Origin of the sequence: Variovorax sp. CCNWLW235 (assembly GCF_037204085.1) — a bacterium.
In the GTDB taxonomy this organism is placed as follows: domain Bacteria; phylum Pseudomonadota; class Gammaproteobacteria; order Burkholderiales; family Burkholderiaceae_C; genus Variovorax.
Genome location: NZ_JBBCBW010000004.1, coordinates 114,101 through 302,636, shown reverse-complemented (window position 1 = coordinate 302,636; position 188,536 = coordinate 114,101). Strand labels below are relative to the sequence as shown.

164 protein-coding genes and 1 pseudogene (1 of these 165 only partly in view) are annotated in these 188,536 nt (G+C 67.1%); 74 read left to right on the top strand and 91 right to left on the bottom strand.

Translation table 11 applies throughout. The features are described from left to right. Together V9L21_RS07570 and V9L21_RS07565 are read right to left on the bottom strand one after the other, a co-directional pair. Positions 1-146, bottom strand: a pseudogene (locus tag V9L21_RS07570) (superoxide dismutase [Fe]); the annotation flags it as partial. Positions 147-184: 38 nt separating this feature from the next. Beyond that, positions 185-853, bottom strand: coding sequence for a helix-turn-helix transcriptional regulator (locus V9L21_RS07565; RefSeq protein WP_337310549.1), 669 nt, complete (start codon positions 851-853; stop codon positions 185-187). Positions 854-1,030: 177 nt separating this feature from the next. Here V9L21_RS07565 and V9L21_RS07560 point away from each other — a divergent pair, with 177 nt between their 5' ends. Genes V9L21_RS07560 through kdpE form a run of 7 tightly spaced genes read left to right on the top strand, consistent with a single transcriptional unit; the run spans position 1,031 to position 9,211 of the window. Further along, complete coding sequence (locus tag V9L21_RS07560) at positions 1,031-1,171, top strand: hypothetical protein (protein ID WP_337310547.1); 141 nt, start codon at positions 1,031-1,033, stop codon at positions 1,169-1,171. Continuing rightward, entirely contained in the window at positions 1,168-1,266 is a 99-nt protein-coding gene (gene kdpF, locus V9L21_RS07555) for a K(+)-transporting ATPase subunit F (RefSeq protein WP_041943086.1), read from the top strand. Before V9L21_RS07560 ends, kdpF begins: the two co-directional genes overlap by 4 nt. 1 nt (position 1,267) lies before the next feature. After that, positions 1,268-3,004: a potassium-transporting ATPase subunit KdpA gene (gene kdpA / locus V9L21_RS07550; protein WP_337310542.1), complete on the top strand. Its 1,737-nt coding sequence runs from the start codon at positions 1,268-1,270 to the stop codon at positions 3,002-3,004. Positions 3,005-3,016: 12 nt separating this feature from the next. Continuing rightward, positions 3,017-5,116 carry a potassium-transporting ATPase subunit KdpB gene (gene kdpB / locus V9L21_RS07545; RefSeq protein ID WP_337310540.1) on the top strand — a complete coding sequence of 700 codons (2,100 nt, stop codon included), beginning with the start codon at positions 3,017-3,019 and terminating at the stop codon, positions 5,114-5,116. Positions 5,117-5,129: 13 nt separating this feature from the next. Next, on the top strand, positions 5,130-5,738 hold the full coding sequence (gene kdpC / locus V9L21_RS07540; protein ID WP_337310538.1) for a potassium-transporting ATPase subunit KdpC: 609 nt from the start codon (positions 5,130-5,132) through the stop codon (positions 5,736-5,738). Positions 5,739-5,754: 16 nt separating this feature from the next. Beyond that, complete coding sequence (locus V9L21_RS07535; protein ID WP_337310536.1) at positions 5,755-8,511, top strand: DUF4118 domain-containing protein; 2,757 nt, start codon at positions 5,755-5,757, stop codon at positions 8,509-8,511. Positions 8,512-8,515: 4 nt separating this feature from the next. Beyond that, entirely contained in the window at positions 8,516-9,211 is a 696-nt protein-coding gene (gene kdpE / locus V9L21_RS07530; protein WP_337310534.1) for a two-component system response regulator KdpE, read from the top strand. A gap of 178 nt (positions 9,212-9,389) precedes the next feature. Here kdpE and V9L21_RS07525 read toward each other — a convergent pair whose 3' ends face one another. The 4 genes from V9L21_RS07525 to V9L21_RS07510 all read right to left on the bottom strand — a co-directional run bounded on the left by V9L21_RS07525 (position 9,390) and on the right by V9L21_RS07510 (position 12,823). Then, on the bottom strand, positions 9,390-10,520 hold the full coding sequence (locus V9L21_RS07525) for a zinc-binding dehydrogenase (protein ID WP_337310532.1): 1,131 nt from the start codon (positions 10,518-10,520) through the stop codon (positions 9,390-9,392). Between the two features lie 100 nt (positions 10,521-10,620). Then, on the bottom strand, positions 10,621-11,193 hold the full coding sequence (locus V9L21_RS07520; RefSeq protein ID WP_337310530.1) for a dual specificity protein phosphatase family protein: 573 nt from the start codon (positions 11,191-11,193) through the stop codon (positions 10,621-10,623). A gap of 2 nt (positions 11,194-11,195) precedes the next feature. Further along, positions 11,196-11,687 (bottom strand): hypothetical protein, encoded by a 492-nt coding sequence (locus V9L21_RS07515; protein ID WP_281147032.1) that lies wholly within the window; start codon positions 11,685-11,687, stop codon positions 11,196-11,198. Then, the gene (locus V9L21_RS07510) at positions 11,684-12,823 is read right to left on the bottom strand and encodes an MGDG synthase family glycosyltransferase (RefSeq protein ID WP_337310526.1); all 1,140 of its coding nucleotides are present in this window, start codon (positions 12,821-12,823) and stop codon (positions 11,684-11,686) included. The genes V9L21_RS07515 and V9L21_RS07510 overlap by 4 nt, the downstream gene beginning before the upstream one ends. Before the next feature lie 94 nt (positions 12,824-12,917). Between V9L21_RS07510 and V9L21_RS07505 the strand changes: the two genes are divergently transcribed. The 5 genes from V9L21_RS07505 (at position 12,918) to V9L21_RS07485 (ending at position 17,479) form a co-directional block, all read left to right on the top strand. Beyond that, positions 12,918-13,742: a pseudouridine synthase gene (locus V9L21_RS07505; RefSeq protein WP_337310525.1), complete on the top strand. Its 825-nt coding sequence runs from the start codon at positions 12,918-12,920 to the stop codon at positions 13,740-13,742. A gap of 10 nt (positions 13,743-13,752) precedes the next feature. Then, complete coding sequence (locus V9L21_RS07500; RefSeq protein ID WP_337310523.1) at positions 13,753-14,856, top strand: winged helix DNA-binding domain-containing protein; 1,104 nt, start codon at positions 13,753-13,755, stop codon at positions 14,854-14,856. 129 nt (positions 14,857-14,985) lie between these two features. Then, complete coding sequence (locus tag V9L21_RS07495; RefSeq protein WP_126750033.1) at positions 14,986-15,642, top strand: response regulator; 657 nt, start codon at positions 14,986-14,988, stop codon at positions 15,640-15,642. Beyond that, complete coding sequence (locus V9L21_RS07490) at positions 15,639-17,027, top strand: sensor histidine kinase (protein ID WP_337310521.1); 1,389 nt, start codon at positions 15,639-15,641, stop codon at positions 17,025-17,027. The genes V9L21_RS07495 and V9L21_RS07490 overlap by 4 nt, the downstream gene beginning before the upstream one ends. Positions 17,028-17,140: 113 nt before the next feature. Then, the gene (locus tag V9L21_RS07485) at positions 17,141-17,479 is read left to right on the top strand and encodes a hypothetical protein (RefSeq protein ID WP_337310519.1); all 339 of its coding nucleotides are present in this window, start codon (positions 17,141-17,143) and stop codon (positions 17,477-17,479) included. Between the two features lie 7 nt (positions 17,480-17,486). Here the strand turns inward: V9L21_RS07485 and aqpZ are convergent, their stop codons facing one another. Then, positions 17,487-18,191, bottom strand: a complete 705-nt coding sequence (aqpZ, locus tag V9L21_RS07480) for an aquaporin Z (RefSeq protein WP_337310517.1) — start codon at positions 18,189-18,191, stop codon at positions 17,487-17,489. A gap of 173 nt (positions 18,192-18,364) precedes the next feature. Further along, positions 18,365-19,375 (bottom strand): zinc-dependent alcohol dehydrogenase family protein, encoded by a 1,011-nt coding sequence (locus V9L21_RS07475; RefSeq protein ID WP_337310515.1) that lies wholly within the window; start codon positions 19,373-19,375, stop codon positions 18,365-18,367. A 100-nt stretch (positions 19,376-19,475) separates the two neighbouring features. On the opposite strand from V9L21_RS07475, the gene V9L21_RS07470 reads away from it, so the two are divergent. The 4 genes from V9L21_RS07470 (at position 19,476) to V9L21_RS07455 (ending at position 24,211) form a co-directional block, all read left to right on the top strand. Further along, positions 19,476-20,393, top strand: coding sequence for a LysR family transcriptional regulator (locus V9L21_RS07470; RefSeq protein WP_337310512.1), 918 nt, complete (start codon positions 19,476-19,478; stop codon positions 20,391-20,393). 59 nt (positions 20,394-20,452) lie between these two features. Continuing rightward, positions 20,453-21,493 carry an ABC transporter substrate-binding protein gene (locus V9L21_RS07465; RefSeq protein ID WP_337310510.1) on the top strand — a complete coding sequence of 347 codons (1,041 nt, stop codon included), beginning with the start codon at positions 20,453-20,455 and terminating at the stop codon, positions 21,491-21,493. 148 nt (positions 21,494-21,641) lie between these two features. Next, the gene (htpG, locus tag V9L21_RS07460) at positions 21,642-23,678 is read left to right on the top strand and encodes a molecular chaperone HtpG (protein ID WP_337310508.1); all 2,037 of its coding nucleotides are present in this window, start codon (positions 21,642-21,644) and stop codon (positions 23,676-23,678) included. Next, positions 23,675-24,211, top strand: a complete 537-nt coding sequence (locus V9L21_RS07455; protein WP_337310507.1) for a hypothetical protein — start codon at positions 23,675-23,677, stop codon at positions 24,209-24,211. The genes htpG and V9L21_RS07455 overlap by 4 nt, the downstream gene beginning before the upstream one ends. A gap of 32 nt (positions 24,212-24,243) precedes the next feature. On the opposite strand, the gene V9L21_RS07450 is transcribed toward V9L21_RS07455, so the two are convergent. The 4 genes from V9L21_RS07450 to V9L21_RS07435 are packed head-to-tail and all read right to left on the bottom strand — an operon-like array spanning position 24,244 to position 28,179. After that, positions 24,244-25,377, bottom strand: a complete 1,134-nt coding sequence (locus V9L21_RS07450) for a hypothetical protein (RefSeq protein ID WP_337310505.1) — start codon at positions 25,375-25,377, stop codon at positions 24,244-24,246. A 6-nt stretch (positions 25,378-25,383) separates the two neighbouring features. After that, complete coding sequence (locus tag V9L21_RS07445) at positions 25,384-26,145, bottom strand: hypothetical protein (RefSeq protein WP_337310503.1); 762 nt, start codon at positions 26,143-26,145, stop codon at positions 25,384-25,386. Continuing rightward, a complete protein-coding gene (locus tag V9L21_RS07440; RefSeq protein WP_337310501.1) occupies positions 26,135-27,154 on the bottom strand; it encodes a hypothetical protein in 1,020 nt (339 codons plus the stop codon). The genes V9L21_RS07445 and V9L21_RS07440 overlap by 11 nt, the downstream gene beginning before the upstream one ends. Beyond that, on the bottom strand, positions 27,151-28,179 hold the full coding sequence (locus tag V9L21_RS07435; RefSeq protein ID WP_337310499.1) for a glycosyltransferase: 1,029 nt from the start codon (positions 28,177-28,179) through the stop codon (positions 27,151-27,153). The genes V9L21_RS07440 and V9L21_RS07435 overlap by 4 nt, the downstream gene beginning before the upstream one ends. 95 nt (positions 28,180-28,274) lie before the next feature. On the opposite strand from V9L21_RS07435, the gene V9L21_RS07430 reads away from it, so the two are divergent. Beyond that, on the top strand, positions 28,275-29,612 hold the full coding sequence (locus V9L21_RS07430) for a UDP-glucose dehydrogenase family protein (RefSeq protein ID WP_337310497.1): 1,338 nt from the start codon (positions 28,275-28,277) through the stop codon (positions 29,610-29,612). Positions 29,613-29,636: 24 nt separating this feature from the next. Here V9L21_RS07430 and V9L21_RS07425 read toward each other — a convergent pair whose 3' ends face one another. The 10 genes from V9L21_RS07425 to phnD form a co-directional block, all read right to left on the bottom strand. After that, positions 29,637-30,680, bottom strand: coding sequence for a serine/threonine protein kinase (locus V9L21_RS07425; RefSeq protein ID WP_337310495.1), 1,044 nt, complete (start codon positions 30,678-30,680; stop codon positions 29,637-29,639). A 33-nt stretch (positions 30,681-30,713) separates the two neighbouring features. Beyond that, positions 30,714-31,829, bottom strand: coding sequence for a DUF2855 family protein (locus V9L21_RS07420; RefSeq protein WP_337310493.1), 1,116 nt, complete (start codon positions 31,827-31,829; stop codon positions 30,714-30,716). Between the two features lie 168 nt (positions 31,830-31,997). Next, positions 31,998-32,423: an organic hydroperoxide resistance protein gene (locus V9L21_RS07415; RefSeq protein WP_126750043.1), complete on the bottom strand. Its 426-nt coding sequence runs from the start codon at positions 32,421-32,423 to the stop codon at positions 31,998-32,000. A gap of 96 nt (positions 32,424-32,519) precedes the next feature. After that, a complete protein-coding gene (locus tag V9L21_RS07410) occupies positions 32,520-32,972 on the bottom strand; it encodes a MarR family winged helix-turn-helix transcriptional regulator (RefSeq protein ID WP_337310491.1) in 453 nt (150 codons plus the stop codon). A gap of 672 nt (positions 32,973-33,644) precedes the next feature. After that, complete coding sequence (tagF, locus tag V9L21_RS07405; protein ID WP_337310489.1) at positions 33,645-34,277, bottom strand: type VI secretion system-associated protein TagF; 633 nt, start codon at positions 34,275-34,277, stop codon at positions 33,645-33,647. Further along, complete coding sequence (gene tssM, locus V9L21_RS07400; RefSeq protein WP_337310487.1) at positions 34,274-37,873, bottom strand: type VI secretion system membrane subunit TssM; 3,600 nt, start codon at positions 37,871-37,873, stop codon at positions 34,274-34,276. The genes tagF and tssM overlap by 4 nt, the downstream gene beginning before the upstream one ends. Beyond that, positions 37,870-39,198, bottom strand: a complete 1,329-nt coding sequence (locus V9L21_RS07395; protein ID WP_337310485.1) for a DotU family type VI secretion system protein — start codon at positions 39,196-39,198, stop codon at positions 37,870-37,872. Before V9L21_RS07395 ends, tssM begins: the two co-directional genes overlap by 4 nt. A gap of 32 nt (positions 39,199-39,230) precedes the next feature. Beyond that, positions 39,231-40,562: a type VI secretion system baseplate subunit TssK gene (gene tssK, locus V9L21_RS07390; protein ID WP_337310483.1), complete on the bottom strand. Its 1,332-nt coding sequence runs from the start codon at positions 40,560-40,562 to the stop codon at positions 39,231-39,233. A 145-nt stretch (positions 40,563-40,707) separates the two neighbouring features. Then, positions 40,708-41,724: a phosphate/phosphite/phosphonate ABC transporter substrate-binding protein gene (locus tag V9L21_RS07385; protein ID WP_337310481.1), complete on the bottom strand. Its 1,017-nt coding sequence runs from the start codon at positions 41,722-41,724 to the stop codon at positions 40,708-40,710. 46 nt (positions 41,725-41,770) lie between these two features. Next, positions 41,771-42,778, bottom strand: a complete 1,008-nt coding sequence (gene phnD / locus V9L21_RS07380) for a phosphate/phosphite/phosphonate ABC transporter substrate-binding protein (RefSeq protein ID WP_443304514.1) — start codon at positions 42,776-42,778, stop codon at positions 41,771-41,773. Between the two features lie 256 nt (positions 42,779-43,034). On the opposite strand from phnD, the gene V9L21_RS07375 reads away from it, so the two are divergent. The 4 genes from V9L21_RS07375 to V9L21_RS07360 all read left to right on the top strand — a co-directional run bounded on the left by V9L21_RS07375 (position 43,035) and on the right by V9L21_RS07360 (position 48,958). Next, positions 43,035-44,924, top strand: a complete 1,890-nt coding sequence (locus tag V9L21_RS07375; protein ID WP_337310479.1) for an ATP-binding response regulator — start codon at positions 43,035-43,037, stop codon at positions 44,922-44,924. A gap of 169 nt (positions 44,925-45,093) precedes the next feature. Then, a complete protein-coding gene (locus V9L21_RS07370; RefSeq protein ID WP_337310477.1) occupies positions 45,094-46,137 on the top strand; it encodes an ABC transporter substrate-binding protein in 1,044 nt (347 codons plus the stop codon). Continuing rightward, positions 46,134-48,134: an ATP-binding response regulator gene (locus V9L21_RS07365; RefSeq protein WP_337310475.1), complete on the top strand. Its 2,001-nt coding sequence runs from the start codon at positions 46,134-46,136 to the stop codon at positions 48,132-48,134. The genes V9L21_RS07370 and V9L21_RS07365 overlap by 4 nt, the downstream gene beginning before the upstream one ends. A 56-nt stretch (positions 48,135-48,190) precedes the next feature. Continuing rightward, positions 48,191-48,958 carry a hypothetical protein gene (locus V9L21_RS07360; RefSeq protein WP_337310474.1) on the top strand — a complete coding sequence of 256 codons (768 nt, stop codon included), beginning with the start codon at positions 48,191-48,193 and terminating at the stop codon, positions 48,956-48,958. 27 nt (positions 48,959-48,985) lie between these two features. Here the strand turns inward: V9L21_RS07360 and V9L21_RS07355 are convergent, their stop codons facing one another. From V9L21_RS07355 to V9L21_RS07335, 5 genes are all read right to left on the bottom strand, one after another. After that, entirely contained in the window at positions 48,986-54,271 is a 5,286-nt protein-coding gene (locus V9L21_RS07355; RefSeq protein WP_337310472.1) for a beta strand repeat-containing protein, read from the bottom strand. 11 nt (positions 54,272-54,282) lie between these two features. Continuing rightward, the gene (locus V9L21_RS07350; RefSeq protein ID WP_337310470.1) at positions 54,283-55,932 is read right to left on the bottom strand and encodes a ShlB/FhaC/HecB family hemolysin secretion/activation protein; all 1,650 of its coding nucleotides are present in this window, start codon (positions 55,930-55,932) and stop codon (positions 54,283-54,285) included. Between the two features lie 407 nt (positions 55,933-56,339). Then, complete coding sequence (locus V9L21_RS07345; RefSeq protein WP_337310468.1) at positions 56,340-58,400, bottom strand: CHAT domain-containing protein; 2,061 nt, start codon at positions 58,398-58,400, stop codon at positions 56,340-56,342. Between the two features lie 252 nt (positions 58,401-58,652). Beyond that, positions 58,653-60,839 (bottom strand): catalase HPII, encoded by a 2,187-nt coding sequence (gene katE, locus V9L21_RS07340; protein ID WP_337310466.1) that lies wholly within the window; start codon positions 60,837-60,839, stop codon positions 58,653-58,655. After that, positions 60,836-61,003, bottom strand: a complete 168-nt coding sequence (locus V9L21_RS07335) for a hypothetical protein (protein WP_258503759.1) — start codon at positions 61,001-61,003, stop codon at positions 60,836-60,838. The genes katE and V9L21_RS07335 overlap by 4 nt, the downstream gene beginning before the upstream one ends. 331 nt (positions 61,004-61,334) lie before the next feature. Between V9L21_RS07335 and V9L21_RS07330 the strand changes: the two genes are divergently transcribed. Continuing rightward, complete coding sequence (locus V9L21_RS07330; protein WP_337310464.1) at positions 61,335-62,153, top strand: transglutaminase-like domain-containing protein; 819 nt, start codon at positions 61,335-61,337, stop codon at positions 62,151-62,153. 23 nt (positions 62,154-62,176) lie between these two features. On the opposite strand, the gene ligD is transcribed toward V9L21_RS07330, so the two are convergent. From ligD to V9L21_RS07315, 3 genes are all read right to left on the bottom strand, one after another. Then, entirely contained in the window at positions 62,177-63,067 is an 891-nt protein-coding gene (gene ligD / locus V9L21_RS07325; protein ID WP_443304513.1) for a non-homologous end-joining DNA ligase, read from the bottom strand. Between the two features lie 20 nt (positions 63,068-63,087). Continuing rightward, positions 63,088-64,131: a non-homologous end joining protein Ku gene (ku, locus tag V9L21_RS07320; RefSeq protein ID WP_337310463.1), complete on the bottom strand. Its 1,044-nt coding sequence runs from the start codon at positions 64,129-64,131 to the stop codon at positions 63,088-63,090. Between the two features lie 203 nt (positions 64,132-64,334). Then, the gene (locus V9L21_RS07315; RefSeq protein WP_337310460.1) at positions 64,335-65,327 is read right to left on the bottom strand and encodes a succinylglutamate desuccinylase/aspartoacylase domain-containing protein; all 993 of its coding nucleotides are present in this window, start codon (positions 65,325-65,327) and stop codon (positions 64,335-64,337) included. 172 nt (positions 65,328-65,499) lie between these two features. On the opposite strand from V9L21_RS07315, the gene V9L21_RS07310 reads away from it, so the two are divergent. Continuing rightward, positions 65,500-65,772 (top strand): hypothetical protein, encoded by a 273-nt coding sequence (locus V9L21_RS07310; protein ID WP_126748740.1) that lies wholly within the window; start codon positions 65,500-65,502, stop codon positions 65,770-65,772. 7 nt (positions 65,773-65,779) lie between these two features. On the opposite strand, the gene rpe is transcribed toward V9L21_RS07310, so the two are convergent. Beyond that, complete coding sequence (rpe, locus tag V9L21_RS07305) at positions 65,780-66,478, bottom strand: ribulose-phosphate 3-epimerase (RefSeq protein ID WP_337296440.1); 699 nt, start codon at positions 66,476-66,478, stop codon at positions 65,780-65,782. A 72-nt stretch (positions 66,479-66,550) separates the two neighbouring features. Here rpe and apaG point away from each other — a divergent pair, with 72 nt between their 5' ends. From apaG to V9L21_RS07285, 4 genes are all read left to right on the top strand, one after another. Next, complete coding sequence (gene apaG / locus V9L21_RS07300; RefSeq protein ID WP_157611759.1) at positions 66,551-66,946, top strand: Co2+/Mg2+ efflux protein ApaG; 396 nt, start codon at positions 66,551-66,553, stop codon at positions 66,944-66,946. Between the two features lie 126 nt (positions 66,947-67,072). After that, entirely contained in the window at positions 67,073-69,073 is a 2,001-nt protein-coding gene (locus tag V9L21_RS07295) for a site-specific recombinase (RefSeq protein WP_337310457.1), read from the top strand. Continuing rightward, positions 69,070-70,341 carry a cation:proton antiporter gene (locus V9L21_RS07290; protein WP_337310455.1) on the top strand — a complete coding sequence of 424 codons (1,272 nt, stop codon included), beginning with the start codon at positions 69,070-69,072 and terminating at the stop codon, positions 70,339-70,341. Before V9L21_RS07295 ends, V9L21_RS07290 begins: the two co-directional genes overlap by 4 nt. Next, positions 70,338-71,573: a YbdK family carboxylate-amine ligase gene (locus tag V9L21_RS07285; RefSeq protein WP_258503748.1), complete on the top strand. Its 1,236-nt coding sequence runs from the start codon at positions 70,338-70,340 to the stop codon at positions 71,571-71,573. The genes V9L21_RS07290 and V9L21_RS07285 overlap by 4 nt, the downstream gene beginning before the upstream one ends. A 21-nt stretch (positions 71,574-71,594) precedes the next feature. On the opposite strand, the gene V9L21_RS07280 is transcribed toward V9L21_RS07285, so the two are convergent. After that, positions 71,595-72,572, bottom strand: coding sequence for a helix-turn-helix domain-containing protein (locus tag V9L21_RS07280; protein WP_337310453.1), 978 nt, complete (start codon positions 72,570-72,572; stop codon positions 71,595-71,597). Between the two features lie 104 nt (positions 72,573-72,676). On the opposite strand from V9L21_RS07280, the gene V9L21_RS07275 reads away from it, so the two are divergent. Next, a complete protein-coding gene (locus tag V9L21_RS07275) occupies positions 72,677-73,303 on the top strand; it encodes an isochorismatase family protein (RefSeq protein ID WP_337310451.1) in 627 nt (208 codons plus the stop codon). A gap of 102 nt (positions 73,304-73,405) precedes the next feature. Here the strand turns inward: V9L21_RS07275 and V9L21_RS07270 are convergent, their stop codons facing one another. Continuing rightward, on the bottom strand, positions 73,406-73,642 hold the full coding sequence (locus tag V9L21_RS07270) for a hypothetical protein (RefSeq protein ID WP_337310449.1): 237 nt from the start codon (positions 73,640-73,642) through the stop codon (positions 73,406-73,408). Between the two features lie 89 nt (positions 73,643-73,731). Here V9L21_RS07270 and thiL point away from each other — a divergent pair, with 89 nt between their 5' ends. Next, positions 73,732-74,691, top strand: a complete 960-nt coding sequence (gene thiL, locus V9L21_RS07265) for a thiamine-phosphate kinase (RefSeq protein ID WP_337310446.1) — start codon at positions 73,732-73,734, stop codon at positions 74,689-74,691. Here the strand turns inward: thiL and V9L21_RS07260 are convergent, their stop codons facing one another. Then, positions 74,692-75,402, bottom strand: a complete 711-nt coding sequence (locus tag V9L21_RS07260; RefSeq protein ID WP_337310444.1) for a DUF3053 domain-containing protein — start codon at positions 75,400-75,402, stop codon at positions 74,692-74,694. 77 nt (positions 75,403-75,479) lie between these two features. Continuing rightward, positions 75,480-76,376, bottom strand: coding sequence for a LysR family transcriptional regulator (locus tag V9L21_RS07255; protein ID WP_337310442.1), 897 nt, complete (start codon positions 76,374-76,376; stop codon positions 75,480-75,482). Between the two features lie 100 nt (positions 76,377-76,476). Between V9L21_RS07255 and V9L21_RS07250 the strand changes: the two genes are divergently transcribed. Both V9L21_RS07250 and V9L21_RS07245 read left to right on the top strand, forming a co-directional pair. Continuing rightward, positions 76,477-77,493 carry a Bug family tripartite tricarboxylate transporter substrate binding protein gene (locus V9L21_RS07250; protein ID WP_337310440.1) on the top strand — a complete coding sequence of 339 codons (1,017 nt, stop codon included), beginning with the start codon at positions 76,477-76,479 and terminating at the stop codon, positions 77,491-77,493. A 16-nt stretch (positions 77,494-77,509) separates the two neighbouring features. Further along, a complete protein-coding gene (locus tag V9L21_RS07245) occupies positions 77,510-79,213 on the top strand; it encodes an FAD-dependent oxidoreductase (RefSeq protein WP_337310438.1) in 1,704 nt (567 codons plus the stop codon). 18 nt (positions 79,214-79,231) lie between these two features. On the opposite strand, the gene V9L21_RS07240 is transcribed toward V9L21_RS07245, so the two are convergent. Then, on the bottom strand, positions 79,232-80,710 hold the full coding sequence (locus V9L21_RS07240; protein ID WP_337310436.1) for an MFS transporter: 1,479 nt from the start codon (positions 80,708-80,710) through the stop codon (positions 79,232-79,234). 138 nt (positions 80,711-80,848) lie between these two features. Between V9L21_RS07240 and V9L21_RS07235 the strand changes: the two genes are divergently transcribed. The 4 genes from V9L21_RS07235 to V9L21_RS07220 all read left to right on the top strand — a co-directional run bounded on the left by V9L21_RS07235 (position 80,849) and on the right by V9L21_RS07220 (position 82,866). Beyond that, on the top strand, positions 80,849-81,436 hold the full coding sequence (locus tag V9L21_RS07235; protein WP_337310434.1) for a phosphatidylglycerophosphatase A family protein: 588 nt from the start codon (positions 80,849-80,851) through the stop codon (positions 81,434-81,436). 5 nt (positions 81,437-81,441) lie between these two features. Next, on the top strand, positions 81,442-81,957 hold the full coding sequence (locus V9L21_RS07230; RefSeq protein WP_443304512.1) for a CinA family protein: 516 nt from the start codon (positions 81,442-81,444) through the stop codon (positions 81,955-81,957). Between the two features lie 100 nt (positions 81,958-82,057). Then, positions 82,058-82,552 carry a nuclear transport factor 2 family protein gene (locus tag V9L21_RS07225; RefSeq protein ID WP_337310431.1) on the top strand — a complete coding sequence of 165 codons (495 nt, stop codon included), beginning with the start codon at positions 82,058-82,060 and terminating at the stop codon, positions 82,550-82,552. Beyond that, positions 82,549-82,866: a GNAT family N-acetyltransferase gene (locus V9L21_RS07220; RefSeq protein WP_126748756.1), complete on the top strand. Its 318-nt coding sequence runs from the start codon at positions 82,549-82,551 to the stop codon at positions 82,864-82,866. Before V9L21_RS07225 ends, V9L21_RS07220 begins: the two co-directional genes overlap by 4 nt. Positions 82,867-82,890: 24 nt before the next feature. Here the strand turns inward: V9L21_RS07220 and V9L21_RS07215 are convergent, their stop codons facing one another. Then, entirely contained in the window at positions 82,891-83,673 is a 783-nt protein-coding gene (locus V9L21_RS07215) for a UPF0149 family protein (RefSeq protein ID WP_337310428.1), read from the bottom strand. 56 nt (positions 83,674-83,729) lie between these two features. Between V9L21_RS07215 and V9L21_RS07210 the strand changes: the two genes are divergently transcribed. Next, entirely contained in the window at positions 83,730-85,427 is a 1,698-nt protein-coding gene (locus tag V9L21_RS07210) for an FMN-binding glutamate synthase family protein (protein WP_337310426.1), read from the top strand. Further along, on the top strand, positions 85,424-86,341 hold the full coding sequence (locus tag V9L21_RS07205) for a hypothetical protein (protein ID WP_337310424.1): 918 nt from the start codon (positions 85,424-85,426) through the stop codon (positions 86,339-86,341). The genes V9L21_RS07210 and V9L21_RS07205 overlap by 4 nt, the downstream gene beginning before the upstream one ends. A 10-nt stretch (positions 86,342-86,351) precedes the next feature. Here the strand turns inward: V9L21_RS07205 and V9L21_RS07200 are convergent, their stop codons facing one another. Then, a complete protein-coding gene (locus V9L21_RS07200) occupies positions 86,352-86,867 on the bottom strand; it encodes a putative toxin-antitoxin system toxin component, PIN family (RefSeq protein WP_337310422.1) in 516 nt (171 codons plus the stop codon). A gap of 48 nt (positions 86,868-86,915) precedes the next feature. Here V9L21_RS07200 and V9L21_RS07195 point away from each other — a divergent pair, with 48 nt between their 5' ends. Then, positions 86,916-87,341: a surface-adhesin E family protein gene (locus V9L21_RS07195; protein WP_337310420.1), complete on the top strand. Its 426-nt coding sequence runs from the start codon at positions 86,916-86,918 to the stop codon at positions 87,339-87,341. Positions 87,342-87,359: 18 nt separating this feature from the next. On the opposite strand, the gene V9L21_RS07190 is transcribed toward V9L21_RS07195, so the two are convergent. Then, the gene (locus V9L21_RS07190; RefSeq protein WP_337310418.1) at positions 87,360-88,610 is read right to left on the bottom strand and encodes a THUMP domain-containing class I SAM-dependent RNA methyltransferase; all 1,251 of its coding nucleotides are present in this window, start codon (positions 88,608-88,610) and stop codon (positions 87,360-87,362) included. A gap of 104 nt (positions 88,611-88,714) precedes the next feature. Here V9L21_RS07190 and V9L21_RS07185 point away from each other — a divergent pair, with 104 nt between their 5' ends. Next, positions 88,715-89,356, top strand: coding sequence for a LysE family translocator (locus V9L21_RS07185; protein WP_337310416.1), 642 nt, complete (start codon positions 88,715-88,717; stop codon positions 89,354-89,356). Positions 89,357-89,383: 27 nt separating this feature from the next. Here the strand turns inward: V9L21_RS07185 and rpoN are convergent, their stop codons facing one another. The 6 genes from rpoN to argS all read right to left on the bottom strand — a co-directional run bounded on the left by rpoN (position 89,384) and on the right by argS (position 95,908). Then, positions 89,384-90,979 (bottom strand): RNA polymerase factor sigma-54, encoded by a 1,596-nt coding sequence (rpoN, locus tag V9L21_RS07180; protein WP_337296457.1) that lies wholly within the window; start codon positions 90,977-90,979, stop codon positions 89,384-89,386. Between the two features lie 17 nt (positions 90,980-90,996). Beyond that, complete coding sequence (lptB, locus tag V9L21_RS07175; RefSeq protein WP_258503720.1) at positions 90,997-91,791, bottom strand: LPS export ABC transporter ATP-binding protein; 795 nt, start codon at positions 91,789-91,791, stop codon at positions 90,997-90,999. Beyond that, a complete protein-coding gene (gene lptA / locus V9L21_RS07170; RefSeq protein ID WP_337310414.1) occupies positions 91,788-92,507 on the bottom strand; it encodes a lipopolysaccharide transport periplasmic protein LptA in 720 nt (239 codons plus the stop codon). The genes lptB and lptA overlap by 4 nt, the downstream gene beginning before the upstream one ends. Before the next feature lie 151 nt (positions 92,508-92,658). Then, on the bottom strand, positions 92,659-93,306 hold the full coding sequence (locus V9L21_RS07165; RefSeq protein ID WP_258503716.1) for a thiol:disulfide interchange protein DsbA/DsbL: 648 nt from the start codon (positions 93,304-93,306) through the stop codon (positions 92,659-92,661). 162 nt (positions 93,307-93,468) lie between these two features. After that, positions 93,469-94,215, bottom strand: a complete 747-nt coding sequence (locus V9L21_RS07160) for an SPOR domain-containing protein (RefSeq protein WP_337310412.1) — start codon at positions 94,213-94,215, stop codon at positions 93,469-93,471. A 7-nt stretch (positions 94,216-94,222) separates the two neighbouring features. Then, positions 94,223-95,908: an arginine--tRNA ligase gene (argS, locus tag V9L21_RS07155; RefSeq protein WP_337310411.1), complete on the bottom strand. Its 1,686-nt coding sequence runs from the start codon at positions 95,906-95,908 to the stop codon at positions 94,223-94,225. Between the two features lie 132 nt (positions 95,909-96,040). Here argS and V9L21_RS07150 point away from each other — a divergent pair, with 132 nt between their 5' ends. Next, positions 96,041-96,421, top strand: a complete 381-nt coding sequence (locus V9L21_RS07150) for a PsiF family protein (RefSeq protein ID WP_337310409.1) — start codon at positions 96,041-96,043, stop codon at positions 96,419-96,421. 76 nt (positions 96,422-96,497) lie between these two features. Here V9L21_RS07150 and V9L21_RS07145 read toward each other — a convergent pair whose 3' ends face one another. The 5 genes from V9L21_RS07145 to V9L21_RS07125 all read right to left on the bottom strand — a co-directional run bounded on the left by V9L21_RS07145 (position 96,498) and on the right by V9L21_RS07125 (position 102,188). Continuing rightward, entirely contained in the window at positions 96,498-98,549 is a 2,052-nt protein-coding gene (locus V9L21_RS07145) for a fused MFS/spermidine synthase (RefSeq protein ID WP_337310407.1), read from the bottom strand. A gap of 7 nt (positions 98,550-98,556) precedes the next feature. Further along, entirely contained in the window at positions 98,557-99,009 is a 453-nt protein-coding gene (locus tag V9L21_RS07140) for a DUF2214 family protein (RefSeq protein WP_337296462.1), read from the bottom strand. A 64-nt stretch (positions 99,010-99,073) separates the two neighbouring features. After that, a complete protein-coding gene (locus V9L21_RS07135) occupies positions 99,074-100,006 on the bottom strand; it encodes a LysR family transcriptional regulator (protein ID WP_337310405.1) in 933 nt (310 codons plus the stop codon). Between the two features lie 51 nt (positions 100,007-100,057). Then, positions 100,058-101,248 (bottom strand): CaiB/BaiF CoA transferase family protein, encoded by a 1,191-nt coding sequence (locus V9L21_RS07130; RefSeq protein WP_337310403.1) that lies wholly within the window; start codon positions 101,246-101,248, stop codon positions 100,058-100,060. Then, a complete protein-coding gene (locus V9L21_RS07125) occupies positions 101,241-102,188 on the bottom strand; it encodes a hydroxymethylglutaryl-CoA lyase (RefSeq protein WP_337310401.1) in 948 nt (315 codons plus the stop codon). The genes V9L21_RS07130 and V9L21_RS07125 overlap by 8 nt, the downstream gene beginning before the upstream one ends. 129 nt (positions 102,189-102,317) lie before the next feature. On the opposite strand from V9L21_RS07125, the gene V9L21_RS07120 reads away from it, so the two are divergent. From V9L21_RS07120 to V9L21_RS07105, 4 genes are all read left to right on the top strand, one after another. Further along, positions 102,318-103,058 carry an IclR family transcriptional regulator gene (locus V9L21_RS07120; protein ID WP_337310399.1) on the top strand — a complete coding sequence of 247 codons (741 nt, stop codon included), beginning with the start codon at positions 102,318-102,320 and terminating at the stop codon, positions 103,056-103,058. Between the two features lie 189 nt (positions 103,059-103,247). Then, positions 103,248-105,422 carry a malate synthase G gene (locus V9L21_RS07115; protein WP_337310397.1) on the top strand — a complete coding sequence of 725 codons (2,175 nt, stop codon included), beginning with the start codon at positions 103,248-103,250 and terminating at the stop codon, positions 105,420-105,422. A gap of 124 nt (positions 105,423-105,546) precedes the next feature. After that, the gene (locus V9L21_RS07110) at positions 105,547-105,846 is read left to right on the top strand and encodes a proteophosphoglycan ppg4 (protein WP_258503699.1); all 300 of its coding nucleotides are present in this window, start codon (positions 105,547-105,549) and stop codon (positions 105,844-105,846) included. A 7-nt stretch (positions 105,847-105,853) separates the two neighbouring features. Next, on the top strand, positions 105,854-106,504 hold the full coding sequence (locus V9L21_RS07105; RefSeq protein WP_337310395.1) for a L,D-transpeptidase: 651 nt from the start codon (positions 105,854-105,856) through the stop codon (positions 106,502-106,504). Here the strand turns inward: V9L21_RS07105 and V9L21_RS07100 are convergent, their stop codons facing one another. After that, on the bottom strand, positions 106,505-107,287 hold the full coding sequence (locus V9L21_RS07100; RefSeq protein WP_337310393.1) for a hypothetical protein: 783 nt from the start codon (positions 107,285-107,287) through the stop codon (positions 106,505-106,507). Then, positions 107,280-107,507: a hypothetical protein gene (locus V9L21_RS07095; protein WP_337310391.1), complete on the bottom strand. Its 228-nt coding sequence runs from the start codon at positions 107,505-107,507 to the stop codon at positions 107,280-107,282. The genes V9L21_RS07100 and V9L21_RS07095 overlap by 8 nt, the downstream gene beginning before the upstream one ends. Positions 107,508-107,890: 383 nt before the next feature. Here V9L21_RS07095 and V9L21_RS07090 point away from each other — a divergent pair, with 383 nt between their 5' ends. Continuing rightward, a complete protein-coding gene (locus tag V9L21_RS07090; RefSeq protein WP_443304511.1) occupies positions 107,891-108,463 on the top strand; it encodes a fasciclin domain-containing protein in 573 nt (190 codons plus the stop codon). Between the two features lie 23 nt (positions 108,464-108,486). On the opposite strand, the gene V9L21_RS07085 is transcribed toward V9L21_RS07090, so the two are convergent. Beyond that, on the bottom strand, positions 108,487-109,422 hold the full coding sequence (locus V9L21_RS07085; protein WP_337310389.1) for a LysR substrate-binding domain-containing protein: 936 nt from the start codon (positions 109,420-109,422) through the stop codon (positions 108,487-108,489). 82 nt (positions 109,423-109,504) lie between these two features. Between V9L21_RS07085 and V9L21_RS07080 the strand changes: the two genes are divergently transcribed. The 4 genes from V9L21_RS07080 to V9L21_RS07065 all read left to right on the top strand — a co-directional run bounded on the left by V9L21_RS07080 (position 109,505) and on the right by V9L21_RS07065 (position 113,111). Next, complete coding sequence (locus V9L21_RS07080; RefSeq protein WP_337310387.1) at positions 109,505-109,825, top strand: DUF2917 domain-containing protein; 321 nt, start codon at positions 109,505-109,507, stop codon at positions 109,823-109,825. 130 nt (positions 109,826-109,955) lie between these two features. After that, positions 109,956-111,134, top strand: a complete 1,179-nt coding sequence (locus V9L21_RS07075; RefSeq protein ID WP_337310385.1) for an acetyl-CoA C-acetyltransferase — start codon at positions 109,956-109,958, stop codon at positions 111,132-111,134. After that, positions 111,134-111,940, top strand: coding sequence for an enoyl-CoA hydratase-related protein (locus V9L21_RS07070; protein WP_337310383.1), 807 nt, complete (start codon positions 111,134-111,136; stop codon positions 111,938-111,940). The genes V9L21_RS07075 and V9L21_RS07070 overlap by 1 nt, the downstream gene beginning before the upstream one ends. Positions 111,941-111,947: 7 nt before the next feature. Beyond that, positions 111,948-113,111, top strand: a complete 1,164-nt coding sequence (locus V9L21_RS07065) for an acyl-CoA dehydrogenase family protein (RefSeq protein ID WP_337310381.1) — start codon at positions 111,948-111,950, stop codon at positions 113,109-113,111. A gap of 18 nt (positions 113,112-113,129) precedes the next feature. Here the strand turns inward: V9L21_RS07065 and V9L21_RS07060 are convergent, their stop codons facing one another. Next, the gene (locus tag V9L21_RS07060; protein WP_337310379.1) at positions 113,130-114,284 is read right to left on the bottom strand and encodes an HNH endonuclease; all 1,155 of its coding nucleotides are present in this window, start codon (positions 114,282-114,284) and stop codon (positions 113,130-113,132) included. Positions 114,285-114,412: 128 nt separating this feature from the next. On the opposite strand from V9L21_RS07060, the gene V9L21_RS07055 reads away from it, so the two are divergent. After that, positions 114,413-115,669: a 6-phosphofructokinase gene (locus V9L21_RS07055; RefSeq protein WP_337310377.1), complete on the top strand. Its 1,257-nt coding sequence runs from the start codon at positions 114,413-114,415 to the stop codon at positions 115,667-115,669. Between the two features lie 5 nt (positions 115,670-115,674). After that, positions 115,675-115,899, top strand: a complete 225-nt coding sequence (locus V9L21_RS07050) for a cysteine-rich CWC family protein (RefSeq protein ID WP_443304510.1) — start codon at positions 115,675-115,677, stop codon at positions 115,897-115,899. Positions 115,900-115,921: 22 nt separating this feature from the next. Here V9L21_RS07050 and V9L21_RS07045 read toward each other — a convergent pair whose 3' ends face one another. Continuing rightward, the gene (locus V9L21_RS07045) at positions 115,922-117,340 is read right to left on the bottom strand and encodes a zinc-binding metallopeptidase family protein (protein WP_337310375.1); all 1,419 of its coding nucleotides are present in this window, start codon (positions 117,338-117,340) and stop codon (positions 115,922-115,924) included. Positions 117,341-117,479: 139 nt separating this feature from the next. On the opposite strand from V9L21_RS07045, the gene V9L21_RS07040 reads away from it, so the two are divergent. The 3 genes from V9L21_RS07040 (at position 117,480) to V9L21_RS07030 (ending at position 120,995) form a co-directional block, all read left to right on the top strand. Then, positions 117,480-118,964, top strand: a complete 1,485-nt coding sequence (locus V9L21_RS07040; protein WP_337310373.1) for an MFS transporter — start codon at positions 117,480-117,482, stop codon at positions 118,962-118,964. A gap of 73 nt (positions 118,965-119,037) precedes the next feature. Next, entirely contained in the window at positions 119,038-120,177 is a 1,140-nt protein-coding gene (locus tag V9L21_RS07035) for an ABC transporter substrate-binding protein (RefSeq protein WP_337310371.1), read from the top strand. Between the two features lie 50 nt (positions 120,178-120,227). Beyond that, the gene (locus V9L21_RS07030; protein WP_337310369.1) at positions 120,228-120,995 is read left to right on the top strand and encodes a class II glutamine amidotransferase; all 768 of its coding nucleotides are present in this window, start codon (positions 120,228-120,230) and stop codon (positions 120,993-120,995) included. An 11-nt stretch (positions 120,996-121,006) separates the two neighbouring features. Here V9L21_RS07030 and V9L21_RS07025 read toward each other — a convergent pair whose 3' ends face one another. Next, positions 121,007-121,294: a hypothetical protein gene (locus V9L21_RS07025; protein ID WP_337310367.1), complete on the bottom strand. Its 288-nt coding sequence runs from the start codon at positions 121,292-121,294 to the stop codon at positions 121,007-121,009. A gap of 1,062 nt (positions 121,295-122,356) precedes the next feature. Between V9L21_RS07025 and V9L21_RS07020 the strand changes: the two genes are divergently transcribed. The 4 genes from V9L21_RS07020 to V9L21_RS07005 all read left to right on the top strand — a co-directional run bounded on the left by V9L21_RS07020 (position 122,357) and on the right by V9L21_RS07005 (position 128,225). After that, positions 122,357-122,752 (top strand): hypothetical protein, encoded by a 396-nt coding sequence (locus V9L21_RS07020; protein WP_337310365.1) that lies wholly within the window; start codon positions 122,357-122,359, stop codon positions 122,750-122,752. Continuing rightward, the gene (locus V9L21_RS07015; RefSeq protein WP_337310363.1) at positions 122,752-124,560 is read left to right on the top strand and encodes a tetratricopeptide repeat protein; all 1,809 of its coding nucleotides are present in this window, start codon (positions 122,752-122,754) and stop codon (positions 124,558-124,560) included. The genes V9L21_RS07020 and V9L21_RS07015 overlap by 1 nt, the downstream gene beginning before the upstream one ends. 141 nt (positions 124,561-124,701) lie before the next feature. Then, positions 124,702-126,927, top strand: coding sequence for a TonB-dependent receptor (locus V9L21_RS07010; protein ID WP_337310361.1), 2,226 nt, complete (start codon positions 124,702-124,704; stop codon positions 126,925-126,927). Further along, positions 126,927-128,225, top strand: coding sequence for a PepSY-associated TM helix domain-containing protein (locus V9L21_RS07005; protein WP_337310359.1), 1,299 nt, complete (start codon positions 126,927-126,929; stop codon positions 128,223-128,225). The genes V9L21_RS07010 and V9L21_RS07005 overlap by 1 nt, the downstream gene beginning before the upstream one ends. On the opposite strand, the gene gshB is transcribed toward V9L21_RS07005, so the two are convergent. From gshB to V9L21_RS06980, 5 genes are read right to left on the bottom strand one after another with little or no spacing between them, the layout of a single operon-like run. After that, positions 128,191-129,141 carry a glutathione synthase gene (gene gshB / locus V9L21_RS07000; RefSeq protein ID WP_337310357.1) on the bottom strand — a complete coding sequence of 317 codons (951 nt, stop codon included), beginning with the start codon at positions 129,139-129,141 and terminating at the stop codon, positions 128,191-128,193. The two genes, V9L21_RS07005 and gshB, sit on opposite strands and share 35 nt — an antisense overlap. Continuing rightward, positions 129,141-130,409: a benzoate/H(+) symporter BenE family transporter gene (locus V9L21_RS06995; protein WP_337310355.1), complete on the bottom strand. Its 1,269-nt coding sequence runs from the start codon at positions 130,407-130,409 to the stop codon at positions 129,141-129,143. Before V9L21_RS06995 ends, gshB begins: the two co-directional genes overlap by 1 nt. Positions 130,410-130,455: 46 nt before the next feature. After that, a complete protein-coding gene (locus tag V9L21_RS06990) occupies positions 130,456-132,972 on the bottom strand; it encodes a branched-chain amino acid ABC transporter ATP-binding protein/permease (protein ID WP_443304509.1) in 2,517 nt (838 codons plus the stop codon). Then, positions 132,969-133,847: a branched-chain amino acid ABC transporter permease gene (locus V9L21_RS06985; RefSeq protein ID WP_337310353.1), complete on the bottom strand. Its 879-nt coding sequence runs from the start codon at positions 133,845-133,847 to the stop codon at positions 132,969-132,971. The genes V9L21_RS06990 and V9L21_RS06985 overlap by 4 nt, the downstream gene beginning before the upstream one ends. Then, positions 133,844-135,046, bottom strand: coding sequence for an ABC transporter substrate-binding protein (locus tag V9L21_RS06980; protein WP_337310351.1), 1,203 nt, complete (start codon positions 135,044-135,046; stop codon positions 133,844-133,846). Before V9L21_RS06980 ends, V9L21_RS06985 begins: the two co-directional genes overlap by 4 nt. A gap of 232 nt (positions 135,047-135,278) precedes the next feature. Between V9L21_RS06980 and V9L21_RS06975 the strand changes: the two genes are divergently transcribed. From V9L21_RS06975 to V9L21_RS06965, 3 genes are read left to right on the top strand one after another with little or no spacing between them, the layout of a single operon-like run. Then, positions 135,279-135,701 carry a nuclear transport factor 2 family protein gene (locus V9L21_RS06975; protein ID WP_337310349.1) on the top strand — a complete coding sequence of 141 codons (423 nt, stop codon included), beginning with the start codon at positions 135,279-135,281 and terminating at the stop codon, positions 135,699-135,701. Between the two features lie 10 nt (positions 135,702-135,711). Then, positions 135,712-136,635: a polysaccharide deacetylase family protein gene (locus V9L21_RS06970; RefSeq protein ID WP_337310347.1), complete on the top strand. Its 924-nt coding sequence runs from the start codon at positions 135,712-135,714 to the stop codon at positions 136,633-136,635. Positions 136,636-136,677: 42 nt separating this feature from the next. After that, positions 136,678-137,412 (top strand): GntR family transcriptional regulator, encoded by a 735-nt coding sequence (locus V9L21_RS06965; RefSeq protein ID WP_337310345.1) that lies wholly within the window; start codon positions 136,678-136,680, stop codon positions 137,410-137,412. Between the two features lie 40 nt (positions 137,413-137,452). Here V9L21_RS06965 and V9L21_RS06960 read toward each other — a convergent pair whose 3' ends face one another. The 6 genes from V9L21_RS06960 to leuS all read right to left on the bottom strand — a co-directional run bounded on the left by V9L21_RS06960 (position 137,453) and on the right by leuS (position 146,630). Then, positions 137,453-139,324, bottom strand: a complete 1,872-nt coding sequence (locus tag V9L21_RS06960) for a potassium transporter Kup (RefSeq protein WP_337310343.1) — start codon at positions 139,322-139,324, stop codon at positions 137,453-137,455. Between the two features lie 174 nt (positions 139,325-139,498). Continuing rightward, positions 139,499-140,806: a glutamate--cysteine ligase gene (gshA, locus tag V9L21_RS06955; protein WP_337310341.1), complete on the bottom strand. Its 1,308-nt coding sequence runs from the start codon at positions 140,804-140,806 to the stop codon at positions 139,499-139,501. Between the two features lie 120 nt (positions 140,807-140,926). Next, positions 140,927-142,219: a glutamate-5-semialdehyde dehydrogenase gene (locus V9L21_RS06950; RefSeq protein WP_337310339.1), complete on the bottom strand. Its 1,293-nt coding sequence runs from the start codon at positions 142,217-142,219 to the stop codon at positions 140,927-140,929. Positions 142,220-142,353: 134 nt separating this feature from the next. Then, complete coding sequence (gene holA, locus V9L21_RS06945; RefSeq protein ID WP_337310337.1) at positions 142,354-143,439, bottom strand: DNA polymerase III subunit delta; 1,086 nt, start codon at positions 143,437-143,439, stop codon at positions 142,354-142,356. A gap of 27 nt (positions 143,440-143,466) precedes the next feature. Then, entirely contained in the window at positions 143,467-143,988 is a 522-nt protein-coding gene (locus V9L21_RS06940; protein WP_337310335.1) for an LPS-assembly lipoprotein LptE, read from the bottom strand. A 14-nt stretch (positions 143,989-144,002) separates the two neighbouring features. After that, the gene (gene leuS, locus V9L21_RS06935) at positions 144,003-146,630 is read right to left on the bottom strand and encodes a leucine--tRNA ligase (RefSeq protein WP_337310333.1); all 2,628 of its coding nucleotides are present in this window, start codon (positions 146,628-146,630) and stop codon (positions 144,003-144,005) included. Positions 146,631-146,747: 117 nt separating this feature from the next. Between leuS and V9L21_RS06930 the strand changes: the two genes are divergently transcribed. Both V9L21_RS06930 and V9L21_RS06925 read left to right on the top strand, forming a co-directional pair. Next, positions 146,748-147,674 carry a Bug family tripartite tricarboxylate transporter substrate binding protein gene (locus V9L21_RS06930; protein ID WP_337310331.1) on the top strand — a complete coding sequence of 309 codons (927 nt, stop codon included), beginning with the start codon at positions 146,748-146,750 and terminating at the stop codon, positions 147,672-147,674. After that, on the top strand, positions 147,667-148,746 hold the full coding sequence (locus V9L21_RS06925) for an NAD/NADP octopine/nopaline dehydrogenase family protein (RefSeq protein WP_337310330.1): 1,080 nt from the start codon (positions 147,667-147,669) through the stop codon (positions 148,744-148,746). Before V9L21_RS06930 ends, V9L21_RS06925 begins: the two co-directional genes overlap by 8 nt. Here V9L21_RS06925 and V9L21_RS06920 read toward each other — a convergent pair. From V9L21_RS06920 to V9L21_RS06910, 3 genes are read right to left on the bottom strand one after another with little or no spacing between them, the layout of a single operon-like run. Continuing rightward, positions 148,741-149,340 carry a peroxidase-related enzyme gene (locus V9L21_RS06920; RefSeq protein WP_337310328.1) on the bottom strand — a complete coding sequence of 200 codons (600 nt, stop codon included), beginning with the start codon at positions 149,338-149,340 and terminating at the stop codon, positions 148,741-148,743. The genes V9L21_RS06925 and V9L21_RS06920 overlap by 6 nt on opposite strands. Continuing rightward, positions 149,337-149,861 carry a CMD domain-containing protein gene (locus V9L21_RS06915; RefSeq protein WP_337310325.1) on the bottom strand — a complete coding sequence of 175 codons (525 nt, stop codon included), beginning with the start codon at positions 149,859-149,861 and terminating at the stop codon, positions 149,337-149,339. The genes V9L21_RS06920 and V9L21_RS06915 overlap by 4 nt, the downstream gene beginning before the upstream one ends. A gap of 42 nt (positions 149,862-149,903) precedes the next feature. Beyond that, entirely contained in the window at positions 149,904-151,379 is a 1,476-nt protein-coding gene (locus V9L21_RS06910) for an NAD(P)/FAD-dependent oxidoreductase (protein WP_337310323.1), read from the bottom strand. A 141-nt stretch (positions 151,380-151,520) separates the two neighbouring features. Between V9L21_RS06910 and V9L21_RS06905 the strand changes: the two genes are divergently transcribed. The 6 genes from V9L21_RS06905 to V9L21_RS06880 all read left to right on the top strand — a co-directional run bounded on the left by V9L21_RS06905 (position 151,521) and on the right by V9L21_RS06880 (position 162,863). Next, on the top strand, positions 151,521-153,197 hold the full coding sequence (locus V9L21_RS06905) for an alpha-glucosidase (protein ID WP_337310321.1): 1,677 nt from the start codon (positions 151,521-151,523) through the stop codon (positions 153,195-153,197). 5 nt (positions 153,198-153,202) lie between these two features. Continuing rightward, a complete protein-coding gene (gene glgB, locus V9L21_RS06900) occupies positions 153,203-155,374 on the top strand; it encodes a 1,4-alpha-glucan branching protein GlgB (protein ID WP_337310557.1) in 2,172 nt (723 codons plus the stop codon). Positions 155,375-155,378: 4 nt separating this feature from the next. Continuing rightward, complete coding sequence (gene glgX / locus V9L21_RS06895; protein WP_337310320.1) at positions 155,379-157,457, top strand: glycogen debranching protein GlgX; 2,079 nt, start codon at positions 155,379-155,381, stop codon at positions 157,455-157,457. A gap of 83 nt (positions 157,458-157,540) precedes the next feature. Beyond that, positions 157,541-158,839: a glucose-1-phosphate adenylyltransferase gene (gene glgC / locus V9L21_RS06890; protein ID WP_337310318.1), complete on the top strand. Its 1,299-nt coding sequence runs from the start codon at positions 157,541-157,543 to the stop codon at positions 158,837-158,839. 17 nt (positions 158,840-158,856) lie between these two features. After that, positions 158,857-160,338, top strand: a complete 1,482-nt coding sequence (gene glgA / locus V9L21_RS06885) for a glycogen synthase GlgA (protein ID WP_337310316.1) — start codon at positions 158,857-158,859, stop codon at positions 160,336-160,338. A 41-nt stretch (positions 160,339-160,379) separates the two neighbouring features. After that, complete coding sequence (locus V9L21_RS06880; RefSeq protein ID WP_337310314.1) at positions 160,380-162,863, top strand: glycogen/starch/alpha-glucan phosphorylase; 2,484 nt, start codon at positions 160,380-160,382, stop codon at positions 162,861-162,863. Between the two features lie 145 nt (positions 162,864-163,008). Here V9L21_RS06880 and V9L21_RS06875 read toward each other — a convergent pair whose 3' ends face one another. The 4 genes from V9L21_RS06875 to V9L21_RS06860 all read right to left on the bottom strand — a co-directional run bounded on the left by V9L21_RS06875 (position 163,009) and on the right by V9L21_RS06860 (position 165,711). After that, the gene (locus V9L21_RS06875; protein ID WP_337310311.1) at positions 163,009-163,479 is read right to left on the bottom strand and encodes an ExbD/TolR family protein; all 471 of its coding nucleotides are present in this window, start codon (positions 163,477-163,479) and stop codon (positions 163,009-163,011) included. A 20-nt stretch (positions 163,480-163,499) separates the two neighbouring features. Then, the gene (locus tag V9L21_RS06870; protein ID WP_126748811.1) at positions 163,500-164,201 is read right to left on the bottom strand and encodes a MotA/TolQ/ExbB proton channel family protein; all 702 of its coding nucleotides are present in this window, start codon (positions 164,199-164,201) and stop codon (positions 163,500-163,502) included. A gap of 8 nt (positions 164,202-164,209) precedes the next feature. After that, the gene (gene dapB, locus V9L21_RS06865) at positions 164,210-165,058 is read right to left on the bottom strand and encodes a 4-hydroxy-tetrahydrodipicolinate reductase (RefSeq protein ID WP_337310308.1); all 849 of its coding nucleotides are present in this window, start codon (positions 165,056-165,058) and stop codon (positions 164,210-164,212) included. A gap of 89 nt (positions 165,059-165,147) precedes the next feature. Continuing rightward, positions 165,148-165,711 carry an outer membrane protein assembly factor BamE gene (locus V9L21_RS06860; RefSeq protein ID WP_337310306.1) on the bottom strand — a complete coding sequence of 188 codons (564 nt, stop codon included), beginning with the start codon at positions 165,709-165,711 and terminating at the stop codon, positions 165,148-165,150. Between the two features lie 87 nt (positions 165,712-165,798). Here V9L21_RS06860 and fur point away from each other — a divergent pair, with 87 nt between their 5' ends. Then, positions 165,799-166,218, top strand: coding sequence for a ferric iron uptake transcriptional regulator (fur, locus tag V9L21_RS06855; RefSeq protein ID WP_157611689.1), 420 nt, complete (start codon positions 165,799-165,801; stop codon positions 166,216-166,218). 4 nt (positions 166,219-166,222) lie between these two features. Here the strand turns inward: fur and hprK are convergent, their stop codons facing one another. The 4 genes from hprK to V9L21_RS06835 form a co-directional block, all read right to left on the bottom strand. Further along, the gene (hprK, locus tag V9L21_RS06850) at positions 166,223-167,182 is read right to left on the bottom strand and encodes an HPr(Ser) kinase/phosphatase (RefSeq protein WP_258503639.1); all 960 of its coding nucleotides are present in this window, start codon (positions 167,180-167,182) and stop codon (positions 166,223-166,225) included. Between the two features lie 108 nt (positions 167,183-167,290). Then, a complete protein-coding gene (locus V9L21_RS06845) occupies positions 167,291-167,758 on the bottom strand; it encodes a PTS sugar transporter subunit IIA (protein WP_126748816.1) in 468 nt (155 codons plus the stop codon). Positions 167,759-167,938: 180 nt separating this feature from the next. Next, entirely contained in the window at positions 167,939-168,268 is a 330-nt protein-coding gene (hpf, locus tag V9L21_RS06840; protein ID WP_126748817.1) for a ribosome hibernation-promoting factor, HPF/YfiA family, read from the bottom strand. Positions 168,269-168,490: 222 nt separating this feature from the next. Beyond that, positions 168,491-170,608 (bottom strand): ATP-dependent helicase, encoded by a 2,118-nt coding sequence (locus V9L21_RS06835; RefSeq protein ID WP_337310303.1) that lies wholly within the window; start codon positions 170,606-170,608, stop codon positions 168,491-168,493. 214 nt (positions 170,609-170,822) lie between these two features. On the opposite strand from V9L21_RS06835, the gene corA reads away from it, so the two are divergent. Continuing rightward, positions 170,823-171,809, top strand: a complete 987-nt coding sequence (gene corA / locus V9L21_RS06830) for a magnesium/cobalt transporter CorA (protein ID WP_258503637.1) — start codon at positions 170,823-170,825, stop codon at positions 171,807-171,809. 10 nt (positions 171,810-171,819) lie between these two features. On the opposite strand, the gene V9L21_RS06825 is transcribed toward corA, so the two are convergent. The 10 genes from V9L21_RS06825 to V9L21_RS06780 all read right to left on the bottom strand — a co-directional run bounded on the left by V9L21_RS06825 (position 171,820) and on the right by V9L21_RS06780 (position 183,016). Beyond that, on the bottom strand, positions 171,820-172,611 hold the full coding sequence (locus tag V9L21_RS06825) for a 5'-methylthioadenosine/adenosylhomocysteine nucleosidase (protein WP_337310301.1): 792 nt from the start codon (positions 172,609-172,611) through the stop codon (positions 171,820-171,822). A 3-nt stretch (positions 172,612-172,614) separates the two neighbouring features. Beyond that, positions 172,615-174,249: an ABC transporter substrate-binding protein gene (locus V9L21_RS06820; protein ID WP_337310299.1), complete on the bottom strand. Its 1,635-nt coding sequence runs from the start codon at positions 174,247-174,249 to the stop codon at positions 172,615-172,617. Between the two features lie 30 nt (positions 174,250-174,279). Then, complete coding sequence (locus tag V9L21_RS06815; RefSeq protein ID WP_337310297.1) at positions 174,280-175,323, bottom strand: peptide ABC transporter ATP-binding protein; 1,044 nt, start codon at positions 175,321-175,323, stop codon at positions 174,280-174,282. Beyond that, positions 175,320-176,351, bottom strand: a complete 1,032-nt coding sequence (locus V9L21_RS06810) for an ABC transporter ATP-binding protein (RefSeq protein WP_337310295.1) — start codon at positions 176,349-176,351, stop codon at positions 175,320-175,322. The genes V9L21_RS06815 and V9L21_RS06810 overlap by 4 nt, the downstream gene beginning before the upstream one ends. Further along, on the bottom strand, positions 176,348-177,253 hold the full coding sequence (locus V9L21_RS06805) for an ABC transporter permease subunit (RefSeq protein WP_337310293.1): 906 nt from the start codon (positions 177,251-177,253) through the stop codon (positions 176,348-176,350). The genes V9L21_RS06810 and V9L21_RS06805 overlap by 4 nt, the downstream gene beginning before the upstream one ends. Before the next feature lie 8 nt (positions 177,254-177,261). Further along, positions 177,262-178,266: an ABC transporter permease subunit gene (locus tag V9L21_RS06800; protein WP_337310291.1), complete on the bottom strand. Its 1,005-nt coding sequence runs from the start codon at positions 178,264-178,266 to the stop codon at positions 177,262-177,264. Positions 178,267-178,316: 50 nt separating this feature from the next. Continuing rightward, complete coding sequence (locus V9L21_RS06795; protein ID WP_337310290.1) at positions 178,317-179,996, bottom strand: long-chain-fatty-acid--CoA ligase; 1,680 nt, start codon at positions 179,994-179,996, stop codon at positions 178,317-178,319. 103 nt (positions 179,997-180,099) lie between these two features. Beyond that, positions 180,100-181,524: an NAD(P)(+) transhydrogenase (Re/Si-specific) subunit beta gene (locus V9L21_RS06790; protein ID WP_337310288.1), complete on the bottom strand. Its 1,425-nt coding sequence runs from the start codon at positions 181,522-181,524 to the stop codon at positions 180,100-180,102. Then, a complete protein-coding gene (locus tag V9L21_RS06785) occupies positions 181,521-181,850 on the bottom strand; it encodes an NAD(P) transhydrogenase subunit alpha (protein WP_126748827.1) in 330 nt (109 codons plus the stop codon). Before V9L21_RS06785 ends, V9L21_RS06790 begins: the two co-directional genes overlap by 4 nt. Positions 181,851-181,885: 35 nt before the next feature. Continuing rightward, the gene (locus V9L21_RS06780) at positions 181,886-183,016 is read right to left on the bottom strand and encodes a Re/Si-specific NAD(P)(+) transhydrogenase subunit alpha (RefSeq protein WP_337310286.1); all 1,131 of its coding nucleotides are present in this window, start codon (positions 183,014-183,016) and stop codon (positions 181,886-181,888) included. Between the two features lie 402 nt (positions 183,017-183,418). Here V9L21_RS06780 and V9L21_RS06775 point away from each other — a divergent pair, with 402 nt between their 5' ends. The 3 genes from V9L21_RS06775 to V9L21_RS06765 all read left to right on the top strand — a co-directional run bounded on the left by V9L21_RS06775 (position 183,419) and on the right by V9L21_RS06765 (position 185,185). Further along, the gene (locus V9L21_RS06775; RefSeq protein ID WP_337310283.1) at positions 183,419-184,132 is read left to right on the top strand and encodes a response regulator transcription factor; all 714 of its coding nucleotides are present in this window, start codon (positions 183,419-183,421) and stop codon (positions 184,130-184,132) included. Positions 184,133-184,253: 121 nt separating this feature from the next. Then, positions 184,254-184,691 carry a DUF4019 domain-containing protein gene (locus V9L21_RS06770; RefSeq protein WP_337310282.1) on the top strand — a complete coding sequence of 146 codons (438 nt, stop codon included), beginning with the start codon at positions 184,254-184,256 and terminating at the stop codon, positions 184,689-184,691. A 14-nt stretch (positions 184,692-184,705) separates the two neighbouring features. Further along, complete coding sequence (locus V9L21_RS06765; protein ID WP_337310281.1) at positions 184,706-185,185, top strand: NUDIX hydrolase; 480 nt, start codon at positions 184,706-184,708, stop codon at positions 185,183-185,185. Between the two features lie 28 nt (positions 185,186-185,213). Here the strand turns inward: V9L21_RS06765 and mnmA are convergent, their stop codons facing one another. The 3 genes in view from mnmA to V9L21_RS06750 are tightly spaced (at most 51 nt apart) and all read right to left on the bottom strand, a layout consistent with a single transcriptional unit that may run on beyond the window. Then, positions 185,214-186,326, bottom strand: a complete 1,113-nt coding sequence (gene mnmA / locus V9L21_RS06760) for a tRNA 2-thiouridine(34) synthase MnmA (protein ID WP_337310279.1) — start codon at positions 186,324-186,326, stop codon at positions 185,214-185,216. A 51-nt stretch (positions 186,327-186,377) separates the two neighbouring features. Continuing rightward, positions 186,378-187,364 carry an LLM class flavin-dependent oxidoreductase gene (locus V9L21_RS06755; RefSeq protein ID WP_126748833.1) on the bottom strand — a complete coding sequence of 329 codons (987 nt, stop codon included), beginning with the start codon at positions 187,362-187,364 and terminating at the stop codon, positions 186,378-186,380. A 44-nt stretch (positions 187,365-187,408) separates the two neighbouring features. Then, a protein-coding gene (locus tag V9L21_RS06750) for an FxLYD domain-containing protein (protein ID WP_337310277.1) crosses the window boundary here: on the bottom strand, positions 187,409-188,536 show its 3' portion. Its footprint extends 555 nt past the window's final position; only the last 1,128 of its 1,683 coding nucleotides appear in the window; its start codon lies beyond the right edge, outside the window — the gene reads right to left on this strand; it ends in the stop codon at positions 187,409-187,411.

Here is a 188,536-nt window from a genome sequence, read left to right as displayed (position 1 = left end):
TCGAACTCGGTGCCCTTTTGCAGGTTGTTCAGGTTCACCACGTAGGCGTTGTGGTGCTTGCCGTAGTGGTACTCGAGGGTTTCCTTCGAGTACTCGGGTGCCAGTGCGTCGAGGGCGTAGGGCAGGGGAGGGAGGGTGTGTTCCATGGTGGGTTTTTCCTTTCGGGTTTTGAAAACAGTCGGAATCAAGGCGCGTTTCTGGGGCTCACCTGGTAGGCGCAGCGCCGCGCGCCCGCAAGCACATGCTCGACGCGGCTCACGCTCGCGTCGGTTCCCAGCACTTCTTCGAAGAGCTGCAGTTCGCTGCGGCAAAAGCCCGTGCAGGCCCGCGCCGCGGTGCAGATGGGGCAGTGGTTTTCTATGAAGAGAAAGCCCTCGCCCTCGGGCCTTAACTCGGCCATGTAGCCTTCGCGGCTGCGGATTTCGGCGAGCCGTTCGAGCTTCGTCTTCAGGCTGCGCGCGCCCAGCATCGCCTCGCGGTAGTTGGCGCGCATGGCTTCCTCGCGCGCGCCGATGAGCTGGTCCATGCCCTTCTCGCCGAACACGGTGATCACCGCGCTGATCATCTGCACCGTCATTTCGGCATGCGTGTCGGGAAAGCGTGCGTGCCCGGCGCCGGTCAGCCGCCATATCTGCGTGGGCCTGCCGCGGCCCGCCGGCCGGCTTTCGGCGTCGACCAGCCCATCGGACTGCAGCTTGACCATCTGCTGGCGCACCGCCTCCACCGTCACGTCGAGCACCTTGGCAATGTCGGGAATGCCGAGCGCGCCGCGGGTCTTGAGCGTGGACAGGATGCGGTCCGCCGGCTGGTGCGGCGTCCAGGCGGGCTTCAGGTCGAGGGGGCGGGTGGTCATCCTTTTTATTTCACAGGTTTGGCTTTGATTATTGAATGACTGTGCATCCGCTGTCGAGGGCCTTGCGAAAGACGGGACGTCTTTACGGTTTCTTTATGCGGCTGCGCCGACTCTGTTCCCTGTTTTTACGGGTGCCTGCCGAGACTCGATGCCTTGGTTTCGCTGCAGGAGCAATGAATGGATTTCGTCTGGATGGGCGCCTTGCTGGCGCTGTGGGCCGCGTTGGCGGCCATGGCCTTCGGGCTGAACCGGCTGGAAGGGCCGGGCGCAATGGATGCGTCGAATGAGCTGAACACGGGCGAAGGAGAGCAGCCATGATCAGCCTCGAAGCGCTCTACGGCTTCGGCGCGTTGATTGCCGTCGTCCTCTTCGCGTACCTGGTGTTCGCGCTGATCTGCGCGGAGGAGTTCTGAAATGACCGCCTCCGCCTGGTCCTTGCTGGCCTTCTTTCTCGTGGCGCTTGTACTGCTGGCATGGCCGGTCGGCAAGTTTCTTGCCGCGCTGTGCGACGGGCGCTTGCCGCGCTGGATGCAGCGCATCGAGGCGCCGCTCTACGAGCTTGCGGGCACCAAGCCCGAGCAATCGATGCACTGGCTGCGCTATGCGCTCGCGCTGCTGGCCTTCAATGCCGTTGGCGCGATCTTTCTGTACGCGCTGCAGCGCCTGCAGGGCTGGCTGCCGCTCAACCCGGCCGGCATGGGCGCCGTATCGCCCGACTCGGCTTTCAACACCGCGGTGAGCTTTGTCTCCAACACCAACTGGCAGGGCTACGGCGGTGAATCGACGATGAGCTACCTCACGCAGATGCTCGGGCTCACGGTGCAGAACTTCTTCTCGGCCGCCACGGGCATTGCGGTGGCCTTTGCGCTGGTGCGCGGCTTTGCGCGCCGCGGCGACGGCAAGAGCCGTGGCCTGGTCGGCAACTTCTGGGCCGACGTCACGCGCATCACCTTGTGGCTGCTGGCGCCGCTGTCGTTCGTGCTGGCGGTGGCCTTTGCGGGGCAGGGCGTGATCCAGAACTTCGATGCCTACAAGACCGTGCAAACGATCGAGGCCACCGCCGGCATGCAGACGCAAACGCAGACGCTCGCCATGGGCCCTGTCGCGTCGCAGGAGGCCATCAAGATGATCGGCACCAACGGCGGCGGCTTCTTCAACGCCAACTCGGCGCACCCGTACGAAAACCCGACCGCCCTCAGCAACCTGCTGCAGATGATCGCGATCTTTTTGATTCCGGCGGGGCTGTGCTTTGCATTCGGCCGCGTGGTCGGCGACATGCGGCAGGGGTGGGCCGTGCTTGCGGCAATGACGGTGATGTTCGTCATTGCCGTGGTGGCCGTCATTCCCGCCGAGCATGCCGGCAATCCGCTGTTCGCTTCGATGGGGGTCGACCAGGCGGCGAGCGTGCTGCAAAGCGGCGGCAACATGGAAGGCAAGGAGGTGCGCTTCGGCATCGACGCATCGGCGCTCTTCGCGGCCGTGACCACCGCGGCATCTTGCGGCGCGGTCAATGCCATGCACGACTCGTTCACGCCGCTCGGCGGCATGGTGCCGATGGTGCTCATGCAACTGGGCGAGGTGGTGTTCGGCGGCGTGGGCAGCGGCCTGTACGGCATGCTGATCTTCGCGATGCTCGCGGTGTTCATTGCGGGCCTGATGATCGGCCGCACGCCGGAGTACCTCGGCAAGAAGATCGAGGTGCGCGAGATGAAGCTGATCTCCATCGCCATCCTGGTCACGCCCATCCTGGTGCTGGCCGGCACCGCGGTGGCGGTGATCGCAGGTGCGGGCAAGGCCGGCATCGCCAACCCGGGTGCGCATGGGTTCTCTGAAATTCTGTATGCGCTGAGCTCGGCCGCCAACAACAACGGCAGCGCCTTCGCGGGCCTTTCGGCCAACACGCCGTTCTACAACGGCCTGCTCGGGCTGGCCATGTGGCTGGGCCGCTTCGCGATGATCGTGCCGGTGCTGGCCATTGCCGGCTCGCTGGCCGCGAAGAAGCGCCTGCCGGTCACCGGCGGCACGCTGCCCACGCACGGGCCGCTGTTCGTCTCGCTGCTGATCGGCACCGTGCTGCTGGTCGGCCTGCTCAACTATGTGCCGGCATTGGCTCTCGGGCCGGTTGTCGAACACCTGGTGCTCTGGAAGTAAGGGGTGCGCACCATGACTGCCAATACAAAAACCTCTCTCTCGCTGCTCGACGCGGCGCTGGTCAAGCCTGCGCTGTGGGGCGCCTTCGCCAAGCTGGACCCGCGCACGCAGTGGCGCAACCCGGTGATGTTCATCGTGTACATCGGGAGCATCCTCACCACGCTGCTCTGGGTGCATTCGCTGAGCTTTCCGGGCGACACCGGCATGAAGCCTGCGTTTGTGCTGGCCATTACCGTGTGGCTGTGGTTCACCGTGCTGTTTGCCAACTTTGCCGAAGCATTGGCCGAGGGCCGCAGCAAGGCGCAGGCCGCATCGCTGCGCGGCCTTCGCAAGGACACCTGGGCCAAGAAGCTGCAGGAGCCGCGCCACGGCGGCCAGTGGCTTCCCGAGCAGGCGCCCAACTTGCGCAAAGGCGACGTCGTGCTGGTCGAAACAGGCGACGTGATCCCGCTCGACGGCGAAGTCATCGAAGGCGTGGCCTCGGTCGACGAGAGCGCCATCACCGGCGAATCGGCACCCGTGGTGCGCGAGTCGGGCGGCGACTTTTCTGCCGTGACCGGCGGCACGCGCGTGCTGTCCGACTGGCTGGTGGTGCGCATCTCGGTGAACCCGGGCGAGTCGTTCCTTGACCGCATGATCGGCATGGTTGAGGCGGCCAAGCGCCACAAGACGCCCAACGAGATTGCGCTCACCATCCTGCTGGTGGCGCTCACGCTCGTGTTCCTGATGGTCACGGTCACGCTGCTGCCGTTCTCGGTGTTCAGCGTGGAGGCGGCCGGCGCCGGCACCGTGGTGTCGCTCACTGCGCTGGTGGCGCTGCTGGTGTGCCTGATTCCCACCACCATCGGTGGCCTGCTCTCGGCCGTGGGCGTGGCGGGCATGAGCCGCATGATGCAGGCCAACGTGATTGCCACTTCGGGCCGTGCCGTGGAAGCGGCCGGCGACGTCGATGTGTTGCTGCTCGACAAGACCGGCACCATCACGCACGGCAACCGCCAGGCGAGTGCGTTCCTGCCTGCACCGGGCGTGACCAAGGCCCGCCTGGCCCGCGCCGCGATGGTCGCCTCGCTGGCCGACGAAACCCCTGAAGGCCGCAGCATCGTCGAACTGGCGCGCCGCGACGGACTCGACGCCACGGCGGTGGAAGGTGCACGCTTCGTGCAGTTCACCGCGCAGACCCGCATGAGCGGCGCCGACCTGCCGGCCGCTCCCAACAGTCTCGATACCGACGTCGTGCTGCTGCGCAAGGGCGCGGTCGACGCGATCCGCCGGCACGTCGAATCGCTGGGCGGCAGCGTGCCGGCCGAGGTGCTGCGCGCGGCTGAAGAAACCGCGCGCCGCGGCAGCACGCCGCTGGCCGTGGCCGAGGGCAACCGCGTGCTTGGCGTGGTCGAGCTCAAGGACATCGTGAAGACCGGCATCAAGGAGCGCTTTGCCGAGCTGCGCCGCATGGGCATCAAGACGGTGATGATCACCGGCGACAACAAGCTCACCGCCGCGGCCATTGCGGCCGAGGCGGGCGTGGACGACTTCCTGGCCGAAGCCACGCCCGAGGACAAGCTGGCGCTGATCCGCAAGTACCAGTCCGAAGGCCGGCTGGTCGCGATGACCGGCGATGGCACCAACGACGCACCGGCGCTTGCGCAGGCCGACGTGGCCGTGGCCATGGGCAGCGGCACGCAGGCCGCGAAGGAGGCCGGCAACATGGTCGACCTGGACTCGAACCCGACCAAGCTGCTCGAGGTGGTGGAGACCGGCAAGGCGCTGCTCATGACGCGCGGTTCGCTCACCACCTTCTCCATTGCCAACGACGTGGCGAAGTACTTCGCGATCATTCCGGCCATCTTCGTCTCGACCTACCCGCAGTTGGGTGCGCTCAACGTGATGCGGCTTGCGAGCCCGTCCTCGGCCATCCTGTCGGCGGTGGTCTTCAACGCGCTGGTCATCGTGTTCCTGATTCCGCTGGCGCTCAAGGGCGTGCGCTACCGGCCGGTGGGCGCGGCCGCGCTGCTGCGCCGCAACCTCGCCATCTACGGCCTGGGCGGCCTGCTCGTTCCTTTCATCGGCATCAAGTTGATCGACTGGCTGCTCGTGGCCGTCCATCTCGTCTGAGGAGTTTTTCATCATGAACAACATCGTTCGTCCCGCGCTCGTGCTCTTCGCGCTGCTGGGCGCCCTTACCGGCCTGGTCTACCCGCTGGCCGTGACCGGCGCCGCCAAGGCGCTGTTTCCGTCGCAGGCCGCCGGCAGCCTGGTCGTGCAGGGCGGAACCGCCGTGGGTTCCAGCCTCATCGGCCAGAACTTCAGCGATCCGAAGCACTTCTGGGGCCGGCCCTCGGCCACCGCGCCGCAGCCCTACAACGCGAGCGCTTCGGGCGGCTCGAACCTCGGCCCGCTCAACCCGGCGCTGGCCGATGCGGTCAAGGCCCGTGTCGAAGCACTTCGCGCCGCGGACCCGGGCAACACCGCGCCGGTGCCGGTCGATCTGGTCACGGCCTCGGCCAGCGGGCTCGACCCCGACATCAGCCCGGCCGCAGCGCAGTATCAGGCGGCCCGCGTCGCGCGGGTGCGCGGCATGCCCGCCGAACAAGTGAACGCGTTGATTGCCGGCAACACGCAGGCGCCGCTCTGGGGCTTTCTGGGCGAGCCGCGCGTCAACGTGCTGGCGCTGAATCTTGCGCTCGATGGTCCGGCGCTTGCTGCGGCGCCCCAACAGGACGGCCCGATGCGATAACCTGCGCTGCTTTTCCATGCTCGACACCCGCCCCGACCCCGACGCCCTGCTTGCGCAACTGCGCAACGACGAGGCGCGTGCGCTTCGCGGCAAGCTGCGCATCTACTTCGGTGCCAGCGCGGGCGTGGGCAAGACCTGGGCGATGCTGAGCGCCGCACAGCGCGAGCGCACCGCGGGCCGCGACGTGCTCATCGGCGTGGTCGAAACCCATGGCCGCAGCGAAACAGCCGCGCTGCTCGCGGGGCTCGACACCCTGCCGCTGCGCGAGCTGGACTACCGCGGCCGCACGCTCGCCGAGTTCGACCTCGACGCTGCGCTGGCGCGCAAGCCCGCCGTGCTGCTGGTCGACGAACTGGCCCACACCAACGCCCCCGGCTCGCGCCACACCAAGCGCTGGCAAGACGTGCAGGAGCTGCTGGCCGCCGGCATCGAGGTGTGGTCGGCCCTCAACGTGCAGCACCTGGAGAGCCTCAACGGCACCGTCGGCGCGATCACCGGCGTGCGCGTGCATGAGACGGTGCCCGACACCGTGCTCGACGAAGCCGACGAGGTGGTGCTGGTCGACGTCACGCCCGATGAGCTCACGGCGCGGCTCGCGGCGGGCAAGGTGTACTTGCCACAGCAGGCCGAGCGCGCCGCGCAGAACTTCTTTCGCAAAGGCAACCTGATCGCGCTGCGCGAAATTGCGCTGCGCCGCACCGCCGAGCATGTGGAAGACGATGTGCGCGGCTGGCGGGTCGAGCAGTCCGGCGCGGCCGGCCGCAATGGAAAAGATGGAAATGGCGGCGCGCTGCAGGCCTGGAACACTTCGGGCGCGATCCTCGCGTGCGTCGGTCCGCATGAAGGCGCGGCGCAGACGGTGCGCACCGCGGCACGGCTTGCGGGCCAGCTGAACGTGCGCTGGCACGCGGCCTATGTCGAGACGCCGCGGCTGCAGCGCCTGGCCGCCGAAGAGCGCGACCGCATTCTCGCGGTGCTCAAGCTCGCCGAGGAACTGGGCGCGGCCACCGCGGTGCTCACGGGCTCCGACGTGGCCGAGCAACTGTCCGAGCAGGCCCGCAGGCTGAACTGCGCCACGCTCGTGATGGGGCGTTCGGAGCCCGCGAGCGGCTGGCGCCGCTGGTGGCCCGCCGCGTCGGTGGCCCTGCCGCGCGCGCTGGCGCAGCGCGCGCCCGCGCTCGACATCCTGGAGGTCGGGCGCGTCGACAGCGCACGCCGCCTGGGGCGCACGCCGCTCAACACGCCGCGCGCTGACGACGGCGATCATGAGAACGCGCCCATCCAATGGCCCGGCTACGCCTGGGCCACAGCCACCAGCGTGGCGCTCACGTTGGCCTGCACGCCGCTGGCCGGCGTGCTTGAACTCGCAAACATCGTGATGCTGTTCCTGCTGGGCGTGGTCGGCGTCGCAATGCGCTTCGGGCGCGGGCCGTCGGCGCTGGCGGCGCTGCTCAACGTCGCGGCCTTCGATTATTTCTTCGTGCCGCCGCAGCTTTCGTTTGCGGTGAGCGACGTGCAGTACGTGCTGACCTTCGCGATCATGCTGGGCGTCGGCCTGCTGGTGGGGCAGCTCACCGCTGGGCTGCGTTTTGCGGCCGGCGTATCGACCAGCCGCGAGCGGCGCGCGCGCTCGCTGTTCGAGCTCACGCGCGAACTCTCTGCGGCGCTGGAGAGCACGCAGGTCGTCACGCTCGGTGCCGCCGCGGTGCAGGGCCACTTCGGCGGCCATGCGCTGGTGCTGGTGACGGACTCGGCCGACCAGCTCGTGCTGCCGAAGGAGCCGCCGGAGGGTTTCGATGCACAGGTGGCCGACTGGGCCTTCCGCCACGGCCAGCCTGCGGGCCTTGCGACCGCCACGCTGGCAGCGCAGCCGTGGCACTACGTGCCGCTGCAGGCGCCGATGCGCGTGCGCGGCGTGCTGGCGCTGTCGCCCGCGCAGCCGCGCTGGCTGCTGATTCCGGAGCAGGCGCAGCAGCTCGAAACGCTCGCGCGGCAGATCGCGATTGCGCTGGAGCGCGTGCACTACGTCGAAGTGGCGCAGCAGGCCGTGGTCGAGATGGAGTCGGAGCGGCTGCGCAATGCGCTGCTCGGCGCGATCTCGCACGACGTGCGCACCCCGCTCACCGCGCTGATCGCGCTGGCCGAATCGCTGCAGACGCTGCCGCCTGAAGAACACGGCAACGCGGCGCGTGCCATCGTCGCGCAGGCGCACGAGCTGCATGCGCTGGTCAACAACCTGCTGGACATGGCGCGGCTCGAAAGCGGCATTGCGGGCGGCGCGGTGAACCTGCGGCGCGACTGGCAATCGGTCGAGGAGGTCGTGGGCTCGTCGATCCGTGCGGCGCGCACCTCGCTGGGCGGCGCCGTCGTGCAGACCACGCTCGCTGCGGACCTGCCGCTGGTCGAATTCGATGCGGTGCTGATCGAGCGCGTGCTCGTCAACCTGCTGGAGAACGCCACCAAATACGGCGCCCCGCCCATCGTGGTGGGCGCGCGCGCCGAGCCCGGCACCCTGGTGCTTACGGTGCGCGACCACGGCCCCGGCCTGCCCGCGGCGTTGCTGGGCCGTGAGCAGAAACTGTTCGACAAGTTCACGCGCGGCGAGTCCGAATCGGCCACGCCGGGCGTCGGGCTGGGCCTTGCAATCTGCCGCGCGGTGGTGAGTGCGCACGGCGGTGAGATCACGGCGGCCAATGCGCTGGACGGCGGTGCAGAATTCACCGTTACCCTGCCACGCCGCGAGCCGCCCGAACCGGCCGAAGCCCAACTCTGAAGCCATGCCATCCCCCACCGCCATCGTGATCGAAGACGAGCCGCAGATCCGCCGCTTTGTGCGCGGCGCACTGGAGGCCGAAGGCTGGGTGGTGCACGAGGCCGGTACGCTGCGCGACGGGCTGGCTGCGGCCGGCACGCGTCAGCCCGACCTGCTGGTGCTCGACCTCGGCCTGCCCGACGGCGACGGCGTCTCGTTGATTCGCGATGTGCGTGGCTGGTCTGCGGTGCCGATCATCGTGCTTTCCGCGCGCAGCGACGAGGCAGACAAGATCGCCGCGCTCGATGCCGGCGCCGATGATTACCTGACCAAGCCCTTTGGCACCGGCGAACTGCTGGCACGCGTGCGCGCCAATTTGCGCCGCCCGCGCGCAGCGGGCGGCGGTGAAGAACCGGCGGAAGCGGTCTTCCGCTTCGGCGAGGTCGAACTGGACCGCGCCGCGCGCATCGTGCGCCGCGCCGGGGTTGAAGTGCACCTGACGCCTACCGAATACCGGCTGCTGTCAGTGCTCGTCGCGAACTCAGGCCGCGTGCTCACGCAGCGCCAGCTGCTGCGCGAAGTGTGGGGGCCGTCGCACACGGACCAGAGCCACTATTTGCGCATTTATATGGGGCATCTGCGGCAGAAGCTGGAGGTGGACCCGGCGCAGCCGCGGCATCTGTTGACGGAGACTGCGGTGGGGTATCGGTTGGTGGTTTAGGTGAGGGGCGCTGCGCTTTGTCGAAGGCACAGAGCCCTCACCCCAGCCCTCTCCCAGAGGGAGAGGGAGCAATACCTCAGTCCAGAAGCCTCCCCGCTCCGTCTTGTCCCCTCTCCCTCTGGGAGAGGGTTAGGGTGAGGGCCGCGGCATTCACGTCACCGCTGGCCGCAAGAAGAAATCAGGCAGCCACACCCTTGTTCGGATTCAACAAGAACTTCTCCCCCGTCGCCTGCTTGCCATACACGCCAATGGCATCCAGCTGCAGCGCCTCAAAGAAGGAAACCTCCCGCGTGTACCGGCTCGCGAACGTCGTCTTCAACTCCGCGACGACCCGCGCCTTCAAACGCTGCACCCCCTCGTCCCCAAGCTTCTGCAAGAACGGAAACAGCAGCCACCCGCCCATGCCCCACGCCATGCCGAAGTTGCGCACGAACTCCGTCGGCGAGCGGTCGAGGCCGCCGTAGATGTAGACCTGCTTGTGCGTGGTCGAGCCGTAGCGGCTGTATTCCTTGGCGGTGCGGTTCAGCGCCGCTTCCATGCAGCCGAGGATCTGCCCCGCGAGCTTGCCGCCGCCGGTGGCGTCGAAGGCCAGTGTGGCGCCTGTTTCGACCAAAGCCTGCGTCAGGTCTTCAAGAAAGGTGGGCGAGCTTGCGTTGCACACGTACCTGGCGCCGATGCCGCGCAGCAGTGCCTCCTGTTCGGGTTTGCGCACGATGTTGACGAGGGCGATGCCGTCCTTCTGACAGATCTTGTTGAGCATCTGCCCCAGGTTGGATGCCGCGGCCGTGTGCACCAGCGCCTTGTGGCCTTCGCGCCGCATCGTCTCGACCATGCCGAGCGAGGTGAGCGGGTTCACGAAGCACGATGCGCCTTCGGCCGGCGCGGTGCCCGCGGGCAACTCGAGGCACTGGGCCGCCGCCACGGCGCGGTACTGTGAATACATGGCGCCGCCGATTGCGGCCACCGTCTTGCCGAGCAGCGCCTGCGCCGCGGCCGACGAGCCGGCCTTCACCACCACGCCGGCGCCTTCGTTGCCGACCGGCATCGACTGGTCCAGCCGCCCGGCCATCATGGGCATGCCGCGCTCGGGCACGGTGGCCGTGACGACGGGCCGCTCCGGCGCGCCGGAGACCTTGGCGGTGCTCATGTCGGCCGCGCCGAACAGCAGGCCCAGGTCCGACGGGTTCATGGGCGACGCCTCGACGCGGATCACCACCTCGTGCGCCTGCGGTTCAGGCACCGGTTCGTCGTGCAGCGAGAGTTCGAGTTCGCCGTTCGCGCGGATGAGCGAGCGCAGTTGCAGTGCCATGATGAGCCCCTTGCGACCCTGGAGGAGGGTCTGTTCGAAGGTGGCCCCAAGGCCACGGGGCGGCCAGTATAGGAGCGGCCCGCGAAGTCTGCAGGCGCCGTCAGGACACCACGGGAATCACCGGGGCGTGGTCCAGCGCATGGCGCATCTTCTCCGGATCGAGCCGGTCGATGTAGCGCGGAATGTTGCGCCACAGCGTGTGGTAGCCGTAGCCCCCGCGCAGCATCTCGAGCCGCGCGCTTTCCTTGTCCCAGCCCTGCACCGCCATGCGATAGACCGCCGCCACCACGCCCGTGCGGTCGGCGCCGTGCATGCAGTGGATCAGCACCGGCCCCTGCTTTTCGGCCTCTCGAATAGCCACCAGCGCGCGCAGCACCTTGGTGTCGTCGATGGACCAGGTGTTGATCGGCACGCGCACCAGCCGGATGCCGCTGCCCGCGAACACCTTCCTGTCGTCGTTGAACGAGCGCAGGCTCACGATGGTGCGAATGCCCAGGGCCTTCAGCGCCGCCACGTTGGCGATGCGCGGCTGCGCGCTGCGGTACAGCGTGGGCGTGATGCGGTGCAGGTTCTCGACCTGGAGCGTGTCGAGCGGATCGGCCCAGTGCCCGGGCCGCGGCACGGCGAGCGCCGCGGCGCTGTCGTCGCTGTCCCTGCGTTTCGTGCGCCTCATGCTCATTTCGCGCGTCGCCAGTGCCGGGTCACCAGGATCAGCAAGGCCACCGCCAGGCCGCCCCAGTAGTCGACCGGCGCGCCCCAGACCCAGTGCTTGTGCCAGAACGCATCGACCGGATTGAAGCGTGCCCAGCCGAAGGCCGGGTTGATGATGAACCAGAGGAAGTCTTCGCAGACCCAGAAGACGATCAGGCCCGCAACGGCCAGGCCCACGTCGCGCCACGTCCAGCGCCCATTGAAGGCCAAGGGCGCAAAGAACACCAGCGCCATGAAGGTGAAGACCCAGGCGTGATAGCCGGTCATCGCGCGGCCGCCCCAGAAAATATCGAGCCAGATGTTGTTCTCGATGCGCCAGGTGGGCAGCGACGTCGCCCAGCCCGCGCCGCCTTCGATCTGGATCTCGGCATTCGCAAAGAAGAAAGCCATCACCACCACCCAGGCCAGGTAGCCGATGGTGCGGGACACGCCCGTTTTTTCGGTGGCGCCGGTCATGCTGCTTCACCCAATACGCGCTGCAGCACCGTGGCCGCCGCACGCGGCTTGCCGAGCGCGCGGCTGCGGCGGGCCATGTCGGCCAGCTTGGCGGGGTCGGCCATGAGCCGCGCCACCTTGTAGTCGAGGCCGATCGCGTCGTAGGCGAGCCAGGCCGCGCCTTCTTCCATCAGAAAGCCGGCGTTGTGCTCTTCCTGCCCCGGAATCGGCGATATCAGCAGCATCGGCTTGCCGAGCGCCAGGCACTCCGACACCGTGAGCCCGCCCGGCTTGGTCACCACCAGGTTGGCTGCGGCCATGAGCTTGTGCATTTCGTTGGTAAAGCCGATCGGCACCACGCGGCCGGGGTGGCGCGCGGCCACCGCCTGCAGCCTGGTGTGCGCCTCGGCATTGCGGCCCGCCACGGCAATGACCTGGAAGCCGCTGTCGCCGCCCAGCGAAAGCACGCGTTCGACCATGCTCGGCAGGTCTCCGACACCCGCACCGCCCGAGGCCATCAGCAGCACGGGCCGCGCGGGGTCGAGGCCGAGTTCCGCTGCGCAGGCATTGCGCGCGAGGGCCGGTGCATCGGGTTCGGAGAAAGCCGGCATCACCGGAATGCCGGTCACGTGGATGCGATCGGCGGGAATGCCGCGCGCCCGCAGCCTGAAGGCCACTTCTTCCGTCGCGGCCAGGTAGCCCGCCATGCCCGGCACCAGCCACATGTTGTGCAGGTCGTAGTCGGTGATCTGCAGCCACACCGGAAAGTCGATGCGTCCGCGGTTGCGCTCGCGCATCAGCAGTTCAGCCGGCAGGAAGTGGGTGCAGATCACGGCGTCGGGCTTTTCGCGGCGGACCTCGCGCACCAGGGCGCCGGTGCTGAGCCGCTCGATGCCGCGGCGCAGCCGCTGCGAAGGCGCGTGGTGCGGCGTGGCGTCGGCGCGCTGGTGCAGGTAAGACCAAAGCTCCGGTGCGCGGTTCACGAGCTGGATGTACCAGTCGGTGTACACCTTCCGAAAACCGCCGGCCACATGGGCCATGGCATCGATGTGGACCGCCGCGTGCGGCGGGGCCGATTGCATGGCGGCTTCGAGGGCTTGCGCTGCGCGCACATGGCCGTTGCCGGCGCTCACACTGAGGATCAGGATTTTTGTCATTCGGGTCCGGGGCCGTCGGCGGGCCATTGGCGCGCATTATCCCCATGCCGTGCGACACATCCCGCGGACCCTGCCCATGGGCGAAAATGCGGGCATGACTGACGCTCCCGCCGCACCTGTACGACTCAACAAACGCATGGCCGAGCTGGGCCTTTGTTCGCGCCGCGAGGCCGACGAGTGGATCGCCAACGGCTGGGTGAAGGTGAACGGCAAGCCGGCCGAAATGGGCGTGAAGGTCACGCCGGCCGACCGCATCGAGGTGGACAAGGCCGCCAAGGGCCAGCAGGCGAACCAGGTCACCATCCTGATCAACAAGCCCATCGGCTACGTGAGCGGCCAGGCCGAGGACGGCCACGAGCCCGCGGTGACGCTCTTCACGCCGCAGAACCGCTGGGCCGAAGACAACGCGCGCTTCTTCTTCAGCCCCCAGCAGCTGCGCGGCCTTGCGCCGTGCGGCCGGCTCGATATCGATTCGATCGGCCTCCTGGTCATGACCCAGGACGGTCGCATCGCACGCCAGCTCATCGGCGAAGACTCGGTGATGGAGAAGGAATACCTGGTGCGCGTGGCCTACCACGGCCTGGGCCAGCCCGCGCCCCCCGGGCAGCTGGTGCGCATGGACGACGACGATCCCGTCACGACCAACGTGCAGGCGGTTTTTCCACCCGCCATGCTCGCCCGGCTGCGCCACGGCCTGAGCCTCGACGGGCAGCCGCTCAAGCCGGCGCGCGTCGAATGGCAGAACCCCGAGCAGCTGCGCTTTGTGCTCACCGAGGGCAAGAAGCGCCAGATCCGCCGCATGTGCGAGCTGGTCGGGCTGAAGGTGGTGGGCCTGAAGCGCGTGCGCATCGGCAAGGTGATGCTCGGCAACCTGCCCGTGGGGCAGTGGCGCTACCTCGGTCCGCACGAGAAGTTCTGAGTTCTTGCCAATGGCCGTGGTGCTGAGCCAGCGCGCACTGAACCGGGCCACCTTGGCACGGCAGATGCTTCTGGAGCGGCGCAAGGCGACCGTCACGCAGGCCATCGAAAAACTGGCGGGCCTGCAGGCGCAGGCGCCCAACCCGCCTTACGTGGGCCTGTGGGGCCGGCTCGAGGGCTTTCGGCGCGAGCAGCTGACCGAGGCCCTGAAGAAGCGGCGCGTCGTGCGCATGTCGACGATGCGCGCGACCTTGCACCTGATGGCTGCATCCGACGCGCTGGCCTGGCGCCCGCTGCTCGAGCCGGTGCATCAGCGCGGCCTCGCGGGCGAGCACGCGCGGGCCCTCGAAGGCATCGACCGCGCGGCCGTGGTGAAGGCCGGGTGGGCGTTGCTGCGCAAAGGCCCGCACAACAGCTCCGAGCTCGGACAGGCGCTCGCGCTGCAATGGAAGGACCGCGCGCCCGCCTCACTGGCCGCACTCATCCGCAACAACGTGCCGCTGGTGCACCTGCCGCCCGCGGGCAGCTGGAACTCGCACCAGAGCGCACGGCTGCAACCCATTGCGCAGTGGCTCGGTGAATCCGCCGCCGACGTGGCGCCCGCCACGCAGGACGACCTGCTGCTGCGCTACCTGGCGGCCTTCGGGCCCGCCACGCTCGCCGATGCGGGTGCGTGGTCGGGCCTCACGGGCTGGAAGGCCGTGGCCGAGCGCCTGCGGCCCCAGCTGCGCGTGTTCACCGGCGAGCAAGGCCAGGAGCTGTTCGACCTGCCCCGCGCGTCGCGCCCCGACCCCGACACGCCCGCGCCGCCGCGCCTGGTCGCCGAATGGGACAACCTGCTGCTCTCGCATGCCGATCGCAGCCGCGTGATGAGCGAGGCGCACCGCGCCCGTGTGTTCACCGTCAACGGCATCGTGCGCGGCACGGTCCTGCTCGACGGGTTCGTCTCGGGCATCTGGAAGATCGAGCGTGCGAAGAACACGGCCACCGCGGTGCTGGAGCCCTTCACGCGCTGGTCGAAGGCCGACCGGCTCGGCGTGCAGGAAGAGGCCATGCGCCTGCTGGCCTTTGCAGCGGACGCCGAGGGCGAGCGGCACGACGTCCGCGTGCTGTGAGCCTTTGACCGCGCAGCGTTGACAGGCCCTAAGCCTCGCCTAAGACTCCGCCCCTACGCTGCGCCACGGCGCAAGGCACTGCCGGTCATCCCGATCGCGTGCCACCTTGCCGCCCAAGGAGTCGACACGATGCGTGTGCTGCTGGTGGAAGACGACGAAATGATCGGGCGCAGCCTGAAGCAGGCGCTCGAGGGCGCGGGCTGGTCGGCCGACTGGGTGCGCGACGGCGAGCTGGCGCAAAGCGCGCTCGGCGACGGCGGCTACACCTGCGTGCTGCTCGACCTGGGCCTGCCCCGCCAGGACGGCACCGAGGTGCTGCGGCGCGCCCGCGAACGCGGCGATGCCACGCCGGTGCTGGTGCTCACCGCGCGCGACGGGCTCGACGACCGCATCCACAGCCTCGACCTTGGCGCGGACGACTACCTGCGCAAGCCCTTCGAATTTCGCGAGCTGCTGGCGCGCATGCGCGCGGTGGTGCGTCGGCGTGATGGCGCCGCGCATTCGCTGATCGGCGGCAACGCGATGCAGCTGGACCTGACCACCCGCGAGGTGGTGATCCACGGTACGCGCGAGGCGCTCACGGCGCGCGAATTTGCACTGTTGCACGCGCTGCTGGAGCGGCCCGGTGCCATTCTTTCGCGCGAGCAGCTCGAGAACCGCATCTACGGCTGGGGCGAGGAAGTGACCAGCAACGCCATCGACGTGCTGATCCACGGCATGCGCCGCAAGCTCGGCGCGGAGTCGATCCGCAACGTGCGCGGGCTGGGATGGCGCGTCGTCGCATGAGCGCAATGCCGGGCCGCTGGTGGCGTCCGCGCTCGCTGCGCTCGCAGTTGCTGTTCTGGCTCATTACGCTGCACGTGGCGGCGGCGGCGCTCACGGCGTGGTTCACCTTCGTCGCGTATGGCGACCTGGTGCACAACGCGCTCGACGAGCAGATGCGGCTCGTGGCCGATTCCCACGCGGGCACCGATCCGCCCCGTGCGCCTCGCCCGCTCGACGGCGAAGCCGCCTTTGCACGCGGCGCCTTCGTGGTGCAGATATGGAGCGCCGACGGCCGCGAGCTGCTCGCAAGTTCCTGGCCGCCGCTGGCTGCGGTGCCCTTGCAGCCGCGACCGGGTTTCAGCGATGCGAGCACCGGCGCGCACACGCATTCGCGCTGGCGCGTGTTCACCGCCGAACCCGGACCGCGCGCCGACCAGCCGCGCGTGCAGGTCTTGCAAAACGAGGACTACCGTCGGCGCCGTGCGCTGCGCCGCGCGCTGCTCGAAGGCCTGCCCATTGCACTGCTGCTGCCGCTGGCCTTGTTGATCCTCTGGCTCATTGTGTCGGCGGCCTCGCGGTCGCTGCGGGCGGTAGCGCGCGACGTGGCCTCGCAGGACGAGCGCAGCCTCACCGATCTTTCGCTGGCCCGCGTGCCGGACGAGATCGCGCCGCTGGTGCAGGCCTTCAACCACCTGCTCTCGCGCGTGCGCAATGCCTTTGCCACGCAACGCCGCTTCGTGCAGGACGCGGCCCACGAGCTGCGCACGCCCATGGCCGCCATCGGCCTGCAGATCGAGAACCTGCGCGCGCACGTGCCCGCCGGCGAGGCCACCGAGCGCTTCAACCAGCTCGAGGCCGGCGTCACGCGTGCGCAGCACCTGATCGAGCAGTTGCTGAGCCTCTCGCGCCAAGACGCGCCGGGGCGTCCCATGCCGGGCGAGCCGGTCGACATCGAGACCCTGCTGCGCGAAAGCGTGAGCCAACTGATGGTGCTGGCCGACGCACGGTGCGTCGACATCGGCTTCGAGGGATCGATTGCGCCCGTGGTGCTGGCGCCGGCTGCCGAGCTGCGCAGCGTGTTCGACAACCTGATCGACAACGCGCTGCGCTACGCGCCCGAAGGCGGCGTGGTCGATGTGCGGCTGCATGAGGTTGGCGGCCACGCGGTGGTCGACGTGCTCGACAACGGGCCGGGCATTCCCGACTCTTCGATCGGCCGCGTGTTCGACCGCTTCTTTCGCGTACCGGGCGCCCCGGCGGGCGGCAGCGGGCTGGGGCTCGCCATTGCGCGCACGGCAGCCGAGCGGCACGGCTTGCGCATCGAGCTGCGCAATCGGGATGATGGTCCGGGGCTGATGGCGCGGGTGTATCTTCCGCCGCCGGCGGCACCGCTCATCGCCGGCTAATTCTTCGCTCAGGGCCAGCTCAGTCCGGCTGCCTAGAGTGCGTTCAGGCCTTGCCGCGCGCAGTTCGCGCGATGGCACGTGGCCGGGGACAACCGCCATTCAGGAGCACACACATGCGCACTTCCTTCAAGCTTCTTGCCCTTGGTTCATTTGCCGCATTTGCGGCGTTGGGTGCCGTCCATGCGTCGGCCGAGACGACCGACGGCTCTGACTACCATCCGTTGCAGATGAATTCGTCCGAGAACCCCGACGTGCAGGCGGGTGCGATGGCCGCCGCGCGGCCCGGCGGCACTGAGTCCATCGGCCAGTCGACGAGTGCGCCGGCCATGAACTCGACGATCCCGGTGTCCGATGTAGAGGCCGGCGCATACGCGGCCTCTCATGCGAGCGGAACTGAATCGATTGGCCAGTCGACCTCGCTGCCGCTGGTGCAGTCGGCCAGCGGCAGCTGACCGGGGGTCAGTCGTCGTTGTTGCTGAGCAGCGCGCGGTAGATGACCGCGCCGATGATCGCGCCCACGATGGGTGCGAGCCAGAACAGCCACAGTTCCGACATTGCATACGACGGGCCGAACAGCGCCGGGCCGGTGCTGCGCGCCGGGTTGACCGAGGTGTTGGTCACCGGAATGGAGATCAGGTGAATCAGCGTGAGGCACAGGCCGATGGCCAGGCCCGCGAAGCCGCCGGCTGCGCGCTTGGCGGTGGAGCCGAGGATCACGATCAGGAACACGGCGGTGAGTACCACTTCGCACACCAGCGCGGCGGTCATGCCGTACTTGCCGGGCGAGTGCTCGCCGAAGCCGTTGGTGGCAAAGCCGCCGATGTCTGCGCCGGGCTTGCCGGTGGCAATCAGGTAGAGCACGCCGGCCGCTGCAATGGCGCCCAGCACTTGCGCAACGATGTAGCCCGCGAGCTGCGAAGCCTTGAAGCGGCCCGCGGCCGCGAGGCCGATAGAGACAGCCGGGTTGAAGTGGCCACCGGAGATGGGACCGAGTGCATAGGCGCCGGTCACCACCGTGAGGCCGAAGGCCAGCGAGACGCCCAGAAAGCCGATGCCGAGGCCCGGAAAAGCCGCGGCCAGAACAGCGCTGCCGCAGCCGCCGAGCGTGAGCCAAAAAGTACCAATGAACTCGGCCGACCACTTTTTGTAGGTGCTATGTTCCATGTTGTTCCATCCTGAAGTTGTTAGAAAAATGCGTGGCCTGGGCCATGGCGCGGGCGGATTCTAGGAATGGAAACAACGAGCGTCACGCATGTTGTTGCATGTATCGGAACCTGTTCACAAATCGGCGATCTTTTGTTTCTGACATGCGTTCCGCAACCGGGTAACGAGGCGTCTCAGAGCGTGATCACGATCTTTCCGAAGGCGCCGCGCGCGAGGTGGTCGAGCGCATCGGGCAATGCGTCGAACGCGTAGCGCGTCGCAATCACGGGCTTGAGCGCATTCACATCGACGGCGCGCACCAGGTCTTCGAGCGCGCGGCGATGGCCCACGCCAATGCCTTGCACCGTGACGCGGCCGAGCACCATGGCGTAGAACGAAGCGCTCAGCGTTTCGCCGCCGAGCATGCCGATGATCGACACGCGCCCGCCTTGCGCAGCAGCCTGCAGCGAGCGGTCGAGGTTCGGGCCGCTCGAGAGTTCGAGCACATGGTCGGCACCGCGGCCTTGCGTTAGGCGGCGCACTTCGGCGGGCCAGTCGCTGTCGCGCATCAGCACGTGGGTGGCTCCGAGTTCAAGCGTCTGCGCGCGCTTGTCTTCGCTGCCCGAGATCACGATGGCGCGCGCACCGTGCAGCCGCGCAATCTGCAAACCGAACAGCGCCACGCCGCCCGTGCCGTGGATCAGCACGGTCTGGCCGGGCCGGAGCGCGCCTGTTTCGGCCAGGGCGAACCATGCGGTGAGGCCGGCGCAGGGAAGCGTGCTCGCTTCGGCAAAGTCCAGCGTGGCCGGCGCGGCCACGGCCCAGGCGGCGTCGAGGAGAACATGCGAAGCCAGCATGCCCGGTCCGGGCCCGCCGGCCAATATTGCATCGGCCGTCCACTGGCCGTCGATCCATCCGCCCCAGAAGGTGTTGATCACGCGGTCGCCGATGGCAAACCGGCGTACGTCTGCGCCCGCCGCCACCACGGTGCCGGCCATGTCGGAGGCGGGCGTGAAAGGCATGTCGAATTGCATGCCCATGCCGTCGCGCACCATCAGAAGGTCCCGGTAGTTGAGCGACACCGCGCCCACCTGCACAAGGATCTGGCCCGGCCCGGGCGTGGGGAGCGGCCGCTCGATTTGTTCGAGGTGCTCGTTGCCAAAAGAAGAGAGTTGCCAGCGGCGAAGCGCTTGAGGTTCCTGCATGAAAAGACTCCACGTAAACAAGAGAGCTGTTCATGCTATTGGCGAGCTGATCTATCCAGTGGTGGATAATTTTCAACTTCGTGGCGCCTTTAAATCTCCAATGGGTCAACGTCTCCAAGGCATAGAAGAATTCGTCGCGGCCGTGGAGGCCGGCAGTTTTGCGCTTGCGGCGCAGCGGCTGCACGTCACGCGGTCGGCGGTGGCCAAGAGCATCGCGCGGCTCGAGGCCCGGTTGGGCACGCGGCTCTTTTTGCGCACCACGCGCAGCCAGAGCCTCACTGAGGAAGGCCACGGCTACTACGAGCGCTGCCGCCGCGCGCTGGCCGAACTCGACGCCGCCGAGGCCATGGCCGATGCCGCGCGCTGCACCGCGACCGGGCTGGTGCGCCTCAGCATGCCCGCGATGCTCGGGCGCCTGAAGGTCGGCCCGCTGCTGCTCGCGCTCGCGCGCCGGCATCCGGGGCTTTCGCTGGAGCTTTCATTCAACGACCGGCGCGTGGACCTGGTCGAGGAGGGCCTCGACCTTGCCATTCGCAGCGGCGGACTGCCCGACACCGCCGACCTGGTGGCGCGGCCGGTCGGCGTGCAGTGGATGGTGCTGTGCGCCGCGCCCGCCTATCTGGCGGCGCACGAGCGCCCGGCAAGCGTGGCCGAGCTGGTCGCTTCGTCGTCGCACGAGGCGGTGTTCTATTCCCGCGACGGGCAGATCTCGCCCTGGCGCTTTCACGATGCCGAAGGCCGGCTTGTCGAGGTGGTGCTGCCTTCGCGGCTGCGCTGCGACAGTGCCGAGGTGCTGCTCGAAGCCGCCATTGGCGGCATGGGCCTGTCGCGGCTGCCGGCCTGGCTGGCCGCCGAAGCGCTGGCCGCTGGAACGCTGGTGCGCGTGTTCGAGGAGCCCCGGCCTTTCGGGTTCGAGCTCAACGTCATCCGTCACAAAAGCCGCTACCTGCCGCACAAGACGCGGGTGGTGATCGACTGGCTCGCGGAGCATCTGCCGCCGCTCCTGGCGGCCCGCTGAGCGGCTTTGCCCGCTATCCTGCGGCTTTGTTGCCATTCCATTCATTTGCTGGAGAACGCATGCGCCCTTTTGCCATCAGGAACGTCGCGGCCCTTGCCGCATGCGCGGGTTTCCTGGCTTTGTTTACGACGGGCGCGGCGGCGCAGGGCACGGTGAATGCGCTCTGCAGCACCGACGCGGGCTGGTGCGAGGCGGCCGCCGCGGCCTTCACCCGCGAGACCGGCATCAAGGTGCAGCAAGCGCACAAGGGCACCGGAGAAATCGGCGCCCAGCTGCGCGCCGAAGCGGCCAATCCCAAGACCGACATCTGGTGGGGCGGCACGGGCGATCCGTTCTTGCAGGCGGCTGAACAAGGCCTGCTCGAAGCCTACCGGCCGGCCTATATCAACGACCTGCACGACTGGGCGGTGCGCCAGTACGCGATGTCGCAGAACATGGTGGGCGGCTTCTACACCAGCGCCATCGGCTTTGGCTTCAACACCGACCTGCTCAAGAAAAAGAAGCTGGGCGAGCCCAAGTGCTGGGCCGACCTGGTCAAGCCTGAATACAGGGGCGAGATAGAGATTTCGCACCCCGCCTCAAGCGGCACGGCCTACACCATCATCGCCGGCCTGGTGCAGCAGATGGGCGAGGACGCGGCCTTCGACTACCTGAAGAAGCTGCACCGCAACGTGACCAGCTACACCCGCAGCGGCCAGGCGCAGGCGCCCAACGTGGCCAAGGGCGAGGTGGCGGTCGGCGTGAGCTTCATCTTCGGCTTCGAGCGCTGGCGGTACGACAAATTCCCGGTCAAGACGGCCGCGCCCTGCGAAGGCACGGGCTACGAGGTGGGCGGCATCGCGCTGGTCAAGGGCGCCCGCAACAAGGAGAATGCCAAGCGCTACTACGACTGGCTGATGAGCCCGGTCGGACAGGCGATTGGCGGGCAGGTCGGCAGCCTGCAGTCGCCGGCCAACAAGACCTTCAAGCCCGACGCGCGCATTCCGTCGATGAGCGACGTGAAGCTCATCAAGTACGACTTCGAGAAATACGGCAAGGCCGCCGAGCGAAAGCGGCTGATCGACCGCTGGACCCGGGAAGTGGAATCCCAGGCCAGGTAAACCTGCGCGGGGGGGCTTCACGCCGCCGCAAGAAACGGGGCCTATTGTTTTCTGGGGCGCCAGCCCCAACTCGCAGAGTTGGCGGGTCGGGCGTGCGGTCAAGGCCGCCCGGCTTAGAATTTTTTGGTTTCGATATTTCTTCTTTCCCATGGCTGATTCTTCCAATACGAAACTACCGTTCCAGGCTGAAGTCGCGCAACTGCTGCATCTCGTCACGCATGCGCTGTACTCCAACAAGGAAATCTTCCTTCGCGAGCTGATCTCGAACGCATCGGACGCCTGCGACAAGCTGCGCTTCGAGGCCATCGACCACCCCGAGCTGTACGAAGACGAGCCCAACCTGGACGTGCGCCTTTCGTTCGACAAGGCCGCGCGCACCATCACCATCACCGACAAGGGCATCGGCCTGTCGCGCCAGGAAGCCATCGACAACCTCGGCACCATTGCAAAAAGTGGTACCAAGGACTTCATGAGCAAGCTCAGCGGCGACCAGAAGGCCGACGCGCAACTCATCGGCCAGTTTGGCGTGGGCTTCTATTCGGGCTTCATCGTGGCCGACAAGATCACGGTCGAATCGCGCCGCGCCGGCCTGCCGCCCGAACAGGGCGTGCGCTGGGTGAGCGGCGGCGCGGGCGACTTCGAAGTGGCCGACATCGCGCGTGCCGAGCGCGGCACCAGCATCACGCTGCACCTGCGCGACGACGCCGACGAATACCTCAACGCCTGGAAGCTCAAGCAGATCGTCGGCAAGTATTCCGACCACATCTCGTTGCCCATCCTCATGGAAAAAGAGGAGTGGAAAGAAGGCGAGAACGACCAGCCCGGCGACATGGTCAAGACCGGCGAATGGGAAACGGTCAACAAGGCCAACGCCCTGTGGAGCCGCAACAAGAAGGACATCACGCCCGAGCAGTACGAAGAGTTCTACAAGACCATCAGCCACGACTACGAGGCGCCTCTCGCCTGGAGCCACAACCGCGTGGAGGGCAGCACCGAGTACACGCAGCTGCTCTACATCCCCTCCAAGGCTCCGTTCGACCTGTGGAACCGCGAAAAGAGCGCGGGCGTCAAGCTGTACGTGAAGCGCGTCTTCATCATGGACGACGCCGAGGCGCTGCTGCCGAGCTACCTGCGCTTCGTGAAGGGCGTGATCGACTCGTCCGACCTGCCGCTCAACGTGAGCCGCGAGCTGCTGCAGGAAAGCCGCGACGTGAAGGCCATTCGCGAGGGCAGCACCAAGCGCGTGCTGGGCATGCTCGAAGACTTGGCCAAGAAGCAGAAGACCGGGCCGGAAAGCGGCGAAGGCAAGATCGACGTGGGTTCCGGCGAATCGGTGCCCGCACCCGAGCCGACCGAGGCGGTGACCGACGTGGTCGACAAGAACGCCCCCACCGCGGCCGAAACCGCGGCTGCCGCGGCGGACGAATCGGGCAAGTACGCCAAGTTCTATGCCGAGTTTGGCGCCGTGCTGAAAGAAGGCCTGGGCGAAGACTTCGGCAACCGCGACCGCATTGCCAAGCTGCTGCGCTTTGCCTCGACCACGAGCGACACCGTGAGCGTGAGCTTTGCCGACTACAAGGCGCGCATGAAGGAAGGCCAGGACGCGATCTACTACATCACGGCCGACACGCTGGCCGCCGCCAAGAACAGCCCGCAGCTCGAGGTCTTCAAGAAGAAGGGCATCGAGGTTCTGCTCATGACCGACCGCGTGGACGAGTGGGCGCTCAACTACCTGACCGAGTTCGACGGCACGCCGCTGCAGAGCGTGGCCAAGGGCGCGGTCGATCTCGGCAAGCTGCAGGACGAGGCCGAGAAGAAGGCCGCCGAGGAAGCCGCCGAAACCTTCAAGCCAATGCTCGAGAAGCTCAAGGAAGCGCTCAAGGACAAGGCCGGCGACGTGCGCGTGACCACGCGCCTGGTCGATTCGCCCGCCTGCCTGGTGGTGCAGGACGGCGGCATGAGCACGCAGCTTGCGCGCATGCTCAAGCAGGCCGGCCAGCCCGCGCCCGACCTCAAGCCCGTGCTCGAAGTCAACGCCGAGCACGCGCTGGTGAAGAAGCTCGACGGCTCCGAGCACTTCGACGATCTGGCAAACATTCTTTTCGACCAGGCGCTCCTGGCCGAAGGCGGCCTGCCGGCCGATCCCGCGGCCTACGTGAGGCGCGTGAACGCGCTGCTGGTGTGAACGCCCGGCCGCGCATCGTTAGGGCAGGGGCCGCCGTTGCGGCGGCGGTGTTGCTGGTTTCGATGAGCGGCTGTTCGCACTACCGCATCGGCATTCCGCTGGTGCCCGGGCTCTCGCTCGGCCTGGGTGCCACCAAGGACGGCAATTTCTCGGTCGGGCTCAATACCGGCTGGGGCCCGCTTGGAGCGGGCGTGGCGGTCAACAACGCGGGCGTGGTGGCCGGTTCCGCCGGCGTGGGTGTGGGCGTCGGCGTGGGGCCGATCGGCACCGGCGTGGGCGTCAGCAAGAGCGTGGTGCTGCACGACCCCAATGCAGCAAAAACGGCGTTTGTACCTGTGGGCGGGGCTGCACCGGTGACCTCGGCGGCTGTCGCATCCGCCGCGCCCGTCACCGTAACCAAGGACGGCGTGACAAAACCCATGCTGGCCCCGGTGCCGCTTCAGCCTCCTGCCACTGCGCGCGTTTCGTATCGCCCGGCCGCCGTGGCGCAAGCCGGCGAGCTGGGCACACCTGCCAATCCCATCGCGCCCTGATTGCAGCAGTTGAGGTGCGGCGCTGGCCGCCCTCAGCGACGTGCAGCCAGGCTCAAGAGCAGCGCGGTCCAGTGCTGCAGGCGGGCGAGCGCGTTCTGGCGGCCTTCCTTCGCATGGTGGCCGTCGTTGCCCTCGCCGTTGCTCCCGCCGATAGCGAGCAACTCATTCGCAGCCGCGGTCACGTCGCGCGCAAAATCTTCTGCATTGCCGCGCCACACCACGGTGCGGTGCTGCAGCCCCAGCTGAGCGGCGCGTTCCGCATTGATCGCCTGCTCCGGCTGGTCGGTCAGCAGCAGCAGGATGGGCTTGCGGTACACCGCCGCCACCGACAGCGCCGCCATGCCCGGCGCCGAGACGATGAAGGCGCTGCGCGCGGCCGTGTCGATCCAGTGCTCGTCCTGTGCAAGCCAGCCCCGGGTGTGCGCGTAGCCCTCGCCCACAAGATGCGTGGGCACGCCGGTATCGGCCAGCCCGTGCTCCAGGCCCCCGGCCAGCGCGATTTCCTCGAAGTGCGGGTTCAGGTACACCGCGGCTGGCGGTTCAACGTGTCGATGCGCTTCGGGGTCTGCGCGCGCCACGGCCACGGGTGTGGCCAGCCGGTGGCCGCCATGGCCGTCGTGGTGGGGCTCGCCGTAGCCGAAGTCGTGCGCGATGCGGGCGCGGCTGCGGTCGATCTGCCAGGCGACGATGCGGCCGAACAGCTGGGCCATCCAGCCCGGCATGCGTCCGCTGAAATTGGTTTCGAGCGCACGCCGCAGGCTTTCGCCGTAGACGTGCACCACCTTGTGCCGCCAGCCCGGCATCCAGCCCATGAAAAGTAGCGCAGGGTGGAAGGAATCGTTCACCACCAGGTCCGCATTGCGGAACCACCTGCGCAGCCGCACGATGTCGCGCAGCATGCGGCCGGGCCTGAACACGTAGTGCGCCACGTTGCGGTCGGTCTCGCGGCGCAGCATGTTCTGCCGGCTGTCGAACTGCACCGCATAGTGGCGCGAAAGCACCGGCGCCTCGATGCCGAAGCCCGCAAGAAAGCGCGCGCCTTCGTCCGAGGTGGTGAGCACCTGCACGCTGGCGCCGGCGTCGCGCAGCGCGTGGGCGAGCAGCTGCGCGCGCATCAGGTGGCCGCGCGCGTCCGCAGTCGCGAGGTAGACGATGCGTGGCGGCATCGGCGCTCAGGCGTGCATCGGCCGTGCGGCACCGGGCCGGAGGCGCAGCGCCATGCCGGCAAGGTACATGCCCAGTGCGCCGGTAATGCCAAAGCCGCGTTCGGTATTGCGCACCTCGCGCATCAGCTGCGCCAGCCGCGCCTCCTCGTGCGGTGCGACGCAGCGCTGCAGTGTGTGGCTGCACAGGCGAATGTGGCGGTCTTCATCGGCCAGCACGCGCGTGAGCAGCGGGTGCAGTGCATGCCCGGCGCCTATCAGCGCGCAATGGCGCTGCAGGATGCGCGAGGCCATCTGCTCGGCGGCCAGGCCGATGGCGTAGGCGGGCACCAGGCCGCCATGCGAAAAGTGCGGCGCATGGCGGCGAATGAGGCGCTGCCACCGCGCGAGCTTGCGCCGGCTCAGCCAGTCGGGCTGCGGTGCTTCTTCAGGCGATGCGGCGGCCTGCGCGTGGCCGCCGCGCTCGGCAATGGCGTCGGCAAAAAGCCGCGCATGCAGTTGCTCGTCGGCCAGGTGCTGGTCGAGCTGGCGCGAGAGCCAGTCGGGCGCGCTTGCGCGCAGTTCGCGCTGCAGGGCCTGTTCGGAAGATTCCTCGCCCACCAGGTACAGGCGCAGCAGCAGGATCTCTCCGTCGCGGCTCGCATGCAGCTGCCGCAGCGCGGCGCGCTTGACGTGGTGCACCAGCCGCGCCTGCAGCGCCGGCCAGCCGCGCAGCCGCGGCGGCGCGAGGCAGTCGAAACCTGTGGGCGCCAAAGGCGTGTCAGCGTGCATCGGCCACTGCCCTGGACAGCGGGGCTTGTTGCTGCTGCCAGCCCAGCACGAGCCCGATGAAGCTGTCTTGCAGGAAGGCGCGCGCCGACGCATCGGCTTCGGCGAAATCGTGCTGGCGCCCGCCGTAGCGCAAATAACCCTTGCCGTTGGCGGCGCCGAGCACGAGTTTCTCGTTCTTCCTGAAGCCGTTTTGAAGCAACGGCTGCAATTGCGGGTGCGATTCGAGGCCGTAGAGGAACAGGTCGCGCTGCACCACTTGCCGCGGGATCTGTCCGCTCAGCGCCTGGAGTTCGAGCGACCAGGTGCCTTGCCGCATGGATTCGGAAAGCTCCCGGCCCTTGGCGGAAGGCGCGCGAAACTGCGCGCGCGCCACCGACTTGGACGCTTTGCGGAGGCCCAGCCCAACGGTAATGTCGGCGTCCCTGGCAACGCCTGTGCGGTTGTCCCGCACCTGCACCACCTCGTTTGCAAGCCGCGCGGCGAGCGAAGGCTTGGAAAGCGTCTCGCTGATCTGCGTGGGTGTAAGCACCACGCGCTCGCTGCTGCCGTCGATCACCACGACCTGATAGGGATCGATGCGGATGTCGCTGAACTCTCCGCCGACGGGTGAATGCGCATGGCTGCTCACCGACCATTCGTTGCCCGAGCGGCTCAGCAGCGCATGAAAGGTGAGCGGCACGCGCTGGCCGCCGGACGACCGGCCGGAGCCCTGCAGCAGCACGTCGCCCACGATGGCCTTGTCGGCGTAGCTGCGCGGGTTGGCAAAGCGGATGGTGTGCGTGGCGCTGTCGAGCGCGGCGCGCGTGTCGGCGTCGTCCAGCGCAAGGCGGTTGCATTCGTTCGCAGGGCCGGCCAGAGCGGCAAAGGGGCAGCCGCTGTCGGACTTGAAGTTGAAGACGCCGCGGCCGGTGAAATCGGCGGCATTGGCCGTCACGGCGGCCGTGGCGCAGGCACCGGCGAGCACCAGCGAAGCGATGCGAAGCGCGTGGGCGCTGAAGGTTGTTTTCATGTGGGGCGATGGTAAGAGAGCGCCTGGGCATCGGCGTTGGTGCGGCCGGTGGTATGCCAGCCGATGCCGCGCGCGAATGCGCCCAGCATGTCGATGGCCGAGAAGCCCACGATCAATGCCACGCCCGCGAGCCAGCGCTTGCCGGAGAGAGGCGGCAGGTCCTGGTGGTTGAGCGCGCGCATGCTGAAGCCCAGACGCGTGAACAGCACGCACAGCGGACCGATCGGCCCGCTCTTTGCGAGCCATTGCCACTTGGCCGGCACATAGCTGCGCAAGAGGTGCGGCGTGAGCGAATAGGTGTCTTGCCCGCGCATCCAGCGCAGCTTGAGCGCCTCGGCGCGGGTGTCGGGCAGGCGGTGCTCGGTATGCGCCGCGGCTGCGTAGTGAATGGGCACGCCGGCCGCTTTCAGGCGCATGCCAAGTACCTGGCAATGCGCGCGGTACACGCCGTCCAGCGCCTGGTAGCTGTGCTGTTCGAACACCTCGCGGCGGAAGGCCACGTTGTTCGCGTAGAAGTTGCTCGTGGCTCCCGCGTGGTCGGCGTTGGGAAAGTACATGAAGTCGATGGTGGTCAGAGCGGTGCCGACCACGTTGGCCGCATAGCTCGTGCGGCCGGCCACCACCGCGGGCGCATCGGCGCGGGTAAAGGGCGTGAGCATCTGCAGCAGCCAGTCGCCGTCGGGCAGGCAGTCGGCATCGGCGAACACCACGTGGTCGCAGCGCGCTGCATCGGTGGCGGCAAAGCCGGCGTTCTTGGCGTCGTAGTAGCCGGTGGTGCGGTCGATGCGCACGAAGTCGACCGGGCGGCCCGCGAGCGCCGCTACGGCGTCGCACGATGCTGCGCTGAGGCCGTCGTGCGTGATGACCACTTGCGCGAGTGCCGTGAGCGGCAATTCCTGCCTTGCCAGCAGGCCGACGAGGCGCTGCAGGCTCGTGCTTGCGGCAGCCTCGGCATCCGCTCCGCCGCGCAGGTTGTTGGTCTCCAGGACCAGCGCGGTGCGCGCGGCAACTTCATGGGGCATCATCGAATTTTTTCTCCGGGCATTGTTTTGAAGGCTTGCATCCTGCTTTTATCTCACAACCGCCGAGGCTGCCAGCGCCTTGAGAGAACGGAGCACGAATGAAGGTGAGCCTTTTCGGCGCCGGCTATGTCGGTCTCGCTTTTGCCGCATGCCTTGCCGAGGCGGGGCACGACGTGCTCTGCGCTGACGCGGATGCCGCCCGCATCGACGGATTGCAACAGGGCCGCATGCCCCTGCACGAGCCGGGACTGGAGGCGCTGGTAGCAGCGGGCCAGGCTGCGGGCACCCTGCGCTTCACGAGCGACGAACGCGCGGCCAGCCTTCATGGAGAGGTTCTCTTCATCGTGGTCAACACGCCGGCCGATGCGGGTGGCGAGGTCGATCTGCGGCATGTAATGGCCGTGGCGCGCAGCATCGGGCGGCACCGCGACCGCGCGGGGCTTGTGGTCTGCAAGTCGACGGCGCCGGTCGGCACGGCCGAACAGGTCGAGGCCGTGCTCGGCGACGAACTCCTGCGGCGCGGCGCGCCCCATCGCATCGCCGTGGCCGTGAACCCCGAGTTCCTGCGCGAAGGTTCGGCCGTGCGCGACTGCCGCCAACCCGACCGCGTGGTGATCGGCGCGGAAGACCCCGACGCCGTCGACCTGCTGGCCAGGCTCTATAGGCCCTTCGTGCAAGACCCGAAGCAGGTGCTGGTGATGGACCGCCGCTCTGCCGAACTCACCAAGTACGCGGCCAACGCCATGCTTGCAACGCGCATCAGCTTCATGAACGAGATGGCGCGCGTGGCGGAGCACTCGGGGGCGGACATCGAGATGGTGCGGCGCGGCATTGGCGCCGACCGGCGCATCGGCCCCGGTTTTCTGCAAGCCGGTGCTGGCTACGGCGGCTCATGCCTCGCGAAGGACGTGCGGGCATTGCGGCATGCGGCAGACCGCGACGGGTACGCGCTGCGCATGCTGTCGGCCGTGGAAGCCATCAACCACGAGCAGAAGGGCCGGCTCTTCGACCTGATGACGCACCATTTCGAAGGCCGCATCGCCAACAAGACGGTTGCGCTGTGGGGCCTTGCCTTCAAGCCCGACACCGACGACATGCGCGATGCGCCCAGCCTCGTGCTGCTGGAGCGCCTGCGGGCGGCCGGGGCACGTGTGCAGGTGCACGACCCCGCGGCCATGCCGAATGCGCGCGCCATCGTGGGCGAGCACGGCGACGTGCGCTGGTGCGACACGCCGGAGCAGGCGCTCGAAGGTGCCCACGTGCTGGCCCTCGTGACCGAGTGGCCGGTGTACCTGTGCCCCGATTTCTCGCGCATTGCCGCTGCACTCGCGACACCGGCGATCTTCGACGGCCGCAACATCTACGACGCGGCAGAGGTCGAAGCCGCGGGCATCGCGTACTACGGCGTCGGCCGCGGCCGCTCAGTGCTGCGCTGAGTCGTCGTCTGCGGGCACTGCCGCTCAGGCGTAGAGCGGCTCCTCGGCCATCTGCTCGCACTGCTCCTGCAGCACGAGGATCTGCCCCTTCCAGTAATCGCTGGAGCCGAACCACGGAAAGTTGATCGGAAAGATCGGGTCTTCCCAGCGGCGTGCGAGCCAGGCGCTGTAGTGAATGAGCCGCAGCGTGCGCAGCGGTTCGATCAGCGCGAGTTCGCGGCGGTCGAATTCGCGGAACTGCTCGTAGCCGTCGAGCAGGCCCGACAGCTGCGAGGTGCGCTGCGCGCGGTCGCCCGAGAGCAGCATCCAGAGGTCTTGCACCGCAAAGCCGGTGCGCGCGTCGTCCAGGTCGACGAAGTGCGGGCCGCCGCCGGGCCGGTCGGTGGGTGTCCACAAGATGTTGCCGGGGTGCACGTCGCCGTGCAGGCGCAGCTTGCGGGGCTGGAAGTCGGAGGCCGGCGCATTCACCGCGAGTGCGGTGGCGCCGATCATGTCCAGCGCCTCGTTGCAGGCGGCCTCCCATTCGCGCTGCACGTCGAGCGGCACCTTGTTGTTGGCCAGCAGCCAGTCGCGCGATGCAATGCCGAAGGTCTGCAGGTCGAGCGCGGGGCGGGCCTCGAAGGGCTTGGCGCTGCCGACGGTGTGGATGCGCGCCAGAAAGCGGCCGACCCATTCGAGCACCTCGAAGTCGTCGAGTTCGGGCGCACGGCCGCCGCGGTACGGGCTCACGCTGAAGGCGAAGCCAGCGTGGTGGTGCAGCGTGCTGCCGTCGAAGGCCAGCGGCGGCACCGCGGGCACCTCGCCCGCGGCCAGTTCGAGCGAGAAGGCGTGCTCTTCCAGAATCTCGGCCTCGCTCCAGCGTTCGGGCCGGTAGAACTTGACGACGACGGCCGGATACGGATTCGGGTCTTCCAGGTACACCTGGTAGACGCGGTTTTCATAGGAGTTGAGGCCGGTGAGCCGGCCATCGCCGTGCAGGCCGAGCGTCGCGAGCGCGTCGAGCACCACGTCGGGCGTGAGGCTCTCGTAGGGATGGGTGTTGGCGGGCGCTGCGGGGGAAGGGGTCATGCAGCGATTGTCGCTACCCCCGCGCCGGCGCCGTCAAAGCCCGCCGGGTTGTTTGTAAAGCGAAAGGATATGGCCGGTGCGCGGGTCGCCCTTGCCGGCCAGCACCTGCGCATAGGCCGCCTGCACGGCCTCGCCGCCGTGGTGGTGCTCGGCGCGCAGCCACGGGTTCTTTGCGTCGCTCACCGTGGACAGAAAGCTGCGCCAGGCGGACACCATGCGCCGCCCGAACTCGTCCGCACCCCATTCGGCGGTGCGCTTCTTGATTTGCGCCGGCGCAAAGAACAGGGTGGCGCGCGGGCCCGGCAAATCCTTGCCGGCGCCCTTGGACGAGAGCTGCTCCACGTGCGTGCCGCCGATCGAGCAGCTGTATTTGAGATTGGCAAAACGCGTGTGAACGGCGCTGCGAAGGCCGCCGTTGCCGGCAAAGTCGACGTACACGCAGGGCGTATCGGCCGCAATGCTGTCGAGCGCGTCGTACGTCACCACGCGGTCGTAGCAGCCCAGACTTTCGCAAAAAGCCACGTTGGCGGGCGATGTGAGGCCGATCACCTCGGTGCCTTCGCGCTGGTGCAACTGAAAGGCCGTGCCGTAGGCCGTCTTGCTCGACGCACTCGACAGCAGCATGGTGCCGGCGCCGAAGAAGTCGTTGTCCGCCATGAAGTCGTCGATCAGCCACGAGGTGATGAACAGCGGGCGCAGCAGCGCCTGCGCGTCTTCCGTGTCGGCGGTGTAGAGCGGGTCTGCGTTGCAGCGGAAATACTGGTTGTAGACCGCCGGCAGCGCCGCGCGGTGCGGGGCCCCGTCGGCAAATCGCTCCGGGGACAGGCGCTCGGGGCTGAGCACCGCGCCAGACGCCATGGGCCAGTAGCCATAGAGCCGCTCGCCTACTGCCACGCCCGGGTGCAGCGACTGCACCACGCTTGCGAAGCCCCATACCGGAATGCTGCCCCAGCCTTCTTCGCCGGACGGGAAGAACTGCCAGTAGCTCATTGCATCGCCGAAGGCGGCGTAGGTGATGTTGTTGGACGTGAGAGCAAAGCCGTCGATGCGAACGCGCACCTGGCCGTCGGTCAAGGGCTGGTCGGTGGCGGTGTGCAAGCGCGTGGCGGCGAGCTCGTCCTTGCGGATCAGGAGGCTGGTGGTGCTCATGGGGTCGATCTCCACGGTGCGTTGAAGGGCGTGCGGCCACATTAGCCAAGCTTGATGAAAGGCGCTATCGCGTTTGCGTTTTCGGGGTCACCCGTGAGACAACGACGGCCATGAAAAAAGCGCCCCGGCTTGTGGCCGGAGCGCTCTTTTTTTGTCACTCAGCGGAAATCAGGCGATCGTCAGTTCGACGTCGATGTTGCCGCGGGTGGCGTTCGAGTACGGGCAGACCTGGTGAGCCGTGTCGACCAGCTTCTGCTTTTGTTCTGCGTCCAGGCCGGGCAGCGTGATTGCGAGCTGCACCGAAATGCCGTAGGCCGCGCCGCCGTTTGTCGGGCCAAGGGAAACCTTCGAGTCGATGGCCACGTCTTCAGGCACCTTCACGCCAATCTTCGGGCCGACGGCCTTCATCGCGCCGATGAAGCAGGCGGCGTAGCCGACCGCGAACAGCTGCTCGGGGTTGGTGCCGGGCTTGCCCGAACCGGGCGAGCTCAGCTTGACGTCGATGGCGCCGTCGCTGGACTTGCCTGCGCCGTCGCGGCCGCCGACGGTGTGGGCTTCAGCGGTGTAGAGAACCTTGTCGAGTTTGGTGGTCATGGTGATTCCTTTGTGGATGAGGGTGGAGGGAACGGTGAAAAGAGCTTCTTTGGATGAAGCGGGAAGAAACTTGAAGCGCGCTGTGTTCTTGGCCTGTCAGGCGGCTTTCTTGATGCGGTCGCGCAGGGCCTGGATTTGCTGGGTGAGCGAAATCAACTCGGGCACCGAGCACTGGGCGGCGGCCATCAGGCACTCGGGCACGTTGGCCGCACGGGCCTTGAGCTTGCGGCCCGCAGCGGTGAGCGTGATGTGCACGCGCCGCTCGTCGGCCACGTCGCGCACTCTTGCTACGTACCCGTTGGCTTCGAGCCGCTTGAGCAGGGGCGTGAGGGTGCCGGAGTCGAGCGAGAGGCGCTCGCCGAGTGCGGAGACAGTGGGGCCGTCTTGCTCCCAGAGGGCGAGCATTACCAGGTATTGGGGGTAGGTGAGCTGCAGCTTTTCCAGGACCGGCTTGTAGAGGCGGGTCATGGCCAACGAGGCGGAGTAGACGGCGAAGCAGAGCTGGTTGTCCAGCTTGAGCATTTCGTCTTTGGCTTGTGGGGTGGGCATGGGTGGAATTGTAGTTCGCAATTTAATTGTGTGCAATGTAGTTGTTTTGGGTTCAGTTTTGGGTTTGCTTCCCGGGGCCGGGTGTCGCCCCGGCGGGCGACCTACTTTTCTTTGCTTCGCCAAAGAAACGTAGGCAAAAGAAAGGCGACCCCACTGTCTGCGACCCCTGCGCTTCGCTACGGGGCAACCTGCGGTGCTCAGGTTTCGCGGGGTCCGCAGAACTCGCTTCGCTCAGACAGCTGCGACCCTGATCCGCGAAACCCTCCGCTCCTCGGCGCATACAGAGGGGCTTGGAAACCGAACGGGCCTTTGCTTCGCTCGGCCACCAAGCCACCGCGGCGCTGCGCGCCGCAGTGGTTGGCATCGAGCTGGCTGTTGGTCTTGGCTGTCGGTATTGGGGCCGAGCGAGAGCGAAGGCTGCCCGCCCCCACCCCTTCTGTATGCGCCGAGGAGCGCAGATGGAGGCGGGATCAGGGCCGCAGCTGTTTGAGCGCAGCGAGTTCTGCGGACCCCCGCCGGAGTCGAGCACCGCAGGTTGCCCGCAGCGCAGCGGAGGGACGCAGACAGTAGGGTCGCCTTTTCTTTGCTTACTTTCTTTTGGCGAAGCAAAAGAAAGTAAGTCCGCCGCCGGGCGGATATCCCGGCCTCGGAACAAAAAAAGAAGCAAGGAGCTCATTCCTCACCCCCCACAAACAAAGCCTCGAACTCCCCATCCAAAGGCAACCCCGCAACAACCATCCGAGCCCCTCCCTCAGAGCCAGGATCGCCCAGCCACAAAGACCCCCCCGCCCCAGGCAAAGCCAACGATTCCAATTCCCCCTCGCGCACCTCACCACCTTGCGTCGCAGCAAACAACCGCTCAAGCAAAGCATCGAACCCCAGCGCATCCATATCCCCCTCAAGCCCTTCCAACGCAGCCTGCGTCCCCCGCTCCCACCACAGCAGCAACCCCCGCAGCGCATCACCCCCCAACGTCTCGCCAACAGATGCATCGAACTCGACAGCCAGCGTGATCGGAAAGTACCGCCCCACCCCATCGACCGAAGGCATCATCACGCCGATCCAGGCGCCCTCGCCCGCCACGCCCGGCCCCAGCGCAAAGCACCACACCGGCGCCTGCAGGTAGTGCGCCATCCAGTCCGTATGCCGGTCCTTCAGCCGCGCCAGCCCTCGCTGCAGCCAGTGGTCCCATTCAGAGCGAAACGACTCGGGCAGCCGCCGGTGCGCAAAGTCCCCCATGCCGGGCAACTTGCCGAACCATCCGGGCAATGCAGAAGCAGAAGGAAAAGCAAGCGCGCCGCTCACAGCCCCTCCGGACAAGAAAACTCACGCAGTTCCTTCAAGCGGATCGGATGCTGCACGCTGTTCGTCGTCACCTCGAAGCGCGTCTTGCGCGGACCGACCTGGAAAGTGATGAAAAACTTCTCGGGCGCATCCCCAGCTTCGAGCTGGCCGTCGTCGAGCGCACGGAACAGCGCCCACGGCCCATCGACGGCGGAGCCGGAGCTGCCGGTGGTCGAAGGCGGACTCACCTGAATGCGCACCTGGTTGCTGCCCTTCGGCCCGGGCCATTGCACGGCCATGGGCACCACGGGGCCGTGCGCGTACTTCACGAGCTGGCCGTCCACGTCGAGAATGAATTGCGTGATGCCTGCGTCCATCTCCACCGGCTTGAAGTCCAGCCGCATCGATGGGCCGCGGCCGCCGCCGCGGAAGAAGATGTCCTTGATGCGCGCGGCGCGCTCGAACTGCGCCAGCGCCTGCGTGGTAACGGCGCCGCGCTCGGCCACCGGCTTGTAGCGCCACGGCTTGGTGCTGGTGTCGACCAATGCGGCCAGCCGCTTCTGGAAGAAGTCGTCCATCAGCCCGCCGGCGCCGAACATCTGGCCGAAGTCTTCGGGCAGCACGTCGCGCTTGCTGCTGCCCACAAAGGGGTAGCGGCCCGCGATGGCGCGGTTGCAAAACTCGGTGACGGGGCGCAGGTCCTGGCTCAGGTTGCCGCGCTCGGCCACCTGCGCCTGCGCTGCGCCCGACTGGCTCAGGTTCTCGACCATGGTGCGCACCGGCTCGGGCAGGCGCCCGGCATCCGACTTGAGCTTGCCGGCCACGTCGCCGGGCGGCGGCGAGGTGCGGCCCTTCACGGCCGTGTCGACGGCGTTGAGGTACACGTACACCTCGTTGAACAGCTTGAGCGCCTCGTCGATGGGCGCGGGCTGGTTGGGCGCAACCGGCGTGACCAGGCGGCGCAGCGGCTCGAAGCGGTCGTCCACGATGCTTTCGATGCGCTTGCCGCTGGCCACCGGCTTGTTCGGGTCGCCGCCAAAAAGATCTTCCAGGCCCTTGCGGGTGTTGGCGACCGTGGCTGTCGCCTTGCTCACCACGTCCTTGGGTTGGTCGGCGGGAATGAGCGTGGTTTCCTTCACCACCGCGCGCAGGAAGTTGGCAAGCGGCGAACCCACGCCCGAGAGAATGCGCGCGGCCTCGATGTTCTTCTCGAGCCCGGTGGCGCGAATCAGCCGCACGTCGGCCAGGAGCGTCTCCCACACCTTGACGTATTCCGCCAGGTAGAGCCGGCGCACGCGGTCGGTCAGCGCGCCGAGCGCGGCCACGTCGCGCATGCGGTCGGTGGCGCTGCGGTCTTGCCCCAGCACCCACGGGTCTTCCTGCGCGAGCAGGCCGGTGAGCACCGTCACCTCGTTCTGGAAGCGCTTGTGATAGCCGTCGTAGGTGAACATGCCCGGCACACCTTCGGTCAGCGGCTTGCCGCTGATGCGCTCGAACACCAGCGGTGCCGACGGGCCCGCGGCGGTGGCGATGCTGAAGCCCGGAATGTCCTTGGTGGCGCGCTGGCGCTTGAGGCGGCTGAACACGCGCTGCTCCAGCGGATAGCTCGCAAGCACCGCGCGCACGCTGCGCACCAGGTTCTCGTCCATCTTGAGCGGCGAGCGCGGCGGGCCTTGTGCAATGAGCACGTCGAGCTGATCTTCAAGAGCCTGGCGCTGGTCTTCGGGAATGCCGCGGTCCAGGCTGCGCGCCCAGTCGAGCGTGATCCAGGCCTTGAGCGCCTCGGCGTCGAAGTGCTCGGGCTGGTAGAGCATGAGGTAGCTCTTGAGCGCCTCGTAGGTGTACTCCAGGTTGTCCTTCTGCGCGGTGCGCAGCTGGTCTTCGATGCGCTTGGCGATCTGCGGCAGGAAGGCGTCGTTGAGCGCGCGCTGGTGCGTGAGCATGGCGGCCGCATCGAGCTTGTCGCCCTGGTAGAGGCCCAGCGTCATCGACAGCGGCTCGTCGCCCTGGCGGTTGTCGGGCGTCTTCCAGATGTCGCGCAGGCCCTGCAGCGCGGGCGCCACCTCCACCAGGTTCTGCACGCGCGAAGGCAGCGCCGCAAGGGTCTGGCGCGCGGGCTCGACACGGGCCTCGACCGACTTCAGGTAGTTGACGTTCTGCAGCGTGCTGTAGCCCCAGCCCGCCAGCAGCGCCAGCGTGACCAGCGTCATGGCCGCAACACCGGCCATGCGCAGCGTGTGGCGCCGGCGCTCCAGCTTCACGTTGGCGCCGGCCAGGCGCTGCTCCGGAAACACCACTTCGCGCAGCAGCGCGGTGAGAAAGTAGCTGCGGCCACTCGACTTCTGCGGCGCGAGCATGGCGCGCTCCAGGCCGAAGCTGCGCGCAAGGCTGCCCATCACGCGGTCGATCGGGCTGCCCTCTTGCGTGCCGCTGGTGAAGTACACGCCGCGCACCCACGGCGGCTGCGCAAAGCGGGAGCCGGTGAACACCTGGTCGAGCAGGTCGGACAGCATCGAGCCGATGGAGCCGAACTGCGCCGGAAAGCCGAAGATCGCCGCGCGCCGCGTGCCGTCCGTCTCGCGCTGCATGCGCGCGATGAGCCCATCGTTCACGCGGTTGTGCAGCAGCGCGAACTCGCGGTTGAAGGCGGTGGAAAGGCCCTTGTCATCGGCTTGCACGTTCTCGTCGGCCGGCAGCGTAAAGCCGAACACCTGCGCGCGCTGCTCTTTGCCAAGGTCGTCGAAGTAGTCGGTAAAACCATAGAGCAAATCGCTCTTGGTGACGAGCACGTACACCGGCAGCCGCGTGGTGAGCTTGGCATCCAGCTCGAGCAGCCGCGCGCGAATGGAAGCGGCCAGCTGTGTGCGCTGCTCGGGGCCCTGGCTCAGCAGGTCGGCCACGCTCACGGTCAGGAACACGCCGTTGAGCGGCCGGCGCGGGCGCGCCTTCTTGAGCAGGCCCAAAAAGCCTTCCCATGCGCTCTTGTCTTCCGACTGGTGGCTGTCCTGCGTGGTGTAGCGACCGGCGGTGTCGATGAGCACGGCCTCGTCGGTGAACCACCAGTCGCAGTTGCGGGTGCCGCCCACGCCGCGGATGGCGCCGGGGCCGAACTTCTCCGCCAGCGGAAACGAGAGGCCCGAATTGACCAACGCGGTGGTCTTGCCTGCACCGGGCGCGCCGATGAACACATACCAAGGCAGGTCGTACAGATAGCTGCCGCCGGAGATGGAAAGCCAATCTCGCCAGCCGGGCTTCTTGCCGGCCGCATGCAGGCGCATCTGCTTGAGCGTGGCCACGGCTTCGCTGAAGCGCGTGTCGAGGATCTTCTGTTCGCCGTTGACCGGAGCGTCCGTCTTTGCGGACGGCGCCTTCATCAAGCCGTCGGTCAGGTGCTGGCTCGCACGGCGCGCGCGCCAGCGGCGGTAGAGCGCGCGCAGCACCACGATGAGCACGATGGCGCCGATCAGCAATGCGCGTGCAAGCTCGCTCTCGAGCGGCACCCACGCGCCGATCTTCACCAGCGGGCCGATCCACCAGATCAGCAGCGCGACGATGACCAGCGCCAGCAGGGTCAGCAGCAGCGGGCTGAACAGGAAGCCGAAGATTTTCTTGATCATTTCGTCACTCCCGCCGAAGCCACCCGATCGGGCTCCGACAACAGCACGATGTCGACACGCCGGTTGCGCGCGCGGTTGGCCGGGGTGTCGTTGGCGGCCACGGGCTCGGCGTCGGCCTTGCCGTCGGAGCGCATGCGCGCCGGCTCCACCAGCGTGGTGAGCGCGCCCTTCACCGCATCGGCGCGCGCGGCCGACAGGTGCCAGTTGGAGGGATAGCGCAGCGAGCGGATCGGCTGGTTGTCGGAGTGGCCGGTGATCAGCACCTCGCCCTTCACCTCGGCCAGCGCCTGGCCGATGCGGCGCAGCACCGGCAGCGAGGCGGCCATGGGCTCGGCGCTGCCGGAGCCGAAGAAGGAGTCGCCGCGCAGGCGCACCACGCTGCGGTCGGCCTCGTCGGTCACTGTCACCAGGCCCTGCTTGATCTCGGGCTCGAGAAAGCGCGCGAGCCGCGGCGACTTGGCCGGCACGGCGGGCGGCGCAATCTGTATGTTGGGCACGCGCAGGCCCGACACGGCGGCATAGGTGGTGTCGGAGCGGTAGTTGAGCGTGAGCCGCAGGCCGAACCAGGCCAGCGCGAGCAGCAGCGCAAAGCCTGCCGCAAACACCCACAGCGGCAGCGATTCACGCAGCCGCACGGTGCCCGCGCCCTGCCCGCGCCAATGCGGCGAGAGCTCGGCTTCGAGCGGCGGGCGGTCCTTGGCGATGAGGTCGGCCAAGCGCTGGCGCACCGAATCGAGCTGCGCACGGCCGTTGTCGACCACGCGGTAACGGCCTTCGAAACCGAGTGCGAGCACGCTGTAGATGAGCTCCAGCAGCTGGCGGTGCGTGGGCACGTCCTGCGCGAGCTTGGCGAGCAGCTGGAACACTTTTTCGCCGCCCCAGGTTTCGTTGTGGAACTGCACCAGCAGGCTCTGCTTGTTCCAGCCGGCCTGCACGCCCCAGGGCGTGTTGGCCACGGCTTCGTCGAGAGAAGTGCAGAGGACGTAGCGGGCGGCAAGCACCGACTCGTTGGAGATGCCGGCGCGGCGCGCGGCGGCGTCGAACTGGTTCACCGCCTCGGCGGTGGAGGCGCGCAAGGCCGGCACGTTGGGCGGCTGCGCGAGGTTGCGCAACTTGCCGATGAGCACCAGCAGCTTGCCCGCGGCCGACACCAGCGGATTGAGCAGCCCGATCTCGCCTACATCCGCGGCGGGTGTCGGATCGGCACCGCCGAAGAACGGCGCGGGCGCAGCCGCGGGCGGCGGCGTGCCGGCCGGCGTGCGCGGCTTGGGCTTGATGACCGTGCGCTCCGACTCGAAAGCGGCGAAGGGGTCTGGTGTGGTCATGATGGTGTTCCGTTTCCGTCAGCCCGATGCGGCTAGGAACGAATGGCCCAGAACGCGAGGTCGAGGCCGGGAAAGTCGCCCGCGATGTGCATCGCGATGCCGCCCGATTGCTCCAGCTGGCGCCACAGGTCGCTGTTGCGCGTTTCAAGCTCGAAGTAGTTGGCCCCGGTATGAAAGGGAATCTGGCGCGGCGCCACCGGCATGGGCGTGAGCGTGACGCCCGGGAGCGCCAGGTTGACCAGGTCGCGGATGCGCTCGACCGGGCCGATCTTGACCTGCGTGGGAAAGCGCGCGCGCAGCGCCTCGCTCGGCATGTTGGCATTCACCGCAAGCACGAAGGTCGCCTTGCGCTGCAGCTCCACATCGGTGACCACCGCCACGCGCACGCCGTGCTTGCGGTCGTGCAGCTCGATGCGGATGGCCGACTGCTCCAGCACCATCGACAGGCTGCGGCGCAGGTCATCCATCACCGGGCGGAAGCTCAGCGCCAGGTCGTCGTGGATATAGGGACCAAAGCGCGTGACACGGCGCGAATCGCGAAAACTCGCCAGATCGCCCGCCAGCCCGAGGGCATGCTCGAAGAAATGCTGCGGGTGCAGCATCGCGCTCTTGGCCAGGTGCGCAAACACCGCCTCGTTGCGGTTGACCGTCTGCAGCAGCATGAAATCCGCGATCTCGGCCACGCCGCCCGTGCCGCCTTGCGTCATCCGCCCGGCCAGCGCCTCGCCGCGTTGGCGCAAAAGGCCCAGCAGTTCGTCGAGCCACGAACGGATCACGGCATGGCCCGCCACGTCGAGCAGCGGCGGCAGCATGGCACGGTCGAGCTGCACCTGGTTGTCGACGCGGCGTTCCACCACCCGGGCCACGCCGAGTGTGGTCCAGGCATCGGTCGCTTCACCGGCGCGCATCAGGCGCGTATGCAGCTGGCCCAGTTGCAGCATGGCCGTGCGCTCGCCGGCGGTGTTGGAGTCGGGCACATCGGACTCGAGCACGCGGTGGCGCACCAGCTCTTCATATTCTTCTGCGTCGGCCTCGCGCGCACCGGCGCGGCGGAGCGGCAGCGCGAGCATCACGGCCTCGTCGCGCATCGTCGGTGGAATGTCGATGGGCTCGGGCAGCGGATCGACCGCCGGCATGTCGAACACCGTGCCGTCGCCGAAGATGCCTACAGCGCGCACCAGCGCGAGCTTGCCCAGCGTGAGCGCGGCCTGGTCGATCTCGATCTCCGCGAAACCCCAGGCATAGGGCGTGGTCGACCGCAAAAGCACATGCCGCGCATGGTCGCCATGACGCTCGCTCTGCTGCAGGTGCTGGGGCTGCAGCAGCATCCCCTCGCTCCAGACCACTTTTGTTCGCCAACTCATCCGCACTCCGTCAAAGGCAAGGGCTGCCCGAAAGAAGCACGGAGTTTCCGGCGCGCAAGGCCGGCGGCAAATCCGCCTAACGGCCTAGGCGGAGGGATTTGGAGCTACGGCGAAGGGACTAGGCGGGCGCCTCGCGCGCCTTGGCTCAGCGCGCGGCGCCAGACGCCGCGCGCAACGTCTCAACCTGTTCCTTGTAAGCCTGCTCGATGCGCCGCAGCCTTTGCTCGCGCGCCGCATCGTTGACCCACGCAGCCGCCATCGCGTTCTGCTTGCCCAGCTGGTACTCCAGCGTGGCCTCGGGCAACAGCGCGCTGTCGTCGGCCGGCGCATAGCCGTAGGCCGCGCGCAGCGTCTTGAGCACTTCGCGTTCGGCATCGGCGCGCGGGCCCTTGCCTTGGCCGTAGCCGATCAGGAAAGCCTGCAGCCGGGCCTGGAACGCGGGTGGGTAGTCGCGCCGCACCACCATCTGTGCGCCGGGCGGCGGCTCGGACTCCCACACCACATGCAGCCGCGCGGCCTCGACGGGAAACTGTTCCCTGAAGCGCTCGAAGTCGGTGGTGTTGTTGGTGGCCACGTCGGCGTCGCCATTGGCCACTGCAAGCGCGGTGGCCTGGTGGTTGCCGACGATCTCGCCGCGGAACTGGGTTTCCATCTGGATCTTGCGCGGCAGGAACAGCTGGCTCTGCGGTATGAGAAATCCGGTCACCGAGCGGCTGTCGCCGCGCGCGAGGCGCCAGCGCTCGGGCTCTGCGAGCACCGCTTCCAGCGTGTTGGGCGCGCCGGTCCTTCGCGTGAGCAGCACCGCGCGGTGGGTGGGCATGCCGGGCCGGCGGGCGATTTGCGCCACCACCTTCATGCGCCGCTGCATCACTGCGTCCAGCGCGATCTTGGCCGAGAGAAACGCCATGTCGACCTCATCGCGCTTGATGGCGCGGTCGAGCTCTTCGTACGACGCCACGGAGTAAGCAGTCACCGGCACGCCGATGGCCTGGCTCATGTCGGCCAGCAGCGGCATCCACAACGCACGCGACTCGACCGCGCCCCCCAGCGGCAGCACGCCAAAGCGCACGGGCTTGGCGGGAGCGGCCGCTTTTTCGGTGGCACCGGCGCTGCCCGGGCCAAGCAAGAGCGCGGTGGCAACCAGCATGAGCGGCAGTGCCATGGCGGCAATCCACCCGACAGCGCGAGGCAGCGCGCGGGCAGGCATGTCAGGGCGACAGGTCCCGAAGGACGGTGGCCTGCTCCACGTAGCCGCTTTCGATGCGCTTCAGGCGCGCCTGCCGCGCCTCGTCGTTGACCCATTGCGCGGTCATGGCGTTCTGCTTGGCCAGCTGATAGGCAAGCTTGGCGGCCGGCTGCAGCGAGCTGTTGTCCGCCGCCACGAAGCCGGCCAGGTCGTGCAGCGACTTGAGCACGGCCCGCTCCGCATCGCCCTTGGGGCCCTTGGCGCGGCCGTAGCCGACCAGGAAAGCCTGCACGCTGCTGCGCAACTCGGGCGGGTATTCACGCCGCACCACGATCTGCGCATGCGGAATCAGCTCCGACTCCCACAGCACCTGCAGCCGCTGCGCCTCAGCCGGAAAGCGCTGCTTGAAGCGCTCGAAATCGGCCGTGTTGTTGGTGGCCACATCGGCTTCGTTGTTGGCCACGGCGAGGGCGGTCGCCTGGTGGGTGCCGACGATCTCGCTCAGGAAGCGGGTTTCCATGGCGATGTGGTTGGGCAGGAAGAACTGCAGCTGCGGCACGATGAAGCCGGAGACCGACTGCCGCTCGCCGCGCGCAAGGCGCCAGCGTTCCGGCTCGCCCAGCAGGCTCTTCTTGGTATTGAACGGCGGCGTCTTGCGGGTGAGCAGCAGCGCGCGGTAGCCCGCCAGGCCGTCGTGGCGCACCACCTGCGCCACCACTTTCATGCGGCGCTGCGTCACGGCGTCTAGCGCCATCTTTCCGGACAGGAACGCCATGTCGACCTCGTCGCGGCGGATGGCCTGCTCCAGCGCCTCATACGAATTGACCGAGAGCACGCTCACCGGCCGGGCGATGGCGCGGCTCAGTTCGGCCAGCAAAGGGTCCCAGTCGCTGCGCGATTCGAAAGCACCGCCGAGCGGCAGGATGCCGAAGCGCACCGGTGCATCGGGCTGCAGCGCGGGCTGGGCGGCCGCCAGCATCGGCAGGCCGGCGAGCAGCATCAACGCGAGTGCGCCGCGGCGAACCACCATGGCGGCAGCACGCCTGAACCACGGGCTGCGGTGCGGGGCATGAAAGGCATCAATGGCGCCGGAAGCCTTCCGGACGCGGCTTGGGGAGGCCTGCATTTTTGGACACGGAACATGGGCCGCTGCGGGTCAGCGGGTCTAACATGGACAACGCGGACACGATTAGATATCAAATACAAGTTGTTTTTGTGATGTTTTTCCCATCTTTCGCTCCGTAATCTGGGCCTCTAAGCTTGATCTTCATGCGCCAAATGCCCCCATGAACTGGAACTTCAGCGTCGTCCGTGGGCTTGCGCGCCTCACCTTCGCCCAGCAGCTGATCCTGCTGGCGCTGGTGCCGGCAACCGCTGCCACGCTGGCGGCCATTGCCGTTCTGACGCGCCAGCACCTGGACAACCTCACCGAGCTGATGCGCGCCAATGCGCAAACGGTGGCGCTGCAGGTTGCCACCGCGGCGCAAGCTCCGCTGGTGCGCATGGACCGCCGCATTCTTCAGCGCACGGCCCAGTCGGGCACCTATCAGCCGCACGTGCAGCAGGTGCAGATCTGGTCGGACGACGGCGAGATCGTCGCCAACTCCGAAACCGTCGACCGCGCCCGGGGCGAAGGGCTGCAGGTGGTGGTGCCGGTGGTGAGCGAGGACGGCCGGCATAGCGGCAAGGTCATGGTCGAGATGAGCCTGGACGCCGTGCAGGACGCGCGGCGCTCGGTGTGGCTCAACGTGGTGCTGGTGCTGGCAACCAGCCTGGTGGGCGTGGGGCTGGCGGGCTGGTGGGCCGCGCGGCGCATCAGCGAGCCGATTCGTGCGCTGGGCAAGGCGGTCGACCGCCTGGGCGCCGGCGAGGCCGCGAGCGTGACCATCGAGGGCACCTCCGAGGTGCGGCACCTGCAGCACGGCTTCAACCAGGCGGCGCGCGCGCTGGCCGAAAGCCACCGGCTGCTGCAAAGCCGCATCAGCGAGGCCACGGCCGAACTCGCGCGCAAGAACCAGCAGCTCGAAGTCGCGAGCCAGGCCAAGACGCGCCTGCTGGCCGCCGCCAGCCACGACCTGCGCCAGCCGCTGCATGCGCTCACGCTGTTTTCGGACGGCCTGGCCAATGGCGAGACCGACCCTGTGCGCCTGCAGCGCATCGGCCACATCCGCGAGTGCGTCGATTCGCTCGACCGCCTGTTCTCGGAACTGCTCAATCTCTCGCAGCTCGATGCCGGCGTGCTGCAGCCGCAGTGGGCAGACTTTCCGCTCGACCAGCTGTTCGACGAGATCAGCCGCAACTTCCGTCCGGTGGCCGAGCAGCAGGGCTTGCGGCTGGTGGCGCGCAAGACCGACCTCTGGGTGCGCTGCGACTACGTGATGCTCTCGCGCATCCTCAACAACCTGGTGTCGAACTCGCTGCGCCACACCATCGAAGGCGGCGTGCTGATCGGCGCCCGGCGGCGCGGCAAGGGCGTTCGCATCGACGTGGTCGACACCGGCGTGGGCATTGCCGTGCAGCACCAGGCGCGCGTGTTCGAAGAGTTCTACCAGGTGGAGGCCACCGGCCGCCAGGCGCCGCGCGGCCAGCGCGGCATGGGCCTGGGGCTTGCCACGGTGCAGCGCCTGACGGAACTGCTCAACACCCGCGTCGAGCTCACCTCGCGGCCGAACAAGGGCACCTGCGTGCGGGTGCTGGTGCGTTCGGCGCCGGCCGCATTGCCCGCGCTTGACGTGACGCCGGCCCTCAGCGCCATCGAGGAGGAACCCAGCTTCGAGCAGTTGCGCATCCTGGTGATCGACGACGAGCGCACCATTCTCGAAGGCCTGTCGGTGGTGCTCACAAACTGGGGCGCCGAGGTGCAGGCGGCGCAGACCCGCGCCGAGGCACTCGCGCTGGCCGACGCGTGGGAGCGGCCGCCGGACGTGGTGGTGAGCGATCTGCTCCTGCAGGGCGGCGACAACGGGCTGGACGTGATCGCGGCGCTCGAACGCCATCCGCGCGGCATCGGGCCCGGCACGGCACGCCTGCTGGTCACGGGAGAAACCAAGCCCGACCGCCTGCGCGAAGTGGCCAGCGCCGGCATCGCGGTGCTCTACAAGCCGGTTTCTCCGCGCGTGTTGCGCCAGGCCATTCAGGCCCAGCGCGCGGCGGCGTTGCTCAACGCCGAAGCCTAGGGGCCTGAAGGCCCTAGTCCATCGGACATAGGCCAAGCAGCCGCCGCGCTGTGCACTTCATCACGCCTGCAAGCGCTGGCGGGTGCCGACATAAGCCCTCCGCCTTATCGCGCCAACCAGGGGGCTTCCTTACATTGGGTACTGCTCTCTCTTGCTGCAGAAGCAGTCCATGTTTGTTGCCGTGAACCCTTTCATCTCGCTCTTCCGGAAACGGCTGCGCTGCGGCGCTCGCGCCGCGCTGGCCTTCGGCATGGTGCAGCTGGCCGCCGCCGCATCGGCCACCGGCCTCACGGTGCTGATGAGCGACGACCTCGCCGCGCACTCGGAGTTCGTGCAGCATCTTCGTGCGGGCCAGGAGCCCGGCGGCCGCTTCGACCTGGTGCGGCTTCCGCAAGGCGGCACGGACACCTCGCAAGCCGTGGAAGCAGCCGCCGCCGAGCCCGACCGCGGCGCCAATGCCGGCGTGCGAACGCGCGGCCTGCGCACCGTGTCGGCGGACGCCGGCATGACCATGGCGGTCGGCGTGCCGGCGGCGCGCGCGGCGCTCGAGCGACCCGGCCAGCAGCCGCTGGTGCTTGCGATGCTGAGCCGGCTCGACTACGAAACCCTGCGCGCCAGCAGCCCGGCCCTGCGGCGCGGCGACCGGCGCGTGGGCGTGCTGCTGCGCGACCCCGCCATGGGCGACCAGCTTGCGCTCGTGGGTGCGGTGCTTCCGCACAAGTACCGCATCGGCGTGGTCGCCACGCCCGAATCGGAGCCGCTGGTGCGCGAGCTGCAGCGCGCCGCGCAGGGCGCAAACCCGCCGTGGGACGTGCAGGTGGAATACGCGCCCGACGCCAGGTCGCTGGCCGCTGCACTGCATTCGGTGGTCCCGCGCAGCGACGCGCTGATGGTGCTGCCCGACCTGATCGGCGACAGCCAAGCCGCCACTCTCTCGGTATTGCGCGCGGGCGCCGGAGCGGGCTTGCCGGTGTTCGGCGCCAGCGAAGGGCTGGTGCGTTCGGGCGGGCTTGCGGCAGCGGTCTCTACGCCGGCGCAGCTGGCGCGGCAGGCGCGGTTGCTCGGCCAGAAGCTGGCGAGTGCCGGCACCGGCCCGCTGGTGGAGTCGGCCACGCCCGCCACCGTGCGCGTCAACATGACCGTGGCGCGCGGACTCGGACTGCGCTTGCCGGAGGAGCGGGAACTGACCGAGCGGCTCACCGTCACCCGATGAGCGACAAGGGGACGACGCCCGAAGGCACGCGCGCCGATTCGCCGGCGCAGCCGCAGCCGCTGTCCACGCCCACACTCGTGGTGCGCGGCAACCTGCAACGCGACCTGTTCCGCCTTGGCGTGGTGCCGTGCGCCGCGGTGGCGCTGGCGCTCACCGGCTGGTTCACGCACAACCGCCTGCAAACGCTCGAGGCAGCCTTCGATGCGGAAGGCCAGGCCGTGGCGCGCCAGGTGGCCGCCATGTCGGACCTGAGTCTCTATGCCGGCGACTTGCCGGCGCTGCAGAACGTGGCCAATGCGGCGCTGCGCGGCGGGCAGGTGATGCGGGTGGAAATCAGCAACAGCGCGGGCGTGTTCGTGACCGCCGGCCCCAAGGCATCGGCGCTTGCGCAGCTGCGCATGTTCACCTCGCCCGTCACGCTGCGCGAGGCTTCGCGCGCCAGCGCTTTCGCGCCCGCGGGCTCCACCGCGGCGGGCGAAACGCCCATCGGGCTGGTGCAGACCTTTCGCGACACCACGGCCTACGCGCGCGAGCGCAGCCGCTCGCTCATGGCGGGCATCGGCATTGCAATGGTGGCGCTGCTCGCGGCATGGGCCTCGGTGCGCCACATGGCACGCACGGTGGCGCGGCCTCTGCGACGCGTGTCGCGCACGGTGGCGGCATTGGAGGCCGGGCACTTCGAAGCGCGCTGCGACGTGGTCGAGGGCGAGCCGCGGAGCGTTGCCCCGGCATCGCCGGGCAAGGGCCACACGCACGAGCTGGCCGTGCTCGCACACGACATCGACCGCCTGGCCGAGCGGCTGCAGCGCAACCGCCAGGTCAGCGAGGAGCGCGTGCGCGAGGCCACGGCCGTGGCGCTGCAGCGCATGGCCGAAGCCGAGCAGGCGGCGCTGTCGCGCGCACGGTTCCTGGCCGCGGCCAGCCACGACCTGCGGCAGCCGCTGCATGCCATGGGGCTTTTCATCGACGGCCTTCTGCCGAGCGCCACCGAGGCGCAGCGCCCGGCCGTGCTGCGCCTGCAGGAGAGCACCGAGTTCATGGGCGTGCTGCTCGACGACCTGCTCGAAATCTCGCGGCTCGACGCGCAGGTGCTGACGCCCGCGATCACCAAGGTGCCTTTGGCCGCACTGTTCGACCAGCTCGATGCGCAGCACGCCCCCACCGCGGCTGAAACCCGCGTGCGGCTGCGCTGGAGCGACCGCGGCCTTGCGGTGCGCAGCGATGCGGCGCTGCTGCAGCGCATCGTGGGCAACCTGGTGGCCAACGCGCTGCGCCATGCGCCCGCCGGCGGCACGGTGCTGGTGGCCGCGCGGCGCAGCCGGGCCGACGGCGACAACGTGCGCATCGAAGTGCGCGACAACGGCGTGGGCATTGCGCCCATTCACCAGGGCCGGATCTTCGAAGAGTTCTACCAGGTGGCCAATACCGAGCGCGACAGGCGCCGCGGCTTCGGGCTGGGCCTTGCCATCTGCGCGCGCATCGCCGCGCTGCTCGGCACCCGCATCACGGTGCGCTCGGCGCTGCAGGCGGGCAGCACCTTTGCGCTCACCCTGCCCGCCGCTCAGGCGGCTGAAGCCACCGCGCCCGCAGCCGCGCCGCGCGCGCTCACGCCGCTGGCCGGCCTGCACTGCATGGTGGTCGACGACGACCCCGTGATCCTCGACGGCAGCCGCGCGCTGCTGGAGCAGTGGGGTTGCGAGGTCGAATGCATCGCCACCGGGGCCGAAGCCATCGCGCGGCTGGGCACCGGCGACCTGCGCTTCGACGCGGTGCTGTGCGATTTGCAACTGGCCGGCGCCGACGACGGCATGGACGTGATCACCGCCGCCAAGCGCCTGCAGCCCGACGCGCTCGCCGTGCTCGTGTCCGGCGCCACCGGGCCCGAAGTGCTGCAGCGCCTGCGCCATGGCGGCGTGATGCTGCTCACCAAGCCGGTCGCCCCGGCCAAGCTGCGCGCGCTGCTTTCCACGCGGCGGCATGCCACCTCGCCGGCCTGAGCGCCACCACACACACAGGCCGCAGCCCTCCGCGCCTGCCGACAGGAGCCCTTCCGATGCTCGACATTGCCGCACTCAAGGACATCCGCCCCTTCATCGCGACGCCGAGCTACGGCGGCGCGCTGGCCTCGATCTACGTGCGCAGCCTGCTCGGCCTGGTGAACCTCGCCTGGAGCCACGGCTTTTCGATGCAGACGCGCTTCCTGGACGGCGACAGCCTGATTCCGCGCGCACGCAACCGGCTGGTGGCCGAGTTCATGGCCGACACGCGCTGGACGCATCTGTTCTGGATCGATGCCGACATCGGCTTCGAGCCTTCCGCAGCGCTGCGGCTGCTGCTGGCCGGCCGCGACGTGGTGGCCGGCATCTATCCGCTCAAGGAGGACGGCTGGCCCGCCGACGGCCTGCGCGAGGCCTTGCCCGCGGGCAGCACGCGCGCCGACTTCGAGGCGCGGCATGCGCGCTTTCCGGCCAACGCGTGGACCGGCGAGGGCAAGGTCGATGCCGATGGCTTCATCGAGGTGCTCGATGCGCCCACGGGCTTCATGCTGATCGCGCGCGAGGTGTTCGAGCGCCTGGCCGAAGCCCGGCCCGATTTGCGCTACACGCCCGAGCCGTCGCGCGACACCGCAGCGCAGGCATGGCCCCATTACCGCTTCTTCGACGTGCTGGCCGAGCCCGGCAACGGCCGCTACCTGAGCGAGGACTACGCGTTCTGCCGTCGCTGGCAGGCGCTCGGCGGCAAGATCCATATCGATGCGCAGTCCGACTTGTCGCACCAGGGCCTGCGCACCTACACGGGCCGTTTCGGCGCCGCGGGCTAGCCGCGGGCTAGCCGCGAGCGTCAGCCGCTAGAAGTCGGCGCAGCCGTTGCGCTTCTCGGTGTCGACGCAGCTCGTGAGATTGGGCCGCGAGCGCACGCGCGACCATTCACGCGCCAGCACGTCGCTGCCTTGCGAGGCGCGGTCGCCTTCAAGCGGGCCGGTCGCAAAGCAGATCGGCGGCGGGCCGATGTTGCGGTCGTACAGCCAGGTGGTCGGCAGGTCGCGGATCACATCGGCCTTCGGAATCTGCGGAAAGCCGCCGACCGTGAGCGTGCCCGGCACCACGTTGACCAGGTAGCCCTCGGCCGAGGTGAAGCTGCCGTTGATCGCATAAGCGCCGGGCGGGCTCGACCGGTTGGCCGCGGTGCCCACCGCACCGCTGAAGCCGGCACCGCTGTCGCCGAGGATCAGGCCCGTGATGCTCCAGGTGAAGAGCGGATTGTTCAGGCCGGCCGGCCGGAACGCATTGCCGATCACGACCGTTGCGGTCGGCCGCTGCGCATAGATGAAATGGTTATCGCCCGGCGACACGCTCACGCCGCACAGGCCCAGGTAGGCGCAGTTGTAGAGGTTGGGCAGCAGGCCCGAGCCGGCAACGCCGCCGCGCGTTTCGCCGATCCAGGTGTCGGCCCACACGCGCCAGGGCGCGCCGCCCAGGCTGGCACCGCCCACGTTCTGGAACCGCGCCGCTGCCACCAGGTCGGCGCCCGAAGTGCTGCTTACCGCCGTACCCAGCTGCAGGTCACCGCTCAGCGTGCGCACGAACACCGTGTCCGCCGCCATGAAACCGGCCGACACCACCTGCGGCGCATTGCCGGCCGCGTCGTAGCCGATGACCAAGACGGGCCCGATGCGCAGTTCGTCCACGTCCTGGTAGCGGAATGCGCCGGCGGCCCCGCCGCCCAGCGTGTTCGCGCTCACGTTGTTGGCCGCCTGGTCGAGCAGCACGCTGCCGCCGCTGGACCGGGCCAGCAGCGTGCCCGCTGTGATGGGTGCGGCTGCGGTCTGCGTGATGTTGCCGGCCGACGCGAGGCCTACGCGCGCAGCAGTGATGGGTGCTTGCAGCGCGATGTTGCCGCCGCCTTCGTTCTGCAGCGTGACAGCGCCGGCACCAAAGTTCAAGGCGCTGATCACGTTGATGTCGGCCGCGTGCGCATTGCTGCCGAACACCATGGTCGGTGCGCTCATGCGCGTCAGCTCCGTGGCCGATACCGCAAAGCCCGTGGCAGCCGCGCCGCCGATGGTAATGACGTTGCCGGTGCGATCCACCGGCGTGGCGGTGTAGTCCAGCGGTGGTCCCGCCAGATCCACGCCGCCGGGCCGCAGATTCAGCACGCCGGCCGCGCTGACCTGGCTGCCGGTGCCGAGCACCAGCGCATCGCTCGTGCCGTCGTTGGAAGCGCGCAGCACCACGTTGCCGCTTCCCTCGATCCGGCCCGCGGGAATGAGCACGGTGATCGGCTGCTCATTGGCAAAGCGGATGCCCGCACCGCCGGCGCTCTGCGATTCACCCGTGACGCTGATGTTGCCGCCGCCGGTGCTGGTGATGAGCGCGCGGTTGCCGATGAAGACCCCGTCGCCGCCCGCGGGGCCGCCGCTGGCCAGACGCAGGCCGTTGATTTCGATGTTGCCGCTACCGGTCTGCACCATCGGCAGGTTGCCCGCTGCAAAGCTGTTGCCGCCGATCACCACGCCGTGGCCCGGCAAGGCCGCGCTGTTGGGTGTGAAGCTGCCGATGCCGGTGATGCGCACGTTGCCGGTCGTCGTGTGAATGCCGTTGTCGGCGGTGTTGCTGACCAGGCGAACGCCGCTGTTGAGCGTGCTGCTTCCGAAGATGTCCACGTTGCCTGTCGACGTGGCAATCCTGGCGTCGTTGATCAGCACGCCCGCGTCGGTGGTGCCGGCGCTCACCGGCGCCACGCTGCGCCCGGTGAGCGTCACGTTGCCGCCAGCTGCAGCGTCGCTGCCGCCGGTGTACACCCCGGGCGAGACGATCTGGTTGCCGCCGCGCGTGTCGACTACCACGCCCTGGGAAAGGGCCACGCTGCTGCCCAGGTTCGAGTTGTTGGCCCAGGCGCCGGTCATGGTCACGTCGCCGCCGTTGCTATATATGCTGCCGCTGTAGCTGACCTGCCCGCCGTCCGTGCCGTTGCTGCTGCTGCCGTTGACGTCGGCGGTGAACACCACGTTCAGCGGCCCGGCACCCGGGCCATACGACGCAATGGTCGTTCCGGCGTTGGAGCGCACGCTGCGGTGGGCCTCCAGGGTGAAGGTGCGTTCGCCCGCACCCGTGTAGGTGATCTGGGCGTTGTTCATGAAGATGTCACCCTGGTCGGCATCGCCGCCGGTGCCCGTGGTAATGGTGACATCGGTCCCGCCGTTGAGCGCATCGCTGATGGCCGTGTCGCGAATGACAGAGTCCCCCAGGGGCACATAAGGATTGCCGGGCAGCGCGGGTGCACCGCCGAAGCTGTTGATCTCGACGTTGTAGGGGTCGATCAGCCACTTGCCCGCCGTCGCGCCAGAGGCCTCCACCCGGATCGCGCCGATGTCGAACGCGCCGCCGGAGGTCTCGATGAAACCGCCGCTGCCGCCCACCGCCCCGCCCTTTGCCTCGAAGCTGCCATAGGCAAGCAGGGTGTTGTCTCCCACGGCGCGAATGCTGCCGCCGTTGCCCGATGCGGCCGACGCATTGGCGGCCAGGATCACGTTGTTGTCTATGCCCAGGATGCCGCTCACGGGAACGCCGTCTGCCGCAACCGCGCGCAGGTCGATGTTGCCGCCCTGTGCCACGCCGCTGGCATCCAGCCGGGTGTAGCCGAAGCCTTCGCTGTTGTAGCCCTGCACCACCACATTGCGGGCCCGGATGTCGATGTTGCCGCCGGCACCCGTCGTGCTGGCAGTGCTGATCAGCAGGCCGGGTTCCGTCGGCGTGGAGTCGGTGCTCGACGCGCGGACATCGATGGCTCCGGCGCCGCCCTGCAAGGAGATGTTGCCGCCTGCGGCGATGAGGTCGCCGCCCTCGAGCCTGATCGACGATGCCGGCGGGAAATCCGCATCCACCGTACCGTCCGCATTGATCTGGAACGCCTGGCTGCCCGCGGTGCCTGTGAGCGAAATGGATTTGCCTGCGCCGGCCGTGATCGGCGCGTACGACAAGTCGATTCCGGTTCCTTCGAAGTGGAACGACGAACCTCCGGTGGCGGACGCCAGCGCAATGAATTGCGCGTCCTGGATCGCGCCCGAAATATCGGCGCCGGTTCCGGCGATGGCGACGTTGCCGCCGGTTGTCACGCTGCTGGACCAGATCTGAACCCCCTGCGCGGCGCCCATGAGCGCGCCCACCGCATCGCCCGCGACCCAACTGCGCCCGCTGCCGACAATCGTTACGTCGCCCGAAGACGATTCGACCTTGCTGTCGTCGCCGATGGTGACGCCGTACACCAGGCGGTCCAGGCCGCTGCGGCCCTGCACGCCGATGGCGCCTGCGCCGGTGCGCAGCACGCTGTCGCGCAGCCGCACACCGTCGGTCGCATCCAGGTCGAGCAAATTGTCCGGCAGGCCGGTGTTGGCGTACTGCCAGCTGGAGCCTTCGCCGCGCAGGCTGATGCTGCCGCCGCCTGTGCAACCGGCCTGTGCGACACCGCAAGTCGAGACGGTGCTGTTGTTGAGCTCGATGCCCGCCGTGCGGCGCGTGGTGGGATCGGCGTCAACCGGGAACTCCCGGATCACGTCTCCCACGGCGCGGCCGTTGAGTGGGTCGCTCTGGCCATAGAAGCGGATGTCGCCGCCGTTGCTCTCGACGGTGGCATTGCTCAGCACGATCGATCCGCGCCGCGGAATCGGCTGGTCGTCCAGCGGAATCGCGTCCTGCCCCGCTGCGCCTTCGGCATCGGCGTTGAAGCTCACGTTCAGCGCACCGCTCTTCGACTGGATGGCCGAACCCGCGCGCATCTCGATGTTGCGATTGGAATTGACAGTAAGGCTGGCGTTGCCGCCCTCGGCCTTCACGACCTGTGCCTTGTTGTCGAACACCACGCCCCAGCCGCCAAAATCGCCGATGTTGCTCGCGCGGCTGGTCAGCGTAACGTCGCCTCCCCGGTTCAGCGCGCCCGCAAGCACCTGGTCGTCGATGGTGCTGGTGCCATCGACCTGCGGGTCGCTTCCGGCCACCTGCACCAGCACGTCGGCCTTCGATGTGAATTGCACCTGGCCGTTGGCCGCACCGCCGGCACTCAGCGTGGCGCCCTGCACGCGCAGCATGTCGCCCTCGATGCCGATTTTTCCGCCCGCCGCGCCGGCGGTTCCGGCCGACACGTCCAGCGTGCCGCCAACCGCCACCACGTTCGCCGCGCCGCCGCTGCCCGTACCTCCGAGCAAGATTTCGCCGTTGCGGTTTTCCAGCGAGCGCGCCTGTAGCACCCCTTGCTGATTGACCACCGTCGCGCCCGAGTTGGTGGAACTGGCCATCATCACGATGCGTCCACCGTCGGCTGTGATGCGGCCGCTCAGTGCGCCTTCCGGCGCCTTGCCATCGACGATGTTCTCGACCCGCGCGTTGTCGGCCGTGTTGGTGGTTGCAATACGGAATGTGGTGAGGCCATCTCCCACGGGGTCGACCACCACCACCTCATTGCCCGCCAACAGGCCGACACTGCCGCGCGCGACGTTGATCTCACCGCGGTTGACCACAGCAGCGCCCACCAGCGCGATAACGCCGTTGCGTCCGTCGACACCGGTGGCGGTGAGCTTGGCGCCCGCTTCCACCGTCACCTCGCCAAGGCCGCTCGCCGGACCCGAGAGGCTGAGCTCGCGCCCGCCGGCCATGAAGCTCGCGTTGCGCGCGAGCTCGTCTGCGCCGGTGAGCTCCAGCGTGGAAGCTACCAGCCCGCCCACGTTGACCTGCGCGGTCGCTCCGAACAGCACGCCCGCGGGATTGATGACGTACACACGGCCCGGCGCCGTCAACAGGCCGGCGATCTCGGAACGCGGACCGCCGTTCGCCACTCGGTTGAGCAGCACGCTGGACGCGCCGAGTTGCTGCTGGATGTTGACCTGGTCCTTCGCGCCGATGGAAAAACTCTGCCAGTTGATGATGGCGCGCAGCGAAGACTGGTTGATCCCCAGCGCCATGCCGCCGTTACCCACCGCGGTGGGTGTGCCCACGGAAACGGTGCCGCCGTTCAAGGGGACCGTGGGAAAGGCCGGCAAGATCTGTGCACCGGCGGGCGCGAGGCCGATGCAGGCCAGCGAGAGTGCCAGCGGCCGTAGCCGGAGGCTACGCGGCGCGGGGGAGGATTGACGATTCTTCATGCGGGCACTCCCTAGAAACTCTTTTGCGCCTGCACGTACAAACGCGGGTTGCGGCCGCCGCCATCGGTCTGCGCCGGCCGGGTGCCGTCGCGCCAGGCGAGCGTTGCGTTGATCGCAAAGTTGCCGGGCCGCGCCCACGAAATGCCGATGCCGAAACCGCGCAGGCTGTGGCGGTTGGGGCCGGTGTCGAACGGCGAGGGGTCGCGCACGATCTTTCCGCGCGCGGCGTCGTAGAACACGAAAGGCGTGAGCTCCGAGTTGAGGGACCAGCGCCATTCGACGGTGCCGATGGCGCCCTCGTCCACCAGCAGTTCGCCCGATGGGTACGCACGCACCGCGCGCGCACCACCGAGCGAGAGCTTCTCGGAAGCGTCGAGGTTCTTGCTCGCCCATTGGCCGCCGAGCGCCACATACAGCGAATGGTTCGGCACGATGGCCTGCAGCCGAGAAACCTGGAAGCTCAGCTTGGTGTAGCCGCCCTCGGTGCGGTGGCCCGCCACGCTCTGGTCGAACGCACGGCTCTGCTCGTCGCGAATGGAAAGGTCGCCGCGGTAGAGCGTGCCCGAGCTGGCCCAGTAGCCGCCGCCGAACACCTCGTCGCGCCTCTCCCAGGCCCAGCCAAGGCCCAGGCCATGCACGCGCTTCTTCGATGCGAAGTCGACCGCGTTCATCTCGTCGGTCAGGTTCTTCACGTCGGCGCCCAGGCGCAGGAAGAGGTTCTGCTGCCGCTGGCGAATCAACGGATAGTTGAGCGAAAAATCGAGCACATCGGCCCTGCCCTGCGCGCCGAGTTCGGCAAACTCGCCGCCCAGCTCGTAGTTGACGCGCGCAAGGCCGATGCCGGCGCGCAGGCCGCTGGTGCCGATGGGCGCCTCGTAGGCCACGCGCCCGAACTGCAGCGCATTGCTATTCGAAACCATCAGCCGCATGTCGAGGTTGTCGCCGATGCCGAAGGGGCTGAGATAGCGCGCCGTGCCACCGACGCGAAAGCGCCCCGATTCCTTGGTGCCATGGTTGTCGCCCTCGGCCGTGAAGGCCCAGCGCGGGCCCGCGACGACTTCGACCGAAAGATCGGTGGTGCCGCTTTGCGTGCCCTCCTGCAGCCCCGACGTGACGCGGATGCCGGGCTGGTCCGACAGCAGCAGCATCGCGCGTTCGTACGCTGGCGCGTTCACGGCTTCTCCAGGCTGCAGAGGCGCGAGAAAGCCGCGCACGCGGGCTTCGCTGATGGGCGCGTCGGGTGCCACCGTGACGTCGACCTTGCCGAGGCGGCCTTCGATGACGCTGATTTCCACGATGCCGTCGCGTACGGTTTGAACCGGCACCAAGGCCTGCGCGAGAAAGTAGCCGCGCTCCTTGTAGCGTACGGTAATGGCCTGCGCCAGGCTTTCAAGGTCGCCGAGCGTGACGTTGCGGCCGATGTAGGGGGCGGTGATGCTTTGCAGCTCTTCGTTGGTCAGCGCCTTGACGCCGTTCAGGCGCAGGTCGTTGAGCTTGAACGAGGCGGCAGGCGGTTGCGGCGCGGCCGGCAGGCTTTGCGGTGCAACGGTGCCGGTGGCCTGGGCGAGCGGGCGGTCGCAGGTGCCGCAGGGGTCTTTGGTGGGGAGCAGGGTGTTGGTGTCTGCCTCTGCTGCATGGGCTCTTTGGGCTGCTACCAGCAACGTGGCGCCCATTAAAGCGGAGACAGCAAAGGCAATTGGCGTAGAGCGTTGGCTAGCGCGCATCTCAGTGCTCCACCGTGGGCTGGTTGTGTTCTTGGCGCTGCTGTTCTTGGCGCGTGCAAAGGCCACCGGGTACTCCCCTCCGCGAATGTCCCCCGCCTTCGGCTCCTCCTTTATTTCGCTGCGCGGAGTACCCGATGCCCTGTGCACTGGGGCACGCTCTGGGTGTACCGCTGATCAACGACTGCTCTGCATCACGCACACGTCGATGGGGTGCCTTGCGCAGCGAAATAAAGGAGGAAGCCGAAGGCCGGGGGACATTCGCGGAGAAAGGTACCCCGTCGGCGGGGGCGCGCCCTGAACAGCAGCGCGCAACACAAGACATGGCAGTGGTTCTTCTTTTCATGTCAGCTCCCCACCGTGAGACGCCAGTTGCCGATCAGGTTGAACGGCGCCCAGAAAAAAGGATGGGACATCTTCGGGTCCTTCAGCACAGCGAGTTGCCCGGCCTGCATCGCCTTCTGGATGTCGCGCCCCTTGGCGAGTTCGCCGTAGAGCGTGCCCATGAGCACCGCGGTTGCGTCATCGGACACGGGCCACAGCGATGCGATTAGGCTCGAGCTTCCGGCCGAAAGAAACGATCGCGTGAAGCCCAGCACCTCGTCGCCCTGCGCAATGCGGCCGAGGCCCGACTCGCAGGCCGAGAGCGTGACCAGCGCCGTGCCGTCCATAGGGAGCGCGAGGATCTCGTGCGCCTCCAGAAAGTTCTGCTTGCCGCCTTCGTTGGCCAGCAGGATGCGCGAATACAGCGGGTCGACTGCATCGGCCTCTGCATGGGCCGCCACGTGCATCAGCGGCGAGCGTGCGGCCACGTCGCGGAACTGCGTCTTGGTGGCCGCCGCGCCCATGTACACGGTGTTGCGCGGGAACAGCTGCGCGAGCTGCTTCACCTCGACTTCCGCGCCGGGCAGGTCGTACTTGTCTTCGATGCGCGGATTGCCGAAAGCCGTGAGCGATGCGCTCACACGCGGCGTGCGTTGCGCCAGCTGCACCGCAATGCTGATGGAAGGCGCCACCGCCACCGGATTCGTCTCGATCAGGTAGCGCCCGCCCAGCCGCAGCGCCTGGAACGGCAGGTAGTGCAGCGGCCCGTGGGGCACCACGATCACCCGCTGCCCCGGCGCCAGGCCCAGCGGGCCGAGCAGCGCCGTGCCCAGCTTGTCGGCATTGGTGATGGCCGCGCGGCGGCCGCGCACGATGGAGTTGCGGAACACCTCCACCAGTTCGGTGAGCTCTTCGCGGCGCACCGGCACGGTCTTGGCTTCGATGCCGGCGGGGCTCACGACCCACACCAGCAGGCGGTCGGGCAGCGCGTGGAACTGCACCACGCGTTCGTCGGGCGCCAGCGTGCCTTGCAGCGTCGCCAGGTCGACGGTGTGCGCGGCCCGTTCGTTGATTTTTGCGCGGCCGCGCACCGCATCGAGCAGCGCGCGCGAGCGGCTGCGCTCGCTCACTTCGAACGCCTGGCGCGCATCGCCCGCATCGCTGTAGATGGAGACGCCACGCTCGAACACCGACTGCAGGTCCGAAAAAAGGCCCATCTTGAATTCTTCGCTGCGGAACTTGGCACGCACCTGGTCAACGCTTCCAAGCGCGCGGGCTACGGCGTCGGCCGCGGCCTGCTTCTGGCCCAGCGCGAGCTCGCTGCGCGCCACGCCATCCCAAGCCCAGAGGCGGTAGTACTCGGTGTCGGTGCCCACTTGGCGGGCCGTGAGCGCGCGGTACAGGTCGCGTGCCTCGGCCGGTTTGTTCTCGGCCAGCAGCAGGCGTGCACGCGTGCGGTCGAGCTGGGCCGTGAGCGGCGCGTCCTTGGGCGCCGCCATGCCGCCGAGCACTTCACGCGCCCTGGCCGCATCGCCCGATTCGATGAGCGCGTTGACGAGAGAGGCCTGCACCAGCGGGGCATAGCGCGCCGAGCTGTTGGCCAGCGCTTCGTCGTAGCTGATTACCGCGCCGGCATAGTCGCCGCGGCGGGTGCGCACATCGCCGATGACCTTTTGCACCGGGCCGACCACCAGCTTGGGGTCGCGCGCCTGGTGCTTGAGCGCCTCGCGTGCAAATTCTTCGGCCTTCTCGAGCTGGCCCGAATAGCTGTAGACGATGGCCAGGTCCCGGTTGGCCATGGCCATCAGGTTCGGGTCGCGGGTGGCATTGGCCAGGTGCAGCGCCTTGCTGGCGGCACGCACGCTTTGCCTGAACTCGCCGGCCTCGGCCAGCGCCACCGCCTGGCTGCAATATTGGTAGCCGGAGAGCTTGACCGCGTCTTGCCCGTAGAGCACCGCGCCCTCGCTGGTCAATGCCAGCAAGGTGTCGGTGTCTGCAAGCCGGGCCTGCTCGGCCTTGCTGGCCGCCGCCTCGGCATTGGGCGCCTGCTGCTGCGCCAAGGCCAATGGCCCGTGTCCCAGCAAGAGAATGCCAGCCAGCCCGAGAGCACCCGCGACTCCTGCACGACGTGCCGAGCGCTCCCATCCCGTTCTCGAAAACCACGTCATTGGACCCCCGCGTGCGGCCCGTGTGCCCGCGGTTGCGGGGGTCGACGTCGCGGAAGTGCGCGCCGTTCAGGCCTCGTGGGGAAAGTCTAGGAGCGCCCTCTCGCGGCGGCTATTCGCAAGAAGGCCTAGCGCAAACGGACTACTTTGGGGCCTGGTTCAAGGGGTGCCTCAGGCGGGAACCGATTCGATGTCGGCGCGCTCCCAGTGGCGGTGCCTGGCAATGGCCGCGACGAAGTCCTGCGCGATCTGCGTGGCCGCGGTGTTGTCGCCCAGGTTGGTGACCGGCGTGGCCGCCACCACGACCCCCGGAGGCAGGTCGCCCGGTTGCGCGTCGGCGGCAATGCCCAGCTTGGATAGAAGCTGCACGCCCTCGCCCACGGTGCAGATGGCCTTGCAGTGCTTGTAGGCCTCGAGCACGAAGTGCACGGCATCGCCCGTCGCCGCAAGGGCCGCGGCGCCCAGGCTGCCGCCGGGCACCAGCACGGCATCGAACATCACCGAAGGCGCGTTGGCGAAGGTCATGTCGATGTCGATCTGCCGCTTCGATGCGCTGGCAACGGTGCCCAGGCGCGGGCCGACCACCTTGCAGCGCGCGCCGGCCTGCTCGAGCGCATCGCGGATCGGCTTGAGCGAGGCGGAGTCGATGCCGTCCGCCACCAGGATGGCGATCTTGCGCGTGCGGATCGTGCCGTCGCCGGTATCGGCCATGCTGAGCGCGGGCGACTCCTCGATCGGCAGCGTCATGCGGTGTTCGCGATAGCCCGCGCGGCCCGCGGCGGCCTTGGCATCGGGCGCGCCGATGCCGAGCGGCTCCGCCACGCGGCGCGCGAGCTTCTCGTCGACGTGCGCCAGGTTGTCGACCATGCGCTGGCGGATGGCCGGCACATCGACTTTCGAGAGCTCGAAGCGAAAGCCCGCGACGATGTGCTCTTTCTCGGCCGCGCTCTGGCTGTTGAAGAACAGGCGCGCCTGCGTGAAGTGATCGTCGAAGGTCGGGCTGCGACGGCGCACCTTGGGCGACTCCATCTCGTCGGGGTACGACTGGAAGCCGACGCTGCCGCCGTCCACCCGGAACTCCTTGCCATCGCCCAGCGAGTTGGGCTCATAGGCCACCTGCCCGCGCGCGATGGTCTGGCGGTGCATGCCGTCGCGCTGGAAGTTGTGGAACGGGCACACGCTCTTGTTGATGGGCAACTCGTGGAAGTTGGCACCGCCCAGGCGCGAGATCTGCGTGTCGGTATACGAGAACAGGCGCCCCTGCAGCAGCGGGTCGTTGCTGAAATCGATGCCGGGCACCACGTGGCCCGGGTGGAACGCCACCTGCTCGGTTTCGGCAAAGAAGTTGTCGGGGTTGCGGTTGAGCACCAGCCGGCCGATGCGCTGCACTGGCACCATTTCTTCGGGAACGAGCTTGGTGGGGTCGAGCAGGTCGAAGCCGAGCGATTGCGCCTTGTCCGGCGCGATGAGCTGTACGCCGAGCTCCCATTCGGGGAAGTCGCCGTTCTCGATGGCTTCCCACAGGTCGCGCCGGTGAAAGTCCGGGTCCTTGCCCGCGATCTTCTGGGCTTCGTCCCACGCAAGGCCGTGGATGCCGAGCTTGGGCTTCCAGTGGAACTTGACGAAATGGCTCTCGCCGCGATGGTTGACAAAGCGGAAGGTATGAACGCCGAAGCCTTCCATCATTCGGTAGCTGCGCGGAATGGCGCGGTCCGACATCGCCCACATCAGCATGTGGGTGCTCTCGGGCATGAGCGAGGCAAAGTCCCAGAAGGTGTCGTGCGCGCTGGCGGCCTGCGGCATCGCGTGGTGCGGCTCGGGCTTGACGGCGTGAATGAGGTCGGGAAACTTCATCGCGTCCTGGATGAAGAACACCGGGATGTTGTTGCCCACGAGGTCGTAGTTGCCCTCGCGCGTGTAGAACTTGACGGCGAAGCCGCGCACGTCGCGCACCGTATCGGCCGATCCGCGTTCGCCGGCCACCGTCGAGAAGCGCACGAAAACGGGCGTCTTCGCATCGGGGTCCTGCAGGAAGTCGGCCGAGGTGAACTGCGACATCGACTTGTAGACCTGGAAAAAGCCATGCGCCGCGGAGCCGCGGGCGTGCACCGCGCGCTCGGGAATGCGCTCGTGGTCGAAGTGCGTGATCTTCTCGCGCAGGATGAAGTCTTCGAGCAGCGTGGGCCCGCGCAGACCTGCCTTGAGCGAATTGTGGTTGTCTGGAATCTGAAGACCCTGGTTGGTCGTCAGATTGGGCGCATGATCGGTTGCGAAGCCTTCGAGTTGCTGCTGCTTGGCATTGGTGCCGTCCGTGGCCTTCGATCGGCGTCCGGCGGCGGCCTTGTTCTGTGGCGTCATCGAGGATCTTTCATTGGGGGGTCAGCTTCGTTGTCGAGAAAAAGGTCCAGCACGTTCACCAACGCAATCAGGCAGATGAAACCTGCCACCGCGGCCACCACCCAGAACAGGATTTCATCCCCCCAAGTACCGGTGAGTGAATCGAACAGGGCGGAGATATTCATGATTCGCTCCAGCAGAACAGATTGAACAAGTCGTGATGCTTGCGCTGCAGCCGGTAAGGGCGATAAGAGCCGATTTGAAGGCGTTGCGAGCGAATCGAAAGGTTATGTTTGCCGCAGACTGTTACCCGTAGTGACGTCTCGCCGCCGCTTGTGGGAGAGGTGAGGCGCGCAAGGTAGGAGCGCGCCGACAGAGCCGGGCTGGCACCTACGCGGCTTTGCGCGTCTGCCCGCGTGCCGCCGCACCGGGGCCCCGATAGCATCAACAAAGGAGGCACGAAGCCTGCTTGCGCACCTTGGCAGAACACATACTTGGCCCACAGGGAAGAACCAAATGCAGATAGAGATCGGTTTCGACATTGAACTCGCCGTCACGGCACCCACGGCACTGATCTACATGCTGCAAGTCCACCCGTCTCGCGCGGCCGACCTGCAGAACGGCGAGCACATCACCATCAGCCCGCCGCTGCATACGGACTACTACATGGACGCCTTCGACAACCACTGCGCGCGTGTGCGAATACCCGCGGGCGTGGAGAGCGTGCGGCTGCGCAACCATGCCGTGGTGTTCGACCCCGGCTGGACCGACCCGGTGGACTACGGCGCCATGGAGCACGCGGCCGCCGACCTGCCGGTGTCGACGCTGCCCTTTTTGCTGCCGAGCCGCTATTGCGAAGTGGACAGCGAACTGCTGCAGTTCGCCTGGAACAACTTTTCGCGCGTGACGCCCGGCTGGCACCGGGTGCAGGCCATCTGCGACTTCGTGCACGAGCACCTGCGTTTCGACTACCAGACCGCGCGTCCCACGCGCACGGCGCTCGAGGGCTTTCGCGAGCGCACGGGCGTGTGCCGGGATTTCGCGCACCTGGCCATCACGCTGTGCCGGTGCATGAACATTCCGGCGCGCTATGCCACGGGCTACCTGGGCGACATCGGCATTCCGCCCGTGCCGTACCCGATGGACTTCAGCGCCTGGTTCGAGGTGTACCTGGGCGACCGCTGGTACACCTTCGATGCGCGGCACAACGTACCGCGCATCGGCCGCATCGTGATTGCACGCGGGCGCGACGCGGCCGACGTGCCGATCACCATGGTGTTCGGCGCCAACTCGTTGCAGCGCTTCGAAGTGACGACGGCCGAAGTGCTGCAGTAGGGCAGCCCGGCAATCGCGCCGGCTCACGAGGGCATGTAGCCCAGCATTTCCATGGCGGCGCGAAGCCCCGTGCGGCTGCTCTCCATGGCGTCCCAAGGCGTGTTGCCCACGCCGATGCGGTCGGCAATGCTGGCCACCGTCCAGTGGGCGGCGCTGCCCAGGTCGGGCAGTTCTTCCCACGCCAGCGGCACCGAAACGCCCATGCCCGGACGTGCGCGCGCCGACCAGGCACTGGCCGTGGTTGCGCCGAAGCCGTTGCGCAGGTAGTCCGCAAAGATCTTGCCCACGCGGTTGCGCGGGCCGCTCTTGGCCACGAAGCGGTCGGGAACGATGCGCGCCAGGTGCTCGACGATGGCCCGCGAAAAGCCCCGCACCTCGTCCCAGCCAAGCTCGCGCCGAAGCGGCACCACCACGTGCAGCCCCTTGCCGCCGCTGGTCTTCAGGAACGAAGGCAGGCCAAGCTCGTCGAGCAGCACGTGCACGAGCAGCGCGGCCTCCTGGATCTGCTGCCAGTCGACGCCCTCGCCGGGGTCGAGGTCGAAGGTCATGCGGTCGGGCTTGCCGATGGCGCGCGAGGTGGCGTTCCAGGTGTGCAGCTCGATGGTGTTGTACTGCGCCGCGCCGATCAGCGCCTGGGCGGTGTCGATCTGCAGCAGCGGCTCGTGCCCCGGGTCCAGCGCGGGGTCGAGCAGCTTGATGCCGGCGATGTCGCTGTGCTGCGCATGCTTCTGGAAGAACAGCTCGCCGCCCACGCCCTCCGGCGCGCGCACCAGCGCCACGGGGCGACCCTTGAGGTGCGGCAGGATCAGCGGCGCCACGGTGGCGTAGTAGGTTGCAAGGTCGCCCTTGGTCACGCCGCTGGCGGCGTCGATCACGCGTTCCGCATGGGTGATGCGCGGTGCCCTGGTCTCCATTCGTTCGCTCTTTCGATCCGTCATGCCGCGCGGCGCCGGGCTGGGGCCGACTTGGCTGCGGAGCGCTTGCCCGCGGCACTGCCGCTGGTGCTCTTTGCGGTGGTCTTGGCGTGTGCCTTGGTCTTCGGCTTGGCCTTGGCCGTGGTCCTGCTCTTGGCGGACGGCTTGGCGGGCTCGTCTTCGTCGTCTTCCTCTTCGTCCGCATCGGCGGTCTTGGTGGACGCCTTGGCGCCGCCGCCCTTGCGCAGGCTGCGCTGCAGCAGCTCGGTCAGGTCGATGATCTTTGCGCCGCGGCCTTCGACGGCCTGGCCTTCCTCGGGCTCGATTTGCGTCACCGTCTCGGTCTGGCCCGCGGCCACCTTGCGGTCGACGAGCCGCAGGATCTCGTCCTTGAACTCGTCCTTGTATTCGTCGGGGTCCCAGTCGGCGCTCATGTCCTCCACGAGCTGCTCGGCCATCTTGATCTCGCGTTCGTTCAGGCCAGCCTTCTTTGCGTCTTCGGACGGCAGCGGCAACTCGGTCCACGGCCGGATGTCGGTGCCCCAGCGCAGCAGGTTCAGCACCAGCCCCGGGCCCACGGGCACCAGTGCGGCAAGGTGCTGCTTGGTCTGGATCACCACGCGCGCCACGCCGATGCGCCCGCTGCGCTGCAGGGTTTCGCGCAGCAGCGCATACACCTTGGCGCCGCGGTTGATGGGCGCCACGTAGTACGGCCGCTCGAGGTAGAGAAACGGAATGCCGTTGGCGGGCACGAAGGTCTCGATCTCGATGGTCTGCGTGGTCTTGGGGTACGCGTCGGCAATTTCCTTGTCGCTCAGCACCACGTATTCGCCGTCTTCGTACTCGACGCCCTTGACGATGTTCTCGCGCGCAATCTCCTTGCCGGTCTTCTTGTTGATGCGCTTGTAGCCCACGGGGTCCATCGTGCGCTTGTCGAGCCAGTCGAAGTCGATGCTCTGGCTGGTGGTGGCCGAGTACAGCGCCACGGGGATGTGGACGAGGCCGAAGCTGATCGCGCCCTTCCACAGGACGCGCGGCGCGGGTGCTTTTTTCGAGACTGCCATGGATACACTCCTTCAGGCTCGGAACTTTGCGCTGCAGGCCGTTTTGCGATGTAGGAGTGCGGCGGCGCCTGCCGTAGGGCTCGCCGGTTTTTTCTCCCTCCCCTTCCGGGGGAGGGCCGGGGTGGGGGCAAGCGGCGTGTCTATTTGGGCGCTCTGCCCGCCCCCATCCCAGCCTTCCCCCGGAGGGGGAAGGAGCGAATGCTTCAGGGCGCTGGCCCTAGCACCCGTTCGCTCGGCCGCGCGAAGTAGAACCACTCGGCGCCGGGCAGTGCCAGCGCGTTGGGAAAGACGATGAACCCGTCGTCCGGCGCGCTGACCAGCGTGCCGTCGTGGCGCATGCCGATGGGCTCGCCGCGCTGCACCGCATCGAAGGTGGCCCAGTCGCGCACGAAGCTGTCTTCTTCATGCAGCCGGTCGGTCACGCTGGCCAGCCGCAGCAGTTGGGGCGGGCTGGGCGGCGCGGCGGGCATGCCTTGCGGCAACGCCGCCATGCCAAGGAGCGCAAGCGCGCGGCGAATGGCGCGCCAGGCGACTTCGGGCGCCTGAGGGTCCTGGTGCTGGCCGCATTCGAGCGTGACGCCGTAGCCGCCGCAATTGCGGATGTATTCGTTGGTGCCGCGGCCGAAGTCGATGGCGTCGTCACCGATCACCGCGCCCGTGGAGCGTTGTGCGAGCCCTGCGGCATAGATGTCGAGCCAGCCTTCCACCACGATGGGCGTGCCCAGGTGCAGCGCAAGCAGCCCCTCTTCGCTGGCGCGGGCAAAGGGCTCCAGCGGGCCGGCGTTGTCGCGCGGGCCGATCATCGCGAAGGCCTCGCCCTCGCTCTGGAACGAGTGCAGGTCGAGCAGCACGTCGTGCCGCTCGATGATCGGGCACAGCACATTGGTCACCCGGCCTTCATAGTCGGCAGGCGCCTCGCTGGGCTTGAACAGGCGATTGAGGTTGCGCTCGCCCTCCCGCTGCAGGCGCCGCCGCGCGAGCGGATTGGCCACCGGCAGCAAGGTGAGCTGGCCACGCAGAAGCTGGAGCGTTCCGCCGTCGAGTTCGGCCAGCACCCGCTCGATGCCTACGGTGCCGCAGGTTTCGTCGCCATGCACCCCGCCCATCACCAGCAGCCGGGGGCCGGGGCTCAGCGAGGCGAAGGTGTGGATGCGCAGGCTGTCGGTTGCTGCGCCGGCAAAAGGATCGGAAGACATCCGGTCGATTATTGCGGAGGGGTTGCCCTGTATGCAAAGACGCTACTTGTTTCATAGCGGCGCGACACGCCTACAGGGCCTGCCTCACCCGTCCTACCGGGCTTTCTTGCCACGCCATGCAGGCTCGATCAACCAAGGATCGATACCCTGAGACATCCATAAGGAACACGCCATGAGCACCAGCAAGCCCCGTTCGAAGGACCCCGGCACTCCGGACGACCCGGTGCGGGACGCCGGCGGCGGCAACACCAAGGTCGAGCAAGGGGGCGATTCGGCGCCGCGCCTGCCGCATGAGCGCGACCAGTCTTCCGACAGCCAGGAGGCGCAGGACGGACAGCCTAGCGAGGTGGGCCGCAAGGGCCATGACGACATCGAGCGCGGCGCCGTCGATACCGACCGCGGCCCGGTGACGGACCGCGTCTACAACGACAAGGTCAAGCGCTGAGCGCGGTCTACTTCTTCTTGCCGACGCCGGCGAGCTGGTCGCGCATCGACGAGATCACCGCGCCGTAGTCCTTGGCGTTGAAGATGGCGCTGCCGGCCACGAAGGTGTCGGCACCCGCGGAGGCCACCCGCGCAATGTTGTCGGCCTTGATGCCGCCGTCCACCTCCAGGCGGATGTCGCGGCCGCTTTGCTCGATGCGCTTGCGCGCGAGTTCGATCTTGCGCAGCGCCGAGTCGATGAAGCTCTGCCCGCCGAAACCCGGGTTCACCGACATGATCAGGATCAGGTCGATGTCGTCGATGGCCCAATCCAAAGCCTCCAGCCCCAGGCCCGGGTTGAACACCAGCCCGGCCTTGCAGCCCGCGCCCTTGATGGCCTGGATGCTGCGGTTGACGTGCGGCGATGCGTCGGGGTGAAAGCTGATGTAGTCGGCGCCCGCTTCCGCAAAAGACGCGGCCAGCGCGTCGACGGGCTGGATCATCAGGTGCACGTCGATTGGCACCGGCTCGCCGTCCGCCGTCTTGGCGTAGGGCTTCAGGGCCTTGCAGATCATGGGGCCGAAGGTCAGGTTCGGCACGTAATGGTTGTCCATCACGTCGAAATGGATCCAGTCGGCACCGGCGGCGATGACCTTGGTCAGCTCGTCGCCAAGATGGGCGAAATCGGCGGAAAGAATGGAGGGGGCGATGCGGAACGGCGTGCTCATGCGCCCAATTGTCGCAGCCGGCGCAAAACCCGGAAAGCAGTGCAAGAGAAGGCTCCAGTTACCATCGCGCGCATGTCACACAGCCCCTTCAGCGTCCAGGTCGAGCCCCGCTACCTGGCCGACCAGTCCTCCTCCAAGGACAACATCTACACCTTCTCCTACACGATCACCATCACCAACGTGGGCCAGGTGGGTGCGCAACTGATCGCGCGCCACTGGCTCATCAACGACGCTTCCGGCCATGCGCAGGAAGTCAAGGGCCTTGGCGTGATCGGCCAGCAGCCGCTCCTGGCGCCGGGCGAATCGTTCCGCTACACCAGCGGCTGCCGCCTGCAGGCGCCGAGCGGCACCATGCACGGCAGCTTTTTCGTGGTGACTGAAGAGGGCGAGCGCTTCGACGTGCCGGTTCCGATGTTCGTGCTGGAAGCAGACATTGGCGGCGCGCCCGTCTCTCGCGTATTGCACTAGCACTCCCCCAGGCTTCGCGCACTGCGTGTCGCTTCTCCCTCCCCCTCACCGGGGGCAACGCCAGAGGCCCGGCAAAGCCGGTTCCTCGGCGTTTCTGGTATTTGGTTTTCCGTTTTCACATTTTTTATGGCTGCTGCATCGCATGACCTGCAGGGCCTGCTGGCCCGGCTTGATCCGACGGCGGACGTGGCGCAGCGCCACGTCTGGCTGATCGACGTTTTCGACTGGCTGCGCGGCGACCGCGCGTCGCCGCAGGCTGCCGTGGGGCGCGTGTCGCTGCTGCTCGACGCAGTGGAGGCGCGGCCCGAGCTGCGCGAGCGGCTGCGCGCGTGGTGGCGCGCGTTCACGCAAGCGGTCGACCTGACCACGCTGCTGGCGGACTACGGTTTTGCGCCGCGCACCGCGTTTGTGAGCGAGCTCACCGAACGCCTTCGCCGGAAGATCCTGCCCGGCACGCCCGAGACCACCGACGCGTCGGACCTCTTTCGCATGGTGCTGCCCGGCGTGTTCGACGCGGGCTGGATCGCGCTGCTCGATGAAAGCCAGCTTGCCCGCATCGGCGCCCTGCTGGCCGACGCAACCCTGGAGGCCGACGGAACGCCTCGCTGGCGCCACACCGTGATGGACGCGGTCACCTACTGCAGCAGCCAGGTGGTGGCGGCCGGCTTCTCACCCGAACTTCGCCTGCGCACCAGCATGGAGCACCACGAGGCCCGGCCGTTCCACGCGCTCATGGCCGACCTGGACGAACTGCGCGAGCAGATGTTCGAGCAGCCTCCGGGCAAAGACGGCGATGAGGGCCAGAAAGGCGATGCGGCGCTGCAGGCCGCCTTCGTGGCCTTTCGGGACCGGCTCGATGCCTGCCGCGCCAGCGCCTCGTCGGTGTACACGCACCTGGAAGACAACGGCATTTCGGTCGGCCTGGTGTTCCGGCTGCGCCAACTGCGGGAGCGGGTGCTGCGCATCCGCGAACTGCTCGATTGCCTGATGCCGGCCGCACCCGCGCCCAACGTGGCGCGGCTGGTGGGCCGGCTGGTGCTGGCGGGCGGAGAGCGCAACAGCATCCGCGCGCTGATTGCGTCGAACTCCTCGATGCTTGCGGCCCGTGTGACCGAGCGCAGCGCCGAAACCGGCGAGCACTACATCACGCGCGACCGCGCGAGCTACCTGCAGATGGTGCGCAAGGCCGCGGGCGGCGGCGCGCTCACCTCATTGACGGTGCTGCTCAAGTTCAGCATTTATGCCATCGGCCTCTCGGCCTTCTGGAGCGGTTTCTGGTCGGGGCTGATGTATGCCGCCAGCTTCGTCGCCATCCAACTGCTGCACCTGACCCTGGCCACCAAGCAACCGGCGATGACGGCGCCCGCCATGGCGGCGCGCCTGCGCGACATCAAGACCGATGCCGCGGTGGTCGATTTTGTCGACGAGGTGGCCAACCTGGTGCGTTCGCAGGTGGCGGCCGTGCTGGGCAACGTGGGGGTCGTGGTGCCGGCGATGCTGGGGCTTGCGCTTGTGGTGCAGCTCGCCCTGGGCCGGCCGCTGCTCGACGCGGCGCACGCCGCGGCCACGCTGCAATCGCTCTCGCTTCTGGGCCCCACCGCGCTCTACGCTGCGCTCACGGGCGTGCTGCTGTTTGCCGCCAGCATCGTCGCGGGTTGGACAGAAAACGCCTTTGTCCTGCACCGGCTGGACTCCGCCATGCGTTACAACCCTCGCATCGGCGCTTTTCTGGGTGCCGCCCGTGCCCGCCGCTGGGCCACCTTCATGCGCACACACATCTCGGGCTTCGCTTCCAACATTTCGCTCGGACTCATGCTTGGCCTGCTGCCCGCATTCGCGGGTTTCTTCGGGCTCGGCCTGGACGTGCGCCACGTGACACTGTCGGCCGGGCAAATAGCGGCGGCCGCGGCCTCCGTGGGCATGCCGGTGCTCCAGCAGCCCGCGCTGTGGTGGGCGGTGGCGGCCATCCCGGTGATCGGTGCGCTCAATGTGAGCGTGAGCTTCTATTTCGCATTCCGTCTGGCGCTGCGCGCGCACAGCGTGAGCCTTGGTGACCGCGCGCGCATCCGCTGCGCCATCTGGGCACGCTGGCGCAGCCGGCCCGTAAGCTTTTTTCTACCTGCATGAATTTGACGAGTTTCATCAACGACCTGCTGGGCTTCTGGTCCGAGTGGCTGCGCCCCTCGGCGGGCCTGCCCACCGTGCTGTGGTCGCTTTTGCTGGCCGCCGCGGCGGCTTCCGGCCACCTGGTGCAACGCTACCTGGGCTTGCCCAAGGTGGTGGGCTATTCGATCGTCGGCGCGGTGGTCGGCTTTGCCGGCTTCGAGGGCGCCATCTGGCCGCTGCGCGGCATCAGCCTGTTCCTGCTGGAGCTGGGCGCCGCCGTGGTGCTGTTCGAAGCCGGCGGCCGGCTGCCGCTGCGCTGGTTCCGCCACAACCCGATGGTGCTGGGGCAAAGCCTGCTGGAAGCCACGCTCACCTACTTCGGCGTGCTGTGGACACTGCAGCTGCTGGGCCTGCCCGACCCGGTGGCCAACCCGATCGCGCTAATGGCCATCGTCGCCTCGCCGGCGGTGCTGAGCCGCGTGATCATGGACACGCGCGCCTCGGGCCCTGTGACCGAGCGCGCCATGACGCTGGCCACGCTCAACACCTTCTATGCGCTGGCGCTCGGCTATGCGCAGGCGGGCCTCATTGAGCGCGCGCCGCAGACCCTGCTGCAAAAGCTCTATCCGGTGGCGGTGGTGCTCGGCCTCTCTTTCGTGATCGGCGCCATCCTGGCGCTGGCGCTTCGCACGGCGCTGCGGTTCATGAGCCCGACGAGCGAGAGCACCTCGATCCTGCTGCTCGCGCTCATTGCGGCCGGTGCCGCGCTCACGGCCCACGTCGGCGGCTCCGCGCCGCTGGCCGCGCTGATCGGCGGTGTGCTGCTCAAGACGCTCAACCCCAAGCCCTGGGCCTGGCAGCGGCAGCTCGGCACCGCCGCGTCGCTGCTCACCATGCTGATGTTCGTGCTGGTGTCCATCGTGGCGGCGCAGGCCGACTGGACCTTGCCCGTTGCCAGCGTGGTGCTGGCCGTGATCGTGGTTCGCCTGTTTGCCAAGATTGCCGGCGTGGCCATTGCCAACCCGGGCAGCGGCGCCAGCTGGAAGCAGGCCTTCTGGGTCGGCTGTGCGATGTCGCCGCTGTCGTCGATTGCGCTGTTGATCGCATCCAACTTCACCACCGCGTCGCCGCTGCTCGGCACCATGATCACGCAGGTGGCCCTGCCCTCCATTCTCCTGATGGAGGTGATGGGCGCCGTGCTCGCCACCGTGGCCATTCACGCGGTAGGCGAAAGCTCGGTTCCTTGGGCGCCGCAGGCTTTCAGCACCACGGAGGACACGCAGCGATGACCGCGTCCACTGGCTTTCCAGACAGCTCCAACGCCCCTCTCGTTCCCGGCACGGTGGACAGCGACGACTTCCGCTCGCCGGCGCTTCCCGCGGACCCCGCGAGCCGGGTGGTCAAGCTCGAGCCCTTCAACCGCTCCGAAGCGCTGTCGCTCGGCGTGGAGCTGGAGCTGCAGCTCGTCAACACGCACGACTACGACCTGGCGCCCTATGCCGAGGACATGCTGCGGCTGATGGCGCAAACGCCGCTGCCCGGCAGCGTGGTGCCCGAGATGACCTCGAGCATGATCGAGATCTCGACCGACATCTGCCACTCGGCGCAGGACGTCATCAAGCAGCTTTCGCCTATTCGCGAGGCGCTGATAAAAAACGCCGACAAGCTCAACATTGCGGTGGTGGGCGGCGGCACGCATGCGTTCCAGCAGTGGCACGAGCGGCGCATCTACGACAAGCCGCGCTTTCGCGAGCTGTCGGAGTTGTACGGCTACCTGAGCAAGCAGTTCACCATCTTCGGCCAGCACGTGCACATCGGCTGTCCCGATGCAGACGCGGCCTTGCTGATGCTGCACCGCATGTCGCGCTACATCCCGCACTTCATTGCGCTGTCGGCCTCGTCGCCGTTCGTGCAGGGGCAGGACACGCAGTTCGACTCGGCCCGGCTCAACTCGGTGTTCGCGTTTCCGCTCTCGGGCCGCGCGCCCTTCACCTTGAGCTGGAAAGAGTTCGAAGCGTATTTCGAGCGCATGACCCGCACCGGCGTCGTGCGCAGCATGAAAGACTTCTACTGGGACATCCGGCCCAAGCCCGAGTTCGGCACCATCGAGATCCGTGTGTTCGACACGCCGCTTACCGTGGAGCGCGCGGCGGCGCTGGCGGGCTACGTGCAGTCGCTGGCCGCGTGGTTCCTGCAGGAGCAGCCCTTCGAGCCGACGGAAGACGACTACCTGGTGTACACCTACAACCGCTTCCAGGCCTGCCGCTTCGGGCTCGACGCGGTGTACGTGGACCCGGCCAGCGGCCAGCACATGCCGCTGCGCGACCACATCCTCATGACCATGACGCAGCTCGAGTGGCACAGCGAGGCGCTCAACGCCACGCAGGCGCTCGGCGAGCTGCGCACCAGCGTGGAAGCCAACCGCAACGATGCGCGCTGGCTGCGCGAGAAGCAGGGCAAGGAGCGCCTGCTGGCCGAGGTGGTGCGGCAGGCGGCGCTGCGCTTTCGCGGCGCGGCCTGAGTCCGCTGCGGCCCCTGCTGGTCAGGCGGCCAAGGCCTCTTGCGAGAACTGCCTGCGGTACGCCGTGGGCGAAGTCTTGAATGCCGCAACGAAGTGCTTTCGCAGCGACACCGCCGAGCCGAAGCCGGCGTCCGTCGCCACCTGTTCGATAGGCTGGCCGGTGGTCTCCAGCAGCCGCTGGGCCAGCGCCAGGCGCTGGTTCTGCAGCCACTGGCCGACGGTGGTGCCGGTGGCTTCGCGAAAGCGCCGCGTAAAGGTGCGCCGGCTCATCAGCGCGCGCCTGGCAAGGTCGTCCAGCTCATGCGGGCTGTGCAAATGGCGGCCCAGCCATTCGAGCAGCGGCGCAAGGCGATCGCTTTCGGCGGCGGCGGGCACCGGCCGCTCGATGTACTGCGCCTGCCCGCCCTCGCGGTGCGGCGCAACCACCATGCGCCGCGCGGCACGGTTCGCCGCTTCGGCGCCGTAGCGCACCCGCAGCAGATGCAGGCAGCAGTCGATGCCCGCGGCCGTGCCGGCGGAAGTGAGCACATCGCCGTCGTCGACATACAGCACCTCGGGCTGCAGCGTGACCTTCGGATATTGTTTTGCGAAGGCTTCGGCCAGGTTCCAGTGCGTCGTGGCCGGGCGGCCGTCGAGCAGGCCCGCTTCGGCCAGCACGAACGCGCCCAGGCACAGCCCCACCACGATGGCACCGCGCCGATGCGCCGTCTGCAGCGCGCGGAGAAGCGCGGGCGGCGCGGGCCGACCGTCGTCGCGCCATGAAGGAACGACCACGATCTGCGCCTTTCTGATCGCCTCCAGGCCGTGCGGCACCGTCAGCGTGAAGCCGGCATTGGTGCGCAGGGGGCCGGGCTCGATGCCGCACACCAGCAGGCGAAAGCGCGCGTCGCCCGCCTCGGTGCGGTCTTCGCCGAAGACCATGCACGGCACCGACAGGTGAAAGGGGCTGATGCCGTCGAAGGCGACGACTGCAATGGTTTCCACGGGTTTCTTGGCCATGGCCCGATTTTATCGATGAATGGCTTTCGGGCCACTTTCTCTTACCAGTCCGGGCGGGAAGAATCACCCCATCTCAACACAACCATAGCCAGGAGCCACACACCATGAGCAACCCCACACCGCGCCGCGCCCTCGTCGTGATCGACGTGCAGAACGAGTATTTCGAAGGCGGCGGCCTGCCGATCGAATATCCGCCCGTCGAACAATCGCTGCCGAACATCGCCAAGGCCATGGACGCAGCCCGCGCGGCCGGCACGCCCGTGGTGGTGGTTCGCCATCACGCACCCAAGGGAGCGCCGGTGTTCCAGGCCGACACCCACAACGGCGAACTGCACCCTGAAATTGCAAGGCGCCCGCGCGACCACCTGATCACCAAGGCATTCCCCAGCGTGTTCACCGGCACCGACTTTGCCGACTGGCTCGCGCGCCATGAGATCGACACGCTGGCTGTGACTGGCTACATGACCCACAACTGCGACGCCTCGACGGTGTTCGAGGCCATGCACCGGGGGCTGAACGTGGAGTTTCTTTCGGACGCGACCGGGGCACTGCCTTACTCGAATGCCGCAGGCAAGGTCAGCGCCGAAGAAATCCACCGCGTCTTCAGCGTCGTGTTCCACAGCAATTTCGCGGCCGTGACGAGCACCGAGGCATGGATTGCCGCCCTGCAGGCCGGCCAGGCGATCGAGAAGGACAACGTGGTGATGTCGAACCGGCGCGCGCGGGGGTGAGCACCGCCCGTGCGATGCGCACGGTGACAGAGACAAACTACGTCGACTCCTGCTGACGAGCGACTATCTTCCATTGATCGCAGGTTTGGCGGCTCGCCCCGCTCACGAGACGAGCGTGGCGCCGACCAGGAAGATCGCAATGCCCAGATACCAACCCCGCATCATCCAGACGCCGACCTTGTGCCGTCTTGCATAGACATAGATATAGAGCGGCACAAACAAACAAAGAAGCCCTTTGCCCGGGTTCCCCGTGAAAGCGTGCAGAGCAATGCCGACCTGGGCTGCAAAGGCGAGCGCGAGACCGGAAAGCAGCAAAAATGAGCCGATCGATAGAGACATGAATAACCCCCCTCTTTTGCTCGACTCTAGCCGGAGCTCGCAAGTTCGATCGAACCGCTTTTTGCCGCAGCACCGCTTATGCTCGCCCCATGGGTGAATTCGACCTGATCACACGCTATTTCAAGCGCCCCGCCAAGCGCTCTCCGCTCGGCGTGGGCGACGACTGCGCCTTGCTCGCGCCCGCGCCGGGCATGCAGCTGGCCGTGTCGTCCGACATGCTGGTCGAGGGCCGGCACTTTCTCTCGACCGTCGATGCGGCGCGGCTCGGCCACAAGGCGCTGGCGGTGAACCTCAGCGACCTCGCGGCGTGCGGCGCCAGGCCGCTGGCCTTCACGCTCGCGCTGGCGCTACCCGGGGTCGACGAGCACTGGCTCGAAGGCTTTTCGCGCGGCCTCTTCGCGCTGGCCGATGCGCACGGCTGCGAACTCGTGGGCGGCGACACCACGCGCGGCCCGCTCAACATCTGCATCACCGTGTTCGGCGAAGTGCCGGCCGGCGCGGCGCTGCTGCGCTCCGGGGCGCGCGCCGGGGACGACATCTGGGTCAGCGGCACACTCGGCGATGCGCGGCTGGCGCTCGAGGTGTTTCGCGGCACGCTCGCATTGCCCGCCGATGTCTTCGAGCAAGCACGACTGCGCATGGAGCAGCCGACGCCGCGCGTGGCGCTGGGCCAGGCGCTGCGCGGCACCGCCTCGGCGGCGGTGGATGTGAGCGACGGTCTTGTCGGCGACCTGGGCCACATCCTCGCGTCGAGCCGAGTGGGCGCAACGCTCGATGCCGACGCGGCCACAGGCGTGGTGGCCGCCGCCGCAACGGCAGGCCTGGGCCGCGAAACGCTGCGCACCTGCGCGCTCTCGGGCGGTGACGACTACGAGCTGGTTTTTACCGCGGCGCCCGCCGCGCGCGCCGCGGTCGAACAAGCCGGCAAGGAGAGCTTCACGCGCGTGACGCGCATCGGCCGCATCGACGCCGAAGCGGGCCTGCGCATCGTGGACGCGAGCGGCTCACCGGTTGCGCAGCGATTCGGCTCGTTCGACCACTTCGTCTGATCAGGATCCGCGGACCATTGTCTGCATCTTTGCCTGGGCGGCATTGATGGCCTTCGAATGGCCGTTGAGGTCCTGCAGCATCTTGTTGAGCTGCGCTTGCACCGCGGGGTCGGTCACGGCCACGGTCGAGCCGGAGACCTGGATCTTCGACTTGTTCTGCTCGATGTAGTTGCCCACGGCCAGCGCGCCGTCGAACACCGCATCGAGTGCGGGGAACACTTCCTTGAAGGTGGCCGCCGGCGCCGTCACCGTCTTTTCATAGGCCTTGTCGTAGACCTGCTTCAGATCGTCGGGCTGCTTGAGCTTGGCGCGCGCTGCGTCGGCCTTGGCAAGCTCCTGGTCGAGCGCGGTGCGCAAGCCGCCCAGGCCGTCTTTCGCAGCCTTGAGGTCGTCGCGCCGCGATGCCAGGTCGGCAACGGAACGCAGCGCGCCCTTGGCCATGACCTGGCCCATCGGCTGGCTGACGGACTTGTTCATGCCTTCGTTGAAGTCGGCAATCACCGCGTAGTGCTGCGCATAGTCGCCGAAGGAGGCTTTCTCGTCGGCGTTGGGCGTGGGCACGCGCAGGCCCGGCTTGTCGAGCACGCGGGTCTGCAAGAAGCCGATGAACGCGGCACGCTGCTCGGCCTCTTTATTGCCGCATGCCGCGAGCAGGAAACTGAACGCGAGGCACAGGCACAACGCGTTGAAACGGACCAGGGTTTTCTTCATGATGAATAAGCTCTCGCGCTTGAATGAGGCGCCAAGCATACGGCCGACCGATCCGGCCGGTCAGTACGGAAAAAGGCCTAGAGCGATTGCTTCAGCACGTCGATAAAGCTGCGCGCCGCCGCCGACAGCGAGTGCCCGCGCTTGGTGACGACCGAGATGTCGCGCGCCACGCGCGGCGCGCTGAGCACCTTGATCACCAGCGACGGATCGTTCGCGGCGCGGGCAAAGGCCGAGGGCATGATCGACGGCCCCATGCCGCTGGCGGTCATCCACAGTGCCGTTGAAAGAAACGAGACTTCGTTCACCACGTCGAGCATCACGCCGGCATCGGCCGCGGTGCCGTCGATGAGCGGCCGCACGCCGTAGCCTGGGCGCACGGTAATGACGGGGTGGCGCCCGAGATCGCTCCAGCGCACCACGCGTGCATTGGCCAGCGGATGGTCGCTGCGGCACACCAGCGCAAGATGGTCGCGCATGAGCCGCTGCGTCTCGACCTCGGCGCCGGGCCGCTCGGGCGTGCCGATGCCGAAATCCACATGCTCCCCGAGGATGCGCGAAATGAACTGGTCGGGCGCGCAGTCGTTCACCAGCACGCGCACCTTGGGATGCTGCTCGGCGAACACGCGCATCGCATCGGGCAGGAGCAGCGCCGCAAGGGTGGGCGTGATGGCCAGCGTCACGCGCCCGCGCTCGAGCGTGCTGAGTTCGCGGAAATCGGCGGAGAGCGAATCGACATCGCGCAGCACGCGCTCGACGGTGGAGAGCATTTCTTCCGCGGCGGCGGTGGGCTTGAGCGAACGCGTGGTGCGGTCGAACAGGCGCGTGCCCAACCCTTCCTCCAACTGACGGATCAGCATGCTCACCGCCGATTGCGTGACGAAGAGCTTTTGCGCCGCCGCGCTGAGCTGTCGCATTTGGTAGACGGCAAGAAATGCACGCAACTGGCGCAGCGTAGGACTGAAGTTCGCGTTCATTAGAAAAGATGATATTTGATGCGGAATTCCTTGATTTACGGATGAATGCTGGCATCGTCCAATCGGCATCAAACAAGACCAATATTCAAGGAGTGATTCGATGACTGCAACCATGGCCCACCAGGCGCGTGCGCTTCGCCGGCAGCTACTGCTGCTGGGCACGGCGTGCGTACTGCTGACCGTTACCACCGCGCAGGCACAGGCCCCCGCCTCCGGCGACTTTCCCGACAAGCCCATTCGCATGGTGGTGACCTTTCCGCCCGGAGGCAGCGCCGACGGCGTGGTTCGCATGCTGGTGCCGCGCATGAACGAGAAGCTCGGCCAGCAGGTGGTGGTGGACAACCGGCCCGGCGCCGGAGGCAACGTGGGCCTTTCGCTGGTGGCCAAGGCGCCCGCCGACGGCTACACGCTAGGCGTGGGCGCGGCCGGTGCGCTGTCGGCCAACACGAGCCTGTACCCGCAGATGCCCTTCGATCCGCTGAAGGACTTCAAGCCGGTAGGCATGCTTGCGGCCATTCCGTTCGTGATCGTCGGACACCCTTCCGTGGCCGCAAAGACGCAGCGCGAATTGATTGCACTTGCAAAAGAAAAGCCGGGCTCGCTCTCCATCGGCCATGGTGGCAACGGCACGGCCATGCATCTGTCGGCCGCGCTGTTCTCGCAGATGGCGGGCATCAAGCTGGTGGAGGTGCCCTACCGCGGCTCGGGGCCGGCCGCGCTCGATGCGCTTGCGGGCCAGATACCGCTCGCGGTGGTCGACCTGCCTTCGTCGCTGCAGCAGATCAAGGCCGGCAAGCTGGTTGCCTTCGCCGTGACAAGCCCACAGCGGCTCCCCATGCTGCCCGACGTGCCGACCGTGGCCGAGGGCGGGCTGGCCGGCTACGACTCCACCGGCTGGTTCGGCGTGGTGGCGCCCGCGGGCACACCGGCGCCCGTGGTGGCAAGGCTGAATGCCGAGATCAATGCCGCACTGGCCGACGAGCAGAACAAGGCCGCCATGCGCAACCTTGGCGTGGAACCCTCGCCGGGCACGCCCGAGACCTTTGCCGCTTACATCCGCACCGAAACGAAGAAGTGGGCCAAGGTGATCCAGGACGCCCACATCAAGCTTGACTGAAGGGGTTCAACAAACCATGACAGACAAGAATCTCGAAGCCGATGTGCTGATCGTCGGTGCGGGCCCTGTGGGTCTCACGCTGGCAATGGACCTGGCCTCGCACGGCCTCTCGGTCATCATTTGCGAAACCCGTCGGTTCGCCGAGCCGCCGAGCGTGAAGTGCAACCACGTGTCCTCGCGCACCATGGAGCAGTTTCGCCGCCTGGGCGTGGCGCACAAGCTGCGCGACGCGGGGCTGCCGGCCGACTATCCCAACGACGTGGTGTTTCGCACCAGCGCCACGGGCATGGAGCTCGCGCGCATTCCCATTCCTTGCCGGCGCGACCGCTACACCGCAACCGAAGGGCCCGATGCACGCTGGCCCACGCCCGAGCCGCCGCACCGCATCAACCAGATCTACCTGGAGCCGATCTTGCTCAGGCACACGGCGGCGCTGCCCGGCGTGCGCTTGCTGAACCGCACGCAGTTCACTTCGCTCACGCAAGACAGCGGCGGCGTGAGCGCCACCGCACTCAATCTCGACAGCCACGCAACGCACACCATTCGATGCCGCTACATGGTGGGCTGCGACGGCGGCAGCTCGGCGGTGCGCAAGCAGATTGGCGCGCAACTGGAAGGCACAGCCGTGATCCAGCGCGTGCAGTCGACCTTCATTCGCGCGCCGCAGCTGCGCGCGCTCATGCCGGGCAAGCCGGCGTGGTCTTGCTACGCCATGAACCCGCGCCGCTGCGGCACGATGTTTGCCATCGACGGGCAGGAAACCTGGCTGGTGCACAACCACCTGAACGCCGACGAGCCCGAGTTCGATTCGGTCGACCGCGACAAGTCGCTGCGTGAAATCCTGGGCGTGGGCCCTGATTTTTCCTACGAGATCATCAGCAAGGAAGACTGGGTGGGGCGCCGCCTTGTGGCCAACCGTTTTCGCGAAGGCCGCGTGTTTCTTGCGGGCGACGCGGCGCATCTTTGGGTGCCCTATGCAGGATACGGAATGAACGCGGGCATTGCCGATGCGCTCAACCTCTCGTGGCTGCTCGCGGCCTGCGTGCGGGGCTGGGGCGACGAAGGCATTCTCGATGCCTACGAAGCCGAGCGCCTGCCGATCACCGAGCAGGTGTCGAACTTTGCGATGGAACATGCGCAGAAGATGATGCGCGCGCGCCGCGCCGTGCCGCAGGACATCGAGACGCCCGGGCCCGAGGGCGATGCGCTGCGCGCCGAAATCGGCCGCGAGGCCTACGAACTCAACGTGCAGCAGTTCTGCTGCGCGGGCCTGAACTTCGGCTACTTTTACACCGGCTCGCCGATCATCGTGGCCGATGGCGAGCACACCGCGCCGGCCTATTCGATGGGCGGCTTCACGCCCTCCACCGTGCCGGGCTGCCGCGCGCCGCATTTCTGGCTGGGCGATGGGCGTTCGCTTTATGACGCCTTCGGACCCGGCTACACGCTGCTGCGCTTCGATCGCAGCGCGGACGTATCGGCGCTCGAGCGTGCGGCCCGCGCCTACGACATGCCGCTCACCGTGGTCGACGTCGAGGCGGCCGAGGTGCCGGCCGCGTACATGCACCGGCTGGTGCTGTGCCGCGCCGACCAGCACGTGGCCTGGCGCGGTGCCTATGTGCCGCCCGACGCCTATGAACTGGTGGCGCAGCTGCGCGGCGAGAGGCGGCATCTTCAGGGCCGCAGGCGGCTGCTGAGGTGGGAAGGCGTGATCGCCTGAGCCGCGCCGCACGCGCGCTCATCGACTGCGTGCTGCGGTCGCGAAGCGGGCGACGAGCCATGCCGCGAGCGCCGGTGCGAGCGCGAAGCTCGCGAACAGCCAGAAGGCGGCCGAGCGCGCGCCCACCATGCCGCCCGGTGCGGTGAGGCCGGCCGCGTTCGCCACCAGCCCCGCAACCGCCGCGCCCACCGCCATGCCGTAGAGCTGCACAGTCGTGATGGAGGCGGAGGCCAGGCCTTCCTGCCCCGCCGGGGCGAGCGACATCACGCGCGTGACAAGGTGCGGCCAGCCGATGCCCACGCCCAGCCCGACAGCGCCAAGGGCCATGGCGACAAGCAGTGTTTCGGCACCCGCGGCAAGGCGGCCATGCCCCGGCATCAGCACGGCCAGCGCCGCCAGGCCCAGCGTGCAGGCCACCGGCCCCGCGCGCAGCATGCGGTCGGCACCCGCGCCGCTGCGCCCCGACGACAGCAGCGAACCCGCGCTCCAGCCGCCGGCCATCGCTGCCGTGAGGTAGCCCGCCAGCAGCGGCGAATGCCCGTGCAGCAACTGCAGGAAGTACGGCACGAAGATTTCGGTGGTGGTGCCGATCATCAGCAGCACCACGCCGGCATAGATGGCGCCCATCGGCGCGCGCACGGCATAGGCGCCGGTCGGCAGCAACCGCACAGCGGCGCGCCCGTCCACCCGGGTGGCGGCGAAACCGAGCCCGAGCCCCGCCGCCACGCCGACGGCCTGCCAAGCCAACGCGGGTGCGAATTCGCTTGCCGCGATCAGCAGCACCGACGCCGCAAGCAAGCCGATCTGCAACGCGGGAATGCGCGGCATGCCGGCGGGGCGAACGTGCCGCACGCCGGCAGAGGGCCGCAGATGCACCGCGACCAGAAGCGCTTGCAACGCCGCCAGCGGCAACAGCGACCAGAAGGCCCAGCGCCAGTGCCCCGCTTGCGCGAACAGGCCGCCAACCGCCGGGCCGCAGAGCGTGGCCACGCCCCACATGCCCGACACCAGCGCCACCGCGCGAGACCACAGCCGCGGCGCGAACACCAGCTGGATCAGCCCATAGCTGAGCGCGGCCAGCAGGCCGCCGCCCACCCCCTGCACCGTGCGGCCCGCGAGCAGCCACGGCATGGCCGGCGCCAGCGCGCAGCCCATCGAGCCGGCGGTGAATGCCGCCAGCGCCGCCAGGCATGCACCGCGCGGCCCCAGCGCGGCGAGCAGGCGCACCGAGAGCGTGGCACCGACGATCGACCCGACCACGAAGAGCGTGGTGCTCCAGGCATACCAGTCGAGCCCGCCGATTTCGCTCACCACCGAGGGCAGCACCGTCGTGACGATGTGCACGTTGACCGCGTGCAGCGCGACGCCGCCCGTCAGCGCAAGGGCGCGCCAGCGGTTGCGGCCCCGGAACAGGTCGCCCCATGCGGCGGTGGAGGAGTTGGAAACCGTCGAAGCGGAATCGGCGGCGGAGCTGGGTGCGGCGGGTGCGGCAGGCATGGGGTCGGCGCCCCGGAGAAGGAGGCGAATGTCGAAAAGAGGACCCGATACTAGGCCGCGCCGATTAATTAAACAAGAAAAGACTTTGATAAATAGAGGGGCTTCAGGCTGCCCGCGGATGCGCGACACTTCGCCGTGATGCAAGCCGTTCCCCCGCCTCCTTCTTCTTCCTCCTCGTCCCCGTCATCGTCCGGCCCCAATCCGGTTGGCGTGCCGGGCCGGCCGACCAAGGCCTTCCTGCTTTCCCATCCGGCTCACTTCATTGCCATGGGTTTCGGCTCCGGGCTGCCGCGCGTGGCACCGGGCACGGTCGGCACGCTCTGGGCCTGGGCGGCCTTCGTGGTCATGCAGCTGTGGTTCACGCCGGCCACCATCGGCTGGGTGATCCTGGCTTCGCTGCCCATCGGCTGGTGGGCCTGCAGCGTGACGGCGCGCCACATGGGTGTGGCGGACCCGGGCAGCATCGTGTGGGACGAAGTGGTCGCGTTCTGGATCGTGCTCTGGCTCGTCACGCCGGCCGGCCTTGTCGCGCAGGCGGTGGCGTTCGGGCTGTTCCGCTTCTTCGATGCCGCCAAGCCGGGGCCGGTGGCCTGGGCGGACGGGCTGTTCAAGCAGCGCGATGCCGCCGAGGTGCGCTGGTGGCGCGCGGGCTTCGGCATCATCCTCGACGACCTGGTGGCGGCGTTCTGCACGCTGCTGGTCATTGCGCTCTGGCGCGCATGGTGAACTTGATGGAACCCTCGGCCCCCTCCAACTTTCTTGCGGACCTGGACACGCCCGCCCTCGTCGCCGCCACGGCCGGGCTGCTGCTGAAAAAAGGCTGGATGCTCGCCACGGCCGAAAGCTGCACCGGGGGCCTCATAGCCGGCGCCTGCACCGAACTGGCGGGCTCCAGCACCTGGTTCGAGCGCGGCTTTGTCACCTACTCGAACGCGGCCAAGACCGAATTGCTGGGTGTCGATGCCGCGCTGATCGAAGCCCACGGCGCAGTCAGCGAACCCGTGGCGCGCGCCATGGTTGCGGGGGCCATCGCGCATTCGGCCGCACGCGTGGCGGTGGCCGTGACCGGCGTGGCCGGCCCGACCGGCGGCAGCCCCGACAAGCCGGTGGGCACCGTGTGGTTCGGCTGGTCGGTCGACGGGCAGCTGCGCACCGAGCGGCGCCGCTTCGAGGGCGACCGCGCCGCGGTACGCGCGGCCACGGTGCACTACGCGCTGCAGACGCTGGCCAGCCTGCTCAGTCCCTAGACCAAAACGCGCGCCGCGAATGCCGCGCCGTCTATGATTTCGCGCTGCGCCGCATTTCGGCCACGCAGCCATCGCACGTCATCCATAAGAAAGACACTCAATGACAGCAGCAGCCAATGCCCAGACCATCGAGCGCTTCTACGAGGCGTTCTCGCGGCTGGACGCCGCCACCATGGCCGCCTGCTATGCAAGCGATGCGCAGTTCGACGACGAAGCCTTTTCGCTGCGCGGCCGCCAGCAGGTGGGCGGCATGTGGCGCATGCTCTGCAGCGCAACCAAGGCCGGAGGCGCCGACGTGTGGAAGCTGACGTGGCGCGACGTGCAGGCCGACGACACCAGCGGCCAGGCGCACTGGGATGCGCACTATCGCTTCAGTTCCACGGGCCGGCTGGTCGACAACAGCATCGACGCGCGCTTCGGCTTCACGCCCGACGGGCTGATTGCCACGCACCGCGACAGTTTCGACTTCTGGGCCTGGTCGCGCCAGGCGCTGGGCGCACCCGGGCTCCTGCTCGGCTGGACGCCAATGCTGCGCAAGAAAGTGCGCGCCACCGCGGCTACCAATCTCGCTACCTATCTCGCACGCCAACCATGAGCAACAGCAACAACCTCGCCATTACCAACAACGAAGCCCAGCACCGCTACGAAGCCGCGCTCGAGGGCCAGCTTGCGGCCTACGCCGAATACAACCTGCTGACCGACGCCATCATGTTCACCCACACCGAAGTGCTGCCCGAGCACGAAGGCAAGGGCGTGGGTTCGGGCATTGCGCGGCATGTGCTCGACGAGGCGCGCGCCAAGGGCCTGCACGTGATTCCGGTGTGCCAGTTCATTGCCGGGTACATCCGCAAGCACCGCGAATACGCGGACCTGGTGCGGGCGGACGTCCAGCGCGCTTTCAAGATCTGAAGGCGGCGTGCGGCGGCGCCTGGGTCAGGCGCCGTGGCACTTCTTGTACTTCTTGCCGCTGCCGCAAGGGCACGGGTCGTTGCGGCCCGGCTCCGCTTCCTTGCGGATGGTCTCGACCTTGGGCCCCAGGCTCTTCCAGAGCTGGCGCAGGTCGTACACGGCCCAGATGGCGGCGCCGAAGTCGTCCAGCCGCTGCTGGCTCACGCTGGGCGGGGCGTCGTCGCTGTACATCGAGAGCGTGGGCTTGGCCTTGTCGTCCTCGGTGAGCGCAACGATGTTGTCGAGCGCGTCGTTCAGCATCTGCGCGGCTTCCTTGTCGCGCGGCGCGGCCCAGTCTTCGGGCCAGTTTTCTACCGCGTACATGAAGCCCAGCGCCCACACCTGGGCGAACGAAGGGATTTCCTCGCCTTCGATCTCGGCCCGCTCTTCCTCGGGCAGCGAGGCGATGGCGCCGCGGGTGTCGAGCACCTCGGGCTGCCAGCTGCGCTCGTCTTCGAGCGACTCCACGTCGGCGTCCAGACCCTGCTCGATTTCGAGCCAGCGGCGCTTCCAGTTCCAGACGAATTCCATGTGCTGCGCGGGCACGAAGCCGTCGCCCAGCAGCACGGGCCAGTATTCGGAGGGGTCGATGGGCCGGCGGGTGCAGATCAGCGCGGCCATGAAGCCTTCGCAGAATTCCCACTGGGGAATTTCCTCGTCATGCTCGCGCATGGCGTCGAGCGCCTGGTCGAGGGCGTCGAAATCGTCGGGGCCGAGGGGAGCGGAGGCGGGCGCTGCGGCCTGGGGGGTGTCGTTGGTGGTGGTCATGGCAAGTTCGGGGCAGCCCTCTATGATGCAGCAGGCTCCGGCAGTCATTTCACCCCATGTCCACGATTATTCCGTTTCCGACGCGTTACAGCGCCTTTGCCCTGTGCGTGGCGGGCCTTGCCGCCAGCCTGGCCGCCGTGCTGGTGTCCCCGCACCTGTGGTTCGCCTGGGTGGCGCTGGTGGTTTTCGGGGCGCTCAGCACCACCGGCGTGCACGACTTGCGGCAAACGCGCCATGCCATCCTGCGCAACTACCCCGTCATCGGCCATTTGCGCTTTCTGCTCGAATTCATCCGGCCGGAAATGCGGCAGTACTTCATCGAGAGCGACTCCGAGGCCGCGCCGTTCTCGCGCGCGCAGCGCTCGCTGGTGTACCAGCGCGCCAAGGGCGACCCCGACAACCGGCCCTTCGGCACGCAGCTGAACGTGACCATTGCGGGCTACGAGTGGATCAACCATTCGATGCAGCCGACCAGGCTCGACAACCACGACTTCCGCATCGTGATCGGCGGCACGCCGCAGCCGACGGAGGCCAATCCGGCACAGGTCTGCACTCAACCCTACAGCGCGAGCGTGTTCAACATTTCGGCCATGAGCTTTGGCGCGCTGTCGGCCAACGCCATCCTCGCCCTTAACCAGGGCGCCAAGATGGGCGGCTTTGCGCATGACACCGGCGAGGGCTCCATTTCGCAGCACCACCGCGTGCATGGCGGCGACCTGATCTGGGAAATCGGCTCGGGCTACTTCGGCTGCCGCAACGACGACGGCACCTTCAACGCCGAGCGCTTCAGCGCCAATGCGCGCGATCCGCAGGTGAAGATGATCGAGATCAAGCTGAGCCAGGGCGCCAAGCCCGGGCACGGCGGCGTGCTGCCCGCCCCCAAGGTCACGCCCGAGATCGCGGCCGCGCGCGGCGTGCGGGTGGGTGTGGACTGCATCTCGCCCTCATCCCACAGCGCATTCGCCACGCCCATCGAGATGATGCATTTCATCGCCAGGCTGCGCGAGCTTTCGGGCGGCAAGCCCACTGGCTTCAAGTTCTGCCTGGGCCATCCGTGGGAATGGTTTGCCATCGTCAAGGCCATGCAGGCGACGGGCATCACGCCCGACTTCATCGTGGTGGACGGCGCCGAGGGCGGCACGGGCGCCGCGCCGGTGGAGTTCAGCGACCACGTGGGCGCGCCGCTGCAGGAAGGCCTGCTGCTGGTGCACAACACGCTCATCGGCGTGAACCTGCGCCACCGCATCAAGCTGGGCTGCGCCGGCAAGGTGATCACGGCCTTCGACGTGGCGCGCATGATGGCGCTGGGCGCCGACTGGTGCAACGCGGCGCGCGGTTTCATGATGGCGCTGGGCTGCATCCAGGCGCAAAGCTGCCACACCGGCCACTGCCCCACGGGCGTGACCACGCAAGACCCGGTGCGCCAGCAGGCGCTGGTGGTGCCGACCAAGGCCGATCGCGTTCGCAACTTCCACCGCAGCACCCTGCATGCGCTGCAGGAGCTGGTGCAGGCCGCGGGCCTGGACCATCCGCAGCAGATCACCGCCCACCACATCGTGCGGCGCATTTCCGACACCGAGGTGCGCCTTTTGAGCAACCTGGTCATGCAGGTGCAGCCGGGCGCCCTGCTCGGCCCGCTCGACAAGCAGCACAACGTGTTCCGAACCTACTGGCCGCTGGCCAGTGCCGAGAGCTTTCAGCCCGCGACACAGGGGCCGCAAGGCCTGGTGTCCAGTCTCGCGCTTGCCGCATGAACCCCTTGCGACGCGGTGGGTCGGCGCGGTTGCAAAGCGCCAAGGGGGCGGCCTCGGCACCGGCGCCGCTGGATGCACAGCCGTTTGTGCCTGGCCCGGGCGACTACGCCGAGTTCCTGCGCGCCGCCTTGCCCAAACAGCAGAAGAACGTGGCCAGCCACCGGCTGGGCAGCGAGCGCGTGTGGCTCAAGAAGGCCGGCCCGCGCCACGGCAAATGGGGCTACCGCGTGATGGCGGCGGTCGCGCGCATGGCGCGGCTGGACATCATCAAGCCGGTGCCCAACCCGGGCGGCGAGGCGGCCATTGCCACCGAGGCCCGGCGCCTGCGGCAGTTGGCGGCGGCGGGCCTGCGCGTGCCCGCGGTGCTGGCCCAGCAACCCGACGGCCTGCTGATTTCCGACCTGGGCGAAAGCGGCCGCAACACCGTGGTGCTGCAGGAAAAGCTCGACCAGGCCGCCGCGGCCGGGCCGGCCGCGCTGCTGGCCGTCTGGCGCGAGGGGCTGGCCGCCATTGCCAGGGTGCATGTGCACGGCCAGCACCTGAGCCAGGCTTTCGACCGCAACCTGGTGCAATGCCCCGACGGGGTCATCGGCTACATCGACTTCGAGGACGACCCTTCCGAAGTGATGACGCTGGCCGAGTGCCAGGCGCGCGACTGGCTCAGCTACCTGCACTCCACGGCCATGATGCTCGAAGCCGCTGCACCCGAAACCGCCGGCGTGCACTGGCATGCCGCGCTGGCCGAGGTGAGCGATGAAGTCCGCGCCCGCATCGCCGAGGCAGCCCGGCGCATGAAGTGGGCGCAGCGCCTGCCCGCCAGCCGCCGCTGGGGCCGCGACACGCAGCGCGTGCGCGCGGTGGCACGGCTCCTGGGGCGATGGCACGGGGCCGGGGCGGCTTCGACCAACCGCTAGCCCTGGGTGGCTAGAGCGCCAGCACCGCCTGCACCACCACGCCTTGCGCGGCGAGCCGCTTGCGCATCGTCAGCACGGCCTGGTCCTTGCTGAGCAGCCGTGCGCGCCGGGCGACCGCCAGGTCGATGAAGACCTGGTCGTCGGGGTCCTTGCAGACGCAAGGGGCACGCGGCGGCGTTTCGGCAACCAGCTGCGCGCGCGCGTCGAATGCCGCCAGAACGCTTTGCGGTGCCAGGTTGCTCCGCGCCAGGCGGGCTGCGATGAGGGGGTAGCCGAGCACCCGCTCGAGCTCGTTGCGCATGGAGGCGGTGGCCAGCCAGCGCAACTCGCTGGCGGCAAGGGCGGCGGCCAGCGGCAGGCAGTCGGGGTTGTCGAACACCAGCAGGTCGAGCGCGATGTTGGTGTCGATGACCACGTAGGCGCCGGGCGCGGCGTTTGCTTCTGCCGGAGAAATGGAAATTTGTGCGTTTGGAATAACCCCGATGTTGCACCATGCGCTATCGCAAACGCAAACGACGCAGTCCATTCACAATCTGCTCCCCGACCCGTGCGCGGCGCCCTTCAACCCCTGACCATGAAACGACTTTCCCTGCTGCTGCTCGCCCTTTTCGCCGGACCGCTCGCCCATGCGGAATGGCTCACGCTGACCGGTTCGGCCGGTGAAGCAGGCAACACCTATGTGCAGGTCGACCCGACCAGCGTGGTGGTGGAAGGAAGCAAGCGTCTGGTGGCGGTGCGGATCAGCCTGGCCGAGCCCCGCACCGGCGACGACGGCCTGAAGTTCCGGTCCGTCGCGGCAAAGGCGAGCGTGGATTGCGACGCGCGCAAGGCGCGCTATGTGAGCGCCACCTATTTCGGACAGCCGAACTTCGTCGGACCGCCGCTGTCGGTTCGCGAGTTCGATGAAGCCGACGTCCGTCCGATGAACTTTGCCGGCCTGCCAGGCGACCTGGCCGTGCGGACGGTGAACGCCGCGTGCGGCGTGGGCGCGACCAAGTAGCCCGCCGCCCGTCCGCAGCTACTTCCGGGCCGAGCCGGCCACCATGTCGAAGCGGAACAGCCGGCACTCGATGGGCCCGTTCCACATGGGCACGCGGCGAGATTCCTTGAGCCGCATCTGCTTGGGCAGCTTCAGGTCGGGCGTGAGCACCCAGGCGGTCCAGCCGGCGTAGTTCTTCTTCCAGTGCGTGGCGAGCTGCGGAAAGAACTCGCCGCCATCGGCACCTGGGCCGCCCTCGTCTCCCTCGCGCTGGCCGGAGGTCTGCGCGGCCTCACGCGCGCCGAAGCGCGCCACGCCGCCCACCTCGATCCGCTCGCCGTAGGGCGGGTTGAGCATGATCACGCCGCCCTCGGCCGGCGGCATGCGCTGCAGTGCGTCGCCGCCGCGGAACTCGATGGCATCGGCAACTCCGGCGCGCTCTGCGTTGCGCTCGGCAAAGTCGACCATGCGGTGCGAAACGTCGGAGCCGAAGATGGCGACTTCCTTGGGGGTAGCCGCCGATTCGGCTTCTTTCCTGATCGCGTCCCACACGTGCGGCTGGAACGGCAGCAGCTTCTCGAAGCCGAAGCGCCGCAACCAGCCGGCGGGAATGCCGCGCGCAATCTGCGCTGCCTCGATGGCAATAGTGCCGCTGCCGCAGCACGGGTCGTACAGCGGCTCGCCGGCCACCGCGCCGGTCTCGGGGTTCCACCAGCCGCTGGCGGCCAGCATGGCGGCGGCCAGGGTTTCCTTCAGCGGGGCATCGCCCTTGTCCTGCCGCCAGCCGCGCTTGAAGAGCGGCTCGCCCGAGGTGTCGATGTAGAGCGTGCAATGGTCGGTGGTCAGGTGGGCGAACACGCGGCAGTCGGGCCACTGCGTTTCGATGCTCGGGCGCACGCCGTTGGCCTTGGCGCGAAAGCGGTCGGCAATGGCGTCCTTGATGCGCAGCGTTGCAAAGTTCAGGCTCTGCAGCGGGCTGTGCTGGGCCGTGGTCTCGATCTTGAAGGTCTGCTTGGGCGTGAACCAGATCTCCCAGGCCACGCCGCTCGCAATGGCGTAAAGGTCGTTCTCGCTGCGGTAGGGCGCATGGGCCACTTCGACCAGCACGCGCTGGGCGAGCCGGCTGTGCAGGTTGAGCTTGAACATGTCGCGCCACTCGGCGCGCACCCGCACCCCGCCGCGCAGCGTGAGCAGGTCTTGCCCCACGCGGCCGGTGAGCGCATGGACTTCCTGCGCCAGGAGTTCCTCGACGCCGGCGGCGCAAGGCAGAAAAAGGGAAAGATCGTTCACAAGGGGTTCGCCATCGTCATCGGCTGCAGGGGGAATGCCATTGTCGCCGCCCTCGCGGCGCTTCTCTATATAGTGGCCCGAATCAACGTACAGGCACCGAAATCATGAACGACATCACGGTTCCCCTCCTGGGCATTGCGGGCGCGATGATCGTCGGGGCCATGAGCCCCGGCCCGAGCTTCGTCATGGTCGCGCGCACCGCCGTGTCGGCGTCGCGCGGCGACGGCCTGGCCGCAGCGCTGGGCATGGGCGCCGGAGGCATCGTGTTCGCCATCGCCGCGCTCGTGGGCCTGCAGGCGGCTTTCCTCGCGGTTCCCGCGCTCTACCTGGGGGTGAAGCTGCTCGGTGGGGCCTACCTCGTGTACCTGGGCATCCGCATCTGGCGCGGCGCACGCGAGCCGCTCGCCGTTTCGCAGGAAGAGCGTTCGCCCGGCAGCCGGGGCAACGGATGGCGCGCGTTTCTGCTCGGAATGGGTACGCAGATCAGTAACCCGAAAACCGCTGTGGTCTACGCCAGCATCTTCGCGGCATTTCTGCCGCGCGAAGTGCCGCTGGCGCTGGCACTCGCGGTGCCGGCCGTGATCTTCTGCATCGAGACGGGCTGGTATTCGATCGTCGCGCTGGCGCTCTCGTCGGCGGCGCCGCGCTCGGCCTACCTGCGCTACAAGGCCTGGATCGACCGCGCGGCGGGCGGCGTGATGGTGCTGCTGGGCGTCAAGCTGCTGTCCGGCGTGCGGGGCGGCTGAGCGGCCCTCCGGCCGGCAAGCTTCGGCCTACAAGGCCTTGCGCAGGTTGGCCGGCGCGATGCGCAGCGCTTCGCGGTACTTGGCCACGGTGCGGCGTGCGCACTCGATGCCCTGCTCTTTCAGCATTTCGGAAATCTGGCTGTCCGACAGCGGCTTCTTGATGCTCTCGGAGCTCACGAACTGCTTGATCAGCGCGCGCACGGCGGTGCTCGACGCGTTGCCGCCGGTTTCGGTGCCGAGCGCCGAACCGAAGAAATACTTGAGTTCGACCGTGCCGAACGGCGTGGCCATGTACTTGGCCGTGGTCACACGCGAGATGGTCGATTCATGCAGGCCGAGCTCGTCGGCAATCTCGCGCAGCACCAGCGGCCGCATGGCGAGTTCGCCGTGCACGAAGTAGCTCTTTTGCCGCTCGACGATGGCATTGCTCACGCGCAGGATGGTGTCGAAGCGCTGCTGGATGTTCTTGATGAACCAGCGCGCTTCCTGCAGCCGCTGCGACAGCGCCTGGCTGCCCTCGCCCTTGTGCGACTTGAGCGCGCCGGCGTAGATGTCGTGCACGCGCAGGCGCGGCATCACCTCGGGGTTGAGCATGACGCGGAACTTGACGTTGGTGCCGCGGCCGATCTTGGTGACGATGACGTCGGGAATCACGATGTTGCGCTCGACGTCGACAAAACGGCGGCCCGGCTTGGGCTCCAGGCGCGAAATGATCTGCAGCGCCGAGCGCACCAGGTCTTCGTTGGTGCGGGTGAGCGTGGCCAGGCGCTTGAAGTCGCGCCGCGCGAGCAGCTCCATCGGCTGCTTGCAGATGGCTATGGCGGTCTTGCGGACCAGCGCCTGTTCCTCGGTCTCGTCCTTGCCGGCCAGCGCACGCAGTTGAATGCTCAGGCATTCGCCCAGGTCGCGCGCACCAACACCGGCGGGCTCCAGGCTTTGCAGCAGGCCGAGCGCCACCTGAAAGTGGTGGACCAGTTCGTCGAACTGGTCGTTGTCGTCGCCCGCAAGGCCCGAGGCCAGGGCGGGCAGCGAATCTTCGAGGTAGCCGTCGTCGTTGAGCGATTCGATCAGAAAGCGCAGCGCGGCGCTGTCGTTTTCGTTGAGCCGGAGACTGAGCGCCTGACGGTGCAGAAAGGATTGCAGCGACTCCTGGCTGCGCGCGAGCTCGGTGGCGTCGGCACGCTCGTCGTCGCCGAGGTTGTTCTGCCGCGCGGGCGCATCGCCGCCCCACTCGCTGTCGTCGGGCGCCATGTCGACGGTGCCGTCGCCTTCCCAGTCGGGCTCGCGCTCGGCAATGTCGGCAGCGGGGGTGTCGGCGTCGGTGGCGGAGGTGCTGGTTTCGGCGGTGGAGGCGGTCGCGCTGCTGGCCGGCAGCGAAGCGAAGTCGCCCTCGCCGGCCTCCGCCGCTTCATCGCGCGGAGCGGGGGTGTCGACGGCGTCGAGCCCGAATTCCTCGCGCGCCGCCTCTTCCGCGGTGCGTTCGAGGAACGGGTTTTCGTCGAGCATCTGCTCCACTTCCTGGCTCAGTTCGAGCGTGGAGAGCTGCAGCAGCCGGATCGACTGCTGCAGCTGGGGCGTGAGCGCCAGGTGCTGCGAGACGCGAAGGGACAGCCCTTGCTTCATGGAGACCGACTCCTCCCTTACATCCGGAAGTGCTCGCCGAGGTACACCCTGCGTACTTCGGCGTTGTCGACGATCTCCGAGGGTGTGCCTTGTGCCAGCACATGCCCGTCGCTGATGATGAACGCGTGATCGCAGATGCCCAGCGTTTCACGCACGTTGTGGTCGGTAATGAGCACGCCGATGCCGCGCTCCTTGAGAAAGCTGATGATCCGCTGGATTTCGATCACCGCGATGGGGTCGATGCCGGCAAAGGGCTCGTCCAGCAGGATGAAGCGCGGCTGCGTGGCCAGCGCGCGGGCAATCTCGACCCGGCGCCGTTCGCCGCCCGAAAGCGCGAGTGCGGGGGAATCGCGGAGGTGGTCCACCCGCAGGTCGGCCAGCAGCGCGGAAAGGCGTTCTTCGATGCGCTGCTTGGTGAGTGGCGCGGGCTTGCCGTTGCCGTCGGGCTCGCGCTGGAGCTCGAGCACGGCGCGCACGTTTTCCTCGACGCTGAGCTTGCGGAAGATCGACGCTTCCTGCGGCAGGTAGCTCAGGCCCATGCGGGCGCGGCGGTGAATCGGCATGTGCGCGATGGGCTCGCCGTCGATGGTGATCTCGCCGGCGTCGGCCCGCACCAGGCCCACGATCATGTAGAACGAGGTGGTCTTGCCCGCGCCGTTGGGGCCGAGCAATCCCACGACCTCGCCCTTTTGCACGTCGAGCGAGACGTCCTTGACGACCTTGCGGCTGCCGTAGCTTTTTTGCAGGCCGCGCACCACCAGGCGGCTGCCCGGCGTGCCATCGGCGTTCTGGTTTCCGGCGTTTTCGATCACTTGCGCCCTTCCCCTTCGCCACCCAGGGTGGTGGTCGAGCGCAGGCCCGTTCCGGGCGCCGGCTGGGTTGCCGCGGGCGCGGGCTGTGCACCCGCGGCAGGCGCGGCAGCACCGGGCGCAGTGGCCGATTTGGGCGTGAGGATGGTCCTGACGCGTCCGCCCGACGGTGCATTGACGCCCGCATTCGGCGGCACGGTGGAGCCGTTGACCGTGTAGGTGTCGTTGCTCTGGTCGTAGACGATGAGCGCGCCGCTGCTTTCGTCGTTGGGCGTAGCGCCGATCAGGCGGCGCATGACGGCATTGCGGATGAACTTGACGTTGTCGGCGCGGCTGTCGTACTCGATGACTTCCGACTCGCCCTCGATCCACTCGTCGGGGGCGTTGCGCTTCTGCTTGTAATAGGCCCGCTTGCCGGGCGCCGCCGTGACTACGCCATATTGGTAGCCCTCGGCGTCCTGGCGAACGTCGATCCGCGCGCCGCGGATGATGATGGTGCCCTTGGTGACCAGCACGTTCCCGGTGAACACGCTGGTCTGCTTGAGGTCGTCGTAACGCATGGCGTCCGACTCGATGTTCATCGGCTTGGTGCGGTCGGCCGTCTCGGCCAGCGCGCCCGAAGCGGCGCCGGCCAGGAACAGCGCGCCAATGCCAAGGCGGGCCAGGCGGCCGATGCGACCCAGAAGAGGAGGGGTGTTGGAGTAGGAGTGCGATGTCATAGAGGCACGAAACTTGCTCTGCATTGTATGCGGCGGATCGCGCCAGCCCAGCGCGCAGAGATGAAAAAGCCCGCCAAAGCGGGCTTGACATCCGATCCGGGAACACTGCGGGCCCGGCGTGGCCGGGCCGCTGTCTTGCCCCTGAAGGCGATCAGCCCTTCTTGGCTTCGCCGATCAGGTAGTTGGTGACCTGGAGCGCCTTGGTCATGTTACCGGCGAGCTCGCCGTCCACGTACCAGCGGCCGCCCACGGCCAGCGCCGGAACGCCGGCCACCTTGTAGGCTTCGGTCAGCTGCGTGGCGCGCTTGGCCTTGCTGGCCACGCTGAAGGAGGTAAAGACTTCCTTGAACTTGGCGCCGTCGAGGCCGTTGGCCGCGGCCCACGCAACGATGTTGGTATCGCCGTTGACGTTCTGGCGCTGTCTGTGAATCGCGTTGAAGATCTTCGGCTGGAATTCCTCGACCTTGCCCATGGCTTCGAGTGCGTAGTACAGGCGCTGCTTGGCTTCGACGTCGTTGCCCACGAAGGGCACCGGCACGCGGCGGAAAGCCACTTCCTTGGGAGCCGTCTTGAGCCAGGCGTCGAGCTGCGGCTCGAAATCGTTGCAATGTGGGCAGTTGTACGAGAAGAACTCGATCACTTCGACCTTGCCGGCCGGCGCGTCGACGGGCACGCGCTTGTCGAGCACCAGGTACTCGGTGCCGGCCTTGGGTGCGCGCGCCTGGGCGTGCGCCGTGTTGCCAGCCAGCGAAATCAGACCGAGCGAAGTGGCGGCCAGCGAAAAGTCACGACGTTTCATTGAAAAAGTTCTCCTGTTGGGTACGGCAGACAGAGCCGGGGCGCCGCGCGGAGTTCCCGCATGCGGCATGCCCAATACGATCTTGGCGGCGGCCTGTGCCGCAAAGCTTAGGGATTATTCATGACGGCTGCCGCAAGGCCGCAGCCGCCACGGGAATACACCTCAGCGCTGCACGCGCACGAGCGCCGATTCGAGGCCACCGCTGTCGAGCCGCTCTTTCAGGCGATCGGCGTCGTCCTTCTTGTTGAACGGACCGGCGCGTACGCGGTAGACCGTGCGGCCCGCCTGCTCGCGCTCGGTAACCCGGGCCTCCACGCCCATCAGCGACAGCTTGGCGCGCTGGGCCTCGGCGTCGTCGGTGGTGCGGAACGCGCCGGCCTGCACAAAGTACATGAATGGATCGGGGCCCGACGACGGCGCCGCGCTGTTGTTGCTGCTGCTTGGCGCGGCCGCCGTGGTGGTGCTGCCGCTGTTGCCGCCGGCCCGCGCACGGGCCAGATCGCCCAGCGGATCATTCGACGGCGGCAGCGGATTGGCTTCCGCCGGCACCGGCGCCGGACGCGTGGGCTTGGGCGCCACGACCACCGGCACGGGCGGAGCGGGCGGTGCCGCTCCCGGCGCCACGGCCGTGTTGTCGCCACCAGCGGGAGCCACCGGGCCGCCTGCGGCCGCGGGCGGCTTGGCGGGCGTGCCGGGTTTGCCGGCCAGCGGCGCATTCGGGTCCCAGTCGCGGTTCTTGCGAGCCTCGGCTTCGTCCTGCTCGGCGCCGCCGCGCTGGGTCTTGGTTACGAACGGAATCGGCACCTTGGTCACGTAGACCGCAATGCCCAGCGCGACACCCAACCCCAGCACCAGGCCGATGATGAGGCCGATGACGATGTTGCCGCGTTGTCTGGTTGTCTTCTTCATGGTGGTTTCACATCTTGCTCGGCGCACTGACGCCGAGAATCGCGAGGCCATTGTGCAGCACCTGCGCGGTGGCGGCGACGAGCGCGAGCCGCGCCAGCTTTACCGGCTCCTCGTCGACCAGAATGCGCTCGGCGTCGTAGTAGCTGTGGTAGCTGGCGGCCAGTTCGCGCAAATAGAAAGTCACGTCGTGCGGGGCGAAATCCTTCGCCGCCGCCGTCAGCATGGCCGGGTACTTGGCGAGCAGCAGCATCAGCGCCTGCGCGGCCGGGCTTTCGAGCGGCGACAGGTCGACGTTCTTGAGCGTGGCGGCGTCGCCGCCCCAGCCGGCCAGCACCGAGCAGATGCGCGCATGGGCGTATTGCACGTAGTACACCGGGTTGTCGTTGTTCTTGGTCACGGCCAGGTCGACGTCGAAGGTGTATTCGGTGTCGGGCTTGCGGCTCAGGAGGAAGAAGCGCACGGCATCGGTGCTGGTCCATTCGATGAGGTCGCGCAGCGTGACGTAGCTGCCTGCGCGCTTGCTGATCTTGACCTCTTCGCCGCCCTTCATCACGCGCACCATGGTGTGCAGCACGTAGTCGGGGTAGCCCTCGGGAATGCCGACGCCCGCCGCCTGCAGGCCGGCGCGCACGCGCGCGATGGTGCCGTGGTGGTCGGTGCCCTGGATGTTGACCACCTTGTGGAAGCCGCGCTCCCATTTGGCAATGTGGTAGGCGACGTCGGGCACGAAGTACGTGTACGTACCGTCCTGCTTCTTCATCACGCGGTCCTTGTCGTCCCCGTAGTCGGTCGACTTGAGCCACAGCGCGCCGTCCTGCTCGTAGGTCTTGCCGGCAGCCACGAGCTTTTGCACCGCCGCCTCGACGCGGCCGCTGGTGTAGAGGCTCGATTCGAGGTAGTAATTGTCGAAGCGCACGCGGAAGGCCTGCAAATCGAGGTCTTGCTCGCGGCGCAGATAGGCCACGGCGAATTCGCGGATGGAGTCGAGGTCTTCGATGTTGCCGCTGGCGGTGTATTCGCGGTCGTCCGACTTGACGGTCTTCTTCGCCTTGAAGTCTTCGGCAATGTCGGCGATGTAGTCGCCGTTGTAGGCGGGCGCCTTTTCGCCGCTCGGCCATTCGGGGTCGCCGGGCTTGAAGCCGCGGGCGCGCAGCTGCGTGCTGTTGGCGAGCGTCTGGATCTGCACGCCGGCGTCGTTGTAATAGAACTCGCGCCAGACCGTGTCGCCCTGCGAGGCGCGCAGGTTGCAGATGGCATCGCCGAGCGCGGCCTGGCGGCCGTGGCCGACGTGCAGCGGCCCGGTCGGGTTGGCCGAGACGAACTCGACCAGCACCTTCTCGCCGGTGGCGGGCTGCCGCCCGAAGGCGTCGGCCGCATTCAGCACTTCGCGCACGATCTGCTGCTTGGCCGAGGTCTTGAGGCGGATGTTGAGAAAACCGGGACCGGCAATCTCGATGGCTTCGACCCACTGGCCGAAAACGGGGGTGGCGAGCAGCGCGGCGCTGAGCTCCTCGGCCAGTTCGCGCGGCTTGCGGCCGAGCGGTTTGGCGAGTTGCATGGCGGCCGTGCTGGCGAAATCGCCATGGGCGGCCACCTTGGGCGACTCGAACGCGGCTTTGGAGCCGGCGCCGGGTGAGAGGGATTCGAGCGTGTTCGCGAGCGCCGCGAGCAGCTCCTGTTTGACCAATAGCATCTGCGGATTTTACCGGGGGCAAACCCGCTCGGCGGCGCCGGCGGTCATCGAATGCATGCCCCCGCCCGTTAGGATGAGCGGCCCCGGGGGCGGGGCACCTGTCACAACACAACCTTGCAAGGACATATCACCATGAAGAAGCTCCTTTCCCTGGTCGCCCTGGGCGCCTGCCTTTCCTTTGGCGCCGCACAGGCGCAAGACAAGGCGCCCGCGCCTGCCGTCGTTGCTCCGGCCGCGACGCCCGCCACCCCCGCTACACCGGCTACGCCTGCGGCCAAGGCCCCCACCGCCCAGCAAAGCAAGATGACGACCTGCAACCAGGAAGCGGGCGACAAGAAGGGCGACGAGCGCAAGGCGTTCATGAAGAACTGCCTGAGCGCCAAGCCCGCCATGACCGCCAAGCAGACCCAGCAGGAAAAAATGAAGACCTGCAACGCCGACGAAAAAGCCAAGACCCTCAAGGGCGACGCCCGCAAGGCTTTCATGAAGGAATGCCTCAGCGCCAAGGCCTGATACAGCCGCCCTTCACCGAAACAAGCCCCGCACGGCCCCGCGCCGGCGGGGCTTTTTCATGAACACGACATGAGCGCTACTTGAGCACGCCCAGCAGGTTGTTGAAGTCGTCGGTCCAGGGGCGGGTGTCAGCCGGAAGCGCGATGGGCGAAGCCGCGCCGCGCACCGGCTCGCGCGCCAGTACGGCGGGGTCGCGCGCAACCAGCACCCAGTCGGTCGAGTTGAGCCACTTCGATTCCTTGGCGTCGTCGCTCACCAGCACCGCATGCACCCCTTTCAACGCCGCGATTCGCGCGACCACGGGTGCGAGCTCCAGGTAGCGGTTGGACACGTGAAAGGCCACGATGCCGTCGGGCTTCATGTGGCGCAGGTAGACGTCCAGCGCCTCGGCCGTGAGCAGATGGACCGGCACCGCATCGCCAGAAAATGCATCGACTGCCAGCAGGTCGAAGCCCTGCGGCGCCTCGCGCTCCAGCGCCAGCCGCGCATCGCCGAGCACGCGCTCGGTCTGCGCGGAGCTGTCGCGCAGAAAGGTGAACTCGCTGTCGGCCAGCTCGAACACCTGCGGATTGATCTCGTAGATGCGGTAGAGGTCGCCGCTTCGGCCATAGGTCGCAAGCGTGCCCGCACCCAGGCCGATCAGCCCGACGCGGCGCGGCCCGTCTGGCGCGGCGGCCATGGCCCGGCCAATGCCCGAGGTAGCGCCGTAGTAAGTGGTGGGCTCGCGCCGCCGGAGCGGGTCGAGAAACTGTTCGCCATGCTTGATGGAACCATGCGACAGCAGCCGCACGTAGCTTGGAGGGTTGGCACGGCGCACGTCGAAGGTGATCAGCGCGCCGTAGAAGTTGCGCATCAGGTGGCGCGCGCCGGACCTGTCGCTGCGGATTTGCGCCACCAGGAAAAAGACGCAGCAGGCCGCCAGGGCCACCCCGGAAACCCGCAGCCACAGGCGATGGCGCAGCACGGCCACCGCCACCAGCGCAGTGAGCGTGAGCCCGATGCCCAGTTCGTAGTACGCGGGCAGCACATGCGGCGCAACCAGCCCGACCATGGCGCCACCGATGGCGCCGCCCAGCGAGAGCATCAGGTAGAAGCGTGTGAGATAGCGCGGCGCCGGCCGCAGCCTTGCGGTTTCTCCGTGCAGGAACATGCACAGCACGAACAGGCCGCCCACATAGATCGGCAGCCCCGTGCGCACGTCCGAGCCGATGTGGTGCTGCAGGCCGAAGGCGCACAGCACCAGCACGCCCGCCGCCAGCGGCAGGAAGACGCCGCGCCGGTACCAGCGGTCGCTTTCGAAGCACAGCACAAAGGTGAACAGGTACAGAGACAGCGGCAAGATCCAGAGAAACGGCACCGCCGCGACGTTCTGGGTGATGTGGTTGGTCACGGCCAGCAGCAGCCACGACGCGAGGGCCGGCAAGGCGAGCCAGAGCAGCGCGTCGGACCAGTGCGGAGGCGTCTCCTCGCCCGCCGTCGCCGTCGCCGTTGACGTCGCCGTTGACGTCGATGCCGGCACGGCTTCCGACCAGCGGTACGCCACGAGCAAGGTCGTCCCTGCGCAAAGCACCACGAACGCCCCGTAGCCCCACGACCATCCCTGCGCCTGCTGGAGCAGCGAGCTGCGCGGCTCGATCAGCACCGGATAGCTCAGGAGCGAAAGCAGCGAGGCCAGGTTCGACAGCGAGAAGTACCGGTACACCCGCGCGCTCCAGGGCGTGCGCGCCACCCACGACTGCACTAGCGGCCCGGTGGTCGAAAGCAGAAAGTAGGGAAGCCCGATGGTCGCGAGCAGCAGGCCCAGGATCAGCCACGTGGGGTCTTCGGCACCCGTGGGCTTCCAGCGCGCCGCAACCACCAGCGGCAGGAAGGCCAGGCTCACGAGCAGAAGGCCGACATGCAATGCGGCCTGCACTCGCACGCGCAGGTTCCGCGTCACCCAATCGGAATAGGCATAGCCCGCGAGCAGCACCGCCTGGAAGAACACCATGCAGATCGACCACACGGCGGCCGAGCCGCCGAACCACGGCAGGATCTGCTTGGCGATGAGCGGCTGGACGAGAAACAGCAGGAACGCGCTGCTGAAGATGGTGCCGGCAAACAGGAGCTGGATGCCGGCGCGTTCCATGCCGGCCCTACTTGCCGAAGCCGCGCGCGAGGAACACGGCGACCAGCGGGATCACCGCAATCAGGTGGGCCTGCACCATCACCAGCTTGCGCGTTTTCCGCACATCGTCTTCGGTCGGCAGCGTGCCGTTGGCGCGCAGCGCCTTGCGCCAGCGAAAGTAGGTCAGCGTCGGGAAGATCGAGAGCACGCCGATGATGATGAACAGGCCAAGCTTCACGTGCAAGAGCGGGTTGGTCCAGTACCAGGCGGTGCCCTTCACGCCCCACACCGTGCGGGCGATGCCGGTCGCGAGCACGGCAATGGCGGCAATGCCGTAGACCAGGTCGACCTTGGCGAGCCGCTCGACCACGGCGGCGTTGAGCCACTGCACGCGGCACAGCGCCGCTTCGCTCGAGATGAACACCACCATCGTGAGGATGGCCAGCAAGTGCAGGTAGGCAAGGATGGCTTCGAGGGTCATCGAATGGCTTTCTTCTTCAATGGGGTTGCAAATGCTTGCGCATTGTGCCGCCGCTCGGGCGGCTTTACCCTCTCCCGCCCCAGAATTCGGGGCGTCCGTATTGCTCCTTGAGGAAATCAAGCCACAGCCGCACCCGCAGCGGCAGGTGCTTGGTGCCCGTGAACACGGCGTAGATGCCGTTGGGCGGCGCGGCGAATTCGTCGAGCAGCGGCACCAGCAAACCCGCGTCGATTTCGGCCTCTACCTCCCAGGTGCTGCGCCAGGCAATGCCGTGGCCGGCCAGGCACCAGTCGTGCAGCACCTGCCCGTCGGAACAATCGAGCGGGCCCTCGGGCCGCAGGTAGATCAGTTCTTCGCCGCCCTCACCCTCTTCGGCCGGCAGGCGGAATGCCCAGCCGCGCGTTTGCGAGGCATCGCTCGACAGCGTGAGGCAGGCAAAGCGCGACAGCTCGCTCGGGTGCCTGGGCATGCCGTGGCGGCGCACGAATTCGGGCGTGGCGACGCAGCGGCGCCGGTTGTCGGCCAGCCGCACGCTCACCAGCGACGAATCGGGCATGTCGCCCACGCGCACCGCGCAATCGAAGCTCTCGCCGCGCACGTCGACCACGCGGTCGCTCAGGTTGAGCGAGATCGTGACTTCCGGGTGCATGGCATGGAAGCGCGGCACCAGCGGTGCCACATGGCGGCGGCCGAAGCCGGCCGGCGCCGTGACGCGCAAGTGCCCGCTGGCCTTGATGCCGCCGGCGCTCACGCTGGCCTCGGCATTGGCGAATTCCGTGAGCAGGCGCTGGCAGTCCTCGAGAAAGGCGCTGCCTTCGTGCGTGAGCGTGATGCGCCGCGTGGTGCGCACCAAAAGCTTCACGCCCAGCCTGGCCTCCAGCGCGTCGAGGCGCCGCCCCATGATCGCGGGCGCCACGCCCTCGGCCTTTGCAGCGGCCGTGAGGCCGCCGCGGGTCGCCACCGAGACGAAGGATTCGAGTTGCTTCAGGCGGTCCATGGCGCCCGAACTATATCGCCCGGGTTTTCTGTCCCGAGCCTTGCCTTGGGTTCAACCGGCAGCGCCGGCACGGCGGGCCTCGAAGGCGGCGATCTCTTCGTCGCTGTAGCCCACCTCCTTCAGCAGCTCGGCGGTGTGCTCGCCGATGTGCGGCGGCTGCAGGCGGATGCCCGGCCGCTCGCCATCGAGCGTAAAGGGCATGAGCGGCACCTTGGCCATGTGGCCGTCGTTCATGCGCACCGGCGCGAGGCCGCCGGTGGCGTTCAGGTGCGGGTCGTCGAACAGCTCCTGCGGCTTGGTGATGGGCGCAAAGGGCAGCTCGTTCTGCTCGAACACCGCGCTGAGTTCGGCGGCGCTGTAGCCGGCCAGGTGCGAGCGCAGGATCGGCATCATCCACTCGCGCGCCAGCACGCGGTCGTTGTTGGTCTTCAGGCGCGGGTCGGCCAGCATTTCTTCCAGCCCGAAGGCCTTGCAGAAGATTGCCCACTGCTTGTCGCTCACGGCCGCGAGGAATATCTGCTCGCCGTCCTTCACCGTGAACACGTCGTACACCGCCCAGGCCGAGATGCGGCTGGGCATCGGGTCGGCCGCCTTGCCGGTGGCGGCGAACTGCATCATGTGCTGCGCGACCAGGAACACGTTGTTCTCGAACAGTGCGGACTGCACCTCGCAGCCCCTGCCGGTGAGATCGCGCTGGCGCAGCGCGGCCATGGCGCCAATGGCGCCGAACATGCCGCCCATGATGTCGTTCACGCTGGTGCCCGCGCGCAGCGGGTCGCCGGCGCGGCCCGTCATGTAGGCCAGGCCGCCCATCATCTGCACCACCTCGTCGAGCGCGGTGCGGTGGTCGTACGGACCGGGCAGGAAGCCTTTGTGGCTCACATAAATGAGGCGCGGGTTGAGCTGCTTCAGGCTGTCGTAGTCCAGCCCCAGCTTCTTCATGGTGCCGGGCTTGAAGTTCTCGCTCACGATGTCGGCCGTGGCAACGAGGCGCAGCGCGGCCTCCACGCCTTCGGGCGTCTTGAGATCGAGCGCGATGCTCTTCTTGTTGCGGTTGAACGTGGGAAAGAAGCCCGAGCCCGAGCCGAGCAGTCGGCGGGTGCTGTCGCCCTCGATGGGCTCGACCTTGATGACCTCCGCGCCGAGGTCGGCCAGCAGCAGGCCGCAGGTCGGGCCCATCACCATGTGAGTGAACTCGACGACGCGGACGCCGGCATAGGGAAGCGGATTGGATTCAGGCATGTGGGTTGGTTTCCAGGACAGGGCCTTGGACAAAGCCCTTGGGCAGGCCGGCTTCGGGCGTCATGCCGTAGACCGGCTCGCCCGGCAGGCCGGCCATGAGCGGCGCGCGCGCCGCAATGAGTTTTTCGATATCGATGCCGGTGCGCACGCCCATGGCCTCGAACATGAAGACGAGGTCTTCGGTGACTGCGTTGCCGGAGGCGCCCGGCGCATAAGGGCAGCCGCCAAGTCCGCCAAGCGAGGCGTCGAACGTGCGCACGCCCTCGTCCCACGCCGCGAGGCAGTTTGCGATGCCGAGGCCGCGCGTGTTGTGCATGTGGGCCGCGCCGGCGTGTTGGCCGAGTTCGGCGCGCAGCCGCTTGAAGAGCCGGCGCACCTGCGCCGGGTTGGCATAGCCCACGGTGTCCGAGAGGCCGGCTTCTTCCGCGCCCGCCTCAATGCATTGCGCGGCCAGGCGGATCACGTCGTCTTCGGGCACCAGCCCCTGCAGCGTGCAGCCGAAGGCGGTGGAAATGCCGACTTCGAGCAGCACCCCCGGTGCCGTTTCGCGGCGCAACTCGGAAATGGCGCGCACTTCATCGACCATTTCGGCTGGCGTCTTGCGCACGTTGGCCAGCGAGTGCGCCACGCTGGCGGACACGGGCATGGTGAGCTTGTGCGCCCCCGCTTCCAGCGCGGCCTGCGCACCCTTGCGGTTGGGCACCAGCGCCATCACCACCAGGCCGGGCAGCGTGGCGGCATGGCGCACCACTTCCGCCGCATCGGCCATCTGCGGCAGCAGCCTGGCGGGCACAAAGGAGGCCACCTCGATCTCGCGCACGCCGGCGGCGTAGAGCGCGTCGATCCAGCGCAGCTTGTCGGCCGTGGGCATGGTGGCCTTGACCGATTGCAGGCCGTCGCGCGGGCCGACCTCGCTGATCACAACATCGGGGGGTGTCATCGACTCTTGTCTCCTTGGAGCGATTGGCTGGCCACTTGGCGGCACTCGCTTGACAGTTCTATCTAGCAGAACTAAATTCCATTAAACAGAATTAAACCGCCAAACGACTTTTACTGTCAAGCCAACGCCATGCCCCGCAAAGCCCAGACCGAATCGGTTTCAGACCTCAATGCCGCCCCCGGCGGCGCCGCGGCGGTCGACCGCGCGCTGAGCCTGCTCTCGGCTTTCCAGCCCGGCGACGAGGCGCTGTCGCTCGCGCAATTTGCAGAGCGCACGCAGCTTTACAAGAGCACGGTGCTGCGCCTGTTGGCTTCGCTCGAACATGCTCGGCTGATTCGCCGGCAAGACGACGGGCGCTATGCGCTCGGCGCCGAGATCGCGCGCCTGCACGGCCTCTATTCGGCGTCGCTCTCGCTCGACCGCATCGTGCTGCCGGTGCTGCGCGCGCTGGCCGCGGCCACTGGAGAAAGCGCGGCGTACCACGTGCGCCAAGACCAGGGCGACAGCTGGGTGCGGCTGTGCCAATTCCGCGTCGATTCGTCGCATGTGGTGCGCGACCACGTGCGCGCGGGCGACTTGCTGCCCAACGACCGGGGTGCCGGGGCGCGCGTGCTGATCGCCTTCGGCCCCGAAGCCGAACAGCCGCGCAGCCCCAAGGAACGGAAGCTGTACGACGCCATTCGCGCGCAGGGCTACTGCGCGCTGGTGGGCGACCGCACGGCCGAGCTGGCGGGCATTTCGGCGCCCGTGTTCCACGCCGATGGCCGCCTGGCCGCAGCGGTAACGCTGACCATGCCCGCGCACCGCTACGACGCGCGCCATATAGAGCCGGTGCGCGACGCGGCCCGTCAGCTCAGCGGAATGAGCTGAAAACGCGACGGAGCGAGCGTCGAGGGCTTGCCATTACCCCTATTTTTGTCACTGATAAATCACGCTTTCGGCTCTTACAGGCCAGCAAAGTATCGAATAAAGTCCTTGCATGGAACCACGGCGCAGCGCTGTTCTGACAGACATCGCCCCCTGTTCCACCCACATTGAATCGTTCTCCAGGAGAAAAACATGACTGCCCGCACCACCGCCCACGGACTCCAGGTCGCGACCGAGTTGCACCGCTTCATCGAAGAGAAGGTCTTGCCCGCCAGCGGTGTGGCCAGCGATGTTTTCTGGAAGGGCTTCGACGCCATCGTGAGCGACCTCGCGCCGAAGAACATTGCGCTTCTGGCCGAGCGCGACCGCCTGCAGACCGAACTCGACGCCTGGCACAAGAAGAACCCCGGTCCGATTGCCGACATGCCGGCGTACCGCGCATTCCTCGAAAAAATCGGCTACCTGCTGCCGCAGCCCAAGGGCGCGAAGGCCACCACGGCCAATGTCGACTCCGAACTCGCGCTGCAGGCCGGCCCGCAGCTGGTGGTGCCCATCCTGAACGCGCGCTACGCGCTCAACGCCGCCAACGCGCGCTGGGGCTCGCTGTACGACGCGCTCTACGGCACCGATGCCATTCCCGAAACCGGTGGCGCCGAAAAGGGCAAGGGCTACAACCCCGTGCGCGGCGCCAAGGTCATCGAATTTGCACGCAACGTGCTCGACCAGGCCGCGCCGCTCGAAAACGGTTCGCACAAGATGGCGACCGGCTACAGCGTGAAAGACGGCCAGCTGCACATTGCGCTGCAAAGCAGCAGCACGACGCTGCGCGACCCCGCCGCCTTCGTGGGCTACCAGGGCGATGCGGCCTCGCCGTCTTCGGTGCTGCTCAAGCACAACGGCATTCACCTGGACATTCGCATCGACCGCAGCACGCCCATCGGCAAGACCGATCCGGCCGGCGTGAGCGACCTGGTGCTCGAGGCCGCGCTCTCGACCATTCTCGACCTCGAAGACTCGGTGGCCGTGGTCGATGCCGCCGACAAGGTGCTTGCCTATGCAAACTGGCTCGGCATCGTGCAGGGCACGCTCACCGAAGAAGTGGCCAAGGGCGGCAAGACCTTCACGCGCGGCCTCAACCCCGACCGCGAATACACCGGTGCCGACGGCACGCCCTTGAAGCTGCACGGCCGCTCGCTCATGTTCCTGCGCAACGTGGGCCACCTGATGACCAACCCGGCCGTGCTGTACGCGGACGGCAAGGAAATCCCCGAAGGCATTCTCGATGCCGTGGTCACCACCACCATCGCCATGATCGACCTGAAGCGCAAGGGCAACTCGCGCACCGGCAGCATCTACATCGTCAAGCCCAAGATGCACGGCCCGGCCGAAGTGGCCTTTGCCAGCGAACTGTTCGGTCGCGTCGAGCAGCTGCTCGGCCTGCCCGCCAACACCGTGAAGCTCGGCATCATGGACGAGGAGCGCCGCACCAGCGTCAACCTCAAGGCCTGCATTGCCGAAGCCGCCGCGCGCGTGGCCTTCATCAACACCGGCTTCCTCGACCGTACCGGCGACGAGATGCACACCGCCATGCACGGCGGCCCGATGATCCGCAAGGGCGACATGAAGTCGAGCGCGTGGATCGGCGCGTACGAAAAGAACAACGTGCTGGTCGGCCTCTCGTGCGGCCTGCGCGGCAAGGCGCAGATCGGCAAGGGCATGTGGGCCATGCCCGACCTCATGGCCGCCATGCTCGAGCAGAAAATTGCGCACCCCAAGGCCGGCGCCAACACCGCCTGGGTGCCCTCGCCCACCGCCGCCACGCTGCACGCGCTGCACTACCACCAGGTGAGCGTCACCGCCGTGCAGCAAGAACTCGAAAAGATCGATGCCGACGCCGAACGCGACAACATCCTGAACGCGCTGCTGCAAGTGCCCATCGCGCCCGAAGCCAAGTGGACCGACGCCGAGAAGCAGCAGGAAATCGACAACAACGTGCAGGGCATCCTCGGCTACGTGGTGCGCTGGATCGACCAGGGCGTGGGCTGCTCCAAGGTGCCCGACATCCACAACGTGGGCCTGATGGAAGACCGTGCCACGCTGCGCATCTCGAGCCAGCACATCGCCAACTGGCTGTTGCACGGCGTGGTGACCGAGGCGCAGGTCGACGAGGCCTTCCAGCGCATGGCCAAGGTGGTCGACGAACAGAATGCGGGCGACCCGATCTACCAGCCGATGGCCGGCAACTTCGAGACCTCGGCCGCCTACAAGGCTGCGCAAGACTTGGTGTTCAAGGGTATCGAGCAGCCGAGCGGCTACACCGAGCCGCTGCTGCATGCGTGGCGGCTGAAGGTGAAGGCGGGCGCCTGAGACACCCATCGTCCTACAGCTGACCGCGCGGCCCACCGACCGCGCGGGCGTGTACCAAGGCTAGCTTGAGCATCGGTTGCTCCATCGAGCGATCGATTCACTCATTCCATCCAAGGAGATACACATGACCCGTTCGATCAAGATGACCATGGCCGCCATCGCCCTTACCAGCGCCGCAGGTTTCGCCATTGCACAGGGCAATCCGCCGACGACCAGCTCGCCGAATCCGGCCACTGGCGCCGGCCAGCAGACGCAGCAGAACACCCCGATGGGCACCACCGGCACGCCGGCCACCAACCAAGGCACGATGTCGGGCTCGACCGGCAGCACCACGACGAACCAGGCGACCACGTCGCCCAGCACCAGCCAGGACATGTCGAACCAGAGCGGTTCGATGCGCGTCGCACGTGCCGACCGCAACTGATCGCGCGATGCGGGTCGGCTCTGAGCGCCGCGGGCGCAGCTTCGCTTCCGGCATCGCCGTAGCTGCGCTCGCTTCGCTGCTGATCGCGGCACCGCCGGCGCATTCGTCGCCGGCGGTTTCGCGCGACACCGAAACCGTGGCCGGCTGGGTGCGCACGACCGGCGACAACCAGGGCACGCCCTTCGCCATCGTCGACAAGAAAGCCGCCGCGGTCCACATCTTCGATGCGGACGGCAAGCGGCGGGCGTCCTCGCCCATCCTGCTCGGCCTTGCGAAGGGCGACCACTCGGTGCCCGGCATCGGCGAGCGCCAGATGGCCGACATCCGCGACGACGAGCGCACCACGCCCGCGGGCCGCTTCGTCAGCGAGCCGGGCCGCAATCTTTCAGGCGAGGACATCGTCTGGGTCGACTACGACGCGGCCGTGTCGATGCACCGCGTGCGCGCAACCAACAAGGCCGAGCGCCGGCTCGAACGCCTGGCCACGCCAACTGCGGCGGACAACCGCATCTCCTACGGCTGCATCAACGTGCCGGCAGCCTTTTACGACGCGCATGTGAAGCCGTCGTTCGGCACTGCAAAGGCCGTGATCTACGTGCTGCCGGAAACGAGACCGGCAAGCACGCTGTTTGAAACCCCGACCGCCCAGGCGCGCTGATCAATCGCCGAAGCGTTCCCGCACCTCTTGCTGGCTGAGCCTGCGCATCGACGCGGCATACACGTGGTCCCGCCCGTACATCTCCCGATGATCGGGTGAACCGAAGGCCGGCTTCTCACAACCGCCGCGGCGCGTGACCGGGCAGCGGCGCAGCACGTCGTAATACGTCACGTCCAGCATCGTTCGCCTCAGCTCGGGCATCGGCGCAATGATGACTTCGAACCAGCAGCCCTGGATGCGGTGCCATTGAGTGACTTCGTCGATCACGTGAAAAACGTGCGGCGCACGCGCCGGCGGTTTGCTACTTGACGTGCGGTATGCCTCCTTCCTGGCCTCGCGCGCCTCATGCAAGCGCCGGTTGGGCAACAGGATGCCAGTCACCGGATGCACGAAGAGCTCCACATGCGCGGCTTCGCTCAACGGTGCGCGAAGGTGGCTGCGCCACCGTTCGGCGGGCACCCACACCTGGCCGTCGCGCAGCTCGGCGTTGCGCGCTACGAAGTCGTCGATGTGCTCGAAGATGTGCGCCTGCACCGTGCTGCGGCGGTCGATGCCGCTGCACAGCTCTGCGTAAACCTTGTTCCACGGCCGATGCACCTGCTTGTGGAGCCAGCGCTTCAGCGGCGCAAGGTTTTCGTTGAGCCCCTTCGTGCGGTGGTAACCGCGCTTCATGCCCAGGCGCGAACCCGCCTCCTTGCTGTTGCGCCAGGCACGCCCGTCGCCCTGCCAGCTACCACCGCGGCGTGGCCTCTCGACGATGACCTTGTCCATGTCGTCACGCATCGTCGGTCCTCCCCGCGAAGCTGCGCGCAGCCTTCTGCAATGCAACCTTCTGCGCGCGGCGCTCGGCACGGTGCGTGCGCAAGTGGCGCCCCGCGCCCTGGCTGGATTCGCGGCGCGCCATCGCGGCCACCACGGGATTGCGAGGTGCCGCGCTCGGCACCGAAAAATAGAACCGGCCCAGACGCTTGTCGTCGTCGCGGGCCTTTCGTTGAGCACTCATGTGCGCACACTCCAAAAAACAAAAAGGCCCCGGCGAATGGCTGCGCGGGGCCTTTGTCGATGGGCCTCGGCGGATGCATGGATGCACGTCCGGCCGGGGCGGTCGGTGTGCGGGTCAGGTGTTCAGGAAACGGTTCATTGAGTGAGTTGCCGCCCGGGAGGTTGGTCGTCGCCGGGCGCGAATAAAAAACTGTTGCCGAAAAAGGAAGGCGGATTCTGGCGAGCACGCGTGCCGCGCGCAAGTGCCGCGCACGCCGATGTGGCGCAAAGCCCACGCGAATCCAAATGCGCCCCCGCCTCGTATAGGTCTCGAGCGCACCGCGCCTCCGAGCTGCCGGCGGTTTCCACAGCTGTCTTCAAGAACATTCTTACCAGGAGTCCTCAATGAAAAAACTCGTGATCGCAATCGGCGTTTCGGTCCTGCTCGGCGCTTGCGCGGGCGGCATGGGCATGAGCGGCAGCGGCGCCACCGCTTCCAACCCGATGGTGGGCGGTGCCGCGATGTTCCCGACGAAGGACATCGTGGACAACGCGGTGAATTCGAAGGACCACACCACGCTGGTGGCCGCGGTGAAAGCCGCTGACCTGGTGGGCACGCTCAAGAGCCCCGGCCCCTTCACCGTGTTCGCACCGACGAACGCAGCCTTCTCGGCACTGCCGGCCGGCACGGTCGACACGCTGCTCAAGGCGGAGAACAAGCCCACGCTCACCAAGGTGCTGACCTATCACGTGGTGCCCGGCAAGATGGACGGCGCCGCGCTCATGAGCGCCATCAAGGCGGGCGGCGGCAAGGCCACGCTGAAGACCGCGAGCGGCGGCACGCTGACCGCCACCATGAGCGGCAGCAACGTGAGGGTGAGCGACGCCACCGGCGGCACGGCGACGGTGACCATTGCCAACGTCTACCAGTCGAACGGCGTGATCCACGTGGTCGACAAGGTGCTGCTGCCGGGCTGATCCCCCGGCCCCCGGCGGCCCGGTCAGCCTCGCTGCGCCGCCTCGGCTTCTTCGCGCAGCCACTGCGCAAACTCCAGCGCGTCGGGGTTGCCCGCGGCGCGCCTCGATGTTTCGACGAAGTAGCCGCGGTGCGAGGCCACGCCTTCGCCGAGCGGCGCGACGAGCCGGCCCGTCTGCACCAGGTCGCGCAGCAGCGGCAGGCGGCCGATCACCACGCCCTGGCCTGCCACCGCGGCGGCCACGGCATCGGTGTACAGGGTAAAGCGCAGCGTGCTCTTCATGCGCAGGTGCTCGAGCCCCATCACCCGAAGCCAAGGCTCCCAATCGACGGTGGGAGCCTCGCCGTGGTCGGGGTAATCCACGGTCAGCAAGGTGAGCTTCGAAAAATCGGACGGCTCGCGCAGCGACGCGGCGAGTTGCGGCGAACACAGCGGGATCACCGATTCCTCGAACAGCGCCGTTCCGACGCCGCGGCCGATCGGCACGAAGCGCACCGCCAGGTCGATGCGGCTGCTCTCCAGGTCGAGCACCTCGAGCGTGGCCGACACGCGAACGTCGACCTGCGGATGGCTGCCGGTGAAGCGTGCCAGCCTTGGAATGAGCCAGAACGATGCGAAGCCCGGCGTGCTGGTGATGGCCACCTGCCGCGGCGCGGAGGTCGCACGCAGCCGCGCCGTGGCGTCGCGCAGGCGCTCCAGGCTGTCGGTCACGGCCCGCTGCATGACGCTGCCCGCCTCGGTGAGGGCCAGTGAGCGATGACGGCGCTCGAACAGCAGCACGCCCAGGCTGGCTTCGAGCTGCTGGATCTGGCGGCTGACGGCCGACTGCGTGAGGTGCAGCTCGCCGGCCGCGAGCGTGAAGCTCAGCCGGCGCGCCGCGGCCTCGAAACTGCGCAGCAGCTCCAGCGGCGGGAGCTCGCCGCCCACGGCGCCAAGGGTCTTCGCATTCTCTGAGGGCATGCAACGAGTTCCAAATTACCGTGTGTAAGAGAGAGGCCAACTCACTATATTCATTCGTATCACGAATGCAATGGAGCTTGCCATGAGCACCCCACACCTTTCTTCGCGCTTTCATGTCAGCCTGCCGGTCCGTTCCATCTTTGCGGTTCCCGACGGCGCCGGGGTGGGCATCGAATGCCGCAGCGGCTCGGTCTGGGTGACGCTCGACCACGATCCGCGCGACATCGTGCTTGCGCCGGGCGAGCGGTTCGAAGGCACCGACCACCGCCGCGTGCTGGTCTCGGCGCTGGAGTCTTCGTGCATCACCGTCTCGGACGCTCAGCCGGCCGCCATGCCGCTGGCCGCGCGGTCCGGCCACCGGTCGCCTTGGCGACTGCCTTCTCTCGGGTTGTCCCCGGCTTGACCTGAGCGCCCCCGGCATCGAATCTCGATGCCATGGACTTTCCAAGCATTGAACGCCGCCGTTGTGACGGGCGGCTTTTTTGCTTTGGGCGCCCGATTCACGCTGTTTTCTTTTGAGGAAGGACATGACCATGGCAGAGGCATACATCGTGGCCGCGGCGCGCACCGCCGGCGGGCGGCGCGGCGGCAAGCTCGCGGGCTGGCATCCGGCCGACCTGGCGGCGCAGGTGATCGACGCGCTGGTCGCCAGGAGCGGCATCGACCCGGCGGCAGTGGAAGACGTGATTCTTGGTTGCGTGAGCCAGGTGGGCGAGCAGGCGACCAACGTTGCGCGCAATGCGGTGCTGGCGTCACGCTTGCCCGAATCGGTGCCGGGCACCTCGGTCGACCGGCAATGCGGCTCGTCGCAGCAGGCGCTGCATTTCGCGGCGCAGGCCGTGATGTCCGGCAGCATGGACGCGGTGATTGCGGGCGGCGTCGAAAGCATGACGCGCGTGCCGATGTTCACGCCCAATGCGCTGCCCGCCAAGGCGGGCCTGGGCACCTACATGAGCCCCGCAATGAAGCAGCGCTACCCGGGCGTGGAGTTCAGCCAGTTCACCGGTGCCGAAATGATTGCGAAGAACTACGGCATCGAGAAGGACGAGCTCGACCGCTACGCGCTCGAAAGCCATCGGCGCGCGATTGCCGCGAGCCGCGAAGGCGCTTTCGGCGACGAGATCGTGCCTATCGAGATCCTTCTGGCGGACGGCACCGGCACCGGCGAGCAGCACACGGTGGACGAAGGCATCCGTTTCGACGCCACGCTGGAGGGCATCGCGGGCGTCAAGCTGATTGCCGAGGGCGGGCGCTGCACCGCGGCCACCGCGAGCCAGATCTGCGACGGCGCGAGCGGCGTGCTGGTGGTGAACGAACGCGGCCTGAAGGCACTGGGCGTGAAACCGCTCGCGCGCATCCACCACATGAGCGTGATGGGGCACGACCCGGTGATCATGCTGGAGGCTCCGCTGCCCGCGACGCAGCGCGCACTGAAGAAGGCCGGCATGCGCATCCAGGACATCGACCTGTACGAAGTGAATGAAGCCTTCGCGCCCGTGCCCATTGCCTGGCTGCAGGCGCTCGACGCCGACCCGGCTCGGCTCAACGTGAACGGCGGAGCCATTGCGCTTGGCCATCCGCTGGGCGCCTCGGGCACCAAGCTCATGACCACGCTGATCCATGCACTCGGCCGGCGCGGCAAGCGCTACGGGTTGCAGACGATGTGCGAAGGCGGCGGCATGGCCAACGTCACCATCGTGGAAAGGCTCTGATGACTGCGCAGCAACCCTACGTTCTCTACGAGCTGGCCGACGGCATTGCCACGCTCACGCTGAACCTGCCGGCCAAGCTGAACCCGATTGCGCGCGAACTGCAGATCGAGCTGCGCGACACGCTGGAGCGCATTCGCGACGACCGCGAAGTGCGCGCGGTGATCCTGACCGGTGCCGGCAAGGCCTTTTGCGTGGGCGCGGACCTGAGCGCCATGAGGCCCGGTGAAGAAGGCAAATCGCTCGGCGACCAGACGGCCGAATGGATGCAGTCGCTCAGCAACCCGCTGATCGAAACGCTGCGCACGCTGCCCGTGCCGGTGGTGGCCGCGGTCAACGGCGCCGCGGCGGGCGCGGGTGTCGGATTGGCACTGGCGGCCGACGTGACGATTGCGGCGCGCAGCGCCTACTTCTACCTGCCCTTCTTGCCCAAGCTCGGCATCGTGCCCGACCTGGGCTGCACCTGGGCCATTCCGCGGCGCGCCGGCAGGGCGCGCGCCATGGGCATGGCACTGCTCGACGAGCGCCTGAGCGCCGGCCGCGCGGTGCAGTGGGGCCTGATCTGGGCCTGCGCCGACGACGAGCAACTGCTCGAGGAAGCACGCGCGATTGCGCAGCGACTCGCCCGCCTGCCGGCCCATGCGGTCATGGAGGCGCGCGAAGCCTTCGAGGCCGCTGAGCGCCACACGCTGCCCGAACAACTGCACTACGAAAGCGAACGCCAGCGCGAGCTGATCGACCGGCCAACGTTCCGCGAAGGCGTGAGTGCCTTCCTGCAGAAGCGCCCGCCGACGTTTCCGGGGCGCTGAGGCAGCCATGATCGAACGCACGCTTTTCAGCGCCGACCACGAAGCTTTTCGCGACAGCTTCCGCCGCTTCATGGACAAGGAGATCGCGCCCTTTCACGAGGCATGGGAAGAACAGGGCTATGTGGACCGTGCCGTGTGGCCCAAGGCCGGCGAGAACGGCTTTCTCTGCATGGCGCTGCCCGAGGAATACGGCGGCTCGGGCGCCGACCTGCTCTATTCGGTGATCCAGTTCGAGGAGCTCTGGGCGCGCGGCTTCACGGGCATCGGCTTCGGGCTGCACAGCGAGATCGTGGCGCCGTACATCCTGCGCTACGGCACCGAGGCGCAGAAGCAGCACTACCTCCCCAAGCTCGCGAGCGGCGAGATGGTTGGCGCCATTGCCATGAGCGAGCCCGGCGCGGGCAGCGACCTGCAGGCGGTCAAGACCAGCGCCATCCGGCAGCCTGACGGCAGCTACCTGCTCAACGGGAGCAAGACCTTCATCACCAACGGCTGGCATGCCGACCTGGTGATCGTGGTGGCCAAGACCGACCCGGCCGCGGGCGCGAAGGGCACCAGCCTGTTCCTGGTCGAGCGCGGCATGCCGGGTTTCGAAAAAGGCAAGCGGCTCAAGAAGCTGGGGCTCAAGGCGCAAGACACTTCCGAACTGTTCTTCAACGACGTGCGTCTGCCGGCAGACGCACTGCTCGGCGATGCGGCGCAACTGAACCGCGGCTTCGTCTGCCTGATGGAGCAGCTGCCGTGGGAACGGCTGCAGATTGCCATCGGCGCGGTGGCCGCGTCGCAGGCCGCCATCGACCAGACCGTGGCCTACGTGAAGGAGCGCAAAGTGTTCGGCCAGCCCGTGGGCAACTACCAAAACACGCGCTACACCCTCGCCGAGCTGCAGACCGAGGTGCAGGTGGCGCAGGTGTTCGTCGACAAATGCATCGAGCTGCTGATGGCCGAAAAGCTCGATACCGCCACCGCCAGCATGGCCAAGTACTGGACCACCGACCTGCAGTGCAAGGTGATGGACGAGTGCGTGCAGCTGCACGGCGGCTACGGCTTCATGTGGGAGTACCCGATCACTCGGGCGTACGCCGATGCGCGGGTGCAGCGCATCTACGGCGGCACCAACGAGATCATGAAGGAAGTGATTACGCGGTCGATGGGGCTCGGGGCGAGGTAGCTGTTGCGCCTGGCTCTGCTAAAGCGATCGAAAGTACTCCAACCCAGCATCGCCACGCCGAGTTAGTTCATCCAACTCCGAGTGCAATACCGAACCTGCTCGATGCGCAATGAATTCGTGCATTGGGAGCGCAAATCCTTTCTGCAACCAACGATAGAGAACCATCACACGCCCCTCTTTAATGAGTTCCATATCCTTTGTAGAAAGACCCTCCAACGAAGCGCACATGATCGTCCAAGTGCCGTGGGCACCGATGTTTAGATTCAGGACGACCCCTGCGGCACTAGGAACAACCGCGACGGTCACCGCGTACTCTTGCCCAGTGAAACGGGTGAATCGCGGATCTCGTTCCTGAGAAAAAGCTGTTGCACCTCTGAGTGAGGGAAGTTGCTCACCACTTCGATGCCAAAGCGCCTTGTGCAATTGATCCGAGTACTCGGTTTCAAGCGCCTTTCTTCCGAACAGATTAAAGCCCACTCCGATAGCTATCTTTGCTAAAAATCGTAGGTCAAAGTGAATGTACATTGATTGCCGGATATGCCGTGTCGCACCGTCTTTGCAATGATGGTGGAAGTACTCAATCTGCTGTTCTCCTAAGTCATCAGGGCGAACAAAGCCAATATCCTGCGGGTCGGCACCCAGAATCGAAGTGCATAGCATTTTTTTCACTCGCTGCTTCTTGAACGCATCGCGAAATGAAAGCCATGTGAGCTTGGGGTTCTTCTCCGACCTTTTCGAAAAGAAAAAATACGCTCGCGTTTCGACTTCTTTGGCTGTTCGCGGGTTGCCCCCGGTCAACCAATATAGGCGCTCATCCTGCGGCCGGATCCAGTAGATTTGTTCTCCAAGCGGCCCCAACCATGACTCACATACATGGTCATCTGGCATACCGGGTGGCGAGAGGTCCGACGGCCCCATGCAAATGAGTGGGAGGCCTTCAACGTTGTCCGGATCAAAGAAGGCTATCGCGTTTTGATGAAGCCATTGCGATACCATGAAGTGCTTCTCAAACCCGGCATCTGCGAATAGACCCAGGCGGTTGTTGCACTCGTTGCAAACATGGCGAGTCTTATAAAGATCGCTCGCACATGCGCCTCCTAGTGATTTTGGAATCACATGCTCAAGTGAAAACTTGCCATTCTTCTCTTCGCGGCAATAAATACAGTAGGTCACGTTAGCCTTGTCTAGTACAAGTGGACGGGGAGGATAGCGCCCTACTCTTGGCAAGCCTACTCAGCCGTCAGAGCATCGAGCGCTTAAAGCTGGTTGGCTGCCGCCCCGGCCTGCGGGAGAATCGCCGCATGCCCATCCTCAACGCCTTCTACGCCCAGTCGGGCGGCGTCACCTCGGTCATCAATGCGTCGGCCTGCGGCGTGATCGAGACGGCACGAAAACACCCGGACCGCATCGGCAAGCTCTACGCCGGGCGAAACGGCATCATCGGCGCGCTGACCGAAGACCTGATCGACACCGGCGCCGAGCCCGCCGAGGCGATTGCGGCGCTGCGCACCACGCCTTCGGGCGCCTTCGGTTCGTGCCGCTACAAGCTCAAGTCGCTCGAGAAGAACCGGCGCGAGTACGAGCGGCTCATCGAAGTGTTCAAGGCCCACGGCATCGGCTACTTTTTCTACAACGGCGGCGGCGATTCGGCCGACACCTGCTTCAAGGTGAGCCAGCTGTCGCAGTCGCTCGGCTACCCGCTGCAGGCCATTCACGTGCCCAAGACCATCGACAACGACCTGCCGCTGACCGACTGCTGCCCGGGCTTCGGCTCGGTGGCCAAGTACGTGGCGGTGTCGACGCTCGAAGCCTCGTTTGACGTGCGCTCGATGGCGGCCACTTCCACCAAGGTGTTTGTGCTCGAAGTGATGGGGCGCCATGCGGGCTGGATTGCGGCGGCGGGCGGGCTTGCTGCGGACCACGGCATTCCGGTGGTGGTGCTGTTCCCCGAGATCGAGTTCGACAAGGCGCGCTTCATCGCGCGGGTCGACGAACTGGTGAAGCAGCACGGCTACTGCTCGGTGGTGGTGTCCGAAGGCTGCCACTACCCCGACGGCACCTTCCCGGCCGAGCAAGGCACGCGCGACGCGTTCGGCCATGCGCAGCTCGGCGGCGCAGCACCGGTGGTGGCGCAAATGGTCAAGGATGCGCTGGGCCACAAGTTCCATTGGGCGGTAGCCGACTACCTGCAGCGCGCGGCGCGGCACATTGCTTCGGCCACCGACGTGCGGCAGGCCTACGAGCTGGGGCAGCGTGCGGTCGAGCTGGCGCTGGAAGGCCACAACGCGGTCATGCCGACCATCGAGCGCACCTCCGATGCGCCCTACACCTACCGCATCGGCAGTGCGCCGCTCGACGCGGTCGCGAATGTCGAAAAGCCGATGCCCCGCGACTTCATTTCGGACGACGGCTACGGCATTACCGACAAGTGCAGGCTTTATCTGCTGCCGTTGATCGAGGGGGAGGACTACCCCGCCTACCGCAACGGCCTGCCGGTGTACGCAACGCTCCGGAACGTGGCCGTGGCGAAGAAGCTGCCGGCCTTCGAGCTCGCCTGACGACCATGGCTGCTGTACTGGACACGATCGACGCCACGCGCTGCCCGCTCTGCGGCGAGCAGAACCGCTGCGCGATGGAGGTTGCGCGCGAAACCGGCGAGCCGCAGGCGCCCTGCTGGTGCATGGCGGCGGATTTTCGCAACGCGCCGCTGGCGGCGGTGCCAGAGGAGAAGCGCGGCAAGGCGTGCATCTGCGCGCGCTGCGCTGCGGGTGCGCCTGCCGATTCCTAGGCCCCCAGGGCGTGCCGGCCTTTTAGAACTGCGCTGAGTTTTGCTGCTGGCTTTGCGCCTGCGACTGCTCGGCAGCAGGTTCGTTCGCCGGGTCGGCAGGCTGCGGTTCCGAAGGCAGCGGCACAGTCGGCGCCGCCGCCGTGGACGACGCGCGGTCGCGCTGCTCGGTCACCACGCAGTGGATGAACTGCAGCTTGCCCACGGCGGCGCGGGGCAGCACGAACGGGTAGTAGTCAGGCTGGCCCATGCTGCGCGACAGTTCGTTCAGCACATTGGTCAGCAGCACCCAGCCGTTCAGAAAGTCCAGGAATTTGGCGGCGCCGGGATGCTCCGGCCGCCACAGGTCTTCGAGCGTGAACAGGTCGCTTGCGAGTTCGACGTTGGTGGCGTCCACGCCGAAGCTCATCGCCGTGTCGGTGGTGTCGGCCATGTGCAGGTAGTGCGCCCAGGTTTCGGCCCAGTCTTCCCACGGATGCATGCTCGCGTAGCTGCTCACGAAGTGAATCGACCAGTCGAGCGGCGGCCCCTGCTCATAGTGCCGCTGGAGTGCCGCGGTGTAGTCGGCACGCTCGTCGCCGAAGAGCGCGCGAAACTCGTCGAGCCACGGCGTTGGCTGCACCAGCAGGTCCCAGTAGTAGTGGCCGATCTCATGGCGAAAGTGCCCGAGCAAAGTTCGGTAGGGCTCGCGCATCTCGGCGCGGATGCGTTCGCGCACCGCATCTTCGGCCTCTTCGGCGTTGAGGGTGATCACGCCGTGCTCGTGGCCGGTCATCACATGCGGGCTGCCCGGCATGTTGCTCAGAAAGTCGAACGCCAGGCCATGCGCCGGATCGGCGTGGCGGCTCACCACCGGCAGCCCGAGCGCCAGCAGCTGCGAAATGAGCCGGCGCTTCGCATGCTCCAGCTTGCGCCATAGCTCGCCGTTGCTTTCCACCGAAAGGTCTGGAATGGTGCGGTTGACGCTGCACGCCAGGCAGTAGCCGGGGGCCAGGCCGTCGGTGTTGAACGAAGGGTCGTCGCCCTCGCGCGGCGCCGGCACCATCCAGTTGCAGCTGGCTGCCGTCATCAGGTTGGCGCAGCGGCGGTATCTCTTGCCGTCCGGATTGCCGAACACGGTGAAGGTGTCGGGCGCGGGGCGCTCGCCCTCCGCTTCCGCATCGGTTTCGCCGGCGTCTTCGACAGGCGCGAGCGGCACCACGCCGAGCCGATCGATCACGTACCCGAGCGGCGTGCCGCAGGCCAGGCACTGGCTGTTGCGCAGGAACACCGGCCGGCCGCACTGGCAGCGGTAGGCGCGGCTGACGGTGGGCGCGGCAAGTTCGGCCGCGAGGTTGGGCGCCGCGGGCGGGGTTTGCTGATCGGCTGCGCCGGCCTGGTCGCCGGGTTGATTGCCGGTTTGGTCGCCGGGTTGCACGGCGGGTTGATCGGATTGGGGAGCCATGTCGTTTTTTTGTTTTCTCGGAAGCAGTGCGGGACAGCACGTGCATTGTGCGTGCCGTTGCATCGGCGCCCATTCGCGCAAAGACCGATATGCTTGTAGGACGACGGACCCGCACCCAAAGCCGGGCCGCCGCTCCACGATGCCCACTCCCCCGCCTGAAGCCGCACCGCCGGCCCCGCCGACCCTCGGCACCATGCGCGAACGCTACGGTCCGCGCTACCGCTGGTACCTGCTGGTCTCGGTCATGGTGGGCGTGATGGCGTCGATCATGTCGTCGACCATCGTCAACGTGGCGATCCCGGGCATGAGCCACCACTTCTCGCTCGGCCAGGAGCGGGCGCAATGGGTGAGTTCGGGCTTCATGGTGGCCATGACCGTCTCGATGCTGACCACGCCCTGGCTGCTGTCGCGCTACGGCTACAGGCGCACCTACGTGGGCACCATGGTGCTGCTGCTCGCGGGCGGCGTGGCGGGCGGGCTGGCCAACAACTTCACGCTGGTGCTGCTGGCGCGCGTGGCCGAAGGGCTTGCGGCCGGCGTGGTGCAGCCTATTCCGGCCATCATCATCCTGCGCGCCTTCGAGCCGCACGAACAGGGGCGCGCCAGCGGCATCTTCGGCATGGGCGTGGTGCTGGCGCCGGCCATCGGCCCGAGCATCGGCGGGGTGCTGGTCGATTTGTTCGGCTGGCGCTCCATCTTCTTCATGGTGGTGCCGTTCTGCCTGGCCTCGCTCTGGCTGGCCTACAAGTTCGTGCCCACCACGGCGCCGGGCGGCGTGGCAGCCTCGCGCGGCAGCGGGCTCGACTGGCGGGGCCTGGCACTGGGCACGGCGGGCACGCTCTGCCTGCTGAACGGGCTGGTCGAACTGCGCGGCGACTCGCCCTTCGAAGCCGCCCTGCTGCTGACCGGCGCGCTGGCAGCCTTTGCGGGCTTCATCTGGTGGCAGCGCCGGTTCGCGGCCTCGGGCGGCACGCCGCTGATGAACCTGGGCCTCTTCCAGTACCGCCAGTTCGCCATGGGCAGCGTGGTCGCCTTCATCTACGGCACGGCGCTGTTCGGCTCGACCTACCTGCTGCCGGTGTACATGCAGGTGGGGCTGCAGCTGTCGGCCTCGCACGTCGGCACCATCCTGCTGCCGGCGGGCATCGTGCTGGCCGTGGCCATTGCGGGCGTGGGCCGGCTGGCCGACCGGCAGCCGACGTGGCTGCTGGTGAGCATCGGGCTGGCGCTGCTGGCAGCCTCGTTTGCGCTGATGGTGGTGCTGAGGCTCGACAGCGCCCTGTGGCTCCTGGTGGCGTTTGCCATCATCGGGCGCATCGGGCTCGGCTTCATCCTGCCTTCGCTCAACCTGGGTTCGATGCGCCCGCTGGCCAAGCCGCTGATTCCGCAAGGTGCCAGCGCCATCAACTTCTTGCGCATGCTGGGCGGCGCGGCCGGCGTGAGCCTGTGCGCCATCGTGCTCGAGTGGCGGCTGGCGGCGCATGGCGATTCGCTTGCCAACCCGACGAGCAGCGCGGCGCGGCTGGCGGCCTTCGACGAGGTGTTTCTGATGCTGGCGGCGTTGTGCGCAATAGCCATTTGTGCCGCTTGGCAGTTGCGTCAACCGGCGCAACAGGAAGGGTAATCACTTAGTAGACATTCACCCCTGTCGTTTCTAATTGTTAATACTTGTTAGTTAATTGGATGGGGTGATCTACATGCAACGCAGAAGTTTTGTCGCCTCATCGGCGGTTTTCGCCGCTGGCCTGGCCCGCCTGTCATCGGCACATGCAGCCGAGATGGGCGTGACCGACACCGAGATCCTGCTCGGCAGTTCGGCCGTGCTGAGCGGCCCGCTCGGTTCGCAGATCAAGGTCGTGCACAACGGCGCCGCGCTGGCCTTCGATGCCGCCAACGAACAAGGCGGCGTGGGCGGGCGCAAGATCAAGCTGGTGGCACTGGACGACGAGCTGAAGCCTGAAAAGGCGCTCGAAAACTACGGCAAGCTGCTGAACGACCACCGCGTGTTCGCCTTCTTCGGCTGCGTGGGCTCGGGCACCACCTCTGCCGCGGCCAAGCTGCTGCAGCAAAGCGGCGCACCCAGCGTGGGCGGCTACGGCGTGGGCGACAGCGCCCGCGAGCGCGTGGCGGGCTCGGCCTACTTCGTGCGCGCCAGCAATGCCCGCGAGGCGCAGGCGCTGGTCGAGCACCTCTCGACCATCGGCGTGAGCAAGATCGCGATCGCCCACCTGGACAACCCCGGCGGCCTTGAAGCGGTAAAGCTGATCGAGGCGGCCATGGCCACCCACAAGCAGGCTCCGACGGCGGTGGTGGCGGTGAAGGGCGACGGATCGACCTCGGCCGCCGCGGGCAAGGCGCTTGCCGACAGCCAACCCCAGGCCGTGCTGATGTACCTGGCCGGCACGGTAACCGGCGAAGTGATCAAGGCGATGTATGCCGCCGGCAGCAAGCCGATGTTCTACGGCATGTCGGTCGTCTCGGGCGAAGTCACGGCCAAGGTGGTTCCGCTGCAGGCCGGCGGGCTGGCCATTTCGCAGGTCACGCCCTACCCCTGGGGCGAAGTGGAAGCCGTCACGCGCGACTACCGCCGCCTCGCCGAGCGCGCCCAGGTGCCGGTGGGCTACGGCAGCTTCGAGGGCTACCTGAATGGGCTGGTGATGATCGAAGCGATCAAGCGCACCGGCCGCGACCTGACGCGCGCACGCCTGCATGCCACGCTGCGCGCGCTCAAGCTGCGCCTGGCCGGTATGGACATCGACTTTTCGACCGGTGCCACCACCGGCTCGCGCTTCATCGAAATGGTGCGCGTCACGCCCGAAGGCCGCTTCGTTCGCTGAGCGTTGGGCGGGTTCGTCCGCGGCGGCTGCGCTCGCGCTTTAATAGCGCCATGTGCCAACTGCTCGGAATGAACTGCAACACGCCCACGGACGTGACCTTCAGCTTTACGGGCTTTGCCCAGCGTGGCGGCCGCACCGACCACCACGCCGACGGCTGGGGCATCGCTTTCTTCGAGGACCGGGGGCTTCGGCACTTCGTCGATCACTTGCCCGCGAGCGAATCGCCCGTGGCCGAGCTGATCCGCCGCTACCCCATTCAAAGCCGCAACGTCATTGCGCACATCCGCAAGGCCACGCAGGGCGCCATCAACCTGCAGAACTGCCACCCTTTCGTGCGCGAGCTGTGGGGCCGCTACTGGGTGTTTGCCCACAACGGCGACCTGAAGGACTTTCGTCCGCGCCTGCACGGCAACTTTCACCCCGTGGGCAACACCGACAGCGAGCACGCCTTCTGCTGGCTGATGCAGGAGCTGGCCAAGTCGCATGCAGGCGTGCCGAGCATCGAGGAGCTCACGCTCACGCTGCGCGAACTGGCGCCGCAGCTCGCGCGCCACGGCACCTTCAACTTCATGCTTTCGAACGGCCAGGCGCTTTGGGCCCACGCCTCCACCAACCTCTGGTACGTGGAGCGCCGCCACCCCTTCGTGACCGCGCAGCTGTCGGACGAAGACCTCGAGATCGACTTTGCGCGGCACACGACGCCCAACGACCGCGTGGCGGTGGTGGTGACCGCGCCGCTCACCACCAACGAGACTTGGACGCCGTTCGCGTCCGGCGAACTGCACGTGTTCGTGGACGGGCAGTTGGCACAGCGCTGAAATCGGGCCGCCTACGATGCGGCCATGGTCTCGTTGACGAAGTCGGCGTACTTGCGCAGAGGACGCCCGAGCATGGCCTGCAGCCGATCCGCTGCGCCGTCGGCACCGTGCATGCCGAACTTCCGGATTCCGGCCATCATCAGGCGCATGTCGTAGGCGAGCCAGGACGGCCCCGACGTGGCCATCTGCGCTTCGAAGGCGGCCACGTCATCACCGCCGTAAGCCACTTCACGGCCGAGCGCGGCACTCCAGATCCTGGCCACCGACTCCCCAGTCAGCAACTCACATGTCGCCGTCACCACCACCGACGGGGCCGGTCATGGTGATGTTCAGTTGCGCGATCCGGGGGGACTGTGATCCTGTAATAGCTCCAGCTGTCGGTGCCTCCTGCCAGGCCTTGGGCGACTTGGTTGTTCAGGAGTTGCCGGCTCCAAATTGGGATTGCAGCGGGTCGACTTGAAATTCATCGGCAATTGGAGTTCCATCGCTGCGAAATTGTCTTGCCGCCAACGTAGAGGTTTGGGGACCACCGACCACGCCACTTGGATGCAATCCATGAAACAAAATCTCCATTCTCTGCAATCCCCGGATTTGGCCAGGATTCGCCTTTGTGGGTGCGCTGATTGACACTTGTCGATCCAGTGGGGTTGCCATTTGCGTCGTAGGCCCGGGCATATATATTGCAGGTGCAATTATCATCCTGGGATGCGCTCCATATCATGACGGCCTTCCCCCGGGTTTCATGGCAATATGCCGCCTGAGCTGTATTTGCTGGGACGTCGAACCAAATCAGAAGCTTCTCTCCGTCGATCCTGCATAGAAGAAGTAAATCGGACGCTGATTGCTGGCAGTGGAGGTATTCACCATGATGGAATCCCCGAGCGGGCGCGGCCTGCCCCTGAAAAATAGCAACAAGTCCCAACAGGCACCCGAATGACATCAAAAGCCGCTGCAGCAAGGCATGAGGCATTTATTCGTTCTTTTCCCAGTTCTGATTTCGATGATTTGCTCTTTGAACGGCGGCTCGAAGAAAGGGCATTTATTTCATCGAGATCGGCGCATCAGCATGTCCCTTCGATCTAGGGCCTTGATGTCTTGGTCGATAAAGTTCTCAACGTAGAGTTAAGTTGCCGTCGGCGCTCCATATAGGTACTTCCGGTGGCGGTGATGCCTGGAGCATGGGTAATTCGAACCGCGATCTCAGGCATTGAGGTCGAAAGTGTTCAACGGAAAAAGACACCAGGAATGGTGTTCAAAGCTCACCCGGGCGGGTGCATCGATTTGAGATACAGGGTTCGACAGGGCAGCCGATGATGCGTTGCTACAATTATTAAATATCGAACCAACGCGCGGTCTGAAAAATGAGCCCCCCTATTACTATTCCGGTGTCTCCGGGCGAACTTTTCGACAAGAAGACCATTCTTGAAATCAAGAAGCAACGTATTTCTGATATTCGCAAGCAGGTGCTCATAGACCATGAACTTGCATTGCTGAGTGCCGTGGCGCGCGATGTGCTCGCCAGGACCTCCAGAGCCCCTGAAATCGAAGTGCTGGAACGCAAACTTCTCGCCGTGAACCAGCGCCTTTGGGACATCGAGAATGCAGTGCGCGCCTCAGAAAGAGCTTCTCGCTTCGACGCTGCATTCATCGAAGCGGCGCGACAGGTGTACCTCAACAATGACCATCGCGCCGACTTGAAATACCGCATCAACCTCTTGCTGGGATCCCCGCTGGTCGAGGTCAAAGAACATCTCTGATGTCGAAACAACGTTCACACCTTGACGCGTTGGCGCGCCAGGCGCTCGAACTGCAGCGACAAGGCAATGCGTCTCTAGCGGAAGTCCTCTGGCGGCAGCTTTTGCAGGCCGACCCAAAGCACCCGCAGGCGCTTGCGATGCTTGGCCTCATCTCGGCCTCCAGGGGGGACCTCGCGACCGCCTTGGACGTGATGGCGCGCTCTCTCAGGTACGACCCGCACAACTTGTCGACGGAATTCAATCTTGCACTGGTCCAGCAACAGGCTGGGCGCCCCCTCGAGGCGCTGAGCGGCTTCGAGCGGGTCTTGGCCCGGCGGCCGGGCGACTTCCGCGTGCTTGACAAGATGGGAATGGCACTGCATCAGCTCCACCGGTACGAGGCCGCCGTCGATTGCTATTCGCAAGTGCTCCAGTCGACCCCTCATAACGCAGAAGTGCTGAGCCGCAAGGGAAAGTCGCTGTATGAGGGGGGCCGCTACGTCGAGGCGGCGGATGTTTTCCGTCAGGCGCTCGCCATTGCCCCTGATTCGGCCGAAACCCAGATGAACCTCGGAGTAGCGCAGCATGCGCTGAACCAGCACCAAGACGCACTCGCCAGCCTGGAGCGTGCGCTCGCGTCGGATGCGGAGCAGCCCGACATCTTGCTGAACTTCGCCAATGTACTTGCCGCCCTTGACCGCTATGAGGAGGCCATTCCCATCTATCGGCGTTTGCTGAATCACCAGCCGGATGATGGCGACGTGCTGATGAATCTCGCCAATGCCTTGCGTGACCTGCAGCGGTACGACGAGGCGCTTCCCTTCTATGAGCGCGCGATGGTCGTCGAGGGTGCGCCCGCTGGCGTTCGCTGGAACCGCGGTCTATGTCGGTTGGCAGCGGGCGACTTGAAGCGAGGCTTCTCGGATTATGAAGTCCGGTTCAACGAAAGACGGCTTCAAAACTCGGCCCCAGATTTGGAAACACCGAGGTGGTCGGGGAGCGAATCACTTGCTGGCAAAACGCTGCTGGTCTATGCCGAACAGGGGCTCGGCGATACTTTGCAGTTCTGCCGGTATGCCTCCCTTGTCAGCGTGCTTGGCGGACGTGTCGTGTTGGAGGTGCAGCCCGCGCTATTGGGCATCCTGAAATCGCTGGCGGGAGTTGATTTGCTCGTGGGTCGTGGCGAGCCCGTACCGCCGCATGACTTTAATTGCCCACTTGCGAGCCTGCCTTTGGCACTGGGTACGACATTTCAGACGATTCCAGCCTCCGCTCCTTACCTGCAGCCCGATGATGCGCTTGTGGCTCGGTTCACAGAGGTCGTGACAGCGCGACCCGCACCGCGCATTGGCGTGGCGTGGTCCGGCAACCCAGACCATCCGGAAAATCATCGGAGGTCCATTGACCTATCAAGGCTCATGGCCTCATTGCCACAATGGGCCAGCGTCTGGAGTCTGGTGCCGCGAGATTCATCGGTCGACGAGTACGACAAGGCCGCCGCAGAAGACCGCGCTGTCCTTCACCACTTCGAAGAGACGCGCTTCGTTCATACGGCCGCGCAGATGGCTGCACTTGACTTGGTCGTCACTGTCGACACCTCCATTGCCCATCTTGCGGGAGCTCTTGGTGCCAAAACATGGCTTCTGCTTCCTTACGTGGCTGATTGGCGCTGGTTCTCGAGCCGGACAGACAGCCCTTGGTATCCGACTGTCCGTGTTTTTCGGCAGCCATCGCCTGGGGATTGGGCTGATGTTCTGTCGAAGCTAAGACAAGCTCTGACTGAGACATTCGGAATGCGGGGTGAGGCTGTCCCTCAGGTCTCGAAATAGACCCAGGGGGTCCGCAGCACCGCTTCAGCTGCTGACAACTTTTTTCTGACACTTTTTCGCAACAACGCAAGAAAGTATGGAGAACGGTGGCTTGTCGTCGAATAATAACGGTTCTCATTTGTATTTCAGACCGAACTGCCCATGCCCGTTGCTCCGTTTCTCCGGCTTCGCCCGACCGTGGCCGCCTCACTGCTCGCCCTTCACGCCGTAGCAGCCCTTGCCCAGACCACCACCACGGAACCCGCTGCCTCCCCGCCGATTGCCGCCCCTGGAGGCACGCTGGCCACCGTCACCGTCGAAGCCAGCGCCGACGCATCGGCCGAAGGCCTGGCCAAGCCCTATGCCGGCGGCCAGGTGGCGCGCGGCGGCCGCGTTGGCATCCTGGGCAACCAGGACATGATGAGCACGCCGTTTTCGAGCACCAACTACACCAACGAGCTGATCCAGGACCAGCAAGCCAAGAGCGTTGCCGACGTGCTGCTCAACGACCCGTCGGTGCGCCAGGCGCGCGGCTTCGGCAACTTCCAGGAACTCTATGTGGTGCGCGGCTTCCCCGTGTACTCGGACGACGTGGCCTACAACGGCCTATACGGCATGCTGCCGCGCCAGTACATCGCTTCTGAATTCTTCGAGCGCGTGGAAGTGTTCCGCGGCGCCAACTCCTTCCTGAACGGCGCAGCGCCCGGCGGCAGCGGTATCGGCGGCGCGATCAACCTGCTGCCCAAGCGCGCGCCGAACGAGCCGCTCACCCGCGTCGGCTTCGGCGTGCAGACCGGCGGCCAAGGCTACGTGAACCTCGACCTGGCGCGCCGCTTCGGTCCCGACGACAGCCTGGGCGTGCGGGTGAATGCCGTGCGCCGCGAAGGCGGTACCGGCGTCCACAAGGAGAGCCAGCAGCTCAGCGCTTTCGCCGTCGGCCTGGACTGGCGCAACCGCAACGTGCGGCTGTCGGCCGACTTCGGCTACCAGGACTACGACCTGAAGGACGGCCGCCCGAGCCTCACGCCCTCGTCGACGCTGCCGATCCCCAGCGCGCCCGACGCCAGCACCAACTTTGCGCAGCCCTGGACCTACTCGAAGGAAAAGGACAAGTTCGCCACCTTCCGCGGTGAAGTCGACATCACCGACAACATCACCGCCTGGGCCGCGGGCGGCGTGCGCCGCAGCGACGAAGACAACGTGCTGGCGAACCCGACGCTCGCCGACGCGTTCGGCAACACCAGCGGCACGCGTTTCAGCAACACGCGCAAGGACCGCATCGGCACCGCCGAGATCGGCGTGCGCGGCAATTTCGCGACCGGGCCGGTGAAGCACACCGTGGTGGCTTCGGCCGCCACATACAGCAACGACCGCGACAACGCCTACACGATCTCGCGCGACCGAATCCGCAACAACATCTACATGCCTTACGCGTCGCCGTTTCCGGTGGCCAACAGCTTCACCGGCAACACGCTCGAAGACCCGCGATTGACCGACAAGATCGAGACCTCGAGCGTTGCGGTGGCCGACACCATGTCGTTCATGGACGACCGTCTGCTGGTCACGCTCGGCGTGCGTCGCCAGACCATCGAGCAGACCAGCTTCGCCTACAACACGATCAAGGAAACGAGCACCTACGACAAGAGCAAGACCACGCCGGTGGCCGGCATCGTGTTCAAGGTCACGCCGAGCACCTCGGTCTACGCCAACTACATCGAAGCCCTCGTCAAGGGCAACGTGGCGCCCGGCACGGTCAACAGCCGTCCGGTCACCAACGCCGGCGAGGTGTTCGCGCCCTACCAGGCCAAGCAGAAGGAAATCGGCGTCAAGTACGACGGCGGCACGATCGGTGCGAGCGCTGCCTTCTTCACCACCGACCAGCCGACCTACCAATACGAGGGCCAGACCTACGGCCTCTACGGCAAGCAGCGCAACCAGGGCCTGGAGTTCTCGGTGTTCGGCCAGCCTGCCAAGGGCCTGCGCCTGCTGGGCGGCTTGACGCTGCTCGACGCGAAGCAGAAGAACACCCAGGGCGGTGCGACCGACGGCTTCACCGCCATCGGCGTGGCCAAGCAGCAGGCCAATCTCGGCGCCGAATGGGACGTGCCGGGCGTGCGCAACCTGTCGCTGAATGCACGCCTGCTGTACACCTCCAAGCAGTACGCCAACGCCACCAACACGCAGCAAATTCCGGGCTGGACGCGCTTCGACATCGGCGCACGCTACCTGGTTGACCTGGGCAACGGCCGCGCGCTCACGCTGCGCGCGCGCATCGACAACCTGTTCAACAAGTCGTACTGGGCGTCGGTGGGCGGCACGCAGGGCTCCAACTACCTGGTCCTGGGCGCACCGCGCACCTTTGCGGTGAGCGGCACCATCGATTTCTGATGCGCGCCTTCTGGACCGCAGTGCACCGCTTCGCGGGGCTCGCGGTTGCACTGTTCCTGATCGTCTCGGGCCTGACCGGCGCCGTGATCTCGTGGGACCACGAGATCGACGGCTGGCTCAATAGCGAGCTCTACGACACGGACTCGCGCGGCCCGTTCCGCGATCCGTTCGACCTGGCGGCCGCCGTGGAGGCGCACGACCCGCGCGCGCGGGTCGCGTACATGCCGCTCGGCTTCGAGGAAGGCCACGCGGCCGGCTACTTCGTGCAGCCGCGCACCGACCCCGCCACCGGCAAGCCCTATCAGCTCGGCTACAACCGCGTGTACGTCGATCCGGTCACGGCCGAGATCCGCGGCCAGCGCGATTCGGCTGCGATCTCGCTCAAGCCCGAGACGCTGATGCCCTTCCTGCGCAAGCTGCACTACACGCTGCATGTGCCGGCCGTCTGGGGCATCGACCGGCTGGGCCACTGGATCATGGGCACGGTGGCGCTGGTGTGGCTGCTCGACAGCTTTGTTGCGCTGTACCTCACCACGCCGCGGCGCCAGCGGCGGTCCGCGCATCCCGAACACCGCGCCGCGCGCGAATGGTGGCGGCGCTGGAAGCCGGCCTGGGCCGTGCGCTGGGCCGCGGGCGGCTACAAGCTCAACTTCGACCTGCACCGCGCGGGCGGGCTGTGGATATGGGTGCTGATCATCATCATCGCGTTCACCTCGTTCTCGCTCAATCTCTACAAGGAAATCTTCCACCCGATGCTGTCGCTGGTGTCGAAGACGACGCCGGGGCCCTCGGCGCTGGTGCCGCTCGCGCCGCTGGGCGCGCGCATCGAACCCGCCATCGGCTTCCGCCAGATCGTTGCCGACGCCGAGGCCGAAGCACGCCGGCGCGGCTGGACCACGCCGCTCGGCGGTGTGTTCTACAACCAGCGCGGCGGCTTCTACAACGTGTCGTTCTTCGACCACGCCTCGCACGACGACAGCGACGGCATGGGCCTGTCGAACCTCTACCTGGACGGCCGCGACGGCCACATCATCAGCAGCAACCGGCCATGGCACGGCACCGCCGCCGACGTGTTCGCGCAGCTGCAATTGCCGCTGCACGGCGGGCGCATCCTCGGGCTGCCGGGGCGCATCCTGATGTCGCTCATGGGGTTGGCCGTGGCGGGCCTGTCAGTCACAGGCATCGTGATCTGGTGGCGCAAGCGGCGCGCGCGGCTGCTGCAGACACGTTGGCAGCGCGAGGCGCTACCCGAGGAACTCAGCGCTATGCAGCCAGGTGCGCCTCGAGCGCATCGATGAACATCTTCGGCACATCGAAGCCGGTCTGCTCGGTGATCTCCTGAAAGCAGGTCGGGCTCGTCACGTTGATCTCGGTGACCGAGTCGCCGATCACGTCGAGCCCGATCAAGAGCAGCCCGCGCGGCGCGAGCACCCGGCCAATGGCCTCGGCGATTTCGCGGTTGCGCGCCGTGAGCGGCTGCGCCACGCCCTTGCCGCCGGCTGCCAGGTTGCCGCGCACTTCGGTGCCTTGCGGAATGCGCGCCAGCACGAACGGCGCCGGCTCGCCCGCGATGATCAGGATGCGCTTGTCGCCCTGCACGACCTCGGGCACGAAGCGCTGCACCATGATGGTTTCGGCGCCGTCCTTGTTGAGCGTCTCGACGATGGAGCCGAGGTTCAGCGCGTCCTGCTTCACGCGGAAGATGCCCATGCCGCCCATGCCGTCGAGCGGCTTCAGGATGATGTCGCCATGCTCGGCATGAAAGTCGCGCACGGCCTGCGGGCTGCGCGTGACCAGCGTGGGCGTGACGAACTGCGGAAACTCCATGATCGCGAGCTTCTCGGGGTGGTCGCGCAGCGCGCTCGGCTTGTTCACCACGCGCGCGCCTTCGCGCTCGGCCTGCTCGAGCAGGTGCGTGGCATAGATGTACTCGGCGTCGAAGGGCGGGTCCTTGCGCATCAGCACAGCATCGAAATCCTTCAGCGCCTTGGCCTCGCTGATGTCGACGCGGTACCAGTCCCTTGCGTCTCCGGTGAGCGTGATCTGCTGCACCGTGGCGGTGACCTGCCCGCCCGATTTCCACTGGATGTCCTGCGGCAGGCAGGCCGCGATGCGATAGCCGCGGCGCTGGGCCTCGCGCATCATCGAGAACGTGGTGTCCTTGTAGATCTTGAAATGGTCGAGCGGGTCGGCGACGAAGAGGATGTTTTTCATCAGTGAGTCTTTCCGGCGCCGGGTGTGGCCGCCATGTTGCTGCTGTCTGGCGCGATGTTGCCGGAAGCGGCGATGTCCTTGCCGGCGGAGGCCTTTGCCTTCGTGCGCCCGGCCTGCTGCACCGCCAATGCCAGCGCACCGGCCACCACGCCCCAGAAGGCCGAGCCGATGCCCAGGATGGCCACGCCCGAGAGCGTGACCAGGAAGGTGATGATCGCGGCCTCGCGGTGCGGCTCGTCGCGCACCGCGCCAGCCAGCCCGCTGCCGATGGTGCCCAGCAGTGCCAGGCCGGCAATGGCGGCGACCAGCTCTTTGGGAAACGCCGTGAGCAGCCCGGTGACCGCCGCGCCGAAGAACGCGATCACCACGTAGATGGCGCCGCAGCTTGCGGCCGCCGTGTAGCGCCGCGCCGGGTCTTCATGCGCCTCGCGGCCCATGCAGATGGCGGCGCTGATGGCGCCCAGGTTCAAGGCAAACGCGCCAAAAGGCGCCAGCACCAGTGTTGCCAGCCCGGTGATGGTGATGAGCTTGCTGACCGGCAGGTCGCCGTAGCCCGCCGCACGTATGGTCGCCACGCCCGGCAGGTTCTGCGAAGCCATGGTGACGATGAAAAGCGGCAAGGCCAGGCTGACGATGGCCTGCCAGCTGAACACCGGCATGGTGAACACGGGCCAGGTGAGCGAGAAGTGCACTGCCGACCAGCTCAGCTCGCCGCGCGCGGCCACGAAGGCAATGGCAACCAGCAGCGTGAGCGGCACCGCATAGCGCGGCAGCAAGCGCTTGGCGACGAGGTAGGTGCCGAGCATCAAGAGCACCAGCGGCAGCGCCGTTTTCGCGGCAATGAACGCATCGAGCCCGAAGCGCGCGAGCACACCGGCAAGCAGCGCCGAGGCAATCGCCATCGGAATCTTGTTCATGACCCGTTCGAACCAGCCCGTGGAGCCCGCCAGCACGATCAGCGCGGCGCAGGCAATGAAGGCGCCGACCGCCTCACCCATGCCGTAGCTGCCCGCCGCCACGGCAAGCACCGCCGCGCCCGGCGTGCTCCAGGCAATCATCACCGGCTTGCGCCACCACAGCGACAGCACGATGGAAGGCAGGCCCATGCCGATGCCCAGCGCCCACATCCACGAGGCCGCGATTTCGGGCGTGGCGCCGAAAGCCTGCGCGGCCTGGAACACGATGGCCACCGAACTCGTGAAACCCACGAGCACGGCGACGAAGCCGGCGGTGAAGGCCGAGAGGCTGAGGTCCTTGAAAAACGACATCCGGCGATTGTGCCGGCTGGCCGACCCGATCGCGCGAGGCCGCCTTTCAGGTGGTCGAACCGAGGTAGGCCCGCGCGAGCGCCCCGTCGGCCGCGATCTCGGCCGCACTGCCTTCGGCCACGATGCGCCCGCCCTCGATCACGTAGGCACGGTCGCACAGCGCCAGCGCGAGTGCCGCCATCTGGTCGACCAGCACCACGGTCAGCCCTTCGGCCCGCAGCCCGTCGAGCGCCTTGAACAGTTCGGCGATGATCTTCGGCGCCAGGCCCAGCGAGGGTTCGTCGAGCAGCAGCACGCGCGGCTTCGACATCAGGCCGCGCGCAATCGCCAGCATCTGCTGCTCGCCGCCCGAGAGCAGGCCGGCGCGCTGGTGCAGCCGCTCGCGCAGGCGCGGAAAGCGCCCGAGCATGGCCTCGGTGCGCGCCTCGATGTCGCGGCCGTCGAGAAAAGCTCCCAGCCGGATGTTGTCCCGCACGCTGAGTTCGGGAAACACCTGCCGGCCTTCGGGCACCAGCACCAGGCCATGCGCCACCACGCGCTCGGCCGCCAGGCCCGCGAGTTCGATGCCGTCGATATGGATGCCGCCCTGCACCGGCCGGTGCAAGCCAGCGAGCGAACGCATCAATGTCGATTTGCCCGCGCCGTTGGCGCCGAGCAGCGCCACCAGTTCGCCGCGCCGCACGCGCAGGTCGATGCCGTGCAGCACCGGCTCCGCGCCGTAGCCGGCGACAAGGCCGCCGACGCCGAGCAGCTCGGGTGCGTCGGCCGGCAGCGGTGGGCGCGGCGCTTGGCCGTCCGCAGGTGCATCGCCTGCCGCCATGGCTTCGCCGAGGTAGGCCTTGCGCACCGCGGGGTCGGCCTGGATCGCGGCCACGCCGCCCACGGCCAGCCTGCGGCCGGCATCGAGCACCACGATGTGGTCCGAGATGCCCATCACCAGATCCATGTCGTGCTCGACCAGCAGCACGCCGATGCCCGCGGCCGCGATGCGCTGCAGCAGCGCGGCAAGGCGGGCCTTGTCCTCGCGCGAGAGGCCGGCCGCGGGCTCGTCGAGCAAGAGCGCTTGCGGCGCAGTGGCCAGCGCGCGTGCGATCTCGACCAGCCGCCGGTCGACGTGCGCGAGATCGGCGGCCCGCACCTGCGCCGACCCCGCATAGCCGCAGAACGCGAGCAGCCGCCGCGCCTCGGAACGTGCCGCCGCCGAGCGGAAACGCGGCGCGCCGAGCAGCGGCCCGAGCGTGCCACGGCCGAGCGCGAGCGCCACGTTGTCTTCCACGCTGAGGCTGCCGAAGAGTTGGGAGGTCTGGTAGGTGCGCGCAACGCCGGCGCGCGCAATGCGATAGGCACGCTGCCCTTGCAAGGCCGACTCGCCCAGGCGAAAGCCGCCGCCGGTGGGCCGGTAGAACCCGCTCAGCATGTTCAGCACGGTGGTCTTGCCGGCACCGTTGGGGCCGATCAGGCTGGTAATGCCGCCGGGCTGCGTGGCAAAGGCAAGGTCGCCCACCGCGCGCACCCCGCCGAACTGCATCGTGAGGCCCTCGGTGCGAATCGGCGCGCCCGCTGCGCGCGGCGCGAGTCCCGTATCTCCACTGGCCGCAAGCGGCGCTTCGGCGGGCTGCATGCCCATGCGGGCTGCAACGCGGCGCCAGAGCCCGGCCGCGCCCTCGGGCGCAACCCAGAGCACCACCAGCAGGAGCAGGCCGAAGATCAGCAGCCGGTATTCCTCGAAGCTCGCGAGCAGCTCCGGCAGCAGGCCCACCACGAGCGCGCCCACCAGCGGACCCGCGACGGAGCCCGCGCCGCCGATCATCACCACGAGCACGAACAGGATCGACTGGCCGAAGCCGAAGGTGTGCGGCGTGACGAAACCCGAGAGCGGCGCGAACAGCCCGCCGGCCGCGCCCGCGCAGAGCGCCGAGACGGCAAAGGCCACGGTCTTGATGCGCAGCGGATCGAGGCCGATCGATTCGGCCGCGGTTTCGCTGTCGCGCACCGCGCGCATCGCAGCGCCCCAGCCGCCGCGCGAGAGCATCGCGAAGGCCGCGACCGCGATGCCCGCCGTGATCACCGCGAGCATGGCGGCCGCGCGCTCGCCCCGTGCAAGGCCGCCGAGCACCGGACCCGCAATGCCCATGATGCCGTTCTGCCCACCCGTGAGGTCGCGCGCCTCGACGATGGCATGCTCGACGATGAAGCCGAAGGCGATGGTGATCATCGCAAGGTACGGCCCCCTGGCGCGCAGCGCCGGCAGCGCGAGCAATGCGCCCATGGCGCCGGCAATCAGCGCGCCCGCAGGCCAGGCGGCCCAGAAGCTCCAGCCGGCCTTGCCCGTGAGGATGGCGACCGCGTAGGCGCCGATGGCATAGAAGCCCACATGGCCGAAGGACATCTGCCCCGTGAGGCCGAGCAGCACGTTGAGCCCGATGCCCACGATGGCGAACAGCGCAACGTTGGCGAGCACGAAGACGTAATAGCCGTTGACCGTGGCCGCGAGCGCCACGCCTGCCGCCATGGCGGCCGCTAGCCCTGCCAGCGCGGCCCAGCGCATGCCGATGTCGCTCATACTTTTTTCACCGCCGCGCGCCCGAAGAGCCCCTGCGGCCGCAGCGCGAGCACCGCGATCACGAGGCCGAAGGTCAATATCTGCGTGTAGCCCGAGCCGAGCGTGGCGGTGATCAGCGCCTCGGCCAGGCCGAACAGCAGGCCCGCGCCCATCACGCCCCATGCACTGGTAATGCCGCCGAGAATCGCGACCGCAAAAGCCTTGAGCCCGAACAGCGTGCCCATGTCGGCCTGCACGTTGAAGAGCGGCGCAATCAGCACGCCCGCCACGCCCGCGAGCACCGCCGAGAGCGCAAAGGCCGCAGCCACCGCGCGGCGGATCGGAATGCCCATGAGCCGCGCGGCCGCCGGGTTCTGCACCACGGCCAGCATGCCGATGCCCCAGCGCGTGCGGCGCGCCACCAGGTGCAGCACCGCCGCAAGCGCAAGGCCGGCGAGCGGAATCAGCAACTGCAGCGGATACACACCGAGCCCCACCTCGCCCACCTGCAGCGGCGTGACCGCGAGCGGCGAAGGCAGGCTGCGCGGCTCCTTGCCGAAGGTGAACATCACCAGGTTGTCGACCACCATGCCGAGCGCGACCGTTGCCATCAGCCAGGCTTCGGAACCGCGGCTCGCGAAAGGCCGCACGGCCGCGAACTCGACCAGAAGGCCGTAGGCGCCGCAGAGCGCGAGCGCCAGCAGCACCGCAAGCGCCATCGGCCAGCCCAGTGTCTGCGCGAACCAGAAGGTGAAGACCGCGCCCAGCATCATTGCGCTGCCCTGCGCGAAGTTGACGGTGCCCGACACGGCATAGGTCACGTGGAAGCCGAGCGCGATCAGCCCGTACATGCTGCCGAGCCCCAGCCCGCTGATCCATGCGGACAGCAGCATCATTTCGCCGCGGCCATGCCCACCGGCAGGATGCGGTTGTCGATGAACTGCGCCCATACGTAGTCGCTTGCGGTCACCGCGTCGTGAACGCCGGGCGAGAAGGGCTTGTCGTAGGTCTTGATGAGCCCTTCGTACTTGCCGATCTTGTAGAAGCCCTGGCGCACCGCGTCGCCGTCGGTCGAGCCGGCGGCCGCAATGGCCAGCGCGGCGAGTTGCATGCCGTCATAGGCATTGGCCACGCCCACGGCCGGAGTGATGTCGTCCGGGCCCTTGATGGCCGGGTACTTTGCCTTGAGCGCCGCGATCACCTTCTCGCCGACCGGCGACTGCTTGCCGAAGAAGCTGTAGGTCTGCACGAAGTGCACGTTCTTGCCGTTCGGGCCGGCCAGCTCCGTGAAACGACCGCCCGCCGGACCCCAGTGCGAAACGATCGGCACTTGCCAGCCCATGCGGTCGAGCGACTTGACCACCTGCGCCGAGGGACCGACGTTGCCCACCATGAAGAGCGTGTCGGCGCCCGCGGCCTTCAGGCGCGTGAGCTGCGGCACCACGTCGACGTCGTTGCCGTCGAACTTCTCCACGCCCACGGCCTTCAGGCCCTTGGCCGCCAGCGCGGCGTGCAGGCCCTTCTCGTTCGATTCGCCCCAGGGGTTGTTGACCAGGATCATGCCGAACTTGCTCGACTTGAAGGTTTTCTGCGCGTAGTCGAGCATGCCGACGTTGACGATCTCGTCGACCGCCGAGACGCGGAAGGCGAAGTTGGGATTGGCGCCGTTCTTGGTGATGGGAGTGCCTGCGGCCCAGGGGCCCATGAAGGGCGTCTTCTCCTGGTTGGCAATTGGCACGATGGCCATGGACACGGGCGTGTCGAGCCCGCCGAACAGCACCGCGACCTTCTCCTTGAAGATCAGTTCGCGCGCGGAGACCACGCCCTTCGCGGGATTGGCTTCGTCGTCGCGGCGCACCAGTTCGAGCTTGCGCCCGCCAAGCAGGCCACCCTTGGCATTGATCTCGTCGATGGCGACCGTGAGGCCGCGCGTGATGGCCTCGCCGGCCAGCGCCGACTGGCCCGAAAGCGCGGTGACTAGGCCGATCTTGATCGGATCTGCAGCGAAGGCTGTACCCGTCGAAAGGCAGGCCGCGGCGGCGGCCAGGCAAAGCGAGCGGCGGCTCAGTCGGGGAAGGCGGATGGTGCGGGTCATGGCGGACTCCTGGTCGAAGGGGGACAACAACGGGCGGCACCCAACAAGGTGCATCGGCATCCGCCGAAGCGGCTGGCTCGCTCCGGATGCAAGCGCCATGCCAAGTCAACAATCCATTACTCATATTGTCGACAATTCATGCTTTTGCAGGTCGACAATTCGGCACGAGAATTGCTGCAACCATCTCAAGCCTTTCGCCATGCACCGCCATGGCCCACCAATGGAGAACCCCATGGATACACCTGCTGCGCCCACGCTCACCGACCCTGCCGCCGTGGTCGACGAATTCCTTCGGTTGGTGATGATTCCCGACCCGGAGTCGGCCTCGCGCTACACCGCACCCGCCATTCGCATCCGCTTCACGGGCAACCGCCCGATGCGGGCACCCGGCGACACCTCGGCCTTCAACGCCAAGCGCTATGCGTGGGTCAAGAAGAAGATCGAGCGCACCGAGGTGGTGGCCGGTGGCACGCCCGAAGAAACCGTGGTCTACAGCCTGGGCACGCTCTACGGCGCATGGCCGGACGGCACGGCTTTCGAGGGCAACCGCTACGTCGACCGCTACGTGGTGAGCCACGGGCTCATCGTTCAGATGGACGTGTGGAACGACAGCGCCGAGTGGCTGCTGGTGCGCGCCGGGCTTGCAGTGCTGTGAGGCAAGGCGCATGACAACGCGTTGGCCCGAGCTGCTGCCCTCGCACGGGCGCTTCGACTACCGGCCGATCACGCGCCGGCCCGACTACGCGTGGCCCAACGGCGCGCGGCTTGCGGTGTACCTGGGCTTCAACATCGAGCACTTCGCGTTCGGCGACGGGCTCGGCGCCTGCATCGGCCCGGCCTCGCCGCAGCCCGACGTGCTGAACCACGGCTGGCGCGAGTACGGCAACCGCGTGGGCGCCTGGCGCTGCATCGAGCTCTTCGATGCGCTCGGACTGCCCACTGGCGCCCTGGTGAACACAGCGCTCTACGACCACTGCCCGGAACTTGTGGCGGCCCTGGTGGCGCGCGGCGACGAACTCATCGGCCACGGCCACAGCAATGCCGAGCGCCAGGGTGCGCTGGACGAAGCCCATGAACGCGCACTGCTCGTGCGCTGCCGCGAGCGCATGCTGCGCGAGAGCGGGCAGGCGCCCGCGGGATGGCTGTCGCCGTGGATCTCCGAAAGCGCGCTCACGCCCGACCTGCTGACGGAGACCGGCTACGGCTACACCCTCAACTGGTGCCACGACGACCAGCCCGTGCGCATGCGCACGCGCGGAGGCGGCGCCATCTGGTCGGTGCCGTATCCGCAGGAGCTCAACGACATTCCGATGATCGTCGGCCGGCTGATGGACGCGAAGGACTTCAGCGCGATGGTGATCGACAACTTCGACGAGATGCGCGAGCAGGCACGTGCGCAGCCGCTGGTGATGGGCCTCGCACTGCATCCGTACATCGTGGGCCAGCCTTACCGGCTGCGGCACCTGCGCACGGCGCTCGCGCACCTTGCACGCGCGCGCGACCGCGGCGAGATCTGGTTCACCACGCCGGGTGCGATTGCGGCGCACGTCGCGCAGCTTGCTGTCGAGCGACCCGGGGAGTTCGACTGAAGCGGGCTCGATAATCGGCGCGTCGTCCTGCTCATCCTGCCCATGGCCCGCTCTCCTTCTTCGCTGAAAACCACTGCTGCAAGGCAGCCCGCCGCGGACGCCGCGCCCGACGGCGACGTCGAGGAGCGCATCTACCGCTCGGTGTTCGAAGGCGTGACCCACCAGCGTCTTGCGCCCGGCACCAAGCTGCCCGAGGCGTCGCTGTGCGAGCTGTTCGGCGTGAGCCGCGCGATGGTGCGCAAGGTGCTGCAGAGGCTTGCGCACGACCACATCGTGGAGCTGCGGCCGAACCGCGGCGCCATCGTGGCCATGCCCTCGCCGGAGGAAACGCGGCAGATCTTCGAGGCCCGCCGTGCGCTCGAAGCCGCGCTGGTGCGCATGGCGGTGCGCAACGCCACGCGCGCCGAAATTGCCGAACTGCGCCGGCACCTGAAGGAAGAGCATGCGGCAATGCACCGCTACACGCAGCCCGAATGGGCGCGGCTCGCGAGCTCGTTCCACCTGAGGGTCGCGCGGCTCGCGCGCAACCCGATCCTGGAACGCTACCTGACGGAGCTGATGTCGCGCTGCTCGCTGATCGTGGCGCTCTACGAGCCGCCCGGCAATGCCGCTTGCGAGCACGGCGAGCATGCGGAGGTGGTCGACGCGATTGCACGAGGCGACGCCGACACCGCCGTGCGGCTCATGGAAGAGCACCTGCTGGTGCTCGAGCGCAACATCGCGCTCGACCGTCCGGCCTCGCAGCGCAGCCTGGGGCAGATGCTGGGCCTGAGCTGAGCCGCCAGCCTGCAGCCGCACGCAGGCGGCCTGCGCCGCTTCAAATCTCGATCTTCGAGCCCAGCTCCACCACCGCGTTGTTCGGCAGCCCCAGGAACGCGGCCGCGCCGCTCGCGTTGTGGTGCATCTGCGCAAACAGCTTTTCGCGCCACGGCGCCATGCCGCTGCCGAGCGTGGGAATGACGACGTCGCGCGAGAGGAAATAGCTCGTCGCCATGGGCTCGAGCTGGCAGCCGCGCAGGCGCGCATGGTCGAGCGCGCGCGGCAGGTCGACGTCGTTCTTGAAGCCGTAGTGCACGATGATCTGCCAGCAATGGTGGCCGAGCGCCTCGATCTCGATGCGCTTGTCCATGGGGATCCAGGGCACCTCGTGGTTGCGCACGGTGACGAACATGTTCTGCTCGTGCAGCACCTTGTTGTGCTTCAGGTTGTGCAGCAGTGCGTTGGGCACCACGCCCGGCTCGGCGGTAAGGAACACCGCCGTGCCTTCCACGCGCGCAGGCGGGCTTTCGAATACCGAGTCGAGAAAGGCCTTGAGCTCGATTGCATCGGCGCGCTGCACCTCGCCCATCAGGCGGCGGCCTTCCTTCCAGGTGATCATCAAGGTGAACACGAAGCCGCCGATCACCAGCGGGAACCAGCCGCCTTCGAACAGCTTGAGCAGGTTGGATGCGAAGAACAGGAAGTCGACCACGAAGAAGACGGCGGTGGACGCGATGCACAGCGCCAGCGGCAGCTTCCACGCATAGCGGATCACGAAGAAGGTCAGCACCGTGGTGATGAGCATGTCGGTGGTGACCGCAATGCCGTACGCGGCGGCCAGGCTGCTCGACGAGCGGAACATGACCACGGCCAGCACGATGGCCACGAACAGGCCCCAGTTGACCAGCGGAATGTAGATCTGCCCGGCCGTGCGAACACTGGTGTGCTCGATGTTCAGGCGCGGCAGGTAGCCCAGCTGGATGACCTGGCGCGTCACGCTGAAGGCGCCGGTAATGAGCGCCTGCGACGCGATGACGGTAGCCGCCGTGGCCAGCAGCACCAGCGGAATGAGCGCCCACTCAGGCGCCATCATGAAGAAGGGATTCTTCACCGCGTCGGGGTTCTCGAGCAGCAATGCGCCCTGCCCGAAGTAGTTGAGCGTGAGCGCCGGCATCACGACCGTGAACCACGCCACGCGGATCGGCCGCTTGCCGAAGTGGCCCAGGTCGGCATAGAGCGCCTCGGCGCCGGTCACGCACAGCACGGTGGCGCCCAGCAGAATGAAGCTGATGCCGGGGTTGTCCCACATGAACTTCAGCGCGAACCAGGGGTTCAGCGCCTTGAGGATCTCGGGGTGGTGAATGATCTGCGACACGCCGAGCACCGCGATGGCCAGGAACCACGCCAGCGTGATGGGGCCGAAGAACTTGCCGATGCCCGCGGTGCCGCGCTTTTGCACCACGAAGAGGCAGAACAGCACCACCAGCGTGATCGGCAGCACATAGTGCTTGAAGTGCGGCGACACCACTTCGAGGCCCTCCACCGCGGAAAGCACCGAAATGGCGGGCGTGATGACACCGTCGCCATAGAAGAGCGAGGTGCCGAAGATGCCCACCAGCAGCAGCACGTTGCGCAGCCTGGGCTTGTCGGCCACCGCACGCGAGGCCAGCGCCAGCATGGCGACCAGGCCGCCCTCGCCTTCGTTGTCGGCCCGCAGCACCAGCACCACGTACTTGATCGACACGATGACGGTGAGCGTCCAGAAGAACATCGACAGGATGCCGTAGACGTTCTCGACGGTGAAAGGCAGGTGGCCGTGGCCGAACACTTCCTTGACTGCATACAGCACGCTGGTGCCGATGTCGCCATAGACGACACCGATGGTGCCGATGATCAAGGCGGCGGCGGAAGAAGATTTGGGAGGTGACACGAAGTCGATGGGAAAAAGAGCGAATTGCAAGCGCGTAACCAGGCGTTACGCGCACCGGAGTGCTGCCGCGGTGGAGTTTCCAGCCGCTGCGCGCACCCTCCGCCCTTTTCTTTCCTTTGCTGTGGGGCCGCTATTTTGCCGCCGACCGCACCCGCCGCAACCCGCTCGGCAAAATCATTCGTAGATTTCGGCGTCCGGATCGGTGGCTTCCATCTCGTAGCTGGCCGCCACCATGGCCAGGCGGCCCACCACGCCATACATGTAGAAGCGGTTCGGCGCGCTCGCGCCGGGCTTGGCGCCGGGCTGCGGCAGATGCGCACTTTCGGAGAACGCCAGCGGCACGAAGCTCGCGCCCGGCGACTTGAGGTTCTCGTCCGGGGCGCGCTCGGCGTGCACGCGATAGAAGCCGCCCACCACGTAGCGGTCCATCATGTAGACCACGGGTTCGGCCACGCCGTTGTGCACCCGCTCGTTGGTGAGCACGCCTTCCTGGACGATCACCTCGCCGGGCCCGCGCAGCTCCCTGGCCGCGGCGGCCTTGGTGCTTGCTGCGGCACGGGGCTTTCCGACCAGGCCTTCGACCTCTTTGGCGTCGTGCACCGTGATCACGCCCGGACCGTCGCTGCCGGTATGGCCCTTGACGATCACGAACGGCTTCTCGTTGATGCCGTATTCCTTGTACTTGCGGCGCACCTTGGTCAGCACCGCATCCACATGGCTGGTCAGCACGTCGATGCCGCGGCCTTCGGCAAAGTCGACGCCTTCAGCGCGCGCATAGATGGGGTTGATGAGCCAGGGGTCGATGCCCAGCAGCTTGCCGAAGCGCTTGGAGAGCTCTTCGTAGCTGTGCAGGTGGTTGCTCTTGCGCCGCACCGACCAGCCGGCATGCAGCGGCGGCAGCAGGTACTGCTCGTGCAGGTCTTCCAGGATGCCCGGCGTGCCGGCCGAAAGCTCGTTGTTGAGCAGGATGGTGCAGGGGTCGAAATTCTTGAGCCCCAGGCGCCGCTTGCTGCGCACCACAGGCTCCAGGCACACCGTTTCGCCGTTGGGCAGCTCAATCTTCTTGGGCGACTTGATGGCCGGATCGATCGACCCCACCCGCACGTTGAGCCCCGCCATGTGGAAGATGCGCACCAGCTGCGCAATGTTGGCCAGGTAGAAGGTGTTCTTCGAGTGGTTCTCGGGAATGACGAGCAGGTTGCGCGCCTCCGGACAGATCTTCTCGATGGCGGCCTGGGCGGCCTGCACTGCCAGCGGCAGCATCTCCTTGGTGAGATTGTTCCAGCCGCCCGGGAAAAGATTGGTGTCGACCGGCGCGAGCTTGAAGCCGGCGTTGCGGATGTCGACGGCGCTGTAGAACGGCGGCGTGTGCTCCATCCATTCGAGCCGGAACCAGCGCTCGATGGCGGGCGTCGAGTCGAGTACCCGCTGCTCCAGTTCGTTGATCGGGCCGGTCAGGGCGGTGACGAGATGCGGAACCATGCGGCGGCCTTGTTGGTTTTGTACTTGAAGGTAGAGCGGAATTGTAGGATTTGGGGGTGGCCGCCCCAATGACAAGACTACGTACGGCAGTCTTGGTTCAATCCGCCCGCCTTCGGTGCATCAACTCCGGACTTCGCCCTGCCCCAGCACCACATACTTGAGCGAGGTCAGGCCTTCGATGCCGACCGGTCCGCGTGCATGGAATTTGTCGGTGCTGATGCCGATCTCGGCCCCCAGGCCAAACTCGAAACCGTCTGCGAAGCGTGTACTCGCATTGACCATGACGCTCGCCGAATCGACCTCGCGCAGAAAACGCTGCGCATGCACGTGGTCGCGCGTGACGATGGCGTCGGTGTGGTGGCTCGAGTAGCGGTTGATGTGCGCAATGGCCTCGTCGACCCCTTCGACCACCTTGATGCTGATCACCGCGGCAAGGTATTCCTCGGACCAGTCGGACTCGACCGCATCGACGATTTTTCCGCTTGAACTGACGGCATCGTCCGCGCGCAGGATGCGGGCCGCGACCGGGTCGCAGCGCATTTCCACGCCCTTGGCCGCAAAGATGGCCCCAATGCGGGGCAGGAAGTCTTCGGCCACCGCCGCCGAGACCAGCAGGCCTTCGGCCGCGTTGCAGGGGCTGTATTTCTGGGTCTTGGCGTTGTCGACGATGCGCAGCGCCATTTCAAACTCCGCCGTGTCGTCCACATAGACGTGGCAGTTGCCGTCCAGGTGCTTGATGACCGGCACCTTGGCGTCGCGGCTGATGCGCTCGATCAGGCCCTTGCCGCCGCGCGGAATGATCACGTCCACGAACTCGGGCATGGCGATGAGCTGCCCCACGGCTTCGCGGTCGGTGGTTTGCACCAGTTGCACCGCCTCGACCGGCAGGCCGGCCTCGGCCAGCGCCTCGGACACCAGCAGCGCCAGCGCCTTGTTCGATTCGATGGCCTCCGAGCCGCCGCGCAGTATGGCCGCGTTGCCGCTCTTGATGGCCAGGCTCGCGGCCTCGATGGTCACGTTGGGCCGGCTCTCGTAGATCATGCCGAACACGCCGATGGGCACTCGCATCTGGCCCACGCGAATGCCGCTGGGCTGCTGCTTCATGCCGATGATCTCGCCGATCACGTCCGCCATGCCCGCGAGCTGCTCACAGCCCTGCGCCACGGTCTCGATGACCTTGGGCGTGAGCTTGAGGCGGTCGACCATCGGCGCCGACAGGCCCGCGGCCGTGGCGCGCTCCAGGTCCTTCTGGTTGGCCTCGGAAAGGCCCGGGCCGGCTTCGCGCAGGCGCTTGGCCAGGGCCTTCAATGCTCTGTTTTTGGTAGCTGCATCCGCACGGGCCATGAGGAATGCAGCGGATTTGGCTTGCAGGCCGAGGGCCTGCATGTGCTCGCTGACGTTGAACGCGTTCATGTCGGCATTTTCCTGCATTTGAATCAACCCCGGGCTTTGCACCCTTTGGGCCTTGTCCCCTCTCCCTCCGGGAGAGGGCTAGGGTGAGGGCTGCGGCACTCGAAAATGCGCGATGCGATGAAGGCCGCCGGCCCTCACCCCAACCCTCTCCCGGAGGGAGAGGGAGCTGGGCCGCTGCTGCAGGCGCGGCACAGCATCAGTGCCAGACGCTGCAGCGCCTGCCAGCCGCTGGCGGGCCAATCGGGCTGCTTGAGGCCCTTGCAGATGCCGTCCACCACATGCGCGGCGCGCAGCAGCCGGGCCAGCATGCGGTCGTCGAGCCTTGGCAGCACGCGCTCGAAGGCGCGCTCGCGCGGACCCCAGATGCGGTTCTCGCGCAACGCCATGGGCAGCGGCCGGCCCGAGGCCATCGCGTCCTTCACGCGTTTCAACGCGCGGATGTCCTCGGCGATCGTGTAGTGCACCAGAACCTCGGCCTCGCCTTCGGCCTGCAGCCCGTCGAGCATGCGCGCCACGCGCTGCGGGTTGCCGGCCAGCACCGCCTCCGACAGCTTGAACACGTCGTAGCGCGCCACGTTGTTGACCGCGGCCTCGACTTGCTCCCAGCTCAGTTCGCCCGCCGGATGCAGCAGGGCGAGCTTCTGGATTTCCTGGTGCGCCGCGAGCAGGTTGCCCTCCACGCGGTCGGCAAAGAACTGCAGCGTGCGCTGGCCTTCGTCGCCCGGCATCACGCGCTGGCCCTGCACGCCCAGGCGCTGCGCGATCCACTGCGGCAGCGCGGCGCGCTCGATGGGGTCGACCTGCAGGCTCACGCCGTTGTTCTCGAGCGCCGAAAACCAGGCACCCGTGCGCGTGGCCTTGTCGAGCCGCGGCAGCATCACCAGCGTGAGCGTGCTGTCGTTGCCCTGCGCCGCTTCGGCCAGCTGCTGCAGCGCCGTGCTGCCGTCCTTGCCGGGCTTGCCCGAGGGAATGCGGATCTCGACGATCTGCTTGTCCGCAAACAGCGAGAGCGAACCGCCCGCCGCAAGCACCGCGCTCCAGTCGAAGTGCGCGCCGGCCACGGTGTACGAGCTGCGCTCCGTGTAGCCCTGGGTGCGCGCCGCGGCGCGAATGGCATCCGCGGCCTCTTGCGCGAGCAACGGCTCGTCGCCGTGGATCGTGTAGAGAGGCTTCAGCCCCTTTTGCAGATGGGGCCCGAGCTGGGCGCTGGCAAGTTGCATCGGATCGCGGCAGGCGCAGGCTTGCGCCTAGAGTTCCTTGACGGCCGCCAGGCGGCGCATCAGCTGCTGCGCGATGTCGGCCTGCATGTCGCGGTACAGCAGCTCGGCCTCGCCGTCTTTCGCGAGCGCGTTGGTTTCGTTGAAGCTCAGGTCGCGCGTCTGCGACACCTCGGTCGGTGGCAGCAATGTCTTGCCGCCGGGCGTGCGCAGCGAAAAGCGCACGCGCAGCTGCAGTTGCAGCTCGCGAAGCGCGCCGGCCGAGTTGGTCGAGATCACGATGCGGTCGCGGTTCTCGCCAAGAATCTCAAGGATTGCATCGGCGGTCTGCGCCTCGGTGGGCGGCACCAGCGTCACGGTGCCGGCGGCGCGCATTTCGCGGCGCAGCCGGTTGATGAGTTCCGAATTGCCCGACACGGCCAGCGTCTTGAAAGCGAACACGGGCGCCTTGCGCAGTTCGAACCCGCAGCCGGCCAGCGCAAGGCTTGCGCCCGCGGCGGACAGGCCCAGTAGAAAGCTGCGGCGCGGCAGCGAGGCAATTCGATTGTTCATGCTTGTGTCGCTACTCAAATGACCACGTTGACCAGGCGGCCGGGCACCACGATGACGCGCTTGGCCGGTGCGCCTTCCGCGAACTTGACGAAGTCGTCGCAGGAAAGCGCGAGCTGCTCGATCTCGGCCTTGGAAGCGCCGGCCGGCACGCGCAGCGCGCCGCGCAGCTTGCCGTTGACCTGGAGCATGAGCTCGATCTCGTCCTGCTCGAGCGCACTCACGTCGACCACGGGCCAGGGTGCGTCGAGCAGATTGCCCAGTTCCTCGTCGTAGCCGAGCTGCTGCCAGAGCTGGAAGGCGATGTGCGGCGTGGCAGGGTAGAGGCAGCGCAGCAGGATGCCGAAGCCTTCGCGCAGTGCGGCCAAGTCGCCTGGAGTGCCTTCCTTGAAACCTTCGAGCGCGTTGAGCAGCTTCATCGCGCCCGACACCACGGTGTTGTATTGCATGCGCTGGTAGTCGTAGTCGACCTGACGCAGCACGGTGTGCACCTCGCGGCGGAGCGCCTGGGCCGCCTTGCCGTAGACCGGTGGACCACTCAACGCGACAGGCAGCTCAGCCTGCGCCACGCCGAAGTTCCACACCCGGCGCAGGAACCGGTAGCTGCCTTCGACGGCCGCGTCGTTCCACTCGAGCGTGGCTTCCGGCGGCGCGGTGAACATGGTGTACAGGCGCGCGGTGTCGGCGCCGTACTTCTCGATCAGGTCCTGCGGGTCGACGCCGTTGCGTTCGCTCTTGCCCATCTTGCCGACACCGCCGTACTCGACCTTGGTGCCGTCGGCGGTGGTGCCGCCGACGATGCGCCCCTGTGCGTCGAGCACGGGCGTCACTTCCAGCGGCGGGTGGTAGTTCTTGCCACCCTTCTCGTCGCGGTGGTAGTAGATGTGGTTCAGCACCATGCCCTGCGTGAGCAGCTTGCTGAAGGGCTCGTCGACCTTCACAAGGCCCAGGTCGCGCATCACCTTGGTCCAGAAGCGCGCATACAGCAGGTGAAGAATCGCGTGCTCGATGCCGCCGATGTACTGGTCCATCGGCATCCAGTAGTCGGCACCCTCGGCCACCATTGACTGGTCGTTCTTCGGGTCGCAGTAGCGCATGAAGTACCACGAGCTGTCGACGAAGGTGTCCATCGTGTCGGTCTCGCGCCGCGCGCCCTTGCCGCACACGGGGCAGACTACGCCGGCATGAAAGCCTTCGTGCTTGGCCAGCGGGTTGCCCGAGCCGTCGGGCACGCAGTCGGTCGGGAGCACCACGGGCAGGTCCTTCTCGGGGACCGGCACAGCGCCGTGCTCTTCGCAATGGATGATCGGGATCGGCGTGCCCCAGTAGCGCTGGCGGCTCACGCCCCAGTCGCGCAGGCGCCAGGTGGTCTGCATTTCGCCCAGGCCCTTCTGGGCGAGCGCGTGCGCCACGGCGGCCACGGCCTCCTTGTGGGTCATGCCGCTGAAGTTGTCGGAGTTGATGGTGACGCCGCGCTGTTTGTCGCCGTACCAGTCCTGCCACTTGTGATAGTCGAAGTGCGGCTCGTCGTCGACCAGCACCACCTGGATGATCTCGATGCCGTACTTGTTGGCAAAGGCGAAATCGCGCTCGTCGTGCGCGGGCACGCCCATCACAGCGCCGTCGCCGTAGTTGATGAGCACGTAGTTGCCCACCCACACCGGCACCTGCTCATCGGTGATCGGGTGCGTCACGGTCAGGCCCGTGGGCACGCCCTTCTTCTCCTGCGTGGCGAGCTCGGCCTCGGTGGTGCCGCCGGCCTTGCATTCCTCGATGAAGGCCGCGACCTTGGGGTCGAGCGTGGCGGCGTGCGCGGCCAGCGGATGCTCCGGCGCCACGGCGCAGAAGGTCACGCCCATGATGGTGTCGGCGCGCGTGGTGAACACGTACATGCGGCCGTCCTGGATCAAGTGGCCGCTCGCGTCCTTGATGTCGTGCGTGAAAGCGAAGCGCACGCCTTCGCTCTTGCCGATCCAGTTCTCCTGCATCAGCTTGACGCGCTCGGGCCAACCCGGCAGCTTGTGCTGGGTGTGCTCGAGCAGTTCTTCGGCGTAGTCGCTGATCTTCAGGTAGTAGCCCGGGATTTCGCGGCGCTCGACCGTGGCGCCGGTGCGCCAGCCCTTGCCGTCGATCACCTGCTCGTTGGCCAGCACGGTCTGGTCGACCGGGTCCCAGTTGACGACCTGGGTCTTGCGGTAGGCAATGCCCTTTTCGAGCATCTTCAGGAACAGCCACTGGTTCCACTTGTAGTAGCTCGGGTCGCAGGTGGCGATCTCGCGGCTCCAGTCGATGGCCAGGCCCATGGCCTGGAGCTGGCCGCGCATGTAGTCGATGTTCTCGTACGTCCACTTGGCCGGCGGCACGCCGTTCTTGAGCGCCGCGTTTTCAGCCGGCAGGCCGAAGGCGTCCCAGCCCATGGGCATGAGCACGTTGTAGCCGCTCATGCGCAGGTAGCGCGTGAGCATGTCGTTGATGGTGTAGTTGCGCACATGGCCCATGTGCAGCTTGCCGCTGGGGTACGGCAGCATCGAGCAGGCGTAATACTTTTTGCGGCTCGCGTCCTCGGTGACGCGGTAGGCATCGGCGGCGCTCCATTGCGCCTGGGCAGCGGACTCGACGTCGCTGGGTTTATAGCTGGGGTTCATGACGGTACGGCAGGAGCCCGGCTCGGAGCGGCCGGGGAAGGCGGATTATCGCGCCGGACTAGACTCGCCCCCAGAAATGCGGGACTTCCTGCCACCTGACGCGGATCGGAAAAAGCCATGAAACTGCTTTGGAAACACCTGGCACTGGGGCTTGCGGCCTGCCTTGCCACCGCCACGCCGCTGTGGGCGCAGCAGACGAGCGACAAGCCGCTGCGCATCGTCGTGCCCTTCGCCCCGGGCGGCGCGCAGGACGTGATTGCCCGCTACCTGGGCGCCAAGCTCACCGAAAAGCTGGGCGGCAGCGTCATCGTCGACAACAAGGCGGGCGCGGGCGGCATCCTGGCGGCCGACGCGGTAGCCAAGGCGACCGACGGCTCCACCGTGCTGCTGGCCACCGGCGGCGCCATCACCATCGCGCCCCACCTGCAGGCCAAGCTGCCCTACGACCCGGTGCACGACCTCGCGCCCGTGGCGCTGGTCGGCGACACGCCCATGACCTTGGCCGTGCGCACCGAAAGCCCCTACAAGACCGTGGCCGACGTGCTGCGCGACGCGAAGGCCAAGCCCGGCCAGGTTACCTACGCGTCGACCGGCAACGGCACGGTGTCGCACCTCACGGGCGCCCTGCTCGCGCAGGCGCTCACCGATCTGCAGGGTGGCCAGGTTGCGCTGATCGTGACCAGCGCCGCCTCCATCGAGCCGATGGTCGCGAGCGGCAAGGCCCGCGTGCTCGGCACCTTCTCGCGCGCGGCGCTGCCCAGCCTTGGCACGCCGCCGACGGTGGCCGAGGCAGCAAGCCTTGCCGGCATGGAGGTGCCGGTCTGGGTCGGCGTGATGGCGCCCGCGCGCATGCCCGCGGCCAGCCTCGAAAAGCTTTCCACGGCGCTGGTCGAGGTGTGCAACCTGCCCGAAACGAAACAGCGTTTCGCACAGCTCGGCGCCGTGAACACCTGCGGCGGCGGCGCAGCGCTGGGCAAGGTCATTTCGGAAGACAGCCAGCGCTGGGCGAAGGTGATCAAGCAAGGCGGAATCAAGATTGACTGAGCCTGCGGGAAAGCGCTATCGGGTCGGCATTGCCGGCGCCGGCGCGATTGCGTTTGCCAGCGCAGCCTGGCTGCGGCAGGTGGGCCACGGCGCCATGCTCTGGTCGCCCGGCGGCCGAGGCGCAGAGGCCTTGCGCACTCAGCCGCTCGAAGCCAGCGGCGGACAGCCGTGCAGCGTCACGGTCGAAGTGGCGGACGATGCAGCCCAGCTCTGCCTTGGGTCGGACGTGCTGCTGATCGCACTGCCGGTCAACGGCCACAAGCGCGTGATGGATGCGCTGCTGCCCTTCCTGCGCGACGGGCAGACGGTGATCGTCAGTTCGATGGCCTCGCTGTCTTCGCTCTATCTCTACGAAAGCGCCCTTCACGCCGGCCTGCGGATCACGGTCGCGAGCTTCGGCACCACGGTGCTGACCGCGCGCCGCGAGTCCGGCACGCAGGTCAAGGTGATGACGCGGCGCAAGGCGGTCGGCGTGTCCGCCCTGCCGGGCGCGAACCTCGGGAAGGCCGTTGCGCTGTGCACTGCCCTATTCGGCGACGGTTTCTTTCCGCAGCAAAACACGCTCGCCAGTGCGCTTGCGAACGTCAATCCGCAGTCCCACGGCCCGCTGGCCGTCTTCAACTGGAGCCGCATCGAGCGTGCCGAGAACTGGCCGCAGTACCACTGCATGACGCCCGGCGTGGCCCGCGCAATCGAGGCGCTGGACCTGGAGCGGCGGGCCGTGGCCAAGGCCTTCGGCATCGAGCTCGGCCCCATCGAGGAACACTTCGCGCGATCGTTCGGCACGGAATCGGCACGACTCGAAGACATTGCGGCCGAGTTGCATGCCAAGCGCGGCGGCCCGCCCGGCCCCGTGCGCACCGACACCCGCTTCGTGACCGAAGACATGCCCTACGGTCTGGCCTTCATCGAGGCGCTGGGGCAGCTTGCCGGCGTGCCCACGCCCGCAACCCGCACCATCGTGGACGCCGCCTCGCTGGTGAGCGGCACCGACTACCGGCAGCAGAACGACCTGCTGGCGCCGCTCAACCTGGCCGGCGAAACCGTGGCCGGGCTGCTCGCCCGCTTATGAAGTCGCCGTTGCCTCGGGAAAGACCGGCTCGCCCAGGTTGAGCATCAGCCGGTTGGCCCAGGCAAAAAGCGCCACCGAGTGGACCAGGTCCAGGATCTCGAGTTCGGTCAGTCCCACCTCTTTCAGCGCCCGCACGTCCTCGGCCGACACCTTGTCGGGCTCGGCGCCCAGGCGTATCGAAAATTCGACGATGGCCTTTTCGCGCGCCGTGGTGCCCGCCGAAGCCGGCTCCTCGAACACCTGCGAAATCACGTCGTTGCGCTTGGCAAGCTGCTCGAAGCGCTGCGCATGCACCGAGGCGCAATACACGCAGCCGTTGACGCGCGATTCCACCGTGGCGCCCAGTTCGCGCTCGGCCCGCGGCATGCCGCCCGGCGCAAACATGATCGCGTTGAAGGCAATGGAGCGCTGCAGCAGCATCTCGGGCTGATGCGCCAGGACGAGGAAGTACGGCGAGGTGCGCGCTTGCGGGCTCATCTCGTCGAGCGCGGCCAGCTGGGCCGGCGTGGCGGCGGCTACATCGACCGGGTCGAGCCAGGGCTTCCAGCTCAGCACCTCGTTGGTAAAGCCCTTGATGCGAATCGGCGTGGTCATTGCGACACCTCCGCAGCCGCCAAGGCCTGCAGGCCCGCAACCATGCGTATCTGATAGGACAAGAAGGCAATCAGCTGGCCCAGCGCGACGATCGCAGGCGTCGAAAGGCCCGCTTGGGCCAGCGCGTCGACCGAGGCCTTGTCGCCCTCGATGGGGCGCTCGATCAGGCTGGCGGTGAACGCCAGCACCGTGCGCAGGCGCGCATCGGCGACCGGTGCGCCGCTCCCCACGGCGGCAACCAGCTCGCGGTCCGCGCCTTCGGCCAGCAAGCGCTCGCGGTAGTGCGAGGCGAGCGTGGCGGCCTTGGAGACGCTGCAGGCGTGCAGAGCAACCAGCAGGCGCTCGGCCACCGAAAGGCCTTCGACCGTGGGTGAGAACATGGCGTCGTAGCTGCCCTGCGTGGCCGCCACGACCTTGTCGCGCTGCAGTCGCAGCATGCGGGTGGCCTGATTGGGCGCCAGCGGCACCGATGCGTCGACCACGTCGAGCGGTGTGGATGCGTCGTAGGAGGTTGTTGTCATGCGTTTCAGTTCAATTCAATCCGGTTGAATGGGTCTGCAGGTTCAGCCGCGTTCGGCCGGCGGCGGCGCGGGCACCCACTCGTCGCCGAACAGCTCGGGCTCGCTGTAGGCCTCGATGTTGGCAAAGTGGTGCTCGAAATCCTCTCGATAGAACAGGCTGGCCATGCCGCTCGCAAGCCGCCTGGCGCCGTCGCTGATCGCGGGTATGTCGCCCGACACCGTGCCGTGCGACAAGGCCGCCGGATAGCAAAAACAATGGATGCGATCGAGCCCCGGGCATTCGCCCTTCGCGCGTTCCTGAAATTCGAACACCGGGCCGAGATCGGGCGAATCGGCCAGCTCCTGGTCTTCGTTGCCGGGCGCGGGCACGAAGCGGTCACCCCATGTGCGCACATGGGGCGCGATGGCGTCGAACTCCGGCCGGTTGCCCCAGTCGACCTTGAAGCCGGTCGAGACGATGAGAAAGTCGAACACGAAATCGCCCTTGGGCGTGGCCACTCGCATGGCCGTGCCTTGCGGCTCGATCGAGAGAACCGGGCAGCCGAAGTTGAAGAACGCGTTCGGAAACCGCGACACGCGCAGCGTGCTGCCGTGCGGCGGCGGCACGTTCGCCACGTTGATGTAGTGGCGAATGCGCCACTTGAGCTCATCGGGCAGGTCGTAATGGCCCTGCGTCAGGCCTGGCACGCCGGCGCCCTTGCCCTTGTTGACACGCGGCAGGTCGGGCCGTCGGATCAGCAGCTCGACGCTGTGCGCGCCGCATTCCAGCGCGGTGGCCGCACTGTCCATGGCGGACGAGCCCGCGCCGATCACACCTACGCGCAGGCCGGCCAGCTTGCCGTAGTCCATGGCGTCGGACGAATGCGCCCATTGCGAGCGCGGCAGTGCGTTGACGAAAGCGGGAACGGCCGGGCCGCCGAGGCCGTCGCGGCCGGTGGCAAGCACCACGCGGCGCGCCAGCACGCGCTGCGCTCCGGCGGGCGTGCGCAGTTCCAGCCGCACCAGCGGCGCATCGGGCAGCGGCTTGATCGCGGTGACCGCGGTTTCGTTGCGCACATCGACGTTCATCACCCGGCGGTACCAGACCAGGTAGTCCATCCACTGCAGGCGCGGGATCTTGTCCAGCGCCGCCCAGGCTTCGGCGCCGAACTGCGCCTCGAACCACGCACGGAAGGTCAGCGCGGGCAGGCCGAGCGCGGGGCCGGTCAGCTCCTTGGGCGAACGCAGGGTTTCCATGCGCGCGGTGGTGGCCCACGGGCCTTCGTTGCCTGCGGCCGATCGGTCGAACACCACAGCCCGGATGCCCTGCTGCGCAAGGGCTGCGGCGGCGGCCAGCCCGGCCTGCCCTCCGCCGATGACGGCCACGTCGAGCACCGGCTCGCCCGCGTGCTCGCGAACGGGCATCCATGAGCGTGCTGGCCAGCCCAGGCATTCGAGGTCCTTGGCGAGCCGCCGTTCGAGCGCGTCAAGGCCTTCAGGCGAAGAAGAAAGTACGAGGGGAACGGAGTCGGTTGTCATCTTGCGAGCGGGAACGGGAGCGGGGTTCACATGAAACCCCTGCCCAGTGTAGAAAGCTTTTCAGGCGCGACCGGAGAGACCCATGCATGGACCGGGCCCGGATCTCGCATGCCACAATGATTTTCAGACCACAGGGGCAGCATGCGCAGCAATCACAGCAGCAACAGCGAATGGTGGCGCGGCGCGGTGATCTACCAGATCTATCCGCGCAGCTTCATGGACAGCAACGGCGATGGCATTGGCGACCTGCCTGGCATCACCTCCAGGCTCGAGCACGTGGCCGGCTTGGGGGTCGATGCGATCTGGGTGTCGCCCTTCTTCCGCTCGCCGATGAAGGACTTCGGCTACGACGTGTCCGACTACCGCGACGTCGACCCGATCTTCGGCACCCTGGCCGATTTCGACGAGATGCTGGCCCGCGCGCATTCGCTGGGCCTGAAGATCATCATCGACCAGGTGCTTTCGCATACCTCCGACCAGCACGCCTGGTTTGCCGAAAGCCGCTCCAGCCGCGACAACCCCAAGGCCGACTGGTACGTGTGGGCCGACCCGCGGCCCGACGGCACGCCGCCGACCAACTGGCTCTCGGTGTTCGGCGGCTCGGCTTGGCAGTGGGACTCGCGCCGCCGGCAGTACTACCTGCACAGCTTTCTGAAGGAGCAGCCGGACCTCAACTTCCATTGCGCCGAGGTGCAGCAGGCCTTGCTCGGCGAAGTGCGCTTCTGGTGCGAGCGCGGCGTGGACGGCTTCCGCTTCGATGCCTGCAACCACCAGTTCCACGACGCGCAGCTGCGCGACAACCCGCCGGCCAGCACGGCCGCGCTGGACGAGGTGAGTACCGTGCGTGCCGACAACCCCTATGCAATGCAGCAGCACCTCTACGACAAGAGCCAGATGGAGAACCTGCTCTTCCTCGAAAACCTGCGCAAGCTGCTCGACGACTACGGTGCGGTCGCGCTCGGCGAGGTCGGCGACGAGAACGCGCCGCCCGTGATGGCGCAGTACACCGAACTGGGCCGGCGCCTGCACCTGGCCTACAGCTTCAGCCTGCTGACGGCCGAGCACAGCGTTCAGCACCTGCGCCACCAGGTCGAAACGCTCGACCAGGCGCTCGCACCCACGGGTGGCTGGGGTTGCTGGGCCGTCTCCAACCATGATGTGCCCCGCGTCGCCACGCGCTGGAGCAACGGCAAGCCTGAAGACACTCGGCGCGACCGGCTCTGGCTCACGCTGCTGCTCACCCTGCGCGGCAGCGCCAGCATCTACCAGGGCGAAGAACTCGGGCTGCCCGAGGCCGAGGTGCCGTTCGAGCTGCTGCAAGACCCGTACGGCCGCGCGTTCTGGCCCGAGTTCAAGGGTCGCGACGGCTGCCGCACGCCCATGCCCTGGAAGGCCGACGAGCTTCATGCCGGGTTCACCACCGGCGGGCCGTGGCTGCCGGTCCATGGGCGCCACCTGCCGCTGGCGGTCGATCGCCAGTCGACCGATCCCGACTCGATGCTCGCCTTCAGCCGCGCGCTGCTGCACTGGCGCCGCACGCAGCCGCTGCTGCGCACGGGCAGCATCGCTTTCTTCGATGCGCCCGAGCCGGTGCTGTGGTTCGAGCGGCGCGAGGGCAGCCAATCGCTGCAGGCGCTTTTCAACCTGGGAGACGAGTCCGTCTCGGTCGCGCTGCGCGAGGCGCTCGTGCCATTGCCGGGGCACCCGCATTCGCCGCAGGCCGGAGCCCGCGTGCAGGCAAGCGGCGACAGCAGCATGCTGACGCTGCCACCCTATGGTGTCTTTTTCGGCCGCCCCGCCAGCGAAGAGCAAATGTGAAGAACATGCCACCGATGCTGTTGCCCGAACGCGAAGCCCGTGCACTGATGCGCGCCGAACACGGCGATCCGTTCGCAGTGCTCGGGCCGCACGAGACACGCGACGGCCTGCAGGTGCGTGCGCTCTTGCCCGGCGCGCACAGCGTGGCGGTGATGCACACGCGCACCGGCTGGCCGCTGGCCATGCTCGCCCGCCAGGATGGCTCGGACATCTTTTCGGGCCTGGTGCCGGCGGCGGAGGCGCTGCTGGGCTATTCGTTCCAGGTCGACTGGGGCACGCACACCTCGCGACTCGAAGACCCCTACCGCTTTCCCTTCGTGCTCGGCGAAACCGATGTGTGGCTGCTGGCCGAGGGCACGCACCTGCGGCCTTGGGAAAGGCTGGGCGCACACCTGCGCGAGATGGATGGCGTGAAGGGCGTGGCCTTTGCGGTGTGGGCGCCCAACGCGCGGCGCGTGTCGGTGGTGGGCGACTTCAACAACTGGGACGGCCGGCGCCACATGATGCGGCTGCGCCGCGAGTGCGGCGTGTGGGAAATCTTTGCGCCGCACGTGGCCACCGGCGACAGCTACGAGTTCGAGATTCTTTCGTCCGAAGGCGAGGTGCTGCGCAAGGCCGATCCGTTCGCCTTTTCTTCGCGCCTGCGGCCTGAAACCGCCTGCGTGGTGGCACCGCTGCCCGCGCCGGTCGCCATGCCGCCGGAGCGGACTGCGGCCAACAACCGCCATGCGCCAATCAGCATCTACGAAGTGCACCTGGGCTCATGGCGCCGCAAGAACGGGCACGAATGGCTGGACTACCGCGAGCTGGCCGACACGCTGGTGCCCTATGCGCGCGACATGGGCTTCACGCACATCGAGCTGCTGCCGGTGAGCGAGCATCCGTTCGATGGCTCGTGGGGCTACCAGCCCATCGGCCTGTATGCACCCACCTCGCGCTTCGGCACGCCGGGCGACTTTCGCCACTTCGTCGAAGCGGCGCATGCGGCGGGGCTGGGCGTCATTCTCGATTGGGTGCCCGCGCACTTCCCCACCGATGCGCACGGCCTCGGCCGCTTCGACGGCACCGCACTCTATGAATACGCCGACCCGCGCGAAGGCTTTCACAACGACTGGAAGACGCTCATCTTCAACTACGCGCGCACGGAGGTGCGCAACTACCTGGTCGGCAATGCGCTGTACTGGCTCGAACGCTATGGCGTGGACGGCCTGCGCGTCGATGCGGTGGCATCCATGCTCTATCGCGACTACAGCCGCAAGGCGGGCGAGTGGGTGCCCAACGCCTATGGCGGACGCGAGAACCTCGAGGCCATCGGCTTCCTTAGGCGCATGAACCACGTGGTGGGCGTGGAGCGGCCGGGCGCCATCACGCTGGCCGAGGAATCGACGAGTTTTCCGGGCGTGACGCGGCCGCCAGAAGACGGCGGCCTGGGCTTTCACTACAAGTGGAACATGGGCTGGATGAACGACACGCTCGCCTACGCGGGCACCGACCCCGTCCACCGCAAGCACCATCACCAGCAGATCACCTTCGGGCTGATGTACGCGCACAGCGAGAACTTCGTGCTGCCGCTGTCGCACGACGAGGTAGTGCACGGCAAGGGTTCGATGTTCGGGCGCATGCCGGGCGACGAGTGGCAAAAGTTCGCGGGGCTGCGCAACCTCTACGGCTACCTGTGGGCCTACCCGGGAAAGAAGCTGCTCTTCATGGGGAGCGAATTCGCGCAGGTGGCCGAATGGAACGCCGACCGCAGCCTGGACTGGCACCTGCTGGAGCACCCGATGCACCAGGGCGTACGCCGGCTGGTACGCGACCTGAACAATGTGTACCGGCACTTTCCCGCTCTGTACGAGCTCGACACCGAGCGACCCGGCTTCGAGTGGATCGTGCACGACGATTCGGACCAGTCGGTGTTCGCCTTCGTGCGCCGGGCGCGCGACGGCTCGTTCGTGGTGGCGGTGTGCAACTTCACGCCATTGCCACGTCATGGCTATCGGCTGGGGGTGCCCGCGGCGGGTGCATACCGCGAGGCCATCAACACCGATGCCGCGGTGTACGGCGGCAGCGGTGTGGGCAATGGCGTGGTCGAGAGTTCATCGACCCGCTGGCACGGCAAGGACCATGCAATCGAAATCAGCGTGCCGCCCTTGGCCACCGTGATGTGGGTATTGGCTTGAAACGATGCTGAATACGGGCTCCCCTTTCCCCCTTGGTGCAACGCTTTCGCCGAACGGCGTGAACTTTGCGCTCGTGGCGCCGAATGCCGAGGCTGTCGAGCTTTGCCTGTTCGACGCGACAGGCCGCAACGAGCAGCAGCGCATCCGGCTGCCAGCCTTCACCGACGGCATCTGGCACGGCCTGCTGCCGAGCGGTCGCGCCGGGCTGGTCTACGGCTATCGGGTGCACGGCCGCTGGGCGCCGCACGAGGGGCAGCGATTCAATGCCGCCAAGGTGCTGCTCGACCCGTATGCGCGAGAGATCGTCGGCACATACGACGGCAGCGATCTGTTCCTGGGGCACGACCCCGCGAGCCCGGACCGGCGGAACACACGCGACAACGGCGCCGTGGCGCTCAAGGCCCGCGTGGCGGCAACCGGCGGTGTTTCGGCTGCATCGGGTCATGCCCGTATTCCGGCCGGCGAGCGCGTGCTCTACGAATTGCATGTGCGGGGACAGACCCGGCTGCATCCGGCCGTGCCCGCCGCACTGCGCGGCACGTACGCCGGCCTGGCCGAACCCGCGGTGCTCGACCATCTGCAGGGCCTCGGCGTGACCACGCTGAGCCTGATGCCGGTGCAACACCGCGCCGACGAACAGCGGCTGCTTGCCATGGGCCTCAGCAACTACTGGGGCTACAACACCATCGGCTGGTTCGCGCCCGAGGCGCGCTACTGGAGCGGACGCCCCGGCACCACGCCGGCGAGCGAATTCCGCGCCATGGCCGACGCGGTGCATGCGCGCGGCATGGAGCTGGTGATCGACGTGGTCTACAACCACAGCGCCGAAACCGACGAATTCGGCCCCACGCTCTCGCTGCGCGGCATCGACAACGCGCTGTACTACCACCTGCGCTCGGACGACCGCGCGCTGTATGCCAACTGGACGGGCTGCGGAAATTGCCTGAACCTCGCCGAGCCGCGTGTGCTGCAGCTGGTGATGGACAGCCTGCGGCATTGGGTTTGCGAACTCGGCGTCGACGGCTTCCGCTTCGACCTGGCGCCGGTGCTGGGGCGGGGAGCCAATGGCAGCTTCGACCCGCGCGCGCCCTTCTTTGCGGCCGTTGCGCAAGACCCGGTGCTCTCGCGCACGCTGCTGATCGCCGAGCCCTGGGACATCGGCGCGGGCGGCTATCGCCTTGGCGAATTTCCGCCGGGCTGGCTCGAATGGAACGACCGCTATCGCGATACGCAGCGCGGCTTCTGGCTGCGGCAGGGGCGCGGGGGCGCAGCGGGCTTGGGCGATTTTGCGCATCGCTTCACCGCGTCGAGCGCGCAGTTCGCCCACCATGGCCGTGCGCCCACGGCCAGCGTCAACTTCATTACGGCGCATGACGGCTTCACCTTGCGCGACCTGCTGAGCTACGAAGAACGGCACAACCTGGCCAACGGCGAGAACAACCGCGACGGCCATGCCCACAACCTCGGCAACAACTTCGGCGTCGAAGGGCCGAGCGACGACCCCGCCGTGCTGGCCGAACGCAGCCGGCAGCAGCGCGCGCTGCTCGCCACGCTGCTGCTCTCGCAAGGTACGCCCATGCTGCTGGCCGGCGACGAGCTCGGCCACAGCCAGAAAGGCAACAACAACGCCTATTGCCAGGACAACGAAACCACCTGGCTCGCGTGGATCGGCACGCACGAGCCCGCGAGCGACGCCGCCCGCCTGAGCGCCTTCGTCGCCCGGCTCATCGCCCTGCGCCGCGAAGCGCCCCCCCTGCGCAGCACGCGGTGGTGGCCGGCGCGACAGGCACCGGGAACCCCGGGCATCCGCTGGCTGCGGCCCGACGGGGCACCCATGCAGGAAGCCGAATGGAACCACGGCACGGCGCTTGCAGTCCTTTTCGAAGCCGCAGCAACGGATGGGCCGGACTGGCTGGTACTGGTGAATGCGGGACCACAAGCTGTTTCATTCGCACTGCCTCCCGCCGCATGGCGCTGCCGGCTCGCGACCGACCCCGAGGCGGACGCCGCAAGCAGCCCCGACCAGACCCATGCGGGCACGGTGGAAGTGCCTCATTCGAGCCTGTGGATTGCAAGAACGTAGGAGCCAGCCGTGCGGCACGGTGCTAGGCTGATTGCGGAAACCCTGACGACGACGAGACGACCCGACAACGAACGGAGACCGATATGGACAACAACAGCACGCCGCAAGCGCCCCTGCAGGCGCACCAACTGGTTCGCCGCACCATTGCGCTGGTGCTGGCCGGCGGGCGCGGTTCGCGCCTGAAGCAGCTGACCGACCGGCGCGCCAAGCCGGCGGTCTACTTCGGCGGCAAGTTCCGCATCATCGACTTCGCGCTGTCGAACTGCCTCAACTCCGGCATCCGGCGCATGGCGGTGGTCACGCAGTACAAGTCGCACTCGCTCATGCGCCACCTGCAGCGCGGCTGGAGCTTCCTGCGCGCGGAGCTCAACGAAATGGTCGACGTGCTGCCCGCGCAGCAGCGCACGGGCGACGAGCACTGGTACCGCGGCACGGCCGATGCGGTGTTCCAGAACCTCGACATCATCCAGACCCGCTCGACCAAGCACGACTACGTGGTGGTGCTGGCCGGCGACCACATCTACAAGATGGACTACTCCATCATGGTCAAGGACCATGCCGAGCGCGGCCTGGGCTGCACGGTCGGCTGCATCGAGGTGCCGCGCATGGAAGCCACGGCCTTCGGCGTGATGGCCATCGACGACGGCCGGCAGATCACCGCCTTTCTCGAAAAGCCGGCCGATCCGCCCGCGATGCCGGGCCATCCCGATGTGGCGCTGGCCAGCATGGGCATCTACGTGTTCGACTCCGAATACCTCTACCAGCTGCTCGAGGAAGACGCCGCCAACCCCGATTCGAGCCACGATTTCGGCAAGGACATCATCCCGCGCGCCGTGGCGCAGGGCCGCGCACTGGCGCATCCGTTCGGCATGTCGTGCGTCACGCGCGCCTCGCGCGGGCCCGACGCCAAGGCCTACTGGCGCGACGTGGGCACGATTGATGCATTCTGGGCAGCCAACCTCGATCTGGCCTCGATCACCCCCGAGCTCGACATCTATGACACAGACTGGCCCATCTGGACCTACCAGCGGCAATTGCCGCCGGCCAAGTTCGTGCTCGACCGGGACGGCAAGCACGGCATGACCGTCAACACCATCGTCTCGGGCGGTTGCATCGTCTCGGGCTCGAAGGTGAGCAGCTCGGTGCTGTTCTCGGGCGTGCGCATCCATTCGTTCTGCGAAATCAACGAGGCGGTGCTGCTGCCCGACGTGGAGGTTGGCCGCGGCTGCAAGCTCAACCGCGTGGTCATCGACCGTGGCTGCGTCATTCCGGACGACATGGTGATCGGCGAAGACGCCGAGGCCGATGCCGCGCACTTCGAGCGCACCGAGACCGGCGTGGTGCTGGTCACGCGCGAAATGCTCAAGCGACTGGCTGCCTGAGGCCGCACCGCCCCACGATGCGAATACTCCAGGTCAGCGCCGAACTCTTTCCCCTGCTCAAGACCGGCGGCCTTGCCGACGTGGCCGGCGCATTGCCGATCGCCCTCATGGCTGCCGGGCAAGACGCGCGGGTGCTGCTGCCGGGCTTTCCGGCGATTGTGGCCGGCGTGCGCGACCTGGCTCTGGTGGGGGAGCTTGCCGCGCCGTGGGGCGAACGCTTCGCCCTGCTCGCGGGGCGCATTGCCGTCGATGGCAACCCGCCGATTCCCGCCTACGTGATCGATGCGCCGGCGCTGTATGACCGGCCCGGCAACCCCTACGAAGACAGCACGCGCCAGCCCTACGGCGACAACCATCGGCGCTTCGCGTTGCTGGGCTGGGCGGCGGCGCAGCTGGCGCAGGGGCTCGACCCCGGCTGGCAGCCCGAGGTCGTGCATGCGCACGATTGGCATGCGGGCCTGGCGCCGGCCTACCTGCACTTTGCGCGGCAGGCCGGCGCCCCGCGCGTGGGCAGCGTGTTCACCGTGCACAACCTGGCCTACCAGGGCATCTCGGCGCCATGGAACTTTGCCGACCTGGGCCTGCCGGGGCCCGCATTCCACATGAACGGGCTCGAATACCACGGGCAGGTGTCGTTCATGAAAGGCGGCCTCTACTTTGCGGACCACCTGACCACCGTGAGCCCGGCCTACGCGCGCGAGATCCAGACGCCCGAGCAGGGCTTCGGGCTCGACGGCTTGCTGCGCCTGCGCGGCAACGTGCTCACGGGCATCCTCAACGCAGTGGACGACAAGGTCTGGAACCCGGCCATCGACACGGCGCTGGTGCAGGGCTATCACACGCCCGAAGGCCGCCACATGGCGGGCAAGGCGCGCTGCAAGGCGGTGCTGCAGCATCAGCTGGGGCTGGCCGTGCGCGCCGATGTGCCGCTCTTCATTCTGGTGAGCCGACTCACCGAACAGAAAGGCCTGCACCTGGTGCTCGGCGGACTCGACGCCCTGCTGGCCGAAGGCGGCCAGCTTGCGCTGCTGGGCAGCGGCGAACCCTGGCTCGAAGAAGCCTTTCGCCAGCGCGCGGCGGCGGCGCCGCAGTCGGTCAGCGTCACCATCGGCTACAACGAATCGCTCGCACACCAGCTCTTCGGCGGCGGCGACGTGACGCTGGTGCCTTCGCTCTTCGAGCCCTGCGGGCTTACGCAGATGTACGGCCTGAAATACGGTAGCCTGCCGCTGGTGCGCCGCGTCGGCGGCCTGGCCGATACAGTGGTCGATTGCACGCTCGAAGACCTGGCCAGCGGCGACGCGACCGGCTTCGTGTTCGACCGTTTCGACGACGCCGACTACAACCGCGCGCTGCGGCGCGCCTTCGCTCTTTACCAGCGCGCGCCCGACTGGCGGCGGGTGCGCGGCAACGCCATGCGGCGGCCTGCAGACTGGGCCACCGCAGCCGCCCAATACATCGAGGTGTACCGGCAGGCGCTCGAGCCCGCGGCCGCCTGATTGCGCCACGGCGCACAACCCACAACCATCTACCGAAGCCCATGACCATCAAAGACTTCGCCTATGACCATCCCGACCGCGACGTGGCCGCCTTCAAGCGCGCAGTTGCCAACAAGCTGATCTACGCCGTCGGCAAAGACCCCGTGGCCGCCAGCCAGGACGACTGGCTGAACGCCACCGCGCTGGCCGTGCGCGACCAGCTGGTCGAACGCTGGATGGCGACCACCCGCGCCAACTATGCGCAAGACCTGAAGCGCGTCTACTACCTGTCGATGGAGTTCCTGATCGGGCGCACCTTCACCAACGCGTTGCTGGCGGTCGACCTGTACGACACGGTGCGCGACGCGCTGGCCGACTTCGGCGTCGACATGGCGGCGCTGTCCGAACGCGAGCCCGATGCGGCGCTGGGCAACGGCGGCCTCGGCCGGCTCGCGGCCTGCTTTCTCGACTCGATGGCCACGCTCGGCGTGCCGGGCATGGGCTACGGCATCCGCTACGAATACGGCATGTTCCGCCAGCGCATCGTCGACGGCCAGCAGGTGGAAACGCCCGACTACTGGCTCACGCGCGGCAACCCGTGGGAGTTTCAGCGGCCCGAGGTGAACTACCGCGTGCGCTTCGGCGGCCACGTGCAAAGGCGCGAAGGCACCAACGCTCCCTACGGCGCGGCCGACTGGGTCGACACGCACGACGTGCTGGCCGTGGCCTACGACACCATCATTCCGGGCTACGGCACGCAGGCCACCAACACGCTGCGGCTGTGGTCGGCGCGCGCCACCGAGGAGATCGACCTCTCGGCCTTCAACCGCGGCAACTACATGGCGGCGGTGGAAAGCAAGAACCACTCGGAAAACGTTTCGCGCGTGCTCTACCCCGACGACTCCACGCCCTCTGGCCGCGAGCTGCGGCTGCACCAGGAATATTTTTTCTGCAGCGCCAGCGTGCAAGACCTGCTGCGGCGGTACCTGCGCAACCACAAGACCTTCGACCAGCTGGCCGACAAGGTGAGCATTCACCTGAACGACACGCACCCGGTGCTCGCGGTGCCCGAGCTCATGCGCCTGCTGCTCGACGAGCACGGCCTGGCGTGGGACGTGGCCTGGGCCCACACGCAGAAGGTGTTCAGCTACACCAACCACACGCTCATGCACGAGGCGCTGGAGACATGGCCGGTCGAGATGCTGGGCCGCATCCTGCCGCGGCACCTGCAGATCATCTACGACATGAACGCAAAGTTTCTCGGGGCCGTGACGCAGAAGGCCGGCAACGACGTGGAGCTGCTGCGCCGGCTCTCGCTGGTCGACGAGGCGGGCGAGCGCCGCGTGCGCATGGCGTACGTGGCGGTGCTTGCCAGCCATTCGATCAACGGCGTGTCGGGCCTGCATTCGGAGCTCATGAAGCAATCGATCTTTGCCGACTTCGCGAAGATCTTTCCGGAGCGCTTCAACAACAAGACCAACGGCGTGACGCCGCGGCGCTGGCTAGCGCAGGCCAACCCGCCGCTCGCGAGCCTGCTCGACCAGCGCCTGGGCAAAGGCTGGCGGCGCGACCTTTCGCAGCTGGAGGCGCTGCGGCCGATGGCGGTGCAGCCGCCCTTTGCGCGCGCCTTTCGGCATGCCAAGCGCGAGAACAAGCTGCGCCTGGCCAACTGGGTGGAACAGCACATGGGCCTGGTGCTCGACACCGACGCGATGTTCGACGTGCAGGTGAAGCGCATCCACGAATACAAGCGGCAGCTGCTCAACGTGCTGCACGTGATCACGCGCTACCACCGCATCCTCGATGCGCAGGCCGCGGGCGGAACCATCGACATCGTGCCGCGCGTGGTGGTGTTCGCGGGCAAGGCGGCATCGGCGTACCAGATGGCCAAGCTCGTGATCCGGCTGATCAACGACGTGGCGAGCACCATCAACAACGACGCCCGCGTCGGCAAGCTGCTGAAGGTGGTGTTCCTGCCCAACTACAGCGTGAGCCTGGCCGAGGTGATCATGCCCGCGGCCGATCTGTCGGAGCAAATTTCTACGGCGGGCACCGAGGCCTCGGGCACCGGCAACATGAAGTTCGCGCTCAACGGGGCGCTCACCATCGGCACGCTCGACGGCGCCAACGTGGAGATGCGCGACAACGTGGGCGCGGAGAACATCTTCATCTTCGGCAACACCACGCCTGAAGTGGCCGACATCCGCGCGCACGGCTACCAGCCGCGCGACATCTACGAGGCCAACCCCGAGCTCAAGCGCCTGCTCGATGCAATTCGCGATGGCGCCTTCTCGCACGGAGAGACGGCGCGCTACCAGGGCATCTTCGATGCACTGGTGAACTGGGGCGACCACTATCTGCTGCTGGCCGACTACGCGAGCTATGTCGCGAAGCAGGCCGAGGTCGATGCGCTCTACCGCGACTCGGACGCATGGACGCGCATGGCCATCCTGAACGTGGCGGGCATGGGGGCGTTTTCGTCGGACCGCACCATTGCGCAGTACGCGCATGAAATCTGGCGTACCAAGCCGGTGGTGCTGGGCTGAGTCGAGCCTTCGGTATTTCTCCCTCCCCCGCTGGGGGAGGACCGGGGTGGGGGCACGACGGCGCTCAATGAACCACTGCCGTGAATCGGAAGCCGCTGTGCCCCCATCCCAACCTTCCCCCCCAAAGGGGAAGGAGCAAAGCCACTCAGCGCGGTTTTGCCGGCGCCGCCTCGGCCTCGGTCACAAACCCGATGCGGCTCAAGCCCGCCTTGTTCGCAATGCCCATCAGCGCCACGACCTTGCCGTAGGGCACGGTCTGGTCGGCGCGCAGCTGCACCTCGGTGTCCTTGCTGTCGGCAGCGGCTTTCTGCAGCCGGGCAGCCAATTCTTCGTCGGTGACCGCCTGGTCGTTGAAGAAGACCTTGCCTGATGAATCGACCGACACGCTCACGAACTTGGGCGTGTCGTTGGGCTGGCCGGCATTGGTCTGGGGCAGGTCGAGCTTGATCGAGCTCGCCATCAGCGGCGCGGTGATGATGAAGATCACCAGCAGCACCAGCATCACGTCGACCAGCGGCGTGACGTTGATGTCGGACAGCGGCCGCTGTCCGCCGGCGCCTGTCGCGCGCCCGCCGCCGGCGGCACTGCTGCCGAGCGAGGTGCGACCGAAGGCCATGTGTGCCGAGCCCCGTTCGATCAGGCCGAAACCGGCATCGGCCTTGCGGGCGGCGGTGCGGCCGGTGCCGGCGCGCTTCCGAAGCTGCCGAGCAGGTCGTGCGCAAAGCCCTCGAGCTCGGCCTCGACCCGGCCGATGACGCGGCCGAACACGTTGTAGGCCAGCACGGCCGGAATGGCCACGGCCAGGCCGAAAGCCGTCATCACCAGCGCCTCGCCCACGGGGCCCGCGACCTTGTCGATGGTGAAGCCGCCCGATTGGCCGGCAATGCCCGAGAGCGCGCCGTAGATGCCCCACACCGTGCCGAGCAGGCCGACGAACGGGGCGGTGGCGCCGACCGTGGCCAGCAGGATCTGGCCGGACTGCAGGCGGCGCAGCGCACCATGCAGTGCCTCGCGCAGGGCCCGCGTGAGGCGCTGGTTGCGGTCGCCGGTGGCGCCGAGGGTTGCGCTGTTCACGTCGGCGGCGGCATTCTTGATGGCGCTCACCGCGGGCAGCACCAGCGTGGCGCGGTCGAAGGCCTTGAGCCGCTGCTCCGCATCGGCCAGGGTGGTCGATTGCCAGAACGCCGCAATGCTGCGCAGCACGTCGCGCGTGCCGCCGCGCAGCAACCAGGCCTTCCAGAGAATGACGACCCAGCTCGAGATCGACATGGCGAGCAGCAGCGCGGCCACCGAGCGGCTGACGCCGTCGCCCTGGGTCAGCAGTTCGAGCACGCTCATCGTGTTTTTCAGCGGAGACCGAGCACGTCGAACATGTCGAACAGGCCCGACTTCTGGCCCGCCAGGAAGCGCACGGCGCGCAGCGCGCCCTGTGCATAGGTCACGCGGCTGGCGGACTTGTGGGTGATTTCGATGCGCTCGCCGGTGCCGGCGAACAGCACGGTGTGGTCACCCACGATGTCGCCGCCGCGGATGGCCGAGAAGCCGATGGTGGAGGGGTCGCGCTCGCCGGTGATGCCTTCGCGCGCGTAGACGGCGCATTCCTTCAGGTCGCGGCCCAGCGCATCGGCAATGACTTCGCCCATCTTGAGCGCGGTGCCCGAGGGCGCATCGACCTTGTGGCGGTGGTGCGCCTCGATGATCTCGATGTCGTAGCCGGTCGACATGGCCTTGGCCGCCATTTCGAGCAGCTTGAAGGTGACGTTGACGCCCACGCTCATGTTGGGCGAGACCATGATCGCGATGTCTTTCGAGATCTCGGCGATTTCGGCCTTTTGCGCGTCGCTGAAGCCGGTGGTGCCGATGACGGCCTGCACGCCGAGTTCACGGCAGATGGCCAGGTGCGCGAGGGTACCTTCAGGGCGCGTGAAGTCGATGAGCACCTGCGCGTCCTGCAGGCCGGTGCGCAGGTCGGAGACGATCGGCACGCCGCTCGTGAAGCCGAGGAAAGCGGCCGCATCGGCGCCGATGGCGTCGCTGCCCGCCATATCGAGTGCGCCGGCCAGGCGGCAATCCTGCGCCTCGCGCACCGCCTCGACCAGCATGCGGCCCATGCGGCCCGAGGCCCCGGCAATCGCAACGCGCCGGAGGGCGGGCGTGGAAGACTCGGAAATGGGAGAAGAAATGGATTCAGTCACGCAGGTTCAGCCTTCGAAATAGGGCATGGAGACCGGCACGCGCCCGCCTGACTCGGCGGGTGCGCCCGCCCTCGCTGGTTGACGCGTGCTCAGCGCGCCGCTTCGAGCGGGGGATACGCCGCCGGCAGCGGCGGCAGGTTGGGGGCAGCAGCGGTGGCCTCGGCCTTCTTGCTGCTGTCTTCCTTGGGGGCGAATTTCTTCAGCTCTTCTTCCGACGCCTCGAGCGGCGGAACCTTGCCGCTCTTCTTGCGGGTGTCGAGCGTGGCGACGAATTCTTCTTCGCTGGGCATCTGGTCGCCTTCGAAACGGTCGAGCAGCTCGCCGTTGAAGAAGACCGTGAGACGGCGTTCCTGCGGATCGACGCCCTGGCGCTTGATGGTGAAGACGTAGTCCCAGCGGTCCTTGTGGAAAACGTCGGTCAGGAGAGAAGTGCCGAGGATTTCACGCACTTGCTGGCGCGACATGCCCGGCTTGAGCGCCTCGACCTGTTCCTTGGACACAAAATTGCCCTGGACCACTTCGACCTTGTAGGGCGTGATGGCCGCAAGCGCACCCCGCGTGCGATCGCTGAAACCGCTGCAGGCGCTGAGGCAGAACGTCGCTGCGACGGCCGCGGCCAGCAGCCAGGGACGGCGTTGGAGAATGGCAGGCATGGGAGAAAAGAGGGGTAGCGATATGATCGGCCATTGTAGCGGCTGGCCCCTTGGGGGCCTGCTTGCAGACCGGGCGCAGGAACCATCATGGCCAATATCGACGAACTCAAGAATACCGGCCTCAAGGCCACATTGCCACGCCTGAAGATCCTGGAGATCTTCCAGACCGGCAGCCAGCGCCACATGACGGCCGAAGACGTGTTTCGCGTGCTTTTGAACGAGCACTCCGACATCGGCCTGGCCACCGTCTACCGCGTGCTGACGCAGTTCGAACAGGCCGGCATCCTCGAGCGCAGCCACTTCGAGAGCGGCAAGGCGGTGTACGAGCTGAACGAGGGCACGCACCACGACCACCTGATCTGCACTTCATGCGGCAAGGTGGAGGAGTTCTACGACGCCGAGATCGAGCGCCGCCAGCAGATGATTGCCAAGGACAAGGGCTGGATCCTGCAGGACCACGCCATGTCGCTGTACGGCCTCTGCGGCGATTGCGTCAATAAGCGGTAGCCGGTCAGTCCCCGTCGCGGCCGCTTTCCATGGCCTTGTGGTGGCGCGCGACGAAGTCGGCATAGGTGTCGATGCCGCGCAGTTGCAAGATTGAATTGCGCACGGCGGCTTCGACCAGCACGGCGATGTTTCGGCCGGCCACCACCTGGATGATGACCTTGCGCACCGGAATGCCCAGCACGTCCTGCGTGAGCGGCGCCGAGGGCATGCGCTCGTAGTCGCGCTCGAAGCTGTCGCGCCGCACCAGGTGCACGATGAGCTTGAGCCGCATCTTCCGGCGCACCGCCGTCTCGCCGAAGATCGCGCGGATGTCCAGCAAGCCGATGCCGCGCACCTCCAGCAGGTTCAGCAGCAGGTCGGGGCAGCGCCCTTCAATGGTGTTCTGGTTGATGCGGTAAAGATCGACCGCGTCGTCGGCCACCAGGCCGTTGCCGCGCGAAATCAGCTCGAGCCCGAGTTCGCTTTTGCCTAGCCCCGATTCGCCGGTGATCATCACGCCCATGCCCAGGATGTCCATGAACACGCCGTGCATCGAGGTGCGTTCGGCGAAATGCTTGGACAGGTAGGCCCGCAGCAGGTCGATCACGAAGGCCGACGATTCGCGAGTGGCGAACAGCGGCAGCTGGGCGCGCTCGCAAATCGATAGCAGTTCGTCCGGTGCGGCCTGGCCGTCGGCCAATACCAGCATCGGCGGCTCCAGCGTGACGATGCGGGCAATGCGCCGGGCGCAGTCTTCCTGGCTGCCGCGCGTCAGGTAGGCCACCTCGCGGGCGCCCAGGATCTGCACGCGGTACGGGTGGATGTAGTTGAGGTAACCGACCAGGTCGGCCGCCGACTGGGCGCGGCTGATGACTTCGGGGTCGAATTGGCGTTCGGAGGCGCCGAGCCCTGCAAGCCACTCCCAGCGGAGCGACCCGCGGAATTCCTCGAACATGGCATCGGCGCTGATGACGGTCGGCTTCATGCGTGCGGGAGATGGCGCTCAGCGCCTAGTGTTGGAGCAGGCCAGAATAACCCGGAACCGGCGCTGCGGGGCCGCTGCTGCGGCCTCTGAAGGGTGCGGGAAGCACCTCTACGCGACTTGCGTGGACTGCCAGCCGGCAATGAGCCCGTGCAGCGCGGCTGCGTCGGTGCTCGACTTGATCTGTTCGCGCAGGCCGGCGTCGCTCAGCAGCTCGGCAATCTCGGAGAGGATTTCAAGGTGCTTCTGGGTGGCCGCTTCGGGCACCAGCAGAAAGATGAGGAGGCCGACGGGCTGCTCGTCCGGCGCGTCGAACCCGATCGGGTTTGCCAGCTGGAAAACGGCGGCCATGGGCGCCTTCAGGCCCTTGATCCGGCCATGCGGAATGGCAACCCCGTGGCCGAGCCCGGTGGAGCCCAGACGCTCGCGCGCAAACAGGCTGTCGGTGATCAACGCACGGCCCAGGCCGTGAAGGCTCTCGAACAACAAGCCTGCTTCTTCAAAAGCACGCTTCTTGCTCGTAGCGTCAACGCTCACGAGGACTTGAGCGGGCGGCAGGATGGACGCGAGGCGATTCATGGTGGGTGCGGGGCGGGGGCGATTATGCACCTGCTTGGTAAAAACCCCCAGTCCGGTTACTTACTTTTTATCTACATGTTGCCCAGAGGCCCGTGGATCAAGGGCTGAAAAGACGTAATAAAACGCAAAAGCCGCCCGAAGGCGGCTTGGCGCAGGCCGGCCGGAGCCGGAACCCTGCCTTTACATCACGCGCTTGGGCGCCGCGTGATGGTGGTCTTGCAGGCGATCCTTGTGGCGCACCACTTGCCGGTCGAGCTTGTCGACCAGCTCATCGACCGCGGCGTAGAGATCAGCGTGGCTCGATTCCGCGAACATGTCATTGCCCTTGACGTGAATGTTGCATTCCGCCTTTTGCCGGCGTTCCTTTTCCTTCTGCTTTTCCACCGTAAGGATCACCTTGACATCGACCACCTGGTCGAAATGCCGGGTGATCCGGTCCAGCTTGCTCGTGACGTAAGTGCGCAAGGCAGGTGTGACGTCGAGGTGATGACCGCTGATCGTCAAATTCATGAAAGACCTCCTGGAATTGACGGTTGGGGAAATGACCAGCACTCCGGAATGAAGCGTGGCCGGCGACATACAGATGAAATGGGTGCGGGGGAGAGAAAGAGAAGAAGAGAAAGAGGAGAAGGTCGATTCACTATGCCCAAGCTGTCACGGTATTGCAATACCTGAGTTGCCCAGGGGGTCGCGCTGCGTCCCCGCCCGGTTACAGGCGGGCCGGGCCTTGTTTCAGTTCCAGGCAGCGCGCATGCGGTTGCGCAGGTCGATGACCGCGGCGGGCGGCGGCACTGCGGGTGGCCGCTCCGGCGGGGGCGGCCAGGTCTGCTGCTCGAAGCCCGCAAGATCGCGCTCGGAGATGAAGCGCGTGCGGTTGGCATAGAGGTGCCGGTCGCCGCGCACCGCCTGCTGCGTGACGTAAAAGCGCTGCGGAACCAGCAGGTGCAGGTGGTCGCGCGCGCGGGTCATCGCCACGTAGAGCAGGCGCCGTTCCTCTTCGAGCTCGTGCGCGCTCTGCGCCACGTCGGCCGGCAGGCAGCCGTCGACCACGTTGAGCACATGCACCGAGTTCCACTCCTGCCCCTTGGCCGAATGGATGGTCGAGAGGATCAGGTAGTCCTCGTCGAGCAGCGGCGGCCCGGGCCTGTCGCTCGTGGCTTCGGGTGGATCGAGCGTGAGCTCGGTCAGGAAGCGCTCGCGCGAGCCGTAGCCCGCCGCAAGCCGCGCGAGCTGCTCGATGTCGCCGCGCCGCACGCCCGAGGGGTCGTCATACAGCCGCTCCAGGTGCGGCAAGTACCAGCGAACCGCCAGGTCCACATCGGCGGGCCATGGTAGCGAGGGCGCTCGCAGCGCGGCATAGGCCTCGGCAAACACCGCCCATTCGGCGCGCGCCGCGGCGGGCGGCACGAAGTCGCGCACGGCCGCGGCCGGGTCGGCCGCCTGGTCCATGGCGTCGAGCAGCCGCGCGCCGGTGGCGGGACCGATGCCCGGAATGAGCTGCGTCACGCGAAAACCCGCCATGCGCCCGCGCGGGTTTTCTGCGAAGCGCAGCACCGCGAGCAGGTCTTTGACATGCGAGGCCTCGAGGAACTTGAGGCCGCCGTATTTCACGAACGGAATGTTGCGGCGCGCCAATTCGAGCTCGAGCGGCGCGCTGTGCGTGGAGGTGCGAAAAAGCACCGCTTGCGACTTGAGCGCAAGGCCGCCTTCGCGGTGCTCCAGCACCTTGTCGGCCACCCACACCGCCTGCTGCGCCTCGTCCGGCACCAGCACCAGCTGCGGCCGGCCGGCGGAAGGCTTGTCGGTCCATAGCGTCTTGGCATGCCGTTCGGCGGCTTGGGCAATGACCCGGTTCGAGACGTCGAGGATCGGCTGCGTCGAGCGGTAGTTGCGCTCCAGCGTGACGACGCGCGCAGCCTGCGAAAACTGTGAGGGAAAGTCGAGAATGTTACGGACCGTTGCGCCTCTGAAAGAGTAGATCGACTGCGCATCGTCGCCCACCACCGTCACGCCGCGGCCATCGGGCTTGAGCGCGAGAAGGATCGAGGCCTGGAGCAGGTTGGTGTCCTGGTATTCATCGACCAATACGTGGTCGAAGCGCGCGCCGATCAGGTCGGCCAGTGCGGGCTCGGCCACCATTCCGGCCCAGTAGAGCAGCAGGTCGTCGTAGTCGAGCACGTTCTGCTGCTGCTTGGCTTCCACGTAGGCGCCAAAGAGGCGCTTGAGCTCCGCCTCCCACTCGGCGCACCACGGAAAGGCTTCAGACAGCACCTGGGCCAGCGGCGCCCGCGTATTGACGCAGCGCGAGTAGATCGAGAGACACGTGCCCTTGCGCGGAAAGCGGTTCACGCTCGTCGACAGGCCGAGCTCGTGGCGCACCAGGCCCATCAGGTCTTCGGCGTCGCCCCGGTCGTGAATGGTGAAGTTGTCGTTCAAGCCGATGTGCGCGGCATATTCACGCAGCAGGCGCGCGCCGATGCCGTGGAAAGTGCCGGCCCACGGCAGCGCCGGCGGCTTTTCGGACTTGAGCCCCAGCACGCGCGCCAGCACCTGGCCCGCGCGGCGCTCCATTTCCTGGGCGGCGCGGCGCGAAAAGGTCAGGAGCAGCAGCCGCTGCGGATCCACGCCGCCGGCAATCAGGTGCGCCACCCGGTGTGCCAGCGTGCTGGTCTTGCCGGAGCCCGCCCCGGCAATCACCAGCAGCGGACGCTCGTCGCGGCCGACCAGGGTGCCGACGCCGTGCTCGACCGCGGCGCGCTGCTCGTCGTTGAGCGCGCCGAGCGCGGCGGCCAGGCGGTCGGCCTGCGTGGCACCGGCAGCGGAAAAAACGGGGAGCGCAGCAGTCTGCATGGCCGTGACTTTACTGTATGTCCATCCAGATCGGCGAGGCTGCCGTCATATGGCCGATGACATAATCGCGCCTCGCTGCAACTGGAGACCGCACCATGGAAACCGCCCCGTCTCGGCAGCTTTCAACTCCCCTCTGACGCCTGCTTGCCGGGCCTGGGATTTGAAAGCGCCCCTCCCTCGCCCCATCGCCTCAGTCATTTCACGGGAGTGAGCCATGCTCAATATATTTACGCTCGCCAACGGTCGCCTTGTCCAGGAAGAGATCGAATCGCTGGAGGAGCTTTCCAAGTTCCAGCCGATCTGGGTGGACCTCGAATCGCCCACGCTCGAGGAAAAGCGCTGGATCAAGCAGTACTACGGCCTCTCGATTCCCGAAGACGCGATGGACGAGGACATCGAGGAATCGGCCCGTTTCTACGAAGAAGACAACGGCGAGCTGCACATCCGCTCCGACTTCCTGATCGACGATGACGAAGACCCGCGCTCGGTGCGCGTCGCGTTCATCCTGAACCAGCACAACACCGAGCTTCGCAGCCGCGGCGTGCTGTTTTCGATCCACGACGAAGACGTGCCGGTGTTCCGCCTGCTGCGCATGCGTGCGCGCCGCGCGCCGGGGCTGATCGAAGACGCCAAGGAAGTGCTGCTCAAGCTGTTCGACGCCGACGCCGAGTATTCGGCCGACACGCTCGAGAACATCTACGACGAGCTGGAGATCGCGGGCAAGAAGGTGCTTGAAGGCAACGTGAGCGACGAGCTGGCCGGCGAGGTGCTGGGCGCCATCGCGCGGCAGGAAGACTTGAACGGCCGCATCCGCCGCAACGTGATGGACACGCGCCGCGCGGTGAGCTTCATGATGCGCAGCCGAATGCTTAATGCCGAGCAGTTCGAAGAGGCGCGTCAGATCCTGCGCGACATCGAGTCGCTGGACAACCACACGGCCTTCCTGTTCGACAAGATCAACTTCCTGATGGATGCGACCGTCGGTTTCATCAACATCAACCAGAACAAGACCATCAAGATCTTCTCGGTGGCCAGCGTGGCGCTGCTGCCCCCCACGTTGATCGCGAGCATCTACGGCATGAACTTCAAGTTCATGCCCGAGCTCGACTGGTCGCTGGGCTATCCGTATGCGCTGGCGCTGATGGCGGCCAGCGCGCTGGTGCCGATGTGGTACTTCCGCCGGCGCGGCTGGCTCAAGTAACTCAAGTAGCTCAGGCAGCCGCAGCCGCGGGCGCTTCGCCGGAAGGCGGCAGCGCAGCCAGCCACGCGCCGACCAGCGCAAGGCTGTAGCGGCTCGCCACCTCGACGACAAAGCGCGCAAAGTCGCCATGCGCCGCATCGTCGGCGCGGTCCGAGATGGTGCGCATGGCCGCGAACGGCACGCCGTAGTCGTGGCACACCTGCGCCATCGCGGCGCCTTCCATTTCCACCGCCAGTGCATCGGGAAGATCCCGTCGCAATGCTTCGCTCTCGGCGGTGGTCGATACGAAGCGGTCTCCGCTTACCAGCAGGCCGCGATGGACCCTGGGCGCTTCAATGCCGAACTCGTCGAGCGCCTGCTGGCCGATCAATGCAGCCGGATCGCCCAGCACCTGCGTTGCCACGACAGAAAGCGCATCGGCAATGGCCGCATCGGCCGTGAAGCGCGCCATGCCCATGAGCGGCACTTCGTACTTCGGAAAGATCGGCGAGGCATCGAGGTCGTGCTGCAGCAGTTCCGACGCGACCACCACGTCGCCCACGTTCACGCCCGGCGCCAGCCCGCCGGCAACGCCCGTGAACACGATGGCCCGCACGCCGAAGCGTTCGAGCAGCACCGTGGCCGTGACCGCCGCGGCAACCTTGCCGATGCGCGACAGCACCGCCACCACAGCTTGGCCATGCAGGTGACCCGCCCAGAAGTCGCGCCCTGCCACGCGCACGCGCTGCTCGTCGGGCATCTGCGCGAGGAGCGCGCTCAGCTCCTCATGCATGGCCGCGACGATGGCAACGGGTGCGCTCATCGGCTACTTGATGTCCACACCGTAGAAGGTATGGCGTCCGAACGGGCTGAGCTTGAAGTCGACAACTTCCTTGCGCACCGGCTTCAGCTGCACCGCATGTGCAATGGTGAACCATGGTGCCTGCTCCTTGAAGATGACTTGCGCCTTCTTGTAGAGCGCGTCGCGGTCGGCCTGCTTGGTTGCTGTCTTGGCCTTCAGCACGAGGTCTTCGTACGGCTGGTAGCAGAACTTGGAGATGTTGCTGCCGCTCGCCGATTGCGCCGATGCGCAGCCCAGCAGGGTGTAGAGGAAGTTGTCCGGGTCGCCGTTGTCGCCCGTCCAGCCCAGCATGCCCATCTGGTGCTCGCCGGCCTGCAGGCGCTTGCGGTACTCGCCCCATTCGAAGCTCTTGATCTCGGCCTTGACGCCGATCTTGGCGAGGTCGGCCTGCATCAGCTCGGCGATGCGCTTGGCATTCGGGTTGTAGGGCCGCTGCACCGGCATGGCCCAGAGGTCGGTGCTGAAGCCGTCGGCCAGGCCGGCCTGCGCGAGCAGCTTCTTGGCGGCTTCAGGGTCGTACCCGTCGTCCTTGGTCGCGTCGTTGTAGGACCACATCGTCGGCGGAATCGGGTTCTTCGCGGCCACGCCGGTCGACAGGTACACGCCGTCGATGATGGCCTTCTTGTTAATCGCCATGTTGATGGCCTTGCGCACGCGCACGTCGTCGAAAGGCTTCTTCGTGGTGTTGTACGAGAGGTAGCCCACGTTGAGGCCGGGCTGCTCCAGCAGCTGCACGTTCGGGTCCTTGCGGATGGCGTCGAGGTCGGCCGGGTTCGGGTAGGGCATCACGTGGCACTCGCCCTTCTGGAGCTTGGCCCAGCGCACCGAGGCGTCGGGCGTGATCGCGAACACCAGGTCGTCGATCTTGGCCTTGCCGCCCCAATACTGCGGAAAGGCCTTGAAGCGGATGACCGCATCCTTCTGGTACTGCACCAGGTAGAACGGGCCGGTGCCGATCGGGTCCTGGTCGACCTTCTCGGGCGTGCCCGCCTTGAGCATGGCAATGGCGTATTCCTTCGACTGGATGCCCGCGTACTGCATTGCAAGGTTGGCAAGGAACGGCGCCTCGGCCTTGTTGAGCACGATCTTGACCGTGTACTCGTCGATGCGGTCGACCGACTTCAGCAGCTTGGGCATGCCCATGTCGTTGAAGTAGGAGTGGTTCTGGCTCGTGACCTTGAAGAACGGATCGCTCTCCTTCCACTGCCGCTCGAGCATGAAGATGAAGTCGTCGGCGTTGAAGTCGCGCGTCGGCTTGAAGCTCTTGCTGGTGGTGTGCCACTTCACGCCCTTGCGCAGGTGGAAGGTGTACACGGTGCCGTCGGCCGAGATGTCCCATTTTTCGGCCAGTCCCGGCATGACCTTGGTGCCGCCGCGCTCGAATTCGACAATGGTGTTGTAGACCTGCGTGGTCACGTCGAACGAGGTGCCGGTGGTGTTCACACCCGGATAGAAATTCTCGGGGCTGCCCTCCGAACAATAGACGAGCGTCTTGGCGGACACGGTTCCGCACGCCAGGGTGAGCGCGGCAAGTGCCGTCGGCGCGAGCAAGGCGGCGAGCTTTCGCGATTGGCGCGAAACGAATGGCTGGGTCTTCATGGGAACTCCTTCAGGCACGGTGGAAGAGAACTAGAGGTTCGCCGCCACGGGCGCGGCGAACGGCGGAGACAACGGCACATCGGCGCGAACCGGGGGCGAGCCGTCGAGAAACTTCTCGGCGTAGTGGCAGGCCACCAGCCGCTCGTCGAGCGCGCGCAGCAAGGGCCGCTCGTCGCGGCAGCGCTGCGTCACATGCGGGCAGCGCGTGCTGAAGACGCAGCCTGTGGGCGGGTTGAGCGGCGAAGGCAACTCGCCCTTGAGCACGATGCGCTGGCTGCTCAGGCCGGGCGTGGAAGCGAGCAGCGCCTGCGTGTAAGGGTGCAGCGGCCGCGCAAAGATGCGCGCCTTGGGCCCTTGCTCCACCGCATGGCCGAGATACATCACGAGCACGTCGTGCGCAATGTGCCGCACCACGCCCAGGTCGTGCGAAATGAAGAGATAGGCCAGGCCGAGTTCGGCCTGGAGGTCGGCCAACAGGTTCAACACCTGCGCCTGAATCGACACGTCGAGCGCCGACACCGGCTCGTCGGCCACCAGCAGGCGCGGCTCCAGCATGAGCGCGCGCGCAATCGCAATGCGCTGGCGCTGTCCGCCCGAGAACATGTGCGGATAGCGGTTCGCGTATTCGGGCCGCAGGCCCACACGCGCCAGCATGTCGCGGGCCTTGGCGGCACGCTCCGGCTTGCCAAGGCTCGTGTTGATGGCGAGCGGGTCCTCCAGCACGGTCGATATCTTCTTGCGCGGATTGAGCGACCCATAGGGGTTCTGGAACACCAGCTGCACGGCCTGCCGCAGTTCGCGCCGCTGATCGGGCTGGGGGCTCACGGCATCGTGGCCGACCAGCGTGAGCTGCCCGGCGGTCGGCTTCTCGATCAGCGCAACCATGCGCGCGAGCGTGGACTTGCCGCAGCCCGATTCGCCGACCACGGCGAGCGTGCGCCCGCGCTCGATGCGAAAGGAAATATCGCCCACGGCGCGCAACTGCGCCGGCGGGCGGAACAGGCCGCGACGCACGTCGTAGGTGCGTTGCAGGTTGCGCGCCTCCACGACGACGTCGCCCGGCAGCGCGCTCACGACAATGCCTCCACCACCTTCGGCCGGTCCGCCTCGATGGCCGCCATGCGCCCCGGCTCGCCGAGCGGAAAGTGGCAGCGCACCTGGGCGCCTGGTTGCGATGGTGCCGCGCGCAGCGCCGGCCGTACGTTGCAGGCCTTGGCGGTCACGTAGCTGCAGCGCGGCGCAAAGAGGCAGCCCTCCGGCCGGTCGTGCACGCCCGGCACCACGCCTGCGATGGTGGCCAGCCGTCCCTCGGGCGCGGCGCGTTCGGGCAGCGCGGCCAGCAGGGCCTCGGTGTAGGGGTGCTGCGGATTTGCGAAGAGGCGATCCACGCGCTGCTGCTCCATGACCTGGCCCGCATACATCACCGCAATGCGCTGCGCCATTTCGCTGACCACGCCCATGTTGTGCGTGATGAGCACCAGCGCCATGCCGCGCTCTTTCTGCAGCTCGCGCAGCAGGTCGAGGATCTGCGCCTGGATGGTCACGTCGAGCGCGGTGGTCGGCTCGTCGGCAATCAGCAGGCGCGGGTTGCAGGCAATGGCCATCGCAATCATCACGCGCTGGTTCATGCCGCCCGAAAGCTGGTGCGGATAGCTGCCCAGGCGCGATGAAGCGGCAGGTATGCCGACCTGTTCGAGCAGTTCGGTGGCGCGCTTCCTTGCGGTGCGCTTGTCCAGATGCAGGTGCAGCCGCAGCGTTTCCATCAGCTGGAAGCCGATGGTGAAGCACGGGTTGAGGCTGGTGGTCGGCTCCTGGAAGATCATTGCGACCTCTTTGCCGACCAGCGCGCGGCGCGCCTTGTCGGAGATGCCGAGCAGCTCCTTGCCCGCAAAGCGCATGTGGTCCGCGCGCACGCGTCCCGGAAAGCCGACGAGCCCCATCAGCGCCATCATCGTCACGCTCTTGCCCGAGCCCGATTCGCCGACGATGCCGAGCACCTCGCCTTCCTCGAGCGAAAGGCTCACGCCGTCGACCGCGTGCAGCACGCCGCCCTGGGTGGGAAATTCGACGTGCAGGTCCTTGATGTCCAGGAGCATGTTCATCTCTTGAGCTTCGGGTCGAGCGCGTCGCGCAGGCCGTCGCCGAGCAGGTTGAAGGCCAGCACGGCCGCAAGAATTGCCAGGCCCGGAAAGGTGACGACCCACCAGGCGCGCAGCACGAACTCGCGCGCGTCGGCAAGCATCGTTCCCCATTCGGGCGAAGGCGGCTGCGCGCCGAGGCCGATGAAGCCCAGCGCTGCTGCGTCGAGGATGGCGGTCGAGATGCCGAGCGAAGCCTGCACGATCAGCGGCGCCGCGCAGTTGGGCAGCACTTCGCGGAACATCAGCCGCAGCGTGCCGGCGCCGCTCACGCGCGCGGCGGTCACGTAGTCGCGCGAGATCTCGGCAATGACCGCCGCGCGCGTGATGCGCACGTAGTGCGGCAGCACGACGATGGCCACCGCGACCATGGCGTTGATCAGCCCCGGCCCGAGAATCGCGACGATCACGATGGCCATCAGCAGGCTGGGCATCGTGAGCACGATGTCCATCAGCCGCATGATCGCGATCTCCAGCACGCCGCGAAAAAAGCCCGCGACCAGCCCGAGCACCACGCCGACGACCACCGAGAGCGCCACCACCGCAACGCCAATGGACAGCGAGAGGCGTGCGCCGTACATCAGCCGCGAAAGAATGTCGCGCCCGATGGCGTCGGTGCCCAGCAGATAGCTCAGGGAGCCGCCCTGCTGCCATGCCGGCGGCAGCAGGAAGACGGCGCTGTTGGTCTCGTTGGGCGCATGCGGTGCGATCCACGGCGCGAACAGCGCGACGAACAACAACAGGACGATGATGGCAAGGCCGATCACCGCGCCGCGGTTGGCCGAGAAGGCCGTCCAGAACTCGCGCCAGGGACCGGGGGGTGCCGACCCCCCTGCGCTGCTTGAAACTGCGTGTGTCGTTGCCATGGAGTCAGTCAGTGCCGGATGCGTGGATTGATGACGCCATACGTCACGTCGACCAGCAGGTTGATCAGCATCACGATGCCGCCGAGCAGCAGCATGCCGCCCTGCAGCACCGGATAGTCGCGCCGCCCGATGGCCTCGATGAGCCACTTGCCGACGCCGGGCCAGGAGAAGATGGTCTCGGTCAGAATCGCACCGGTAAAGAGCACGCCCACCTGCAGGCCGATGACGGTGACCACCGGAATCAGCGCGTTGCGCAGCGCGTGCAGCCCGACCACCCGAAATCGCGAAAGACCCTTGGCGCGCGCGGTGCGAATGTAGTCTTCGCCGAGCACCTCGAGCATGGCCGAGCGCGTCATGCGCGCAATGACCGCGAGCGGCACGGTGCCGAGCACGATGGCCGGAAGAATCAGGTGATGCAGCGCGGACCAGAAGGCATCGATCTCGCCGGCGCGCAGCGAATCGATCAGCAGAAAGCCGGTCTGCGGCTCGACGAAATACTGCACCGAGATGCGGCCCGAAACGGGCGTCCACCCCAACTGCACCGAGAAGAACAGGATCAGCAGCAGCCCCCACCAGAAGATCGGCATCGAATAGCCCGTGAGCGACGTGGCCATCACCCCGTGGTCGAAGATGGAGTTGCGCCGCACCGCCGCAAGAATGCCGGCCGGAAGCCCCAGCAGCAGCGCAAAGCCAATTGCGCACACGCCCAGTTCCATCGTGGCCGGGAACAGCGCCAGGAACTCGCTCATCACCGAGTCCTGCGTGATGAGCGATTTGCCGAGATCGCCCTGCAGCACACGGCCGATGTAGATGCCGTATTGCACGATCACCGGCTCGTCGAAGCCGTAGGCCGTGCGCAGCTGGGCGTGGCGCGCGGGGTCGATCCCGCGCTCGCCGGCCATGGTTTCAATGGGGTCGCCCGGCACTAGCCGGATGAGAAAGAAGGCAAGCAGCGTCATGCCGATGAAGGTCGGCACCAGCAAGCTCACGCGCGTGAGTAGGAAGCGAAGCATCGACCCGCAATATGCAAGATCGATGCCGCCGCCCTACCCGGGCCGAACCCTTACTTTTTGGCGTCGCGCAACTCGCGCCGCAGGATCTTTCCTACAGGCGTCTTCGGCATGTCGGTGCGGAACTCCACGATCCTCGGCTGCTTGTAACCCGTTAGGTTTGCTTTGCAGTATTCGCGAACCTGCGCTTCAGTCAGCGCAGGGTCCTTCTTGACGATCACGAGCTTGACGGCCTCGCCGGTCTTCTCGTCGACGATGCCGACCGCGGCGCATTCGAGCACGCCCGGAATCTGCGCCACCACGTCTTCGACCTCGTTCGGGTACACGTTGAAGCCCGACACCAGGATCATGTCCTTCTTGCGGTCGACCACCTTGAAGTAGCCGCGCTCGTCGACCATGCCGATGTCGCCGGTCTTGAAGTAGCCGTCGGCCGTCATGACCTTGGCGGTTTCGTCGGGGCGCTGCCAGTAGCCCGCCATCACCTGCGGGCCCTTGATTGCGATTTCGCCGGGCTGGCCCGGCGGCACTTCGCGGCCTTCGTCATCGAGCAGCTTGAGCCAGGTGCTCGGCAGCGGCAGGCCGATGGTGCCGGTGTAGGCCTTGCTGTCGGTCGGGTTGCAGGTGGCCGAAGGCGAGGTTTCCGAAAGACCGTAGCCTTCGCAGATGGGGCAGCCGGTTTTCTCGAGCCACAGCTTCGCCACTGCGGCCTGAACGGCCATGCCGCCGCCCACCGAGACCTTGAGGTTCTTCCAGTTGACGCTGTTGAAATCAGGATGGTTCGCCAGCCCGTTGAACAGCGTGTTGACCGCCGGGAAGGTGTGGATCGTGTGCTTGGAGAGTTCCTTGAGCACGCCCGCCAGGTCGCGCGGGTTGGGAATGAGGATGAGCTTGCCGCCCGTGCGCATGCTCAGCATCATGCCCACCGTAAAGGCGAAGATGTGATACAGCGGCAGCGCGCAAACGCCCGTGGGCTGCTCGCCGGCCGGCACCTGCGCCATGGCGGGCTCGTTCCAGGCTTCGGACTGCAGCACGTTCGCGATCACGTTGCGGTGCAGCAGCACCGCGCCCTTCGACACGCCCGTGGTGCCGCCGGTGTACTGCAGCACGGCCACGTCGTCCGGGCCGATGACCGGCACCTGAAGCGTGCGGCTCGCGCCCTGGTCGAGCGCATCGTTGAAGCGCACGGCGCCCGGCAGGCTGAACTGGGGCACCAGCTTCTTGACGTTGCGCACCACGTAGTTGACCAGCGCGCCCTTCAGAAAGCCGAGACGGTCGCCCATGGCCGCCAGCACGATGTGCTTGATGGGCGTGGCCGCGATGCACTGCTGCAGCGTGGTGCCGAAGTTTTCCATGATGACGATCGCCTTCGCACCCGAATCCTTGAGCTGGTGCTCGAGTTCGCGCGGCGTGTACAGCGGGTTCACGTTCACCAGGATCAGGCCGGCCCGCAGGATGGCCGCCACCGCAATCGGATACTGCGGGCAGTTGGGCATCATGACCGCGACGCGGTCGCCCTTGGCCAGCGCGAGGCCTTGCAGGTAAGCCGCGAAGGCCCTGCTGAGCTTGTCGGTCTCCCCGTAGCTCACGTCCTTGCCCATGAAGCTGTAGGCCGTGCGGTCGGCGTACTTGGTAAAGCTCTCTTCCATGAGCGCCACCAGCGACGGGTACTGGGAAGGATCGATATCGGCAGGCACGCCTTGCGGGTAGCTGCCGAGCCAGGGACGATCGGTCATGGATGTGTCTCCTCCAAAAATCGAGTATTTGAAAAACGAAAACGGCGCACTTGATGGCGCCGCGATGATCGGGCCCGCGCTGCGCGGGCGCGGAACCTTTGGCCTATTCGATGGCCTTGCCCATATCTTCCACTACTTTTTTCGCATCGCCAAAGACCATCATCGTTTTGTCCATGTAGAAGAGCTCGTTGTCCAGGCCGGCATAGCCCGCCGCCATCGAGCGCTTGTTCACGATCACGGTCTTGGCCTTGTAGGCCTCCAGGATAGGCATGCCGTAGATCGGGCTGCCCTTGGTGTGGGCGGCCGGGTTCACCACGTCGTTGGCGCCCAGGATGATGGCCACGTCGGCCTGGCCGAATTCGCCGTTGATGTCTTCCATCTCGAACACCTGGTCATAAGGTACCTCGGCCTCGGCCAGCAGCACGTTCATGTGGCCCGGCATGCGGCCCGCCACCGGGTGAATGGCGTACTTCACGGTAATGCCCTTCTCGGTGAGCTTTTGCGCCAGCTCCTTCACCGCATGCTGCGCGCGTGCCACCGCCAGGCCGTAGCCCGGCACGATGACCACTGTCTCGGCATTGCCCAGCACAAAGGCCGCGTCGTCGGCGCTGCCGCTCTTGACCGGCCGCTGCTCCTTCGCACCGCCGGTCGCAGCCGTTGCGTCGCCGCCAAAGCCGCCCAGGATCACGTTGAAGAACGAGCGGTTCATGGCCTTGCACATGATGTAGCTCAGGATCGCGCCCGAAGAGCCCACCAGCGAACCGGCCACGATCAGCATTGCGTTGTTCAGGCTGAAGCCGATGCCCGCCGCCGCCCAGCCCGAGTAGCTGTTGAGCATGGACACCACCACCGGCATGTCGGCGCCGCCGATCGGGATGATGATGAGCACGCCCATCACGAAGGCCAGCGCCAGCATCGCGAAGAAGGCGGGCCAGCTTTCGGTGAACATGAACACCAAGCCCAGCCCGATGGTGGCCACGCCGAGTACCAGGTTCAGCATGTGCTGGCCGGCAAACTGCACCGGCGCGCCCTGGAACAGGCGGAACTTGTACTTGCCCGAGAGCTTGCCGAAGGCGATGACCGAGCCGCTGAAGGTGATGGCGCCGATGGCCGCGCCCAGGAACAACTCAAGCCGGTTGCCCGCGGGAATCATTTCGCCCTTGGGCGTGATGTTGAAGGCGTAGGGCTCGGCCACGGCCGCCACCGCGATGAACACCGCGGCCAGGCCGATCATGCTGTGCATGAAGGCGACCAGCTCGGGCATCTTGGTCATCTCGACCTTGTTGGCCATGTAGGCGCCCAGGCCGCCGCCCAGCACCAGCGCAACCAGCACGTAGCCGAGGCCCGTGAGGTTGCCGTCGGCCAGCTTGTAGATGAGCGCACCGGTCGTCAGCACGGCAATGGCCATGCCGGTCATGCCGAAGATGTTGCCGCGGATGGAGGTGGTGGGATGGGAGAGGCCCTTCAGGGCCTGGATGAAGCAGATGCTGGCAACGAGGTACAGCAGCGTGACGAGATTCATGCTCACTTGGCGACTCCCTCTTCAGCCTTGGGTGCGGCCTTCTTTTCTTTCTTCTTGAACATCTCGAGCATGCGCCGCGTGACGAGGAAGCCGCCGAAGACGTTCACCGCGGCAAGCGCCACCGCCAGCACGCCCATGGTCTTGCCCAAGCCGGTTTCGGTAAGCGCCGCCGCGAGCATGGCGCCCACGATCACGATGGCCGAGATCGCGTTGGTCACCGCCATGAGCGGCGTGTGCAGCGCGGGCGTCACCGTCCACACCACGTGGTAGCCCACGTAGATGGCCAGCACGAAGATGATCAGGTTGATGACTGTGTGGGAAACGATGTCCATGGGTTCTTCTCCTCGTTCGAACGCTGGTGGGCCGCTTACTTCTTCGTGACCTGGCCGTCCTGCGCAACGCGGCAGGCGGCGACGATGTCGTCCTCGAGGTCGATCTTGAGTGCGCCCTCCTTGGTGACGATGAGCTTGAGGAAGTCCAGCACGTTGCGCGCATAGAGCGCCGACGCATCGGCCGCCACCAGCGCCGGAAGATTGGTTTCGCCCACGATGGTCACGCCATGCTTCACCACCGTGCGGTCGGCCTCCGACAGCGGGCAGTTGCCGCCCACGCCGTCCGGCCCCTTGCCAGCGGCAATGTCGACGATCACCGAGCCCGGCTTCATGGACTTGACCATGTCCTCGGTGATGAGCGTGGGTGCCGCGCGCCCGGGAATGAGCGCGGTGCTGATGACGATGTCGGCCAGCGCCACGCGCTTGGCCACCTCGACCTGCTGGCGCGCGAGCCAGCTTGCGGGCATGGGCTTGGCATAGCCGCCGACGCCCACTGCGGCTTCTTTCTCTTCATCGGTGTCGTAGGACACTTCAATGAACTTGCCGCCGAGCGACTCGATCTGTTCCTTCACGCTCGGGCGTACGTCCGAAGCCTCGATCACCGCGCCCAGGCGCTTGGCCGTGGCAATGGCCTGCAGGCCGGCCACGCCAACGCCCAGGATGACCACGCGAGCCGCCTTCACTGTGCCGGCAGCGGTCATCAGCATGGGGAAGAAGCGCTGGTATTTGTCGGCCGCCATGATCACGGCCTTGTAGCCGGCAATGTTGGCCTGCGAGCTGAGCACGTCCATGCTCTGGGCCCGGGTGGTGCGGGGGGCGGCTTCGAGCGCAAAGGCGGTGAGCCCGGCCGTGGCCAGCCGCTGCAGGCCGGCGGCGTCGAAGGGGTTCAGCATGCCGATGACGACGGTGCCCGGCTTCATCAGCGCGGCCTCGGCGTCGTTCGGCGAACGCACCTTGAGCACCATGTCGGCCCCGAAGGCGCCCGCCACGTCGGTGATTTCAGCGCCGGCTGCAATGTAGGCGGCATCGGTGACGCTGGCTGCAACGCCGGCTCCGGACTGCACGCGAATCGTATGCCCCCCGGTGACAAGTTTCTTCACCGTCTCGGGTGTAACGGCCACACGGGTTTCGCCGGCCGTCGTTTCGGCAGGCACGCCTATCAGCATAGAGATCTCCTCAGGGCAAGGGCAACACGGAACGCGGGCAGAGCTTACAGCAAGATTACGGCCGCCACTGTCGCCTGCATCGCACTATCTATTGGCTCTTGATGACCGTGATCATTGCGTTTGTAGCTACATAAATGCTAGCGGTTCTGGCGGGTTGCAAGCAGAACCTCGTCCCGCCCGACGCAGCGAGAGGAAGGAAGTTGTTTTCACAACGCCCTCGGGAGTCCACCGCGCACTCTTGAAAAGCACATATGTTTTCAATTGTTCCCAATTGCTGCCAGTTTGCCGGGATAAAGCCCAATAACGTGCATTAATTGCCGGCAACGTTCATTGCCGCAGACGCAGATAGATACACTTCTTCGACAGCACTCAGAGGCTGCACGGTCGGAAGAAGGGGATGGAATGCGTATCGCAGTACTTGATCACGAGCCTGATCAGCTTCACCTGATCAATCAGGCAATGGCGGGGTTCGGGCACGAATGCCACCCCTACACCGAAGGACGGATCTTGCTTCAGGCGCTGCGCCGGCAAACCTTCGATCTGCTCATCCTCGATTGGGGATTGCCCGATATACGGGGCATCGACGTGGTAAAGACCGTCCGCAATGACCTCAAGAGCCGCCTGCCCATTCTTTTTGTGAACGCGGAGCGCGACGACCCCGAGGTGGTTGAAGGGCTCAATGCCGGCGCCGACGACTTCATGGCCAACCCGGACCATGCCAAGGAACTCGAAGCCCGCGTCAACGCGCTCCTGCGCCGGTCTTACCCCGCCCAGCACGAAGTGGAACTGGTGTACGGCGACTACCACTTCTTCCCGCCATCGCGCGTCCTGAAGGTCAAGGGCGTGCAGGTCGACCTGAAGAACCGCGAGTACGAACTGGCCCTTTTCCTGTTCCAGAACATGGGCCGCCTGCTGTCGCGCGAGCATCTTCACGAGGCAGTGTGGGGTCTTGGGGTAGAAGCGCTCTCACGATCGCTCGACACCCATGTCTCGCGCCTGAGAACCAAGCTCGCCTTGCGCCCGTCGAGCGGGTTCCTGCTGCTGGCCATCTACGGCATGGGCTACAGGCTGGAAACCGTGGAGCCGAACATACGTTCCGGCTTGCTCGCCCGCTAGGCAAAGCGCAGATTGCGCCGCGCGTACTGGCGGCACGGCAACGTTGGCTCGAACAAGCGGGGAATCTCTGCGTAGATACTGTCTCCAATTGCTTGCTTCGACAGCCACACGAATGAAATCGATGAAACCAACCACCAGACGGCTCCTGATTGCCGCGATGTTTTGGAGCCTTCTCGTCGGCGCCGCAGCCGCGCAAGACGTGGAAGCCAGCGACATGGTGCGAGGCGGCATCCAGGCAATCCAGATGATCGACCAAGGCAAGGCCGACGAACTCTGGGAGGGTGCCACCCCGGCAACCCGCAAGCGCGTGACCCGCACCGACTTCCTGGCCAAGGTTTCCATGAGCCGTTCGCCGCTCGGTGCGCCTTTGCAGCGAACCTGGGTTGCAGTCAACCGGCAGGCCGTGGCCGACCCGGACACCGACACGGCCGGCCAGTATGTCAGCATCGAGTACGAGACCCGTTTCAGCAACAAGCCCGATGGCACCCTGCGCGAACTCGTGAGCTTTCACCTGGACCGCGATCGCGTCTGGCGCTTCAGCGGCTATGTGCTGCGCTAGAAAGCCCAAGACAGATGACAACCCCGCGCTGGAAACCCAATGTCACCGTGGCCGCGGTCATCGAGCAGAACGGCCGCTTTCTGCTGATCGAGGAGCACACGGCCCAGGGCCTCAGGCTCAACACGCCGGCAGGGCATCTCGACCCCGGCGAATCGCCCGTCGAGGGCTGCGCGCGTGAAACGCTCGAGGAAACCGCCCACGCCTTCACGCCCACCGCGCTGATCGGCATCTACATGGCGCGTTCGAGCCATCGCACCGGCAGCAAGGAAGACGTGACCTATATGCGCTTTGCCTTTGCCGGAACGCTCGGCCCGGAAGAAGCAGGCCGGGCACTCGACGAAGGCATTGTGCGCACGGTGTGGATGAGCGCCGATGAAATCCGCGCCAGCGTGCCGCGGCATCGCAGCCCGCTGCTGCTGCAGTGCGTTGAAGACTATCTGGCCGGGAAGCGGTATCCGCTCGACCTGATCCACGTCGACGAATCGGTGCGCTGACAGCTGCGGCGCACCTGCCCCATGGGAATCAGACGATGACCCCGCCGCCGAGGCAGCGCTCGCCGTCGTAGAGCACGGCCGATTGGCCGGGCGTGACGGCCCACTGCGGGTCGCCGAAGCGCAGGCTGAAGGCCGCCTCGGCTCCGGAATCTTCCGTTCCGCTCAGTTCGCAGGCTGCATCGGCCTGGCGGTAGCGCGCCTTGGAGCCGTAGTTGCTCGGCGCGGGCGCCTCGCCGGAAACCCAGCTCGCATCGCCGGCCGTGAGCGCGGAAGACAGCAGCCAGGGATGGTCATGGCCCTGCACCACCCAGAGCGTGTTCTTCTCGACGTCCTTGCGCGCCACGAACCACGGCGAGTGGTCGCCCGATCCGCGCTGCGCGCCCTTGTCCTTGACGCCGCCGATGCCCAGCCCCTGCCGCTGCCCCAGCGTGTAGAAGCTCAGGCCCTGGTGCTCGCCGAGCTTGCGGCCGCGGTCGTCCTTGATCGGACCCGGCTCCTTGGAGATGTAGCGGTTCAGGAACTCGCGGAACGGCCGCTCGCCGATGAAGCAGATGCCCGTCGAATCCTTCTTCTTCGCATTGGGCAGGCCGATTTCTTCGGCAATCCGGCGCACTTCGGTCTTGTGCAGCTCGCCCACCGGGAACAGCGTTTTCGACAGCTGCGCCTGGTTGAGCCGGTGCAAGAAGTAGCTCTGGTCCTTGGACGGGTCGAGCCCCTTGAGGAGTTCGTGCTTGCCCGTGGTGGGGTTCAGGCGCACGCGCGCGTAGTGGCCGGTGGCGATTTTCTCGGCCCCCAGGCGCATCGCATGGTCGAGAAAGGCCTTGAACTTGATTTCGGCATTGCACAGCACGTCGGGGTTGGGGGTGCGGCCGGCCTTGTATTCACGCAGGAATTCGGCGAATACGCGGTCCTTGTAGTCGGCCGCGAAATTGACGTGCTCGATCTCGATGCCCAGCACGTCGGCCACGCTGGCGGCGTCCACGAAGTCGATGTTCGACGAGCAGTATTCGCTGTCGTCGTCGTCTTCCCAGTTCTTCATGAAGATGCCGACCACCTCGTGCCCCTGCTTCTTGAGCAGGTGCGCCGTTACCGCGGAATCGACTCCGCCGCTCAGTCCCACCACGATCCGTTGCTTTGCCATAAGCCCGCCATTGTCCCAGCCCCGCGCCGGGGGCGGGCGGCGTGGGGGAAATCAGCCCTGGCTGCGCAAGCCGGCGAGCAGTTCGTACGAGCGCAGCCGCGCCACGTGGTCGAACACCTGCGAGGTGATCATCAGCTCGTCGGCGCCCGTGCGTTCGATGAAGGCCTGCACGCCTTCGCGCACCCTGGCGGGCGAGCCCACGGCCGAACACGACAGCACCGAATCGAGCAGCGCGTTCTCCGCCGGGCCCACCTTCTGCCGATAGTTCTCGACAGGCGGCGGCAGGCGCCCCGGGCGGCCGCTGCGCAGGTTCACAAAGGCCTGCTGCCACGAGGTGGCGCGGAACTCGGCCTCTTCGTCGGTATCTGCCACGAACACGTTGAAGCCCAGCATCACGTACGGCTTCTGCAACTGGGCCGAGGGCTTGAAGGTCTCGCGGTAGATCTGGATCGCCTGCATGAGCTGCTGCGGAGCAAAGTGCGAGGCAAACGCATAGGGCAGGCCCAGGTGCGCGGCCAGTTGGGCGCCGAAGGTGCTCGAGCCCAGAATCCACACCGGCACCTCGAGCCCCGCGCCGGGCACCGCGCGCACGGGCTGCTGGGGTTCCTTCGACATGAAATCCATCAGCTCGACCACGTCCTGCGGAAAGCGGTCGGCGTCGGACTCGAGGTTGCGCCGCAGCGCACGCGCGGTGCGCTGGTCGGAGCCGGGCGCGCGGCCCAGGCCAAGGTCGATGCGCCCCGGATACAGCGACTCCAGCGTGCCGAACTGCTCGGCAATCACCAGCGGCGAATGGTTGGGCAGCATCACGCCGCCGGCGCCGATGCGGATGGTCGAGGTGCCCGCCCCGATATACGACAGCAGCACGGCGGTCGCGGCGCTCGCAATGCCCGGCATGCCGTGGTGCTCTGCGAGCCAGTAGCGCGTGTAGCCCAGCTTTTCGCCGTGCTGCGCGAGCGAGAGCGAGTTGCGGAACGACTGCGCGGCGTCGCTGCCCTCGGTGATCGGGGAAAGGTCGAGGATCGAGAACGGAATCATGGGCGCCATCATGGCGCGAACCGCTCAACGCCGCCGCGGCGGGGCTATTCGGTTTGGTATAGCGTCGAAACGCTCGCAAAATCCCGCCCGTTCTGCTCCACGTCCACCTGGAACGGCACGCTCTCGCCCGGCGCGATGGCCGGCAGGTTCTGCACCTGCCTGAAGCCGGTGAGTTGCCCGTTCCGGTCGCGCAGGCTCACCCACACGCGCACCTTGCCGACCACGTTGTTGCCCGGGTTCTTTACCGTGCCCGTGACCTCCACGCTCTTGTAGACGAAGCGCTGGCTGAAGTTGAGCAGCACGCTGCCCGTCTCGGCCTTGGTGCCTGTTACCTGCACCTCGAGCGGTGCGCGCGGTCCGGGCAGCGCGGCGCGGCGCATCGGCTTCCACTCGACACGGGTCTGGGTAATGCGCTCCCCGGCATTCGGCTCCAGCAATATCGGAAACCGCTCCCCCGGGTAAAGGTAGGCGAGTCCGGCGATGGCAGTGGTGCCATCGGCCTTGCTGCCGCCAAAGCGCGAGATCACGCCGCCCGGCGCCACCACCACCGCGTCGGCGCTTCGGTTCACCAGCTCGGTCAGGAACAGCGGGCGCTGGATGTTGCTGCGCCCTGCAACCAGCGGCAGCAGCTCCAGCTGATTCGCGTCGAAGCGCTCGCTGTCCTCGGCCAGCAGGTCCTCGGTGCTCAGCCGCAGGTCGGGGTTGAAGCTTTCCGGCGCCCCCACGGCGCGCACCACCCGCTCGGCGTTGAGCATCGCGGTGCGGGAGCCGCCGGCATCGACGGTGTTGTAGCCGATGCGGTAGTCCCAGGCCGCAATGGCCGCCGCACGGCCGAAGCGGGCGATGCTCAGGTCGACCGAGGTCTGCGCGCCGGGCTTGAGCTCGTTGGCTTGCGCATAGCCGTGGCCGAAGCCGATCACCTGCCCCGCATCGTCGTACAGCGTGGCCAGCACGTCGATGCCGGAGAGCATGGCCGCGTCCGTGCGCGCGTTGACGATGCGCCCCACCAGCCGCACCCGCTCGGCCTGTTGCACCAGCCGCACGCGCGCAAAGGCCAGGCGCTCGCCTTGCGCAACCTTGTAGGGCTCAGCCAGCTTCTGCACGCTCAGTTCCTGGCGCGTGACGTTCTTGCCGCTGGGCATGTCGATCAGCGCCGGTGCGCTCTCGCCCGG

What these genes read in the sequence shown, in the direction of transcription:
- V9L21_RS07565 (WP_337310549.1), bottom strand. Translation starts at nt 853, where the DNA reads ATGACCACCCGCCCCCTCGACCTGAAGCCCGCCTGGACGCCGCACCAG.
- V9L21_RS07560 (WP_337310547.1), top strand. Translation starts at nt 1,031, where the DNA reads ATGGATTTCGTCTGGATGGGCGCCTTGCTGGCGCTGTGGGCCGCGTTG.
- kdpF (WP_041943086.1), top strand. Translation starts at nt 1,168, where the DNA reads ATGATCAGCCTCGAAGCGCTCTACGGCTTCGGCGCGTTGATTGCCGTC.
- kdpA (WP_337310542.1), top strand. Translation starts at nt 1,268, where the DNA reads ATGACCGCCTCCGCCTGGTCCTTGCTGGCCTTCTTTCTCGTGGCGCTT.
- kdpB (WP_337310540.1), top strand. Translation starts at nt 3,017, where the DNA reads ATGACTGCCAATACAAAAACCTCTCTCTCGCTGCTCGACGCGGCGCTG.
- kdpC (WP_337310538.1), top strand. Translation starts at nt 5,130, where the DNA reads ATGAACAACATCGTTCGTCCCGCGCTCGTGCTCTTCGCGCTGCTGGGC.
- V9L21_RS07535 (WP_337310536.1), top strand. Translation starts at nt 5,755, where the DNA reads ATGCTCGACACCCGCCCCGACCCCGACGCCCTGCTTGCGCAACTGCGC.
- kdpE (WP_337310534.1), top strand. Translation starts at nt 8,516, where the DNA reads ATGCCATCCCCCACCGCCATCGTGATCGAAGACGAGCCGCAGATCCGC.
- V9L21_RS07525 (WP_337310532.1), bottom strand. Translation starts at nt 10,520, where the DNA reads ATGGCACTGCAACTGCGCTCGCTCATCCGCGCGAACGGCGAACTCGAA.
- V9L21_RS07520 (WP_337310530.1), bottom strand. Translation starts at nt 11,193, where the DNA reads ATGAGGCGCACGAAACGCAGGGACAGCGACGACAGCGCCGCGGCGCTC.
- V9L21_RS07515 (WP_281147032.1), bottom strand. Translation starts at nt 11,687, where the DNA reads ATGACCGGCGCCACCGAAAAAACGGGCGTGTCCCGCACCATCGGCTAC.
- V9L21_RS07510 (WP_337310526.1), bottom strand. Translation starts at nt 12,823, where the DNA reads ATGACAAAAATCCTGATCCTCAGTGTGAGCGCCGGCAACGGCCATGTG.
- V9L21_RS07505 (WP_337310525.1), top strand. Translation starts at nt 12,918, where the DNA reads ATGACTGACGCTCCCGCCGCACCTGTACGACTCAACAAACGCATGGCC.
- V9L21_RS07500 (WP_337310523.1), top strand. Translation starts at nt 13,753, where the DNA reads ATGGCCGTGGTGCTGAGCCAGCGCGCACTGAACCGGGCCACCTTGGCA.
- V9L21_RS07495 (WP_126750033.1), top strand. Translation starts at nt 14,986, where the DNA reads ATGCGTGTGCTGCTGGTGGAAGACGACGAAATGATCGGGCGCAGCCTG.
- V9L21_RS07490 (WP_337310521.1), top strand. Translation starts at nt 15,639, where the DNA reads ATGAGCGCAATGCCGGGCCGCTGGTGGCGTCCGCGCTCGCTGCGCTCG.
- V9L21_RS07485 (WP_337310519.1), top strand. Translation starts at nt 17,141, where the DNA reads ATGCGCACTTCCTTCAAGCTTCTTGCCCTTGGTTCATTTGCCGCATTT.
- aqpZ (WP_337310517.1), bottom strand. Translation starts at nt 18,191, where the DNA reads ATGGAACATAGCACCTACAAAAAGTGGTCGGCCGAGTTCATTGGTACT.
- V9L21_RS07475 (WP_337310515.1), bottom strand. Translation starts at nt 19,375, where the DNA reads ATGCAGGAACCTCAAGCGCTTCGCCGCTGGCAACTCTCTTCTTTTGGC.
- V9L21_RS07470 (WP_337310512.1), top strand. Translation starts at nt 19,476, where the DNA reads ATGGGTCAACGTCTCCAAGGCATAGAAGAATTCGTCGCGGCCGTGGAG.
- V9L21_RS07465 (WP_337310510.1), top strand. Translation starts at nt 20,453, where the DNA reads ATGCGCCCTTTTGCCATCAGGAACGTCGCGGCCCTTGCCGCATGCGCG.
- htpG (WP_337310508.1), top strand. Translation starts at nt 21,642, where the DNA reads ATGGCTGATTCTTCCAATACGAAACTACCGTTCCAGGCTGAAGTCGCG.
- V9L21_RS07450 (WP_337310505.1), bottom strand. Translation starts at nt 25,377, where the DNA reads ATGCCGCCACGCATCGTCTACCTCGCGACTGCGGACGCGCGCGGCCAC.
- V9L21_RS07445 (WP_337310503.1), bottom strand. Translation starts at nt 26,145, where the DNA reads ATGCACGCTGACACGCCTTTGGCGCCCACAGGTTTCGACTGCCTCGCG.
- V9L21_RS07440 (WP_337310501.1), bottom strand. Translation starts at nt 27,154, where the DNA reads ATGAAAACAACCTTCAGCGCCCACGCGCTTCGCATCGCTTCGCTGGTG.
- V9L21_RS07435 (WP_337310499.1), bottom strand. Translation starts at nt 28,179, where the DNA reads ATGATGCCCCATGAAGTTGCCGCGCGCACCGCGCTGGTCCTGGAGACC.
- V9L21_RS07430 (WP_337310497.1), top strand. Translation starts at nt 28,275, where the DNA reads ATGAAGGTGAGCCTTTTCGGCGCCGGCTATGTCGGTCTCGCTTTTGCC.
- V9L21_RS07425 (WP_337310495.1), bottom strand. Translation starts at nt 30,680, where the DNA reads ATGACCCCTTCCCCCGCAGCGCCCGCCAACACCCATCCCTACGAGAGC.
- V9L21_RS07420 (WP_337310493.1), bottom strand. Translation starts at nt 31,829, where the DNA reads ATGAGCACCACCAGCCTCCTGATCCGCAAGGACGAGCTCGCCGCCACG.
- V9L21_RS07415 (WP_126750043.1), bottom strand. Translation starts at nt 32,423, where the DNA reads ATGACCACCAAACTCGACAAGGTTCTCTACACCGCTGAAGCCCACACC.
- V9L21_RS07410 (WP_337310491.1), bottom strand. Translation starts at nt 32,972, where the DNA reads ATGCCCACCCCACAAGCCAAAGACGAAATGCTCAAGCTGGACAACCAG.
- tssM (WP_337310487.1), bottom strand. Translation starts at nt 37,873, where the DNA reads ATGATCAAGAAAATCTTCGGCTTCCTGTTCAGCCCGCTGCTGCTGACC.
- V9L21_RS07395 (WP_337310485.1), bottom strand. Translation starts at nt 39,198, where the DNA reads ATGACCACACCAGACCCCTTCGCCGCTTTCGAGTCGGAGCGCACGGTC.
- tssK (WP_337310483.1), bottom strand. Translation starts at nt 40,562, where the DNA reads ATGAGTTGGCGAACAAAAGTGGTCTGGAGCGAGGGGATGCTGCTGCAG.
- V9L21_RS07385 (WP_337310481.1), bottom strand. Translation starts at nt 41,724, where the DNA reads ATGGCACTGCCGCTCATGCTGGTTGCCACCGCGCTCTTGCTTGGCCCG.
- phnD (WP_443304514.1), bottom strand. Translation starts at nt 42,778, where the DNA reads ATGGTGGTTCGCCGCGGCGCACTCGCGTTGATGCTGCTCGCCGGCCTG.
- V9L21_RS07375 (WP_337310479.1), top strand. Translation starts at nt 43,035, where the DNA reads ATGAACTGGAACTTCAGCGTCGTCCGTGGGCTTGCGCGCCTCACCTTC.
- V9L21_RS07370 (WP_337310477.1), top strand. Translation starts at nt 45,094, where the DNA reads ATGTTTGTTGCCGTGAACCCTTTCATCTCGCTCTTCCGGAAACGGCTG.
- V9L21_RS07365 (WP_337310475.1), top strand. Translation starts at nt 46,134, where the DNA reads ATGAGCGACAAGGGGACGACGCCCGAAGGCACGCGCGCCGATTCGCCG.
- V9L21_RS07360 (WP_337310474.1), top strand. Translation starts at nt 48,191, where the DNA reads ATGCTCGACATTGCCGCACTCAAGGACATCCGCCCCTTCATCGCGACG.
- V9L21_RS07355 (WP_337310472.1), bottom strand. Translation starts at nt 54,271, where the DNA reads ATGAAGAATCGTCAATCCTCCCCCGCGCCGCGTAGCCTCCGGCTACGG.
- katE (WP_337310466.1), bottom strand. Translation starts at nt 60,839, where the DNA reads ATGACGCCACAGAACAAGGCCGCCGCCGGACGCCGATCGAAGGCCACG.
- V9L21_RS07335 (WP_258503759.1), bottom strand. Translation starts at nt 61,003, where the DNA reads ATGAATATCTCCGCCCTGTTCGATTCACTCACCGGTACTTGGGGGGAT.
- V9L21_RS07330 (WP_337310464.1), top strand. Translation starts at nt 61,335, where the DNA reads ATGCAGATAGAGATCGGTTTCGACATTGAACTCGCCGTCACGGCACCC.
- ligD (WP_443304513.1), bottom strand. Translation starts at nt 63,067, where the DNA reads ATGGAGACCAGGGCACCGCGCATCACCCATGCGGAACGCGTGATCGAC.
- ku (WP_337310463.1), bottom strand. Translation starts at nt 64,131, where the DNA reads ATGGCAGTCTCGAAAAAAGCACCCGCGCCGCGCGTCCTGTGGAAGGGC.
- V9L21_RS07315 (WP_337310460.1), bottom strand. Translation starts at nt 65,327, where the DNA reads ATGTCTTCCGATCCTTTTGCCGGCGCAGCAACCGACAGCCTGCGCATC.
- V9L21_RS07310 (WP_126748740.1), top strand. Translation starts at nt 65,500, where the DNA reads ATGAGCACCAGCAAGCCCCGTTCGAAGGACCCCGGCACTCCGGACGAC.
- rpe (WP_337296440.1), bottom strand. Translation starts at nt 66,478, where the DNA reads ATGAGCACGCCGTTCCGCATCGCCCCCTCCATTCTTTCCGCCGATTTC.
- apaG (WP_157611759.1), top strand. Translation starts at nt 66,551, where the DNA reads ATGTCACACAGCCCCTTCAGCGTCCAGGTCGAGCCCCGCTACCTGGCC.
- V9L21_RS07295 (WP_337310457.1), top strand. Translation starts at nt 67,073, where the DNA reads ATGGCTGCTGCATCGCATGACCTGCAGGGCCTGCTGGCCCGGCTTGAT.
- V9L21_RS07290 (WP_337310455.1), top strand. Translation starts at nt 69,070, where the DNA reads ATGAATTTGACGAGTTTCATCAACGACCTGCTGGGCTTCTGGTCCGAG.
- V9L21_RS07285 (WP_258503748.1), top strand. Translation starts at nt 70,338, where the DNA reads ATGACCGCGTCCACTGGCTTTCCAGACAGCTCCAACGCCCCTCTCGTT.
- V9L21_RS07280 (WP_337310453.1), bottom strand. Translation starts at nt 72,572, where the DNA reads ATGGCCAAGAAACCCGTGGAAACCATTGCAGTCGTCGCCTTCGACGGC.
- V9L21_RS07275 (WP_337310451.1), top strand. Translation starts at nt 72,677, where the DNA reads ATGAGCAACCCCACACCGCGCCGCGCCCTCGTCGTGATCGACGTGCAG.
- V9L21_RS07270 (WP_337310449.1), bottom strand. Translation starts at nt 73,642, where the DNA reads ATGTCTCTATCGATCGGCTCATTTTTGCTGCTTTCCGGTCTCGCGCTC.
- thiL (WP_337310446.1), top strand. Translation starts at nt 73,732, where the DNA reads ATGGGTGAATTCGACCTGATCACACGCTATTTCAAGCGCCCCGCCAAG.
- V9L21_RS07260 (WP_337310444.1), bottom strand. Translation starts at nt 75,402, where the DNA reads ATGAAGAAAACCCTGGTCCGTTTCAACGCGTTGTGCCTGTGCCTCGCG.
- V9L21_RS07255 (WP_337310442.1), bottom strand. Translation starts at nt 76,376, where the DNA reads ATGAACGCGAACTTCAGTCCTACGCTGCGCCAGTTGCGTGCATTTCTT.
- V9L21_RS07250 (WP_337310440.1), top strand. Translation starts at nt 76,477, where the DNA reads ATGACTGCAACCATGGCCCACCAGGCGCGTGCGCTTCGCCGGCAGCTA.
- V9L21_RS07245 (WP_337310438.1), top strand. Translation starts at nt 77,510, where the DNA reads ATGACAGACAAGAATCTCGAAGCCGATGTGCTGATCGTCGGTGCGGGC.
- V9L21_RS07240 (WP_337310436.1), bottom strand. Translation starts at nt 80,710, where the DNA reads ATGCCTGCCGCACCCGCCGCACCCAGCTCCGCCGCCGATTCCGCTTCG.
- V9L21_RS07235 (WP_337310434.1), top strand. Translation starts at nt 80,849, where the DNA reads ATGCAAGCCGTTCCCCCGCCTCCTTCTTCTTCCTCCTCGTCCCCGTCA.
- V9L21_RS07230 (WP_443304512.1), top strand. Translation starts at nt 81,442, where the DNA reads ATGGAACCCTCGGCCCCCTCCAACTTTCTTGCGGACCTGGACACGCCC.
- V9L21_RS07225 (WP_337310431.1), top strand. Translation starts at nt 82,058, where the DNA reads ATGACAGCAGCAGCCAATGCCCAGACCATCGAGCGCTTCTACGAGGCG.
- V9L21_RS07220 (WP_126748756.1), top strand. Translation starts at nt 82,549, where the DNA reads ATGAGCAACAGCAACAACCTCGCCATTACCAACAACGAAGCCCAGCAC.
- V9L21_RS07215 (WP_337310428.1), bottom strand. Translation starts at nt 83,673, where the DNA reads ATGACCACCACCAACGACACCCCCCAGGCCGCAGCGCCCGCCTCCGCT.
- V9L21_RS07210 (WP_337310426.1), top strand. Translation starts at nt 83,730, where the DNA reads ATGTCCACGATTATTCCGTTTCCGACGCGTTACAGCGCCTTTGCCCTG.
- V9L21_RS07205 (WP_337310424.1), top strand. Translation starts at nt 85,424, where the DNA reads ATGAACCCCTTGCGACGCGGTGGGTCGGCGCGGTTGCAAAGCGCCAAG.
- V9L21_RS07200 (WP_337310422.1), bottom strand. Translation starts at nt 86,867, where the DNA reads ATGGACTGCGTCGTTTGCGTTTGCGATAGCGCATGGTGCAACATCGGG.
- V9L21_RS07195 (WP_337310420.1), top strand. Translation starts at nt 86,916, where the DNA reads ATGAAACGACTTTCCCTGCTGCTGCTCGCCCTTTTCGCCGGACCGCTC.
- V9L21_RS07185 (WP_337310416.1), top strand. Translation starts at nt 88,715, where the DNA reads ATGAACGACATCACGGTTCCCCTCCTGGGCATTGCGGGCGCGATGATC.
- rpoN (WP_337296457.1), bottom strand. Translation starts at nt 90,979, where the DNA reads ATGAAGCAAGGGCTGTCCCTTCGCGTCTCGCAGCACCTGGCGCTCACG.
- lptA (WP_337310414.1), bottom strand. Translation starts at nt 92,507, where the DNA reads ATGACATCGCACTCCTACTCCAACACCCCTCCTCTTCTGGGTCGCATC.
- V9L21_RS07165 (WP_258503716.1), bottom strand. Translation starts at nt 93,306, where the DNA reads ATGAAACGTCGTGACTTTTCGCTGGCCGCCACTTCGCTCGGTCTGATT.
- V9L21_RS07160 (WP_337310412.1), bottom strand. Translation starts at nt 94,215, where the DNA reads ATGAAGAAGACAACCAGACAACGCGGCAACATCGTCATCGGCCTCATC.
- argS (WP_337310411.1), bottom strand. Translation starts at nt 95,908, where the DNA reads ATGCTATTGGTCAAACAGGAGCTGCTCGCGGCGCTCGCGAACACGCTC.
- V9L21_RS07150 (WP_337310409.1), top strand. Translation starts at nt 96,041, where the DNA reads ATGAAGAAGCTCCTTTCCCTGGTCGCCCTGGGCGCCTGCCTTTCCTTT.
- V9L21_RS07145 (WP_337310407.1), bottom strand. Translation starts at nt 98,549, where the DNA reads ATGGAACGCGCCGGCATCCAGCTCCTGTTTGCCGGCACCATCTTCAGC.
- V9L21_RS07140 (WP_337296462.1), bottom strand. Translation starts at nt 99,009, where the DNA reads ATGACCCTCGAAGCCATCCTTGCCTACCTGCACTTGCTGGCCATCCTC.
- V9L21_RS07135 (WP_337310405.1), bottom strand. Translation starts at nt 100,006, where the DNA reads ATGGACCGCCTGAAGCAACTCGAATCCTTCGTCTCGGTGGCGACCCGC.
- V9L21_RS07130 (WP_337310403.1), bottom strand. Translation starts at nt 101,248, where the DNA reads ATGCCTGAATCCAATCCGCTTCCCTATGCCGGCGTCCGCGTCGTCGAG.
- V9L21_RS07125 (WP_337310401.1), bottom strand. Translation starts at nt 102,188, where the DNA reads ATGACACCCCCCGATGTTGTGATCAGCGAGGTCGGCCCGCGCGACGGC.
- V9L21_RS07120 (WP_337310399.1), top strand. Translation starts at nt 102,318, where the DNA reads ATGCCCCGCAAAGCCCAGACCGAATCGGTTTCAGACCTCAATGCCGCC.
- V9L21_RS07115 (WP_337310397.1), top strand. Translation starts at nt 103,248, where the DNA reads ATGACTGCCCGCACCACCGCCCACGGACTCCAGGTCGCGACCGAGTTG.
- V9L21_RS07110 (WP_258503699.1), top strand. Translation starts at nt 105,547, where the DNA reads ATGACCCGTTCGATCAAGATGACCATGGCCGCCATCGCCCTTACCAGC.
- V9L21_RS07105 (WP_337310395.1), top strand. Translation starts at nt 105,854, where the DNA reads ATGCGGGTCGGCTCTGAGCGCCGCGGGCGCAGCTTCGCTTCCGGCATC.
- V9L21_RS07100 (WP_337310393.1), bottom strand. Translation starts at nt 107,287, where the DNA reads ATGCGTGACGACATGGACAAGGTCATCGTCGAGAGGCCACGCCGCGGT.
- V9L21_RS07095 (WP_337310391.1), bottom strand. Translation starts at nt 107,507, where the DNA reads ATGAGTGCTCAACGAAAGGCCCGCGACGACGACAAGCGTCTGGGCCGG.
- V9L21_RS07090 (WP_443304511.1), top strand. Translation starts at nt 107,891, where the DNA reads ATGAAAAAACTCGTGATCGCAATCGGCGTTTCGGTCCTGCTCGGCGCT.
- V9L21_RS07085 (WP_337310389.1), bottom strand. Translation starts at nt 109,422, where the DNA reads ATGCCCTCAGAGAATGCGAAGACCCTTGGCGCCGTGGGCGGCGAGCTC.
- V9L21_RS07080 (WP_337310387.1), top strand. Translation starts at nt 109,505, where the DNA reads ATGAGCACCCCACACCTTTCTTCGCGCTTTCATGTCAGCCTGCCGGTC.
- V9L21_RS07075 (WP_337310385.1), top strand. Translation starts at nt 109,956, where the DNA reads ATGGCAGAGGCATACATCGTGGCCGCGGCGCGCACCGCCGGCGGGCGG.
- V9L21_RS07070 (WP_337310383.1), top strand. Translation starts at nt 111,134, where the DNA reads ATGACTGCGCAGCAACCCTACGTTCTCTACGAGCTGGCCGACGGCATT.
- V9L21_RS07065 (WP_337310381.1), top strand. Translation starts at nt 111,948, where the DNA reads ATGATCGAACGCACGCTTTTCAGCGCCGACCACGAAGCTTTTCGCGAC.
- V9L21_RS07055 (WP_337310377.1), top strand. Translation starts at nt 114,413, where the DNA reads ATGCCCATCCTCAACGCCTTCTACGCCCAGTCGGGCGGCGTCACCTCG.
- V9L21_RS07050 (WP_443304510.1), top strand. Translation starts at nt 115,675, where the DNA reads ATGGCTGCTGTACTGGACACGATCGACGCCACGCGCTGCCCGCTCTGC.
- V9L21_RS07045 (WP_337310375.1), bottom strand. Translation starts at nt 117,340, where the DNA reads ATGGCTCCCCAATCCGATCAACCCGCCGTGCAACCCGGCGACCAAACC.
- V9L21_RS07040 (WP_337310373.1), top strand. Translation starts at nt 117,480, where the DNA reads ATGCCCACTCCCCCGCCTGAAGCCGCACCGCCGGCCCCGCCGACCCTC.
- V9L21_RS07035 (WP_337310371.1), top strand. Translation starts at nt 119,038, where the DNA reads ATGCAACGCAGAAGTTTTGTCGCCTCATCGGCGGTTTTCGCCGCTGGC.
- V9L21_RS07030 (WP_337310369.1), top strand. Translation starts at nt 120,228, where the DNA reads ATGTGCCAACTGCTCGGAATGAACTGCAACACGCCCACGGACGTGACC.
- V9L21_RS07020 (WP_337310365.1), top strand. Translation starts at nt 122,357, where the DNA reads ATGAGCCCCCCTATTACTATTCCGGTGTCTCCGGGCGAACTTTTCGAC.
- V9L21_RS07015 (WP_337310363.1), top strand. Translation starts at nt 122,752, where the DNA reads ATGTCGAAACAACGTTCACACCTTGACGCGTTGGCGCGCCAGGCGCTC.
- V9L21_RS07010 (WP_337310361.1), top strand. Translation starts at nt 124,702, where the DNA reads ATGCCCGTTGCTCCGTTTCTCCGGCTTCGCCCGACCGTGGCCGCCTCA.
- V9L21_RS07005 (WP_337310359.1), top strand. Translation starts at nt 126,927, where the DNA reads ATGCGCGCCTTCTGGACCGCAGTGCACCGCTTCGCGGGGCTCGCGGTT.
- gshB (WP_337310357.1), bottom strand. Translation starts at nt 129,141, where the DNA reads ATGAAAAACATCCTCTTCGTCGCCGACCCGCTCGACCATTTCAAGATC.
- V9L21_RS06995 (WP_337310355.1), bottom strand. Translation starts at nt 130,409, where the DNA reads ATGTCGTTTTTCAAGGACCTCAGCCTCTCGGCCTTCACCGCCGGCTTC.
- V9L21_RS06990 (WP_443304509.1), bottom strand. Translation starts at nt 132,972, where the DNA reads ATGAGCGACATCGGCATGCGCTGGGCCGCGCTGGCAGGGCTAGCGGCC.
- V9L21_RS06985 (WP_337310353.1), bottom strand. Translation starts at nt 133,847, where the DNA reads ATGATGCTGCTGTCCGCATGGATCAGCGGGCTGGGGCTCGGCAGCATG.
- V9L21_RS06980 (WP_337310351.1), bottom strand. Translation starts at nt 135,046, where the DNA reads ATGACCCGCACCATCCGCCTTCCCCGACTGAGCCGCCGCTCGCTTTGC.
- V9L21_RS06975 (WP_337310349.1), top strand. Translation starts at nt 135,279, where the DNA reads ATGGATACACCTGCTGCGCCCACGCTCACCGACCCTGCCGCCGTGGTC.
- V9L21_RS06970 (WP_337310347.1), top strand. Translation starts at nt 135,712, where the DNA reads ATGACAACGCGTTGGCCCGAGCTGCTGCCCTCGCACGGGCGCTTCGAC.
- V9L21_RS06965 (WP_337310345.1), top strand. Translation starts at nt 136,678, where the DNA reads ATGGCCCGCTCTCCTTCTTCGCTGAAAACCACTGCTGCAAGGCAGCCC.
- gshA (WP_337310341.1), bottom strand. Translation starts at nt 140,806, where the DNA reads ATGGTTCCGCATCTCGTCACCGCCCTGACCGGCCCGATCAACGAACTG.
- V9L21_RS06950 (WP_337310339.1), bottom strand. Translation starts at nt 142,219, where the DNA reads ATGAACGCGTTCAACGTCAGCGAGCACATGCAGGCCCTCGGCCTGCAA.
- holA (WP_337310337.1), bottom strand. Translation starts at nt 143,439, where the DNA reads ATGCAACTTGCCAGCGCCCAGCTCGGGCCCCATCTGCAAAAGGGGCTG.
- V9L21_RS06940 (WP_337310335.1), bottom strand. Translation starts at nt 143,988, where the DNA reads ATGAACAATCGAATTGCCTCGCTGCCGCGCCGCAGCTTTCTACTGGGC.
- leuS (WP_337310333.1), bottom strand. Translation starts at nt 146,630, where the DNA reads ATGAACCCCAGCTATAAACCCAGCGACGTCGAGTCCGCTGCCCAGGCG.
- V9L21_RS06930 (WP_337310331.1), top strand. Translation starts at nt 146,748, where the DNA reads ATGAAACTGCTTTGGAAACACCTGGCACTGGGGCTTGCGGCCTGCCTT.
- V9L21_RS06920 (WP_337310328.1), bottom strand. Translation starts at nt 149,340, where the DNA reads ATGACCACGCCGATTCGCATCAAGGGCTTTACCAACGAGGTGCTGAGC.
- V9L21_RS06915 (WP_337310325.1), bottom strand. Translation starts at nt 149,861, where the DNA reads ATGACAACAACCTCCTACGACGCATCCACACCGCTCGACGTGGTCGAC.
- V9L21_RS06910 (WP_337310323.1), bottom strand. Translation starts at nt 151,379, where the DNA reads ATGACAACCGACTCCGTTCCCCTCGTACTTTCTTCTTCGCCTGAAGGC.
- V9L21_RS06905 (WP_337310321.1), top strand. Translation starts at nt 151,521, where the DNA reads ATGCGCAGCAATCACAGCAGCAACAGCGAATGGTGGCGCGGCGCGGTG.
- glgB (WP_337310557.1), top strand. Translation starts at nt 153,203, where the DNA reads ATGCCACCGATGCTGTTGCCCGAACGCGAAGCCCGTGCACTGATGCGC.
- glgX (WP_337310320.1), top strand. Translation starts at nt 155,379, where the DNA reads ATGCTGAATACGGGCTCCCCTTTCCCCCTTGGTGCAACGCTTTCGCCG.
- glgC (WP_337310318.1), top strand. Translation starts at nt 157,541, where the DNA reads ATGGACAACAACAGCACGCCGCAAGCGCCCCTGCAGGCGCACCAACTG.
- glgA (WP_337310316.1), top strand. Translation starts at nt 158,857, where the DNA reads ATGCGAATACTCCAGGTCAGCGCCGAACTCTTTCCCCTGCTCAAGACC.
- V9L21_RS06880 (WP_337310314.1), top strand. Translation starts at nt 160,380, where the DNA reads ATGACCATCAAAGACTTCGCCTATGACCATCCCGACCGCGACGTGGCC.
- V9L21_RS06875 (WP_337310311.1), bottom strand. Translation starts at nt 163,479, where the DNA reads ATGGCCTTCGGTCGCACCTCGCTCGGCAGCAGTGCCGCCGGCGGCGGG.
- V9L21_RS06870 (WP_126748811.1), bottom strand. Translation starts at nt 164,201, where the DNA reads ATGAGCGTGCTCGAACTGCTGACCCAGGGCGACGGCGTCAGCCGCTCG.
- V9L21_RS06860 (WP_337310306.1), bottom strand. Translation starts at nt 165,711, where the DNA reads ATGCCTGCCATTCTCCAACGCCGTCCCTGGCTGCTGGCCGCGGCCGTC.
- fur (WP_157611689.1), top strand. Translation starts at nt 165,799, where the DNA reads ATGGCCAATATCGACGAACTCAAGAATACCGGCCTCAAGGCCACATTG.
- hprK (WP_258503639.1), bottom strand. Translation starts at nt 167,182, where the DNA reads ATGAAGCCGACCGTCATCAGCGCCGATGCCATGTTCGAGGAATTCCGC.
- V9L21_RS06845 (WP_126748816.1), bottom strand. Translation starts at nt 167,758, where the DNA reads ATGAATCGCCTCGCGTCCATCCTGCCGCCCGCTCAAGTCCTCGTGAGC.
- hpf (WP_126748817.1), bottom strand. Translation starts at nt 168,268, where the DNA reads ATGAATTTGACGATCAGCGGTCATCACCTCGACGTCACACCTGCCTTG.
- V9L21_RS06835 (WP_337310303.1), bottom strand. Translation starts at nt 170,608, where the DNA reads ATGCAGACTGCTGCGCTCCCCGTTTTTTCCGCTGCCGGTGCCACGCAG.
- corA (WP_258503637.1), top strand. Translation starts at nt 170,823, where the DNA reads ATGCTCAATATATTTACGCTCGCCAACGGTCGCCTTGTCCAGGAAGAG.
- V9L21_RS06825 (WP_337310301.1), bottom strand. Translation starts at nt 172,611, where the DNA reads ATGAGCGCACCCGTTGCCATCGTCGCGGCCATGCATGAGGAGCTGAGC.
- V9L21_RS06820 (WP_337310299.1), bottom strand. Translation starts at nt 174,249, where the DNA reads ATGAAGACCCAGCCATTCGTTTCGCGCCAATCGCGAAAGCTCGCCGCC.
- V9L21_RS06810 (WP_337310295.1), bottom strand. Translation starts at nt 176,351, where the DNA reads ATGAACATGCTCCTGGACATCAAGGACCTGCACGTCGAATTTCCCACC.
- V9L21_RS06805 (WP_337310293.1), bottom strand. Translation starts at nt 177,253, where the DNA reads ATGGCAACGACACACGCAGTTTCAAGCAGCGCAGGGGGGTCGGCACCC.
- V9L21_RS06800 (WP_337310291.1), bottom strand. Translation starts at nt 178,266, where the DNA reads ATGCTTCGCTTCCTACTCACGCGCGTGAGCTTGCTGGTGCCGACCTTC.
- V9L21_RS06795 (WP_337310290.1), bottom strand. Translation starts at nt 179,996, where the DNA reads ATGACCGATCGTCCCTGGCTCGGCAGCTACCCGCAAGGCGTGCCTGCC.
- V9L21_RS06785 (WP_126748827.1), bottom strand. Translation starts at nt 181,850, where the DNA reads ATGGACATCGTTTCCCACACAGTCATCAACCTGATCATCTTCGTGCTG.
- V9L21_RS06780 (WP_337310286.1), bottom strand. Translation starts at nt 183,016, where the DNA reads ATGCTGATAGGCGTGCCTGCCGAAACGACGGCCGGCGAAACCCGTGTG.
- V9L21_RS06775 (WP_337310283.1), top strand. Translation starts at nt 183,419, where the DNA reads ATGCGTATCGCAGTACTTGATCACGAGCCTGATCAGCTTCACCTGATC.
- V9L21_RS06770 (WP_337310282.1), top strand. Translation starts at nt 184,254, where the DNA reads ATGAAACCAACCACCAGACGGCTCCTGATTGCCGCGATGTTTTGGAGC.
- V9L21_RS06765 (WP_337310281.1), top strand. Translation starts at nt 184,706, where the DNA reads ATGACAACCCCGCGCTGGAAACCCAATGTCACCGTGGCCGCGGTCATC.
- mnmA (WP_337310279.1), bottom strand. Translation starts at nt 186,326, where the DNA reads ATGGCAAAGCAACGGATCGTGGTGGGACTGAGCGGCGGAGTCGATTCC.
- V9L21_RS06755 (WP_126748833.1), bottom strand. Translation starts at nt 187,364, where the DNA reads ATGATTCCGTTCTCGATCCTCGACCTTTCCCCGATCACCGAGGGCAGC.